Genomic DNA, 230686 nt, shown 5'->3' with positions numbered 1-230686 from the left:
CAGATGTGTATTCATTAGGTAGTCCGTTGGTGAACAAAGCAGTAATGCAATTGGAAAATAATAAAACGTTTACGGTAGAGGCCATAAACCAAAGCGATAAAAACGTTTATGTTCAAAAAGTGATGTTAAATGGAAAAGAAATTACGAACCATAGCATCAAACATGCAGATATTACGGCTGGCGGAAAGCTGACTTTCTACATGAGTGCTAAACCCAAAAAATAATATTTCAATTGTCTCGGTTGTCATATGAAGCCGCTGGTTATGCCAGCGGTTTATTTGTTTATATCAAACCCGTTGTGAATAGAAAATCGATTTAGGAATGTCAAAATCTGCGTTTTTAATTTTGATCTTTTAAAAAATATCCTAATATTTGTTAAGTTCTGACCAAATGCTGATCACCTGAATTTTCTAAAGGGCTAACCATGATTAGTATTAAAAAGGGATTAACATTTAATAAATTTAAATGCAAAACATCATTAAAGTATTTACCGGTTTTTTATTACTGATTTCCTGCTGGAGCAATTCATCTGCACAAGTTAGTAGATTTGAATATTTACAACGCATTAAAATTATCGAAGGTAATATAGATCGTTATTTTTACCTTAAAGATAAGGGACTATACCTGGAAAACATTGGAAAAACCGAAAAACCATATTCTTATTTATGGCCACTTTGTGCATTGATTCAGGCTAAAAATGAAACAGAGGTATTAAAAAATGACCAGGGGATGCAGCCGGTAATGAAAGCGATTGATCAGTATTACACCAAAGAATCTCCAGCGCCGGCTTATCAATCCTATGTGGAAAAAAGCAGTAGATTTTATGATGATAATCAATGGATTGCAATTGCTTACCTGAATGCTTACAGCCGTACCAAAAATAATATATATTTTAATCGTGCAAAGGAAATTTATACATGGCTTTTAACTGGATATGATCATAAAACTGGTGGTGGCTTATACTGGAAGGAAGATGAGAAAACCTCCAAAAATACTTGTTCAAATGGGCCCAATATCTTAGTTTCGCTGGAATTATATCAGGCTACAAAAGAAAAAAAATATCTGGATACAGCCTTATTGGTTTATAACTGGACCAATAAAAACCTGAGGGGACCAGATGGTATTTATTATGATGCAATAAGAGTAGCAACACTAAAAATTGATTCTGCTGCATACACTTACAATACGGGTACTATGCTGGAGTCAAATGTGTTGCTATACAAAATCACAAAGGATAAAAAATACCTTAATGAAGCAAAATTTATTGCTGCAGCGGCTGAAAAACGATTTTATAAAAATGATAAACTGCCCTATCATTATTGGTTTAATGCCGTTTTATTAAGGGGTTACCTGGCTTTATATGCCGTTGAAAAAAAAGCCTCACGCCTAGCATTTTTAATTAACGATGCAGAACGTGTTTGGAAAACGGAGCGTGATGAAAGAAACCTTTTAGGAAAGGAAACAGATAAAACACTGTTACAGCAAGCTGGAATATTAGAAATATACGCCAGATTGGCAACTTTAAATTTAACCAAATCATAAAAGTATAATTAATGAAAAGAAGAACATTTATTCAAAATACAGGCTTGCTTGGAGCAGGAGTAGTGGCATCTAAGTTTTCATTTGCCGCTGAATTTGCTCCTGAGTTTCCAGTAGTTCGTGCTGCGGCTGGAAAAAGACATTTTGAAAGTAAAGCCGTGAATGCTGCAATAAAAAGCTTTCAGTCGAAAGTTAAAAATCCGGAATTGGCCTGGCTTTTCGAAAACTGTTTTCCTAATACATTGGATACTACGGTTTATTATTCAGAAAAAAATGGTCGCCCGGATACTTATGTGATCACCGGAGATATAGATGCCATGTGGTTAAGGGATAGTTCAGCTCAGGTTTGGCCATATTTACAATTTGTAAATGAAGATGAAGCGCTAAAAAAACTAATTGCAGGTGTGATCAATCATCAAACAAAATGTGTGATCAAAGATCCTTATGCCAATGCTTTTTATGGTGATACCAATAAAGTTGGTGAGTGGAAAACAGATGATACTGCTATGCAACCGGGTGTACATGAGCGTAAGTGGGAAATCGATTCGTTGTGCTATCCCATTCGTTTGGCTTATCATTATTGGAAAAAAACAGGCGATAAAGCTCCTTTTGATGCAGATTGGAGGAAAGGCATAGAAACAATTCTAAAAACCTTTAAAGAGCAGCAACGTAAAACAGATCACGGCCCGTATCATTTTCAACGTGAAACCAACAAACCAACAGATTCATTGCCGATGGCAGGATATGGTTTTCCGGTAAACCCTGTCGGATTAATTTGTTCGGCCTTTCGCCCAAGTGATGATGCTACAATTTTTCCTTTTTTAATACCCTCCAATTTCTTTGCTGTGTCCAGCTTAAAACAAGCTGCTGAAATGATCAGGGCACTTCAAAGTGATAAAACTTTAGAAAGCAATTTACTTAATCTGGCTGATGAGGTAAATGCGGCTTTGAAAAAGCATGCAATTGTGACGCATCCAAAGTATGGCAAAATCTATGCTTTTGAAACGGATGGCTTTGGAAGTAATTATTTGATGGATGATGCAAATGTACCTAGTTTATTGAGTTTGCCATATCTTGGTGCCATGAGTGCGGAAGATCCGATTTACCAAAACACCAGAAAATTTGTGTTGTCTAAAGATAACCCATATTTTTTTAAAGGTACCGCCGGCGAAGGAATAGGAGGGCCACACGTTGGTCAGGATATGATTTGGCCAATGAGTATTACCATGAGGGGGTTAACATCAAAAGATGATGCAGAAATCAAATATTGCATCAGTACGCTACAAAAAACACATGCAGGTACAGGTTTTATGCATGAATCTTTTCATAAAGATAATCCGGCTAAATTTACCCGTGCCTGGTTTGCCTGGTCTAACACTTTATTTGGAGAGCTGTTATGGAAAACATATCATGAAAAGCCTTCACTTTTAACCGTTTAATACAATTTTGGCTAAAGGCCTTTTACTATCTGTGGAGGCCTTTAGCTTTAAAATACATTTCGTTTTCGATCTTGCTTTGGAACGGATTGAATTACATCTTTTACAAAAGCCATCTCACTGGCTTGTCAAGAAAACCAAATTTCTTTACAATTAATGCTTCGCCTTATTAAAAATATGTTCAATTTTGCCAGCGTTTAGGGGTAAACTGGATTGGAGAATATTTTAATTTAATTGGAAATTTAAAATGTCGACCGTTAAGCTAGTTTTACCAGCAAATTTATTTACAATAAATATATCAATATCATGACTGTTTTAAATGATAACATTCCAACATCAACACTATTGGAAATTAAGGTAGGCGATACGATAAGTGATAAACGTGGATTATCAGGTGTGGTGGTTAATATTGCCATTCAGGAAACTGATGAATTTTTAATGTTAATTTTTGGACTTCAGGAAGGTGGCGAGATCAAAGCGAAAAAACTTCGCCAGGTTTGCTAACGAGAATATCTTCGTTACTATAATCAGGCTTTAAGTAATAACATTAAATTTGTTCTTCAATTTATAAATCTTAATGAAAACAAAACTTGTTGCCTTCATATTTACACTGGTATTTATCATTCAATTATATTCAGAAGTATCAGGACATACTTTGTTGAGCCAGGTTTCTAAACCATTCATCATTATTACATTATTGGTTTGGTTGTACCTGGCTACTCACCTTAAAGGTCGTTTCCATAAAAGAATCTTTACAGGTTTAATTTTTAGTTTGGCTGGCGATATCTTTTTGATGTTGCAATCTGAAAACGGAAGTTTTTTTAATTATGGCCTGATTGCATTTTTGCTTTGTCACATTTTCTATATCAGGGCATTTACACTCGATCATAAATCTAATCCAGAATTTAGAAGTCCTTTTTTTTTATGGGGTGCAAGTGCATTAATTATTTTTTGCATGGGCCTATTCTTTTACTTACAACCTAACCTGGGTGCTTGGCAATTTGCGATTTTGATGTATGCCATCATCATTACATTTATGGCTATTATGGCGCTTAACCGTTATGGGAAAGTAAATATCAGTAGCTTTAAATTGGTATTAGTCGGCGCATTACTTTTTCTGCTATCAGATAGTGTATTGGCTATTAATAAGTTCAGCAGACCTATTCCTCAGGCGGGAGTATTGATCATTTCCAGCTATATGTTAGCTCAATATCTGATCGTTTACGGAACAGTGATTCGTGAATTGGTGGTGAAGCAAACGGAAATATAGATATATTCGTTTTTTACCCACAAGGGAATACTTCAGTGAAATAATTGCCACAGCGAACACATAGTAAAAAGCAGAAAGCGCATTGAGCTCAAATTTTATTTCTCTTTTGCGAATGCTTGGAATGCTCTGTGTAATCTCTGTGCCCTCTGTGGTGAAAAATAACTCACCTAACTTTTTATTCTTTGCAGTTAAAATTTCCAAAAGAATATTCTCGCTATTTCTTTTTATCCTTATCCATCACAGTAAAAACCTGCACCAATCTTTCTCCATTTTCATCTACAAGCGTCAACATATGTTTTCCTGGCGGCGGACTAACAGCCAGTTGGTGATAATTGGTGGTGGTAGCAATATATTCATTGTCAATGTGCCAATAAATTTTAGAACTTTGATTTCGATGTGCTGCATTTAAAACTATTTTTCCACGCGTTCCATTTAGTTCAAGTGGAATATAAACGGAAGCTCCATTTTTTGGATAGATCAGCTCCATCACATTATTTCCGCCAGATAGATCACAGCCAGTGAGATAGGGTGGTAAGTTTCTATAATCACTGTTTTTAATCCTGTAATAATATTCCATTGCCGGTGGCAGAATAAACCAGCTTTTATGCTGCATGTTGGTTACACTTTCGCACTGATCGGTTACACGGTATGTTCCGGTTCTATCTAAATGAACAATTTTATGAAAGGGGCAAACAACGGTTTTTTCTCCGGCAACGGGTACCCATTCATCTATAACATCGGAGCAAAATTCTCCAGCCTTATAGCCACTTTGTTTACATACCTTAATTTTTTTAAGTTTAGTTTTAGGTGTTTCAAACCATTTGCCATTTGGCAATAACCTAAACAGATCAAATAAAACTGGTGCGGCGGCTTCTATACCCACCAAACCTGGTCGACCTTCACCATCAGCATTGCCTACCCATACACAAACTACATAATTTGGTGTTAAACCTACTGCCCAGGCATCGCGAAAGCCAAAGCTTGTACCTGTTTTCCAGGCAACCCTTTGTGATGAAGAAAATTGTTCCCATAGGCCTTCATCACCCGGACGCATTACTTCTTCCATGGCGTTAAAAGTTGCCCAAATGGCTCCGTGATCTAAAAAAGAGTTGCGTTGATAATCTTTTTCATGCTCCTGCTTAGTTTGATAATAGGTTGCCTGTTTATAATCATTGGGATCATATAAACCTTTATAAGCATTAAAATGGTTTAAAGTTCTCACCATGCCCATGTAAGTATTTGCCAAATCCCACATGGTTACTTCACTACCGCCTAAAATAAGAGATAGGCCATAGTGATCTGCCGGTTGATTTAATGTTCCAATCCCAATTTTTTTAAGTTTGTCGTAAAACCTTTCATACTTATATTGCTGCAGCATTTTCACGGCTGGTATGTTTAACGAACGACTTAAAGCCTTATCGGCAGCAATTGCACCATCGTATCCCAAATCATAATTTTGAGGTGAATAACCAGCAATTTGCGTAGGCACATCGGGAATCAGGGTGTGCGGCAGAATAAAGCCATCGTTTAACATACTGGCGTAAAGCAAGGGTTTTAATGTGCTTCCCGGGCTTCTTGGTGCTTTGATCATATCTACATGACTAAGCAATTCTGTGTTTTCAAGTTGATAAATGTTACCTACATAGCTAACCACATTACCGGTTTTAGCATCAAGAATTAATGCAGAAATATTATTGATGTCATTTGCACGGTAACGGTTATTATAACGCTTTAAAATAGCGTTCACTTTAAGTTGTATATCTTCATTTAGTGTAGTCGTAATTCTGGTGGAATTAATTTCCAAACTTGATCTTTCTACCTTGAATCGATTTAATAAATGCGGTGCATTTTGCGGCAGGGGCATGGGTTTTCCAGGAATAGGCTCCAGCTTTGATAGGTTTGCCGTGCCCTGATCTATGTACGTAAGCTTTGCTAATCTATCTAATAAATCATTTCGCTTCTTGATTAACCGGGTTGAATTTTTTCCAGGGTGAACCAATGACGGACTATTGGGTAAAACAGCTAAGGTGGCCATTTCACCCCAGGAGAGTGTTTTGGCATTACGGCCATAATAGCGCCAGCTTGCAGCTTCCAATCCAACTACGTTACTTCCAAATGGTGCGTTGGCAGCATATAGGCCAATAATTTCTTGTTTTGAATATTTGAGTTCCAGCCTAAAGGCTAGGATCATTTCATAAATTTTCTGCCATATGGTTCTGTCTTCTTTTCTTGATAATCTGATTACTTGCATGGTTAAGGTACTGCCACCACTCACTACACTTTTTGCCCGAATGTTTTGGCGCATGGCTCTGCTCATGGCCAGGAAATCAACTCCAAAATGATTGTAAAATCGTTTATCCTCAAAGGCAGTAATACAATCCTTGAATTTTACAGGCACAGAATCGGCCACCGGAAAGCGCCATTGTCCATCACTTGCAATTGCTGCACTCAATAAATTTCCATTACTGGCCTCTACCACGAAAGAGGTTGGAGATTTAAAAAGTTTTGAAGGTAAAAGTAACAAGAACACCACAAGCAAAGTAATACAAATGATATCTGTAATCAGAAATGCTTTTGGTGTTTTATGCATGATCGTTTTGTTCCAGAATATGAAGAAGTTTATAGTTGATGTAGATTTTTTCTTTGCCAACTCTGGTTGATTGGAGAAAGCCATTTTCTTCTAGTAAAATTAGGTAATTGCCTACAGTTTTAGGCGTTCCTAACTGCGCATCAATTAAGGTTTGGCGCTTAGAGTATGGTAATTTAAATAATATTTCTACCAGTTCTTTTGAGTATACCTTTGGCAATTTTAACTTTATTTTGGATGCAGTAGTGGCCATTAAATGATTAATGGCTTCCAATTGCAATAAGCCCTTGGTTGCTGTAACCTCAATCATATCAAGCATAAATAGGAGATATTGCTCCCAGTTATTTGATTCTGTTACCGCTTGTAAACTTTTATAATAGCTAATTTTATTTTTTATAATATAATCACTCAGGTATAATGCCGGAATATTTAAAAGACCACTTGTTTTTAGATACAATAACAGCAAAATACGCCCTGTTCGCCCATTTCCATCGCTAAATGGGTGAATGGCTTCAAACTGATAATGCATCATAGCCATTTTTATTAATGGATCAATCCCCTTGTCAGAATTTATAAACTTTTCCAGGTTGGCTAATTTATCCTGAATCAATTCTATACCAGATGGAGGTGTATAAATGATTTCTCCTCTACCATTTTTTAGTGAAGTCCCGGGTGTAGATCTGATGCCTGCTTCATTTTGCCGGATGCACTGAACAATTTTAATACATAAATTGGTGGTGATAAAGGGTTTGTCTTCCAGCTTTTCCAATCCTAACCACAAGGCTTTTTTATAGTTTAGCACTTCTTTTGTCGCGCTGTTTTCTGTTTTTGCTTCAGTTATCAGTGTTTTGTATAAATCATCATTCGTAGTAATGATATTTTCAATCTCTGAACTTGCCTTTGCTTCTTGTAAATGAATCGTATCTAAAAATAGCGTTGGATTAGGTAGATTGATTAATGCTCCATTTAATTGCGCCAGTACTCTACTTGCAGATATCGTTTTAAGCAGGACATTCTTGCTTTGGATGTCCTTTTTTGGAGGTAGTTCAGGCAATTGGTTATAAGGAATTTCTCTCTTGAAGCTTTTCATAACAAGCGTAACTTTTACCTTCAAAGGTAATTACGAGTGTAAATATATTAAAAATTTACACTCGTTACAAAAACGAGTGTAAATCTTACACTTGTACTAATGTCTAGCCAAAACATGGTTAGATCTATTTCACTACCTGCACCCATTTACCATCTTGTGTTGCCGAAACATCATTGTTATACATGGCCTCACATTGCACTGCTGATAAATAATATTTACCTAAATAGGAAGCATTCAGCAATACCTTGTAAACCAAGCTTTCATTTTCACGGATGTTGAAATAAGTGAAAACCCGGTCATCCCTGATATCCTGATAAGTGAAAGGAGATGAAGCCAGGATACTTTGATTATCATTTACCCTGGTGTTAATAATCTCCCATCCGGATGGGAAAATCTGCGTTAAAGCCATTTGTTCATAATATCCCATTCTTCCCGGATTCTTAACTGTTACCTCAGCATAGAAATCCATTCCTTGTTTCAGTGTGGTAGGATCTAGTGTGGTTCCATTTAAGCGTTTGTAAATTACATTCATATCCAATACCTCAGGTCGGTTTGGTAAGAAATTATTCTGACCTGCAACGGGTTGTCCTTCCAAAACCAAACGAACAAACAATACATTTTTACCACTATTGGTTACGGATGCGGTGTTTCCTTTAAAGTTTACTGCTGTACTGCTTAAATACTGATTCGAATTTACAGCGGCTGTTTTTCCATCTAGAACATATTGATATTGTAGTTTATTAGCAGACTGTGTAGTACCGCAAAATTTAGCAATGGCCAGTAAACTATATGCTGTAGTTTGGGTGCTATACCAGGTATTCTCACCTAATTTTGCTGCCAAAGGTTGTAATAAACTTGCTGCCTTAGCTTTCTGACCGAGCAAGGTTAAAGTCTCTAAAATCATTGCTTCATCGCGAACATCAGAACCGTAAGTTCCACCCAACTGTTTGTATGGCTGGATGGAAGTGTCTAATCCACGAATCATGTTTTGTGCCACATCATTTTGTCCTGCTAATTTATAAGCAGCAGCCAAACGCCATTTTGCAGAAACGGATAAGTACTCAAATGCTTTTAACCTGTTCATCGCAGCCATTTCTGGTTTTTTTGCAAGCGCAAGCATGTATAAGCGATAAGCCTGAGATAAATCGCCACCATAAAAATTATTGCTGTTAGGTGCCCAATTAGTTGCTTTTGTTTTTTGATAACGCAGTAAATCCTCTAGCAATCCTACAGGTAAGGTGTAGCCCGCATTTTGTGCTTCAACTAAAAAGTGGCCACCATAATTACTTCCCCATTCATCTGCATTTCCTTCACCAGGCCAGTAAGATAATCCACCATCAGTGGTTTGGAATCCTTTTATTTTATTAATTCCCGCTTTAATATTTTTCTCCGTCATGGCTTTTTGTTGCTCATTCAACGGACTTAACCGATCTAAATACAACTGTGGAAAAATACCTGAAGTAGTTTGCTCAATACATCCATGCGGATATTGGATCAGGTAACTCAGGCGTTTCTTTAAATTAATCGATGGGATAGAAGACACTTCAAGTGCACCTGAATTTGTTCCGGTCATCCCGATAGGTGAATAATTTATTGCCCATTTCTGACCAGGTTGAACGGTTGCAGAAACTACATTGGTTACATAAGGGTTTGGATTTCGAATATCCATTTCCACGTCATAGTCAGTTCGCTCACCGCCACTTTGTGCAATAACTTTCACTTTAGCAATGCCAACTGTATTAGGTGCTTTTACCTCAAAATAGGCCATTTGCTCTCCAGTTTGCTTGTAAAAAAGCTGTTGTTTATTGTTACCCTGAACAATTAGATTACTTGCCTGAAGTTGAACGGAAACATTTTTCAGATTTTTTTCTGTTGCAAAAACTGTAACGGGTAAAGTAAAGGTTTCACCCGGACCAATTACCCGTGGCAATGTTGCTAAAACCATTAAAGGCTTTTTCACCTGAACTGATTTTTCTGCAAAGCCATAAGCTGCATCCTGTCCGGCTACTACCATTGCCCTTACTGCTCCAATATATTGTGGTAATTTAAATTTATGGGTTTTGCTTTCACCTTTACCAATGGTAAATGGTCCCATATATTTAACCACTGCTTTAAATCGATTAGCTTTTGCTGGATTTAAGTTTTTATTGATACTGCCATCGCCACCAATACTTAAAATTCTTTCCAGGTTTCCACCCCATGCACCTAAAACATAATCAAATAAATCCCAGGTTTTAACGCCTAATCCTTCACGGGCATAGAATGCACCATGTGGGTCTGGAGTTTTGAAACGTGTTAAATCCAATAAGCCTTCGTCAACCAGTGCAATGGTGTAAGTCATTGCCTTTCCGTTCTGTTCTCCAACCGTAATGGTATTTACAGTTTCCGGTTTAATCTTATCCTGCATTTTGATGGTAGGTTTCAAAATGGTTTGCGGATCTTCTACCAGAATCGGAATTGCTCCATACATGCGGATTGGTAAATCATTAACCGTTTGTGCGTGAGGCTGTAATAATGTAATGTTAGCAAAAACATTTGGCGCCATTTCCTTTTCTGCCTTAAATTTATACTGGGTTTGTCCGGCTTTAGTATCAATCCAGAAGGTTTTTAAAACCCGACTTCCATTTTCAATAGATACCAGTGCTCTACCATTTTCAGCAGTAGGAATGGTTAGCGTAATATCTTCACCTACAGTAAATTTCTCTTTATTTGCGGTAAATGATAACATGGACGCTTCTGTTGGGTTTGATCCTTGTTCACGTTGTGCCCATCCCGGCCAATCTACATAAACTGATTTTCCGGTCACATGCCCACCATTTGCATCCCGAACTAAAATTAAATACCGACCCCATTCAGGTTCATCAATTTTTAAATTCCAGCTGCCTTTTCCATTTGATAGGGTAACTTGATGTGTTTCTACCAGCTTGTTGTATTGATTTTGTGTGAAGTTGGCATAGGTATACTGATCATCCTGTTCCCACCACCAGCGCCATTGTGTTTTGTATAGTTCTACCTGTACGGTTTTACTGCCAGAAAGTAATTTTCCATCTGTATTCACATTTACAATCTCAATTTTATGGTCTTTGCCGGTAACCAGCATGCCACTGAGTTTATCTCCCTTTTCCGGGCGAATACCCAAATAGCTTTTATAAACATGATAAGGAATACTAAAATTATCAATACTAAAATTCCCGCCTGGTTCAAAAACTTTCGTAGTAAAATTAGCCCTTAAAACACCCGGAGCGGTATTGTTTTCATTTAAATTGGTATTGACTTGCGCACTTCCTGCGGCATTTAATGTACCCTCAAAAATGGTCTTCACCTGCGATTCAAAGTTAACCGTAGGGTTATCAAAACTGTAGCCTTCAAAGCCTTTGAATTTAGTTTCTGTGGTATTTAAATTCACATCAACCTTAGCCTTTAAATTTTGAGCGGCAGCACCAAACAACCATTTAGCTGATAGGGTAGCGGCAGAAGTTCCGGTAGTAAGATAAGGCCTGTTGCCAACATTAAAATCAATCTTTAACCGGTTTGGCATAACCGTTTCAATCTTAAGGGTTTTGGTAAAAGTTGCTCCACCAGCCTTCACTTTTGCCATCCAGTTACCGGTTGGTGCTGTATTTTCGGTTGACGTTTTGAAAGTGTAAAAACCATTTAAAGGCTTGCCATTAATCAGGCGTTTGTATAATTGCCCTTTTGGGTTATAAAATTCCATGGTAACCGGATAATTTGCCGGCAGTTTTTTTAGTTTATCTTCCAGTACGAAAGACACAAACAAACTATCTCCAGGTCGCCAAACTCCACGTTCCCCATAAATAAATCCTTTTAAACCACTTTGAACTACATCGCCGCTTACATCAAAACGACTCAATGGGAGCGAACTTCCATCATCTAGTTTTAGGTATCCACGTTCCGAACCATTTTTTGCAATCAGCAAAAAGGGCTGGCGTTTTAAGTCAAAACGGGCAAAGCCATCACCGTCTGTCTTCGTTGTAAAAATGATCTGCTTCTGGTAATCCATCAACTCCAGATCAACTCCGCTTAATGGTTTGGCTGTTAACAAATCTGTGGCTACAATCAGCATGCTGTTATCATTTCCTCGTTTAGCAACCAAACCGATATTGGAAGCCAATAAATTCCTGCTTACCCAACGTTGGTTGGTATAAAATGACGGTGTACAAGGATTATCCTTGTCATTCCAACGGTAATTGGTAGGGTAGTAGTTATTGTATCTTTGCCAGAAATCGTCATCTTCATCTATTTTTTCACCATATCCTTCGTTCTCACCATAATAGCTATCTTCCCCATCACTTTCCTCTTTCTCATCATTAGCTTTACAGTTATAAGCATTGTATTCCCTTCTGAATGCGATGGTTACACGGTACATGGCACCAGGCTCTGTACGGATCATCTTATCCAAATCTAGTGTAAAGCGATTTTTTTTATGCAGGTTTAAAGATTTGTCTTCATCCAGTCGTATGGTTTTCTGCAGAATCGGTTTAGCTACTCTTCTAAGTTCATTTCCATCACGGTAACTATTGCTCTGGAAGAATTGAGGAATATTATTTTCATATATTTTAATGACGGTAACATCTACTGCCTTAAGGTTGATGGCTTCAAAAGGTAATACGAGTTTGCTTGAATTTGGCAGAATTGTGCCCGCACCTGCAATGGTTACAGCTGGTAATTTATCTTCAAAAACCAGATTGGCAGTTTTGCCACCTGCTAATGTTTTGCCATTAATATTTTCTACGCCATTGTTAACGTTCAAAGTGTAATTTCCTTTCAGCTCTTCTGCTGCATACACCTTTACCTGACTGGCATCTATCGTAAACCTTAAATCACTTAAATTTCCAAGCGCAATCATACCTGTTAAATCCTGACCTACGCCAATGGGTTCAGAAAATTGTACCAGGGCGTAGTCTTCTTCGCCCTGAATCGCTTTCATATCCAGAATTTCAAATTTGTTTAAGGCAGGTATACGGATTTCTTCTTTACCTTTTTGCGCTGCATCCAATTCATCGCCATCCCAATCTAATTTAAGGGTTTGGTCTGATGCTTTTTTCTTGATGCTATCTACCGTAAATTTTGATATATTTTTTGCAGGATCGTGCTGCCATTTTATTTTTAGTTTCTGGTCAAAATCAAGGGTAATGACTTTTTCAATTTTAGCGGTTTCTTCGGCATCTGCTGTAGCCACTTCACCTGTCAGTTTCATATACTCCAACGAAGTATTATTTTGAGAAACCAAACCATTTTGAGTAAGCATAATGCCAGGTGTAATCACCTTGAATTCAAAATCAAAATCTTCCAGTCCTTTTTCCGTTGCCGAAACTTCCGATAATTTGAAGCTTGCTTCGTATTCTTTACCTGGTTTCAGGTTTTCATCTGGTCTGAATTCAACCGTTTGTGGATCAATCCAATAAGTTTTTCCCGAAATAGAAGGCGAGAAATCGAACAAGTCCCTGGAGTCTGCCTTTCCCAAATCCTGCATACCCGTTGCTGCATTGGCAAGGTGAACACGGATAAAACTTTTCTTAGATATTGTGCCCGAGGTATATGCCTCAATGTATTTGGCATAGGCCTGATTGTCTTCATTTGATTTTTTCTTGTGACGGAAATAAATAAAGACGATTGCAGCAATAGATACGGCTAAAAGACCTATAAAAATAAATTTCTTTTTGGATGATGATTGATAGGTAGATGGTTGCTCCATTTTGGAATTATGTTTTATTTTAGATGGAGGAAATTAAATAAAATTAATGTGAATAGGAATGATGTTGAAAAGTAAGATGTAATTTGAGTGGTATTGTAGTTTTTAATAGTCTTTATTGCACTGATTCTTTTTTTTTCTAAAATTTATATATCGATGTTATATATGCTAGTATTCTAATTATTAATCAATGATCTGAAACGTTTCTTCACTTTTCGATTTGTTCCTTTAGGATGATTTAGATATGTTTACGTCATCAACCTTATTAAACCAGATATAATGAAGAAAATATTGATTTTTGGATGCCTGATGATACTCACGCATATTTCTTTTGCGCAACAAACAAATGCCGAAAAAGAAGTTAACGAAGCCGTAAGCAAATTGTTGAGATTGATGGTCAACCCGGATAGTGTTAAACTGGATCAATTGCTTTTAAATAATTTGAGCTATGGCCATTCGAGTGGAAAGATTCAAAGTAAGCAAGAGTTTATGCATTCATTACTTTCTGGTGAATCAGATTTTCTGGATGATATTATTATAGGTGATCCTAAAACCATCGTGCAAGGCAATACTGCACTTGTGCGTCATAAATTGATGGCGCAAACAAATGATAAAGGAGTTAAGGGAAGCGTAAACCTTTATATTTTACTGATCTGGAGTAAAGAGAAATCAGGCTGGAAGTTGCTTGGCAGACAGGCGGTTAAAGTACCTTAAGTTAGTCTTAAGTCTATAGTTCGGAGTCTAGAGTCCTGGGCGCCTTAGTTGAGTTTAAAGTCTTGAGTTTGGAGTTCGGAGTCTTGAGTCCTAGGTGCCTTAATTAGTCTTGAGCCTTAATTTAGTCTCAAGTCCGGAGTCAAGAGTCATTGTGCTTTAATAAGTTTAGAGTCACGATTTCCAATTAATGCCTAACCTCCTAAACCCTAACCCTATAACCTGTTTATGTATCACTCTTGAATGTCTTTAGGACAGCAAAAACAATATCTCTATTTTCAATTTATCTCTAACCTCCTAAACCCTAACCCTATAACCTGTTTACTTAATCATCACACCTGGTCTGTTCACTAATGGAATTTTAATCAGATTGGTATCAACGATGCTTTCCGGGAGAAAAATAAACTTCTTATCGTAAATGGTAGAACCGATATAATAACTCAGCCAGTATTCATTGGTTAAGCCGAAAACTTCCGGATCAATAGCTTCTACACCTCTAAAGTCCTGTGCAGCCATATCGCCTAAGAAATGTCGCAAAACAGAAGTTTTAACCTGCTTGCCATCTTTTTCTCCATAACCTTTAGAACTGATTAGCACATTGGTAATCGGCTCGTTTTTTAAGTTGACCAAATAAACCGTCCAGTTTTTAACTTCCGGCGTTTCACCCATCAGCACAACTGCCATTGCAATATCTTCAACTATATTTTCTGGTAAATCTGCTTTCAATTTTTTAATGATTGAATTTTGAATGATGGAATAATTGAAATTTTGAATGATAGAATAATAGCATGTAAATTTAATCCTGATAATCCTAAAATCTTTTAATCCTGATCTATTTTTTCTTCGCAACGGCTTTTTTCGCTGCTGGTGCTTTCTTTTTTGCTGGTGCTTTTTTCTTGGTTTCAAATGCGTTAGGCACTTGCTCAACAATCATTTTTTTAACCACTTCCAAATCAATATCTACCAATTCTTCAGGTGTATATTTTTGTTTGGTGGCCTCATTATTTCTGAGTTTAAGCATGAGTTTACCGAAACGGATAAACGGTCCCCAACGGCCATTTTCAATAGAAATTTTTTCTGCATCCCAGGTTTTGATAAAACGATTAGCTTCTTTCTCCACCTTTTTACTGATCAATGCTTCAATGTCTTCCTGAGATAAGTTATCGAAATCATAACCCTTTGCAGGGATATTAATGAATAAATCATTCCATTTAATGAACGGTCCGAAACGGCCTTTCCCTTTTGTTACACCTAAACCTTGATAATGCGCAATAGGTGCGTCAGCATCCATTTTCTCCTTAATAATTTCAACCGCCCGATCATAGGTTACCGATAAAGCTTCCTCATTTTTTGGCAGTGAAATAAAGCTCTCACCCCACTTTACGTAGGGGCCGAAACGTCCGACACCAATCATCACTTCTTTACCTTCAAAATCAGGAAGCGAAAAGGGAAGCTTAAACAGTTCTAAAGCATCTTCGAGCTGGATTGTAGCAACGGATTGGCTGCGCATTAAACTGGCATAGCGAGGCTTTTCTTCATCGTCCTGTTCGCCAATCTGAACAAGTGGCCCAAACTTACCAACCTTGGTATATACATTTTTGCCCGTAGCCGGATCTGTTCCCAATAAACGTTCACCCGTGGCACGTTCTGCAGTTTCTAAAGTGTTTTCAACTTCTAAATGAAATGGATTGTAGAAAGAGTGGAGCATTTTAGTCCATTCCTGTAAACCTTGTGCAATCTCATCAAATTCCTTTTCTACATTAGCTGTAAAATTGAAATCGACAATACCTTTAAAATGTTCAACCAGAAAATCATTTACAACTTCGCCAATATCAGTAGGGAAGAGTTTTGATTTTTCAGCACCTGAAATTTCAGATTTAATTTCTTTTTTAACCGCTCCGTTATTTAAAACAATCGCTGTAAACTTACGTGGTTTACCATCTCTGTCTTCCTTAACCACATAACCACGATTTTGAACAGTAGAAATGGTTGGTGCATAAGTAGACGGGCGGCCAATTCCCAGTTCTTCTAATTTCTTAACTAAACTGGCCTCTGTATATCTTGCTGGCGGACGAGAATAACGTTCCGTAGCCTGCATTTCGTTTAAGAATAATTCTTGTCCCTTAGCTAAAGGAGGGAGGATTGCGCCACCTTCTTTTTCTTCACCTTCTTCATCATCCGTAGATTCTAGATAAACCTTTAGGAAACCATCGAATTTTAATACTTCACCTTCGGCAACTAAATGCTCTTTTCTGGTAGATGCGGTGATTTGAGCAGTCGTTTTTTCAAAGAGTGCCTCACTCATTTGTGAAGCAATGGAACGTTTCCAAATCAAATCGTACAAACGCTTTTCAGAAATATCGCCATCTACCGTGTGTCTGTCAAAATAAGTTGGGCGGATGGCTTCGTGAGCCTCTTGAGCACCTGCAGATTTCGTTTTATATTTTCTTGGCTGATGGTACTGATTACCATAGGCCGATTTTATTTCTTGTTCTGCAGCAGATAAAGCTGTATCAGATAAGTTTACTGAATCCGTTCTCATGTAAGTAATCTTACCGGCTTCATATAATCTTTGCGCCACCTGCATGGTTCTGGCTACGGAAAAACCTAATTTTCTAGAGGCTTCTTGTTGTAAGGTTGAGGTGGTAAATGGGGCAGCAGGGTTACGTTTTGCTGGTCTGGTTTCCAGGCTGGTGATATCGAATTTGGCTGTTGCACAATCCTGAAGAAATTTTTCTGCATCAGCTTCGCTATCGAAACGTTGAGGCAATTCTGCTTTTACGGTTTCTCTGCCCTTACCAGTAGAAAACTGGGCGGTAATTTTAAATGCTGCCGAAGCATTAAAGTTTTGAACTTCTCTTTCTCTATCAACAATTAAGCGTACTGCAACGGATTGAACACGACCAGCTGATAGTGATGGTTTTACTTTTTTCCACAATACAGGTGATAGTTCAAAACCCACCAATCTATCTAACACACGGCGAGCCTGTTGGGCGTTCACTAAATTATAATCAATACTTCTCGGACTATCAATGGCTTTTAAAATCGCAGGCTTAGTGATTTCATGAAACACGATTCTTTTGGTTTTCTCTTCCTTCAAACCTAAAGTCTCAAATAAGTGCCAGGAAATCGCTTCCCCCTCACGGTCCTCATCGGATGCTAGCCATACCATTTCGGCTTCCTTTGCTAATTTCTTTAATTCAGCAACCATACTTTTTTTATCAGCAGGCACTTCGTAAGTCTGGGCAAAGTTGTTTTTAATATCAATGGCCATGTCGCCTTTTACCAAATCCCGGATATGGCCGTAGCTTGATTTCACAAGGAAATCTTTTCCTAAATAGCCCTCTATGGTTTTAGCTTTTGCGGGAGACTCGACGATTAATAAGTTTTTAGCCATGAAATACGATTTTGTGCAAATAAAGCTATAATTAAAGCATAAATCAAAACATGCATGGAATTTTATACGATTTTTTTTCAAATTTAAGAAGTGAGGCTAATCATTATTTTAAGAAAACAGAATCATTAATGGTTATATACATCGTCCTCGTTTTTAAAGAGGATGAATGAGAGTAGCGATTTTATCGCTATTGTTGAACCCCTATCCGCCTGTTGGCACCTTCCGATGCATCGGAGGGTGGTCGCAGACCGGGGTGTTAAAATAAATCAAATAATTATCTAATTCAGGTTAATTGTTTGACCCCCAATACCTTTGGTTGGTGGCTCACCAACCAAACTAACCAATACCAACCAATTCAAACTGTAGTGGCTTAGCGATATTTTACTGCTGTTGACCTTAAGGTGATAATTGAATGGGAGAGGTTAAATTTTCAACAGCTTCTCCTTCCATAATTTCCTGGGCCAGTTGGCCGGGTGGAAATAGCAGGTCGTCGATCATGAGGTGCGAAGAATGCTTTTCTTAATCCTTTCCTTCCCGGGGAAAGGTGCCGTTAGGCGGATAGGGGCTTTTTACATTATTTACAGGAACATTACCTTCTGGAAAACTTTTTGTACCTATATTCGTATATAAAATAAAAAAGAACGATGATCAGCACAATTCTAATCCTATTAAACTTTTTGGTTCCGAATCCACCAAAAACTGTTTACGATTTCAGTTTTAAAACCATTGATGGTAAAGAAGTAAAACTGTCGAAATTTAAAGGCAAAAAAATTATGATAGTGAATACGGCTTCAAAATGCGGTTTCACGCCACAGTACGAAGATTTAGAAAAACTACAGAAGCAATATGGTAAAAAAGTAGTGTTAATTGGTTTTCCTGCAGGTAATTTTGGCGGTCAGGAGTTTTCTACTAATGCAGAAATTAAAGAGTTTTGTACTGGTAAATATAATGTATCATTCTTAATGGCAGAAAAAACCAGTGTGAAGGGAGATGATATCAATCCATTATTTAAATACCTGACTTCTCAAACCAATACAGAGGAGCAAGGCGATATCAAATGGAATTTTGAGAAATTTCTGATCAATGAAAAAGGTCAATTGGTTCACCGCTTCCGTTCTAAAACAAAGCCTTTAGATGAAGCTATTGTAAAAAACCTATAAGTTTAAATGTTGAAGGATATTAATCCTTGACAAAATTTAAAAATACAGATTGTAAAAAAGGTTTAAGGAAGTAGATATGATTTATCTTCCTTAAACCTTTTTTTATTGGTGAAAAAATAAATGCTAACGCAGTATTAATTCTTTTCTAAAATTGTTTTCCATACTACTGCACTGAGTACAGCACCAGTAATCGGTGCAGCTATAAACATCCATACTTGTTTCAGTGCTTCACCGCCAGATAGCAACGCCGGACCAATACTTCGTGCTGGATTTACAGAAACCCCTGTAATTTTAATTCCAACGATATGAATGAGCACCAATGAAAGGCCAATTGCCAGGCCGGCGAAACCGCCATTAATATTTTTGGTAGAGGTTGCTCCAAAAATGACCAGCAGAAAAATGAATGTGAAAACAGCTTCGGCAACAAACGCTGCAATTGAATTATATTCTGCCAGGTAACCTTTTCCCCAGCCGTTAGAACCCAAAGCCCATTCTTTCATGGCAAAATTAGCCTGATTGCTTACAATAAGATAAAGCAATGCCGCACCTGCAATTCCGCCTAATACTTGTGCAACAATATAATAGGCTGCTTCACTCGCCTTCATTCTACCAGCCACCACCATGCCGATGGAAATAGCTGGATTGATGTGGCAACCAGAAATATGACCTATTGCATAAGCCATTGCTACAACCGAGAGGCCAAAAGCAAAAGAAATACCCAGCAAACCGACACCAGTTGTGCCATCTGCCCCCGCAATTACGGCGCTGCCGCAACCCATTAAAACCAATACCATTGTGCCTAAAAATTCAGCACTAAATTTTGAGAATTTACTCGTTTCCATATAATTTAAATTAGAAGTTTAGAAAAACGAATAGGGGGAGATTCATTGTAAAAGTAGTCTAAATTTTACATTTTCAAATATTTTCGTAAAATAAATGTATGGGTTGAAATTCGTCTGTAAGAGTTAAGGGGCTCAAATCCTCAAGCCCCAAATTAACCAAACAAACTATCTTTATGATTATAGAAATAACTAAGCGTATTGATAACAGATGAATAAAATTTATCAGGCTGAGTTCGTATTTAAAATATCTCTCTCTTTAATCTTTCTTATTTTTCTAATGGATAAAAAGAAAAATGCGATGGAGTAAAAACCAGCTAAAATACCAGATGATGCCACAGAGGCCGTTACACCAAAATCAAAATGATCAGGAAAGCTTATATGAATAATGAATAAGGTAATGGATACGACTAATATGGTATAAAAACTATGCAGGCCAGCTAATTTGAACATTTTACGGTTTTCTTCAAATTTTTTATTCATTACAAAATGGATCGCATCATCATGTTGTAATGCCCTTACTTTTTTCAAAACATCTATGGTGATGAGAAATGGTAGTAATAACGACATAGGCAATAGGAAACGGGCCAGGTTTTGCTCACCGCTAAATAAGTAAACAGAGGGTTGCGTACTCAGTACAAAATAGGGGATGATAGTATTTAGTAATACATTTGGAACAAAGTATAACAATAAATTTTTACGAACAAATTTTTGCCATCTAATCATTTTTATTTTCATCAGATCAGATGCTTGCATATTCATTGATATCGCTAGTCATTAGTGAAATTACGCTGGCTTGAATTAATCGTGCGTCATTTTCCCTTAAAAAAGTCTCTTCAGACATGAAAGAGAAATCCAGTTGGTTGTTAAAGGTGCTTACCACCAATGTATTAGCGTTTTTCCATGGAAAGGCTACCGTAGGGCTATAAATGGTTTCTACACTAAATGTTTTATAGTGTTGCTTGATATTTAGCAGCCCCATATTGCTTAATGTAATATCGTGAGAACCATTTGTGGAACGTAAGAAACCAATCATTTTACTGGCAGTGGAATGGAAAAATTCACTCATTTTTAAAAGTTGAACGATATCCATTTTATTAATTTTATCCTCCAGATTAGCCTTTAGCATTCGGGCATTTTGCCAGATATCCGTATCACCAGCAGGTACTTTAAGTTCAGCAATTGGTGCAAAAGCAAACATAGTATCAGCCTTTATACCCGGTATAAATCGCCTGATATCTACAGGACAAATGATTTTTCCGTGAGCTTTATCTTGCTTTAACCTTTTAAAGGCATCAATAAAAATGGCACAAATAGCCGCATGAACGCTTGTGTTTTCTGTTTTACATTTGTTCAAAAAAGCCTTTGTTTCTTCCTTGCTCAATTTCCAGTTAATGGCATAATTATTCGGATTAAATCTCTTTTCTGATGTAGGTTTGAAAAGAAAAAATAGTCTTCCCAAAGCAGCAAATGTTTTACCTTTTATTAGATTTTGCTTCAAATCCTTTTGAGGTAGTAATTCATTAACTGATGAAAAGGATTGATAAGGCTGAAGTTCCTGTTCTGGATGATCAATTAAATTTAACAGCTCCTGCATCAGGTTGGCTATGGTCGTTCCATCACAAATGCAATGAGGTAGAATCAACATTAAATTGGATTCCAGATTACCCTTTATCCATACCAGTCGAGCCAAAGGCTTATTGTTTTGATTAAAGAGCTTATACCATTCTGTTTTGGACTCTTTTAACCAGTCACTGTCGCTTAGGAAAGCCACTTTACGTATCGGGATTTGATCAATATTATCGTTAGGTATAAAATGAGGAATTTTATTGATCATCTCAATATTCATCCGCAGCAAAGGATGTTTGCTTTGAATTTTGTCTAGTGCCTGCTGAATATTATTTTCTTCCAATTCACCTAGTATTTTTGCAGCAAAAACACAGTTTAACGGCGTTATTGGATCAACATACATGATTCTTTCGCCTAAAATTAATCTTCTTTTCATATCGTCATCGCTATATTTTTACACATTCTTCTAAAAGAGCAATTACCTTTTCCTGAATGAACTGCGCATCTCTAAATGGAAGATAGCCCTCGCTGGCGACGAAGGAAAAATCCATTTCGTTTCTAAAGGTAGAGGTGAGTATGGTGGTGGTATTTCCTAGGGGTCCGATTACCGAAGGGCTGTAAATGGTTACGAGCTCAAAATTTTCATATTCATGAGGGAAATCCAGTTTTCCAAGGTTCGAAAACATACAATCGTTACTTGTTTTGCCATATTTTAGTAGCTTACTGAAATTCTGGAGTGCAGGATGACAAACTTCCATCATCATCATTAAAGCATACGGATCCAGTTTTGCTAATTTCTGATCAACCTTTTTCTGTAGCTGTTTAACGCCATCAATAAAGTGATCATTTTTTTCTGCAGAGAGCACAATCATTAATCCAAAGGCAAAAACATGGTCCTTTTTAATCAGTGGATTTAAATTTCTAATATCAACCGGAAGAGATATTTTATTAAAAGATTTTTCTACTCTTACTTCATGGAATGCCTTTAACACAATGGCACTGAGCAAAGTGTTTACGGTAAATTTATTGGCTTTACAAAAGATTAATATCCGGCTGGTAAGTTCTTCCTTTAGCTTCCAGTGAATTAAAAAGTCTCGCTTCCGGTCTATCACAACCTTTTTAACAGGCATTATCCATAGTGCTAAAGTTGCCATTTTACCAATCAATGCATTTTTGGTTCGTTTACGATAACTATTTAATATTTGCTTAGGAACAATATCATTAATGCTTTGAATGGCTATTTCCTCACCGATTTTAGTATCCGGATTGTCAAGCAATAAAAGGATCTCTCTCAAAATAGATAGGCCAGCAGTTCCATCACAAAGGCAATGGTGAAAAACCAGCAAAAATTCTGAATATACTAAGCCTTTGATCCAGGTAACTCTAAAAAGTGGTGACATGGCTCCATCAAAAGGCAGGTGCCATTCCCGTTCAGATTCTTCCTTCCAATTGGTATCATTAAGGCGTTCGACAATACGAACCGGAACTTTTAATAACGCTGCCAAACGTGTTGTAAACCAAGGCTTTTTACGATCATCTATTTCGATAGTTGCCGCCAGCCACGGATGTTTTTTTTGAATATTTAAAAGTGCTGACTCCAGGATATTTTCAGAAATTTCGCCCTTAATCTTAAATGGAAGAACCAGATTAAACGGACTTGTTCCATCGCCATAAAGCATTCTCTCGCCGAAGAGTAATTTTCGTTTGATTTGATTCATCAGGCAGGCTCTAAAACGTGATTATTTTTGGCGAAATCTTCCAGTAATTCTACAGCCTTGTTATTTCCTCCTGCAGCAACAAAGGTTTCTCTGATGTCTTGAGCTGCTAAACGATATTTTGGATTTTCCAATAATTCGAATACGGTATTTCTTAAATCCGCTATCCGAAGTCGTTTATACCTGATACTTACGCCACAGCCAGCCTGCTCAATTAGTTTTGCGGTATGAAAATGATCATAAGCAATTGGCGTAATCAACATGGGTAAGCCGTTGGTAAAGGTGTCATTTACGGTATTAAAACCACCGTGACAGATAACAGCATCCATATGAGGCATCAGTTCAGACTGCGGAACAAAGCCACTTACGATAAAATTATCTGGCCATTCTTCAAAAATATCCGGATTGGTTGCCGCAACAATGGTAATAGGTTCGCCAGCAAAGGCATCAATGAGTTTTTTAAAAAATGCCGCACGAATATCCACCAATAAAGTGCCTAAAGAAACAAATACCTTTGGAGTAGTTGCCTTAGCCAATCTATCCCAATCAAATGCTGCCAGGTTCGGACGACCTTTAACCGGACCCACGAAATGCATATGTGGCGGTTTTTCTTTGAAACCAGCAAAAGTTTGTGAGGTGAAAACAAGGTTCAGCTGATGCGAGTGGATATGGATTTGATCACTGTAAATTCCCACTTCTTTTTGCAGACCTAAAATTAAATTTTGTTGCCACTCAAATATTTTGGGTGCACTGTTCGCGGTATCGCCCATCACATCTGGTGGTACAGGTGTGGTAGTAACTGATGGAATACCCTTTAAATGAGCGCATAGTGCCCCTGCAAAAGTAATACAGTCGTTAACAATCACATCGGGTTTCCACTGATCGACGAAATTATTCAATGGCTTCATCATGATGCGGGCAAAGGGAACGTAAGTTTCTTCAAGGGCGAGCTTCATTACTTCCGGACCGGAACATGATGGTCCATCATCCTGGCGTTTTAAAATCAAATCGATCTCTTCAGCATGTGGTAGTAAATCTTCTTCCGGATAAATAAATTCACCACCTTCAGGGAGATGAACCTTTGCCAAGGAAGTGATTCCAAACCATTTTACTTCATGTCCACGAGCCAGTAAGCTGGCCCCAATGCTGAGTGTTGGACTAATGTGGCCAAAGAAGGGCGGAACAACAAATAGAAATTTTGACATATGGATTTAAATTAGATGATCAATGTTTTACTGGCTTCAAGAAGTGCATTTTCTAATAAATCGGCTGCAGTTTCACTTCCGCCAGCATGAATAAATGATTGTTTAATCTGTATGGCAGCTTCCTTGTACGATGGATTTTCGAGTACGCCATTTACGGTTTCTAAAAGGTGCTTCGCTTTAAAGCGATTGAAGTTCAGTCTTTCGCCTGCACCCACTCTCACAACCCGGCCCGCAACATGACTTTGATCATAAGCAATTGGAATAACCACTAAAGGCAAGCCATGCATTAAACTTTCGCAAACAGTATTATGGCCTGCGTGGCAAACTACTGCAGTTAAATGAGGTAGTAACTCAACCTGAGGAACTTGTTTCTGAACCGTGAAATTTTTCGGCCATTCCTCAAATAAATCAGGGTCAGAAACAACCACTACATGAAGATCCTCGGAGGCAAATGCCTCAATAACTTTACTGAAAAAGCTTTTTTTATGCTCATGATCGAACGTTGTACCAATGCTGACTAGAATTTTTGGTTGGCTAATGCTTTGAAAAGCCTCCCAATTAAAGGGGATTGCTACCTTCCGTTGGTTAAAAACCGGGCCTACAAATTTGAAGTTTTCTGGTAATTCCATTTCCCCGAAAAAATCACGGGAGGTAAAAATAAGTGTCAGGAGGTCAGAGCAAGCTATTGCTTTTGATTCATGAATACCAAACTCCCGTTGCAAAGCCATGATCTGATTAACTTCCCACTCATGAACCTTAGGCAATTCATCCATTACCTTTATGGCTGCTGGTGCAGTAACAGAGGTGGCATAAGGGAGATTTCTATTGGTGGCCGCCATTGCCCCTGCAAACATTTGATGATCTGTAATAACCATATCAGGCTTAAATATATCCAGCCATCTAACTATTCCATCATAACTGTGTCGGTTAAGCGGAATCAACACTTCTTCATATAAAAATTTAACACTATCAATTCCGTAAACTACTTTTTGAGTGATGATATCCAGGTATTTTTCAGCTTCTTTTTTTTGCTGATCATCTTCATGGTATTGGATGAGCAAAAGTTCGCCACCTAAAGGAAGTTTATCACCTAACGATTGATCTAAAGTAATCCAACCTACCCGGTGCCCACGTTCCAACAAAACAGTGCCCAGGCTTAGGGTAGGGTTAATGTGACCGGTTAATGGAGGTACAATAAATACAAATTTTGCCATACGCCTTAATGTTTTTTATTTTCGTTGAAAGAAATTTAATAGCGCCTCACCAATAAGTTGTGGCTCTTGTATTGGAATGTTATGATCGCCATCAACAATTTGGATTGATGAATTTTTTATTTTTTGGTTTAAGTTTTTACCAGCATCAAGGCAATTTGATGTCAAACCATAAAGCAACAGCACATCCTGATCAAGTTGATTAATGGCACTATCCTCAAAAAAATCTTTTTCCAAGATCATATCATCTTTAATAGAGGTTTGATGGAAGAGATATTCATACATCCGGTGGTTCTTTTCCATTTGTCGCTTTCCCATTTTAACCTTGGTGGTATCTGTGAAATTCTCTATATAATTTTCTAAAAACTCACGGCTGTACTCCTCAATAATTCCCCTGGCTTTTTCATCGCTGGGATCAGGAGCTTCAATCACTGCTAATTTTTTAATCAGGTTTGGAAAGCGGATAGCCATTTTCAAAGCAATTAATCCACCGAAACTATAGCCACCTAAGTAAACTTGTTTTAATTTCAGTGTATCCAGTAAACCCTTTAAATCATCCGTCATGCTTTCAAGGTCATAACCTGATAGGGTTTTCTCACTCATGCCGTGACTTTTTAAATCATATAACACTACATGAAAATGCGTAGCCAGAATAGGAGCGACGCTGAAATAGTATACTGATAAATTACTGAACATGCCATGTACCAATACAATGGTTTCAGGTGCGTTTTGATTCAGCTCCTGAATATGTACCGATTGATGATTGATGTTTAAGATTGGCATTCTTCGATGTAAGAGATGATCATACCTAAGTTCAGATTGATTAACTGATCTAAATCCATAGATGAAAGCCACCCGGTAAAATCAATCTGATCGCCGAAATGCGCTTTTATTTTTTCTGAAAAGGACACAATTTCAATGCTGTCCATTTCTAAATCTTTGGTAAATGAACTTTCTGGCGTAATGTCCATTTCTTCCACAAATTCTTCTCCGATTACCTCAGTGATAAATTTTTTCATGAGATTGAAAATCTCTTCTCTGCTTAATTTAGTCGTTATAGTGTCCATCCGATGATATAGTTTTTGTGTTTGATTGTTTTGATAGTGATGTGATTAATGATGAGTTCATCGCCATTAATTTTTTCTACGGTATAAGCCTTGGGGTTTCCCTGTAAGCCTTTGCCTAAAAATTTACCATAAGCTTCCTTAGCTACCCAGAAGCGGGTTGCCCATTCGGTTTTTTCTTTCTGTGCTAAAAGTTCGAGCTCGTGATCATTAAAAACCAGGTCAAAAAAGGCAGGACTTCTCTCTTCAATGGTTTCAATATCTATTCCAACAGCCTGATCAAACCTGGCAATGCCGACGGCATCAGTTCCCTTATGGGCAATTGAAATCTGTATTCCTTCAGTTAAACCACCTTTTACATAGGGTTTACGAAACTCATCTGAATAGATTTCGAAGGTAATGGGGTAGCAAGGCTGTTGTTTTTGAGTGTTCAACAGGTTCCTTACTGCATCCTTTGCAGCTACCCGGCTAATCATCCATGTTTTTCTTTTATTGGGCAAAAGACTGTTATGGTGCTTTTTCTCTGTCTGGTTGAAATATCTTTTAAGGATAAAATCCCATGATACCACTCTCGAATAGGCATTTCCAAAAAGGAAAACCCCTGGTGCAACTTCTTCAGACAAGCGGTTACGCAGTGGCGACATGGATACATTCCAAAGCGGTTCGTCTATTTCCAGGCGCCTGTTCTGCCAGCCCGAAATGATAAGCCAGGTTTTGCCATCCTTTTTCATCACGATATCTGCCGTAGCAAATTCATCATTCAACTCGGTTAATACACAAGTGCATTCAAAAGTGCCATCTTGTTCAGCCATTTCACCAAAAAACTCTATTTCTTGTATTTTAACAGGAAAAGCAATGCGATCTTTTTCGAGGGTAAGTTGTAACCACAAGCCAAAAAGTTGTCCGGCGTTATCCAATAATGAGCCTTTACCATCCGCGGCTTCAATAATTCCGGTAATTCCGTTCTTGCCAACTGCCACAATTTTCTTAATGCCCTGGTAAGCTGGACCATGAAACATATGGGCATCATAAATCTGTTCTGTTGTCCGGTCTATATTTAGCTTTTCGCCAATATCAAAATTACGATCTGGTGCTGTGTTTAAAAATGATGAAAGTTTTACTTCAGCGTTGGCAAAGCGTTCTAAATTAAGGTAAACGGTTTCATCATCTTTCCATTCCCCGATAACAGTTTCCTGGAAAGGTTTAACCACATTCATCCATTGAAAAACACGCATATTCCTGATTTTCTGAACCTTTTCTGAAGGAGATTGCGCATTGGCAATTTCCGCAAAAACTTCAAAGATCATCGTCATGGGGATTACAGGATCCATATCTTCTACTGTTGGCCATCCTTTTGGCTGCCGCAGCAGCGAATGATCAATCAGATACGGGCAATTATCTAAACTTACATCAAGCGTTTCAGTGAAAGGCTTACGTGCCTGTTTTAAATCTTGCTGAGGCAGAAAATTAGTATTGTTTTGTGGGTCGAAATTGATCTTTCCGAAATTTTCGATCATTTCCTCCTGCATATTGATCATCTCCAACACATTTTCATTAAATGCATTTAAAACAGGATGCAGAGAATCGGCAAATACAGGTTTTGCCTTCGGCTGATTTTGAACAGCAAGGTTTTTTAAAGTTTGAAGATGATGGATAATGGGTGATCCCAATACCAGCTTAATCCCTTTATTTTGTTTAACCGGACTAGATTTTGTCTGACCGAGAAAATCCAATCCAACTTCTTTTCCTTCAACAAACAAGGCAGCTACCACTCTCTGTAACTGAGTAATCCCCGACCGGATCGGAACATTTGCACTAATGGTGCTGATTTCTTTTCCTTTTAAAGTATCATCAATAAAACCTGTTAAACCACCCGAACCAACCTGAATAAATACTCTTGCGCCCTCCTGATAAAGCTTCTCGGTTAGCTCCCGGAAACGAACTGGTTTAATTAAATGCTCCGCACTTAACTGCCTGATGGCATCAAAACCCTCGGGATAAGTTTCCAAAGTTGTGGCAGACCACAATGGGGTAGTGGTTTTTCTGAAGGTCATATCTTTCATACCAGCTAGAATGACTTCTAATTTATCGGCAACAAAGGGTGAGTGAAACCCAGATTGGAAAGGTAAAATCTGGTGAAAAATCTGCTTCGCCTTTAAAATAGGAACCAGTTCTTCCAAAGCATTTTTGCTGCCGCAAAGAATAGCCTGTTGCGGGCAGTTATCATTTGAAATGTATAAGTCTGGAATGCTTTCGATCACAGGTTCCAGGGTTTCTACGCCACAACCTATGGCAATAAAGCGTGAATCTTTTAATTCGAATGTTTCCGGGGTTAGCACTTTCAGTAAATTCAACACAGAACTTTCTTCTGCCAGCTCTGATGATCTCGCCGCAAGCCATTCGCCTAAACTGTGACCCGCGTTCATATCTGACTTGATGCCTAAACTTTTTAGCGCCTGGTCTAAAACACTGCTTTTGTTTAAGGTTTGAAGTGCATCACTCAGCAGTCCTTCTTTCGTTTCTTGCTCGTCAGTTTGGATGCTAAAATATTTGGTCACACTATCTACTTCTCCACCTGATAAACCATCTAAGCCTGGAAAAACAAAAGCAATTTTACCACCTTTTTCAAGCAAAGGATTACTGCTGTACCAAATGTCCTGTTTGTTTTTCCAGGGCATATTCTTGGCTACAATTTTTATCGCTTTATTGATTCTCTCAGTTGTTGGATTAAAGATGGCAATACGGAAATTCCCAGCGCCTGTACTATAATCTCCAACCTCAAGGGCATCAATTAATTCCTGTTGCGTTTGGCGGGCCATTACAATCACTTCATCTTTTTTTGGTTGATCAAAACCTGCTAAAACCACATGTGCATTAATGCCTCCAAAACCAAAAGCATTTACCGCAGCCAGCTTTGGCAGGCCAGAATTAGCCCAGTTGATTGTTTTTTGAACAGCAGAGAATCTCGTCTCTTTCAGTTGAGCCAACGGTTCGTCACAATGCAAAGTAGGGGGGATAATGCCATGATATAAAGCTAAAGTAGTTTTGATTAACCCTGCTATTCCGGCTGCAGGCATAGCATGGCCAATATTCGATTTTACCGAACCTATTCCTGCCTTTGGTAAAGCTTCATCTTCACCAAAAAACTGTTTTAAGGTTTCAATTTCCGTTTTATCGCCCAGTGGTGTACCCGTTCCGTGCGCCTCCAGATACCCGATGTTTTGAGGATCGAGTGCTGAATTTTCCCAAGCTTGTGCCACGGCTTTAAGCTGACCTTTAACCGACGGGCTCATCACACTTGTTCCGCTGCCATCGCTACTTACGCCAATTCCTTTAATTACAGCATAGATTTTATCCTGATCCTGAAGGGCATCATCTAGTTTCTTAAGCACCACAAAGCCGCAGCCTTCACCAATAATCAACCCATCGGCATGCTGATCAAAAGGCTTAATTTTTTCCTGTTTGGATAAAGCACCCAATTGTGAAAAGATACTCCAAAAAGCAGCATTCTGCCCCAAGTGAACACCACCCGCAATCACCATTTTACAACGCCCGCTGTTCAGTTCCTGTACAGCATGGTCAACAGCTAAAAGTGAGCTGGCACAAGCTGCATCCAGTGTAAAAGCCAGGCCACCTAAATTAAAACGGTTGGCCACCAATGAGGCCACCAGGTTAGGGATTAATCCCATAGCAGTATCTGCACTAAAACGTCCCTTTTTAAGCTGAAATTCATGCTTTACTTTTTCAAGGTCTGCATCTGATAAATGTGGAAGAAGATCTTTGAGTACACTCGAAATCTGTTCGCCTGTTCTTACAATTTCAATGGCTCTGGTTGCTCCCGGGCCCGTGTAATTGCCTTTGCCTATGATGATTCCGGTTTTATCCAGGCTATATTTTTTTTCGAAAATACCAGCATCTTCCATTGCGGTATGCACCAGGTCAAGCGTAATTAAATGATCTGGTTCTGTACCTTCAACGGCTAAGGGTAAAATCCCAAAGCGTTGAGGATCGAAGTTATATTCAGGAATAAAACCGCCTTTGTTGCAGTAAAAACGATCTACGCCACTCGCCGATTGATCAAAATGTACCGGATCAATGCGATCGGCAGGAACGGTTTGAGTCGAATCAATGCCATTCAGGATGTTTTCCCAAAACTTTTGCACGTTCTTAGCTCCAGGAAACGTACAAGACATTCCAATAATGGCCACATCGCTTTTTTTCATCATGGTTGTGCGTTAAATTTAAGTCCAGGTGTTGCCAGCCATAATTAAGACCTGACTCTCTTTGCCATATTTCAGTTCGTTTAAGAAAGTTTCCATGCCATCCTGTAAGGGAATCATGGCAATGCCACGGCGTTGGTATTCTTTTTCCAGTGTCGGAGAAACCATTCCGGCACCTTTCCATGGACCCCAGTTAATGGCCATTACCTTTCCCTTAATTTTTTGTTTTAAAGCCCAGGCATATTTATCCATTACGCTGTTTGCAGCCGCATAATCCGTTTGTCCGCGGTTTCCATAAACAGATGCAATGCTGGAGAAAAGAATAACAAACTGGGTTTCTGGTCTTAGTTGCTCGGCGAGTACCCGAAGCGGTGTTACCTTAGTATCGAAAACCCTTCCAAAAGATTCCGAAGTTTTACTGCTGAACAATTTATCTTCGAGTAAACCTGCTCCATGTACTACACCATCAATTCTTCCATATTCTTGGTACACTTTTTTGATTAATCTGTTCAGGCCATCTTCATCCCGAAGATCCAACGATTCATAAACCACGGTTGAGCCACCTTCTTCAAGTGTAGAAATGCAACGGAGAATCTGATTGTTTTTATAAATCCGGTTGGTTTCCTTTTCAATTTCTGCAGGTTTAGATAACTGTGCCTGTTGAATAATATAGTTTCTGATTTCATCTTTCGTTTCTAATTTTGCAGTCGCTTCCTGAAGGGTTAACTGCGGATTAGCAGACCTTCCAACCAAAATGTAATGGCATGGATAATCTTTTGCGAAATGAATCATCAGCTCTGCTGTAATGCCTTGTGCACCACCTAAAACCATCACTACGGCGTCCTTATCCAATTGAATATGAGCCTCATCAGTTTCCATACTCAGTTGTGTAGGTACAAGTTCCATGATGTGTCTTTTATGATCATTATAAATCACTTCAGATGGTTTATCCGGATTTAAAATTTCATTTAAGGTAACATTGGCAATTTCATCTGCCGACATTTTAGTTTCCAGGCTGATAAAACGGCATTTGGTGTGCTCGTATTCGCGATCCAGGCTTTTAAAGAAGCCCGAATAGCCTTGGTAATTTCTTAAAAATGATATGTCTGATTCTGTATTGAAGTATCTTTTTGTATCAGCAATCAGATAAACCCATTTTACAGTATCGAAATTTAGTTTTTTGATGGTAGAAAAGTGATCCAGAATACTTGCCTTTTTCTGCGCATCGAACATATTCAGGATAATCAGGCCCTGATAGCTTTCCAGTGAATCATCAATATTCACGATATCAGCAATGGCCCCGTGTTTTTCCAACATCGCTTTAATTTTAAGCGCCTGTCCGCCGCCATCATTAGTGAGGGCAAACCTTTGCCCTTTTAAAATGGCCGCCTCTGTTATGGTTAACGCGGCGGGTGTAAGCTCAAAACGTAATCTTGAAAGCTTTTCTTTAACTGTGAGGTCATCAATACTCTCTTCAATAATTTTTTTCGCTTCGATCAGGATTTCAGTGGTTTCAGTTTCTATATCTGCAATCCAGTTAACCAGACTGTTTAATGTTTTAATGGCGGCTAATTTCTCCATTAAATCATCTGTCTGATCATTTTGTGAACCAAAACCAACTTTTTCTTTAAGCGAGGCGATAATTTCCATGCGCTTAATAGAATCAATACTTAAATCCGCTTCCAGGTCTAAATCCATTCCCAGCATTTCTTTAGGATAGCCTGTTTTTTCACTCACAACATCCAGAATAGCTGATTTTAACTGATCGATGGACAACTTTTGTGGCTCTGCGATTTTCGTTGAAATCACCACCTGAATTTCAGGAGCCTGCTGCTGGGTATTTTCTGTAATCCAGTTCACTAAACTGTTCAGGTTTTTTAAGCCCGCCAGTTGTTCCATAATTTTATCCTCTGGAAGATTAAGCTCAGAAAAACCGCCCAATTCAGTACGTAAGGCACCAATAATTTCAACCCGCTTAATGGAATCGATGCTTAAATCTGCTTCCAGATCCATTTCCATTCCCAACATTTCTTGTGGATATCCCGTTTTATCACTTACAATTTGTAATAAAACCTGTTTAATGTCCTTTTGTACCAATACCGCAGATTTTACTTCCATCACTGGTGATATTTCTACCTGCCCGATCAATTGATTTTCAATTTTAATGGGTTGCGGTGTTTGGTAAGCAGCTTGTGGTGCTTGATGATAAGCCGGCGTTTGAACGGATGGATTCTGACCTAAAAAAGACAGCATAACATCTCGTTGTGCCTGAATAAGCGTTTTCATGCTATTCAGGTATTCTTGCATCATCATATCTTTTGCAGATGACTGAACCTGTTGGCTGCTATACTGACCTGGTGTTTCTTTCATAAGGATAATCGGTTTGGTGATTGGAGCGGCTCCGTTTTCTGGAAGTTTGCCTGTTGATGGTATGGCATGTTGACCATTTACATACCAAATGGCTGGACTTTTTTTGTAAAGCGTTAGCTGGTCGATTTGAATAAACTGTGCAGATCTTCCCTCGAATAATTTTTCAAGATTGATGTTTCTTCCGGTTGAAATGTAGCTGGCTAAAGTTCCAAGAAGGTTACTCAATTTGTTTTGGCCCTGATCTTCGGTATGAAAAATAGTTTCATCCTTGCCAATACAAGATTTAGTCAGCCCGCTTAATACTTTGCCGGGACCCACTTCGATGAAAATTCTTGCGCCAGCATCGTACATGTTATTCAGCTGATCAGCAAAAAGTACAGGCTGAACCAAATGTTCTGTTAAACGCTCCTTAATCGCTGAAGCAGTTGTAGGATATGCTTTTGCAGTTGTATTTGACCAGACTGGAATTTCTATATTCTGGAATGGAACTTTTGACAATACCTCTTGGTAAAGGTCTTTAGACCTGGCTACGATTGGACTGTGAAAAGCACAAGCCACTTCCAACTGTCGGAAAGAAACTTTTGCTTCTTTCAATTTAGCGGCTAAATTTTGAATGCCTGTTGTAGAACCTGCTATAACACACTGTGTTGGTGCATTGAAGTTAACCGGATATACGTTGTCTATACCTGATAATAAATCACTCAAGTCTTCACGTTTTGCGCTAACGGCCAGCATACTTCCAGGATCTCCATCTGTAACGGCATCTAAAATTGATTGTGCCCTTTTAGCGCTCAATTTAACCAGTTGATCATCTTCAAAAGCACCTGCGAAACAAAGTGCTGGTAATTCACCATAGCTATGGCCTGCAACCATATCTGGCTGAATACCTAGAGATTGAAGCAATTTTGCAATAGCCAGATCGACTATGCCCAGCAATGGCTGCGCCATCCGCGTATCTTTAATGCTTTCTTTTTGTAGTGTAGCCGATTCTGCATTAAATACCGCATGTGGGAAAAGTATCTTTTCATAAGCCGGATAGTCTTTTAATAATTTTCTCATCTCTGGAAAAACCACAAAAAGATCTCTTGCCATGTTAATCCGTTGGCTGCCCTGGCCAGGAAAAAGAAATGCCACCTTACCTTCTTTTACATTGGTTTTATAAGTGTCTTTACTTTGAATGCCTGATAAAACCAAGTCAATTTTCATGACTAAATCTTCAGCATTGTTGGCTACAATACTCATCTGTATTGGCTTTTGTGTACCTGTAGCCAAACTGAAGGCAATATCCTTCAGTGCAATCTGACCATTAACTTCCAAAAGATTTTTAACATCAGTGAGTGTTATTTTAGCTTCCTCATAGGTATCGCCTCTAAACACAAACAATTCTGATGGCCATGATTTAAGAACTGGATACTGGTTCTCAATATTTTTATCGCTTTCTAGCACAGCATGAAAATTCGTTCCACCAAAACCGAAGGCACTCACGCCAGCATAACGTTTTTCTTCCATCCACAAACCAGCCTCAGTATGGAAGGCAAAAGGACTTGTTTTGGCGTTATAAAAACTGTTTGGCGTTTTTAAATTAATCGTTGGGGGTTTAATTCCGTGGTAAACGGCAAGCGAAGCCTTAATTAAACCCGCAATACCAGCAGCACATTTCGTATGTCCGATCTGCGTTTTAACTGACCCTAGGTAAGTTTGTCCGACAGTTGCGCCGGTTTCATTCAGCATATCTGTTAAAGCGCTGATTTCTGTTTTGTCGCCCACAACGGTACCTGTTCCATGCGCCTCAATTAAGCCTATGCTGGATGGCATGATGCCCGCCTGACTGTAAGCCCTTTCTAAAGCATTGATTTGTCCGTTTTTACGAGGGGCAGTTAAGCCAAGGCTTTTTCCATCGCTGGATCCACCCACGCCTTTAATCACTGAATAAATCGTATCGCCATCTCTTAAGGCATCTTCGTGTCTTTTCAAAACCACCATCGCAATTCCTTCGCCCAGCGCTATTCCATCTGCTTCTGCATCAAAGGTTGCACACCTACCTTTTTTGGATAGGGCATGTGTGCTGGAGAACATCAGGTAATCGTTAATGCCATTATGAAGATCGGCACCGCCAGCCAATACCATATCAGATTTTTCGAGGAAAAGTTCCTGGCAGGCCAGGTCAATGGCCGCAAGAGAAGATGCACAAGCAGCGTCAACCGTGAAATTCCGGCCGCCTAAATTCAATCTGTTGGTGATTCTGCCAGATATTACATTAGCCAGAATCCCTGGAAAAGAATCTTCAGTCATCTTAGGCAATGCAGCATCAACTTCCGCTGGCATTTCACCAAATACCTGTTTATAAAAACACCTGAAACTATAACTATTGGCCAAATCATTTCCGCCTTCAGCACCAATAATCACGGATACGTTTTCTTTATCAACACCTTCATCACCGTAACCAGCATGTTGCATGGCCTGTTTAGCTACCATCAAAGTGAGGAGTTGGGTAGGCTCAATAGCAGCAAGAGATTGTGGTGGAATACCAAATTCAAGCGGATCAAAGTCTATTCTTGGAATGAAGCCACCCCATTTAGAGTGCGACATGTCGCCAGCAGTAGATTCCGGATCATAATAAACCGCTTTATTCCATCTTTCATCTGGTACTTCAGTTACAGAATCTTTTCCAAGGATAATATTTCTCCAGTATTCATCCAGATTTTTAGCACCCGGAAAAATACAGGCCATGCCCACAATGGCTACATCTAAAGATTTTGCCTCACTTTTTGGTGGCGCAGATAAGATGGCCTGATCAATATATTCATAATTTCCGGTCGCCACAGCCTCATGCAAATCCACCAAAGAAACAACTTCCTGGTGCATAGGCGCAATCTGGCCAATCATATACATACCCAGTTCAGTCTGCTCTTTTTCGTTAATTTCAACCAGCTGATCACCCTGTCTTTCAATTCCTTTCGCGGCAATTCTCAATCTGCCCACATTCAGACTTTCTAATTTTTCCCAGATTAGTTTTTTGTCGATACCCTGTGCCTGCAATTTGGATTTCTCCTGATTAAAATGGCTGGCAAAAGAAGAATTTAAACACCTGGTTTCATGACCAGGAGCTGTTTCCAGTAATATTGTTTCTTGCGCCTGCATGGCTTCCTGTTGAAACTTATTCAGAATAGCACCCGTGCTCACCGCTTCTTTTGTATATAAATAAGCCGTACCCATCAGCACGCCAATTTTCATTCCTTTTGCGGCGAGGGGGGCAGCCATTATAGAAATAAAAGCCGCTGAAAAAGCATCGTGAATACCACCGGCAAAGAAGATACTGATCTCTTCAGGTTTGTCTACTTTTAAAAGGCGTTCTATCTGTTTTTCCCACAAAACCATGCTGGATAAAGGCCCAACATGGCCACCACATTCACGGCCTTCAAATACAAACCTTTTCGCACCTTCTTTCAGATACATGTCCAGTAAGGCAGCAGATGGTACGTGTAAAAACGTTTTAATGCCAGCCTTTTCAAAGGGTTTAGCTTGTGAAGGTCTTCCCCCAGCAATCAATAATACAGGTGGCTTTGCAGCTAAAATATATTCCTGTTGTTCATCGCGAAGCTCTTGAGGAGCAAAACCAAGTATACCCACGCCCCAGGTTTTTGTACCAGCCAATGCTTTGGTTTGATCGATGAGGTTTTTTGCTGCATTACCTTTTAAAAGGGATAACGCCACAAATGATAACGCCCCGGCTGCCGAAACGGCATCGGCAAAAAGTGGTACATCACTTACCCGTGTCATAGGGCCTTGCGCAATGGGATATTTGATATTTAAATCTTCAGCCAATGCATTATTTGCACTGATGGTATTTAAAGATTTTGCTTGTTTTAAGTGTCCGAAAATGGAAGCTTTCAAACCAAATATAAGTTTATCTAACTTCTTATATTTTTCAAACAGATCTATTGATATACTAATGTCCTGGCCCATTGGCAGGTAATTCGTATTAAGATCATAGCCACCAAAATAGGTTTTAAGTTTTGAATAGTTTTGATCATCTTCAGACAGTGCCGGAGAATTAGGACGTACCAATACCCTATGCTGATCAATGATTTTAGTTTCTGTGCCACTGAGTTTACCACAAACAGACTTTAATTCTGCCGGAGCAGCACATTCTGCAAAGAGCGTCAGCTGACTATCTAAAATTACACCTGTTGCACCTTGAGCAATTAATGATGCTGCCGTATGAAGGCCAATGCCACCCTGAACCCAGATTGGAAGGTCTAAAGCTTCTTTAATTACCCGCTGAAAGAGGACAAATGATGATTCAGCAGCCACTTTTCCTGCACCTTCGTTTCCTTTAATGATGATGCCATATGCACCAGCAACCTTGGCTTTCCGGGCAGATTCAAGATCAAAAATCTGATAGATGACTTTGGCCTGAGGCTGCTTTTTAAACTCAAAGCCAAAGGGTGCAATAATCAAACTTACCTGAGCTGGCAACTCCATATCCTGCCACTCATCCGTATTATAGCAAATGCCATAATCCATAACGGATTGTTCTTTCAAACTTTTTAAGGCCTGCTCAGCCATAGCTTTATTGTGCCCAAAGCTGAGAACAGGAAAACAAGAGGTTTTTGCTAAACTGGATACTAGCCTGGCATCCGGGATTTCGAAGGGAGTTACCCCAATAAGAAGGTGTTTGTTCATGGTTGGAGATCATTTAGTCTTATCATCTTAAGCCCTGACTTTTTTCCAGATACCTAAGTAATAAAAGGTTGATTATTAATTTATGATGATGCCATTTGGCAGCAATTTTTCGATACTATTTGTGTGTATTATTAATAAGTCTAATGTATAAATCAAAAATTGAATTTTTTGCGCTAAAATATGGAATGCATAAAATTAATATAGTTATAAGTAGTGATATAAAATTAAATATAAAAATACATAATACAAACTTTTTAATACTATTTAATATAAATTATTATACAAACATAATTTGAAAAAACGAAAAATATTGACGACTTCTGTTATTTTTTGATTATAAAAGTGTTAAAAACGTATTAATTTAATGTTTTTGAGCACATTTAATCGCATCGATCTAATTTTAAGTAATAGTTGGGTTTTGTGATAAGCTTCTTAATTTGAATATAAAAAGCAATCTATTTTGTATGATTATTATTTTATAATAATATTTTCATTTCGTTTCACATGTATTATTAATTATTATATTATGTATACTTAAATTTGTTTTATTCGAGACATATTGTATAAAATACACTTATCATTTATTTCTTTTTATTCTTAACGTTTTCGCAAACGTTTAAAAGGCCAAAACCAGAGGAGGGAAGAGGATGATCAATAAATCTTTTAGCAAGATTAGTATCTGGAGTAAATTCTACAGCGAGTGTTGCCTGAACAAAATGAATTGAGACTGAAAGTAATAACCTGAATTTGATCATTAATTGATTTTAGAAAACTGGTCTGCGACATTTTTTCGCCCTTTCCCTTTCAGGGGAAAGGTGCCGATAGGCGGATAGGGGCTAACTAATAGCGATAACCTGTTTAATAGTATTCTAATGCATATCATTAATTAAATGCTCAGGTTATAGAAAAGTAATTTAATTATTCTCCTTATATTTAGAGTAGTGTTAAATCGCTGACGGGCAAATTTTCAAAAAATTGATTTCTTTACCCCACCTTCATTCCACCTTTACCCCACTTTTACCCCACCATCTCGTCACACTTATCTTGTACATCACTTAATTCTGCCTGTAGAGCTAAACGATAACTGGCCGATATCGTCTATCCAGCGATGAGGTAACCACGAAGAACCTTCCAGTTTATTCTGGGCATATCACTTACAAACCCTTATCCGGTGGAGTATACAGAAGAATGCCCGTACAAGATTCTGAACAACAGGTTTTAAGGCTAAGTAATAGCGTTCTTAAAGATAAGAGGAGGGAGCGATTTAAAATAAATTTAATTGCTCCGGTTGGTATAAGCTGGGGTCGAAATGATATGATTTAAAATTTTGATCTGATACGTAATAAACTTCAGTTTCGCAATCTCTCGAAGCCACTTTTATCATGGTATTTCCGGCAACATCATTAAACATTTGCTCAACTAGGAATGGATCGTTGTTGTCTTTGGATAAGTGACTCAGCAAAAGATGTGACATGTAATCAGGTCGGTGATTTAAAAATAAATCCAAGGCTTGTGCATTACTTAAGTGTCCACGGCCACTGGTAATCCTCCTTTTTAAAAAATAGGGGTATTGTCCATTAGCCAGCATATTCGCACAATAATTGGATTCTAAAAATGCGGCGTGGCAGCGTTTAAACTGACTCACTAATCGATCACATACCGAGCCTATATCTGTGAAAACACCTACCCGAACCCCGTTACATTCTACAGTGAAAGAATAAGGATCAGCGGCATCATGGAATTTAGAGAAAGCTGTAATTTGCAGTTTCCCGATTTGAATGTTCTGGATATGGCTTAATCCGAAGGTTTTGTGCTCATCAAGTGCTAACTTACTACTTTTGAGTGTTGCTGCACTAATATAAACCGGGATTTTATATTTTTTGGCAAACACAGCCAGGCCTTTAATATGGTCGCTATGCTCATGAGAAATAAAAACAGCCTTTACTTTTTCAAGGGAAAGGTTCAGTCGCAACATTCTCTTCTCCACCTCTTTACAAGTCAGGCCCACATCAACCAGAATAGCTTCGTCTTCGTTGCCAACATAGTAACAATTGCCGTTGCTGCCTGAATTTATGGATGTAAAGTATAATGCCATTAGATTCGCAAGTTAAGGCTAATTAACATAACGGGAAAGTAAAACTATACTCTTGTGCCATTGTATTCTACCAACCTGGTTAATAGTGGAAGAAAAGCTTGAATGAGGTTAATTTCTTCCTCTGAAAATATTTTCTCCATCGTTTTAACCAGCCATTCTTCCTTTATTTTCCGACTGGCAATGATGTGCTTTTCGCCAAGTTTTGTTAAGCCAATATATGTTTTACGTTTATCATCATCACTTGGAAATCTTTCTACACAATGCGCATCAAACAGGCGATTGATAATTTGTGAAATGGCTTGCTTTGAAACCCGCTCCATTTCGGCAAGTTCTGTAGATAATAATTTGCCATGCTGTTCCAATAAAGACATGGTTAATAATTCTGCATTACTAAACTCAGAACTTACGTTCTGTTTTCTCAATTGCCGGGTAAGGCGGGTAACCGTACTTCTCAGCTTTGCAGCAATTTCCTGTGTTTGTTTTGACATGCATCTTGTAAATTAACTTGACAAAGATAATGTAATTTTATTAGGTATAAAAGTTGTTTGTATGGACACTCATTAAAATTATGATCATAATATGATAAAAATAATGATAAAGTAGCTTTACTGTTTTAATATAATTTTATACTTTTGTAAAGTTACTTTACTATTTTAATTATGAGTATTTTTCGTTCATTAAGGCATTATAATTACAGACTATTTTTTACAGGACAAGCCATATCACTTATTGGCACCTGGATGCAAAGAGTGGCTATTAGCTGGTTAGTTTATCGCCTTACAGGTTCGGCCTTCTTATTGGGGCTAATTACTTTTCTAAGTTTAATTCCATCATTAATTTTAGCGCCCTATGCAGGAAGCTTTGTTGACAGGCACAATAAGTATAAGATTTTGGTCATTACCCAGATCATCTTAATGCTGCAAGCCGGCGCACTTGCTGTAATGATCTGGTTTAAGGTTTATGATATGTTTTGGATTGCTGCTTTATCTTTGGTGCAGGGATTGGTAAATGCCTTTGATGTAACTGCACGTCAATCTTTAATGGTTAACCTGATCGAAGACAAAGAAGATTTACCGAATGCCATTGCGCTGAACTCTTCAATGTTCAATGCAGCCCGTTTAATTGGTCCGGCGCTGGCTGGCGTAATATTAAGTACATTGGGAGAAGACATCTGTTTCCTCCTCAACTTTGTCAGTTTTATAGCGGTAATTGCTTGTTTAGCGATGATGAAGTTAAAATTAACTGCACACGTTAAGTCTAAAGAAAACATATGGATCGATTTAAAAAAGGGTTACGAGTATCTCAAAACTTCACCTGATTTATCTTCCATGATTTTAATGATGGCCGCCTCTAGTTTGCTGGTGATCCCTTTTACAACGTTGCTTCCTGTTTTTGCAAAAGATATCTTTAATGGAGATGCCACAACCTTCGGGTGGTTTGAAAGCGCTGCAGGTTTTGGTGCCTTCTTTGGCGCAATTTATATGGCTACCCGGAAAGCCGGGCAAAATTTACAGAAGATTGTCATTGTATCTGGCGGACTGCTCGCCGTTGCAGTAATTGCTTTAGCCGTTGCACCAACACTAATATTGGCACTTGTTTGTACTGGTTTAGCTGCACTAGGCTTAATGGCGCAAACATCATCCATTAACACTTATCTTCAAACCCATGCTGATGATTTGATGAGGGGCCGAACGTTGAGTTATTACATCATGGCCTACCAGGGCGTATTGCCCGTTGGCAGTTTGTTAATGGGTTACCTTGCTCACCAATTTGGTACGCAGGTGATAGTGGCTTTTGAAGGGGTAGCGGGATTGCTCATTGTTGGCGCTTTTCTTTATCATGAAAAACACCGCAATCAGTTGCAGAATAAGCTGTCTTTTTTCGGCTAACCGGAATTCCGGCCATCATTTCGATTTTATCTGTGCTGTTTGGTTAAGCTAACCTATTAATATCCATGTTGGCTTAAAGATAGATTTAGCAACATAACTGACATGTTTTAAGTTCTCCAGAATTATTTATTAGTTTTGAAACTGTTAATTAAAACCTATCAAAAATATCAGTTATGCTTAGATCAAGATATATTCTGTTCGTCATTTGCTTTTCATTTATCATTTCTATTGGTAATGCACAGGTTACCGCAATTCAAAATATCCAGGCCAGAAAAATTCTTAGCTTAAATGGGAAATGGAATTATATCGTTGATCCTTATGAAAACGGGTATTATGATTATCGCCATGAGCCTTTCGATCAATCTAAAAGTGGAACAGGCGGGTATTATGATGATCGGGTACAAAAAGATAAAACCGAACTAATTGAATATAATTTTGATCTTTCGCCCCAAATGAATGTTCCTGGCGATTGGAATTCCCAATCAGCGCAGTTATCACTTTATGAAGGAAATGTATGGCTGCGTAAAAAGTTTGATGTTAAGCCAGAAAAAGGCAAAAAGTACTACGTTTACTTTGGTGCAGTGAACTATGAAGCGAATGTTTATTTGAACGGTAAAAAGCTGGGTGTACATAAAGGTGGTTTTACACCATTTCAGTTTGATGTAACAAGCGGTTTAAAACCTGGTGAGAATACACTCATTTTAAAGGTTGATAATACCCGCAAGCCAGATGAAATTCCTACTGTGAATACCGATTGGTGGAATTATGGTGGCATTACCCGTGACGTTTTTCTTGCTGAGTTTCCAGATCATTTTATTAGCGATTATAAACTTCAACTCGTTAAAGGAAATAATAACCTGCTTAGTTTTACAGTAAAGTTGGCAGATGCGACAGCCGGGCAGGACATCACATTGTCTATCCCTGAATTAAAGCTCGAAAAGAAATATAAAACGGACTCTGAGGGAAAAATTAAGGACGAATTTACCTGGAATAATTTATCGCTTTGGTCGCCAGAGAACCCGAAATTGTATGGTGTAAATATTAAAAGTGATAAAGAAGATATTAATGATAAAATTGGATTAAGAACCATTCAGGTAAAAGGCGATAGCATTCTTTTAAATGGCAAAAATACTTTCTTAAGGGGAATCTCCATTCATGATGAAAATCCACTTTTGGCGGGTCGCCTCCGTTCAGAAGGTGATATGAGGATGATGTTGCAATGGGCAAAAGATCTGAACTGCAATTATGTTCGCCTGGCTCATTATCCGCATAACGAAGAAATGGTTCGCTTAGCTGATGAAATGGGATTGATGGTTTGGGCTGAAGTACCTGTATACTGGACCATTAGCTGGACCAATCCTTCTACCTATGCCAATGCCAAACAGCAATTAACAGATTTAATTGTTCGTGATAAGAACCGGGCCAGTGTAATCATCTGGTCGATTGGAAACGAAACCCCTTTAAGTGATGCCCGTTTGAGTTTTATGACCAACCTGGCTGAAACCGCACGTACGCTTGATGATTCCCGCTTGATAGCTGCAGCGCTAGAAGTTCACCGTGAAGGCAACACCATGGTCTTAAACGATCCATTGGGTGAGGTAATCGATCTAGTGAGTTTTAATGAATACGCTGGATGGTATTGGGGCGGCGCTCCGGCAGAGCTGGCTAAATATACTTTTGATATTAAATATAAAAAACCAGTGGTGATCAGTGAATTTGGAGGTGATGCCCTGGGTGGTTTTCATGCCGATGAAAATACCCGTTGGAGCGAAGAATACCAGGAAGCACTTTATAAAAATCAGTTTAATATGCTGAGCAAAATCAGTGCCTTACGTGGTGTAACCCCATGGATCTTAGCTGATTTCAGATCGCCAAGAAGACAACACCCGGTTTACCAGAATTTCTGGAACCGTAAAGGCTTAATCAGTGAAACCGGAAAGAAAAAGAAAGCATTTTTTGTGGTGAAAGATTTTTATAATCAAATGGAAACCAAGTATAAATAAGTCATGATAGATCAATAAAATTGATGGTTAATATTGCTTATAGCGGATTAACCATAGGTTTAGTGAATCATAAAAAGACGAAAGAATGACCCTGGTATGGGTTTAATCAATGGATTTATTCAGAGATTCGACACCTTATCCAGCTAACCCTGAACAGGGTTTTAAACATAAATAAATAATAATAATGAAGCAACATTTAAGCATCTTACTCATTTTGGCAACAGCTTTCAGCACCTCGGCGCAGAAAAAGAAAGCATTGCCTGTACCTGTCCAGAATTATACCTTAGGAAATAAAAAAGTAACCGTTTATACCACGGCTGAAAAATCGGAGTATCGGATCAGCAAAACAGAAACTTTAAACTTTGTAGAAAATAAACAACCATTTGAAACAGAGCCGTGTATTTTTGTAGACCCTACCATAAAATATCAAACCATGGTGGGGATTGGTGGCGCACTAACGGATGCATCTGCTGAAACATTTGCTAAGCTGTCAAAGAAAAATCAGCAGGAATTACTGGAAGCATATTACAGTAAAGATAAAGGGATTGGATACACATTAGCCCGTACCAATATCGCCAGTTGCGATTTTTCAAGCGGTAGTTATGGTTATGTTCAGGATAACGATAAAGATTTAAAAACCTTTAATGTAGCACATGATGAGCAGTTTAAAATTCCATTAATTAAACAAGCAACTGCCGCTGCCGGTGGTAAACTAACCTTATTTGTAAGCCCATGGTCGCCACCAGCATGGATGAAAGATAACAACAGCTTAATTAAAGGCGGACATCTGCTGCCTGAATTTCGCCAAAGCTGGGCAAACCATTACGTAAAATTCATCAAAACATATGAAGCAACGGGCATTCCGGTTTGGGGCTTATCTGTTCAGAACGAACCAATGGCCAAGCAAATCTGGGAATCATGCGTGTACACTGCTGAAGAAGAACGCGATTTTATTAAGAATTTCTTAGGCCCAACTTTACAAAAATCAGGTTTAGCATCTAAAAAGTTAATTGCCTGGGATCATAATCGTGATCAGATCTTCCAAAGGGCCAGTACCATTTTAAATGATAAAGATGCCGCTAAATACGTTTGGGGTATCGGTTTCCACTGGTATGAAACCTGGACGGGTAGCGGAATGCAATTTGGTAATTTGCGCCAAACACATGAAGCCTATCCAGATAAGGCACTGATTTTTACAGAGGGATGTAAAGAAAAATATGATGTAAATAAACTGGATGACTGGACTTTAGGCGAGCGTTATGGTTATTCCATGATCAATGACTTTAATGCCGGAACAGCAGCCTGGACCGATTGGAACATTCTTTTAGATGAAAAAGGTGGTCCGAACCATGTAGGTAATTTCTGTTTTGCGCCTGTTCATGCAGATACTAAAAAAGATAAACTCATTTATACCAATGCCTATTATTATATGGGCCATTTCTCTAAATTCATCCGTCCAGGTGCTAAAAGGGTAGGCGCTGCATGCAGCAGAGATTTGTTGCAAACTACGGCTTTCTTAAACACCGATGGTAAATTAGTGGTGGTGGTGATGAACCAATCTGATGAAAAATTAAAATACAGTTTGTGGATTAAAGGGCAGGCTGCAAATACAACCAGTCTTCCACATTCGATTACTACTTTAGTGGTAGAATAACCAAATAAACTTAAACTATGATCAAAAAAATCGAAAATCTGTTCTCTTTAAAAGATAAAGTTGTCGTGGTAACAGGCGCGACAGGTGTATTGGGAGAAGCATTTCTTCAGGGGCTGAATGCTGCAGAAGCAACCCTTGTGGTAATAGGCAGAAATGAAGAAGTGGCCAAACTCCGTGCTCAGGAAGTAACCGACGCTGGAGGCAAGGCCATTTACATCATTGCCGATGTGCTGGATGAGCAAGCATTGGTAGCAGCTAAAACCCGTATTATAGAAACCTTTGGCAAAATAGATGCCTTGGTTAATGCAGCTGGAGGTAATGTGGCTGAAGCAGTAATCCAACCAGGGAGCGATATATTCGACTTGAATATTTCTGCACTAAAACAGGTTTTCGATTTAAATTTGTTTGGAACCATTATTCCAACTCAAATCTTTGGTCAGGAGATTGCAAAGAATGGCGGCAGCATTGTGAATATTTCATCGGTTTCCGCCACTCAGGCCATTACCCGTGTATTGGGTTATTCGATGGCCAAATCGGCTGTAGACAGTTATACCAAGTGGATGTCCGTAGAACTAGCAAACCGCTATCAGGATAAAATCAGGATCAATGGTATTGTTCCGGGATTTTTCATTACCAACCAAAACCGGGCTTTACTTACCAATGAGGATGGCTCATTAACAGCCAGGGGTAATGCCATTATTTCGAAAACTCCATTCAAGCGTTTCGGTGCTCCGGAAGAGTTAATCGGTGCTTTGGTTTATCTATTGAGTGATGCTTCCAAATTTGTAAATGGTGAAAATATTACTGTTGATGGTGGCTTCTGTGCCTTCTCTGGAGTATAGTTTTTAAAATATGATCTAATAAACAAAAGAGGCCGTTTTAGCCTCTTTTGTTTTTAACGGCTATTTGATTTATTCGATAAGGTTAAGGTGATTTTAGATGAATCACATTAATTACGGTTTTTAGCCGATTGGCCATATTTTAAACCCATCTTTGTCTGTGGCCTGAAATTTGCCTCTAAATCATTATGGAAAATAACCAGCATCCCGAAAAAAAGATTTTGACACCATCAGTTATTCATGATGATTTATCAGAGGTTAAAAAACCCGAACACTTAAGAAAAACAGCTTCAAGTCATGACGATTTTCTACCAGAAAACCCGGAACGCAATTATCATCATGAAGAATTTAAATCTATAACTTCCAGTCATGATGAAATCAAACATGCAGATGATGATGTTTGGAACGGTGAAGATGCTTAATCTTTAAGAGATATTTCAAGATCTATACCTGCCTTTTTCATAGCAGTATGATAGGGAATGATAGGGTATTCTTTGTAGCGTTTTTGGTGTGCTATCCGTTTATCATGCAAAACCACTAAAAAGATATGAAGAATAAATTACTATCGATCAGCGGATTGCTGATGTTACTTTCTTTGGTCATGATTTCCTGCAAAAAGGACAAAACACCCGCCAGACCAAAAGACGCATTAACAGGCTCATGGGAAGAAGTTCCACAAAAGGCATATAGCAGAAGATTGCTTTTTGGAGTGGGTGGAAACTTTTCGATGCAAATCAGAGATCAGGGTAATCAATACTGGAGTACAGAAGTGATTGGAAAATATACCATTTCCGGAGATCAACTGATCGTTAATACGAGCAGCAATCTGGAGAAATCTTCTACTGGTAAAATCATTAGTAATTCCCCGGTAAATTATGTTTTATTTGATAAAGGAAAGTTTTCCATTGATCAGCAGGTACTGACGATTAACTATACCACGTATCCGGCAGATGCACCTGTAGCTACAGTGGCTAAATTCAATCAGTTGATTCCGATAGATTAAAGAAGCGAGATAAGGTTCAGAATGATCTGTCTCAAACCTTAGTGCGATATGCCTGTGTTTTTACAATGAAAAAAATCAAGGGAAATTTAAATTTTAAGAAGGTAGATAAGTTCATCAATTCTTCATTTGATATTTAGAAATTTATTAAACAATAAACGAGGTTATTCACCCATTAATAAATATCAACATGAAAGCAATTAAAATTTTAATGATCGCATTAGTAGCTACTTTTTCTGTAAACGCAGTAAGTGCACAAACAAAAGAACCTGTTAAAGTTAAAACAGAAAAAACAACAGTTAAAAAAGTACAAAAACACCACCACAAAGCCAAAAAAGCTGCTGCTGCAAAAATGTAGTCGCCACACAAAATGATTGAGGTTATAAATCCATTCCGAATTTCGGGATGGATTTATTGTTTATACTTAGGAGTCAAATGAAAATAGAGAAGACTAAAGGCATTTCTCTTAATCAGTGAGAAATAAGCGAAACCATTATAAAAATAAATCCGGTTATTGCCATTAAAAAAAACAAAAATGATTTAATATCCTTTGCTTTATGTCCTTTTTTTAATACCAGGCGACTAAAGGGGGCGGATATTATTATGGCGAGTGCAAATAAAAAGGCAAATGCCGGTGCCAGCTGTCCACCAAGGCTCATAACTGTATGATTATCGTTATTCCCAAAAAAACCTAATAGATCTCCCAGCAATAAAAAATTCCAGATAACCACAAAAACAATCACCGCTGACCATTTCAAAGGAAAGCTTCCGATTGATTGATATTTTGCGATCTCCGCTTCAACTGCTGCCGGTAGGACACTGTTGTTATTTAGAAATCCGGTATCTGTTATTCGTTTAATCAGATCGCGACTTCCGGAAGTTAAAAAAACAACCTTTTCACTATAGCCGTTAACCCGATGATTAATTTTAATACCTGATCTGAATACTGCTGAAAATAGTTCGATAGAAATAATATCAGATGGTCTGAAATATAAATTACCTAGAATGGATGCATTTAACCGCAATTCATTTTTATTAACCAACAATTTAGCAAACGGCCAGGTAGCCTGGCCTGATCCAATGTATGCACCACCCGTTTCTTCAATTTCAAACATGCTCTTAAAGGTTGATTTTATGGCTAAAACTATTTAAAAGCAATGGAAAAACAAAATAGCACCATTCAACATAACATATCCAGTTTTTAAATAAACGCTCTAATCCCAATTTTGACCATGTCAGCAGCCAATTCTTTAGCCTCATTTTCCAGGTGCTAAAAACATGATTTGAAATTTTTATTTAAACGGGTAAAAATTCATGAATCCTTCATTTGATATGTAGAAATTTATTAAACAATAAACAAGGTTATTCACCCATTAGTAAATATCAACATGAAAGCAATTAAAATTTTAATGATCGCATTAGTAGCTACTTTTTCTGTAAATACAGTAAGTGCACAAACAAAAGAACCTGTTAAAGTTAAAACAGAAAAAACAACAGTTAAAAAAGTACAGAAACACCACCAAAAAGCCAAAAAAGCTGCTGCTAAAAAATAGTGTGTAGCAACAATAGGTTAGGTAATTAAGCCGCTTCGAATAATTTCGAGGCGGTTTTTTGTTTTAGTATAGTTCCGGTTTGAGTCAGACGTACTTTGAAGGGGAATATTAAAAAGTGGTTGGTTAGAACACCAATTAGTGGAATATTTATGAGGATAATAAATTATTTGAATTGTTTACAGCTTACACTTAGTAAATCCCAATTGCCTGATAGCCAAAATCAGTGGTTTCTTAGGTTCATAAATTAAATACTAATGAATGTGATCTTTCTAAATATTTTAGATCCTACCTTAGGTAGGACGTTGATACAGAGCTTTAGCTTATAATATTGTTAACCGATAAGAAATAGCTATATTGTACACTTAATTTAATCCTCTCGAGTGTCAACAAACAAGCGCAAACAATACACAAGGCTTCATTCTACGCAACGAAAGGCTGAACGATCTAAATTACGGTTTAAAAGAATAAAAAGGCTTAGGAATATTGCGAAACAAAACCCTTTCGTCAATGTTAAACGATTTAAAACCGGAAATTATCCAAAACAACTTCGAAATAGATTAAAAGCTATCTTAGCGCCGAAGGTCTTTTCGATGTTAAGAAATACCATTGAAATGTGTGTTTTTATTTCTAGAATTCAGCAGGAATACGATAAGAAAAGAGGAGTATTTATTTCAATGGAACAAGTTGAAAGTATTGATCATGATGCTTTGGTTGTTTTGCTGTCTATAATGATAAAGTTTCAAGAGAACTCTATTAATTTTAATGGTTCTTTTCCTTTGAATCGTTTAGCTAAAAAAATTGTTATTCAATCAGGTTTTATAGAAAGCCTATATAAAAAGAGTGAATTAGGTCAATATTATCTCAAGGGTCGTAATAATAAAATGCTAACTACCGGATGGACAAAGGTAAGCAGTGATTTAGCAGAAAGTATAATGGAAGATATTACACCAAAACTGTTTGGAGAAAAGCGAACTTTGAAAGGTCTTTATCGGGTTTTAATTGAGTTGATGCATAATTGTCATAATCATGCAAATCCGAACCAGATTGGTACAAAGGATTGGTGGCTATCAATAAACATTCATGATGAAAAAGTAACATTCTCATTTATTGATTATGGTATTGGAGTCTTTGAAAGCCTTAGATTAAAAGAAGAGAGTAATATTTTTAAAAAGTGGTTCAATATGGTAAGTTCTTATCTTCAAAATAATGCAGAAATATTACATAAAATTTTAAATGGAGAAATGCATCAAACTGCAACTAACAACTATTTTCGTGGTAATGGACTGCCAGCTATTATGAATGCCTATGATAGAAATTATATTAGTTCTCTATCTATCATTACTAATGACGTATTTGTATCTGTCGAAAATGATGTCTATCGAACAATGGATATCAATTTTAATGGTACATTTGTATATTGGGAAATCAATAAAAATACACTTACACATCCATGGATACCATTAATATAAAATTTGCAAGGCAATTCACCCGTAAACCCGGACCTCGTAAAATTGAGGAGGGGGATAATTCTGGAGAACTTTATAGGAAACAACTTTTAATCTTAGTCAAGCAGGCCATTGATGAAGATAAAAAGCTTATTATAGATTTAGATGGTGTTTTAGGTTATGGCACTTCATTTTTAGAAGAGATGTTTGGTGGATTGATAAGGAATAATCATATTCCATATGAACAACTGTCTAAGCGACTTAGTTTTATCTCATACGAGGAACCCTTCCTTATTGACGATATTAATAAGTACCTCCAAAGGGCTTCGCAATGGGAAAAACTTTAATTACCGTAATTATTACTATAATTTCCACTATAACAATCTTGTTTATTGGTTATGTTTTCAAATACCATCAAAAATTTGCTTTTAAATATGAAATCGATGTTGTTGCGGCAATTATAGGGTTATTAACATTAATAGTTACAGCTTTATTAGCATACTGGGTTTCAAGTATTATCGAAACAGCAAGAGATTTGAATCAGAATGAAAGAGAAATAATTTTATCTAGGATCACTGACTTTTCTAAACATGTAGACACCATGCTTGAAGTTCTTTACTCTAATAATATACCTCTAATTAAAGTAACATCGTCAATCAAACAATGCAATTTGATGAATACGAGTATACTATTTTTGATCACTGAATCAAGAACTATTGAAACAAATACTCGCTACCAAACTACCATTTTTTCAAAGATTAATGACATCAAGGATCTAATGACAAGCTACCCAGCTTATCCTTCAATTTCTCCTGGCCAAATAGAGCCCGTACAAGTTCAAGTTGGCAACTATGTTTATACAGACGTTCGTATAATTGAAATTGAACAGTTGCTTAGTGCAGTTAAAGATGAACTTGCAAAGTATCAATTGTTTGTTATTCAAAGTTGATGTTAACAATACAAAATAACGGTCAATGTAGAATTGTTACATAAACTACCTACAACATAAAAAACAAAAACACCACCACAAAGCTAAAAAAGCTGCTGCTAAAAAATAGTGTTTAGCAACAATAGGTTAAGTAATTAAGCCGCTTCGAATAATTTCGAAGCGGTTTTTTGTTTATTTATAGCAGGGTTTGAGCCAGACATACTTTGTAGTGAAATATTAAAAAGTAGTTGGTGAGAACACCAACCATTAGGGGGGAAGGTTAATATGCCTTACTTTTTTATTTGATGCAGTATTCGGTCTACGTAAATTTTTGTCTAGATATATAATCTTTTTTTTCATAGTGACATGATTTAAATTCACGTCAAAGGTTGGTTCTCAGATTTTTGAAAGTTGACAAGCTGTTGGGGGGTTGTCAAAAAAACTATGGCAAAATAAATCCTATAATTAATATTTTAATTATATTACCTATATAAATTAACCATCGATAAAAATGAAAATAAGTTTTGAGCTAGATGAGCTAAATTCGGGCAGAGCAGAGAATTTCTTTACCCTCTATGATTTTGAAAACATAGTCGGCGACACTACAGAAAAATATTACTTAGGCACAAAGACTATCCCTAGATGTTGTAGGTTCTGCAATAAGAAGGAGCCAATTGTTACTTTTAAAAAAGATGCCCATGTTATTCCCCAATTTATGGGCAACAAAAAATTGCTTTCTTATTTTGAATGCGATGCCTGTAATGAGCTATTCAGCCAATATGAAAGTTCATTCGCCAATTATATCGGGGCTTCAAGGACTATCTCCCAAATTCCTGGGCAGGGTAAGCATAAAGTTCCTAAATTCAGAGATAAAAAGACAGGATTTACTATTGAATTAGGTGAAAAGAGCCTAAAAATGGGTTTTGTTGAAGGACACGATGAGGTCAGCTTTGATGAAAAGAACAACAAACTATTTATTAAAACCGTTAGGCCGTCTTATGTACCCTTACATATAGCTAAAGTTATTCTTAAAATTGGGATCTGCCTTTTAAAGGAAGAAGATCTTGAGGATTACAAATCTACTATATCTTTCATTTTCGCAGATAAATATGGCAATGGAATAGAAGGTAATGAACTTTTGAAAGTAAAGGGCTACTTTTTACCTGGCCCTCCCAAATATCCTAAACCATTCGTCCAATTGTATACAAAGAAAAAAACAGTTGATGAGCTGATCCCCTCAAAGCACGTTGTGGTCTATTATGGAAATTATGTATTTCAGATGTGCCTGCCATTTTGTAAGACGGATAATCATCTAAATGGACAGCAGATATCGTTTCCTTTATTTCCGCTCTTAGTAGACAATTCATATTTTGACACTTACGGACCGTATCAAAAATTTAATCTTGACACAACGTCAAATGAAAAAAAGGTTAATGAGCCGCATTCAATAACATTTTCATATAAAAAACTCATTAAACCTGAGTTACTTGAAGATAATAAAGCAGATTAACACGGAATTCATACAATTCTATATTTATCCTCTGTTTAGTGTAATGACCAAATAGTAGAAAATCTCATCCATAAAAAAAGGCCTTTAGTAAACTAAAGACCTTTAAATGTACCCCGGAAGGGACTCGAACCCCTGACCCTCGGTTTAGAAAACCGACGCTCTATCCAGCTGAGCTACCGAGGCTCATTTTTTAATGAGCTGCAAATATAGAAGTTCTATCTATAAAGCGAAAATATATTTTAAAGAATTTTCAATGATTTTCCTTTCAGCCAAATAACCATTTCATAACTAATTAATTAGCCTGGTTACATTCTTTACAAATACCCGAAACAATCAGGTTCATATCGTCTACTTTGAACCCTTTTGCTATTTTTAGTGCCGGAATCTTCACCTCATCAAGGCAATATACCCGTAAACAGTTGTTACAATTAAAATGCACATGCTCATCATGGTGGTTATGCTCCGAGCAAGAATTAGAGCAGATCGCATAATTCGCAGTACCATGATTATCCAGTACCCGGTGAATAATTCCCTTCTCTTCAAAAGTTTTTAAAATGCGGTAAAGCGTTACCCGGTCAATTTCTTTACCGATCACGTTTTCCAGATAGGGTTGTGAGGTTGCAGAATCACGGTGTGATAAAATATCCAAAACCTGTAAGCGAGCGCCAGTTCTTTTCAGTCCGTTTTTAACTAGAAGATCTTCGTATTGCTGATTTTTATTCTGGTTCATGTTGTAAATTTAAATAATTACTTTGGCATTCTTAATGGATACCGGCGGTTCATAACTCGCATTGGTATTGGCAAGTTTCAAAATCCCTTTAACCCGAACGGGTTTATCTGTAAAATCTGCAGCATTGCTCAATTCCACCATAATCATAATCGGGACACCATTTTGTCCGCAAAAGTAACACTGATTAATGGGTAAGGTAGCCAGCAAGAATTTTTGCTGTTTCTTCCCGCTTTTAATCGGAATCATGTAGCCCGTTAAATCAAACTCCGCATCTTTAAAACGATTGATAGTCGGGCCGTAAATAGGCAGAAGTTCATTTTTACCATTCAGCTCAAATTTAACAGAACCAATTACATCCCAGTTCAACGACCTCAGCTCATCACCTGGTCGGTGAGGTTTCTGTTGCGAAAAACACAGGTGAGCGCAAAAAAAGAGTAGAATAAGGGGAAGCTTGCTCATGGTATTTGTTTAGCGCCAAGTAAAAAGAAATCAGAACGGTTGTCTCCGGAGTTATTGATCACAAATTTGCCCTGTATTTTAATCGGCTTATCTGTAAAAGGAATAGCGGAAGCCATTTTCACCTCTATCATCGAAGGAATATCACCACTGCCACAAAACGGACAAGATTCTATAGGTACAATAGAAAGCATGAACTCTGAAAATTTAGCACCCACCTTGGTGGGGTAAATAAAGCCAGGCAATTCAATCACCTTATTGTTTAAAGCCATCAGTTCAGGAGGAAAGATACTGACCCATTTTAATGGTTCAACCTGTTTATCATAACGTAACCCAATCAAATTCCAGGTAGGCGTACGCATGTCCTTATGCACTTTCACCTGTGCGTGCACAAGTGTAAAGCTGTAAAAAAAGAGTAAGATCAATAAAATATATTTCATTATTTATCTTTTGAAAGGGTACTTGCAATATCAACTTTATAGGTTTGAACCGCTGGAATAATTGAGGCAATAATGCCAATCACCAGGCCAGCGCCAATTAGGTAGAGTTCATCCGTTAAGAAATAATAACCGGTAAGTCTGGCCTGAGAAGATTCCTGAAAATGGCCAATGAGCATTAAGGCAAGATGGCCAATAGCTAAACCAATTAAAGCACCAGTTACAGTAATCATTAATCCCTCCAACATCACTAGAAAAAATACTTTAGCTTTTGATGCACCCAGGCAACGCATAATGGCCAGGTCATACTTTTTCTCTTTCATGGAATTGAATAAACTGATAAAAACGCTCAATGCAGATATTGCCATGATCAGGATGGCAAACCATTTCAGTGTTTCAATACCTACGCCAATCAACGAAAACAACCTGGCGCTTTCCATGGCTGGAGAGGCAGCTTGCATATTCGTACTTTGATTAACCATTCTAGGAAAGATCACGACCGACATCGGCGAGCGATATTGAATCAATAAGGATGTAATTTCACGATTATTGATTTCCTTTTCATCCTCACCATGGTGATGTTTATCCGCTTCGTGACTCGGCTCATGCATTTTATAAACGCTGCCAATATTGGTTAAGATCAGGTTATCGGTTACGTTACCTTGTGGTGCCAGTATACCTTTCACGATATAAGCATGTTGTTTATGCTCATCATCAGAATTACTTAAACCATGCGCACCAAAAAAATGATCGCCTACTTTCAGCTTAGACTCTGCCGCTACAGCGCTGCCAATAGTGGCCTCCAGGTCTTTATTCCAGAAACTTCCTTTAGCTACTTTTAAACCATATAAACCTGTAAAGGAAGAATCTGTACCCACAATCCGGTAACCCTGATAATTATCGCCAAGCGCAAGTGGAACTGCCCGTTTAACCATTGGGTTTTGCATTAATGCTTGCGCATCCTTTGCCGGAATATTCCCCGTTGGAAAATCGATGTGGTAAATACTACTTAAAATGAGTTGTAAGGGACTTCCTTTGGCGCCAACCACCAGATCAATGTCCTTTGAGTTGCTTTCTAATTTATCACCAATTTGCGTGGAAGCCAGAAAAAGTATAGATAAAATACCTACACCAAACGCTACCAATACGATATTTAAAACGGTGGTAAGTTTATTTCTGGATAAGTTTTTTGCACTTAATTTTAATATATTCATGATAATAGATATTCTTTGCTAAGGCGGTTTCTCACTCTGTTATCATGTGTCGCCACAATTAAAGATGCATGGCTGGAGGCAGCCTGTTCCGTTAACAATGAAATTACATTTTCAGCATTCTCATCATCAAGACTAGAAGTCGGTTCATCGGCAATAAGCACTGATGGATGATTAACCAGGGCTCTTGCAATTGATGCACGTTGAAGTTGCCCCTGACTCAGTTCTTCTGCATATTTTTTGGCTTTGCCTGCAAGCCCTAAGGTTTCCAGCAGGAGTGATATCCGTTTTGCATCAATGGGCAAACCTGCAAGAGAAGAAGCAATGGCTATATTGTCGTAAATATTCAGGCTTTTAATGAAATGCGGTTTTTGAAAAACGATTCCTATTTTCTGCCCTCTAAACTGATCCATCTCTTTTGATGAGAGTTGATAAACGCTTGTTCCATCCAAAATCACTTCTCCACTTTGAGGCTTAAGCAAACCCGCTATAATATTTAGCAAGGTACTTTTTCCGCTGCCAGATGATCCAAGTAAAAGCCATTGCTCTGCATCTTTAATTTCCCAGTCGGGAAATTGCAATTTAGGCACCTGGTTATATTGGTGAGTTAAAGACTGAATTTTGATCATAACTTTTTTGATGATATTAACCGAATATTTTTAATGGCATAACGGCGATAAATTTCCTTTGCATCGTTGGTACCATGCTTGCAGGCAGGATTTAGCATGCAAATGATGCTCAAGGCAGAGATAAATAACAATTTGATGTTTCTATTCATGGCTACAAATATAGACTCTTTTCATTTGCAATAATGATGCATTAACATAGCTGCTTATAAAAAAATCATTACACTAAAGATTCTTTCTTAATTAATGTGAACAACTTTTGCTTAATCTGATATTCCAGAAATGGGCACCTGCTATGGCTAAACCACCCGCAGGAATGAATATAGGCTCTAATATTTCAATGCCCGAAAAATGACCGATGAAGATAAGGGCGAATCCCAGTATCAAAATGATAATAGGTAATATTTGGTGATGAATTTTTCGGTATGATTTACCTAAAGACCATGCACCTATGATTAATGACAATAAGATCATCGATATTTCTACCGCAGGATCGGCAAGAAATTCTAGTCCCCAAAAAGGTAATAAAGTTAATACAAAGGGGAGGAGCGCACAATGTATGGCACAGGCAGTTGATGCAGTAATGCCAATTTTATCGAGGTTTAAAGCTTTGATGGTTTTCATATTGAGTTTATAGAAACAAATATAAAAGCAATTATGTTGCATTTATAAAATCTATAAATATATTTGCAACTTAATTGCATTGATATGATAAATAAACTACCAGTAACCGTACTCAGCGGTTTTTTAGGAAGTGGTAAGACCACTTTATTAAATTCTATTTTAAAAAATAAAACGGGATTAAGAGTTGCCGTAATTGTAAATGACATGAGCGAAATTAATATTGATGCGCAATTGGTTGATCATGCAGGCAGCTTATCTAAAACGGAAGAAAAGCTGGTTGAAATGAGTAATGGTTGCATCTGTTGCACGCTTCGGGAAGATTTAATGTTAGAAGTGGAGAAACTGGCCAAAGAAAACAGATTTGATTACCTGCTGATTGAAAGCAGTGGGATTTCAGAGCCTATTCCGGTGGCACAAACTTTTTCTTTCGTTGACGAAGCTTCCAACATCGATTTGAGTCGGTTTAGCTATCTGGATACCATGGTTACAGTAGTGGATGCGTTTAATTTTTATAAAGACTTTGGTACAGCAGAAATTTTGCAGGATAGAAACTGGGCAGATGATGTGGCTGATAAAAGAACGATTGTAAACCTATTGACGGATCAGATTGAATTTGCCGATGTGATCATCATTAATAAACTGGATTTAGTAACCGCTCACGATGCCAGTTTAATTGAAGCTTTGATTAAAAAACTAAATCCAACGGCGAAGTTGCATAAAACAATTTTTAGCGAACTCAACCCGGATGATATCTTAAACACTAAACTTTTCAATTTCGAATTAGCTTCTTCGGGTGCTGCATGGAAAAAGGAGCTGGATGAAGTTCATCTCCCTGAAACAGAAGAGTACGGCATTAGTTCCACCGTTTTTTCGGCCAAGAAACCATTTCATCCGGAACGATTTTGGAATTATCTTAATCAGGAATTCCCGACAAACATCATCCGAACAAAAGGCATGTTCTGGATTGCGGCCATGCGCAATGCAGCTATCAATTTTTCACAAGCGGGTGGTTCGCTGAGGATAGAATTAGCGGGAACCTGGTGGGCTGCAATGAGTGAAGCAGAAAGAAATAGTGATGCCGTTTACCTGGAAAATAAACAAATGATTTTAAGAGACTGGGATGAAACATTTGGCGATCGTTTAACAGAACTGGTATTTATTGGGCAAGAATTAGATGCAAAAGTATTAAAAGAGGATCTGGAAAAGTGTTTGCTAACCGATGCTGAAATAATTGCATACAGAAATAATATGCTATTTAACAATCCTTTTGAGCAGGTGATTTAATAGTTGTTGTGTATTTCTAAAAATAAAATTTGCACTGTTTAAAATTAAATTTAGATTTGTCTAAATTTAATTTTAGATATGATTAATTTATGAAATCAAGCCTGACCATTCTCTTTTTTATATTAATGCTTACTGCTGTTGCACAAAAGAAAACGCTTATTGGCAAAATTACCAGCAGCCAGCAACCTGTAGAAAATATTAACGTTAAAATAATGGGTACCAACCAATCTACCAAGTCGAATAGTTTGGGAGACTATCAGCTCAATACGTTTGGGAAGGCAGATGTAGTGATTCAGTTTTCAGGGATAGGGTATCAATCGGCAAAAGCTAAGGTATCAATTACCGGAGATAGCCTTCGGTATAATGTTGACCTTAGAACCCAGGCAGCTGATTTAAATGATGTGGTGATCACTGGTGTGAACCGGGCAACAGCCTTGCGTAAAAGTCCGGTGCCTATTGCCGTATTATCCAAAAAGACAATGGATCAAAATGTAAGTACCAATTTAATTGATGCCATTGTAAAGGGGATTCCCGGCGTAACAGCAGTAACAACTGGTCCAAATGTATCCAAGCCATTTATTCGTGGTTTAGGTTATAATCGAGTACTTACTTTATATGATGGTTTAAGGCAGGAAGGCCAGCAATGGGGAGACGAACATGGTATTGAAGTGGATGAATATGGTATATCGAGGGCTGAAGTAGTAAAGGGCCCGGCAAGCCTAACGTACGGTTCTGATGCATTGGCTGGTGTAATCAACATGATTCCACTGAATCCTACACTGGAAGATGAAAAACTAAGAGGTGATTTCACCACTAATTACCAAAGCAATAATGGGCTGATCGCCTCATCTTTGGGGTTAACTTACAGAAAAAGTGATTGGAAATATACGCTCAGGGCGAGTGGAAAAACCGCACACAATTATCGAAATAAAGTAGATGGATTAGTGTATGGAACAGCCTTTCGGGAATATAATCTATCGGCAAGTGCACGGGTTGATAAAAGTTGGGGTTATTCAAAAACAGCTATTACCTATTATGATAATGTGATGGAAATTCCGGATGGGAGCAGGGATTCGCTCTCCAGGAAATTTACCAGGCAGATTCTGGATGATGGTGATGATATTAAAAACCGACCAATAGTTCCTGATGGACAATTAAATAGCTATGCGATTAATCCACTACATCAACACATCCAGCATTTTAGGTTTTATAACACCAGCAATTTTAAGCTGGGTAACAGCGACTTAAATGTGCTGATTGGCGGGCAGCAAAGTATTCGTCGAGAATATAATCACCCCACAGCGCCAGATCAGGCAGGTTTATATGTCGTGCTAAATACCTTAAATTATGATATCAAATACAATCTTCCAGATTTTTCTGGGATTCAAAGCACAATAGGTGTCAATGGCATGTTCCAGTCTAACAGGAGTAAGGATGCTACGGATTTCCCTATCCCAGATTACAATTTATTTGATGTAGGCGCTTTCTTTTTTGCCCGAAAATCTTTTGGAAAGATTGATGTTTCTGGTGGATTCAGGGCAGACCAACGGAATATAGAGTGGAAAAATTTCTATGTCGCTTCCAATCCACAAACAGGCTTTGGTGAGAAAGTTAGTGAGGGTGCTGCTGCAGATTTACAATTTCCAGCATTCGAAAAAAATTATTATGGTCTATCTGGTAGCTTAGGTTTAACTTATAACATTTCAGAAAAACTGTTAATTAAGGCAAATATTTCCCGAGGATACAGGGCTCCAAATATTACTGAGATTGGCTCTAACGGACTTGATCCGGGTGCGCACATTGTTTATTTAGGCAACAGAACTTTTAAACCAGAATTTAATTTACAGCAAGATTTAGGTGTGATTGCTTATCTTCGAGATGCTGATTTAAGTGTTGAAGTTTTCAATAATCACATTCAGAATTATATCTATCAATCACGTTTAACAGATGAAAATGGTAATCCGGTTGTGCTAGTTCCAGGAAATCTGACTTATCAATATCAGCAATCAAAAGCGCAACTTTATGGTGCTGAAGTAAGCATCAATTTGCATCCGTCTCAATTTAAATGGCTAAGTTTTAATAACAGTATGGCTTATGTAGTTGGCTTAAATAAGAACCAAGACCTATTAGATCTGCACGGCCGTGAAGCAAAGTATTTACCTTTTATTCCACCACTGCAAATTCGTTCAGAACTGAAAGCAACTGCTCAAAAAGCGATTGGCTTTCTAAATAAGCCATATCTAAAGGTAGATGCAGCTATTTTTGCCAATCAAAATAGATTTTATGCCCTGGATAATACTGAAACCTTTACAAAGGGATATACGCTATTTAATGCAGGGTTCGGTTCCGCAATTCTTTCTGGAAAAGGAAAAGTGTTAATGGATATTTTTATACAGGTTGATAATATATTTAACGTGGCCTATCAATCACATTTAAACCGCTTAAAATATTTTGAGTACTACAACTCATCACCAAATGGAAGATCAGGAATTTATAATATGGGCAGGAATGTGAGTTTTAAAGTGATTATTCCTTTCTAATCTATATTGATTGTGATGATTTAAAAATCAATATGGAAGATTATTTTGTAATTTCTATATTTATGAAATATGGAAGAATCATTAAGTGAACAAAGATTAGGATTTTTAAGGCAGTCTATTGGAAAGGTGATGACCAATTCACCTTCAAACTATATGAATTGGCTGGCTCCGGTACTTATAAAGGCCGAAAATGGCGTTTTGGTTTGCCAGTATACCATTCGCAAAGAAATGACCAATCCCTATCAAATCTTGCACGGCGGCGTAACGGCTGGAATTATTGATGATTTGATAGGCGCAACAGTTTACACCATGGGTTTGAATAATCGATATACCACCGTAAATAATTATATAGATTACTTTGCTCCAGCGGCAGAAGGTGATGAAATCATAGCAGAAACTTCCATTATTAAAAAGGGAAAGACGATTTTGAATTTACAATGTGAGGTGTTTTTGCCTTCTAAAAAACGTCTGATTGCCAGGGGATATTCAAACATGTTAAACATAGGTTAACTTATTCCTGATTGCTTTGCGATAATTTATTAATTCCTTTAAACTGGCGAAACATTTCGCGTGGTAACTTGTTGTATCTTAACCAAAAATATAATGAGCCATGTTAGAAAATTATTCATCCCTGCAATTCATTGTGAGAGGCAAGATTTTTAAAGGATTTTGCATGCGCATTCAAGACGATTTTCATGAAACTTATGCCGTTGTTTTAGATGGTTACCATTCATTTTGTATCTGGTTAGATAATAAAAGTGAAAAATGGTGTGCTTCTAAAAATGTTGCTATTGATCCAGATGCCATTGATGAAATTATTAACAGAATTTCTATTCCACCACAAGTTTCTTGAAAGTCTGACTTTAAAATGCTCATCACTTAAAAAATCTCTGACCAAAGCAAGATCAGGGATTTTTTAGGTTTATACCTTTTGTGCTAACTTGATCAGCAGGAATTGCTTCTTTACATAAAATGATACAGAGGTTTTATCCAAAAAACAAATAACAAATTCCAATTGCGGTACAAACCCCAACTAAATCTGCCAGTAGCATCGAGCCGATGGCATAACGGGTATTTTTGATTTGTACGGAGCCGAAATAAACGGCTACCACGTAAAAGGTAGTATCTGATGCACCCTGAAAGATGCCTGATAATCGGCTTGCAAAAGAATCAGCACCGTAGGTTTCCATTGTGCTTACCATCATTCCTCTTGCAGCTCCGCCACTTAAAGGCCTGATTAATGCGGTAGGCAAGCCTTCCACAAATCTGGTATCAGTTCCCAAATAAACAAAGATGTTTTTAATTCCATTGATGACTACATCAAAGGTGCCACTTGTACGCAATAAACTAATGGCTACGAGCATACCCACCAGATATGGAATAATGTTAATTGCAGTTTTAAATCCGTCCTTTGCCCCATCAATAAAGGCATCAAATACATCAATCTTTTTGTATAATGCACCAAGCACTATTACAAAAAAGATAAATAAGATCAGGCCATTACTTAATAAACCAGAAAAAGACTGAATACCAGTGGCGTCCAATGACCTGATGTAAAGTACCAGACTGGCAATGATAGCCGATAAACCTAGAATCCAACCGATTACAACAGGTTGCAAAAGGTTGATTTTCTGTCTGAATGAAACAATAAGCATGGCCGCTATGGTACCAACAAACGTTACGATTAAACAAGGAATAAAAACATCTGTAGGATTTGAAGCATTCTGGGAAGCACGGATCGCAATAACACTTACGGGGATTAAACTTAAACCAGCCGCATGCAAACATAAAAACATAATCTGGGCATTGGATGCCGTATCCTTATTGGGATTAAGTTCTTGTAGACTTTCCATTGCCTTTAAACCAAATGGGGTTGCTGCGTTATCCAAGCCAAGTAGATTGGCTGAAAAATTCATGATCATGTGCCCCATAGAGGGGTGACCTTTTGGAATATCAGGAAATAATTTAGAAAAAAACGGACCAACAATTCTAGACAATAAACGGATACCACCTGCTTTTTCAGCGATACTCATTAATCCCATAAACAGCGCCAATATACCAATAAGCTTTAGGCAAAGCTCTACTGAAACCCAGCAAGTTTGAATGATACCATCTAACTTAAGAGGATTTGCAGCGTCGTCGGCCTTACCAATCACCATCCAGTTGAAAATATCGCTTTGTCCGAAAAAGAAACATTTTACACCTGCCACTACAATCGCAACAATTATAAATGCTGACCAGATTCTACTTAATGCCATTAGGTTTGTTTAGTTTAATTTAATGGGATGAAAATACCCTTTTTAAGTGAAGTATAAAAGGAAGTTTGGAGTTTGTAGTTAAGAGTAGTGAGTTCCAAGTGCAGAAAAATAAAAAAAAGTCCATAGTGTTCTCGCTTTTGCGATACAGACTATGGACTTTTGACTCAAGACTCAGTACTCAACTAAGGTTTCTCGTCAGTTAATTCGAAACCCCAGGTTTTCCCCTTTTCTGTAGCGGGGATTCCATTGGTCATCCATACAGGCGCTTTAGTACCTTTAAGGTAGTGATCAAAAAATTGCTGCTCACGGATCTGAATATCCTTACGGTTTTGACGCTGAACCAAATTATGCGCTTCGCCGTTGTAATTTAACATCCAAACGGGTTTGCCCAAGCGGCGTAAGCCTGTAAACATTTCAATGCCCTGATACCATGGCACCGCTCCATCTGCATCATTCGCCATTACCACTACTGGTGTATTAACTTTAGGAAACATAAATAAAGGAGAGTTTTCTATGTATAGTTCTGGCTTCTCCCACAAGGTGGCACCAATTCTACTTTGGGTTTTCTCATATTGAAACTGGCGATTCATACCTGTTTCCCAACGAATCCCACCGTAGGCTGAAGTCATATTTACAACAGGCGCACCTGCCCATGCAGCAGCATACATATTGTTTTGTGTAATCAGATAAGCTACCTGATAACCGCCCCAACTTTGACCCTGAATACCAATTTTAGTTCCATCTACCCAATTGTTTTTCTTAAGGCTTTCTACGCCGGAGTTGATATATTCCACAGCTGATTGCCCTGGATGTCCGTTTTCATATCTAATATCTGGCGCAAAAACAAGGTAACCATTGCTTACAAAAAATGAAATATTCAGACGGGAAGGCGTAGGGGCAGGTGCCTGATAATTATATAAACCATTCGTTAGTTTTTCATAGAAATAAGCAATCATCGGATATTTCTTATTGGGGTCGAAATTTTCTGGTTTATACAAAATACCTTCCGCCTGGTAACCTTTTGGGGTAGTCCATTTTACCAATTCTGCTGTACCCCAATTGTAATTCTGTTGCTGTGGATTGGTATTGGTTAATTTCGTTTCTGTTTTAAAATCAGTGGTTACATATACATTTGGCGATTCTACATAACTTGCTTTATCATAAATATAAGTTTCAGCATCCTTAGCTTTGGCCAAATCAGAATATTTGTATTTAGCCATTACCACTAATTCAGGTGCCTTTATTGTTCCTACGTTGGTTCGGTAAAAACCATTTTCTTTAGTTACATTGTTAAAAGCATTTAGCCAAATAACTTCATTGGATTTTACAAATTTAGAATCTACATTTCTTTCCAATCTATTCTCCGGTAAAACCCTTTCGTAACGGAAAGTAATTTTATTGGCCCTGCCAAAACCTGCTGTAATATTTTTTGGTGCTGATTTTCCATCTGGTGAAAAGGACCATAAATCATATCTGTCATTTAAAATAACAGCTTTGTCATCTGCCGTCCAGGTAGCAATTCCATAAGCTGATGGAAGATCAGGAACATCGTTATCTTCGTCTACAAATTTCACATCTAAACTTTCATTAAGTGCGGTTACTTTTGAAGTTGAAACATTATAGGTATACCAATTGCCGTTCTTTCTGTCAAAATACAACACATAATTTCCACCAGGAGAAGCCATAGCATAACCATTCAGGTCAGCAATGATTTTCTTGCGCTGACCATTTTTGGTATCAACTAAATAATAGTCTTTAGCTGTTGAACCACTCCATTGTGCTTCAATTCTATGTCCGAAATCTGTTGTAGCCAGAACAGCGTCTGCATTGCCTTCAGCAATAAGGCTGGCATCTGGTAAGGTTAAATCGGTTAGTGGAATTACTTTAGGATCGCTACTGTAAACATCAATCACAGACAGATAACTTTTTTTACTATCCCGATCAATATTTTTAAGTTGCATGGGTTGTAAGTAATCATCTTTATAATTCCAAACGTCTACTTTAGCTACTTCAAAATCTACAATGGTGGTGTCTTTTGGGCTTTTAACAGGGGAGATGCCAAAGAATAATTTTTTTCCATCCTTACTAAAAGTCACTTTCCCATCACCATTAACCGACCATTTTGCAGGTAATCCCGGCATATCAAAATCAACTATAGTTTGTGCCGTATCTAAACTTAAAGAGTTGTAGTAGACATTATAATTTTTGATTTCTTGTTTTTCAGGACTCTGTTCGCCTACAAATGCCAGATGCTCACTTTCTTCATCAAAGGCGAAGTTCTTGAAACTACCTTTCCCCTTGATCAAAGTTTTCGTAGTTCCTTTCTCCGTATTTAACAAAAATACACCCTGAGGTGCTGTTTTATCTTTTTTAGATCCACTACAGGTAAATACAATTAACTTACCATCTTTGCTGATGGCGTAATCCGTTACATATTTAAAGGTATGATCTGCTCCGGTAATGAGGTTTTTAACCACCAGGTCAGTTCCTTCATCCGTTTTGCCTTTTACAGCAGGTTCATCGGCTATAAAATCCATAGCCGAATCTTTATTCTCAGCAGGTTTACTTACTTTTTTTGCAGTATCGGGTTTTTCTGTGAGGTAGGCCATTACACCTGAACCTTCTTCAGGAAACTTAAATGATTTTACACGTGCAATTTTTGTAATCGTATTGGTGATGAGATTGGCAATACCCAACGAATCTTTCGGCATTTCCTCTGGCTTTTTCTTTTTAATTTTAGCCTGTCGGATATCTTTATTAAACGGACGAATATTGAATACTGCAAATTTTGAATCATTGCTAAACTGTGCATTCATTCCTCTGGGGATTGTTAGTTTTGCATTGGTTTTAAGGTTGTTCAGGTACAACTGTGCATCACCTTCTTGCTGTAATACACCATACATTGCCCAGGAACCATTATTTGATAATTGCTTAAGGCCAATTGATTCCCAGGTATCATACACCGTATGATCTAAAGGTTTCTTTTGTGCATAAGCAAAGTTGACAACTAAAAATAGAATGATAGATAGTCTTTTCTGCATTTTTTAAAATAAATTAGTGAGTTGGTTTTGATTTGAAGGTTCTAAAATTGGAAATTTCTGGCTGATTAAGAAACATGTATGCCAAATATTACAATAAGTTAATTTGATGAAATAAAAGATCACGGTTAATATTGACGTTTGTAAAAAACTCTTTACATTAGAGGCAATAAAAAGTAAATACAATTATCTAGCTAATTATTAATTGATGTGTGTGTTTTGCCGGTTTTACATCTGCAAAATATTTAAGCATAGCAGAACCTTCTACGGTTTTGTTATCCGATTCCTATTCTATGATTTATAAAGCGAAGTCATTTTTATCCCGGTTAGTTTATAACAAGTTTTTCTGGCAGTTCTTCTTAGCCATTTTTATGCTCTGCACTGCCGTATTTTTTATCCATGGGCAACATGTAGAGATTTTAGAAATCAAAGCGCAATTAAATACTGCTGTACCCAGCTATATTGGTATTGGTATTTTATTAACTGTTTTATATATAGTAGCCCAGGGGCAAATGTATGTGCATAGTTTTAAAGCCTTAAATGTGCCCATGGGATTGCGCAATGCAATTGTACTTTTTTTAAAACGGAATCTGATCAGCATTTTTCTTCCTGCTGGTGGTTTCTCATCCCTGATATTCTTTACCAAAGAAATAGAAGAGGAAGGTATTTCTAAATCTAAAATTCACCTATCCTCTACACTATTTGCTTTTTGTGGTATTCTTTCGGTAGTTATTGTGGCCATACCGGTATTAGGAATAGCGCTTTTAACGACCAAACTAGGCTCGGTTGAAATTTTAAGTTTTGCATTTCTACTTTTATTAACCGCATTTTTATTTGTTGCCATTTACTCCATTTCAAAAAAAGGCTGGGCATATCAGTGGCTTTCCAGGTTAAGACCATCTTTATCTACCGTGTTAGATGATATGGTTGATGAGCGCATCAGTAGAAAGCACTTCTGGTTAACATTATTAATTTCTATCGGAATTGAGTGTATTGGTATTCTTCACCTGTACATTTGTATGCTTGCCTTAGGGTTTAATGCCAGTTTACCTGCTGCAATTATCGGCTATATTGTAATGGTTATTCTGTTAATTGCTTCGCCATTTCTTCGTGGTCTGGGAACGATAGAAGTTTCATTAACCTTTATTCTGAGTCAGTTTGGTTTTCCAATCATTGCGGCTGCTACCATTACCTTAATGTTCAGGTTTTTTGAATTTTGGCTCCCACTTATTGGAGGCATCATTAGCTTTATTACTAAAAAAGACAGTATAGTTTTAAGAATCCTCCCTGCATTTATCATTCTCATTCTTGGTGTAGTAAATATCATATCTTCTATTAGTCCGGCTATTCCAACCAGATTGCGTTTGGTTCGGGATATTTTCCCGGAGGATTTAGTGGTAACCAGTAATGCGCTCGTTTTAATATTTGGGCTAATTCTGGTGATGATTAGTGTCTTTCTGCTACAAGGATCCAAAAGGGCGTGGTACGTTGCTGTAGCTTTAACTTTATTCTCTATTTTGGGGCATTTGTTTAAGGCCGCAGATTACGAGGAAGCAATATTGGCTTTATTGGCATTCTCATCTCTGTTTTATACCCGGGCAAATTACAAGCTTAAAACGCATCCTAAATTTGTGCAGGTTGGATATCCAGTGTTTATATTCGCAATCCTGGCCGTTTTTGCCTATGGCGTAATTGGTTTTTACTTTATTGATAAACGGCATTTTGGTGTTGAATTTCAATTCATAGATTCAGTTAAGGCTGTTTTAAAAGTAATATTTTTTATAGATGATAAGGCGCTACATCCATTAACGAGGTTTGGATCACATTTTGAACAGTCCATTTATTGTGCCAGTGGACTCGTGATTTTATTTATTGTATTTAGCTTACTAAAGCCCTATTTTTTTAAGCCATACAATACGCAGGAAGATTTTGAAGATGCTGAAAACCTATTGCAACAAAAAGGATCATCGGCTTTGGATTATTTTAAAACCTATCCAGATAAGTTTATTTATTTTAATGAAAGTCGGACTGCCTTTATCAGTTTTAAAATTACCCGCCATTTTGCCTTAGTACTTGAAGATCCTGTTGCCGGATCAACTGCAGAGAAACTGGCCATGATTAAACAATTTGAAAAGCGCTGTGAAGAAACTGGCTTTATTGCGGCATACTACCGCGTTCCCGAAGAATCGTTATCATTCTATAAATCGATAGGGAAAAAGTTTATCCCGATAGGAGAAGAAGCTGTTTTAAACCTGGAGACTTTTACCATTGATGGTGGTAAAATGAAAACCACCAGAAGTGCAATCAACAGATTGAGTAGTGAAGGCTTTATTTTTAAGGTTTATAGCGGACCACAAAAAGAAGGACTTTTGCAAAAATTACAAACCGTTTCTGATAACTGGCTTAAAGATCTCAATCAAAAAGAGGTGGCTTTTACGCAAGGCATTTTTGATAAGGGCATTTTAAAAAATCAAACTATTTTAACCATCGAAGATCAGGAAGAAAAGATTTATGCTTTTTTAAACCTGATTCCTGATTATGCCGCTGGAGAAGCTACCTATGATCTCATTAGAAAAGAAACAGATGCACCGAATGGCATTTTGGATATGCTTTTGGCCAAAACTTTTTTATATCTAAAAGAACAAGGCTTCACCAGTGTAAATATGGGATTGGCACCCTTGTCTGGAATTGATGGTGTTGATGTTACACAGAAAACGATTAAGTACGCATATGATCATTTAAAGGTATTTGCCCAGTTTAAAGGATTGCGTCGGTATAAGGAAAAGTTTTATCCACAATGGAAAAAGAAGTATTTGGTTTACAGCCACCATTACCATCTATTACAGGTGCCCAGTGCTTTGAAACGGATCTCTGAAGGTAGTTAACTTAAATGCCTGTTAAAATGGTAGTAATTACTTTTTTAGTATCATTATCAAATTTATGAGAACCAGGTATTAAAACCTTTTCTAAATTCTTATGGTCTTTAAGTAATTTGTAAAAGTCACTGTCCTCATCTTTACCAAAAATACAAAGCACTGGCTTGGTATGCTTATATAACTCGGGTATGGTTTTATATTTTGCTTCCTTGCTGCCAAAGCCTATTAAATCACTTACCCGAACCACAAAATCTGTGGAGGTAGAAGGAGACAGTAAAACCGAAGATTTTAGCTTATCGAATAATTCTTTTGATAACCGTGGAATGGTAAAGGCAACAGCATCTGCGCCAAAAGAGTAACCTATAAAAGAAAACTCTTCTTTTCCATAAGCTTTTAAATAGTGCTGAATAATTTCTGAAAAATCATGAGCTGTTTTATCAGGACTTTTCTGCTCCCAAAAATATTTCCGGCTATCCAGGCTCACAACTGAATAATTTTTTTGAACCAGTTCATCAACCAATTTTTGCGAAAAACTGTTCATACCACCATCTCCGCTAATGTAGAATAGCAATGGCTTAGCTGCCCCTTTACTTGAGCTGCTTAATGGATACTTTGACATGTCCTGAGCCAACATTAATCCTGGAATAAAGAGCAAAATAAATAAATAAAAAATGCGCATTAGCGATAAATTACTTTTGGTTAGACAGTGTAGAAACAATTTTATCATAACTGCTCTCCGCATAATGATGATTGCCCTGCAGGGTGTCTAGATGAAAACTATTTGTAGAAACGTTTTTCAAATGTTTATCATTTTCTTCCACACCATAAAAGCAATATACCGGGATGGTAATTTTTTGAACTTCCTGATCAACTTTATAGGCGTAATGATCAGATGAAATGTTGGTGAGGTCTGAAAAATGAACAACAAAATCGGTTGTAGCGTAGGGAGAGAGCAGTTCCAATGCCACAACATGTTTTTTAGCACGGTAAGGTAATAGGTTATAAATAAAAGGTACTACATCTGCACCAAAAGAATAACCACATAGATAGATTTGATGGGCATGGTATTTAAATGCATACTTCCTGATCAGTTGAAGAACATCCTGTTTGGTTTGCTCAGGTGTTTTCTGTTTCCAGAAGTAACTGCGGGCATTGATACCAATGGTTTGAAATCCACTGTCGGCAAATTTAACTGATAAATTATCTTCAAATTTCATCCAGCCACCATCACCAGAAAAAAATATCAAAAGCTTTCTGGTAGGCGTTTTTTTTGCCGGATAAAGAAAAACCGGCAGATTAAAGTCTGTTATTTCGATCGCATTATGCTCGCTGATTCTATCTCGTTTAAATAATGCACAGCTGCTTAAACAGAAACAAACAGCTAAAAGAAATAGAATATTTTTCATAACGCTAAATGAAAGTAAAACCTACCATAAAGGATAAACCATGCGGATTAATATCCAAATCATTGGTGCTCATTTTATAACCTTTAAACCCAAGCCCTAAAAACGTACTTATTTTTGAATTCCAGGCATATTTTGCGCCAAAGCCTGTGTAAACATATAATCCTTGTTCCCTGGTAATTGAAATATCATTTGGTGAAATATCATCAGCAATATGGTATTTATTAAACGATATGCCTACAGATGCCTCAGCATAAGGCTTTATTTTTTTTGAATTTCTGAAGTTGTATTTCAAATTTCCATAAACAGGTATAAAACGGAGTTGGTGAAGCGTATAGCCATTATCATGGTGTATTGGCGTAGCGGAATATTCCAATCCTGCTCCTGGTTCTAAACCATTCTCAAACAAATAATTAACTTTAAAAGATGGTGCATAGAATAGGTTGCAATGTGTTGATCTCAAAAGTTCAAATGCAGGCGAATAAGCAAATTTTGAAGTATTGATCATTTTATCCTGTGCAATCAATAAAAAGGGGGTAAGCAATAATATTAAGCTAAATTTAAGCGATTTCATGTTAACTAAAGGAATTTTTTGCAAACATAATAAATAAAGGTAACAAAAATGTTATCTTAAAAAACAGGTTAAAAAAAAGCACCGTTTCCGGTGCTTTCTTCTTATTTTTTAGCTTGTTGTTGTTGACGCATGTAATCGTCTAATCGCTGTTGAAATTTAGATTTTTTCTTTTTCTCATCTGCGGGTCTTGCCTTATTTTGCTGAATGAGGGCATGAATTTTATCATCATCAACCATTCTGCGAATTAAGATCTGCTGACCGAATGTCATTAAATTGGCTAAGAAATAATAATAATTTAAACCAGCTGGATAGCTATTTAAAACACCTAAAAAGATTACTGGCATCACATAACCAATGTATTTCATTTGACCTGTGGCACCTGAAGTCTGGTTGTTAAAATAAGTCATGATAAGGGTAGAGATCGTCATCAATACACACATTAAACTTAAGTGATCACCAATAAATGGTAATTTAACACCGAATTTAATGAACTCATCATAAGTTGATAAATCTTTCATCCAAAGGAAACTCTCACCACGTAACTCAAATAAATTCGGGAAGAAGAAGAAAAATGCCATTACCAATGGTAACTGTAAAACCATTGGTAAGCAACCACCTAACGGATTTACTCCGGCCTTTTTATAAAGCTTTAAATACTCCTGTTGTACAAGCGTTGGATTATCTTCACCAACTTTAGCTTTAATTTCATCCATTTCTGGCTTTAAAACCCTCATTTTAGCCATTGATAAGTATGACTTATACGTAAGTGGTGATAAAGCTACCTTTAATAAAATGGTGAGTACCAGGATAATTAAGCCAAAGTTCCATCCAAAGTTATTAAGGAAATTAAATACCGGCAGTACAATAAAACGGTTGATGTATTTTAAAGGCCAGTAACCTAAATCAACTTGCTTTTCTAAATCGTAACCCTGATCTTTTAAAGCAGAAAACTTATTTGTTCCGAAATAAAACTCCATCTCATATGCCTGGTCTGCGGTATGTGCATAAGGCAATTGCATGTTGGCATCATAATATTTTACCAATCCTGGTGCGGTCGGGATTTTTACTTCCAAACTTCCTTTCTCAAAAGGTTGCTTAGCAATTAATGAAGCCGAGAAAAAGTGTTGTTTAAAAGAAAACCACTGAATTTTACCTTTAGTTAATTCTTCCTTTTCATCCTTTGATACACTTAAGTGGTCTACATCACCATCTACGTATTTATAATATGGTGCAGAATAACGGTGTTCACTTTCAATTGATTTTTCTTGTTGCAATAAGGTAGTTTGCCAGTTTAAACCAACCGTATTACCTGCAATTACTTGTTGCAACCCAACCAGATTAATTTTAAAGTTTACTTTATTGCTTAATGCTTTTAGATCGTAAACATATTCTATGTAAGCGTTAGAACCATAATTGGCACGCATGCTTACCATGTTAGCTGTTTTGGTTGGGGTAAAGTATAAATCATTGGTATTAATGATTTTTCCTGCAGCATTTAGGTTTAATCCAAATTTATTCTGGTTACCATCAAACAAGATCAGCGGCTTACCAGCATAAGTTTTTTGACCTTTAATCTGAACGGATGAAATTCGCCCACCTTTATTACTTAAAGTGATTAACAAATTTTCATTTTCTAAGGTAGCATTGCTTTCGGTGCCAGTTAACGCTGTGCCAAAAGGGCCTTTTAGTGCTAGGGAATCTACAACCGGATTAACTGCAGCAGTTTTTGTTGTATCTTTTTGAATTGGGTTTGCACCAATCTTTTTTAATGAATCGGCTCTATTTGTAGAGTCAACTCGAGCTTGTTCTCTTTTTACTTCGGCTTCATTTGGCCTTAAAAAGTAAAATGATCCTGCTAAGATGATCATAATCAGGAACAATCCTGTAAAGGTATTTCTATCCATTATTCGTGTTTGTACTGCTTTTAATTCGTTTTCTTTTTCGCATACTCCATTGCAGCGGCGACAAATTTAACAAAAAGTGGGTGAGGATTAGCAACTGTTGATTTTAATTCTGGGTGAAATTGTCCACCAATAAAAAATGGATGATTTTTCAACTCTACAATTTCCACTAAATTGGTTTGAGGGTTAATACCAGATGCAATCATACCCGCATCTTCATATTGTTTTAGGTATTTGCTATTAAATTCAAAGCGGTGACGGTGGCGTTCGTTAATATGTGCTTTTCCATAGATACCAAAGGCTTTGGTGCCTTTTTTAATATCACATGGATAAGAACCTAAGCGCATGGTACCACCCATGTTTACAATGCTTTTTTGCTCTTCCATCATATTAATTACCGGATGTGCAGTTTCAGCATCAATTTCAGTAGTATGCGCACCTTTTAGGCCTAAAACATTGCGGCCATACTCAATTACAGCACATTGCATGCCCAGGCAAATGCCAAAAAACGGAATATTGTTTTCGCGAACATATTTAATGGTATCTATTTTACCTTCAATACCACGACTTCCAAAGCCCGGCGCTACCAGTACACCTTGCAGGTGACCCAGTTTTTCTTGCACGTTATCTGGGAAGATGCTTTCTGAAGGAATATATTCTACCAGAACTTTACATTCATTTTTCGAACCCGCGTGAACGAAAGATTCAATAATTGATTTGTAAGCATCTGGTAACTCTACGTATTTACCTACTAAACCAATTTTTACTTCAGCTGTAGGGTTTTTTAAACGACCCAGAAAATCTTTCCAGCTCTCCATATCAGGATCGTTCTTGGTTGGTAATTTTAATTTTGCCAGAACTGTTTTGTCTAACTGCTCTTTTAACATCAACAAAGGCACATCATATATCGTAGATGCATCCATTGATTCGACTACTGCATTGATGTTAACGTTACAAAATAATGCGATTTTTTTTCTCAGGTCTGATCCAAGGTGATGTTCTGTTCTGCAAACCAGGATATCTGGTTGAATACCGTATTCTAATAATGCCTTAACAGAGTGTTGTGTAGGCTTAGTTTTTAATTCACCTGCAGCTGCCAGGTAAGGAACCAGTGTTAAATGAATAACAATCGCATTTGAACTTCCTTCTTCCCATTTGAACTGTCTAACAGCTTCAATAAATGGAAGAGATTCAATATCACCTACGGTACCACCAAGTTCGGTGATTATAATGTCGTAATCGCCACTATCACCTAAAATACGCATGTTACGCTTAATTTCATCAGTAATGTGGGGTACAACCTGAACAGTTTTACCTAAGTATTCTCCTTTACGTTCTTTGCTGATTACATTTTGATAAATACGACCAGTAGTAATATTATTCGCTTGAGAGGTAGGAACATTTAAAAAACGTTCGTAATGACCAAGGTCCAAATCAGTTTCAGCACCATCTTCAGTAACAAAGCACTCTCCATGTTCATATGGATTTAAAGTTCCTGGATCGATGTTAATGTAAGGATCGAATTTTTGAATGGTTACACGGTAGCCACGTGCCTGTAAAAGTTTAGCTAAAGATGCGGAAATAATGCCCTTACCCAAAGAGGAAGTCACACCACCCGTAACAAAAATATACTTAGTCATGTTTGTGATTTTTTACAGCAGATGTAAAAATTGCTGCTTTTTGTACGGGATACAAAGGTACGAAAATTACTCGTTTCAAACATTTTAAAATAAAGATAATTGAAATATGATAAAGTAATGTAAATCAGAAAATTATCAGCTTCTATTTTATTTACATCAAATATTTCATCCAGGCAACAAAACAAAAAGCTTAAACATATTGCTACGTTTAAGCTTTATTATAATATTTCCCTGTAGCAGTAACTAAGAAAATTCAAGATATTTCTCTTCAATTAAACAAAGCATTTCATCAGCTAAATAATCTGTAAAGCCGACAGAAGCACTTGTTTGAATTAACCTTGATTTTAAAAATTCCGGAAGCGCGTTTAATGATTTATCATCATCTAAAATAATAAAATGATCTCTGGAGGTATCCAGATTAAACCATTCTAAAATTTCTCCCTTACGATCTAAATTTTTAACATTATCAGGAAGACGGCTAATTTTAGTTAGATTGATATTTCTTGTTTTGAAAATGTTCAGCCACTCGTTCAACGTAAATTTAAATTTATGTGATGTGGTGAGCACAACTTCTAATTCTGTGTGGGAGAGTACTTTATTAAGCGCTGCAATTGCCTTAATATTAAACTCGGTAAACCCATCCGCTAAAATCTTAGGTCTTCTCCATGAGTTTGCAGGCACCATTACACCATCTATGTCTAACAACAAAAGCATAAACAAATTTATGTATTTTATTTTGTTATTTCAATAATTTTATTAAAAGGGATATTGTTAAAATACGCATCAAGTTGATTAAGGAATTTAATTTTACTTTTCGTATCCCATTCTTCGTCAACAAATTCTACATCCGTCCACTCATATTCTAATGTCGCAAGTGTTCTATAAGATGGCACGCTGCCAAGTTTGATATTTGCTAAAAGTGAACTGATATACCGATGGTGGACATCGATAATTAAATGATCACATATTTTAATGTCATCAAATTTAATATCGTTAATCATTTTTTTATAAATTCTATTAATGATCGGTATGGAGAGTCTGGCATGCGATGAAAATAAGCTGGCTTTTCCTTCACTAATAACATTTAATATAATTTCATTTGTAATGTGCTCCATAGTAAAAATTTCGAATAACGATTACCGTGGAATGTGATCAATAGAAGAGAGAAGTATTGAAAACTAAGATTTAAAATATTGCTTTAAATCAAAAGGTGTCCTAAACACGAGTGAAGATTATTTTTATGTTTAAGGGTTTCATTAACAACAATTATAGTAAACCTTAACTTTCTGATCTTTCTCACTCCAGGCAATATAAACATTACTTTCTTTCCCTAACCGATATTTAAAACCGTTTAATCGAGATTTTTTAAGCTCTTCATAAAAGATTTTGTCAGGCACATAATTGTCTGCTTGATCAGTTGGCAATACGGCTGGAACAAGAAAGTTATCTTCTGAGAAAAAATTATCTGCAATCGTTTTTAGAAAAGCGATCTGCTCCTTTTCTTTTGATAAATCAACATTGGGATCTGTGTTTACTAATAAATCTTTACCCTTTAATTCAACATGATATATTTCATCACCTTTTGCTCTTGTAATGTTAAAAATCAAAACCATTTCTTCAGGCTTACGGCCAGTGAGCTCAATTTTGAATGTGTCTTGTGTATTTAGGCTGGAGAACGACTTAGTTAAACTCTGGCTAACGTTTTTGAACACCTTTAATTCACCCTTATTTTTATTTCCGGATTGGCATGAGGTTAATAACAAGATAAAGCAGAAGAAGGTAAAGGGTAAAATATTTTTCATGCTCTAAAATACAAAATTTAAGATTTATTAAATGATCCAGAAAGAAATAGCATTTAAATTAATGCGTGTAATATTCATTGCTATCTAATTAACAGTAAAAAAATTAGCCTTTCTTTTCTATTAATTAGGAAATATTTATATTTGTGTAACCAGTTACGTAATTAATATGAATATATTTAATGAAATAGGAAAAGTTGCTATTGGAAGTAGATTAAGAATTTTTACAGATAAGGTTACTGAAGACGCTGCAAATATTTACCAGCTGTATGAAATAGATATGTTGCCAAAATGGTTTCCCGTTTACTATTCATTAATGGGAGGTGGAGATAAAACCATTAGTAATATTGCCCAGAATATTGGCCATTCGCATCCCTCTGTTAGCAAAATAATTAGTGAGATGATCAAAAAAGGTTACGTTAAAGAAGGTAAAGACAAGAGTGATGGTAGAAAAAATGTAGTCAGTTTAACCGAGGCAGGCAATGAAATTTCAGAAAAGCTAAAAACACAAATTGAAGATGTTAACCTGGCCATTGAAGAATTGTCTGCAAAAACACAAAATAACCTATGGGAAGCCATTGGTGAGTGGGAATTTTTACTAGAACAAAAGAGTTTGTTAAAACGGGTTATGGAAAAGAAAAAAGAACGTGATGGTTTGAAAGTGGAAATTGTAGATTACAAGCCGCAATATCAGGATGCATTTAAATCATTAAACGAAGAATGGATTTCTACTTACTTTACCATGGAAGATTCTGATTACAAAGCACTAGACCAGCCGCAAAGTTATATTTTAGATAAAGGAGGATATATTTTAGTAGCACTTTTTAACGGAGAATCCCTAGGTGTTTGTGCGCTAATTAAAATGAACGATGGTGAATACGATTTTGAACTGGCTAAAATGGCGGTTGCACCGGTGGCACAAGGTAAAAATATCGGCTTCCTTCTTGCTTCTGCCATAATTGAAAAAGCAAAATCTTTACATGCATCAAAAATTTACCTGGAAAGTAATACGGTTTTGAAACCAGCTATCAATCTTTACTATAAACTTGGGTTTAAAAAAGTAGTTGGCAAGCCTACGCCATATGCCCGGTGTAATATTCAGATGGAATTGGTTTTACAGTAAAATCACTGCAGATCAGAGGATGTGTTAGTTTGATTGTAAAAGTCTTTAAACACATAAAATGCGACTAAGCCATATCCAATCTTAATCTGCAAATCTGCGGTTAATGATTAGTCTAGTTTCAGAGCCTCTAGCAGCTTATTTAACTTCAATAAGTCCTCTGGGGTATCAATGGCAACTGTTTCTAAATCAGTTACTTTTGTTTGAATGTAAAAACCATTTTCAATCCAACGCAGTTGCTCCAGGCTTTCGGCAATTTCTAATGATGATTGTGGTAATTTTGTAATCGCCTTTAAGGATTCTGTTCTATAGCCGTAAATGCCAATGTGTTTGTAAAACTGATGTTTTTCTGCCCAAACGCCAGGTTCTCCATTTCTAATAAATGGAATCGGACTCCGGCTGAAATACATGGCTCTTCCATTTATATCAATCACCACTTTCGGGCTATTTGGATTATAAATGCTTTCCTGACTTTGAATAGGTTTAATTAAAGTTGCCAATTCCACCTTATCTTCTGCAAAGCAACTTGCCAGCAAATCGATTTGTGCAGGTTCGATAAAAGGTTCGTCACCTTGAATATTGATCACTATATCAAATTCCGGCAATTGCTCAATTACTTCTGCGCATCTATCCGTTCCACTTTGATGATGTGCGGCCGTAAACACAAACTCACCTCCAAATTTTTCAACTTCATCCGCAATTCGCTGATCATCAGTAGCAATTACAACCTTCGATAAACTTTTGGCTTTCAAAGCTTGTTCGTAAACCCGTTGAATCATACTCTTGCCAGCGATATCAACCAGCGGTTTGCCAGGAAAACGGGTAGAGGCATAGCGAGCCGGGATGATTCCAATTATCTGCGAATTTTTAGAGTTGAACCTTGAATTTCTATCGTTCATAAATTAGGATAGATGGATTTTATAATATATAAATGCAAAGATAAGCGCCATAATAAAATAAGAAGCTGGATGAGCAAAATTCAATGTCCAGCCTAATAGTTTAATCCGTTTAGGCACAAATAACCGCTTATCACTGGAGTTGAAATAAAGAAAGTATAGCTTCCAGTTTGATTCGTGATCATGTTTAAAATCTTCTTTCATCATTATAGAATATAGTTTTAAACTTTCTGATACATCTTTTTTTAGCTCCTTTTTAGGAGACCCGGTGGCTAAAACAACCCGTTAATTTCAGCTTCAATGGATTGAATTACAGTTCCCAAATCTTCAGGATTGTTAGTGAAATCCAATTTATCTTTATCTAAAATTAATAACTTACCCAGATTATAACCTTTAATCCATGCCTCATACTTTTCATTTAGCTTAGATAAATAATCGATCCGGATTCCAGCTTCATATTCACGGCCACGACGTTGAATATTGTTCACCAATGTAGGAACTGATGCCCGTAAATACACTAATAAATCTGGTGGTTTAATAAATGAGGTGATGTTATCAAATATTGCCCTATAATTATCATGGTCGCGGGTCGTCATTAAAGCCATGTCATGTAGGTTCTCCGCAAAGATGTGTGCATCTTCATAAATGGTCCTGTCCTGAATAACATTACGTTTGTTTACTTCAATGTCTGTAATTTGCTGAAAACGACTATTTAAAAAGTAAATCTGAAGGTTAAAGCTCCAACGTTTCATGTCACTGTAAAAATCTTCCAGATAAGGGTTATTATCAACGGCTTCATATAAAGCCTCCCACCCATAATTCTTTGCCAGTAAACCTGTTAAGGTTGTTTTTCCAGCACCAATATTGCCTACAATTGCGATATGCATCTCTTTTAAATATGAGATATAAGATAAAAAGATATGAGATTTGAGAATATACAAACTTTCTCAAATCTAAAGTCTAATTTCTCATATCTATTTATAATAATTAAAAACTTTTGAACCCAATTAATTTACGAACTTCTCTGATGGTGTTTTGTGCGCTTTCACGAGCTTTTAAAGCACCATGTTTGGCTACTTGTCTTAAATAAAGATCATCTTTAGAAAGTTCTTCAATACGTTCTCTAATTGGCGTGTTAAATACAATCATATCTTCTGCAAGTTGTTTCTTCATATCGCCGTAACGGATTTGCATTTTATTGTATAATCCATCAAAATGCTCAATCGTATCAGCAGTTGAAACAATCTTCATTAAATCAAACAGGTTTTGAATGGCTTCTGGTTTTTCCTGATTTTCTTCCGTCGGACCGCTATCGCTTACCGCTCTTGATACCTTTTTACGGATAACTTCAGGACTGTCTGATAAATAAATGCAATTTCCATCACCATCTGATTTACTCATCTTTCCTTTACCTTCCAATCCAGGAACTTTCACCAAATTATCAGCATAATTGAATGCAAAAGATTCTGGGAAAAAATCAGCATTGTACATTCTGTTGAAACGGTTTCCGAAGTTACGCGTCATTTCCAAATGCTGTTCCTGATCTTTACCCACAGGAACTTTAGTCGCTTTGTGAATTAATATATCTGCAGCCATTAATGTTGGGTAGGTTAATAAGCCTGCGTTTACATTATCAGGATTTGATCTGATTTTTTCTTTGAAAGAAGCACTACGCTCAAGTTCGCCCAAATAGGCATTCATATTCAGGTATAAATAAAGCTCAGAAACTTCTGGAACATCACTTTGTACATATATCGTGGTTTCTTCCGGATTAATCCCGCAGGCTAAATATTCTACCAAAACGTGGCGCACATAGCCATGTAAATCACCTGGAGTTGGATGAGTGGTTAAAGAATGAAGATCTGCAATAAAAAAATAGCAGTTATAATCATACTGCATCTTTACAAAATTGGTTACCGCACCAAAATAATTTCCTAAATGTAGCTTTCCTGTTGGCCTGATGCCACTCACCACCGTTTCTTTCATAATGCCACGAAATTAAAAATAAAAAACAAGCAATGTATAACATCTAACCAATTTTAATATAAACAGTGGTTAGATGATGTATTATTGACTCAATTTTAAAATTAGAGCCTTACTAAATTGTAATTGTCTGGCTATTTTATATTTTTGATGCTTATGATTAAACTCTTAAGGCAGTTTCACAGGCTATGGTATCTTTTCTGGATTGTGTTTTTCTTCGCCTTATTTTATCCACTGTATTATATCACATCCAGAAATGAAAGATATTATGGGATACTCAACTTCTGCCGTAAAGTAAATAGCTTTTTATGCAGTTGCTTCTCAGGTGTCTTTTTCTCCTTTACTTATGAAGAAAAACTGGATAGAAAGCAAACTTATATTTATTGTGCCAACCATAGTTCGAACCTCGATATAATGATTTTCTGTATTATGGGCCATGGAAAATATCATTTTATGGGAAAAGATGAGTTACTTAAAAATCCAGTATTGGGCATTTTTTTTAAAACAATTGATATTTCTGTAAACCGTGAAAGTAAAATCTCCGCTTTCAGGGCATTTAAAAAAGCCGGAGAAAATTTAGAAAAGGGGAGGAGTCTGATTATTTTTCCGGAAGGGAAAATAGATGTTCACTATCCCCCAATATTAGGTGAATTTAAGAATGGGCCTTTTAGGTTGGCTATTGATAAAAATATACTCCTGGTTCCGGTGAGTATTACTAATGTTTGGAAAATTAACTGGGATGATGGCTCCCAATACGGAAGTAAGCCGGGAATTTGCGATATTTACGTCCATAAACCCATCAATACCGCAATTTTAACCGTTGATGATGCTGATACACTCAAAGAGCAGGTTTATCAATTAATAAATAGTAAGTTAGTAAGATGAATTTAGACGCAAAAACCATTCATAAAATCGCAGATCTGGCCAGGATTCATATTGATGAAGAAGCAGCAGAGAATTTGATCCCTGAAATGAATAAGATTTTATCATTTATGGAGAAATTAAACGAATTGGATACTTCTCATGTAAAGCCACTGGTATATATGAATGAAGCCACAAATGTTTGGAGGGAGGATATTGTTAAACAGGAAATTGCTACCGCTGATGGATTAAAAAATGCAGCGAAACATACGGATCAGTTTTTTATGGTTCCGAAAATTATTGAGAAATAGCAAGTTTATTCAAGATCTGTTTAGCATTTTTTTATTCATCTTGTAACATCTTACCTATTAAGCCTGTCTAAAAAAGAAAAAACATGGAGCAACCACTTATTATCATTAAAGAAATCGGGCGTAAATATGTCATCGGATCAGAAGTAATTCATGCCTTAAAATCGGTTTCTCTGGATATTAATAAAGGAGAATTTGTTGCTTTAATGGGCCCATCTGGTTCCGGTAAATCTACTTTAATGAATATTTTGGGTTGTTTAGATACCCCTTCAAGCGGCACTTATGTTTTGAATGGAACCAATGTAAGTCATATGACAGATGATGCATTGGCAGAAGTTCGGAATCAGGAAATCGGATTTGTTTTTCAGACTTTTAATTTACTCCCTCGATCTACCGCTTTGGATAATGTAGCCCTGCCGCTTATTTACGCAGGCAGCAGCAAAAAAGACCGGGAAGCTCGAGCAGCTAAAGCTTTGGAAAATGTGAACCTCGGTAACCGTATGGATCACAAACCTAATGAACTTTCTGGTGGTCAACGTCAGCGGGTGGCTGTGGCCAGAGCTTTAATTAACGATCCATCTATTATCCTGGCCGATGAGCCTACCGGTAACCTGGACACTAAAACATCTATTGAGATAATGGGTTTGCTGGAAGAAATTCATAGTAAAGGAAATACCATTATTTTAGTAACCCATGAGGAAGATATTGCGCAACATGCACATCGAATAGTACGCATGCGTGATGGTTTAATTGAAAATGATTATCTGAATACAGATATTAAAAATGTTTCGCCACGCCTCCAGGCTTTAAAAGATAGTGGGAGCGACTGGGAAAAAATTAACTAAACAATTCTTAAATCCTTCATATGGATTTGGATAATACATAAATATCTCAGAAAAGAGATCAGCGTCATGAAAATTTACACTAAAACAGGTGATAAAGGTCAAACGTCATTAATTGGAGGTACCCGTGTACCTAAATTCCATAAACGTATCGAAAGCTATGGCACAGTTGATGAACTGAACTCATATGTTGGATTAATCATGTGCCAGGATATTGATGAGCACCATAAAAAATTACTAAAAGAGATTCAGGATCGTTTATTTACAATAGGCGCATCTTTAGCTGCTGATCCCCAAAATTCAAGAATGAAAATTCCTGATTTGCATGATTCAGATATTATTTTGTTGGAAAACGAAATGGATTCGATGAACGAATTACTGCCGGCATTAAAACATTTTGTGCTGCCAGGCGGAAATACTGTCGTTTCTTACTGCCATATTGCTAGGTGTGTTTGCCGGAGGGCAGAAAGACTAACAGTGGAATTGGCAGAACATAACTTTGTAGATGAGCATGTAACCGTATATTTAAATCGTTTAAGTGATTATTTGTTCGTTTTGGCACGAAAACTGAATATGGATTTTGGAGCAGAGGAAAACATTTGGATCCCACGTGTTTAAAAGTTGAAAAATAAGTTTGTTTAGCTCAAAAATTTTAATATACTTTGCGCATTATTAAGAACAAGAATTTAATTGAATTGAAGATATGTATTGGACATTAGAATTAGCATCGCACTTGGAAGACGCACCTTGGCCTGCAACTAAAGATGAATTAATTGACTATGGAATCCGCTCTGGTGCTCCTGTAGAAGTTATTGAGAACTTACAGGCTTTAGAAGATGACGGTGAACCTTATGAAACTATTGAAGAGATTTGGCCAGATTATCCGACTAAAGAAGATTTCTTCTTTAATGAAGATGAATACTAAAGATTTCAAAAAATATAAACCGTTCAGTGATAAGCTGAGCGGTTTTTTTGTAAATATACATTTGAACTGATTTCTCTACTAATTAAGTTTACGAAAGTAGATTTAACTGAAATTTTAAGAAATCTGCTCAATAGGATATTTTTTTATGTTTCATATTTAGCTGAAAAGCAACCGTTAAGAATAGTTACCAAAAAAATATTTACATTTTTTAAACAAAATGAGAATGTACACTGTTACTACATCAACATTTACTTAAAAAATTAACACTATGGGAAATTTATTGTATTTAGTAGCAGTGGTATTGGTTATACTATGGGTGATCGGATTTTTATTCCACGGCTTTGGTGATGTAGGTAACATCATTCACGTTTTATTAGTAATCGCAGTTATTGCAATCTTGCTAAAAGTTATTGGCAGAGCAACCTAAGATACGTTAACCAATTTTTATCCATGCAGATTTTGATATCAATGGAAAGAATTAAAAAGGTGTTTCATTTTGATGAAGCGCCTTTTTTTATAAATTATTTTTTCAATAAGAGTTCTGCTAATTCCAAATCGATAGGATAGGTGATTTTAATATTATTACGCTCACCTTCTATGATATTAATATTCTCTTTCATTGCTTCTACAACACTGGCATCATCAGTAAAATGACTGTTAAATTCTTGTAGATAAGCTTTCTTCAGTGTGCTTAAACTGAATGTTTGAGGTGTTTGTACCAGGTAGATTTCATCTCGCTTTAAAGCAACAGATTCTTCACCTCTGAGCATTCTCACGCTATCGCTGGATTGTACAGCTGCAATCACATTTCCTATGGCTTCGGCCCGTTTAAAGCAATTGTCTATTAGCTCTTTTGAAACTAGCGGACGAACAGCGTCATGAATGGCTACAAAGCTTTCTTCATTAATGCTATCAATGGCATTTTTAACAGAATAAAACCGTTCCGTTCCGCCATTAATGATTTTGTGTGGTATCCGAAAATTAAACTCTTCACAAAGCCTTCTCCAGTATCCTTGCTGATCTATATTTAATACCAGTAAAATTTTAGGTTGAGTATCGCTTTGAGCAAAAGCTTTAATCGTATGCATCAAAACCGGGAGGTTTTTAAGCAATAAAAATTGTTTTGGAGTTTCTGTTTGCATCCGATTGCCAGAACCGCCTGCTACAATTATAGCGTAGTATTTCATTTTTAAGAGATGAGGTGATAGATTTGAGATATGAAACTTGATTGAACTCAAATCTCATACCTCACTACTCAAATCTAGATAATCAGCATGGCATCACCATAACTATAAAACTTATATTTTTCTTTTACAGCAATTTCATAAGCGTTCATTACATTCTCATAGCCACCAAAAGCACTTACCATCATCAATAATGTAGATTCTGGTGTATGAAAGTTAGTGATCATAGAATTGGCAATACTGAATTCGTATGGAGGAAAGATAAACTTACTTGTCCAGTCATTAGCAGATTTTAAAGTTCTGTTAGCAGAAACTGCTGATTCAATAGAACGCATAGATGTGGTACCTACTGCACAGATTTTTCTTTTTTCTTCTAATGCTTTATTTACAATGTTGGCATCTTTTGGCTCGATAATGAATTGTTCAGAATCCATTTTATGCTTGGTTAAATCTTCCACCTCAACCGTTCTGAATGTGCCAAGACCTACATGCAAGGTTACTTCTGCAAACTCAACACCTTTGAGTTCAAGGCGTTTCATTAACTCACGACTAAAATGCAAACCTGCAGTTGGGGCAGCTACAGCGCCTTCATGCTTTGCAAAAATAGTTTGATAACGTTCTTTATCTTCAGCAGTTGCTTTACGCTTAATGTATTTAGGAAGTGGCGTTTCACCTAAAATCTCTACGTTTCTTCTAAACTCTTCATCTGTTCCTTCAAACAAGAAGCGAATAGTACGTCCACGTGATGTCGTATTATCTACAACTTCTGCAACCAAAAGGTCGTCATCGCCAAAATAAAGCTTATTACCTACGCGGATTTTGCGGGCTGGATCTACCAATACATCCCATAAACGCAACTCTTTGTTTAATTCGCGAAGTAAAAATACTTCGATTGTCGCACCAGTTTTTTCTTTATTTCCATATAAACGGGCTGGAAAAACTTTGGTGTTATTTAATATCATAACGTCCTTGTCATCGAAATAACCGAGTACGTCTTTGAAAATTTTATGTTCAATTTTACCACTGTCTTTATGTAAGACCATTAAGCGAGCTTCGTCGCGTTGTTCTGCCGGATTGTTGGCTATTAATGCTTCTGGTAAGTTGAATTTGAATTGTGATAATTTCATTCTTGATGAATTTTTTGAGGTGCAAAAATACGAATTTAATTTTTCTTTTCGATATATTATCAAACGCAATTGATGTATATTATGTTTTCACCGTCTTAATTTACCTTAACCTACAATTAAACAATCTTTTAAGCGAAAAATAATTAGTTTTGATATTATTGTTGTAACCTTTTTTAGTGTATGGCATCTAACTTATAATTATGATAATTTTTAGGCTAATAGGCGAGAGTTTCCGTTTTGCGTTTGATGCATTGCGCCAGAATAAGTTGCGTACCATGCTATCATTGCTCGCAATAACCATTGGTATTTTTACAATTATTACTGTTTTTTCTGCAGTAGATACTTTTCGTGGTAAACTTCAGGCCAGCGTAGATAAACTAGGCTCCAATACCATCTTTATACAGAAATGGCCATGGAGTTTTGGTGATAATTATCCCTGGTGGAAATATATGAATCGTCCGCAGCCCTCTCTCCGTGATTTCGCGATGTTAAGAGAACGCATGGAAAACGCACAAGGAATTACCTTTGAAATATCTACAAGCGATAGAACCATAAAATACAGAAGCAGTTCTGTTGAAGGAATCACAGTATCAGCTGCTTCTCAAGACTTTGATAAAACCTGGAATTTTGAACTACAGGCTGGTCGTTATTTTACTGAAAGTGAAAGCAATAGCGGTGCACCTGTTTTATTAATGGGTGCCGACATTGCAGAAGGATTGTTTGGTTCAGACAATCCGATTGGGAAACAAGTACAAATTTTAGGTCGGCGGTTAACTGTTATAGGTGTGTTTAAAAAAGAGGGTGAAGATATGTTTGGAAGTACCCTTGATAAAAATGTTAACGTTCCTGTTAATTTTGCAAAAGGGGTTTTAGATATTCAAAGCGAACGATATGATCCACAAATTACAGTTCGCGGAAATGACAACGTGTCATTGGAAGAAATTGAGAGTGAACTTCAGGGTTTAATGCGATCAATTCATAGAATCAGGCCCGGTCAGGAAGATGATTTTGCCCTAAATAAAACCACTATTATTTCTAATCAGTTAGATTCTATGTTCACCATGGTTAACTGGGCAGGATGGATTATTGGCGGTTTCTCTATTCTGGTTGGTGGGTTTAGTATCGCCAACATTATGTTTGTATCCGTAAAGGAACGAACGAATATCATTGGCATTCAAAAATCATTGGGCGCTAAAAATTATTTCATTTTACTGCAATTTATTTTCGAGTCAATATCCCTGTGTATTCTCGGTGGTTTATTAGGTTTGTTACTGGTTTATTTGCTCGCCTTATTAATCGGTGCTATTACCGGGTTTAATATCATCTTAGGACTAAACAATATCATCCTTGGAATAGGAATTTCTATTATAATTGGTACAATATCTGGTTTCTGGCCAGCATATTCAGCATCCAGATTAGATCCGGTAGAAGCCATTAGAAGTTAATTCTTTTAATAATCTGATTGTAGGTAATTGAATCGATTAGTGTAAACCGTTGCCGTTTGTAACGAGAAACTGCAGAGATTTACACTTATCACATGTTTGAGAATAATTACGGGCGATGGAGTCGCCCTTCTTATACATCCTCGTTTTTAATGAGAACGAAAATTAATCAATAAAAAACCCCTCGTTAATCTAACGAAGGGCATTATTATATTTTAAATATATACTGGCTAAGCTAATTTACCCAATGCCTCTTTAATTCTTCTCAATGCTTCAACTAAGCTTTCATCAGATGCGGCATAAGATAGGCGGATATAGTTATTATTGCCAAAAGAATCACCACCAACTGTTGCTACATGACCAACATTTAATAAGTATAGGGCCAGGTCGGAAGAATCTTTAATCACATTTCCAGCAGCATCTTTTTTACCAAAGAAAGAACTGATTTCAGGGAAAAAGTAGAAGGCACCATCTGGAAGATTGGTTTTAACCCCAGGAATTTCATTGAGTAAATTATATACCAATTCTCTTCTGCGTAAAAAAGCCTCTTTCATCTTCAATACACTTTCTAAGCCCTGCTCATACGCAACAATACCAGCACGTTGAGCTATAGAACAAGTTCCTGACGTAGTTTGACCTTGCAATTTGTCATTAGCGGCGGCTATTTCCTTATTCGCAGCAATATAACCTAATCTCCAGCCTGTCATGGCAAAAGCCTTTGAAAATCCATTAACCACAATTACACGATCTTTAATACTGTCGAATTGAGCAATAGATTCATGACTATCAACAAAGTTGATGTGCTCATAGATCTCATCAGATAAGATATAAATGTTTGGATGTTTCTCAAAAACCTTAACCAGCGCAGCTAATTCTTCCTTATTATAAACCGAACCAGTTGGATTACATGGCGAAGAGAACATAAAAAGCTTAGATTTTGGTGTAATGACAGCTTCTAGTTGCTCAGGTGTAATCTTAAAATTACTTTCAAGATCAGTATCAATAAAAACTGACTTTCCTTCAGCAAGCGTCACCATTTCTGAATAAGAAACCCAGTAAGGTGTAGGAATGATCACTTCATCTTCTGGATCTATTAACGTCAGAATTACGTTTGAAAGAGATTGTTTAGCACCAGTAGAAACTACAATCTGAGAGATATCATAATCCAGATTGTTTTCCGTCTTTAATTTTTTAACAATGGCCTGGCGTAAATCAGGGTAACCTGGAACAGGGGAGTAGCGGGTGTAGTTTTCGTCTAATGCTTGTTTCGCAGCATTTTTAACATGGTCAGGCGTATTAAAATCGGGTTCACCAACACTTAAACTAATGATGTTAATGCCCTTAGACGCTAATTCGCGACCAAGTTTAGTCATTTTAAGGGTTGCAGATTCTGATAGACTGTTGATTCTTTTAGATAAGGTGCTCATGGTTAATTACTTTGAAGGCAAATATATAAACCAAATATTATTCTGCACTAAAAAATCCATAGTTTTTATCATTTAATTTGATCGATAAGCGTATTTTTGGAAAAAAAAATCGTGACAATCAAGAAAAAAGCAATAGCCATTTCACTTTTAGTGAGTGTGGTATTAATGTTTGCTAAGTTCGTTGCCTATTTTATTACGGGCTCTAATGCTATTTTAACAGATGCTGCAGAGAGTATTGTGAATGTGATAGCAGGAAGTTTTGCATTCTACAGCATTTATTTAAGTACACAACCACGGGATGAAAATCACCCTTATGGCCATGGTAAAGTAGAATTCTTTTCCGCATTTGTTGAAGGCATATTAATTCTGATTGCTGGCTTAATAATTATTTTTAAATCTTCTTATAACCTCATTTACCCGCATGCAGTTGGTAAGCTATTAGAAGGTACGCTGATTATTGGGATAACTGGCTTAATCAACATGATTGTGGGTTTAAAGCTGATTAATATCGGCGAAAAGGAGCATTCTGTAACCTTAAAGGCTGATGGAAAACATTTACTTACTGATACCTATACCAGTGCAGCAATTGTTATAGGCTTAATTTTAATTCAGCTAACAAATATAATTTGGTTAGATAGTTTGCTATCAGTACTGGTGGGCTTTTACATTATTTATTCCGGCTATCAGCTTACCAGGGGATCTGTTGGCGGATTGATGGACGAAAGTGATTTTACGTTGGTGGAAGAAGTTGTTGATGTTTTACAAAAACACAGGCACAATCCGTGGATTGACGTTCATAATCTTCGAACCCAACAGTATGGGCCAGAATTTCACATCGATTGCCATGTAACCCTTCCTTACTATTTTGATCTCAATCAGGTTCACCGGGAGATATCGCAAATTGATGAACTCATTAATAAAAATGGATTTCGAAAAGCAGAATTATTTATTCACGCTGATCCATGTTTACCAGAGTGTTGTCACTATTGCCATATGAGCGAGTGTAAAGTTCGTGCAGAAGCCTTTAAGAGTGAGATTGTATGGACACCTGAAATCGTTATTAAAAACAAGAAACATTTCGAATATGAGTTACTTTAATGTCAGGGTATATGGTTTAATCATTAACCAAAATAACGAGGTTTTAGTGAGTGATGAAGAAGAATATGGTGTTCGTTTTAGTAAATTTCCTGGTGGTGGATTAGAATTTGGAGAAGGTTTATTAGACGGCCTTAAACGTGAATTTATGGAAGAGTGTAATGCAGAAATTGACATTTTAAGGCACTTTTACACCACAGACTTTTTTGAGAAATCTTCTTTTAATGATAGCCAGCTGATTAGCATCTATTACCTTGTAAAAGAAAAAGCACCACTGCAATTGGTCTTTAAAACTAAAGTCTTTGATTTTGATTCAGAAGGTGAAATACTACAGGCTTTTAGATGGGTTGCCATTAAAGATCTCTTAGTAGAAGATATTACTTTTAAAACAGATCAGGTAGTGGCTCAAATGCTAAAAGATCAGTTTAACTCAATTTAGAATGTTCTTAAAATGATTATTAAGGAAATCAAAAAATCCTCTATTATTTAACCCATAGGCATTTTACTGGTATCCATATAAAGAATATTCCAGCGTTGTCCATCTAAATCAACAAAACCACAGCCATACATCCAGCCATCTTTATAACCAGGTTCGCCATAAAGTATTCCACCTGCTTCAATTACTCTTTTAGATATTTCGTCAACTTCTTCAGGACTTTCTGCATCAATTGAAAACAAAACTTCTGAGCCAGTTAATTGCTCTGGAAGATCTACGCCAGCAAAACCTTCAAAAATAGATTTTTGAAAGAGCATGATTACCAATTTATCATCTCCAACAAGAAAGGAAGCCGAATCATCACCAGCACCATAATTTGTATTAGGCGTAAACCCGATGTGTGTAAAAAACACCTTTGATTTACTTACATCTTTAACCGGTAAATTAATCCAGATTGATCTTGTCATAATGTGTGGTAATTCTATTTTAAATGGTAAAAGCTGCAATTGCTTGCCTGGTAATTAATTATCAGGCAAGCAAAATTTACATTTATTTTTTAGTAGTTTTCTTTAGGTATTTTTTAGCCAACTCTTCTGGCGCTACTGTACAATATGATTTGGTTATAGCATCCTTTAAGGTTTCTGGCTCAATAAATTTGATCTCAAAAATGGTCCAGCCTTGCTTTCCCCAACCTGCTTGTGCCGGATAGATGGCAGAAGGATCTAAATCAGAAAATTTATTCTGGTCTTTAGGGGTTAGTCTGAAAACGGCCTTTAAATTTAAATTATCAATGGTAATAAAAATTTTATCGTCAACTTTAAAAGAGTTTTTATTTGCGTTGGGTGCCTCAGCAACATTTTCAAATGATAGTGTAAGATCTCTAAAAGAATCTGGAGTCATAATATTAGTTTTAAAATTAATCTTTTGATAGAATAATATAAGCTTTTTGAATTAACAAACTTACATCAATTTTGATAGTTTTTCGAAATATAAAATTTGGGTATAGCTATAAAATCTCGTTTTGTATGATTTCGGTTGCACTATTACAAATGAAATCACCCCATGAAGCGATATATGAATTAGAGTTGAAATAACTTTTGAGGATATTGCTCCGCGTGGTTCAATATTAAATTTAGGATGTAACTGTTTGATTGATAAACAGCCAGGTCATTTTTAAGCGGAGCTATACCATCTGAAAGGAAATTTTTATTCGTAAAGTAACCCATGCCATAGAATTTGCCTTTCTCAATTAGTAAGCAACTTATTTCATCCGCTTCTCTACCTTCATCAACCAATGCAAAGCTAGGCTGAGTTTGTTGAATATCATCTATTGCGGCATTCAATTTTTTATTATAAACAGAAACAGTTTCAATACTGCTGCAGGCACCGAAACATTGGCCATTTTCATGCGCCTTACATCTGGTAGCTGTTTTCTGTAAGTAACAAAGCTTATTGCAAAGCTGATATTTATCTATAAGCAGATTTAAAAAATTATATCCTTCCAGTAAGCTATTAAAACTTTGAATGGCTTTGTTATTGGTTCTGTGTTTATCAATTCCCAGGCGCAGGTACCCATTCTGATCCTCGAAAATACATAAGTCGTACTTATGTTCGTAGCGTTTCATAGCCCTGTTATTCTCTGGCCAAAGACGCTTAATTTCGTTGGCTTCCAGTATTAAAGCCATTAACTCGGTGCCGCAAAGCACATAATCGATGTGATGAATATTTTTTAAAAAATCCTGACGCTGTTTATTGGTTTTGTTACCTGTGAAATGACTGGCAACCCGTTTTTTTAAATCTTTAGCCTTACCTACATAAACAATCTTTCCCTTGGCATCTTTAAAATAATAAACTCCGGGTTGATTAGGCAATCGTAAAAAAGATTCTTTATTTAGATTTGGTGGCAGGACCTGTTCCTTCGATGTTTTTTTGAGCATCTCTGCAATAACACCTTCCATATCATGTTCTAAAAGCAAATTAAAAAGAATGCTGGTCGCATCGGCATCACCAGCAGCACGGTGACGATTTTGAATGGGGATATTTAAACTGCTGCATAATTTGCCTAGGCTATAGGATGATTTGCCTGGAATCAATTTTCGGCTTAGTCTTACCGTACACAATTTTCTACATTGAAGATCAAAACCTGCCTGATCTAAATGATGTTTAAGAAATGAATAATCGAAGTTTACATTATGGGCAACAAAAACCTTATCATGCAATAGTTGATAAATTTGCAGGGCCACATCACTAAAAGTAGGTGCATCAACCAACATACGATCATCAATTCCGGTTAATGCTGTAATATATTCAGGAATGGGTATACCAGGATTAATCAGTGTGCTAAATGACTCTACTACCTGATTACCATCATGAATATTAATGGCAACTTCAGTAATACCATTTGCTGATGCATGGCCACCAGTGGTTTCAATATCTACAACTGCGTATAACATAGGTTTAATTGAAATACAAATTTATGCTAAAATAATTAGTATTGCAATGATTTAAATATTTCTTAAACAAAAAAAGCGACTGCCCAAAGGGGTAGTCGCTTAAATCAATTAGATAGACTTACTAAAGCTTATTTAATAATTTGCTCAGGTTTGGCTTAATACCAATAGAGATTGGAACAGTATTGAAAGTTCTATCCTGTATTTTCTTAAATCCATACATGTAACTGGCTTCTACAAATAAATTAGCTCCGCCAATATTATATTCAATCCCTCCGCCACCTTCGGCAATACCTAAACTATTTGATCTGTTATCCATATTCACTTGTAAGGTACTGGCATTAACGGCGACCTGAGGTGTTAAGATAAATCCGCCACCTGCACCAGCAAAGCCATAAAAAGCCCATTTATTTACAATTTTACGGTAACCCAGGGCTACGTTTAGTAAATAAGTAGTTGATCTGCCTTTTTGTATCGTATATGTAAAACCTGGATCAGGCGTAATTTGATTAAAAGTAAATGCGTGTAAACTTACTTTTGGATAAAGAAACAAACCACTATCACCTAAACCCAGATTAATACCTAAAGAGGTAGAAAATTTTGGTTTAAAGTAATCTGATGTTTGTCCCATTGGGAAAGCAAAGCCAATACCACTCATGCTGTAAAGTTTATCTGGTCGGCTGGTTTGTGCACTTGCATTTATAGATAATGCGGAGCATAGCATTATGATAGATGTTAAAAATCTTATTTTCATATATTAGTTGTTAGTTAGTTTATTTACTTTTTGTAATAAATCGGTCATGTTAAATGGCTTCTCTAAGTAATCATCAGGATGAAATTGTTGCGATACAATATAATTCTCATCATAACGGGCAGATGCCATTATCACTGGTATGTTCTCCGTTTCACTATTTGAACGAAGTTCTTTAAAAACCGCCCGGCCATCCATTCCATTTAGCATAATATCTAAAATAATCAGATCGGGGTGGTAATCTTTAATCGTCTTAAAAATATATCTGGGTGATAACAGCGGAAAAACATTAAACTGTTCAGCCTCTAGTGCAAGTTGAAAGACTTCCAAAATATCAGGATCATCATCTACAACTAAAATTCTTTTCAAAATGGATTCTCAATTAATAATTTAGTGGACTATCCTAATACAAATTTAACAGCGGAAAGTTTTAAACGGAAGGCAAAATAGTATGTATTATAGTTTGACCTTTTTAACGATATGATTTCATAAAAGCAGTAAACCAGCTTGATTGAAGCTATTCAGCATGGAATAGAATTTATCCTGTTATTAAATACGTTCATCAATCGCGGAGCAGTTACAGATTTTAACAACAAAAATGAATAAATTTAAGTTAAAATATAATTAGCTATGGTTAATGATAAATGAATAAAATGGTTATATTTAAAATATTGTATTACAGTATTTTATGTTTAAAATAGTGCCCTATTAAGATATGTATTGCTATCATTTCCGACTATAAAATCTAAACATTGTCCCATGAAAAATAAAATTGATCTTTTAAGTGTTTCTATCACCAATAGGGTGATTGAACTGCAGGAACATGGATATGACTTCGATTTCCTTTTACTAGCAAATGGAAGTTTACTTTGTATGCAAACCAATATGAATTATCCCATAAATAGTGTTTCAATTAGTATGATAGAGCATGGCTATGATTTTTTTGGAAAATGCTATAAAAATATCCATGCCATAGAAACAGGAAATGGAGAACGTGGAGTATTACTTACAGAATCTATCCTATAAATAATCACTTTAGATATTTAGTATTTTATATTGATTCGTAGGTTATATTTTGTTATTCCTTTAAGTTTTAAGTGATTGTATTTGAATTTGCAATTCTATTTTGATCAAATTTATTTTTTTGCCTGATGATTTTCCTTTCTTATTGATAAAGAGCAACTTTATCTGCAAATTCTTCTATATGTAATGTTCAAAATTTTTTCAAAGCTTCATTTTCTTTTCAGTTTTAATTTTATTGAATATATTTAAACAAAAATGAGTCTTGTTATTATATCTTATATGATCAGTTTGTTAAAATTTTCTCATTTATAAAATTAATCTAATCAGGTATAATAACTATCTCAAAATTTAAAAACATCAGCCACATCAATTGTGTTAAATGATTTGATGGGTTTAAATTCATCATCCAAAATCCCAACGCTACCGCATGAAACAAATATTTGATCAGCTTTCTGCAGACTTTAGTAAGCTCACTACTCAACGTTACAGTACCAGCTTTTCTTTGGGTATTTATTTCTTGGGGAAGGAGTTGCGTCAGCCAATTTATTCTATTTATGGTTTTGTGCGTTTGGCTGATGAAATTGTAGATAGTTTTCACGAATTTGATAAGCAATATCTGCTGGATAAATTTAAGCAAGATACCTTTGAGGCCATCGATTTAGGAATTAGTTTAAACCCCATTTTAAATTCTTTTCAGAAAGTTGTTAACCAATATCAAATCGATCATGAGCTGATTTCTCTTTTTTTAAACAGCATGGAAATGGATCTTCAGGAAAAAATATACACGCCCGAGTTATATGGCAAATATATTTTAGGATCTGCAGAAGTTGTTGGGCTGATGTGCCTAAAAGTTTTTACCAGTGGTGATGAATCAGAATATCAGCGTTTAAAGCCATATGCAATGAAACTAGGTTCGGCCTTTCAGAAGATAAATTTTTTGCGGGATATAAAAGCAGATTTCCAAAGCCTCAACCGTAGTTATTTTCCAGATGTAAATTTGAAAGTGTTCTGTGATGTAGATAAGAAAGCCATCGAAAAAGAAATTGAGGATGAATTTGCTGAAGCACTTATTGGCATTAAAATGCTGCCCATGAGTTCTAGAAATGGTGTTTATTTATCTTATATCTATTATAAAAAGTTATTCTCTAAGATCAAGGGCTTAAGTGCAGAAAGAATAATGATGGAAAGAATTAGAATTTCAAATCATTTAAAAATCGGTTTAATGTTCGATTCCATCATCAGGCATAAATTAAATGTGATATAGGCTGAATGAAAGAACAAATAATTCTGGTTGATGTAAATGATTTTCCTGTAGGTTACATGGAAAAACTGGAGGCACATCAAAAAGGTGTACTTCACCGGGCCTTTTCCGTGTTTATCTTTAATTCAAAAAACGAATTGTTGCTACAGCAACGTGCAAAAAATAAATATCATTCTGGTGGTTTATGGACCAATACATGTTGCAGTCACCCCAGGCCTGGAGAAAATAACCTCGAAGCAGCCAATCGCCGGCTCATGGAAGAAATGGGAATGAAAGCCGATTTAAGCTATGCGTTTAATTTTACTTACGAGGCAGAATTTAATAATGGATTAATAGAGCATGAGCTTGACCATGTTTTTTTTGGAAAATCAGATCTTATTCCGGTATTAAACAGGGAAGAAGTAGAGGACTTTAAATATCTGAGCTTATCTTTATTGAAGGAAGAACTCCAATACAAACCTGATGAATATACACCATGGCTAAAAATCTGTCTGGAGAAGGTAATTGAGCATTATCAATCCTTATAAAACTAAAAACGGGCATACAGCCTAAGCCATATACCCGTATCTAAATTAACGCTCTCGGCAGCAAATATAAGGTAAGATTATTGATACTTCCAAATCATTTAATGTGTATTTTACATTTAAATTATATGATAGGGGCATGTTAAATTGATGTTTTTCTTTAAATGGCTGTTTGTCAGTGCTTTGATTCTCTTTTGAATTGTGAGCTAATTATTAAAATATTATTTTGTTAACAATAACATATCATTAAAAGACTTAACTTAACAATGTTGCACTTTTTTTAAACCTGAATTTATTTTTAATTCTTTCGTTGAAGTATCTGCCTTTTGATGTTGCAGATTTGAAGGAATTAAATATTATTTGTGGCACATTTATGTAGTGATATTTGTAGCCGCTAACAAAAATAATAGTTAATATTTTTGATTCAGCATGATAGCTAAAACTATTGATTACAGAAGAAGGCATAAATCATTTATTAACTAAATTAAATATCCTTATTTTCCTTCATCTGCATGTAGTTCAGATTCTTCTTTAGCTACCCTTATTTTTTCTTTCTTCAGATCGATTCTTATAATATTATATAAACTCATATAGATATTGGCTATCCATACAATAGAAAAAAATGAAATGATATAGCCACGCCAGTCAGGGTAAATTAAAGTATACTTGGTAATAAGTAGCATTAAAATGGTTACATAGTGGCTAAAGCAATATTCGCAGGTAAAAACATAGAAGAACTTTCTTTTAATTAACTGCTGGCAATTTTTAGATCTATCAACACAAAATAGTCTCGCTTCTTTGAAAATTTCTTCTTTGGTAACTGTCCAGGCAATGCAAGCCACTGGTATGGCAAATACGAAAAGATAATAAATAGGTAGCTCCATAAAAAAGTTGATTTGTTTATAGTAACCTTAAATACAGGTAAATGTTTACATGCATTTAAACATTTTGAATGGTATACTGTTAGATAAGTATTCAATTTATAATGTTATGGATAGATCAGAAATTATTGAACTTCTTGAGGTGATTAATCAACAAGTGAGTTCTTCGGTATTGGGCGGCAGAGATGATGATTATGAAGAATTAGAAAGTATGGGCTTAATTACCATTGATAGAGACGCTGTGCAATGGGCTGCTACAATAACACCAGCTGGAATTGCCTATTTAGGGCATGATTAATGCCCGGATGCTGGTATAGTTTGGCTTGATTATGGATTTAATCTGTTAAATTTGCAATAAGTGAAAATACCGCATGGATTTAATCTGCCATTTCACTTATACTTATGACTAATTTTCAACTTAGAACAGTTAACGTTACCAGATACGTAACGCCCCTGCGTGAGGGTGGCTCTATGCCAGCAATTGCCGAAGCGGACGATGACTTTCTGTATGTATTAAAGTTTAGAGGTGCAGGGCAGGGACCACGTGCATTAATTGCAGAATTGATTGGTGGTGAAATAGCCAGAATACTTGGTTTACGCATACCAGAATTAGTTTTTGCTCAATTAGATGAAGCTTTTGGCCGTACAGAGCCTGATGAAGAAATTCAGGATTTGCTGAAGGCCAGTGTGGGTTTAAATCTGGCGCTACATTACCTTTCAGGTGCCATTACTTTCGATCCTACTGTAACAACAGTTGATCCGAAATTAGCCTCACAAATCGTTTGGCTGGATTGTTTCTTAACCAATATGGATCGTACTTGCCGCAACACTAATATGTTAGTATGGCATAAAGAGCTTTGGTTAATCGATCACGGTGCATCATTATACTTTCATCATTCCTGGCAAAACTGGGAAGAACAGGCAACCCGCCCGTTTTTTTTGGTGAAAGATCATGTGTTGCTTCCATGGGCATCAGAACTGGAAGAGGTTGATCAGGAATTTCACACCATTCTTAATAGCGAAAAAATAAATGCCATCATTGATCTGATACCAGATGTTTGGCTGGAGGGAGAAACCAATTTCCCAACTAAAGAGGCACATAGAAAAGCTTATGCCTATTTTTTGGAAACCAGATTAAATCATTCTCAAATATTTTTAAAAGAAGCACAGCATGCAAGAGAGATACTTATTTGAGTACGCTGTTATTCGGGTAATGCCTAGGGTAGAACGCGAAGAGTTTCTTAATGTGGGCATTATTTTGTTCTGTGCGAAGAAGAAATTTTTAAAAAGTGTTTTTTTTCTGGATGAATCTAAAGTTAAGGCCCTTTATTCAAAAATTGATCTGGAAGATTTGAAAACTAATTTAGCTGCTTTTGAGCGAATTAGCATCGGAATAAAAGGATCCGGTCCGATTGGTGAGTATGATCAGGCATCCAGGTTCAGGTGGTTAACTGCCACCAGAAGTACCGTGATCCAATGTTCAAAAGTTCATCCAGGGTTTTGTGTTGATGCAGAGGAAACCATGATGAGGTTACATCATGAGCTGGTACTATAAAACTTGCTCATTAACCATTTCAATTAAGATTAATCAAATTCAATTGTCTAAAGAATATTTTAAAAACCTGCAGGATCTACTCCATATCGAGCGTGAAGAAGATTTACAGTCATATTTAAAGCTCACACAAAATACGTCAGCGGCTGATCGGAGAGTCCTTGGATTAACCTGGTATCCAATCGCAATTCGCAATACAGAAATTGGTAAAGGTGATTATTTAACGGTAGAATTAGAGCGAACTACCCATCAGGATTTGTCTCATCAGTTTCGGTTCGGTTCGTCGGTAGTATTATTTTCTAACCATGATCCAAAAACTGATCGGGTGGAAGGGATCATTTCCCACCAAAGTGCCAATAAGATGAAAGTAAGTCTTCGTGTAGATGAACTGCCAGACTGGGCCAGGGATGGTAAGCTTGGTTTAGATTTATTGTTTGATAATAATAGCTATGATGAAATGCAGCAGGCATTGAAACAAGCTACCAATCTTATCGAAGATACTGAAAACAAGTTGATTAAAGTGATCACCACTGGTGAAAAACCTTCCTTTCAGCATGTTGAAAAATTCATTCTGCCGAACGGACTAAATGAATCTCAACGACTTGCAGTAAGTAAAATCGTTTCTGCAGATCACCTGGCTATTATTCATGGTCCGCCCGGAACGGGGAAAACCACCACTATTGTTCAGGCAATAAAGTCGTTAATAAAGCATCAGGATCAAAAGATACTGGTGGTGGCGCCAAGCAATACGGCCGTTGATTTACTGACTGAAAAATTAGCGATAGAAGGTTTAAACGTCATTCGGATTGGTAATCCTGCCAGGGTTTCAGAAAGATTGGTATCAGCTACGCTAGATCATCAGATGGCAGATCATCAGGAGATGAAAACGATTAAGGCATTAAAAAAGCAGGCAAATGAATATAAAAACATGGCGCATAAATATAAGCGCAGTTTTGGCAAGGCTGAGCGTGATCAGCGTAAGGCGCTCTTTGATGAAGCGCATAAAATAGGAAGGGAAATAGAAAAGACCGAATCGTATATTATGGATCACCTGTTTAATAAAGCGCAGGTCATTACGGCAACATTGGTAGGAGCTAACCACTATACTGTTCGCCAATTAAAATACCATACTGTAGTGATTGATGAGGCTGGACAGGCTTTGGAACCAGCCTGTTGGATTCCGATTTTGAAAGCCCAAAAATTAATTTTGGCGGGAGATCATTTTCAGTTACCGCCAACTATCAAATCTACAGAAGCAGCAAAAAAAGGATTAAGTAATACTTTGTTAGAGAAGTTGGTAAACCTTCATCCTGAATCTGTTGTGCTCTTAAATGAACAGTATCGCATGAACAAAAATATCATGGGCTATTCTTCAAAGGTTTTTTATGAAGATAAATTAACTGCACATGCTTCGGTGGCTGAACAATTACTTTTTAAGGATGATGAACCACTCAATTTTATTGATACTGCCGGTTGCAGTTTTGATGAAAAATTAGATGGTACAAGCACTACTAATCCGGAAGAAGCTGCGTTTCTGATCAGACATTTACAGCAATTGGTAACCCGGTTGCAGATGGATTTTTCTTTAGAGAATTTTCCAACCATCGCCATTATTTCTCCTTACAAACAACAAGTCCAGGTTTTAAAGGCCTTAATACTGGAAGATGATCTTTTCCTCAAGTACCAGAACAAAATTGCCATCAATACCATAGATAGTTTCCAAGGGCAGGAGCGAGATGTAGTTTATATCAGCTTAACCAGAAGCAATTCGGAAGGAAATATCGGTTTCCTATCAGACACCAGGAGAATGAATGTAGCAATGACCAGAGCTAGAAAAAAATTGGTTGTAATTGGCGATAGTTCTACGCTTTCGAAGGCCAGATTTTATGGAGACTTCATTGGTTATGCAGAAAAGCTGAATACTTATCATAGCGCCTGGGAATATATTGATAGCTAGATAGAATTGTATTACAGATTATTTTTTATTTTGTATTAAATTATTATTTTTGAACAGATAATCCTAGATTTCGATTCATTTAAAGTTCAAATTGAAACAATTCATCGTTGATTTTGATTGATTTGAGTCTGAGTTCGGTGATTTAGACTTCACAGAATCCAATAAGTATTTAAATGAATCAAGGTTTGAAAATTTTAATTGCAGATGATAGCGAATTGATGCGTATCGTCATGAAAGGTTTTTTTAAGAAATTTCTATCCACATGTGAAATTTCAGAAACCTCCGATTTGTCAGAAACATTTAACCTCCTGAATAAACAAGATTTCGATTTTCTTTTGCTGGATATCAATATGCCAAGTGGCGACAGTACTCCGAATACGGTAGAAGAAATATTAGCCATACAGCAAAATGTTAAAGTTTGTATGTTTTCAGGTAATGACAAAAACACTTTAGAAAAGGACTATCTTGAAGCAGGTGCTATTGGTTTTATTCAAAAAGATAAAAACATGTCTGAAGCCTTAAGAAATATTTTAGCCAACAACTTCTAATTTATTTTCTTCAAGTTTTCCAGAAATTGACGCTCCGGCAATCAGCAGCTCATTGGTAATCATTTTAGTATATTCTGTAATTTCAGATTTAAAGTCTTTAACAGATGAACCAGATCTGATTTCTTCCAATCGCTTTTCCCACTGACCTGTTAATTCTGCCTGCGCAATCTGCTTATCTTTAACGACTTCATAAACTGCCAGCCCTTTAGTAGTTGGAACTAAATTTCTTTTTTCACGTGTGATATAGGTACGTGTAATCAATGTTTCAATGATAGATGCACGGGTAGCTGGTGTACCTAATCCACTGTCTTTCATAGCGTAACGCAATTCTTCATCTTCTATTTCTTTACCACAGGTTTCAAGAGCCTTAAGCAGTGATGCCTCATTATACATCGCTTTTGGTTTGGTCTGCTTTTCTAAAAGTGACTTTTCGGTAATAGGCAATTGCTCTCCAACTGCAACCTTAGGTAAAGCGGCATTGTCTTCATCCTTTTTATCTTCATCAGTTTCATTAAAAACAGAGCGCCATCCTGCTGATCGGATTACTGTTCCGTTAGCCAGAAAAGTTAAACCCGACTGAATGGTGATTTTGGTAATTTCCTTCAAGCATTCCTGATGGAAAGCTTCAATCATCCTGCCCACCACCATATCGTAAATGGCTTGTCTGTCGCTGCTTAAACCATAAGCTTCTTCACCCGTAGGTAAAACTGCATGGTGATCAGTTACCTTTTTAGCGTTTACACTGCGCTTATTGAGTTTGATGGTTTGCAAAAATTGAGCTTGTTTACCAAAATCCGGATGGTTGATAAATTTTGAAATTAAATCAGGCACTCCTGCAAAAACATCATCACCAATATATCTGGAACCTGTACGCGGATAAGAAACCAGCTTGCTTTCATATAAGTTTTGTAAAATACCCAAAGTCTGATCGGCGGTATAACCTTTCTTTTTGTTGGCTTCTTGCTGCAAACTACTCAGATCGTGTAAAAGTGGTGGCGGTTCTTTTCTGGGCTTAGCCTCCACAGCAGTGATGTTTCCACCATTTGGAAATCCAGAGGCTACATCTTCCACCAGTGCAAATAATTTCTTTGCTTCTTCCTTGTCTTTATAGTTTGTGGTAGAAACGGCCTTAAAAATCTGCTCATCTTTAATCAACAAAATACTAAGCTGATAGTAAGTTTGCGGAACAAAGTTTTTAATTTCCAGGAAACGGGCACAAATCATTGCGAGGGTAGGTGTTTGCACTCTGCCTAATGATAAAACTGTTCTGTTTCCTGCCGAAATACTGAGTGCCTGCGTAGCATTCATTCCCACCAGCCAATCTGATTCGGAGCGACAATGAGCAGAATTAAAAAGCGTATCGTAATCTGTTCCAGGCTTTAAATTTCTAAAACCATCTTTAATGGCTTCATCAGTTTGCGAGGAAATCCAAAGTCTTTTAAAAGGCTTTTTGCATTTCAGATAATAATAAATGTAGCGGAAAATTAATTCACCTTCCCGCCCGGCATCCGTAGCCACTATAATTTCTGTTGCCTCATCAAAAAGCTTTTTAATCGTGTCTAACTGTTTCCTTACCGCAGGATCCTCCACAAAACCGTCTTTGGTTTTTATTTTACGAATGGCTAGTTTAAATTTAGCTGGCAACATGGGTAGATGCTGTTTTCTCCAGCCAATAAAGCCATAATCCTGAGGCGGAGCCAATTGTAACAAATGCCCAAAAGCCCAGGTAAAAGAATATCCTTTACCTTCAATGTATCCATCTTTTCTGGTGGTCGCTCCGAAAACTTTAGCAAGTTCACGACCAACAGAAGGCTTTTCTGCAATTACAATTTTCATGAATGGAGCTTATTTTTCAAACCTCAAAGATCGCTAAAATAACTTATGACAAGCTTAATTTTTTACTCACACGTTAAAGTATTGAGCATTAAACATTTTGCTGCTTTCGGCATTAAATTCTGCTAAGTTTTTAAACTGTAAGATGGTATTTATTGTATTTTACGCAGCAGTTTGCAACCGGAGTAAGTCAGAATGAAGAAATACAGTTTGTTATTTTAAGTTTTTTTTTCTTCGGTCAAAATGATAATATGACTCGAATCAGTTGGTAACAATTGCTACTTATTCAAATCTTAATGGTGAATGGAAAAACAGTATAACTTATTTAATCATGAAATTCAGGTTCACTTCGAACCAAAATTAGTAAGAGTATTTAGTAATGCGGAACTTTGGGCATTCCTGAAAGATGATGTAGCAACACGATTTGAAATTTTAGCAAAAACGATTAAAGATGATTACAAGGACAGATATGGTGAAGAACTTAAAATTACGAATGATTCCTTAATCGTAGAAATTTTGGTTCACGTATACTGTGATTATATAGGTTTAAGATTTAATCGTGTAGTGAAGATTAAATTTATTCAGAAATTAGTGGTTAAGCTGCTAGAACGTGCTGAAGTGGTGGACTGCGGGGAGCGGAGTGTTGACGGCAACCGTTGGTTTTGGGATATACTCGCCAGATACAAGAAAGCCTTTATTAAAATTCTGCCCAAAAATTTAAACAAAAGAAAGTTGAAGCCAGCAGTGGCTTGTTAAAGTTCTTTTGCCAAATTTACCAGGAAGCCTTTTAGTTTTTCTAAAGAATCAATTATCTTTTGATTTTCTTTTACATCCGATTTATTATTCTTTAAATGCTCTTTAGCGCCTTTTAATGTAAAGCCTTTTTCATCCACTAAATTGAAAATGATTTTAAGGTTTTCAATATCTTCAGGAGTAAAAAGCCGATTGCCTTTCTTGTTTTTTTTGGGCTGGAGGATATCAAATTCCTTCTCGTAAAAACGGATTTGAGAGGCGTTTACATTAAACATTTCAGTCACTTCGCCCATCGTATAATACATTTTATTAATGTCTCTTTCTTTGTACGGCATAACTTGTGCTTGATTGTTAGGGTTTTACATCGATTATTTAAAGCATTCAAATGTAGCTCGATTTTTCCTGATTAACGCAATAAAATTTTAATTTTGTTCCTTCAATATTTAAAATAATGACAGCTAAAGAGATAAGACAGGCATTTCTTAATTTTTTCGAACAGAAACAACATCATGTTGTGGCTTCGGCACCAATAGTAGTAAAAAACGACCCTACTTTAATGTTTACCAACGCCGGTATGAATCAGTTTAAGGATTTGTTTTTAGGAGAGGCTGCTATTAAATATGCAAGGGTTACCGACACACAGCGTTGCTTACGGGTATCAGGCAAACACAATGATTTAGAAGAAGTAGGGATTGATACCTATCACCATACCATGTTTGAAATGCTTGGAAACTGGAGTTTTGGTGATTACTTTAAAAAAGAAGCCATTGAATGGAGCTGGGAATTATTAACTGAGGTTTATAAAATACCAAAAGATCAACTATACGTTACCTATTTTGAAGGTGATGAAAAACAGGGTTTGGAAAAAGATCAGGAAGCTTATGACCTCTGGAAACAATACGTGGATGAAAGCCATATCTTACCCGGCAATAAGAAAGATAATTTCTGGGAAATGGGTGAAACAGGTCCTTGTGGCCCGTGTTCTGAAATTCATGTAGATTGCCGTAAGGATGAAGAAAAAGCATTGGTTAATGGTGCTACGTTAGTAAATGCCGATCATCCACAGGTAATCGAAATCTGGAACAATGTTTTTATGCAGTTTAACCGTTTAAAAGATGGTTCATTGCAAAGTTTACCTGCTAAACATGTTGATACGGGAATGGGTTTTGAAAGATTGGTAAGGGTATTACAGGAAAAAACCTCCAATTACGATACGGATGTTTTCCAGCCGATGATTCAGTTTATTGCGGAGAAATCAGGCATTCCATATGGTGTTGATGAAAAAACAGACATTGCGATGCGTGTAATGGCAGATCATATTCGTGCCATTTCCTTCGTCATTGCAGATGGTCAGTTGCCTTCCAACAATAAAGCGGGCTACGTCATCCGCCGGATTTTACGTCGTGCGGTGCGTTATGCTTACACCTTTTTAAATTTCAAAGAGCCATTTTTGAATCAACTGGTACCTTTACTGGCTGATCAATTTAAAGGTGTTTTTGATGGATTGGTTGCACAACAGGATTTTGTACAGAAAGTGGTTTTGGAAGAAGAAGTTTCTTTTTTGAGGACATTAGAAAAAGGTATTAATCTTTTTAATAGCTATATTAATAGTGAGTCTGATTCATCTAAAACTTACGGTTTTTCAATAGATTCTATTTCAGGAGAAGAGCCGCTAAAGGATAGGATGATTCTTGGTAGCTTTGCATTTTTGTTATCTGATACATTTGGTTTTCCAATTGATTTAACAGAATTAATGGCCCGTGAAAAAGGTTGGTCAGTTGATTTGAAGGCATACGAACAAGCATTAAAGAAACAAAAAGATGATAGCCGTGCTGCCACAGCCATTGATACTGGTGATTGGGTGATTGTTAATGCCGATGATCAAAGTGAATTTGTAGGTTATGATGATTTAGAAATTGAAACGGAGATTTTAAAATACCGCAAGGTTAAAGCAAAAGGGAAGGAGCAATACCAGATTGTTTTACGCCAGACACCTTTTTACGCCGAAAGTGGCGGTCAGGTTGGAGACACTGGTCGTTTAGAAGATCACAGTCGCCAGTTTTGGGTAGATATTACAGATACCAAGAAAGAAAACGGATTAACAGTGCATTTTGCAGATATTCTGCCAGATAACCTGGAAGGAAAATTTTGGGCAGTGGTAGATGAAGATAAACGTGTGCTCACTGAAGATAATCACTCTGCGACACACTTGTTGCATGCTGCTCTAAAACAGGTTTTAGGTCAGCATGTTAACCAGAAAGGTTCATTGGTGAATGCAGATTACTTACGTTTCGATTTTTCTCATTTTGCTAAAGTAACTGAAGAAGAGCTGGCCCAAATTGAAGTTATTGTTAACCAGAAAATCAGAGCAAACATTAAGCTGAAAGAACAAAGAAATGTACCTTATCAAGATGCCATCGAAAGTGGTGTAACAGCTTTATTTGGTGAAAAATATGGTGATTTTGTTCGAATGATTACTTTTGATGATCATTTCTCCAAAGAACTTTGTGGCGGAACGCATGTTAAGGCCACTGGTCAAATCGGCTCATTTAAGATTATTTCTGAAAGTGCGGTTGCAGCGGGTGTACGCCGGATTGAGGCCATTACTGCAGATAAAGCTGAACAATATTTCTTAGATCAACGCAGAGAGTTGGGTCACTTAAAGGCACTGCTGAATGGATCAAAAGATCTTTCGGCATCAGTTCAGGCTTTACTGGATGAAAATGCCAGATTGAAAAAAGAAATTGAAAAAACCACTTTAGAGCGGGTTGGAAACTTAAAGAATGAAATTGTGCACCATGTTAGGGGCATAAATGGGGTAAATCTTATTGCCAGACACATTGATCTCCAAAGCGCTGATGCCATTAAAAATCTAGCTTTCTCGCTAAAAGATATGGTTGATAATCTCTTTTTAGTATTTACCACGGAGATTGATGGTAAACCAGGTATTACCGTAATGTTATCTGATGGCCTGGTAAGACAGGGAATGAATGCATCAAACATCGTTCGCGAGCTAGGTAAGGAAATTCAGGGTGGAGGCGGCGGCCAGCCTTTTTATGCTACGGCTGGCGGTAAAAACCCTGCCGATTTAGCTAAGGTGCTGGAGAAAGCTGAAAGTTTCATCCCGCAAGGATAATTTTATTTATTTTCCGTCATTGCTTCAATCGGTTTTTCATCGATTGAAGCAATTTCATTTGTGATGTTACTTGAGATTAGATTGCTTCGTAGCAATGGTATCATTTCTTAAATAACTAAATGTCAATAAATTACAAAAAAAATCACTTACGTTAATTTTTAGGCAATAAATTATCCCTTAACATGATAGCGAGTGTTTAAAGCGATCGCTATACCTATTCAATAAGGCCCTAACCACTGTTTCTTCGTTCTACTTTTGGACCGGCATGGTCAATTTTTCGGGATGGCACTGTTCAGGCCAACCTACTGACTTCCACAGAAAAATTGCGAGCCGGCAACTTTGCTTCTTTGGTTGCCCAAAGAAGAGAGCCTGTCTGGCGAAGACAAAATAAAATCGCAATTGTAGCAAGGATGTGAGGTCATTTTGTAATTGATGGTTCAACCTTTTCATAGTTTGCTGATGGCTTCGTGCCTACGATTGACGTAATTTACTAAATTGCTAAAGGTCAATTAATTAGAAAGACGTCATTTATATTGATTTTTATAAAATAAATAATCCATCGCAATGACTAGCCGAGTATTAAGGATTAATGATATTTCCTTAATGCCTTGATCGCAATAAACAATCCAATCAGTGTTAAAGATGCACTTAAAATAAAGGGTGCGCCAGGAAAATATAATGGTGTTCCATCTTCAATAAAATAAACAAAGATATGGCTAACCAACCACGGCCCGATAATAGCAGCAAGGCTTTGCAAACTGGTGGTAATTCCTTGAATTTCTCCCTGAGCATTTTCTGGAACCTGATTGGAAATAATGCTTTGCATTGCTGGTCCGCCAATACCCGCCAGGCAATACGGAATAATAAACAACATCATCATTGTTCCGTTTTTAGCAAATGCAAAGCATAGAAAACCAATCACGTATAATATTAATCCAGTATAAATGGCCTTTCTATTTCCAATTATCGGAATCACTACCCGAATCAGTCCACCTTGAACCAATGCCACCATAATTCCGACTACGGCTAGCGAATAACCAATCATCTTAGGTGTCCATTGAAACTTTTCAATCACATAATAAGACCAGTTGGATTGAACAGAATGACTGGCGATATAAAGTAATAATAAGGTGGCCAGCAAGCCTAAAATTGCGGGGTATTTTGCAGCATTGATAAACGAGCCGACTGGATTGGCACGTTTCCATGAAAAATTTCTACGTTTCTCTTTTACCAGCGACTCAGGCAAAATAAAATAACCATATAACCAGTTGAGTAATGAGAGGCCGGCTGCAACCATAAAAGGTAAGCGCAACCCAAAGCTGCTGAGCAAGCCTCCACCAACTGAGCCTAAAATAAAACCTAAACCAAATGCAGCACCTACTAACCCAAAGTTTTGAGCCTTTTTCTCAGGTGTCGATATATCAGCAATATAAGCCATACCCGTTGTAAAACTAGCGCCGGTAATCCCGGCAATAATTCTCCCTATAAAAAACCAAAAAATTGATGGTGCAAAGGAGAGAAGCAGATAATCCATGCCCAGACCAAATAGAGAAAAAAGCAGTATAGGTCGCCTACCATATTGATCACTCAAACCACCTAATATGGGCGAAAAAATGAACTGGGGTAAAGCAAATGCAACCATTAAATAGCCTCCATAATCTGCAGCCACACTGGTGCTTCCGCCAGTAAATTCTTTTATTAAATTTGGTAAAACCGGAATGATGATTCCGAAACCAGTACAATCAATCAAGAGCGTAATCATGATGAAGATCATCGCAGATTGTTTCTGCTTAGCCATAAGTTTGGGTTATATACAAAAATAGAATTTTGAAGCTAATCTTTTAAAGGTTATTGTTTTAATTCAGGAATAAGATGCTGGCTTGATTTATAAAGATTGTTAGCATAAGTTATTAAATGAGCGTATTAGGATATGTTGAATTAATATTAAAAATAAAAACTTATTTAAATACGACTGTAAGAACACCAAAATAATCTTTCATCTAAAAACCATTAACTGTGGTCAAAACTTTTCCACAATGCCTTATTTCGGCATATTTTTGCTAAATTCGCAAGGTTATAACAATAGCTTTTTGAAACATCGTTTTTGATAACGAGAATAATAACTTATGGCAGAAGATTTAGAAAATCAACAAAACGACAAAATCATCCAGATTAATATAGAGGAGCAGATGAAATCAGCCTACATTGACTATTCAATGTCGGTGATCGTATCAAGGGCTTTGCCTGATGTACGTGATGGATTGAAACCGGTTCACCGCCGTGTTTTATTCGGCATGCTTGATCTGGGTGTGACCAGTAATAAACCACATAAAAAATCTGCCCGTATTGTTGGTGAAGTTTTAGGTAAGTATCACCCACATGGTGATGCATCTGTATATTTCACCATGGTTCGTATGGCTCAGGATTGGAGTTTACGTTATCCAATGGTAGATGGACAAGGAAACTTTGGCCACATCGATGGGGACTCTCCAGCTGCAATGCGTTATACAGAGGCACGTTTCTCTAAAATTGCAGAAGAAATGCTGGCTGATATCAATAAGGATACAGTAGATTTTCAATTAAACTTTGATGATACTTTACAGGAACCAACGGTTTTACCTGCAAAAATTCCTAATTTACTTGTAAACGGATCATCAGGTATTGCAGTGGGTATGGCCACTAACATGGCACCACATAATTTAACTGAAGTAATTGATGGCGTAGTTGGTTATATAGACAACAGGGATATCACGATTGAGGAATTAATGAAGTTTGTAAAAGCTCCTGATTTTCCTACAGGTGGTATCATTTATGGCTATACAGGTGTAAAAGAAGCTTTTGAAACAGGCCGTGGGCGTATTGTTATGCGTGCCAAAGCTGAAATTGAGAGTATTAAAGACCGTGAAGTAATTATCGTAACCGAAATCCCTTACCAGGTTAATAAAGCACAAATGATTGAGCGTACTGCTGAATTGGTTGGCGAAAAGAAACTGGAAGGCATATCAAACATCAAGGATGAATCAAATAAAGATGGTATCCGGATCGTTTACGAAATTAAACGTGATGCCAATGCTTCAATCGTTTTAAATAACCTATATAAGTATACTGCTTTACAAACATCGTTCAGTGTAAATAATATTGCATTGGTGAAAGGTCGTCCGCAAATGTTAAATCTGAAAGATTTAATTGTACATTTTGTAGACCACAGACACGATGTAATTGTTCGCCGTACCAAATATGAATTATCAGAGGCTGAAAAACGTGCACACATTTTAGAGGGATATTTAATTGCACTCGATCATTTAGATGAAGTAATTAAATTAATCCGTGCATCTGAAACTCCGGAAGAGGCTCGTTTAGGCTTGATGGAGCAATTTGGTTTAAGCGATCTTCAGGCGCGTGCCATTCTGGATATGACGCTTCGTCGTTTAACAGGACTAGAGCGTGATAAAATCAAGGATGAATATGCAGAATTAATGAAAACCATCGAATATTTGAAATCTATCCTGGCTGATGAAGGTTTGCGAATGCAGATCATAAAAGATGAGCTGGCGGAGATTCAACAGAAATTTGGCGATGAGCGTAGAACAACTATCGTTCACTCTGCTGAAGATATGAGCATGGAAGATTTCATTGATGATGAAGAGGTAGTCATTACCATATCTCATGAAGGTTATGTGAAACGTACTCCAGCAACAGAATTCAGGGCCCAGGGTAGAGGTGGAAAAGGATCTAAAGGAAGCACATCCAGAAATGAAGATTTTATTGAACATATGCTGGTGGCCACCAACCACAATTATATGTTATTCTTTACTGAAGCTGGAAGATGTTTCTGGCTGAGGGTTTATGAAATTCCGGAAGGTTCCAGAACCAGTAAAGGACGGGCAATACAGAATATCATCAACATTCCAAAAGATGAGAAAATTAAGGCTTACATTAAAGTTAAGAACCTGAAAGATCAGGAATACTTAGAGAACAATTTTATTATTATGTGTACTAAAAAAGGTACCATTAAGAAAACTTCTCTTGAAGCTTATTCACGTCCGCGTGTAAATGGTATTAACGCCATCAATATCAATGAAGGCGACGTATTACTAGAAGCTTGTTTAACTAACGGTCAGAGCGAAATTGTAATGGCATTACGTTCTGGCAGAGCAATTCGCTTCAACGAAAGTACGGTTCGCCCGATGGGTAGAACAGCAACTGGAGTGCGTGGTGTGAGACTTGCTCATGATAAAGATGAAGTTGTTGGCATGATTGCTGTAAACAATCCGGAGGTTACGGTGTTAGTAGTATCAGAAAAAGGATACGGTAAACGTACGGACATTGAAGATTATCGCGTAACTAATCGTGGCGGTAAAGGTGTAAAAACTATCAATGTAACTGAGAAAACCGGGCAATTAGTATCCATTAAAGACGTTACAGATAGCGAAGATCTGATGATCATTAACCGTTCAGGTATTGTAATCAGAATTCCTGTTTCAGCATTAAGAGTAATGGGACGTGCTACACAAGGAGTACGTTTAATCTCGCTGAAGGGTGATGATGAGATTGCATCGGTTACGAAGATTGATCACGAGGAGGATGAAGAAGAAACAGTTGATTTAGATAGTGTATTGGTAGTTGATGGCGAAGAAATAGAAGCTGATCCAACCGCTGAAGCTGAAGAAACTGAAGAAGAGGAGGAAGAAGGTGATGCTGATAACGAAACGGAAGAATAAATTAAACTAAAATAAAAATTAGAATAAAAATTATGAAAAGAGTATTTCTAGGTATAATTTTAGCAGGAGCGGTAAGCGCAACATATGCTCAGAAAAGTGAGGTTAACGAAGCTAAAAAAGCATGGGGAATTTTTCAGTTAACCACTCAAGGCGCAACACCTTTAGATAAAAAACTAGAATCTATTAAGGCTGGTTTAGCCCACACCGATAAAGCAATTGCTGACGAGAAATCTAAAGTAATGCCTGAAGCATGGACATACCGTGCATTATTTGCTTCTTCTGCAGCAATTATGGATACCGTAAATGTAGCTAACGCTGATGCAAATTTAAAAGTTGCCCAGGATGCATTGGTAGAAGCTAAAAAACTAGATACCAAAGGTGCTGAAAAAGAAAACATTACATTGGCTGAAACCAATATTTCAAATGCAGTTAGAAACGCAGGTGTGTTGGCTTACAATAAAAAAGACTACAAAACTGCTTATACTAAATTTGTACAAGCCACAGTAATGAATCCGAGTGATACTTCTATGTATTTAAATGCGGGTATTGCTGCCAGAAATGTAGAGGATTATCCAGGCATGATTCAGCAGTTTAAAAAGGTAATTTCTTTAAATTCTCCGCAGTCTAAAGATTTATATAATGAATTGGTTGATGTAACTTTAAGAAAGCAAAAGGATACTACAGCAGCATTAGCACTAATTGCTGAAGCTGTAGCGAAATACCCTGATAACGCAGATTTAATTAAAACAGAAACTCAAATCTACATTGATAGAGGTGACGTAGCAAAATCTGAGAAAATGTTAAATACATTAGCAACAAAAGAGCCTACCAATCCAAGTTACCAGGTATTGTTAGGAAATATTTATTTCTCTCAGGCTTTAAAACTTCAGGCAGATCGTAATAAAATCGATCCAAAAAAAGTAAAAGAATTTAATGAGGTAACAGTAAGAATGAATGGCTTATTGGATAAATCATTACCATTTTATAAAAAAGCTTTAGAAATTGATCCAAAAAATGCTGGTGCCTTAGAAACGTTGAAAACCATTTATGCGTTTAGAAACGATACTAAAAACTACAATGACATAAAGGCAAAATTAGATGCCTTACCAAAACAATAGTTAAAAAGCTAAAATTTAAAAAAGAGTCCTGATTTGATCAGGACTCTTTTTTTTTGTTTATTTTTACAGGATCAGCATTTTTTATACCCATTATATTTAGATTTACTATGCAAAATGGTTTTAAGCTATTAATAGCACTTTTAGTTTTGACATCACTACATACCTTCGCTCAGAAAAGTCAGATTTTAATTGCCCGTAATTCGGTTGGAAAACTTCAAGCCTCTATTGCGAATAAGGAAGATGAGAAAAAGCAGTTAGCCATTATTACGGAGGGTTTAAAAGCTATAGAATCTGCTGAAAAGGATAATAAAACAAAAAACTGGGCAGAAACCTGGTCGCTAAAATCTTACCTGACTTCTTACGCATCCATTATTGATACAGATCCTGCTAATGCTGATAAATTTTATGAAGCTGCAAATACAGCAATTAAACAAGCCAGAGGTTTAGATAAATATGAAGATAACTCTGGCCTGATTAAAGCGTCAAATCACAATATTTTGATTAAAAAGCAGGAGCGGGGCAATGCTTCTTATTTTAACAATGATTTTAAAGAAGCTTATGACGATTTGAAAGAAGTAAGCGATAGTTTTCCGACGGATACCACATTAGCCTTAAATACAGCAATTTGTGCATTAAATATTCAAAATTACGACGAAGCCATTAATTATTTTAAAAGAGCAAAAGATAATGGCATTCGCAATGCATCCATGTTTCAAAAACTTGCTCAGTTGTATAGCGCTAAATATGATAATGAAACAGCAATTAAAACATTGGAAGATGGTTTGTTGAAAAATCCCTTCAATCATAACCTAACCAATGAGTATATCAATTTGCTTTTAGATACCGAAAATTATGCAAAAGCAACCAGTTTAATAGAAGGAAACCTAAAGGTAGAAAAAGCAAACAAACTGCTTTATTTTTTATATGGATACCTGCAACAAGCTGGTGGAAACAATTCAACCGCAATTCTGGCTTACGATAAAGCTTTGGCTACAGATCAAAATTACTTTGATGCTTTGTATCAATTAAGTCTGGCTTACATCAATACAGCAAATGAAACTTTACAAAAGGCTGATCCGGAAAAAGCATCTAAATATAATTCATTAATTAACCGGGCACAACTTGCTTTGCAACGGGCAAATGAAATTAATCCGAACGATAAAAAAACTGTTCAGTTATTACTTGATATCTATTCTCGTAAAAAAGAAACTGACAAAGTACAGGAACTAAATCGTAAACTTCAGGAGTTGTAAATAAGATCAAAATTCAATAAGGAGTGAGGTTTCATGGACGCCAACTTAACATAATATTAATTATGAGACATAAATATTGATTGTAATAGAAACGAATTACCATTTTTAAATTTAAAGAAAAATTGTAGTGTTTAAAACAAATTGTGATAACAGACGCAATTATCTCTCAAAGTTGAGATTTCCATAATTACTTTTTTAGCTTGTACATTATTTACTTGTGGATTTCGCTACATTTATTATTTCTTAATTTGGAGTTAAAGAGTTCTTAAAGAAAAATAATAGAGTAAAGTGACAAGGATGATAAATTACTTTTTTCCATTCTTATGAGCTACCTTGTTTACAAGATGAACCATTAGTTTAAAAAAAAATTGTTTTTATAGAATTCTCGATACTATAGTTGCTGAGCAGTATGGTACGGATAGAACTGGAACACCTCAGGTAGGTAAAGGAACTCCATCAGGTTGTTAAGCATTTAAATAAAATAATTATGAAAAAAGAATTTTTGTTTATAAAAATAATATACATTGGTTTAGTTGGCTGTTCGATAAACCGTCAAGGCACCTATAGTCATTCTTTATTTAAAACCAAAAGCGATATAGTAGTGATTACTGGAACTGTGTATGATACACAAAGGAACAACCGAACTTTACCAAGTGTGGCTATAAAATCTACTGATACTATATTTTTGACACGAACCGATCGGAATGGGCAGTACAGATTAGAACTGAAACCAGGAAAATTTGTTTTACGTGCTTCTTACATTGGCTATTTGCCTTCATCAACCAAATCGCTTAACTTGGTAAAGGGTGATTCTCTAGTTGTAGATTTTGTATTAAAAGAATCTAATGAAAGAACTATAAACTAAATTATCCATAGTTTCCAGTAAATTAATAAAACCCTCTAAAAGCTGGCTCAAAAAAAATTAGGAAGCTTTTTTTTTGTGTATAAATCACTATTTTCCTTTTCTAGGAACAGGCGGTTTAAGATTAGGTGTATTACCAGGGATACCTTTATTATCTCGTTGACGTTGGTCTGGTTTTCCAGTTGATTTAGCGATCCATTTCGGTCCTGTTTTAAGTGCCATAATATTATATTAGTTTGGTTAATATTTATTTTTTAAAACTATGGTTTTTCTAATCCTATGAATTACAGTTTTCCATAAAAGTAACTTATTTTATATCGTTACAATTTACAATTTAAAGTAATCCATCTTATTCTCGACACCATATTTGTCTATTCAGTCACCATACTGTATTTAGTATTAAATCTACTTTTAAATATTTTAATTAATACTTTAATAATCCTGAATTAACAGATTACTAAAAATATTTTATGATCTTTATACTATACTAAAACCATTTATTATGAAAAAGATCATTTCAATTTGCATGCTTGTATTATGTGTTGTTTCCTTAACAACATACGCTACACCAGAAGTGCCAAAACCAGTTAGCAGTACCAAAGCTAAAGTAACCACTTACAATGTTCGTTTGGGTTATAGAAATCTTGATGGCAGTGTAACTACTTCAGTATCCACAGAATCGCCAGGCTTTACTATTTATAACCAGGAAAGCGGTGATGATTATTATGTGGAAAATGGACCATCTTCTTTCGGAACATTTTTACCTTATCAATTACCAGGTACGATTAATGGTTTACCTGCAGGAACCTATGAGTTTAGTGCAGAAAGAGGTCAGGGAAACTGGACGGGTTATGGATCTATCACCGTAACCTTATCTCCTGAGATGATTGGTGCTGATGGTTATGTAACTGTTTACGTTCCTATTGCCTGGGTAGAATAATTCAATCGTTTAATTTAATCAATGAGCAGTCTTAATATCCAAGGCTGCTCATTGGTGTTTATAGCCGTAAGTATATTAATCTCTTCCGATCACTAAAGGCGATCATTCCCATACTTTCCATCTGAATTCTTAATATATTGGGCCAACCAAATTCCTTATTTTTTGTTTTGCTAACATGTATGATCATTTTACCTTTCCTGAAGCTGATGCCTTACAAATAGCCTTATCCAGACAACTTATTTTTAAGCCTCTCGATTCTATTCATACCATTGCCGGTGCTGATATTTCTTTCGATAAAGGTAGTTCAACTATGTATGCTGGGATAGTCATTTTAAGTTTCCCCGAGATGATGGTTCAATCATATGCACTCGAAACGTATGAAACAACTTTTCCTTATCAACCTGGATATTTGGGTTTTAAAGAAGTGCCTGCGCTTTTAAAAGTATGGGATTTGATTCCGGTAAAACCTGATGTTGTTGTATTGGATGGGAATGGCATTCTGCATCCCAGGCGAATGGGTGTTGCATCTCATTTTGGTGTACTTACTCATCAACCCACTATTGGTTGTGCCAAAAGTATCTTATATGGCGACAACCACCTTCCGGAAAAATCTAAATTTAGCACTGCCGAAATTAAAAGTCATGGCGAAATATTGGGTTATGCTTTAAGAACTAAAGACAATAATAAACCTGTTTATATTTCAGCCGGACATTTAATTACTTCTGAACAGGCTTTAGCCGTAATTAAAAAATGTGTTGGAAATTACCGAATACCTGAACCAACCCGGTTGATTCATGATCTAGTAAATGATTTTAGAACAGGTAAATTAAAGGCTGGATTTCATATCAAAACACAGCCTTTAACCTTATTTTAAATCCAGTTGATTCCCTTTTTTAGCAGCTGTAATGTTTGATACTCTTCAGAGCCAATTTCTGGTTGAACATTGTATCCCCAATTTGCTTGTGGAGGTAAACTCATTAATATAGACTCAATTCTGCCATTGGTTTCTAAACCAAATTTAGTTCCTGAATCATATACCAGGTTAAATTCTACATATCTGCTTCTGCGTTGATACTGCCATTCTTTTTGAATATCAGTAAATTCTTTATCGCGGTTTCGTTCCAGTAATTCGGTATAGATGGGCAGAAAAGTCTCACCAATATTGGCAGAAAAATCTAAAATTCCTTCCCATGATAAATTGGTATTATCTGGTTTCAGTCTATCGTAAAAAATGCCACCAATGCCTCGTGTTTCTTCCCGATGCTTGATAAAAAAGTAATTGTCTGCCTGTTCTTTAAATTTAGGATAAAATTCAGGGTTAAATTCATCACATGCATTTTTCAATTTATGATGGAAAAACCTCGCATCATTTTCAAATACGTAATGAGGTGTTAAATCTATTCCACCGCCAAACCAACGTGTTTCTTCATTCAGTTCAAAATAACGGATATTCATATGAATAATTGGAACCAGCGGATGATTAGGGTGAATTACAATGGAAACTCCGGTGGCAAAAAAATCATCTTCCGTTACTTTAAAAGCCTTTTTTATGGGCTCAGGTAATTTTCCATGAACCGCCGAAAAATTTACACCACCTTTCTCAATGATGGAGCCATTTTGCATAATTCGGGTGCGACCGCCTCCCCCACCATTTCTCTCCCACAATTCCTCTTCAAACTTTCCCTTGCCATCGGCAATCTCTAATCCCTTGCAAATTTCATCCTGAATCTGCCTGTAACGCGCTGCAACCTCTTCTTTAAACATCATGATCATATTTACCTTTAATGCAAATTTAAAGCTATTCAGGCTCTGATGCTGATTTATCTTTAGATAGTACATTTTATTGACATAGATGGACTATGATACAATTACATAAATATTTTTAAGGTACTTTTTACTTTGCAAGGGATTTCTATTCCTCTAAGTAATTCAAATCTTTGTTAAAACTTTCTTTAAGTGATACTACCGAAATCATCGCTACAATGGTAACAATTCCCATCACAATAAATCCTGCGGTAACAATATTGTATTGATGAACAAAGAATTCAAACATCAATGTAATGGGTATCAAAGCACCACGAACAAAATTAGGGGCAGTTGTAGTTACGGTAGAGCGGATATTGGTGCCAAACTGCTCAGCGGCAATGGTTACAAATGTAGCCCAGTAGCCAACTGCAAAACCCATAACCAAACAAATTAGAATGAAACTGCTTTCAGTTAGGTTATTACTCGTGAGGTAGAAAATAACAGCAACGACAGATAAGCTTTGAAAGATTAATACTGTTTTTTTGCGAGACCTGAGAATCTGTGCCAGAAACCCACAAACTACATCGCCTATTGCAATTCCAAAATAAGTATACATAATACCTGTGCCGGCATTCAATACTTCTTTAGCACCTAATGCTTTTCCGATTTCTGGCGATTGCGTAACCAGAATGCCGACAATAAACCACAGTGGTAAACCTAAACAAATACAGGCAAGGTATTTCAGGAACCTTTTCCGATCTGAAAATAACATGAAAAAATTTCCTTTTGAAACATTTGTAGATTGTTCAGCATGCTTAAACATGCCTGATTCAAATGTTCCAACACGCAGAAGCAACAGCAATAATCCCATACCGCCACCCACAAAATAAGAAGTTTGCCAGGTAAAGTGCTTACCAATGGTAGCAGCGGCAGCAGCACCTAATAGTCCGATTCCGGCAACTACCATGGTTCCATACCCACGCTTTTCTTTATCCATGGTTTCGGTAACCAAGGTAATCCCTGCGCCCAGTTCACCTGCTAAACCAATACCGGCAACAAATCTAATCATGGCATAGGTATGCACATCAGTAGCAAAACCGTTTGCAATGTTGGCTAGAGAATACATTAAGATGGAACCGAACAAAACCTTAATCCGGCCAAATTTATCTCCAATAATCCCCCACAACAATCCACCAAGAAGCAAACCAAACATCTGCATATTAATTACATACTCGCCATCGGTCCGCATATGTTCTGGTGAAACACCAATATCTGAAAAGCTTTTTAGTCTGACTACTGAAAATAATACGAGATCATAGATATCTACAAAGTAACCTAGGGCGGCTACTATAACCAGGAAGATAACGTTTCGGTTGTTTGATTTGATTTGGGAATCCATTCAGCTATTTGGTTTAATTGCTGAAAGTACAAATTCGCCCAAATAAAAAAAATAGATATTAAAAATAAAAGCCATCCGTTTGGGATGGCTTTTATATCTCCTACATTGGAGGTGTTTTTGTCGTTGTATCCGGTGGTGTTGTTTTAGAAGTATCCATTGGAGTGGTTGTTTTTGTTGTATCCATTGGAGTAGTTGTGGTCGAATCCATCTTAGTACTGTCTGAAGAACCAGCCATATTTTTAGATGAATTGCATGCTGAAGTGGCAATCATGATCGTACCAGCAAAAGCAAGACTTAAGATTATTTTTTTCATAGTTTTTTATTGTTATCTGTAATCTCTAACAACTATGTTACCATTTGGTTTTATTTTTTTGATTCAAAAGGTGATTGATGTTTTGTAAGTATTTGTTTTTAAGATATTTAAATATTAATAAAATGCATATTTTCAAGTGTAAAACATACACTATCGTTAAATTTTTTTGATCAATAGCGCATTTTAAACAAAATTGTTACTCTAAAAATTATCTTTCAGGCAATAAAATCTTTTTTATAATAATACAAATCTGATAAAATGCTGTGTTTTAGACAGGTTTCTTTCAATGTTTATTTTCAATCACATGCTTACTTTAGTTTAATGTGATCTTACTTGCTGTTCAATAAAATGATATCATTAAAATATGACCAAAACATCATCTTAAAACTTTCAAAAGTGGCAGATGTTTCTGATATTAGTGATGTATGATAATTTCTCAAAACACCCTAAAATGGGTAATGCGCTTCTATCCCCCATTGTTTTTTCAGCGCATTTGGGTTCAGAAATTTGATGATGATTTTAAAAGTTGTAGTGTCAAGATAAGTAAAAGTTTTTTGAACAAAAACTATAATGGATCTATTTTCGGAGGAACCATCTATGCTGCTACAGACCCTTTTTATGCCTTATTATTTGATCAGCTGATGCAACGTAAGGGATTTAAAATCAGGGTTTGGTTAAAAAGTGCATCCATACAATATTTAAAACCAGGCCACGCTCACCTTTACTTTAAGATAAAACTTACCAATGAAATGGTTGCCGAAGCTGAGGAGGCTTTAAAAACAGTTGGCAAATTTGTGAAGGCTTACCCTATGGAAATCACCAATAAAAAGGGTGAACTTTGTGCTACCGTAATGAATGAAATTTATATTCGTAACCTGCATCAGGGCGAAGTGCCTACTGTTGCTTATTAATAGATGATATGCCGAGTATTAAAAGTTTAATTTTGAAAGGTGAGGGCGTTCAGCTTGATTTCAAAAAAACCATTACCAACACAGAAAAAATTGCTAAGAGCCTCGTTGCCTTTACCAATAATAAAGGTGGCAAGCTATTAATTGGTGTGGCCGATGATGGAACTATCAAAGGTGTAAAATCTGAGGAGGAAGAGAAGTACATGATTCTAACAGCAGCTCATCAGTTTTGTAAGCCAGCTATTGAGCCCTCTTTTGAAGAAATTTATGTTGATGATAAACTGGTACTGGTAGTCAATATTCCAGAGAGCGATACCAAGCCTCATTATGCCCTTGATGACCAGAAGAAATGGTGGGCTTATATTAGGATTGATGACAAAAGTGTACTCGCCAGCAAAATCATTGTGGAAGTTTTAAAAAATGATCACAAGGATCAAGGGGTGCTCATCTCCTATTCAGACAATGAAAAGAAACTTCTTGAATATCTGGATAACAAAGAAAGAATCACCCTTAAAGAATTTAGTAAATTGCTGCGCTGCTCTTACCGTAAAGCACAGAAGATTCTTGTAGATCTGATTATTACTAATGTGATTAAAATTCACACTACTGAAAAGGAAGAGTATTTTACTGCTGTAAAATCAATCTAGTTCCGGGCATTGAAAATGTTGGAGTTCTGCTGCGCTTATAGCCTTGGAGACTTCGCAAGTTGAGCTATTAACTTACGAAGTTTCGACGAGATTGCGGGGCCGGGAAACTTCGTCAGTCTCATACAGGAATGTTAAATTTTCATTTCGAATAGACTTTTTACATGTATAGTGCAAGCTATCTTTTTTGCTATAGAGATTGCTTCACTCCATCACTAAATCCTACACTTCAGTGCGCAATGACGATTCTTCTAACGTTATTATTAGGTGGCTCTTTCTGCTGATGAAGCCTCCCTGGTGAGAGCTCAATATCTATTTTACCAGAGAAATTGCTTCACTACTAAACCCTACTCTTCAGTTCGCAATGACGAATTCTCTAAATTAAAATTTATTTTCGCTGCTTTGATTGAAATTTAAAAACCCGACCTTTGCGGACTATGTTTTCTAAAATCTACTTAAAATACAAACAATACTATAAAGAAAATCTAATTTTAGCTTTACCTATTGTAGGTTCTCAGGTGGGTCATACTCTTGTTCATATGGCAGATAGTGTGATTGTGGGGCACTTTACAGATACCACTCAGTTAGCATCCGTATCATTGGTGAACAGTATTTTTATATTGATCATGGTGATTGGATTGGGCATTTCTTACGGTTTAACGCCTTTAATTGCACAGGAAAATGGTCGGCAAAATCATGAAGAGTGTGGTAAGCTTTTATCCAATAGTTTAATTATTAATATCCTCATTGGAATTTGCTTGTATTGTCTGGTACATTTTGGCGTATTGTTAATAATTGATCACTTAGACCAAACACCTGAAGTTGTAGCCTATGCTAAACCTTATTTAGGCTTACTTTCAGCATCTATCATTCCATTATTGGTTTTTCAAACGTTTAAGCAATTTGCAGAAGGTTTGGGGTTTACCAAACAGGCAATGTTTGTGTCCATTTGGGGTAACCTGCTGAATATCACCCTTGGAATTATTTTTGTAAAAGGCATGTTTGGAATTAAGCCTATGGGCGTAAGTGGTGTAGGCTTAAGTACCTTGATTGATAGAAGTTTAATGGCCATAGTAATGGCAATTTATGTTTTGCGCTCAAAGCATTTTAAGAAATACCTGGTTAGTTTTAAAGCTACACTCATTGATAAAATCAGAGCAGGAAAAATTATTAAAATTGGTGCACCAGTGGCGATGCAGTATTCCTTCGAAATCAGTGCATTTAGTGGCGCAGCTATCCTAATAGGTACTATTGGCGCCGTTGAGCAGGCTGCACATCAGATTGCAATTGGCCTGGCCGCAATGACTTATATGATGGCCAGTGGTGTGGCTTCAGCAGCCACCATTAAAACCGGAAATAATTTTGGTAAAAATAATTTTAATGACCTTCGCAAATCGGCAATAGCCAGTTATCATGTTATTTTACTTTTCATGTCGTGTACAGCGATCATCTTTATGTTAGCTAATAACCTGATGCCTTTTATTTATACAGGTGATTTAAAAGTAGTGGCCATCGCATCGCAACTGCTGATCATTGCCGGCTTTTTTCAGCTGTTTGATGGTACTCAGGTAGTTGGTTTAGGTGTACTCCGTGGAATAGGTGATGTGAACATGCCAACGTTTATTACCTTCTTAGCTTATTGGGTAGTGGGCATTCCCGTTGGTTATTTGCTATGTTTTCACTTTGGCCTGGGGGTTAATGGCATCTGGTATGGATTAACATTGGGTTTATTAACGGCTTCTATCCTATTGTTTTTGAGATTTCAGAACAAAACAAAAGCTTTGAGTATGAATGTGGAAAATCGATTATAATTATTTAGATGCGAGCTGAATTATTTTCCACCAACGTTAACAACTACACCAATAGTGAAAATAGAGTTTCCGGCAGACATGTATTTTCTATTCTTTAAGCCAATATTACTACTGGTGGTGTATTGAAGCTGTATAATTTTACTCAAAGCCATTCTGGTGAAAAAAATCGGCTCAAAGAAAATATTATCTTCTTTGGGCTGTACTACGCCATTCAGAAAAAAGCGATCCATTTTTACATGACTAATTCGCAACGCTGTACCATAATTAATTGGAAAGTCTGTTCCGAATAAACGAAGATTGTTTTTCTTCTTGGAGCTATAATTTACCTGTAAGAAAGATTTTCTATAATCTACTTCCTGAAGCTGACTGCTGATGAGTTCATCATTTTTATAATCCCGATAGGTAATGTCACTCCAGCCCTTTCCTACACCACCGTAAATTTCAATGATCCTGTTATTGTCTGGCCCAAAAGTATCATAATAACCACCACCAATTTCAATTAATTTATGGCCAAAATCTTTACTTCGGCGATCACTATTCATTGTTGAGCCGCTAAAAAGTACACCAATATGATTTGACACAGCATAAGCACCATTGATACTGGCATTTCCTTTTAAAGAGATATGTCCGCCACCGCTAAATTCACCCTGCTTACTCAACATTGGCGTATTTGGTACATTCGGCATATACACAGAAGAACAACTTGAGGCAAAAAGTGCCAGAACTGGAATGGTGAAACGTAGGTATTTAATCATAGATGTTTTAATAAACAGATTTTTCAAGCAAAAATTGTGTTAAATTTTAATATTCATAAAGTTCATTACTCGTTTGAATTCATCATGAAGGTTTGCTTGTAGGTGAACTGGTGCAGCAGTTACCGGATGAGTGAAACTTAATTCTGAAGCGTGAAGAAGCATGGTAGACATATTCCACTGCTCTAAAAAGAATTTGTTTTGCTTATTGCATCCATGCGTGCGATCACCAATAATAGGGTGTAAAATATGACTGAAGTGCCTCCTTAATTGATGCATCCTACCGGTTTTAGGTGTAGCTTCCACTAAAGAATACCTTGAAGTAGAGTGTTTTCCGAAAGGAATAGCTATTTCAGTATGTTGCAAGGTTTTAAAAGACGTATAAGCCTCTTGCATGGTTCCATTTTCCTTTGCAAGGGGATAATCAATGTCCATCGCATCTGGAGTAAAGCCCCTCAAAATAGCCAGATATTTTTTAATAGTCTGTGTATTCATAAATTGCTGATGCATAGCAATTTCAGTGTCTTTGTCGAAAGCGAAGAGTAATATCCCACTGGTTTTCCGATCTAACCGATGCACCGGGCTAACGTGCTTGCCTACCTGATCACGAAGCAGCTGTAAAGCAAATTCTGTAGCATCTCTGGCAATTGATGATTGATGTACCAGTAAACCATGTGGCTTGTTAATCGCAATTAAATAATCGTCTTCGTAAATGATCTCCAGCATATTTTGGCGAAGATAATCATCAGGGACTTATAACTCAATGCTTAGGTGAATTATATTCTAAAGATTACAAAAACTAAATGTATTTACTTAATGATATAAATCGAATGCTACTTTATAGGTGTTGCAGTGTGCATCAACAATATCGCGGATATTGGTAGAATAACCCCCACCCATACTAATTTGCAAGGGTAAGCTCTTTGCTTTACAAGCCTGGATTACCATTTGGTCACGTTCTTTACAGGCTGCCTTACTCAGCGAAATTTTCCCTAACTTATCGGTTGAGAGCACATCTACTCCAGATAAATAAAAAACGAAATCTGGATCTGATTTTTTGAAAGCTATTTGAAGATGATGATTTAATAAATCTAAATATTCCCCATCCTCCACACCATCATTCAGTGGAACATCCAAATCAGATAGTTCCTTTCTAAAAGGAAAATTTTTATCACCATGCATGGAAAAAGTAAAAACCCCTGGCTCATTTCTAAAAATTTCTGCCGTTCCATTTCCCTGATGTACATCTAAATCTATAATTAAGATACTTTTACTTAAATTATTATTTAATAAGTAATTAGCTGCTATAGCCTGATCATTTAATAGGCAAAATCCTTCACCCCAATTACTGCCAGAGTGGTGTGTGCCACCTGCTACATTAAAGGCTACTCCAGCTTCTATCGCAAATTTTGCCCCATCAATAGTGCCCTGTGTAATTCTTAATTCTCGTTCTAATAACTGGGCATTAAGTGGAAAGCCAATCCTTCTTTGTTCTTTTGCCGGAAGGGTAAGATCTCTAAGTTGCACCCAGTAATCATGTTGATGAGTACTTAAAACAATATCCTCCCTAACAGGCTCTGGTTCGAAAAGATTATCTAAAGTAATAATCCCTTCATGAAGTAACTGTTCTGGTATCAGCTCATATTTCAACATTGGAAAACGGTGTCCTTCAGGTAATGGATGTGCGTAGATCTGGTGGTAGGCAATCTTAATCATTAACTTAAAATTTCCTCCACATGTTTTTCAATATTGTTGCAGATGGTATCAACGGGCAAGTCGTTTGCATCCAATCCAAATGGATCTTCTATTTCTTCAGCTATGAGCTCTAAACTCGCTAATACATAGAGGATAAAAGGAACTATCAGTACTAGGTAATAGCCTAAACTAAATACCCAACCAATGGGAATAGTTAACACATAAATAAAGATAAACTTTTTAATGAATGCGCTATATGAAAAAGGAATTGGCGTGTTTTTTATCCTTTCGCAACCACCACAAATATCTGTAAACTGATTCACATCATTGGTTAGCACAATTAATTGTTCCTGGGAGATCAGTCCCTCCCGCACTAAATCATAAAGGCGGGTAATTAAACTGCTGGCAATTTGATTTGGGATATGTTGCCCATCTTTCACCTCGATCAAAAAGCTATTTTTTCCAAAATATTTCTTTTCACGAAGGTGTTCTTTCATTGCAAAGGCATACTTCGGGATTCCATATTCAAAGAAACGTAAATGTTCATCTGGTAATTTTAGTGCCTTAATTTTCATCGCAAAATTCCGGCTTACATTAGTTAGTGCCCCGAGAAGTTTTCTCCCGTCCCACCAACGATCATATGCAGTATTGGTTCGAAATACCAACAACATGGAAATCACGAAGCCGAGCAAGCTATGCATCATTCCAATATTGCTTACATAATCACTTTTAGATAGTTTGAAAACATTCAATTCGAGAAAAGCAATAAATGCAGAAACCACAGAAACGCAAATCATCAATGGCCAAAGTTTAATAAGCGTATCCCCCTTGTGAAAGTGAAATATAAAAGTAAACCAGTCTTTCGGATTATAATTGATCATAATAAGTTAAGCTATAAAACTGTTTGACATACTTTTAATAATGCCTGCCCCGTCAAATATATATCTTCGAAAGAATTGTATAGTGGTATCGGACTTAATCTGATTACATCTGGTTCACGCCAATCTCCTAAAATATGTTCAGCAACTAAACCATCAAATATTTCTTTTCCTTTATGAGCCGCAATAATAGACAATTGTGCACCTCTTTCTTCTGTGTTAGAAGGAGTAATAATTTTAAATTGCTTCTGGTTTAAAATTTTATTTACCTCATTTATAGTATATTCTAAATATCCTGTTAAATAAATACTTTTACTTCTTAATGGGTTTAAAAAACCAGCTTCCTTAAATATTTGTAATGAAGCGTGGTAAAGCGACATGGGCATTACTTGTGTACAACTCACTTGCCATCCATCTGCACCAGCCTCTGGGATAAATCCCTTTTCCATTTTAAATCGCTTATTTTCCTGGTATCCCCACCAACCTGCAAATCTATTTAAGTCCTGATTTTTAAAATGTTTTTCATGGACAAAAATGCCGGCTATACCCCCAGGACCAGCGTTTTGATACTTATAAGAACACCAGCAGGCAAAATCAATGTCCCAATCATGGAGTTTTACTGGAACATTTCCAGCTGCATGTGCCAAATCCCAACCCACCATTGCGCCTACGGCATGGCCTTTCTGAGTGATTTTCTCCATATCATACCATTGGCCAGTATAGTAATTTATACCACCAAATAGTACCAGGGCTATTTCTCCACCATGTTCATCAATTTTAGAAAGGATATCTTCTGTTCTAAGTGTATCTTCACCAGACCTTGGAAAAACTTCAATAATGGCATCTGCAGGATTAAATCCATGAAATTTTACCTGGCTTTCTATCGCATATTGATCAGACGGAAAGGCACCACCTTCCATCATGATTTTGAAGCGCTTGCCTTTTGGTTTATAAAAACTTACCATTAACAAATGCAGATTCACGGTAAGCGTATTCATCGGGCAAACTTCAGCAGGAAAAGCACCAACTAAGGGGGCCATTAAATCTTTTAGTTCTTTATGATAGTACATCCAAGGCTGATCTCCTTCAAACCAACCCTCTACTGCCAGGTTGGCCCAATTGGATAATTGTTGCTGTATCACTTCATTTGCTGCTTTAGGTTGAAGACCTAAAGAGTTTCCGCAGAGGTATATAAAGTCTTTACCTTTCTGGTTCGGGAATAAAAACTGATGTCTGAAATCTTTTAATACATCAGCCTGATCCTGCGCTTGAGCAAACGCTAAATTATTTTCAAAATTCATTATTCAATATTACAAAAAAAGCAGGTATTGTTTCCAATCCTGCTTTTTTAAAATGATTTTCTTTATTTAAAATTTCATCGTATCGTGTTTGCCCATGTCTGGCGTATCACCCGTAACCACCGCTTTAAGTATGCTAAACAGAACAACGATTTTTGATGATGATGCATCCCAGTACTCTGCTTCTTCTGGCGTTACCTTAATTAGAATTAATCGGGGATCTTCCACGCCATCAGGAAACCAAGCTTTAACGAAAGGTGAAAAATAAGATTCCTTTCTTACCTGATCATCTACCAGTTCTGCTTTACCTTTTACAGTTAAATAAGTGTTTTTAGATGGGTCACTGTAAGCCAATAAGACATTATTTTCTTTAGAAATCTCTTTTGATTTTAAAGAATACTCATTAGTAAAGAACCAGATGCTTCCATCTTCTTCAATTTTTGCAGTACCCATTGGTCTGCTGCCTAATTCATCATTTGCAGAAAAAGTGGTGAACATACAGGTACGTACACTTTCTGCCATTTCTTTTAAGATTGATATGTTTTTCTCGTTTTTCATTGCTATGGTATTTTATTGAAAAACAGGATTGGATCAAAAATGTTTGGCGAACTAAACCTTATTTGGCTTACTGACATACGGATTACCTTTGATAAAAAATCGCCATGGTAATAAAGCATGTTCCTTTGCATAGGCAATACCAACCCTCGGACCAGCAAAAATTTGATCATCCTGATAATGTAACTGATGATCTTCAATCCATATTTCATTTCCGGAAAGATCTTTTCGGTTAAAACTTCGATCTATACCTAATGCTTTAGCTGCAGAGCCTGGACCGGAAGAAATGGCTGGCTTGGTAATTGGCATGTTCCTTCTTTCTTCTATAATTGCTTGACCAATTAAAGGTTCAATAGCCCTAATGAGAACTGCATGCGGATCATCTTTCACTGAACTTACCACGTTAAACAAGTTGTGCATGCCATAGCAAAGATAAACGTATGCAACACCTCCCTGACTATACATGGTTTCCGTACGATTGGTACGACGGCCTCCATAAGCATGCGATGCTTTATCTTTTATTCCGAAATAGGCTTCTGTTTCTACAATAATACCCGCAGTAATTTCACCATCGATATTGGTATACAAAACTTTGCCCAGCAAATTTTTTGCCAGTGCAACTACATCTTCATTCAGGTAATATTCTGGAGATAATTTCAATTTTTTATCTAAACTATTTATTTAACAAAATATTTATAACCTGTTCTAAATAAGCTTTATCTATGTTATCGAAATGATCTAAAAACTCACTATCAACATCTAAAACACCGATTACTTCTCCACTTTTAATCAGCGGTAATACGATTTCAGATTTAGATGCCGAGGCACAAGCAATATGACCAGGAAACTCATCTACGTTCGGTACGATTAAGGTTTCTTGCTGTTCCCATGATGATCCGCAAACACCCTTTCCTTTTGCAATTCGGGTACAAGCTACCGGCCCCTGAAATGGCCCTAATACAAGTTCATCATTTTTGACCAGATAAAAACCAACCCAAAACCAGTTAAACTGTTCTTTTAACGCTGCAGAAACATTAGCCATATTGGCTACAAAATCAGTTTCCCCATACAATAAGCCTTCTATTTGAGGGATAAGTGATTGGTATTGTTCTTCTTTTGGAATTGCTCTATCAATTGTTAAATCTTCTGCCATGCAACAAAGTTAAACAGGATTTAGCTGATTTTTATTTTATAATTTGATAATGACATTAAATTGAGTGTGATGATCTGTTAATTTAATAGTTTTGAATCTTTAATATTGTTTAACATGATTGCAGCCTTAACCATTACCAAGTTTCGCGGATTAAGTATTCCATTTGCATTTCTGGGGATGGCCATACTCAGGCTACCGCTTTGGTTCAACCGAAATTGCAGATTTTGGAAGTTAATGGGCAGCGGAAAGGATGCACAGGTAGATCTAGCCCCCGATTTTAAGCACTGGGCCATTATTACTACTTGGGATAATGAGGAAGATTGTGATAAATTTTATGCCAGTTCGTTTTCCATCAAATGGTTTAGGTTTTTTGGATACGAAGAGTTTACCATTTTATTAAAGCCTTTAAGTAGCCATGGTTTATGGTCAGGTAAAGAACCTTTTAAGTCTAATGTGAATCATAAAATTGATCAAGGTAGAATTGCTGTTATTACACGGGCAAAGATTCGTTTTAGTAAATTAAAAGAGTTTAGGCAAAATATTAAGAGAGCTGCTGATCAAATGAGAATTTCAGATGGTTTTATTTTATCTGCTGGTGTGGGCGAAAACCCATTTTTAGATCAGGCCACCTTTTCCATTTGGGAAAATGCAGAAAGCATGAAGAATTATGCCTACAAATCATTTGATCATGCTGATATTATTAAACTTACCAGAGAACGGCAGTGGTATTCTGAAGATCTATTTGCCCGGTTTGAAATCCTAAAGATGGAAGGTATTTTTAATGGAAAACCAGTGAATGAATATCAGCCATTTCAACATCCAAATAATTAAATACAATGAGAGTTATTGCAGAATTACCACACCCAGAGTGTAAGATCACCATCTTTTCGATGAACCAAAAATATATTGTAAAATTTGAGCAAGGTACATTTGAACAGAGTTATAAACTGGCAGAAATGGACTTGAGTGGAGGTGGTGTAAATGATGTATTTGAAATTTTAGATGAGGAATTTATTACTACCGTAATTGATCGGTTCAAACTCATGAGGGGTGATTTTACGTCAGCCTATAATAGGCATCAATTTTAACAACAAATACACGTAAATATCTGATTTATAGATGTGTATTATATGTGACAGAATTTAATTTTGAATATAATCAATAAATCAATCTAAATTTTGATCTTTATCTATCTTGAAATATAATATAGATACTTATAACTATTTGATTTATTGATTTTTATATTTAGTGACAAAATATAATTTGGAGGTCTGTTTTTGCCAAATAAATGAAAAAGAATACAGTTTACTTTAGTTCAGATTAATTCAATTGGCCTAAGTTCAATTCATCATTCAATGTAGTATTCAGTTTGAGTAACTTGATTTTTAACCGATGATACCTACTCCAAAAATAGTTTATTCAATAGGTATAAAAACTGTTCGAAATATGAATTGAACTTAGGTTATATGATGAAAGAATAATTTAAGAAATCACTGTATCATGAACAACTACCCTATACCAATTATTCGAAAACTTTTCTATAGCGGCTAGATGTATTGGATCTTCCTGGTAAGCATTATGGTCTTCAATATTGCTAAAAGTAACTGTTAATGAATACGTAAATGAATTATCAGTAACCGGACGTATTGGGGTATTAGCCGCCAGGCCATAACTTAGCGTTTTAATATATTTACTTGGACGCAAGTGCTCGAAGAAATTTTTAAAATTTTCAATTTCCGCTTTTGTTAATTGTGGCTTCAACCAGAACATTACAAAATGTTGTATTTGACCGCTACTTGAGAGTTGATTGTTTGACATGTTTTTTTTATCCAAGTTAAAAAAAATAGGCAAAAAAAAAGCGGCTATTTAAAATAACCGCTTTTATAACACTATTGTTATTTAGTTTTTAGGTTGTACACGACCTGATTTTCTGTCTTCACCTCTACCGATTAAATAACCGCCACCAGCTCCAACTAAACCACCGATAATTGCACCTCTACCTTTTTTCTTATCAATTAAAGCTCCACCAACGGCACCAGCTGCACCACCAATTACTGAACCCTTAGCTGCATCACTCCAACCCTTTTTCTTAGCTGTAGGCTGGGTAGTTCCACCATATGAACTAGAACTTCCGCCAGAACTACTTCCTGAACTAGCATAAGATCTTGATGATTTTGAAGATCTTGCACCAGCGGCTCTTGCAGCAGCCAGTTCTTCCTGGTGTTTGGCTTCTTTTTCTGCTTCAACTTTTGCTACTTCAGCTTTTTTGAAACTATCTAAGCGTAAACTATCTTTTACTGCTTTAATTGCCAATTGTTTATCGGCTTCTTTTTGTTTTAACTCAGCTTCTTCTTTTGCTTTATTATTACAAGCAAACATCACTGAACTTAATGCGATTACTACAAATATCTTTTTCATAACGTTTTTCTTTTAATGAATCTGCTTTGGTATCCTAACCATACAAACAGGTTTCATTTGAGTTGTGTGATTTAACTTATTACAACATACTAAGAAAAAATGATGCCAAAAATTAGAAATTAACGCTTTAAGGCTGTAAATCAGTATACCAAAAACCTGAAGTTGTTGGTTTGTCCATACATATATCTTTAGTATTATCATTTTTAACAGGTGCAGGAAAAGTTCTAAACACTTTTTCTCCAATGGTAAAGTTGATTTTATGACGAAATACAGGACCTTCAAAGACGAAAGTGTGATATTCTCCGTTTTCTCCGCAAGGATCGATACTTGTTGGAAGCTTATCTATTAATGCAGAGGTAATTACTTCTCCACAATAATTTTGGAGATTGCTTTGTGTACATACAATGATGGTTTTATAGGTCAGCCCTAAAAACTCCTGAATCAAATCTTTGGTATTTTTATTCCATAATGGAAATATGGCTTTTAAGCCCACCTCATTAAGTTTATTTTCCCGGTAAGCTCTTAGATCTTCCAAAAAGATATCACCAAATATGGAATGCGTAATGCCTTCACCTTTAAATTTTTTGAGGTGAAATTCCATAGTGGTATCATACGTTTCCATATCAGGCATTTCACCCAGCCGAATCTGATAAAGGGGAATTCCAATACTTTCAGCCTGAGAAATCAATAGTGCCTCCCGCACGCCATGCATCGAAACCCTATTGTATTTTTCAGTAACCGTAGTCACTAAATAACGTATTTCTATAGATGGATCTTGTAATACATAATGTAACGCCAGCGTACTGTCTTTGCCTCCGCTCCAGTTGAAAATACAGATCTTTTTATCCATCAGTTAATAACTTTTGAAGCACTTCCATTCCTTCTACAGCATTTTTCTCAATAGACACTACATTTTTATAACGCTTTAAATCTGGTGTTTTTGGGTCGATAATATACTTGCGGGTAATGGAAGGAACAAAATCAATAAGTCCTGCTGCAGGATAAACGGCTAGCGATGTACCAATCAATATGAAAACATCTGCCTGTTTGCAAATTTTAGCAGCAACTTCAATCATTGGCACAGCTTCGCCAAACCATACCACATGTGGACGTAGCTGAGAACCAAATTCACAGCGTTCACCCATTTTTAATTCAGCACCCTGAATGGGATAAGTATAAGTTGGTTTGAGATCAGATTGAGATTTAGTGATGATGCCATGTAAATGAGTGACCTTTGTAGAACCAGCCCTTTCATGTAAGTCATCTATATTTTGGGTAATAATTTCAACATCAAAGTTGCGCTCCAATGCTGCAAGTGCAAAATGAGCCGCATTGGGTTGTGCCGCAAGTACCTGCATTCTACGTTCGTTATAGAATTGTTGTACCAGTTCAGGGTTTCGCTCCCAGGCTTCGGGAGTAGCTACATCATATATATTATAACCTTCCCATAAGCCATCAGCATCCCTAAAGGTTTTTAATCCACTTTCAGTACTTATCCCCGCTCCTGTTAAAACAACTAATTTCATAAAACTGATGAGGCAGGCTGATTGGAAAATATATCGCTTTTGAGGTTGATAAATTTACTGGCGAGCTGTTTACTCGCTGTAAATAAATCTGGATGGAACATACAAGCCAGGGCTTCAATTCCTTCTACCAATGTTCCAACACTTGGTTGAGTAAACATATCAAAATCTGCCAGGTATACCTGATTAAGTTTAACGGCTTCTATATCTTCCCACCCTTTTTTTGAAGTCAATAAATTCATTTCTTCTGTGGCCCTCTTGATATCAAAACCACATGGGGCAATAACCAAAACCTCAGGGTTGTATTTTAAAATTTTTTCCCAGGGCGTTACTATGGAATCACCTGCCGGATTGGAAAGCATATCTACACCTCCGGCAGCTGCAATTTGAAATGGAATCCAATGTCCGCAATTATAAACAGGTTCAATCCACTCCATCAGCATTACCCGTTTTAATGGGGCTCTGTTAGCTCTTAGCTGGTCTAGTATAGCGTCTGTTTTTTGCTGAAGATTAGCCAGATAATGTAAAGCCACCTCTTCTTTTCCAAGTGCCCTGGCAATGGTTATTGCACATTCATAAACGTCTTGCAGGTTATTTGGCGATAGCGGAACCAAGGTGGGTTGCTTACTAAGCTTCATTACCGCTGTTTCTGTACAAACGGTGTCTATATTACAAACTTCACATATATCTTGTGTGAAGACAATATCAGGTGCGATGCTTTCTAAAAGTTCATCATCTACCCAATATAAACTTTTGCCTTGTGCTTTTGAAGCCGAAAAAATTCGGTCAATCTCGATACTGGTATAGCTTTTACCTTCCAAGATACAGCGCACAATTTTAGGTTGATTGGCTGCCTCTTTCGGACATTCGAAGGTTACACCATACAAATATTCCTGCAGCCCCATGTCATAAATCATTTTGGTAGCAGCAGGTAAAAAGGAGACAACTTTCATGGCGTAATATTTATTAGTTTTTTGATTTCAGAACGTTCTTTTTATGGCTATTCTAAAAGTTAAAGATAAAAAAAATCCTCTTTTGAACTGAATCAAAAGAGGATTTATCAATGAATATCTTCAATTAAAATCTTTGCGTTTGTAGTTTTAATACAGGGAATTTCGATTTTAAAATTTCAAAAGCTCCAAAAAGAACTACACCATATATTAATGTGCCTTCTAAAAACCTGATTTCAAAAGGTATTGCTTTTACCAAACAGTTCCAATATCCTGCTAAATTTTGTGTAAACAGTGGGTTTTTATACCAAGAGCCAAAATCACTTACAATCCAGTGAATTAGCGTAATGGCGATTGTTGAAGCCAATAGGTTTACAATTGTTAATTTCTTCAACATCACTTTGCCTACCAAAACCATTAAGGCAATTGCTAAATAGGTATATAATTCTTGCACTAATAGCATATCAACATATTGTCTGTAAATGGTTGTATACAAAACCAAATCACTCAAAAATAAGCTCAACAATGGAAACGCAAAGGCTTTCACATTATCCTTAAAATAAGCACCACCAAACAGCGCCACTGCTCCAATAGAAGAGAAGTTAGCAAATTGAAGCGCATCAGAATTAAAGGTGATTAGCAGACGTAAGGCTGTAATAACCAATATCATTAGCAATACAGTAACGTTGCGTGGATTAAATTTTAGTTGTGACATGTTTATGGTATCGAGTAATAAGTATTGAGTATCAGGAATTAGTAAACTAATATTGTTTCCTTAATCCTGATACAAAGTTATCGTTTCTTATCGGATATTGAAAGTTACGCCTGTATTAAAATTAAAGCCCATAGTATTGTAGCCAATAATTTCATTATACTTTTCATTCAGGATATTTTTAGCATCGAAGAAAATTTTCACTCTTCTTTTTGCTAAGGCATATTCCGCATAAGCGCTTAATAGTTTATAACCGGGTAAATTCTCTACGGTATAAGTTGTAAAATCTCCGTCAGTACGCATACCAAAATACCTGAAATTGGCATTTACGTATAAGTTTGAAGTAGCCTGAATACCTGTTGTAATACCAATAAAATGTTTAGGCCTTCTGAACAGAAAATCTTCAACCCTATTATTTACGCTGTTGTATTCATTTCCGGTTACGTAAGAATAATAACCGTTGATGTCTAATTTCCATATTTTAACTGATGGCTCAATCTCAAAGCCTTTTACTTTCTGGCTTTCCTGATTGATGTACCCTGCGGCGAAATCATAAATAATAGCATCTGTTAAATCTCTTTTGAAGCCAGCTACGCGTAAAGAAAATTTGTCATCTGCAAAGCTGAAGTTTGCTCCTGCTTCATAATTTTGAGATTTTTCTGGCTTTAAATTCAAGTTAGCTCCATATTGGCCGAAAAGCATATTTAGCGTTGGAATTTTAAATGCGGTTGAAACTGTTCCGAATAATTTAATTTCTTTGATGATGTTTATACTCGGTGTGATGGTATAAGTATAGTTTTCTCCATATTGTTCATGTTTATTGTAACGTCCGCCTACTTCGAGATTAAAAATGCTTAAATCATGTAAAAATAATGAACCATAAGCTGCAAAAATGTTGGTTTCAGGTCGGTTAGTTCCAGAAGTTAAATGCATTTCCCTATTCTCGATTCCAGCCAATAGATTTAATTTCTCTCCTAATTTTTGGTTATAAAATAAATCTATCAGGCTAATGCTACCAGAACCCATACTGGTATAAGGAAAACCACCAAAGCTGCTTAAAGTATTATTGGAGGTATTTTGATAGCTATAATTGAGGTTAATTTTACCAGAGCCAAAATCATATTTGGTATTTAACCCCCCACTAAAGTTTTTTAAAGTTGTATTGTTAGCAGGCGGGCCATCTGTGAAAGCACCTTCATCAATTTTATAATTTCCTCTGTAATAACGTATAAAAGGATTAACTGAGAAATGCTTATCCAGTTGTATCCCAAAATTTGCGCTTACACCATCCGTTTTATAACCATCTTTATCAAATTCAGTATTATTTCCACCCGGGTTTGCTGCTTCAGAAATTCCATCACTTTTTTGATGGGTGTAATTTACATTATAAGTAAATCCATCAACTGCACCATTTAAACCAATGGTTCCTTTGTAGGTTTCATAACTTCCGGCACTGGCTACGCCATAAACCGTATTTCCTTTTGTTCCACCCTTTTTAGTTACAATATTAATTACCCCGGCAATTGCATCAGAACCATAAATAGTAGATTGTCCACCTCTTAAAATCTCAATATGATCGATTTGATCGATTGAAAATAAGCGTAAATCAAAGGCGCCGCCATTTCCTGATGGATCATTTTGAACAATACCATCAATTAAAACCACAGCATAGGCACTTCCGGCTCCTCTAAAAAATACTGACTTGTTTAATCCCGGATTACTTCCAGAGCCGGCTACGATAATTCCAGCCTGCTCGCTAATTAATTCAGGAAGTGATTTCCCGTTACTGCGATCTAAAGTTTCGCGACTGATAATGCTGACTACTTTACCCGTTTGTGATTGCTTCTGATCATTTTTAGTTGCAGAAATAACCACATCCTTAAGTTTTAAGGTGTCTTGGGCATTGGCTTTGCCAATACCAAATTGCACAAGGCCAATGCCTGCTGCAATTAAAAATTTAGTTTTGTTCATTTGATTGTGAGTTTTGCCCACAGCCAACAGATAGAAAAGGAAATGAAAATACGAAATCGTTAAGTACTCCAATCCTAGCTTCAATCCCCGAAAGCTATGAAATTATATACTTATGGCAGGTCTTCTGACTTACTCCCGGTTATTTAGCCTTCCCATTCAGTTAATAAACAGTGGCATAGAATTAAAAACCGTTACAGAGCTTACAGCTGCGGGACAGTTGCAGAATTACACTGCATTCCCTTTTAATTCAGATTAAAAAACATCTGAAACCAAAAGCGCTGCAAAAGTAGTAAAATAAAGCTATTCGTAAAATATTAAACCTTTATGCGTTATTTAACCTTATAGGTTTTTGAAACCTATAAGGTTTGTTGGAGTAACTACTCAGCCATTAAAATAGCTTTCGTTTCAGCTAGTTTGGATTTTTCTTCTTCGCTCACCACAGGAAAATTAAGGTTTAATTTTTTCAGCCTGTCTAAAATAATTTCGCTGATGGCTAACCGAGCAAACCATTTCTTATCTGCCGGAATTATATGCCATGGCGCAACCTCGGTACTTGTTTCGTTAATGGCTTCCTGATAAGCTGACATATACTCATCCCAAAGCGCTCTTTCCTTAATATCACCAGAAGAAAATTTCCAGTTTTTAGTAGGGTCTTCAATTCGTTCGAGGAAGCGTTGTTTTTGTTCAGCTTTACCTACGTTCAGAAAGAATTTTAAGATAACGGTTCCATTGGCGCAAAGGTGTGATTCAAAGTGGCGGATACTCTCATATCGCTTTTTCCAAAAATCTTTATCTACTTTTTTTACATCCTGAATGCCTGGAATATTTTCATTCAGAATATATTCCGGATGTACTTTACAGGCGAGTACATTTTCGTAGTGAGAACGGTTATGGATACCAATCCTTCCCCGCTCCGGCAAAGCAAGGTAATGTCGCCATAAAAAGTCATGTTCATATTCTTTAGCGGTAGGTACTTTGAAGCTAAATACCTGGCAGCCCTGTGGATTTAGCCCACTCATTACATGTGCAATGGCACTATCCTTTCCTGCCGCATCCATGGCCTGAAAAATAATCAATATGGAATGTGTTCCTGCAGCATACAACTTTTCTTGCAGGTGACTGATTTCAATTTTAGTTTTAATCAGTTCGTCCTTTGCCTTTTCTTTATTGAAAGTACCCGTATAATCGGTTTCAACATTCTTTAAAGAAAATTTTTTATCTCCTTGTACAATTAGCGCTTTAAATTCGTTTTTCATACTTATGCATCGTTTTAGATAATTTGTGATATCAATATTTTAAATATAGAACTAAAAAATAAGTAAATTAAAAACGTTAATTTGCATATAGAGTTTTTTATATTTAACGCCCATAGCATTTACCAAAATACCATCTTAGCCAATATGTTTAAAGAGATAAAAAACAAGTACTTACGTTATTCTGCAATATTTTTATTCTTTATAATAATTTTCTTTTCTGCGCTTCAACTCAACTTTTTATGGCTCTTTGGTTATTCGCCAAGTACCCAGGATATAAAAATGCCCACCCTGCGGGTCGGATCTGAACTTTATACCTCAGATGGTAAACTTATTGGTAGATACTTTAAGGAGAACAGGACACCTGTAAATTTCAATGAAATTGCACCAAGCGTAATTAATGCACTTGTAGCTACAGAAGATGTTAGGTTTTACAAACACTGGGGCGTAGATGCACAAGCTGTTGGACGTGCGGTGATTGGATTAGGAGAAAAAGGTGGCGCAAGTACCATTACGCAGCAATTGGCTAAAAACCTTTATCGAACCCGGTATAATAAATCACAGGGATTTTTAGCAAAGATTCCGGTGGTAAGAACTGTTATATTTAAATTAAAAGAGTGGATGACAGCCGTTAAGCTGGAATCCAATTATTCAAAAAACGACATCATTACCATGTACCTGAACACGGTTTCATTTGGAAATAATGCGTATGGAATTAAAACAGCAAGTAGAGTTTATTTTGATAAAGATGCAAAAGATTTAGGTATCGCAGATGCAGCCATGCTGGTGGGCATGCTTAAGGGTACCACCATGTACAATCCTACTAAAAACCCTGAACGGGCTTTGGAGCGAAGAAATGTTGTATTAAGGCAAATGAATAAATACAACTACCTTAGCAGTGATAGCCTGAAGGAGTTGTCTAAAGAACCTATTAAACTAAAGGCGGGTGAATTGGAAGATGGTAGTGACGGTGATTCTTACCTAAGGGCAGCCGTGGCTAAATATTTAGAAAAATGGTGTTTAGATAATGGCTATGATTTGTACGAAGATGGTTTAAAAATATACACTACAATTGATTCCAGGTTGCAAAAATACGCTGAAGAGGCTGTGGCAGAACAGATGAAAACTTTACAACGTAGATTTTACAGTGTTTGGGGTAATGAAGATCCATGGTATGATTCTGAAAAGAATAAAGTAGATTATCCGGAAAGGGCTATGAAAAATCTACCGATCTATAGCATGTTGATGAAAAAATTCCCAAATCAGCCCGATTCAGTTAAGGCCTATTTCAACAAAAAGAAGCGAATGCAGATTTTTACCTATAAAGGTGATCGCGATACTTCATTTTCTACATTAGATTCCATTCGTTATTACGGAAAGATATTAAATACCGGGATGATGACCATGGAGCCTGCAAGTGGGAAAATTAAAGTTTGGGTTGGTGGTATTGATCATAAATTTTTTAAATATGATCACGTTAATCAATCGAAACGACAGGCCGGATCTACATTTAAGCCTTTTGCTTATTTAACCGCGTTAGAACAAGGAATGAGTCCTTGTGATAAATTTACTGATAAGCCTGTTAGGATAAAATATCAGGATAAAGGAGAAACCAAATATTGGGAGCCTAAAAATGCCGATTATAGTGTTACTTATCAGGAAATGAGCTTGCGTTGGGCCATGGCAAGATCTGTGAATACCATCACTGCACAGGTTACTGAAAAAGTGGGTTGGGATAATGTGGTTAAATATGCACATGAATGTGGAATAGATAGCCATTTAGAATCTGTTCCTTCTGTGAGTTTAGGATCAAACGATGTAACCGTTTACGAAATGGTAAAGGCTTACAGTACTTTTATGAATAAAGGCGTTAAGACTGATCCTATTCTGGTTGAAAAAATAACGGATCAGGACAACAACGTGATAGATGAATTTAAGCCAAAAACAAAGCGGGTACTTACTGAAGAAATTGCCTGGTTGATGACTTACATGTTCCGCGGAGGTATGGAAGAGCCAAGAGGAACTTCACAAGCCCTATGGGAATGGCCAAATCTGTTTAAAAAGAATAATCAGATTGGTGGTAAAACAGGTACCTCTTCTGATTATGTTGATGCCTGGTATATGGGTTTAACAAAAGATCTGGTAACTGGTGTTTGGGTAGGTTGCGATGAAAGAACAGCGCATTTTAAAAATGGTGAACAAGGTGAAGGATCCAGAACAGCCTTACCTATATTCGCCAAATTTATGGAAAAAGTTTATTTAGATTCATCTACTGGTTACTCTTACGGACCATTCCCTAAAGCAACTGTAGAAATTACGCGAAGTTACAATTGTCCAAGTCCGCAATATGTGAGAGATACTACTACGGTAGATACTACCGCTGTAGATTCGACACAGTTTGATGTGCCTGTGACAGTTGATCCTGCCAATCCGGTAACACCAACGGAGCAAGAAGTTAAAAAAGAAGATAAGAAACAAGATCCTGATCCAGCCCAACCAGTGCAAACGGTTCCACTTACCAGAAAAGAAGAAAGGGAATTGAGAAGAAAACAGCGGCAGGAGGAAAAAGAAAAGAAAAATAACGGAAATAATTAATCCTTGCCTTGTATTAATTAATCCTGCATTTAACGCTGAAATGTTAAATAATAAATAATATTTTAAACATTAACTATTTTTGATTTCGGAATCTTGATAGATCAATTTCGTACGTTTTAAAACTTCATTCACTAAACCATACATATGAAAAAAAGCTTTACTTTAATAAGGAGGTACCTTCCACTATTGTTCTTGCTCATAATTTCTTTCTCAGTTCAGGCGCAGTATTTCGGACAAAATAAAGTAAGGTATAAAAAACTCGATTTCAAAGTGTTGCAGACCCCGCATTTCGAAATTTATTATTATATAAAAAATGAAGCCTTACTAAAGAAATTTTCTCAAGAGGCAGAAACCTGGTATAAAATGCATCAGGAAGTATTCAGAGATACTTTTCTAAAGAAAAACCCGATAATCCTTTATAATAACCATCCTGATTTTCAGCAAACTACGGCATTGCAAGGCGAAATAAGTATCGGAACTGGCGGTGTTACAGAAGCTTTAAAAAACAGGGTAATTATGCCGGTGATGGAATTAAATAGCCAAACCAGACACGTCCTCGGACATGAACTGGTTCACGCATTTCAATACCATACACTTTTAGAAAAAGATTCTATTAGTCTTGAAAATGTAGGTCAAACACCACTTTGGATGGTTGAAGGGATGGCAGAGTACCTCTCCATCGGAAAAAAAGATGCCTTTACTTCGATGTGGATGCGTGATGCCATGCTGAACCGCGATATCCCATCATTAAAGGATTTAACCAATTCCAATAAATATTTTCCTTACCGTTATGGCCAGGCCTTCTGGACTTACATTGGTTCTCAATATGGAGATACCACCATTGTTCCTTTATTTAAGAACACGGCAAAATATGGTTATGAAAATGCCATTCGGTATACTTTTGGGTATGACGACAAAACCCTGTCTGGCTTATGGAAAAATGCCATTGACGCACACTATAAACCCATGTTGAAGGCAGATAGTTCACAGATCAAAATTACTGGAACCAAAATTATAGATAATAAGAATGCAGGAAACATGAACGTTGCCCCTGCCCTGAGTCCAGATGGAAGATATGTCGCATTCATGTCTGAAAAAGATCTTTTTGGAATTGACTTGTTTCTGGCGGACGCCAAAACAGGAAGAATTATCAGGAAGCTGAGCAGCCAGATCAGTAACGGCCATATTGATGATTTTAATTTCATCGAATCGGCTGGTGCATGGTCGCCAGACAGCAAGCAGTTTGCATTTAGTATTTTTAGTCATGGCAGAAACCAGATGATGATTATTAATGTATCAAACGGAACAACCATTTCTCAAACCCCCATGCAACAGGTGCAGCAATTTGGAAATCTTACCTGGTCTCCAAATGGAAAGGATATTGCGTTCTCCGGAATGGTAGAAGGTCAGAGTGATATTTTTTCTTATCATTTAGATACAAAGCAAATCACCCAAATTACGAATGATGTTTATTCTGATTATGCGCCAAATTATTCTCCTGATGGAAAAAAGATTGTATTCTCTTCTGATAGAGCAGCTATCCAAAGCAACAATATCACGGCTGTAAATCCGATTAATTTAGCCATTTATGATATTGATAACAAAACGCTTAGTAATTTAAATGTATTTCCAGGTGCCAATAATTTAAACGCACAATTTTCGGCAAATAGCCAGAATATTTATTTCCTATCCAACAGAGACGGCTTCAGAAACCTTTACAAGTACAATTTCACGGATAATAGCGTTGATCAGCTTACCGATTATTTCACAGGGATTAGTGGGATTACAGAATTTTCACCTGCGATTTCAGTTTCTACTACGGATGATATTGTTTATAGCTATTATCGTTACCAACGCTATACTTTATATAATGCCAAATTAAGCAGCTTTAAGCCGAAAAGAATTGGGAATCAGGATGAGAATTTTGATGCCGCAATTCTTCCACCTATGGAAAATATTGGAGTAAATATTGTAAACTCCAATTTAAACAACTTCGACAGGTTTGAAAAGGTGGTGGCAGATTCTTTAAAAACGGTAGCTTATAAACCGAAATTCAGATTGGATTATCTTGCAAATAGTGGCGTTGGTGTTTCTTCAAGTCGTTTCGGTACTGGAGTTTCAGGCGGTATTGTGGGGATGTTCAGCGATATATTAGGAACAAATCAAATCATTGCCAATATCTCTGTTAATGGACAGATTTATGATGCCGGAGGTTTGGTTGGATACATCAACCAAAAAAGCAGAATTAATTGGGGTGCTGCAGTTTCCCATATTCCTTATGTATCAGGTTTTAATTCTGTTAGTTACGAAAAAATACCAGCAGATAACAACACCACTGTTGATGCGGTATCACAAAACACAGATATCATCAGAACTTTTGAAGATCAGGTACAGCTTTTTGCAGCATATCCATTTAGTAAAATTCATCGTTTTGAATTAGGAGGTGCATTTTCACGTTATAGTTACAGGATTGATAGGTACAGCAATTACTATAATACATCAGGCAGTTATATAGGCTCAGACCGGAAACGGATTGCCAATGAAATAGCTTCGTTAGATTACAGCATTCCATTCAATTCCTTTACCCTTTACCAATTAAATGCGGGCTTTGTTGGCGATAACTCTATTTTTGGTCTTACTGGTCCTTTAGATGGTTTTAGATATCGCATCAGTGCAGAAAAATATTTTGGCACATATAATTTTTCAGGCGCTACAGCAGATTTAAGAAAATATTGGAGATTGAAGCCAGTAACTATAGCGGCAAGAACTTATAATACCTTAAGAATTGGTAAAGATGCTGATCGGCTCTATCCCATGTATGTGGGTTATCCTTATTTAGTAAGAGGATATGAATCCAATTCAATTTATAAAACCACTTCAGCTCAATCTTCAGAATCATTTGATATCAATCAGTTAACAGGCAGCAAGATTGCTGTTTTTAATTTCGAACTCAGGTTACCATTTACAGGCCCTAAGAAATTGGCAGCAATACCATCTAAATTCCTTTTTAGTGATTTAAATTTATTCTTTGATGCTGGTTTAGCATGGACGAATGATACTCAGGTTAAGTTTAAAAGTGAACCAACTTATGTAACTGAGACCTTAAAAGATGTAAATGGAAATCCAGTTTTAGATAGTAAAGGAAAGGAACTTACATTTCAATCTACAACCGAGCGTGTTCCTGTAATGAGCGTAGGGATTTCTTTAAGGGTAAACGTTTTTGGCTATTTCGTACTTGAACCTTATTATGCTATTCCATTTCAGCGTAAAGATGTGAAAACTGGTGTATTCGGATTAACCTTTGCCCCAGGTTGGTAATCTAAAATTCATAACAAATTAAAAAGCGTTCCCTTTTAAAAGGGAACGCTTTTTTTATGCAAGAAGTATTTTATTTATGATAAGCTGGTAAAGGCCAGATTAATCTGATTGGTTACATTTCTGTGTAGCAATATGTTTTCGAAGTCTAAGCCAATCGTTAGATCTATCCAATCTGGATTGCAAGACCTAACTAAACGCTCTTTCTGCATCCTGGTAAACCGACTTATTATTTTGAAACGTGCTAATGCTTGTGCTTCACTTTTAAATTCCTCAAAGTATACTAAACGCGTTAATTGTTGTCCATTATCAAAAAACAAATTTGGCATCTGCTTATAGAAATCCAATGTTTTAATTAAATCAGAACTCATGCCTACATGCATGCTGGTGCGATTTCTGTCGGTAACGATGTAAACAAACTTTTTCATAATCTTCAAATTTTTAATTAAACTAATCTATTTAGTATACCTTCTTGCAATTCAAAATAATATTACTAACTTTATGAGCATAAAATTACTAACTATTTTAGTAATTCCAAATTTATTTTAACTTTTATTTTTATGTCGAATATTTCAAATAACTTAAAGTATCTCAGAAAGAAAAAAGGCCATACACAGCAGAATTTTGCTGATATTATGGAAATTAAGAGATCACTGATTGGTGCCTATGAGGAAGATAGAGCAGAACCAAAATATGAATTACTAAAAAAAATAGCAGAATATTTCGATTTAACCATTGATGAGTTTATCAATGAAAAGATAAGTGATAGCTGGAAACCGAAATTAAAAAGCAGTGGTTCTAATTTAAGGGTATTAAGTATTTCTGTAGATCAAAACGACAGAGAGAACATTGAACTCGTTCCTGTAAAAGCTAGTGCCGGTTATCTCAATGGCTTTTCAGATCCCCAATATATCAGCGATCTTCCTAAATTTCAATTACCGCTACCTGCTCTTCGCCAAGGTACATTCAGGGCTTTCGAAATTATGGGCGACAGTATGTTACCAGTTCAGCCTGGAAGTATCATCATTGGTGAATATCTTGATAATTGGAATGAAGTTAAAACAGGTGAGACTTATGTGATCATCAGTAAAAACGAAGGTGTGGTTTACAAAAGAGCTGGAAACCGTTTCAAGGAAAATAAAGATTTAAAATTAATTTCAGATAATAAAGTATATGATCCCTATACCATTGCTGCAGATGATATTCTTGAAATTTGGAAGGCGAAGGCTTATATCTCTACTGCTTTGCCAGAACCTGCACCAGATCCTACGATGGAAACTTTAACACAAATGATGGCACAAATGCAAAAATCAATTTCGCAGTTGAATAAAAATTAACACTTTTTAACTTATGTCTGATTAAACTGTTTGATGCTTTTCATCTCTATTATACAAACACATAAATAATAAGATCATGAAAAAAGCAATTTTAACAATCGCGATAGCAGTAATGGGTTTTACTGCTGTATTTGCACAAGACAGTTCCAGAAAAGTAAGAAAACAAATGCCTAAAATGACTGCTGAACAAAGAGCAGAAAAGGCTACTTCCAGATTGGAAAAAAAATTAGGATTAACCGCGGATCAAAAAGCAAAGATCTATGCTGTTGAATTGGAAAATGCTAAGAAAATGGAGACCTGGAGAAAAGCCGATCATAGTGCTATGAAAGGTAAAATGGATGAGCGTAAAATAGCAATGAAAGAACAAAAAGCAAAAATTGATGCCATTTTAACTGCAGATCAAAAAACTAAAATGGAAGCTTTCCGTGCAGAGGCAAGAGAAAAAGGTGGAAAGATGCGTAAAGGGTTGAATCGTGGTGACAAAACAGATAAAGCACCAGTTGAAGGCTAATACTTAAGTAAATATAATATTCGATAAACGTAGAGTGCCTGGAAGTAAAATCCCAGGCACTTTTTAGTTTAAAATAAATACTATAACGTTGTTATTTCGCTATTAATTTAAGTAGCCACTTTTCTTTAAGAATGCCGCCCAAACATCATATCCGGCAGGTAGTAAATGGAGTCCGTCTTTAGTTAACGAAGCTTTTAAATGTTGATCTGAATCAGTAAAGTTTGGATAAAGATCAATAACGGTAACGTTTTTGGATGTAAACTTTCTGATCTCCTCATTGAGATAAAGAATATGCTGATCCTTATTGTAATGATTTTTAAATTTCTCAAATGAACTATTTACTGGCAGAAGGGTATTGAAATAAATCTGCGTTTTTCTAGATCCTTTTCTAATTCTTGAAATCATCATTTTATAATTTTTCAGAATGATGCTATCTGGAATATTTCTCGAAATATCATTAATTCCGATCAGGATAAAAACTTTAGATGGCTTTCCATCAATCACATCCTGAAGTCTTTCTAAAACACCAAATGTAATATCGCCAGAGATACCACGGTTTTTAGCCTGTGGTAAATCAAGAAGTTTTGACCAGTCTGTTCCAGCCGTAATGCTGTTGCCTAAAAAAACAATGTCCTTTTTTGATTTTGGATCATCTTTAAACTTTTTTACCAGTTCTGCATATTTTCCAGGCCGGTAAGTGCTGTCCCATAATACCATTTGCGCTTGAGCAGAAAAGGTTATCAAAAGAAACAATGTGCATGCAAGAAAATATTTATGGAAAGAAATTAATGTCATAAAGTTTTTTATTCAAAATTAATTATTTTGCCTGGACTAAAACATCAGGATAATCTGAAATAATACCATCTACATTTAGGTCCTTTAATTTCTGAATATCTTCAAGCTTGTTAGCTGTCCATGGGATAACCTTAACGCCATCAGCATGAGCTTTATTAACCATATCTGTAGTTACCGTTTGCCATATCGGACTCAAAATAAAGGGTTTGTAACCTAAATCGGCAATGTTTTCTTCGTAAGATTTTTTATTCGCCACTAGGAAAGATGTTTTAATGTGCGGATATTTCTCGTGAATAATTTGAATGGTTCTCTTATCGAAAGATTGAATCACGACGAAAGAAGAAATTTTCTTTTTTTCAATCACATCCATCAATAACTTAACAAATACTTCAGGAGTGGGATTGGTCAGTCCATCACCTTGTGGACTGCACTTGGTTTCAATATTGTAAAAGAACGGCTGACGTTTATTTTTCTTAATATCGTATTGTACAGAATCAATCAGATCTGACAGCAACGGAATGTAAGTTTTAACTTTCTGTTGTGTTGGAAACAAATCATAATATTTCGTACCAAGATCAAACTGTTTAAGTTCTGAATAGTTCATCCCGAAGACCGGATATTTCTTTGCATCAGCCTCAGGGATATCTTTTCCATCTGGCGTAAGCATAAAGGCCGGGCTCAGATAATCATCATGTGTAACCACCACTTGCCCATCTTTAGTAATGTGTGTATCCAGTTCTAATGTAGTAATGCCTTTTATTTTTAGCGCATTGATCATGGACTTAATGGTATTTTCAGGCATAAGCCCCCTCCCGCCCCGATGTGCTTCTGCACTAAAGGCAGGAAATGAAGCAGTTTTCTGTCCATTAGAATTTAGTGCTAAAAAAGATGCCGCCGTAATTAAAACAGCCGACTTAAATAATTTCATCTTCAATAAGTTAATGTTTACGATTTTTTTTTAAATGAGGATAGATTAGGCAGTTACTTCCGCTTCAAACTTCTCTCCAAACCGATCAGTGGCAACAACTTTTATCTTTTTAATAGAAGGATCGAAATGTGCCATAAATAAGTGATCTGTTGAACAGGCTTCCACAAAAGATCTTGGGTTAGGAAGTTTATCCCCTTTATACAACTTTACCGCAAGAGGATCAAATCCATCTTGTTGTACCAGTGTACCCATTGCCTTCCCATCCAGAAAATATTCAACTTTCCATTCAGGATCATAATTCCATACATTGGCAATAAGCCTTTTCTGGTTGGTTAAAGTTTCTACATAAACGGCCAACTGCTCTTTTCTATCCCGACCGGTGGATTTATAATGCCATTTAAGTTTTGTTCCATCCACTTCGTAAACACCATAACCACGAGGTGTTCCATCTTCACAAATTGGACCAGTCCACCAGCCACCACAAACGGTACCATGGTTATGCTCGAAAACACCATTCTTAATTACATTTTTATTAAAATGCGTGTGGCCAGACATGATGTGAACATTGCTGTAATCCTTAATCACAGCATAAAAATCATCGTTGTTTTTTACTGAATTATGCACCGGAATATGCAGGCAGATAATCAATAAGGCATCTTTCGGCACGAATTGCAAATCTTTAGCCAGCCAATCCAGCTGCGTTGGCGTGATATAGCCATCATAATTTCGCTCTGTGCCTAAGTATCTTACATCATCCAGCACCACATAGTGTGCTTTACCTCTGTTGAAAGAATAATAAGTCGGGCCGTAATGAGCCTGAAAGGTTCTGTCAGATGTATCATCACCACCTTGTCTGTAATCCTGATCGTGGTTTCCCAATGCCTGGAAAAAAGGGATGCCGATTTGTGCAATTGCTTCATCATAAGCCGGGAATAAATCAAAATTATCCCAAACTAAATCACCCACTCCAATGCCATGAACAGGTATTTTACCCATTTCTGCAACCACTTTTTTTGTGTCAGGAACTGAAGTTTCCATCATTTGCTGTACATCACTTTTATTTTTTACCTGAGGATCGGCCCAGATAATGAAGTTATGTCTGTTGTCTTTTTGCTTTAAAGGCTGAAGGTCGAAATTCAGTTTTCCAGCGGTATCCGGCTTATAATAATGTCTTGAAATGCTGCTTTCTGTTTTAAATTCGTAACCAGCAGGTGTACTGATCCAGACAAAACGGGCAAGATCATTCAGCTTAATTTCGTATTGGCCTGCCTTATCGGTTTGTACCACCTGATATCCGTCGGAGATTACTGCGCCTGCCACAGCTTTACCTTTACTGGTTACCGAACCACTCACCACGCCATCAACAGAAAACAGTGATGAAGGGAAAGCTTTGAGGCTAACAAATAGTGTTGTGGTTAACAGACTTGTTTTTTGGATAAAGGATCTTCTATTCATAAAATGATGGATTTTAAATAATAAATCAAGCCACCAGTAAACGGATGGCCTGATCGAATAATTAATTAACAATGGCTGTAAAACCAGTTGCCTGTTGAATTTCTGAAAGTTGTGATTTAGCGTTAAGCTCGATATTTTTGGCTACTCTTCCTGTTTTCCATAAACCCGAGGTTGCATCATAAACACCACCTAACATGGTGAAATTACTGGTAGCAGGAAAAGCAAACTTGTTGGTATTGGTACCACCTCCATAGAAAATAACACGTTTTCTATTTTGAATTACACTGTATTTATCAGTATTGGTAATGCGGTAACCCACTTCTGGTGGCCCTGCAGTATATACACTGCCACCTCCACCAAACATAATCACATCTAATGGAACTGAACTTGCGCTTACTGTTGTGCCATCAAATACAGCAATACCTGCAACATTACCACTGTTAGCCAGTAAATTACTTGTAGCCGTACCAAAATCATCACCATTTAATGTAGAATAGGCTTTGCTGGCAATCCATACTGCACTGCTGATATCAGTTGATGCGGAACCCCAAATTTTCTTAATGCTTCCGCCAACGTAACAAAACTGACCTTTTTTTACTGAACCCGTTGTGATGTTAAACTTATAAGTACGCACACCACCCATTGCCCAACCTAAAGCTGGTGCAGCGGTAATTCCGGCATTATTGGAAGTTACAATCGACATTGGCGTTGTAGCAAAATTAATATCCTTTGTGGCTTTAAACTGAATATATTCATTGTTGGCATCAGATCCATCCGGATCAGTTAAGTAGCCCGTAATCACCAATGGTGATACCTTTATAATATCAAGTTCGTAGATATCATCTACATATCTTGGCCATAGTTGTAAGCCATTCGAAGTGTTAAAAACGATTCCGGTAAAGTCTCCAAAAGGAACCATTGAAGCTTTAGCCAATTGTGAAGCAGATTCGGTATGAACAGTTATTTTTCCAAAGCCATCATTAATTGTTTTATTTCCACTGAAGGTGTCTCCCGCAACTGGCTCTGGCTCAACTACACCTTTACTAATGGTGATGAGGGTACTTTCATAAAAATCCGGACGGGTGATGAGTGTTGCTGCGTTAACCGCCTGTGTTCTCATATTTTTGCCAGATGCGATTTTTTTAATCTCGCTGGCATTAACGCCGGTAAGCTGTAAAATTCCATCTACTCTTTTCAAAGTGCTGCCATCTATCTTCACGTGAATAGAATCACCTGGAACATATTTACTTGATTCTGCACCAATATTAATAGCAATACCTCTTAAAGAATCAATCCCACTACCTGTTACTCTGCTATTTTGAAGAATAACTAATCCGGCAGGAATATTTCCATTAGTCTGATCTGAAATAACCACCCCTCTGATACTGGTAGCACCTGCTAAGTTGGAGGTATTTAATTGTACTTCTGTATTTTTGAAAAGTTTTCGTAAATCAAAATTTGCAATAAACGGACTTGGATTAACCAAAACGTAATCGCTATCGCGCTTGCAACTTATAAAAGTGCTTCCTAAAATCAGAAGTGCACTCATGTAATATAATATCTTTTTCATCTTATTTATGAATTAAGGTTTTTGCCACCAAACCAACGTATTGATGTCATCAGCCCCTTGCGCAGCAACAGCATTGCGATAAGAGGTTGGATTAGTAGATTGTGTAACCAATGGATAATTAAGTCTGGCTGGCATTTGCCCACCGTTGGCAAGTCCGGTGCCCACCTGTAAAAAAGGATGTTTGGTTCTACGATACTCAAACCACTGCTGAAAATCAACCAGAAACAAGGCATAGTATTTCTGAATCTGAATCAATTGCATTTTGCTTGATGAGTTGCGCACCTGATTTTCTAAAGGCAAGGTATTATTCCATTCGATATCGGCATCATTAACATAATTTATTACTTCCTGACTGTTTCCGCTGGTAAATCTTTCAGGCATCCAGTAGTTAACAGCATCTGCAATTCCTTTTAAATAATAAGCTTCTCCGGTACCATTGATCCAGCCTTTTGCAGCAGCTTCAGCCAGGATAAAATCGACCTCCGCACAATTCATGATAATACCCGTATAACGGTCAGTTTGCAAAGTATATGGTGCATTGGTTGCATCTGAATAAAAGTAAGATTGTTTTTTAATAGAGTTACCTGCATCATAACCACTTGGTACACCTACATAACCATCAGGTCCGGGTGCTATACCAAATCTGCTTACATTGTTTTTACCCAGCTGAGGATTGATACGAGGATCTGCCCAGGCACCAAGGTTTCTTAAAAAAAAGTCGGTGATGGCTGGTGTCCTGAAATCAACAGCACGTACGTTAATCATAAATGGTGAAGAGTAAACTGCGGTACTGCTATTGGTTCCATTCCAGAGAATTTTCGCCGTATGGGTATTGTTTTCCATAATCGGATAATTCGCTTTATTGGTATCGGCTATGTCTTTAATCTTTGCGATTACCTGTGCGCTCACATCTGATTTCCCAGAAATGCGAAGTAATAATCTTAAATAGAGCGAATTGCCAAATCTGCGCCATTTATTAATGTCACCCTGATAAACAGGATCTGAACTGGCAGAGATAGCTGTTCCGGTAGTTAGTAATTTGTTCGCTTCTTCCAGTTTGTTAAACAGATCAAGGTAGATGTCTTTTTGCTTATCAAAAGCTGGCTCGATTAGACCCTCTTTACCTTTATTGGCTTCAGTATAAGGTACATCACCATAAACGTCCGTCAAGAGTTGAAAAACCCATGCCTGGCTAATCAAGGAAATTCCTTTATAGGATGCGTTTAGCGATTCTGGTTTATCAGCAATGGTATAAATATCCCTTAAGTTAGTTAACTCCAGATACCAGTTATTCCAGGTGTAATCTGCCCAGTTCCGGCGAACATCATACCTGAAAACCTTGCCTTCTGCATCACTAATATCAACAGTAACCTGCATCAATTCATTATTGAAGTTTCGGTTACGCACCATATTAGTGGATAGTACATTAACCAAAGCCGGTGCCAGTAATTGCGCTGCTGTTGAAGTGGACCGCCCGATTGGATCGGTATTAACTTCATTAAAATCTTTCTTACAAGAGAAAGCTGATAAACCTAGTATCGATAATAATATATAGCTGGTTATTTTATTTTTTGTCTTCATGATCTTTTAATTTATAAACCCACAACTAAACGAACACCATAACTCCTGGTAGATGGTAACTGGCCTGTTTCAAAACCCTGCACAATATCACTACCGGATAGTGTTCCAAATTCCGGATCAAATGCTGGCCATGGCGACCATATAAATAAATTCCTTCCGTAAGCGCCAATGGTTAATTTGGTAAAGCCGATTCTTTTTAGAAAAGCGGGACCAAATGCGTAGGTGATATTGGCCTCTCTGAATTTTAGATAGTCTGTTCTGAATATGCTGCCTTCTGCTTGGTCTGAACCATAAAGTGAGGTGTAAAAACTTTCCAGATTGGTAGCCACTACATCATTTTTGCGATAGGTACCATCTGCATTTTGAACCACTCCATCTCCTACCACACCATTATAGCGTCCTGGCAAGGTGAGTTCAAGTTTTCCCAGGGCTGCCATTCTCGAAAATGTTAGGGAGTGCGCCACGGCACCCAGCTGTGCATCAAATAATCCATTAATGCTAAAACGATTATAGGTAAAGGTAGAGCCGAAACTGAACCTGAATTTAGGCATGGTATTTCCAAGATAAATCAAATCCGAAGTGCTGATTTTAGCATTACCTGTTGCAGAATCATAAATAATTTGTCCATCCGGAGATCTCATATATCCCCTGCCGTATAAATCGCCCATGCTCCCGCCAACATTGGCTACGATTTGTCCGCCACCCAAAGCGCCGGTTCTTAATACTACCGAACTATCTGCAAGTTCTTCTATCCTGTTGCGGTTTGCTGTAAAGGTTCCGGTAAGTTCCCATTTAAATTTTTTGGTTTGAACAGGCGTACCATTCACGGCGATTTCAATCCCTTTGTTTTGTACCCGACCAACATTGAAAACTGCTACATTATAACCAGTTGCCTTATCAACAATACGACTTAAAATTTGATTTTTAGTGTTACCCAAATAAGTGGCTAAATCAAAATTCAAACGATTCTTAAATAATCTCAATTCAGTACCTAACTCAATAGTGGTGGTTTTAAGCGGTTTTAAATTGGGATTTGGTAAAATACTGGGGTTAGCCAACGCATTATCCGGATAAATACCATTTGAGGCCAGGTTATAATTATAAGCCGTACGGTATGGTGTAGTACCTCCACTTCCAACCTGAGAAACGGAAGCCCTTAATTTAAAAAAACTGATGGTCTTCGGAAGTGACAATAAATCAGATAAAATTACTGATGTACTGGCTGATGGGTAGAAGAAACCTACATTATCAGTTCTAGATGGCGTAGCTAATGTACTGCTCCAATCCTGTCTGCCTGTTAAATCTAAATACAAGTAGTTTTTGAAGCTGAAAGACAACGCGGCATAAAAACTGTTAATCCGATATCTGGCCGTATCAGGAACGGAAACCAGCGGACTTAAATTATTATCTAAACTGTAGATTCCCGGGATAACTAATCCATCTGCACGAAGTTCTGATTTTTTATATTCATTGCGCATCTGGCTGCCACCAATATTAGCATTAAGGTGAAGATCATTACTGATTTTTTTATCATATCGCATCAGGAAATCAAAATTGGTTTCATATGAATTGATATTTTGAACACGATAAGATCCCTGAGCAAACTTATTTCCTGCGGCATCCCACGGACGTTGTGTTTCGCGGATATCTTTATTATAATCAATTGAGCCTCTTAATAACAAACTCAATTCCTTCGTAATTTTATAGGTAGCCTGAACATTACTAAGAATCCCATTTCTACGCTGCTTATTGATGTATTGCTCAGAAACCGCATATGGGCTTTCCGGATTGGTTGTTGTGATATTTACAAATTGAACATTCTCTTTTCCAGGTGCCCAATAGTCTCTATACCAATCTGTATTCACATTGGGTTGAGCGAACATAAACCAATACATTAATGATTGGTTTCCATAACCTGTTGCAGGTAAATTATCGCTATGTCTATTGTTATAGGCAGCCTTAAAGGATACACTAAATTTCTTGCTTACATCAGTATTGGCAGAATAAGAAACGGAAGTGCGTTCTAATCCGGTATTAGGTACAATCCATTCATTATTACCGTGACTAGCTGAAAATCTCATACCTACTCCTTTATAAGACCCATCCAAACTCACAGCATTTGAAGATTCGAAGCCGGTTTGAAAAAAAGCATCAACAGGATTTTCATAAGCTACCCATGGTGTTCTGGTAGTGCCTCGTGTTTTAGTTGCCGGATCATACTGATAAAAGCTGCTTCCTGTACCAAATGGAGCACCCCAACTCGCACTGGTAGCATTGGTGCTTGGTCCATCATCCGTTGCGCCATAAGAAAAGTAAGGTACACCAAATTGTCCTTGTCCGAATTGATTTTGTACATCAGGACTATTATTTACCTGTTCCCAGGTACTATTGGAAGTAAAGGTGATGTTTAGCTTTTTATTGGCTTTGCCAGATTTTGTGGTGATGATGATAGCGCCATTTGCACCCCTTTGTCCATATAAAGCTGAAGCACCCGGGCCTTTTAAAACCGTAACACTTTCAATATCATCAGGATTAAGGTCATTTAGCGCAGAGCCAAAATCAGCTGGCATTACATCTCCGGAAGTTCCATAAACGCCGCCGGATGAGCCAGCTGTACGTCTGGCAGAGCTACTGGCCACTACCCCGTCAATCACAATTAAGGCCTCATTATCTCCGGTAAGGTTGTTCTCACCTCTTAAAATAATTTTATTAGATGCTGCCGGACCACTGTTGCGCACCAGGTTTAAGCCTGCCACTTTTCCTGAAAGAGACTCAGTCCAGTTACTGGCCACCGCATTTGTTAATGCGGTACTGTCTACTAATGTAACCGCATAACCTAATGCCTTCTCATCTCGTTTAATACCTAAGGCAGTAACCACTACTTCATTTAAATTACTGGTGGAAGAAGCTAAACGGATAATAACATTATTTTCATTGTTATTAAATACGCGGCTAACAGCTATATAACCTACCATATTATAGATTACCGTGGTGCCTTTAGGAATATTAATGGCATAATTTCCTTTATCATTGGTAACACCTAAAATTTTACGATTGCCATCAGTAATAGTGGTTCCTACTAAAATCTGACCATCTTCATCATCTAAAACCGTTCCTTTTACAATGATATTGGCCGTATTGATCTGGGCTGATACATGGCCAAAGCAAATTAGGTGTAAAACTAAAAGTACCGAAAGCATTCGAAATCCTGATGTAAATAAAACAGCATTCTTCCTTGTCGGTTGGCCATCATTAACAAGGCGTTCCTTTAAAATTTGAAAACAATGTGGCCAGAAAAATTTGTGTGTAAAGTTTTTAATCATAATTAGCTATATTACGGTTACTGAGCATAATCTAATTCGTTTTACTCCTTCCCGATTTGCGGACAAAGTAAGCCTACTACTGTTAAAAACATGTTAACAGTGTATTAAGGTATAAGAGGGAGGTATAATGTGTTTTATATTATTTCGAATTAATTTCGATTGATTTCTATTTGGTAGTATTTTCTGATAATGAAGTTACTAATCAATAACAATAGTTACAAGTTATGACTATTAAACACTACTGAGATATTATTGTATTTTACCTTAAATGCCTAACGTACATTAGGGAATAATGGCAAATTTATATCCATAAGAGATAAGCAATATGCGATTGCAATAGGCAGGACAAAGAATTGTAAGATTAAATCGTAATTATAATCTCACTTAATGGAAGGTGATGAAAAATAAAACCATGCAAATAACGCTAAGTAACATTTTGATGATCATCAAAATTGAAACAAAGTGAAACTGCTTTATATTTATCCTCTAAAACTCAGTATGTATTTATTGTAAAGTTTTCTTAAAGAATAAGTTCGCTCAAAAAGAACCAATAGTACGATTGGGAAGATCACCCATTTGAAAATCTGAAGCACGTAAAATAAATAAGCAAATAATAAAATTAGCCTGAAAGCTTCTAAATAGTAAATCCAGATCCGCTGTTCTAGCAAAGCTCCGATATTGATCAAAGTAATCAATACCAAAATCAGTATTGCCCATCTGTCTATTGAGCTTAAAAATGAATAAAACATGGTGTTAGCGGTTAGTGTAATTACCACCATTATCAATTGAATATTGAGGTATTTTTTAAATTTTGAACCTGATTGCTTTTTCTCTTTATTCTGGAAATACCTCACCTCTAAAGCTGGTCTTATATTTTGATCCATTAATGCAGGGCTCCCAAAAAGTGCGTTCCATTTTGCTTTTGGCCCATCCGCTCTTCGGTATGCTTCTGCTATTTCAAGGTAATAATGAAAATGTTGCCATAAAAAGCTATAGCTCTTGATAGGATGAGTAAGACCATATTTTGGTGGTTCCTCTTCTTGCTGAAAGGTACCGAAGAGTTTATCCCAGAAAACAAAAACATCACCATAATTCTTATCCAGATATTTTTCATCTGAAGCATGGTGGACACCGTGCAGGGATGGTGTAATTAATACATATTCGAGCCAGCCCAACTTTCCAATTAATTGGGTGTGTGTAAAAAAAGAATAAGCGCCATGTACCAGTAAAATGGTAATAATCATTTGTGGCTGAAACCCAATTAAAGGTAAAACACACCAAAAAATATTTCTGATAATGGCCTGTATAGTTGTAATCCTGGCAGCGGCAGTAAAATTAAATTCCTCGCTTTGATGATGCACAATGTGGGCCGCCCATAAAAAATTAATCTCATGCCCCAAACGATGGTACCAGTACCAAACAAAATCTGTAGCCAATAATAAAAGGAGCCATACGTACCATTTATTAGGAATCTGAAACAAAGCATAATGGCTGTAAACCCATTCGTAAACCTGATAAAAACTGGCAGCCATAAATAAATTAAGTAACCGCTCGGCAATGCCAACACTAAAATTTGCTATAGAACTTTCATATTTAAAGATCTTCTCACGCTTTCTTCGCTGTGCAATTTGATATTCGATAAAGACAAAGATAAAAAAAGCAGGAATGGCAAATGCGAGGTAGTTTACAGTCATATCGATTACATTTTCTTTACTATCAATACCGCAAACATATAAATATTATACTAAATATATAGATTTAGTAGATTACTATTTTAAATTAGTTTACATTCTATTCGTTTAATATTTATTGTTTCTATTAATTTGCAGAAATCAGTTTATATAAAAACATTCATATGGCAGCAGAAAAAAAAGTTGGACAAACAAACATTCTTTCAATCGATATCGGTGGAACAAGTATCAAAACAGTGTTGCTGGATGAAGATGGAAATATGCTGTCTGAATATATGAAAAGCAAGACGCCTGCTGGAGCTACGCCAAAAGATATTGTAACCGGAATACAGGATTTGATTAAACCTATCCCACAAACTTACAATCGCGTTTCCATTGGGTTTCCAGGATATGTAAAAAATGGAATCGTTAAAACGGCTCCAAATCTGGCTAAAAACAAATGGGCTGATGTAGATTTGGCACAGCGTGTTGCCAATGCCTTAAACCAACCAGTAAGATTAGTTAATGATGCTGATCAGCAAGGTTTAGGTGTAGTTGAGGGAAAGGGTTTTGAAATTGTTTTTACAGTAGGTACCGGATTCGGAACCGCACTGTTATTTGATGGTGAACTCCTTCCACATCTGGAACTGGCGCATTTCCCTATCAATAAAGAAGAAGACTATGATGATTATATCGGTAACAAAGCCTATGAAGAAATTGGTTCAGACCGATGGAATAAACGTTTGAAGAAAATTGTTGAAATTTATAAAACGGTTTTTAATTATGATACACTTTACATTGGAGGTGGCAATTCTAAACACATCGATTTTAAATTAGATAGCAACATTAAACTGGTAACCAACCGTGATGGTATTAAAGGTGGCGCAAAGCTCTGGAAACTAGCCGATAAGTATAATATTTTTACGGTAAATCCTATTGTGTAAAACATACACTATCTTGTGTTGTTAATTATTACAATCATTTAACATCAAAATCCAGTATATTAATTTGTAAATTTTAATTTTGGATTACTATAATTAAATAAAAATGTCAAATAACGAGTCAAAAAAATACAAATTAGGGATGATAGGTTTGGGCACAATGGGCCGCAACTTATTACTAAATATGGCAGATAAGGGTTTTTCTGTAACCGGTTATGATAAGGATCAGAAAATGATCTCTAAACTGGAAGAAGAAGGGCAAAAACATGAGTTAAAAGGTTTCGATAATATTGAGGCTTTTATAGGTAGCTTACAGTCGCCCAGAACACTGATCTTGTTGGTTCCTGCCGGACCTATTGTTGACAGTGTTATTGCAGAATTAAAACCTTTATTAAGTAAAGGTGATATTATTATTGATAGTGGAAATTCACACTTTACAGATACTAACCGCAGGGTTACCGAACTGGAAAAAGATGGCTTACATTTCTTTGGAATGGGTATTTCTGGTGGTGAAGAAGGTGCTCGTTTTGGACCAAGCATGATGCCAGGTGGCGACAAAAAGGCTTATGATGTGGTGAAAGAAGTTTTTGACGCTGTTGCTGCTAAAGTTGGCTCAGATCCTTGCGTAACTTATATTGGCCCTGGTGCATCTGGTCACTTTGTTAAAATGGTACATAATGGTATTGAGTATGCTATTATGGAGCTAATTGCTGAGGTTTATGGTGTATTAAAGAATGGTTTAGGCTATTCTAATGATGAGATCTATAAGGTTTTCAAAAAATGGAATGAAGGCAGACTTCAGTCTTTCTTATTGGAAATAACTGCTGAAATCTTTTTGTTTAAGGATACAGATACGCAGAATGACTTGCTGGATCAGATAAAAGATGAAGCCCGTTCTAAAGGTACAGGAAAATGGACTTCAGAAGTTTCTATGGAATTGCAATTGCCTATCCCAACGATTAATGAGGCTGTTTCTAACCGTGATTTATCCAAATTCAAAAAATTAAGGGTTTCATTAGAAGAGGCTTTTGGTAAAAAGGATAATAAGATTGACATCACGGTAGACGAACTGGAAGATGCATTTTATTTCTCTATGATTAGTGCATACGCTCAGGGAATGCATTTATTGGTTCAGGCTTCTAAAGAATATCAATACGATTTACAATTACAGGAAATCGCCAAAATCTGGCGTGGAGGATGTATCATCCGGGCTAAATTTTTAGAAGACATTTACCAGGCTTATGATAAAGATAATGCCCTGGAGCACTTATTTGGTGATGCTGGAATTCAGGAGATTATTAAATCTACCTTAGGTGGAACACGCAAAACCATTTCTGCCTGCATTAATGCAGGTGTAGGTATTCCTGCATTTGCGTCAACACTTACTTATTTTGATACCATTACTACAGCCAGAATGCCTTCAAACCTGATCCAGGCACAAAGAGACTTTTTTGGCGCACACACCTTCGAACGCATTGATCGTGAAGGCGTTTTCCACGCAGATTGGAACAAACTATCTTAATTTTAAATTACAAGAAGTCAACATAAAATGAAAACTAAAGCCGCATTAAACCCTACAATATTTGTAATATTTGGTGGTACAGGTGATTTAAATAAAAGAAAATTAGCTCCTGCCCTATATAATTTATTTATTGAGGGATATATGCCTGAAAAGTTTGCGATTATTGGTACAGGTAGAACTGAATTTACTGATGATAGTTATAAAGCTGCCTTAGAGGATGCAGTAAATGAATTTTCACGTTCTGGAAAAGTAAAAAAAGATAAATGGGAAAATTTTGGAAATACCATCCACTACTGTCCTACTGATTTTGCACAACCTAAGACATTCGAAAACTTAAAGAATGCTGTAGATAAATATCAAAAGGAATACGGACCAGATACGCAGATTATTTTCTATCTCGCTGTAGCACCAAATTTCTTTCCGGTGATTGCAGAATACCTGCATAAATACAAATTAACGGAGAATGAGAATAACAGTAGAATTGTAATTGAAAAGCCTTTTGGTCATGATCTGGAATCAGCCAAGGAATTAAATGCACTATTGAGAACCATCTTTACAGAGAAACAGATTTACAGGATTGATCATTATTTAGGAAAGGAAACTGTTCAGAACATGATGGCTTTCCGTTTTGCCAATTCTTTATTTGAACCACTTTGGAACAGATCGTATATTGATCACGTTCAAATTTCGGTAACAGAACAATTGGGTGTTCAGGATCGGGGTGGCTATTATGAAGGTTCTGGTGCCTTAAGAGATATGATCCAGAATCACTTATTACAATTGCTTTGTTTAATTGGAATGGAGGCGCCTATTAATTTTGATGCCGATGAAATTAGAAATCGTAAGGTAGAAGTTTTAAAAGCTATGCGTCCTTTTTCTGCAGAAGATATTCGTTTTCATACCGTTCGTGGTCAATATAGTAAAGGCTGGGTAGAAGGAAAAGAAGTACCTGGATATCGCCAGGAAAAGGGTGTTGATCCACATTCTAATACAGAAACTTTTGCTGCGGTAAAATTTCATATTGATAACTGGAGATGGCAAGGCATTCCATTCTACTTGAGAACCGGAAAACGCTTAAATCAGACTTCATCGTTAATTACGATTCAATTTAGAGACGTTCCCCATCAGATTTTTTCTTCTGGCGTAACCGAAAACTGGCAACAGAATCGTTTGGTCATCAGTATTCAACCAGAAATGAGTATCCGCTTGCAGGTTCAGGCGAAAAGACCTGGCTTGGATATGGTTTTAAATCCGGTTGATATGGTATTTGATTATAAAGGAACATATGATGGTGATACACCTGAAGCCTATGAAACCTTACTTTTGGATGCCATGATGGGCGACCAAACATTATTTATGCGTGGTGATCAGGTAGAAGCAGCCTGGGAATTGGTGATGCCAATTTTAAATACCTGGGAAAGTAAGAAATCAATAAATTTCCCTAATTATCCTGCAGACAGCTGGGGACCTGAAGAAGCAGAGGCACTGATTGCTCGTGACGGTTTTCACTGGTTTAACTTGCCATTAAAAAACAAAGAATAATTTTTATGCCGTTTATTGCGAAGCACAAAGTAATCTTAAAAGTATTTAGGGTTTCTTTATGCTTTGTAATGACGATTAAACTATAAATATGAATCTACTCATTTATAAAACGCTTGAAGAATTAAATCAGGATTTAGCTGATTATGTGATCAAAATCGCGGAAATGTCGATTGAAGAAAATGATCGCTTCAATTTTGTTTTAACTGGTGGAAGCTCTCCAAAAGCACTTTATCATCTTCTGGCTACTGAATGTGAACACAGAATTGATTGGGAGAAGGTTTACTTTTTCTTCGGTGATGAACGAAATGTGCCTTCGGATGATGAAAACTATAATGGCCTCATGGCAAAAAAAACCTTACTTGATCCTCTTGGAATAAAGGAAGACCATATTTTTTATGTAAATACAAGTTTAGCTCCGGAAAAGGCTGCTATTGAATACAAAAAATCAATTGATCAGCATTTTAAAGGTGAAGATCTTGCCTTTGATCTGATTCTTTTAGGTATGGGTGATGATGCGCATACAGCATCGATTTTTCCGCATACAGATTTAGTTAAAGATGAAGAAGTTGGTATTGCTTCAGTATTTGTGGAGAAATTAAACACCTATCGAATCAGTTTCACCGCTCCTTTAATTAATAAAGCTGATAACGTGGCCTTTCTGGTTTTTGGTGAAAATAAAGCAGAAGCTTTGAAGCATGTAATTGGAGACGAGGAGAAAAATTTCGATTTGTATCCTTCGCAATTAATTGATCCTATTGATGGTAAACTTACGTGGTTTACTGATGAAGCAGCTACAAAATTATTAGAGGAATAATTTAAATATTCAAACCAATAAGGTTTTAAAAACCTTATTGGTTTATTAACTTTTAACTTAATTTCTCCTCAATTAACAACTTAATAATTCCATCTGCCATGCCTACTTTAGGTACATAAAGTTGTTTTATTCCAGTCCATTTCATTAAGGTTAAATAAATTTCACTGGCTGGGATAATTACATCCGCACGATCAGGATTTAAGCGTAAGGTGTTAATTCTTTCTTTTAAAGAATAACTGGTGAGCTTGTTATAAAGTGCATTTAGTTTTTGCAAAGAAAGTGGAGCGTTATCTTTCTCCTCACTCATGCGAAATAGCTTATTTATGTTACCACCTGTACCAATGCCTGCCAAATGTTTATGGCCCTTGGTATGTTCTTTTACCCATTCCTTCATCTCCTCCCAAGTTTCTTCTTTATCCTGGTTATCCAACATTCTAATGGTACCAATATCGAAAGATTTAGAAGCCTGAGGTGTGCCTTCCACAAAAATAGAAAGTTCAGTACTACCCCCGCCTACATCAATATATAAATATGTTTTACTGTTATCAAGATCCGCTTCAATGTGATTGGCATATATAATATTTGCTTCACGTTGGCCTTCTATAATTTCCAGGTTAATTTCTGTTTTCTCTTTAATCAATTTAACAATGTCATTGCCGTTTTTAGCCTCACGCATGGCCGAAGTGGCACATGCCAGGTATTCTGATACATGATAAACATCCATCAAATTTTTAAATGCCATCATGGTTTTGACCAAGTCTCCCGTTTTTTTCTCAGAGATCTGTTGATCAAGAAACGCATCATCTCCCAAACGAAGTGGTACACGGATTAAAGTGTTTTTTTTGTATTTGAATTCGCCCTCGTGTTTGCTGATATCTGCAATGAGTAGCCTTACCGCGTTAGAACCGATATCTATAGCTGCGTATCTTAACATTATAATTGGTGCTTGGTTTTTAAATAGTTATAGGTATCAACTTGTGCCCTGATTTTTTTACTTAGCCTGTTTTTGTGATACTTGTTGTTGTTTAATGCATTGATCTGACGTGACTTGGTATTATCCTGTAATTGCAAATCAATAATATCCTGAATCTCTTGTTTTACATCTGGATCTAGAACCGGGAAACCAACTTCAACCCTGTGTTCAAAATTTCTGCTCATTAAATCAGCAGATGATAAGTACATATCATTTTTACCGTTATTGCTGAAAATATACACTCGGGCATGTTCTAAAAACTTATCAATAATGCTAATTGCTGTAATATTTTCACTAAAGCCTTTTACACCAGGTACCAAACAGCAGATGCCGCGAATAATTAATTGTATTTTAACACCGGCATTACTCGCATCATAAAGCTTGGAAATAATACCCTCGTCAGCCAGGCTATTAACCTTTAATAAAATGTAAGCTATTTTGCCAGCCTTTGCGTTTCTGATTTCCCGATTAATAAAATTAACCAGCTTAGATCGGCTTTCCAGCGGTGATACAATTAAATGTCTGAATCCTTTCGTTACGGTACGTTTACTTAAGGCATCAAATAGTTTAACTAAATCATTGGTAATTTCCTTCCTTGCGGTGAAAATACTATGGTCGCAATATAAGCCAGCCGTTTTTTCATTGAAGTTACCAGTAGCCAGGTTAGCATAATAAACTGGTTTTTCTTTTTCTATTCGTTTAACGAGGCAAATTTTGGAGTGTACCTTATAATCTGTTAATCCATAATTTACTTTTACCCCTTCTTCCATTAAGCGCGTAGTCCAGAAAATATTGGCTTGCTCATCAAACCTTGCTTTTAACTCTAGCAGAACAGAAACAGCTTTTCCGTTTTTTGCTGCATTAATGAGCGCATTAATTACTTTAGAATTTTCAGCGAGTCGATATAAGGTAATCTGAATTTCGGTAACCTTTGGATCTATAGCTGCTTCACGGAGGAAAAGAATAATGTAATCATAAGATTGGTAAGGAAGATTAACGAGATAATCGCGTTGTGCCACCTTATTAAACATGCTTTGTGTACGATGAAGATCATGAACCTTAAGCGGGACATTAGGCGCATATTCTAACTCCTTCTTTCCTACGTTTGGGAAAGAAATAAAATCTCCAAACTTGTGGTACCGGTTTCCGGGAATTAAACTTTCTGCCTCTAGTTTCAGTTTATTAACTAAAACAGTTAACATATTAAGCGGCATGGCCGAATCATAAAGTAAACGCATTGGTTTACCTTTTTTTCGCTTTTCCAGACTGCTTTTTAAATCCTCAATAAACTTATCGTTGATGTTTTTATCAATATCCAATTCGGCATCCCTGGTTAGCTGAATGGAATACGCCTCAAGATTATCATAAGTAAATACGTAAAAAATATCGTCAAGGCAATAACGGATAATGTCTTCTGCCAGAATAATAAATTTAAGGTCGTTCGTTTCCGGTAGTACTAAAAATCTTGGTAAGTTGGGAGGGATTTCAATTAAAGCATATTTCTCTCTTACTTTGGTATCTTTTTTAGAAAGCTTAACAAAGAAGTAAAGATACCTGTCTTTCAGTTCTGGAAAAGGCTTATCCATGTCCAGCATAATCGGAACCAAATTCGAGAGAATTTTATCACGAAAGTGATTTTTGACAAATTCTCCCCTGCTTACATTAAGCTGGGTATCATTTAAAATAAAGATTCTATTTTGTGCTAACTCATTAATTAGGGTTGCCTGAAAAAGCTGATCGAATTTTCGCTCCTGTTTAACAACAATGTTTTTAATTTCATTAAGAATTTTACGCGGATTAAATCCTAGAAGTGCTTTAGCCTTATCATTCAGGTTAGTCAACCGAGTCATTGTGGCAACCCTCACCCGATAAAATTCTTCCAGATTAGATGAAAAGATTGATAAAAACTTTATTCGTTCGATAAGCGGCACAGTTTCATCAGCGGCTTCCTGCAAAACTCGATCATTAAAGTAAAGCCAACTAATTTCACGATTTAAAAATGGTATCTTCTTCTTGCTCATTTAAAAAAATAAAAATCCCTGCTGAAACAGGGATGCTCAAAACTGCATATTATTTTGTTAAATCCATGTTAATTCGTACACAGGTTAACGTTAACAAATTATTTTTTTAATGGCACTTTTACTACTTTCTTCACAACCGGAGCAATCTTATCTTTAACCTCTGACGCGGCATCTTTTGTTGATTCTGTAGTTTTTTTAGCTGTCTTCTTAACAGCAGTACTTGTTTTAGCAGCTACAGCAGCAACTTCCTCTTTTGCAGAATCTATCTTTGGTTTAACTGCTGTTTTGATCTCATCTACACTTTCTTTAACCGCTTTAACTGGTTTGGCAATCGCTTTTTCTGCTTTTTCTTCTGTTGCAATAGCGGCTACCTTAACACTTTGTACAACAGGTTTTGCTTTAGCAACTGCTTTTTTAACCACCTTAGCAGCACTTTTTTCTGCCTTGGTAATAGGTTCCTTAACCTCTTTAATCTTTTCTTTTGATGAATGTAAAATGTCATCAATTTTATGGCCAACATCTGCTTTAATTACCGTAAATTTCTTAGTTAATTTTTTTGCAACACGTTTGCTTGCTTTTGCCACTTCAGTACTAATCTCTGATGCATCATGGCCGAGGCTCATGACCACCTCTAAAAATTGCGCAGTTAAAGATTGTTCTAAATGTTTTTTAGCATCTTTTTTAGTTACTTTTTGAGACTTTGCTTTAGTGGTTTTCATATTATTTTTCGTTTTTTTGTGAAACGGATTTATTTCTTTTTAAATCTACTAATTTTTTACCTTAAAGCTAAAACCATGCCTTCTTTTGATATTGTAAGTAAAGTTGATGCGCAGACTCTTGACAACGCGATTAACAATGCTAAAAAGGAAATACTAAACCGTTTTGATTTCAACGGTTCGAAAAGTACTGTCGATCTGGATAAGAAAACAAATATTGTTACCATTGTAACTGAAGATGATATGCGTTTAAAAGCCATTGAAGGCTCTATTATCTCCAGAATGATGAAACAGAATTTAGACCCTAAAAGTATGGATTTTGGTAAAGAGACCATTGCTTCTGGCAATATGATCCGAAAAGAAATTACCATTAAGGAAGGGTTAGACAAGGAAGCAGCCAAAAAGGTGGTGGCAAAAATTAAAGCCAGTGGCTTAAAGGTGCAACCTGCTATTATGGATGATCAGGTACGGGTAACAGCAAAAAAAATAGATGATCTTCAGGCGGTTATTACTTTATGTAGAAGTGAAGATTTTGATCAGCCTTTGCAGTTTATCAATATGCGCAATTAAGATATGGCGCTGATGTTTGATATATCAACTCATTAAATTTCTTTATCTTATTGATATGCAGATAAGCGAAAACGGTTTCATCTTTTCCGATCAGAAAGAATTGCTTCAGGTTGAATCCATTCATCTTTATTTGAGTAAAGAATCTTACTGGGCAAAAAATATTCCATTGGAAATAGTTCAGCGCTCTATAGAAAATTCATTATGCTTTGGAATATACAAGAATCATAAACAAGTCGGTTTCGCCCGCTGGGTTACAGATAAGGCAACTTTTGGATGGCTTTGTGATGTTTATATTGCCACTGCATACCGTGGATTAGGCTTATCTAAAAAGCTAATGGCCTTTATGATTTTTCATCCTGACCTTCAAGGCTTGCGCCGTTATCAATTGGCTACGTTGGATGCACACAGTTTATATGAACAATTTGGCTTTAAGTCACTTGAAAATCCTGATAGGCAGATGGGAATTGTTGTATCAAATCTTTATCAAAAAACAGATACTGATATGGATTAAAAACCTTTTTCATTAACACTTGTTTTAAATCCATATCAATACTAGAATATACATGAAAAAGATATTTATACTATCAACGATAGTTGCATCCGCCTTTACCTTTCAAGCTTGCCAAATGGCAGATAAAAAATCAGCTACCACAAAAGATAGCGTAGCTGGAGATACCACAATGGTTAATGGTAACCATGTAGCCGGAAGTGAGGTTGTAGAATCAGGTATAGATGAAGCAGGTGCTACCTTCCTTAGAAAAGCTGCAGTGGGTGGCATTATGGAAGTTGAAGCTGCTAAAATTGCCTTGAAAAATGCATCAGATCAAAAAATTAAAGATTTTGCTGCAAAAATGCTGGCAGATCATACACAAGCCAATAAGGAGCTTAAGGCGTTTGCGATAGCTAAGAAAGTAATTACTCCTGATGCTTTACCAGCAGAAGATCAAATCCACCTGGATGAGATGAAAAAAATGACAGGTGCTTCATTTGATAAACACTATATCGATATGATGGTTACCGATCATGAAAAAACCGTAGCCTTATTTAAAGAAGGTATATCAAATAAAGATTCAGGTTTAAAAACATGGGCTACCAAAACTTTAGCTATTATAGAACAACATGATGAAATGGCTAAAAAAATTGCATCTGGTTTGAAATAATATTTAACACATTGCATGATATCCTAAAAATCCCGATTTAATTGGGATTTTTTTTATTTATAAAGTTTGCAAAACATCATTTTTAATACAATTTACAGGAAAGAAAAAAATTAAAATTATCTTTCGCCGTTTAATAAAAAAAACACAAATGAATAAGAATAGAATTTTTAATGTGCTGTTAACTGGTGCATTTGTTATTGCGGTTCCATTATTTGCCAATGCACAAAAAGCAAACTGGCAAAACCTTGATTTAAAAACCGATTCAACGTTTGGAATCAGCACTGAAAAAGCCTATAAGGAGTTGCTTAAAGGCAAAAAATCAACAAAGGTAATCGTTGCTGTAAATGATGGCGGTGTTGAAGCTACACATGAAGATTTAAAGCGCATTATGTGGGTAAATGCTAAAGAAATTGCAGGTAATAATAAAGACGATGATAAAAATGGCTATGCAGATGATATACATGGCTGGAACTTTATCGGTGGACCAAAAGGATCTGTAAATTTTGAAACATTGGAACTTACCCGTTTGGTGCGAAGAGATCAAACACGCTTTGCCAATACTACGGATGCAAATGTTGCTGAAAAGGATAAAAAAGATTGGGAAACATTTAAAGCCATGAGGGCTGATCTTGAAAAACAACTGGCTGAAGCTAAACAAGGATTGGCCGGAATTTCAGGTTTTAAAAATGCTTTAGATGGTGTAGTAAAGAAAATAGGCAAAGAAAATCCGACTATTGAAGATTTTAAAAACTTTAAGCCTGCCAATGATATGGAAGGACGTATCCAATCGGTGATGGTTCAGCAATTGGATAAGGGTTCTTATAAAGAATTTTATGATGATGCGATTAAAGAAGGTGTAGATTATTATACCCGTCAGGCAGAATATAACTTAAATATAGATTATGATCCACGGGCCATTGTTGGAGATAACCCTAATGATGATACTGAAAAGTTTTATGGTAATAATGATGTAACTGGTCCTGATGCCATGCATGGTTCACATGTGGCTGGTATTATTGCTGCTGATAGAACCAATAAGATCGGAATTATGGGCGTAGCTGATAATGTGGCAATTATGGGCGTTCGTTGCACACCAAATGGTGATGAACGTGATAAAGATGTAGCCAATAGTATTCGTTATGCTGTTGATAATGGTGCTAAAGTTATTAATATGAGTTTTGGTAAGGCATATAGCTGGGATAAAGCGGTTGTGAATGAGGCTATGAAATATGCCGCTTCTAAAGATGTTTTGATTGTTCAGGCTGCAGGTAATGAAAATAAGGATATTGATACCGAAAATAATTTTCCTAACCATAAAGACCTAGATGAAAAAACCATCGCATCATGGATTACAGTTGGTGCATCGGGACCCAAAGATGATGAAACTTTAAAAGCAAGTTTCTCTAATTTTGGTAAAACACAGGTTGATGTATTTGCGCCTGGTGTTAAAATTCATTCTACGGTTCCAGGTTCTAAATACAAAGATTTAGATGGAACAAGTATGGCATCCCCTGTTGTTGCTGGCTTAGCAGGATTAATTCGTTCTTATTATCCTAAACTATCGGCAGCACAAGTAAAAGAAATTATTGTAAAGTCGGTTACGAAGGTTAACCATAATGTGTCTTATAAAAAAGGTGATGAAGAAAATGCGGAAACCGTATCCGTACCTTTTTCTGATTTATGCATTAGTGGTGGCGTGGTAAATGCTTACGAAGCACTTAAATTAGCTGCAACTTACAGCGGAAAATCATCTGCTAAATAATTTTCAACGCTATTTATTAAAAGGGCAAATTTCATTGAGATTTGCCCTTTTTTGTTGGTCGAGATTTTATAATCTAGTTCTTAGGTAATTGCGGATTTGAAATCCGCAGTTAGAGTATTCGGGATTGGAGATCCCGACTAACAATATCACTATGAATATAAAAAATTGTGGTTGGTCGAGATTTATAATCTCGTCCTTATTTAACCGCGGATTTTAAATCCGCAATTAGTAGAGCCGGGATTAGAGATCCCGGCTAGCGATACTAACTATCTGCTAAAATTTTATCAGGCGTAATGGGTAAGCTTCTGATTCTTTTACCTGTGGCATTAAATACCGCATTGGCAACAGCTGCGGAAAAACCAATTAAAGCAATTTCCCCCATTCCCTTTGCCCCCATTGGATTGATATAAGGATCAGGCTTATTGATGAAATGCACTTCAATTTCAGGAATATCGGCATTCACTGGTACATGGTAATCGGCGAAATTATTGTTAATATACCTGCCGTAACGATGGTCAATAATAGACTCTTCAGTTAACGCCATTCCAACACCACCCACTGCACCACCCACCATTTGACTCCGGGCGGTCTTAGGACTTACAATAGTTCCGGAATCTCCGACAGATACAATTTTATCCACCTTCACAACCCCTGTTAAACTGTGCACATTCACTTTCACGAAATGAATAGAAAACGAATACATCGAATAAGCTTCACGTTCTTTTCCTGCCTGACTTTGTTTTATGATTTCAATTGAAGGCAAATTGTTTTTCTTTAAAACATCTACAAAATTAGCAGTAGCATCCATATTGGAGTTAGCCGCCAATTCTGCAATGGTAGATTTTAAGGCTACACAAACATCATTAACAGCAGAACCTACTGTAGAAAGCGTAGCAGAACCACCCTGACTTGGTGCAGGTGGCAAAGAGGAATCTCCCAGTTCAAATGTAATTTTATCAGCTGGGATCTTCATTAATTTACTCGCAATCAAAGTCATGCCCGTTCCTGTGCCAGGTCCAATATCACTCGTTGCACTTTGTAATACCAAAGAGCCATCTGCTTTTAAAATCCCTTTTACACTGGCTCTACCCCTATTAGCATTAAAAACACCGATGCTTACACCGTAACCAGTTTTCAACTGACCATCTATCAGACTTCCAGGTTTATTCTTTCTTTCATTCCATCCTATTTTTTGAGCACCAATGCGATAAGCTTCTTTAATGTTTTTATCAGAGAAAGGCAGGTTTCTCTGTTGATCTCTTTCCGGGTCATTTTTAATTCTGAATTCCAGCGGGTCCATATTCAGGGCATGAGCCATTTCATCAATGGCACTTTCCAGCGCAAATGCACCTGTCGCTTCACCAGGCCCACGCATCCAGATTGGAACACCTAAATCTACAGGCACAACGGTATACTGGGTATTTACATTCTCACATTGATACATGAATTTCGCCATATTCACTACACCTTCAGTAAAGTTTTCGTATACGGAAGTCTCGCCAAATGCCCTGTGCGTTATTCCAGTAAGCTTTCCATCTTTATTGGCGCCCAAACCGATGGTTTGAATTGCTGCAGGACGATTTCCCACCATGGTGAACATTTGCATCCTGGTGATCACGAGTTTTACAGGCTTAGCAACATGTTTCGATGCCATAACTGTTGCAATTTCTACAGGCCAAGTTCTTAGTGCCATTCCAAAACCACCACCCACAAATTCAGAATTTACCTGAATATTTTCAATAGGAATTTTGAAAACATTGGCAATAGTACCCTGAGTAGCCTTTACACCTTGAGTTTTAGCATAAACTGTTAGCTGATTGTTTGGCCGCCAATCTGCAATGATGCCGTGTAACTCCATCGGATTATGTGTCTCGATAGGGAGATGATATTTTTCTTCAATTTTTACTTCGGCGGTTTTATATGCATTTTCTACACCTCGTTTATAATCAGGTTGACCCTGGAGTTTTTTTGATTTTGAATCGGCAACTGCCTTATCAAAGTTAGTATTGAATTCCTCCTTAGCATAAGTTGCCTTAACTAACGATGCGGCATAAGTAGCCCTTTCAAAAGTATTGGCAACAACCATGGCAATAGGTTGGCCGTTATAAAAAATTTTATCCGTGTAAAAAATCTTCATTGGAGAGCCTCCATCCTGTTCATAACCAGGAGCCGAAGGCTTATTTAAATGAGACAATACTGAGATTACACCAGGTGCTTTTTCAGCTGCCTTAGTATCTAATGTGGTAATCTTACCCTTTGTTATGGTACTGGTTACTAATACACCATAAGTTAAACCAGGAAGTTCATACTCGGCAAAATATTTTGCTTGACCAGTTACCTTAAAAACGCCGTCTACACGATCGTTTTCATCTTTTAGCATTCTTTTTTCCATGGTTAAGCTTTTGATTTTGCAAGGGTTAATGATTCAATAATTGAATTGGGTGCCATTTGAAGTTTGAAATCATTTTCACCAAAACCCTTTGCATCAGTCATGGCTAATTTAGCAGCCTGTTCAAAGTTCGCTGTTGATGCTTCCTTTCCTTTAAGGAAATTTTCTGATGCTGTTAAACGCCAGGGTTTATGTGCTACGCCACCCATAGCTAGCCGCACATCAGTAATTTTATGATCAGAGATTTCCAATGCCGCTGCAACAGAAACCAAGGCAAAAGCATATGATGCACGGTCTCTTACTTTCAGGTAATGAGAATTTTTAGCCAGGTTATTTATCGGGATTTCTAACCTAATGATCATTTCATCAGTCTTTAAGTTATTGTCTAACTGTGGTGTATCTCCAGCGAGGCGGTGAAAATCTTTAAATAATATTTTGCGTTCACCTTTCTGATTGGCCAGTACAACAGTTGCGTCCAGTGCGATTAATGCCACACACATATCACTCGGATGAACAGCGATACATTTTTCTGATGTACCCAAAATAGCATGCATTCTGTTGAAGCCACCAATAGCGCCGCAACCAGATCCCGGTTGGCGTTTATTGCATGGCATTTCCGTATCGTAAAAATAACCACAACGTGTACGCTGCATCATGTTTCCTCCTACTGTAGCCACATTACGCAACTGCGCAGAAGCACCTGCATTTAAAGCATTAGCCAATAAAGGAAGTTTTTCCTTTATTAGTGCATGTTCTGCAACTGCCGTATTTGATGCTAGTGCACCAATTATTATTGTATCACCTTTAAGTTCGATCTGCTTTAAAGGTACATGGTTAATATCGATCAGTTTCTCCGGTGTGGTTACTCCCCTTTTCATTAAATCAATCAGGTTGGTTCCACCAGCTAGAAATTTGGCTGCTTTATCTTTTGATAATAAAGCCAATGCCGATTTAGAAGTTGTTGTTCTTAAATATTGAAAATTGATCATGCCTTCGTTTCTCCTTTCGATACTTCAATAATTGCATCAACTATATTTGGATAAGCACCACATCTGCAGATATTTCCACTCATGTATTCACTAATTTCAGATCTGGAAGTGGTATGGCCTTCATTCACACATGCCACAGCAGACATAATTTGCCCGGGCGTACAATAGCCACATTGAAAACCATCATGTTTAATAAATGCGGCCTGCATCGGATGTAATTCATCACCATTGGCCAGGCCCTCTATGGTGGTTACTTTTTTACCTTCATTCATCACCGCCAGGCTCAAGCACGAATTAACTCTTTCACCATTCACATGAACTGTACAAGCCCCGCATTGACCATGGTCGCAGCCTTTTTTAGTGCCAGTTAAATGCAGCTCTTCCCTTAAATAATCCAGCAGGGTAACCCTTGGTTCAATAGAAGTTTGGTATGGCTTATTATTTACAGTAAGATTTAGAGGAATTTTTTCAAAAAGTTCAGCGAAGCGTTCATCGGCCTGGCTTTCTGCAGCCTTTAAGGCAACGGATGGTGTGAGGGCAACAGCAGTGATAAGAGAACTTTTTTTAAGGAAATCTCTTCTGCTGTCACCCTGATTATTTTTCGGATCAGATGATTGCATAAAATATGTTTTGTAGAATAGTGCAATTTTAAATATCGTGAATATAAACCTGAAAATTTGTAGAATAATGAATTTAGAACAATTCTATCCAGTAATATTTATGTCTCGTTAAGGTAATGATGATTTAAACGCTGTCTTTTACAATGAGAGTTGTCGAAATTAATAAATGCTACTATTTTAAAATATTTGCAGAAAATGTAATGTCAATTTCTATTTTTATCAAATGGAAGAGATTAAAGCACTACCCGATTTATCTGCCGAAGAGCAACGCGTGTTAGGATCATTGATTGAAAAGAGCAGAACTACACCTGATTATTATCCTATGACTTTAAACGGTTTAACAGCAGCCTGTAATCAAAAAAGCTCGAGAAATCCGGTGGTTAATTATGATGAAGAAACTGTTACTCTGGCTTTAAACGCTTTAAAAATAAAAGGCTTAATTTCAACAGCTACAGGTGGTTCAAGCAGGGCAATTAAATATAAACATAATCTTGGAATTGTCTATCCATTGGTGCCATCAGAACTTTCTATCTTAAGCTTATTATTATTACGTGGGCCACTAACACCTGGAGAAATCAATAGTAATTCAGGACGGCTTTATGAATTTGATAGTATTGAAGAAGTGCTGGAGCGCCTTCAAAAACTTTCAAATGAGGAACAGGCTTTCGTAAAACAATTACCTAAAAAGGTTGGTCAGAAAGAAGCCCGCTTTATTCATTTATTAGGCGAACAAGCCAATGCAGCGGAGGTAGAAAGTCAGGCTTCAGAAACTACGATTTTCCAACCCAATGAAGCGTTGGAAAATCGAATTTTAAAACTTGAACAAGAAGTTGAAGACCTGAAGGAACTGGTTAATCTTTTGATGGACAAATAAAACTACCCTTCATACTTCTTGAAAATTGTACTGGCCACATGCCCGCCAAAACCAAACGTATTATTTAAAACGTAATTGATATCTTTTTTTATAGATTGACCGAGAATAATGTTTAACCCACCAGGGATTTTCTCGTCTAGTTTTACCGTATTGATGGTTGGTGGAATAATGCCGTCTCTGATTGCTAATACACTAATTAAACTTTCTACAGCACCAGCTGCGCCAAGCAAATGACCTGTCATAGATTTTGATGCACCTATTATTACTGGTAAATCTCCAAAGATTGTTTTTACGGCATTTAATTCACTCAAATCACCCAGGCCTGTAGATGTGGCGTGAGCATTAATATAGTCAATTTTGTCTGGTGTTATTTCAGCATCATGTAAAGCTTTTTTCATCCCTAAAGATGCACCCAAGCCATCAGGAGGTGTTCCGGTTAAGTGGTAAGCGTCAGCAGCCATTCCGCCACCTACAATCTCTGCATAAATATGGGCACCGCGATTTAAAGCGTGTTCTAAATCTTCTAGAATAAGCGCTCCTGCACCTTCTCCCATTACGAAACCATCACGGCTTTCATCAAAAGGTCTTGAAGCTGTTTCAGGACTATCATTTCTTTTTGATAAGGCTTGTGCTGCACTAAATCCGCCTACTGATGCTTCAGTAATTGCAGCCTCCGACCCACCGGCCACCATAATATTGGCTTTTCCTAAGCGAATGGTATCGAATGCATTTATAATGGCTGTATTTGATGAAGCACAAGCCGAAACAGTGCAATAGTTAGGTCCGCGTAATTTATGGCGGATGGAGATGGCACCCGCTGCGATATCTACAATCATCTTCGGAATAAAAAACGGACTGAACCTAGGTGTTCCATCACCTTGATGAAACTCAGCCAATTGCTGCTCAAAAGTAGAGATACCGCCATTTCCAGTAGCCCAGATTACGCCAACTTCAGCCAACTGATCATCAGTCATTGACTTAAAATCCAGGCCTGCATCCGCAATTGCCTCATCAGTTGAAGCAATGGCATATTGCGTAAACGTATCAAATTTTCTAGCCTCTTTTTTGTCTAAAAAAGATTCAGGATTAAAGTCTTTAACCTCCGCGGCAAAATGTGTTTTAAACTTACTGGTATCGAATTTGGTGATTGGTCCAATCCCACTCTTCCCAGCTAAAATATTCTTCCAGAAACTTTCTACTGTATTTCCAAGGGGCGTTATCGCACCCAATCCTGTTACAACTACTCTTTTCATGCTATTTATTGTTCATGGTTTCCAAATAAGAAACCGATTTTTATTTTTTGAGGTGATAATATTATTGTTAAAATGACTTGACGCACTTTGATTAAGTAAGATGCGCATCAATTTAATTCAATCTTTAGACTTCCAGTTTTACTATTCCCGGCGCAAATATCATGATAATAAGGTTAAAGAATTTTTCTTTTTTCTCATCCTTAATATTCCTTCTATAATTGATTGTTAGTTAGATTTTTATGTTTTGTAACTCATTTATTTAAAATCATTTTTAGTCATCATTATGGTTTATGCTAAGCTGAGATTATTGATATATGCTTTTAAAGAGTCGATAAGCAGTTCACACGTTTCCTTGGTATTGATTAGTCTGGAAATCATGATTCCACCTTCTATCATAGCAATAACTGTTAAGGCAATTTGTTCTGGATTATATTTAGGGGCTATCTCTTTATTCGAAATCCCATCTTGAATTATACTTATGATTTGCTTCTTCCAAGACAACAGTGCATTCAATGCTTTTTCCCGGAGCGCCGGATGAGTATCGTCAGCATCGATAGAAGTATTTAGAACCGGACAGCCACCGGGAGAAATTTGACCAAACATTAAACCTTGATATACGATCAAATAAGCTAAAAGTTTATCTTTTGCGGTACGTTGATTATTCATAGCTGCACTGATTTTCATCTCAATGCTTTTGAAATTATAGTCGAAGGCCACCAAAGCAACTTCATCTTTATTAGCAAAATTCCCATAAATACTTCCTTTTGTTAATCCGGTTGCATCGGTCATATTATTTAATGATGTCCCTGCGAAACCTTTCATGTTAAAGATTGGTGCAATTTTTTCAATAATGTGACTTCTAGTCTTCTCTGATTTTGTCATAATAATTTATCGACGCAAATATATACCGGTCGGTATATTTAATTGTCATGATGTCGTACTATTTAACTCCTGATATTTAAATAGGAATGAAGTTTTGAATACATCAACACACCATTTTATTGTTTAGCGTTATTGAAAGAATGAGACTTGAGTAGATACAACAGTTCTTTTCATTAACTTTTGTCACCATATTAAATTATCAAAGACCATACATCAACCTCGGTTTGAATTTTGTAACTTTGTTTTATGAGTACAACAGAAACCATTGAAGACTTCTATCAAAATAAATTTAGTTTTTTACCTGAAAACCTAAAAAATGGTGTTGGCCATTTCAATGTTTTCAAACTTGAAGATTGTCTGCGTGATGATAGTAAACAAATGAGTTACAACCGCAGAGATTTTTACAAAATCGCACTGAACAGAGGTCATAATATTTATCATTACGCAGATAAAAGTATTGAGATAAATGGTACTGCACTTATGTTTTTTAATCCTTTGGTTCCATATACCTGGGAATTAGCCAGTGGCAGTAAAAGTGATTTAACAGGCTTTTTCTGTATTTTCACCGAGGCATTCTTCAAAGAAAAAATTCGCGGAAACGTTGGTGATTTACCCATGTTTGTTCCTGGAGGTAAGCCAGCCTATGTGCTTGATGAAAAACAAGATGCTGTTGTTTCATCAATCTTCACTAAAATGTTTGATGAAATAAATACGGATTATATTTATAAGTACGACTTATTAAGAAATTATATCACTGAGATTGCGCATTTTGCTTTAAAAACACAGCCATCAGAAACCTTATTTAAACATACAGATGCCAATACCAGAATAACTGCAGTATTTACAGAATTATTGAAACGGCAATTCCCCATAGAAACTACTTCACAAAGATTTACCATGCGCTCTGCAAAAGATTACGCCTCGCAACTTTCAGTTCATGTAAATCATTTAAACCGGGCTATAAAAGAAACTACAGGAAAAACCACTACAAATTACATTACCGAACGTTTATTAAGTGAGGCAAAAGCATTGCTTAAGCACACCGATTGGAACATCTCAGAAATTGGTTATTGTTTAGGTTTTGAAGAACCAGCTCATTTTAACAACTTCTTTAAAAAGTTAACCAAGCACACACCTACTTCTTATCGACTTGTTTGAATTTCGTAATCATCAGTTTGAATAGCGTAATATCCAATATGAATTTCAGCTTTAATTTTGTCTTAACAAAAAGGATAAAATTATGGGACTTAAAAAAGTTTGGTTTATAACTGGCGCATCAAAAGGATTAGGGCTTAGTTTAGTTAATCAATTGTTAAAAGCAGGCCAATCTGTAGCAGCCACTTCGAGAAACAAAGCAAATTTAAATTCGTCGGTAAATACGAATGCCGAAAACTTTCTTTCATTAGCAGTAAATTTAAATGATGAAGCAAGCGTAGCGCAGGCCATTAATGATACGATTACCAGGTTTGGAAGAATAGATGTAGTCATAAATAATGCTGGCTACGGAATTGGTGGCAGTATTGAGGAACTGACTGATAAAGAAACCCGAGACAACTTTGACGTAAACGTTTTTGGAACACTAAATGTAATCAGGAAGGCTCTTCCCTATTTAAGAGCGCAAAAATCAGGACACATTATTAACATTTCATCTATTGCGGGCATCAATGGTGCCACCGGATGGGCAATTTATGCAGCTACAAAAGCGGCAGTAATTGCATTTTCTGAAGTTTTAGCCGAAGATGTTAAAGCATTCGGAATAAAAGTAACTGTTGTTGCACCGGGTGCATTCAGAACAAGTTTCCTCAAACCGGAATCACTGGTACTGACCGAAAATCCAATTGAAGACTATGAAGATGTGCGCACGGTCCATGCCAGATACCTAAAAATGGATGGAGCACAAGCAGGTGATCCCGAAAAAGCTGCTGCTGCAATGATTTCACTGGCAAGCATGCCAAATCCGCCAGTTCATTTACTGCTCGGGAATGATGCATTGACTAGAGCTACATCAAAGTTAGATGCATTATTAGAAGAATTTAAAGTTTGGAAAGCAATTACGATCTCTACAGATTTAGATGAATAATATGATATTCATATTCAGGAAAGCGTATACATCTGGTCATTATAACAAATAAAAAATACATTAAATTATGGAAAACAAAAAAGTATGGTTCGTTACCGGGGCCTCAAAGGGTCTTGGGTTAACGTTAGTTAAAAAATTATTAAGTATTGGCTATCAGGTTGCTGCAACTTCCAGAAACCTAAATGACTTATCAAAAGCAGTTGGAGATGACGAAAACTTCCTGCCCTTATCAATGGATTTATTAAATGAAGAAAGTGTAGAAACCGCTGTAAGCAAAACCATAAGCAAATTTGGTCAGTTAGATTTTTTAGTAAACAATGCTGGTTACGGAATGGTTGGTGCATTGGAAGAATTAAGCGACAAAGAAGCCCGGGAAAACTTTGATGTCAATGTTTTTGGTTCATTAAACGTGGTTAGAAAAGCTTTACCGCAAATGAGAAAACAACAGTCAGGGCATATTTTTAATATCTCTTCGATCGGTGGTTTTTCAGGAAATTTTCCTGGATTTGGAATTTATTGCGCTACAAAGTTTGCTGTAGCTGGTTTTACGGAATCTCTCGCTGCTGAAGTTAAATCTTTTGGGATTAAAGTAACAGTTGTAGAGCCTGGATATTTTAGAACTGATTTTCTCACTTCCGGATCATTGGCAGTTCCTACTCATCCAATTGATGCCTATAAAGAAGTTAGAGATACACAAGCGGCACATCAAAATGACATCAATAACCAGCAACCCGGTGATCCGGCTAAAGGAATAGACGTAATTATTGCAGCAGCTGAAAGCGAAAATGCGCCATTGCATTTATTCCTGGGGCCCGATGCTTACGCGCTTGCAGAAGCTAAAATAGCTGATGTTAAGAAAGACATGGAAAACTGGAGGGCTTTAGCAACAGCAACAAATTTCTAACCTCTTCAACTTGCGAAGTTTAGTTGGCCTGTGCGAAGGATAACTGCGTTAGTTTAAAAACAGTACTTTCTAATACTATAGAACGTCCTTGCGAAAACATTTTCCGATTCTTCGTCGGTAATGTTTTCGCAATCTCCTTCTGAATTTTGTTTGTGGAAATGAGATTGCTTCGTTACTGAAAAAGCTTCCTCGCAATGACTATCGGGTTAGTTTGGCACTATTCTCACCTCCATGAACGTCTTTGCGAGGAGGCACGACGAAGCAATCTTATTTGCGATTCTTCGACGGAGATTGCTTCGCAAGGACGGATTTTTAGGAGGGATATACTAACCAAATCGTCATGCTGAATTTAGTTCAGCATCTATTTTGATAAGATCCTGAATCAAGTTCAGGAGGACGATCCCCTAGTAGTATCGTCTTTGCGAGAGCTAGCTCCGATTTCTCGGAGAGGCACGACGAAGCAATCTTATTTGCAACTTCTTCGATAGAGATTGCTTCAGCAGATGAAGGATCAGCTTCGCAATGACGATTCCGCGAGAGATGCACTAAATAAATCGCCATACTGAATTTAATTAGCACCTTACTATGGATAAGATCCTGAATCAAGTTCAGGAGGATGATCCCCTAGTAAAATCGTATTTTCGAGAGCTAGCTCCAATTTCTCCAAGAGGAACGACGAAGGAATCTCATTTACAATTTTTCGATGGAAATTGCTTCAGCACATGAAGAATCAGCTTTGCAAAGGACGATTCCGTGAGAAATGTACTTAACTTATTTAAAATTCAATAGCGTATTTTTCAATTCTTCTTCCGTAAAATCTTTTTCGTAAAATCTCCTTTTCTTTCTATTTACAAATAGAGTTGCAGGAATCGCTCCAGACCAATGATCATCAATACGTTGAATATCAGCTTGTCGGTCTGGTGCATTCAAAAGGAATATTTCTGCATTGATATTATTCTTCTGAACAAATGGAATTACTTCTTTCTTCAATTTTGATTTAAAATCTAAACTAACCAGGAGCACTTTAACTGGATTTTTAAGGTTGGCTAAACGTAACTTTTCGAAGTTAGGTAATTCTGCCACGCATGGAGCACACCATGTTGCCCAGAAATTGATTACATAGGTGGTATCTTTTCCATTGGCCAGGCGTTTGTCCAAATCATCAATGGTCAGCAATTTTACCTGAGCATTTACCGAATAAGTAATTAACAATAAACAAATTGTAAAAAATATACGCATCGTTTTAAAATGAAAATTTGCGGGCTTTAGTTTTTGGATTTAGCGTTCCTCACACTGATTTTATTTCAGGGTCTTTCTTTAGGTTAGCTGCTAAAATAAATCTAGCATGGCGAAATTATGAACGAACAATTTAATTAACAGAACCCGATTTCACCAAAACCCTTTGATAGGCCGGTAGATTCAAATCATCTACAATTACCCCTCTGTTTGTACTGGCATGAACAAAAAAACCATTATTCAGGTAAACTCCAACATGGTCAACATTATTGCCACCAAAGGAGAAAAATACCAGGTCGCCTTCTTTTAAATTGTTAATGTTTTTGTTTTTAACAACACTTGCCTGATCTCGCGAAATCCGGGGTAAGGTAATGCCATAGATTTCTTTCTCCAATAAAAATGCAAAGCCTGAACAATCAATACCACTTTTATCCAATCCTCCAAAACGATATTTTACTCCTGTCCAATCAGTAATAAATTTATAAAGCTGTTTACTTTTTAAATTGGCCATGGCATCAGCAGCCTTGGCTGCTTTGGTATCACTTTTAACAGTGTATTTTCTGGAACCACAAGAAGTTATAACGAGTGAGAGGATTAAAATTAACCAAAAAGAGTATTTTTTTTTCATCATATCTCTATATTATTTGCCTCAGATTTAATTATTCATGCTTACCAGAGAGTAAGAATTTTCACAGCATAATTACCTAAAAATCCAAGACTTTTACTGTTATTATCTGCGAATCTGTGGCTTACCTAATTCTTTATTAATCGCTGTATCTCATCTAGCTTAAGCAAAGCCTCTACAGGTGTTAACGCATTAACATCTAAATTATTTAGCGTATCCCTGATTTTTACCAAAACAGGATCATCAATAGCGAACATTTGTAATTGATAAGCCTGGTTCTGAACTTTTTTAATACTGTCTTTAATGCTCTGCCCCTCTGTCCTATCGATTTCTAATTTCTTTAAAATCTCATTTGCCCTGCCAATCAATTTTGGTGGCATACCAGCCATTTTAGCCACATGAATACCGAAACTATGCTCGCTTCCGCCAGGAATTAACTTCCTCAAAAAGATTACCTTGTTGGTCATTTCCTTAACCGATACGTTAAAGTTCTTAATGCGCGGCATGGTATTGGCCAACTCATTTAATTCATGATAGTGAGTGGCAAAAAGTGTTTTTGGTCTGGCTGTTGGGTGTTGATGCAAAAATTCTGCAATGGCCCAGGCAATGGAAATTCCATCATATGTACTTGTTCCACGTCCAATTTCATCTAATAAGATTAAACTATCATCTGAAATGTTATTGAGGATACTGGCTGTTTCATTCATTTCCACCATGAACGTACTTTCGCCCGAAGAAATATTATCAGAAGCACCAACACGGGTGAAAATCTTATCAACGATTCCTACTTCAGCATCTTTTGCGGGTACAAATGAACCCATTTGCGCCATTAAAACTATTAATGCCGTTTGGCGGAGAATTGCTGATTTACCCGCCATGTTGGGGCCGGTTATCATGATGATCTGTTGAGAATCGGTATCCAGATAAACATCATTGGTAATATATTCCTGGCCAACTGGCAACTGTTTTTCAATCACCGGATGTCGACCACCCTTAATATCCAATACTTTATTATTGGTGACCTTTGGTTTGTTATAATGGTTTTTTTCCGCCAGTTGAGCAAAACATAGTAAACAATCCAACTGAGCAATCAAAAATGAATCGAGTTGAATAGGTTTAATGTAGCCCGCTGTTTCATACATCAGCTCATTGTATAAACGAATTTCAATCGCCAGAATTTTTTCTTCGGCACCTAGAATCTGATCTTCATATTCTTTGAGCTCGGGCGTAATGTATCGCTCTGCATTTACAAGGGTTTGCTTACGAATCCAGCCTTCAGGAACTTTATCTTTATGGGTATGTGTTACTTCTAAATAGTAACCGAAAACATTATTAAAGGCAATTTTTAGTGATGGAATTCCGGTAGCCTCCGCTTCGCGTTTTTGAATCTGAACCAGATAATCTTTACCTCCAAAGGCAATTTTTCTTAAACGATCAAGGTCTTCATCTATACCATCTGCAATTACATTTCCTTTAATTAATACAGCTGGAGGTTCAGGTTGTAATTCTTTTTCGATACGATCGCGAATAGCTAGACACGGATTTAATTGGTCGGCTATTTTAATCAGAAAAGGATTTTTAGAATCGGCAGCCAGCTTTTTAACAGATTCAATATGATAAAGTGCTCTTTTTAAGGCTACTAACTCCCTCGGACCAACTCGCTGTAATCCCACTTTAGAAATTAATCGCTCTAAATCACCGATTTGTTTAATATGTGTTAAAAATTCTTCCTGTAATTCATGATTTGTAACGAAATAATCAACCATTCCCAAACGTTCCTGGATGGGTTTCAGCTCCTTTAAAGGCATGATGATCCATTTCTGCAACAAACGGGCACCCATCGGCGTACAGGTGTGGTCAAGAATATCAAATAAAGTTACCGCGTTATCATTTGGTGAGTTTACCAGTTCCAGGTTACGAATGGTAAACCTGTCTAACCACATATAGCGATCCTCTTCAATTCTACTGATCGATGTAATATGTTGTAAGTTACGGTGTTCTGTTTCGCCTAAATAATGAAGAACAACACCTGCAGCCACAATACCACTTTGTAACCTATCTACGCCAAAGCCTTTTAGGGAAGTTACATCAAAGTGTTTCATTAAGGTTTCATTTCCATAGTCGGAAGTGAAAGGCCAGTCATCTAAACCGAAAGTGTAAAAACGATCACCAAAATTTTCGGTAAATATCTGTCTCTTGGATTTTTGAAAAATCACTTCAGTAGGCTTAAAACCTTGTAAAAGCTTATCAATGTAATCACTATTTCCTTGGGCAATTAGAAACTCACCGGTAGAAATATCCAGGAAAGAAACGCCTAGTTGTGTTTTATCAAAGAAAACACAGGCTAGAAAATTATTTGATTTTTGATTTATGATATTATCGCCATAAGCCACACCAGGTGTAACCAGTTCAGTAACACCACGTTTTACAATGGTTTTGGTTGCTTTAGGATCTTCTAACTGATCACATATCGCTACACGCTGGCCTGCCCTCACCAATTTTGATAAATAATTATCTAAAGAATGATGCGGAAAACCTGCAAGCTCTAGAGCGCCACCGTTTGGTCCGGTGCCTCTTCTGGTTAAAACAATGCCTAAAATTTGAGCTGTTTTTATGGCATCTTCGCCAAAGGTTTCGTAAAAATCTCCTACCCTGAAAAGTAGTAATGCACCCGGATACTTCGCCTTTATGGCGTTGTACTGTTGCATTAATGGGGTTTCTTTATTCGTATCTTTAGCCAAAACTGAAATTAATTTGCAAAAGCTATAAAGATAACATGATTATGCAATGGGGAGGTATTTTGTTGAAAAATTGAATAAATGTTGGAATGTTTTAAAACAGAAAACTGATCATGATTGGCTAATTCAATTGATTGAAAATAAAAAAAATTAATCTACAGAAGTTTTTAAATTAAAGTTTATCTGATAACCAAATGGTTACAATAATACAGATGCTATTTAAAACGTTTTGTTGTGCAGTTTGTTAATCAGTTATAGTTTAACCTTAATATTAAAATTATGACGATTCAACTTAACACCGACAAAAATTTAACCATACACCAGGAATACGAAGAAAAAATTAAAGGTGCCATTACAGACGGATTGGGCCGATTTGATGATTTACTTACGCGAATCGAGGTACACCTGTCCGATGAAAATGGAAGTAAAGATGGTTTAGATGATAAACGTTGTTTATTGGAAGCAAAAATAGTTGGTAAAGAACCTATCGCCGTAACTAACCTCGGTAACACTTACGACCTGGCACTAAACGGCGCTATCACAAAGTTGAAAAGTAAACTGGAAACAATAGCTGGAAAGCTTAAGACACACTAGGAAATATAAAAGGCAATTTATTTGCCTTTTTTTATGCCTTCACTTTTTCCAGTTGATCAATGTATTTTAAAAATAAATTCATCGCTTGCTTCCGTTCTTCAGTAGCATCAAACTGGAGTTTATCATAGAGGTAATCTTTCAGATCGAAGTTAGATACGGTTGGTAAATCTTTTAATACTTCATCTCGATGTTCCAAACCAAATTTTAAAGCCGCATTAAACTCAGCTTTAAATTCATCAGAGATCTTTTTATTGGCGACCCAGGCCGCATACATAAAAGGCAAACCAGTGAAATTTTTCCACTCCTCACCCATATCATAAGCAAAAGCAAAGTCATCTTTTTTGCCAAAGGTTCTATCACCTATTAATACCAAAGCATCTGTATCAACCGCTTGATCAGTAGTAAAATCCACATCCTTCTTCCAATAAAATTTCAGCAAAACTTTAGCTAGATTATTTGATGTTCTCGAGTGTGCATCTAATTTTAACGTTTTGATTTTCTCAATTGGAACATTACTAAATATAAACACAGAATTTACCGCACCATCGCTTCCGATGCAATAATCGGCAACAATATTTGCATGAGGTACCAATGGAATTGCAGCAACTGGCATTAATCCCATATCTACCTCACCACTAATTACTTTAGCGGCGCAATCTGAAGGGATATCTAAACTTAAATCGATTTTATTGATAATATCCGAATGTTCCAATCCGTATATAAAAGCTTTTGTATTGGTATAGGCAACAGCCGATATTTTAATTTTATTCAAAGTAATATTTTAATGTTTTTTGCCAGATATTTGGCATGTTATCCAATTACCAAATCATCCAAATGAATGGCATTATTAAACTCAAGAACTGAAAATTTGCCATATTCAAAGCCCATTTTATATAACACCGTGTTCTGATGAGGAAAATTGGTCATTTCACTTAAAGGTTTTCCAAGCAATAAGCATAGAAAAACCCGCATAGCACGGCCATGCATGCAAAGTAAAACTGTTTTTTCTTCAGGGCGTGTAGATAGTACTTCCATTGGATGCTTTAAACGTTCATATACATCCTGAACACTTTCCCCACCATCGAAATGGGCAGTATAATCCCCATTTTCCCACGATTCTAACATATCACGAAAAGCTTCACGTGCTTTTTCACTGTTCGGCTGACCTTCCCAAACGCCCCAGGCCAATTCATCCAAGCCTGAAAGTTTTTCCCATGGTAAGCCAGAATCAATAAATTTTTGAACAGTTTGCCAGGTACGTTTTAAATCTGAAGTATATACTTTATCAAAACGAATGTCTTTATATCGTTGATAGAAAGCTTCAGCTTGCGCTCTACCCGTATCATTTAGATCAGAATTTATACCCCTACCTTGTACTATGCCTTGTTTGTTCAGTTCCGTTTCGCCATGGCGTATAATATAAATACTCTTCATTTAATGATTGGATTTTGAGTTAGAGAATGATAGAATTTTGGTGCGTGAAGTATTCACTCATTCAAAACTCATTCATTCAAAATTAATTTACCACGGGCAACTTATAATATTGTGGCTTTTTCTCTTCTTCAAAAACAACATTTTCAAAATCAGTTACCACATTATAGAGTGTATCACGTTCAATTGCAATTCTGCCAACTTGTTTTATTAAATTAACCAGTTCTTTGGTACTCATTGCCGGCGTTTGCTCTTCAGCTCCAGCCATAGAATAAATTTTAGTGGTATCATCTAAAGTACCATCAATATCATCTACACCGTAATTTAATGATAACTGAGCGGTCTCTCTGCTTATCATTGCCCAGTAGGCTTTGATGTGGTCAAAATTATCCAGATAAATTCTTGAAATGGCATAGTTTCTCAAATCCTCAATTACTGATGATTCAGATACATTGCTCATCTGGTTATGTTGATTTCTGAATTTTAAGGGAATGAAAGTTTGAAAACCACTTGTTTTGTCTTGCAATTCACGAAGTTTTTCCATGTGATCTACACGATGCTCAAATTTTTCGATATGACCATACAGCATGGTAGCATTACTTCTCATGCCCAACTTATGCCATTCTTCATGTATAGCCAGCCATTGTTCGCCGGTACATTTATCTTTGGCAATTTGTTCACGGATTTCCGGATGAAATATTTCTGCTCCACCGCCAGGCATAGATTGTAAGCCTGCACCTTTCATCAGCTTCATGCCTGTAGCATAATCTATTTTAGCCTTTTTAAAGATATAATGATATTCAACCGGGGTTAAAGCCTTTACGTGCAATTCCGGACGGTGTTCTCTAATCGCGGTAAAAAGTGCCGAATAGAATGCCACATCGTATTGCGGTAAAACACCACCTACAATGTGTACTTCGGTGACAGGTTCTTGATCGTATTTTTTTACAATATCAAGCATTTGCTGCATGGTTAAAGCCCAGCCTTCTTCTTTCTGTTTAATTAAACGAGAATAAGAACAGAATTTACAATCGTAAACACATAAATTGGTAGGTTCCAAATGGAAGTTACGATTAAAATAGGTTTTGTCGCCATGCTTTTCTTCCCTGATAAAATTGGCTAAAACACCTAAGTAACCCAGTTCTGCATGCTCGTAAAGGTAAACGCCTTCATTAAAAGTAATGCGTTCTTTATGAAGGACTTTATATGCTATGTTTTGTAATTCAGTTGATAATGATGTATCAGCTAATATTTTTTCAACTTGTTCAGTTGTATTCATTCCTGATTTATTTTAGACAAAAATACAATATTGAGGCGATTTGAAAATCATTTTCTTGTAACAAACGGACATTATTGCTTCAATAGCTCATGAGTTCATCAGTCATTTGTAGGGGTACTTCAACCCAACACCTAAATTTTATTTAAAAATGATGAAGATTTGCATTTTACTTAATGCCTAACTAATAAACCAACGATTAATAATCCATCGAACTCATAAAAAAAAGCACCTCCTTTCGGAAGTGCTCTCAATTATGTTTTTCGTAGGTAACTAATGTTTAATTTGCTGCTGGTGAAAACGTCAACACAATATTTGCTGTTTTGCCACCAAATTCGATTGGAGATTTCATCACCATATTACCTTTAGATAATTGTGTTAAAACCAAACGATAACCTTCAGTTACGTTCTTAGCTTTGTCTCCTTCAAATATTTTTTTGAATTGAAAAGTTTCTTCTGAAGGTGTTGCAGACCAGAATATTGTTTGCATTACAGAGCCACAGGTACTTGATGCAGGCAATGTATATGAACCGTTTCCGCTATTGGTTAACTTCCAGGTACTGCCTTGAAAACATTTATAAGATTTTTCACCAAATAAACCTTGAACAGCCTGATCTGGAAGACCTTCTAAGGTTACGTTGTTTAATACCCAGGTGCCTGTAATGGTACCTCTTCCACCGTTGATACCTGTTGTAGCATTTTTAGTTGAAGAACAACCTGGTAACATCATCAAAGTAGAACATGCTATTGCAATAACTATAAATAATCTTTTCATTTTAGTTTTTTTTAATTTGAGAAAACAGGTACATAAATCTTGCCAAAACAATTTTGAATTTTAATTTAACACTAAATTCTTAAATTGCCACCAGATTAATTCACCTTAAGAAAAATCGTTATGAAACCCGAAACCCTTGCTATTCACGCCTCTAATCTTGTTAAAAATACCACCGGGGATGTTACACCACCCATAAATTTATCCACTACTTTTTTTCGTGATGAAAATGGCGGATATCCTGGTGGACATATGTATAGTCGTGTGAGTAATCCAAACAGGTCTGCTTTAGAAAATACTGTAGCGAAATTAGAATTTGGCGAAGATGCTGCCGCTTTCTCTTCCGGTAATTATTGTGGTATGGCTGTGTTTCAGGCTTTACAACCGGGTAGTCACATTATTGCTCCAGATGATATGTACTGGGGAATAAAAAAACAGCTGCTCACCATTTATCATGAAATACTGGAATTTGATTTTGTTGATCAAACTGATTTAGATCTGATCAAATCAGCGATAAAGCCAAATACGAAAGTGATCTGGATCGAGACACCATCTAATCCTCTCCTAAAGGTTACAGATATTGAAGAAATTTCAAAAATAGCCAAAGCCAATCATGCTAAACTGGTTTGCGACAGTACTTTTGCCTCCCCTATTTTGCAAAATCCGATTTTGTTAGGCGCTGATCTGATCATGCATAGCAGTACGAAGTATCTTGGCGGACACAGTGATATATTGGGTGGAATTTTAGTGACAGCTAAGAAAGATGAGCTTTGGGAAAAAATCAAAAATATCCAACAAACGGGTGGCGCCGTACCTTCTCCTTTTGATTGCTTTTTACTTTGTAGAAGTATTAAAACATTGGCTTATCGCATGAAAGGACATTGTGAAAATGGAAAAAAAGTAGCTGAATTTCTGGATAAACATCCAAAAGTAGAAGCTGTTTTTTATCCCGGATTGGAAACCCATCCTCAGCATGAAGTTGCGAAAAAGCAAATGAAAGATTTTGGCGGGATGATGTCCTTTTTAGTTAAGGGTGATGTTGATGTCACCAGCCTGGTCGTAAATAAAGTAAAATTATTTGCACAGGCAACAAGTTTAGGTGGTGTAGAAAGCTTAATTGAACACCGTTATTCTGTAGAAGGTCCGGATAGTAAAACACCTAAAAACCTGTTGAGGATTTCAGTTGGTTTAGAACATGTTGATGATATTATTGCAGACCTGGAACAGGCACTAGGCTAATTCATATCGTTAATTCTACCGCAGTAGGAAACCACCAGGTGCTAAGAGAAGCGAAATATTTGAAGTCGAATGAGTTGCCTCTACTTAAGCGGCGATCTTGCAGATTCTTCAATCTGAGGAACGAAGAATCTGCAAGCTATGAAACAGATTCTTCGTTCCTCAACATAAGAAAGCTAAAAGATAATATTACTTTGGATTACAAACCGTTACCAACTTCGCAGAATAATTTGCGTTTAGTGGTTCATTTGTTTGTGCCAAACGCTGTGAACCCGTATTTGCAGGGCAAGCAATATCACCTGCTGCATCATAAACCAATTTGTTACCACTGGTCACTATTTCTTTAGGTACATAGACCTGAACGCGTGTAATGGAATAGCCAGAAGGAAAATAACGCAAGTAGTAGCCATCTGGATGCTTAGTCCAGATACCGTTAGGCACATCTGCTCTTTGTGGTGCCATACCAGCAACAATCGCATACCGTTCCAGATCAGCGTAAGTATAATTTCCTGAGGAAACGAGTTGGCGAATATTATTTTCGGCTTCAAAAACTGCCTTTAAATCAGAAGGCAACTGGTCTTTGGCTTTTTCCATTACATCAAAAGGAAGCACACCTAAAGCGCCACCCTCTAACATGGTAATCTGTTTTGGCGTTAATAATTTTAATGCAGTAACCTTTACTTGTCCGTTATAACTGGCGAATTTAGTACGTGCAATAATGGTCCATAATAAGGCCTGAATATCATGTTGTTCTACTGCCGGGTGCTTTTCTGCACTTTTTAAGATGGCAATAACAACTTCTTCCTTCGATCCTAATACTGGCGCAAACATATAACCATCACCTTTTGATGGTGCGAAGGTACCAGCCATTAAACAATAGCTTTTATTTGTCATTTCATATAGCCCTTCGCAAAGCACGTATCCACCTTCTGGATTCTTTGGTAAGAGATAAAGTGGTTGTGCTTTGAGTGTTGCTTTAAAATCTGGCATCATTTCTCCCTCACGCTTTACATCTTCAAAACTCGTGGTGATGGCGCCGGGTTGTTTCAGAAATTTATCTACACCTAAAGCTTTAGCGCCTTGTGCAGTTCCAACCTTTAGTAATTTGTCTTTTAATCCGCCGAATTGAGCGTTAACTGTAGTCATACTTGCCATGGCGAGTGAAAGGGCCAGGCAGATCATTTTAGCGTTTTTCATATAGATGAGATGGTTTACACAAACATAAAATTTTAATGTTAAATAAATTTAATCGAGTAATTGTTTTAAGAATAAAGCGTTCAATTAGATTTTTTTCATAAAAATTCAGAATTTAATTTTGTTGTTCAAATAATATTTCAGACATTTGAAATATTATTTGGTATATCACTAAATAAAAGTCAATCTAAATCAGATTGATTTATAAAGAAGTGGCGAGAGACTGGCTCCGTGACCCGCTGGCAACCCTCAGAAAGAGAAGGTGCCAATTCCTGACTGGATAACATGGTGTTATCTGGTGATATAAATTTTAACTGATGAATACTTTAAATTTTCAATCGCAAGTCGAACAAGGTCTGAAATTAAAAAAGGTAGAAATTTGTGCTACTTCTTTCATTTGTTGCGATATGATGTCCATTACTCGTATGTGTTGTCGCATACGGTAATTTAAAAATCTTCCTCTCTTGTTTATTTTTCAAATTGGAAGGTCCCGATCAAACGGGATACGACACTTGCTATGTTAATAGTATCTACTAAATCAACACAATTCATTCAAATTCACTCAATTAATAAGAAAATGTCTACATCATATAAATTTGAAACCCTACAATTACATGCCGGTCAGGAAATAGATCCCACAACAGGTTCAAGAGCGGTACCTATTTATCAAACTACATCATATGGATTTAAAAATGCAGAACACGGTGCCAATCTTTTCGCATTAAAGGAATTTGGAAACATCTATACCCGTTTAATGAATCCAACTACAGATGTTTTTGAGAAAAGAATTGCAGCTTTAGAAGGTGGTGTTGCAGCGCTTGCGGTGGCATCTGGTCAGGCCGCTCAATTTATTGCACTACATAATATTTTAGAGGCTGGCGATCAGATTGTTTCCTCATCTCATATTTATGGTGGAACTTACAATCAATTTAAAGTTGCCTTTAAGCGATTGGGCATTCAGGTTGATTTCGCAAATCCGGATGTACCTGAAGAGTTTGAACAAAAAATAACGGACAAAACCAAAGCCATCTATTTGGAAACCATTGGCAACCCTGCTTTTAGTATCCCTGATTTTGAGAAAATCGCAGCCATTGCAAAAACACATGATATTCCCTTTATTGTAGATAATACTTTTGGTGCAGGTGGTTATTTATTTAAACCACTGGAACATGGAGCAAACATTGTGGTAGAATCTGCTACTAAATGGATTGGTGGTCATGGTACAAGCATTGGTGGTGTGATCATCGATGGTGGAAATTACGACTGGGGTAATGGAAAATTTCCGCAATTCACCGAACCATCTGAAGGTTATCATGGATTGGTTTTTAATGATGTTTTTGGCATCGGAGGACCTTTTGGTAACATTCAATTTATTATTCGTGCACGGGTAGAAGGTTTGAGAGATCTTGGACCTGCGCTATCTCCTTTTAATTCTTTCCTTTTATTGCAGGGCTTAGAAACCTTATCACTCCGTGTGCAACGCCACGTAGACAATGCGCTTGAACTGGCAACCTGGCTGGAGAATCATCCTTTGGTTAAGGAAGTTCATTATCCTGGCTTAACGAGCAGCCCATACCATAATTTGGCCAAGAAATACCTCAGTAATGGCTTTGGTGGCGTATTATCATTTGAATTAAATGGCAGTAAAGAAAATGCCTCTCAGGTTATAGATAGTTTGAAATTGGTTTCTCATTTAGCCAACGTTGGTGATGCCAAAACTTTAATCATCCAACCATCAGCTACAACACACCAGCAATTAAGTGATGAAGCACAATTGGCAGCAGGCGTGAAACCAAATGCGCTTAGGGTTTCAGTTGGTATTGAGCATATCGATGATATTAAAGCAGATTTTGAACAGGCTTTTGCAGTGATTAGTGCACAAATCAATCAGGAATCACTACAAGCTTAATACTCCGATTTTTAATTACGACATTACGATTTTATAATGAGCATAGCATCAACATATCATTATCCCAAACAATTTAAATTAGAAAGTGGAAAGAAAATTCGCAATCTGCTAATCGCCTATCAAACTTATGGTCAGCTAAATGCCAATAAAGACAATGTGATTTGGGTATGCCATGCTTTAACAGCCAATGCAGATGTATTTGAATGGTGGGAAGGTTTATTCGGACAAAATGCACTGTTTAATCCAGAAGATCACTATATCGTTTGCGCAAATGTTTTGGGTTCTAATTATGGTACTACAAATCCATTAAGCATCAATTCTGTAACAGGCTTACCTTATTATTTGTCTTTTCCGCAATTTACCATTCGTGATTTTGTGTCTGCCCATCAGTTATTGGCTAATCATTTAGGTATAGATTCGATTAAACTTTTAATTGGTGGATCTTTAGGTGGACAACAAGCTGTTGAATGGGGAATTATCGAACCTTCGCGTATTGAAAATCTCATTTTAGTGGCCACAAATGCAGTTCATTCTCCTTGGGGAATTGCCTTCAATGAAAGTCAGCGATTAGCCATTACTACAGATAGAACCTTTTATGCCAATCGGCCTGATGGTGGCAGTAAAGGATTAAAAACTGCTCGAAGCATTGCCCTTTTAAGTTACAGAACTTACAATGCTTACGGCAATACACAGGTAGAAAGTGTAAATGATAAAACTGATCATTTCAGGGCTTCTTCTTATCAAAACTATCAAGGAGAAAAATTGATCAATCGTTTTAACGCCTATAGTTATTACTACTTATCTAAAGCAATGGATAGTCATAATGTAGGTCGGAATAGAAAGAGTATTGCCGAAGCCTTAAAATTAATTACAGCGAATACTTTGGTTATTGGAATTGAAAATGATTTTCTGTTTCCATTATCAGAGCAAAAATATTTGGCAGACCACATTAAGGATGCTCAGTTTGCTGCCATCCATTCAGAATATGGTCATGATGGTTTTTTAATTGAAACCAATTCTTTAACGAACATCATCGGAACCTTTATTAAGGAAAGCAGAGATAAGAAAATTATTAAGTTACAACATACCGCTTAGTTGAGGTTTAAGTTAAGACTAAAATATTAAAGAAAATAAAACACCTAGAAGGCAAATGTACATTGAGCCCAAGTCTTGATACTTGATACTCATTACTTGCTACTAAATACTATTAGACAATCATGAGTAAAAATTTAAAAATCGGTTTATTTGGTTTTGGAGTGGTAGGACAAGGATTATTAGATATTATCCAAAGTCAGAACCTCAATCTGGAAATTATAAAAATCGCCATAAAAGATCCAAAGAAGAAACGTACGCTTGATAAACATTTATTTACGACTGATCGCAATGAGATCCTGAACAATTCAGAAATTAATACAGTTGTAGAACTGATTAATGACGCTGATGCTGCTTATGAGATTGTAACTACGGCTTTAAAGAATGGCAAAAATGTGGTTTCTGCGAATAAAAAAATGATCGCCACGCATTTAAAAGAATTGGTTGAGTTACAGAAAGTGCATGGTACTTCATTACTTTACGAAGGTGCGGTTTGTGGAAGTATTCCCATCATCAGAAACCTGGAGGAATATTATGATAACGAACTCTTTCATGCATTAAGTGGTATCTTTAACGGATCATCAAATTACATTTTATCCAAGATTTTTAATGAAAACCAAAGTTATAATGCAGCTTTAAAAGAAGCGCAAGACCTGGGTTTTGCAGAGACTGATCCAATTTTAGACGTGGGTGGTTATGATCCAAAATATAAACTTGCTATTGCTACTGCTCACGCCTATGGTTTATTTGTAAATCCAGATGCTATTTTAAATATTGGTATTCAAAACCTTTCGGCTAATGACATTAAGTACGCCCGTGAAAAGAATTTCAAAATAAAACTGGTTCCTACAGCCCGTAAAGTTAATACAAAGGATATTGTTACATATGTATTGCCAAAGCTTGTAGCAAAAGACGATTTCTTATATAATGTAGAGAATGAATACAATGCGGTAACCGTTCAGGCTGCATTTGCCGATAAACAATTTTTCTTTGGAAAAGGAGCTGGTGGTCACCCCACTGGTGCAGCTGTACTTTCTGATATTGCAGCTTTACGATATGATTATCGTTATGAGTATAAAAAATATCATTCAGAAAATGGTGTTAAACATACTGAAGATATTCTGCTTGAAATTTATTTACGTTATGCCGATGAAGATCTGATCACGCTATTGGGGTTCGATGAGATTAGTGAGCGTTATGCGGCCAGTAACTTTAAATATATAATTGGTACGGTTAAATTGGAAAACCTGATTAAAAACCGTGATTTACTTTTGGATACCGCTGTATTTATTGCGTATACCGGCAGACAAATTTATAAGCAGGAACAAGTTGCAGAAAATGTTTTTGCAGAAGAACTTGCTGCCCTTTAGGCATTTTTAAGGTTAATTTTTTTATTTGTTTTGTTGTTAAGCATGAAGGTCGGAGCGATTCCGACCTTTATGTATTTTATTGATATGGTTTTGCCCTGATATATTTTTCAATAATGACGCGATCGATATTGGCCTCTTCTACCTTCTCCACTCCTTTTTGAATGAGTGTATCCTTACTTAGTGAGATTTTAAATTTAAAGATTTTACTTTCCCATTTTTTATCTTTATAATAATCAAGATGCTCTATATAATCTTGCTGATTTAACGTATAATATCCACCACCGGCATCAAAACTATTGGTATCTTTTGGATTAAGGCTATGTTTCAAAAATGCGAAATGTGTGGCATTAATAATTTTAATCATCTTCTGCTCGCTAGAGAAAGGAGTGAATCGGCTTTTTCCATTCTCAATGATTTCGGATGAAATTAATTTCCAGGTGCCTTGGATATTAGGTGTTGAATTTTTTTTCTTCTCTTTTTTGTCCGAGCACGATACGAATGAAAATAATATAACAATCAAAAAATATTTTATCTTCATTTTTCTGATGCATTTAAATCTAACCTCGTCCTGCCATTTCCGTTAGTTTTTTCGATAAATCCTTTCCTAAATAACGGTCAATAATTAGGTGGACAACATATAAAATTGGTGTCATTAAAATGGCAACGATGAATTTATACGTATAATTAACCAGACCAATAGCAGCAACCATCTTCCAGCTGTAGTGATATTGTGGATTAAGATAAAAAGCTATAAATATCACAACGAAACTATCAATCAGCTGTGAAATTAGTGTTGAGCCTGTAGCACGTAACCAAAGTGCCCGCTCTCCGGTTACCTTTTTAATCCGGTGAAAGATCAAAACATCAGCCAGCTGACCAACAATAAAGGCAATAATAGACCCCACAATAATCCACATCCCCTGACCGAAGATGCCGGCAAAGGCGTTATTCATATTTAAATCTTCCCCGTTAATATTTTGGTGTACCCAAAAATCAGCTGCACTCAAATGCATGGAGCCCCAAACCACCAGGAAAGCAAAAGCAATTAGAATTGAGGTTAGGATGGAAAGAAAGCGAACCTGCTTTACACCAAAATATTCATTAATGATATCTGTCATAATGAATATAATAGGCCAGGTAAGTACGCCGGCTGACATAACAAAGGAGAGATTTTTAACGCCTAATAAGTTGATATCAAACTTTTTAATACCCAGAGTATCCTCCACGCTAAACAATTTCACACCAATAAACTCAGATAGTATTGCATTTGCAACAAAAAAACATCCCAGTACAAGGAACAAGCGGCTTTCTTTGGTTTTAAAAGTCATAGACTATAAATCTAAATATAATTCAAATCAGAATAACGATTTCAACCATTAAATTTTATAACCGCTTATCTTTTTACAATCATTCGACTTCAAAAATAGGTTAAACGCATAAATCTGACAATCTTTGCGCCTCGGAAAACACATCATTATGGCTAAGCAAAAAAAAATCTACCTCATCTTAATTTTAGGTTCTTTAGCGGCACTGGGGCCCTTTTCCATTGATATGTACTTGCCAGGTTTTGTTGATATCGCAAAAGATTTAAAAACGAGCGAATCTTCTGTAGCGCTTTCATTATCTGCATTTTTTATTGGCATCTCAGCCGGACAGTTACTTTACGGGCCACTGCTTGATAAATTTGGCAGAAAAAAACCGCTTTACTTTGGTTTGGCACTTTATATTTTTTCTTCATTTCTCTGTCTAGCCGTAACTGATGTTAATCAGCTCATCGTTTTACGTTTTGTGCAAGCCATTGGCAGCTGTGCTACAGCAGTAGCTTCCATAGCCATGGTTCGCGATCTTTTTACTGTGGAAGAAAGTCCGAAGGTTTTCGCATCCCTAATGCTTGTCATTGCTGTTTCACCTATGCTGGCACCTACGGCAGGTGGTTATTTAATATCTACCTTAAGCTGGAAATATGTATTTGTTTTTCTAGGATTTATGGCCATTTTGATGCTTCTTGCTTCCATATTTAAGCTGCCTGAAAGCTATAAGCCAGATCCAAATTATTCTTTAAAGCCAAAGCCAATTTTAAATAGTTTTTTAACCGTTTTAAAAGAACCACAATTCTCTACTTATGCCTTAATCAGCTCCATTACTTTTTCTGGTTTATTTGCTTACGTATCCTCTTCACCAACAGTTTTTATGAAAATTTACGAAGTAACCAAAACGGGTTATGGGTGGATTTTTGCTTTACTCTCGGTTGCCTTTATTGGATCAAGCCAGTTAAACAGTTTAATTTTAAAATGGTTCAGCAGTAAAAAGATTGTCACCTGGGCCTTAACCGCTCAATGCATATTTAGCCTAATCTTCCTCATATTTGCATGGAATGATTGGTTAAACTTATACCTAACGCTTGGTTTTATTGCCTTATTTTTATCCTGTCTTGGGTTTATTAATCCAAATGCGGCAGCATTGGCATTGGCACCTTTCAGTAAAAATGCAGGAAGTGCCTCGGCCTTAATGGGTGCCTTACAAATGGGGCTCGGTGCTTTAGCATCGGTAATGGTAAGTTTATTTAGTGAACATTCTGTTGTGCCTATGCCTTTAGTGATGACAGCAGCCGCATTTATCGCGATGCTTTGTTTATTAGCTGGAAGAAAACTGATCAAAAGTGAAATTGAAGTATCTGCAGATGCTGCGGTTGTGACACATTAAAAAACTTCTGTTCTAATGAAATTAATAGTTCTATTAATAAAAAATAGCAACTATATTAATACGGAGAATAATGTGTTTATTTCTAGCGACTTAGGAGTATATGCGAATACCATAGGCGAAAATAGGAACGCTTTTTTAAGCTTTTTTTGTTATTTTCGCTTATAACATGTTAAATATACAATCAAAGCTTCCTGGTGTAGGCACTACCATTTTTTCTGTAATGTCAAAGCTTGCGACAGCACACCATGCCATTAATTTATCTCAGGGATTTCCTGATTATGCCTGCGACCCTAAACTTGTAGAGCTGGTTAATAAAGCCATGAAAGATGGCTTTAATCAATACGCACCGATGACAGGTAATCATTTGCTAAATGAAACCATTGCTCAAAAGGTAGAAAGCTTATATCAGGTAAAATATAATCCGGAGACTGAAATAACAGTTACAGCAGGTGGTACTCAGGCCATCTTTACAGCTTTAACGTCCATCATCAATTCTGGTGATGAAGTTATTATTTTTGAGCCAGCATATGATTGTTACGCCCCAACAGTAAGGCTTTTAGGTGGCTTGGTGAAAACGTATGAACTGAGTCCGCCCAGCTATGGGATTGACTGGGATATGGTGAAAAAGCTATTCACGTCAAGAACGAGGATGATTATTTTAAATTCTCCTCAAAATCCTACAGGCAGTATTTTGTCAGACGAAGATATGAAGGCGCTGATTAAGCTCATCGGTGGTACAGATATTTTAATTCTGAGTGACGAGGTTTATGAACACCTCATTTATGATGGAGAAAAACACAATAGTGTGATGCTTTATCCTGAATTGAAAGAAAGAAGTTTTATTGTAGCCTCTTTCGGAAAGCTCTTACATGCAACAGGTTGGAAGCTGGGTTATTGCCTGGCCCCTGAATTGTTAATGAAAGAATTTAGAAAAGTACACCAATTTAACGTTTTCAGCGTTAATAGTGCCATGCAACAAGCTATTGCGCAATATCTTCAAGAACCCAATCATTATAATCAGATAGGCCTTTTTTTTGAACAAAAAAGAGATTACTTTAGAACACTTTTAAGCGAAAGCCGTTTTGAATTGCTTCCATGTAAAGGATCTTATTTTCAATGCGTAAGTTATGCAAAGATTAGTGATGAAAAAGACACTGATTTTAGTATCAGACTTATTAAAGAATTTGGCGTAGCCAGCATCCCTGTTTCGGCTTTTTATCAAAAAGCAATTGACCATAAAATCATCCGCTTCTGTTTTGCTAAAGAAAATTCAACGCTTGCTTTAGCCGCAGAAAAATTAAAGAATGTTTAACATTTTGCAAACCAAAACATATGGAAGCACCTATCTACACTAAAATAGAAAATCTGAAAGTAACTATTTTTCAAGCTTATCTATTTTGGGAAAATATAGAGAAAAATCTAGTAAACCTTGCCCTTAGACTGTCTATGGGCGTGAGGGAAAAAACAGATTTAATTATTCTGCCAGAAATGTTTAACAGTGGTTTCAGCATGAATGCAGAAACCTTAGCTGAAGAAATGGGTGGCCCTACCATGCAATGGATGCAGAAAACAGCTGCATTATACAATTGTGTAGTCACAGGAAGTTTGATCATCAAGGACAATGGCCACTATTTTAACCGGCTAATCTGGATGGATAGAGATGGCGAACACCAATATTATGATAAGCGTCATTTATTTGGTATGGGTGATGAAGATGAAAATTTCAGTTCAGGTGAAAACAAGCTAATTGTTGAATTAAAAGGCTGGAAAATCAGATTGGCCATATGTTATGATTTACGTTTTCCGGTATGGCTAAGGAATATTAATGAAGAATATGATATCCTGCTTTTAGTAGCCAGTTGGCCAGATCGGCGTTCGGCACACTGGAAAGCACTTATTCCTGCAAGGGCAATAGAAAATCAAAGTTATGTAATTGGGGTAAACCGTGTGGGGCACGATGGAAATCAGGTTTATCATGGTGGTCATTCCATGGTGATTGATCCAGCTGGAAATACAGTTTATTATAAGCCGGAAGACGAAGACATGTATACCGTAACTATCAACTACGAAGAATTAGTTAAAATCAGGCGCCAGTTTCCCTTTTTAAGGGATGCAGATCAATTTACCATCCTTTAACCTTACAACCTCTAAATTTAATATAAATGTTTAACAGACGTAAATTTATAAAAGCCTCTGCCCTTTCTGCCGGAATACTGGCTATTGATAAAACCAGCATCGCCAATGCTATTCCCGCTTCACCTGTTCAGGCAAAAAACTTGCCCATTGTTATCTCTACCTGGGATTTTGGTATTGCAGCAAATGCCGATGCCTGGAAAGTTTTATCAAAGGGAGGCAGATCTTTAGATGCTGTAGAGCAAGGTGTTTGGGTTCCGGAAGCAGATGAAAAAAATCAGACTGTTGGTTACGGTGGTTTACCAGATAGAGATGGTAAGGTAACACTTGATGCCTGTATTATGGATGAATTGGGTAATTGCGGTGCTGTTCTGGCTTTAGAACATATTAAACATCCTATATCTGTTGCTCGAAAAGTAATGGAAAAAACACCACATGTGATGTTGGCTGGAGATGGTGCCTTACAATTCGCTTTAGAACAAGGATTTAAAAAAGAAAATTTGCTCACGCCATCCAGTGAAAAGGCTTGGAAAGAATGGTTGAAAACAGCGAAATACGAACCTGTAATGAATATTGAGAACAGGAATTATGATCAGGCTGCTCCTCAAAAATTACCAGGAAACCAATACAATCATGATACTATTGGTATGTTGGCCATTGATGCTAAAGGGAATATCTCTGGTGCCTGTACCACTAGCGGTATGGCTTATAAACTTCATGGCAGAATTGGTGATAGTCCGATTATTGGCGCTGGTTTATTTGTAGATAATGAGGTGGGTGGTGCAACTTCAACAGGTGTTGGCGAAGAAGTGATCCGAAATGTGGGTTCATTCTTGGTGGTAGAACTCATGAGACAAGGTTATACTCCCGAAGCTGCCTGTAAAGAAGCTGTAATGCGTATTATTAAAAAGAAACCAGAAACAGCCAAAAATATTCAGGTGGGTTTCCTGGCCATCAACAAAAAAGGTGAGTATGGAGCATATGCTATCCAGCAGGGATTTAGCTACGCCGTATGCAATGCTGAAAAACAAGATTTATTAATCAAGGGAAAAAGTTATTATTAATCTTTAATTTATTTAAATACACGCTTTATATCAAATGGGCTTACTATCCAAAATTTTTGGAAAAAAAAACGTAGCAGAACGTAAAGGCGAACCTACTATGGTATACATTCCAGAGGAAGACGAAGGAATGAACTGGGCCATTGAAAAAGCCAATTTAACGCTTTGGTATTTCGAAGAAAGTTTGAGTCAGCCCAAAAGCCACCAAACTTATTTTTCTATCAAAGTGAAAATCATGGATGGTGAAATCAGTGAGCACATCTGGCTTATTGATCCGAGTTTTGATGAATCCGGAAACCTGTTTGGCGTAATTGGTAATGTGCCTGTAGATGTCAAAACTGTCCAGGTAGACCAAAAAATAGGGATCGACAGGAGTTATATTTCAGACTGGATGATTATTGAACAGGGCAGATTGATTGGAGGATATACGATCAGAGCCATTAGGGATGGGATTCCTGATACAGATAAAGCACAGTTCGATAAGAGTATTGGTTTATTTATAGATGAAGGAGTCGACCATTTCAAAACTGATTTTAAAACACCAGAAGGAGCCATTTTATCCCTTGAAAAAGCTTATGATAACCAGGATTTAGAAGCCGCCCTTGCCTGTAAAGACTTTAACGAAGAGGCCAAAATCATGCTTTCAACATTATCAATGGAAATTGATGAGGAGATGGTTAGCAATACTGCCGAAGTTTTAGAACTATCTTTTATTAATAACATTAAGGAACATGGCTTTCCAAATTTCTCCAATCTCCAAAATGCCTTTCCGGTAAGAGAAAAGATTGATGATACACATTACATCATAACTGAAGTCTGTTGGTTTCCTGACGGTGGTATTTCTATTCAAAAATTGAATACCTATAAATCAGCCGCTGGTTGGAAAGTTCTTGGTCTGGTAAATGAAGATTAATTAGCAATAGTAATGTCGGGTATTTTAGAAGTTTGTGCGAACTCATATGCATCTGCTCTGGCCGCTCAACTTGGTGGCGCCAGGCGTGTAGAATTTTGTGATAATTTAGCTGAAGGTGGAACAACGCCTAGCTACGGACAGATTAAATTGGCTAAGCAAAATCTAGACATTGAGATATGGCCGATTATTCGTCCACGAGGTGGAGATTTTTTATATTCTGAATTAGAATTTAACTTAATGAAAGAGGATGTAAAAATCTGTAAATCATTAAATTGTGAAGGAGTTGTTATTGGAATACTAAAGGCAGATGGTAGCATAGATGTTCTAAGATGTCTGGAGCTTATTGAACTTGCTTATCCAATGAAAGTTGCTTTTCACAGGGCTTTTGATATGTGTAATGACATGGAAAAAGCACTGGAAGATTTAATCGGAATGGGGATTATTCGTGTGTTGTCTTCTGGTGGTGCTTCGTCTGCGTATTTAGGAATGAACCAACTGGCCAAATTGATTAAACAGGCAAACGGAAGAATCACCATTATGCCTGGTGCTGGTATTAATGCCGGAAATATCAAAGAACTATATCTTAAAACGCGTGCAACTGATTTTCATGCATCCGCTAAGGTGTTTGTACAAAGTAAAATGGAATACCGGAATGTAACGGCCAAAATGGGAAGTATTGAAGATGAGTATCGATATGAAGTAACTGCTGAAGAAAAGGTAAGGGAACTGGTTTCAGAAATAGAGAGGTTTGATTACTAACTTACGAAGTTTCAAGGGTTCAAAGTATGGGAGAAGTTAGTCAGTCGTTGGATCAACTTGCGAAGTTTCAAAGGCCAGAAGCGTAGCAGAACTTCGCCAGTTTAATAAATCATCTTTGAAACTGACGAAGTTTCCCCTTCTCACCATCCAAAAAAACTTCGTAAGTTGGTTCTATCTAAATCTTCTGAATTAAATCCCCGCTTCCAGGTACATAATGCAGACCTGGCGTTAAATAATGCAATAGAATAACTCTCGAATATCGGTAATTGATCGGTGAACAAAGTAATACACCAAAAAGGATCAGACCAACATAATACCAAAGATTTTCGTAAATTAAAGGCAAGCCCAAAACATAAGAAGCTACACCTATAGTAATAATTTCTGCCACGTTCATGGCGTAACTCACAAACATTGCTACATAGAAAAAACCGGGTTCACGTTCAAATTTCAGATTGCAATGCGGACAATTGATATTCGTTTTTTGTAATTTATAGGAATAAGCGCTTCCGGTAAAAATATTGCCTTTACGGCAACGCGGACATTTACATTGTATAAAGGCTTGAAAACTGGTTAAATCTGCCATAACTGTATTGTTTAGTGATACAAATTTATCACTAAAACCGTCAGCACTTTATGATCTGCATCATATTTAGAAGCCAAAATCGGATTGATCATTTTTATTACTTTACCCGTACAATCTTCCCTCTCACCATGAAAATTTCTTCCTTAGAGGAAAGCGACTTAACCCCTCGAATCACGGTTTCTACCCTTAAACCGGTCATGTCGGCGAGCTCCTGCCTGGTAACTTTAAGTTGCTCTCCTACTTTTACTTCAGCCAGTAAATAGTTAATAATGGTGAGCAAGCGATGTTCAGCTTTTTCGTTAGCGAGTTCTTCCAGCATCATCGATTTATAGAATAAGCGCTTGCTTAGTGTTTTAATAATCGACATGCTAAAGCCAGGTTCATTTTCTATTAAACCAAAAAAGTCATCCTTACTCACCTGTATAATATGCGAATCCTTATTGATGATGGTGAAAGCCAGGTAAGGTCGATCAATGAGCAATGCAGGTTCACCGAAATACTGACCAGCTTTAAATACACCCTGAATAAATTCTTTACCTTCATCACTTATGGTCACCATCCGCACCTCACCCGATTTAATGAAGTAAACATATCTGGGTTGCATGCCCGGCTCATAAATGATGGCATCCTTCTTGAAGGTTTTTACAGCAAAGCCTTTATCAATAAGCTTTTGGATATCCATCAAACAGTTTTAAAATTTAGATTAACCAATGGTTTCTTTTAACAGACTGGTATAAAATTCTTTCAAGGTAATACCCATTGCCGCAACCTGTTGCGGAATGAAACTGGTAGCCGTTTGTCCCGGGATGGTATTAATCTCTATAAAATAAAAGTTTCCGGTTTCATGTTCCAAAAAATAATCTATGCGAACAACTCCCCTGCAATTTAATTTTGTGTAAACTGCTTTAATAATTTCATGAACCCTTTCATATTCTTCGTTAGTCATATTTCCAGGCGTAATTTCTTCAGCGGCACCCGGTGTATATTTAGCCTCAAAATCAAAAAACTCATTAGCGGGAATCACTTCTGTAGTTGGTAAAACGGTTACGGTACCTTTAGCACTGAATACTCCGATAGAAAACTCTCTGCCACTAACAAATTCCTCTATTAGTACTTGTGGGTCTTCCTTAAAAGCTTTCTCTAAAGCAGTTTCAAGTTCATCTGCTTGTTTAACTTTAGTCATGCCGATGCTGCTACCGCCACTATTTGGCTTCACGAAATACGGTAATTTTAGATCTTGCTTAATTTGGTTGATATCATAATTACCTCCTTTAAAAATTTGAATAGATTTAGCGGTGTACAAATGATTGATATCGTTTACAATGGCTTTTGTATATCCTTTGTTCATGGTTATGGCAGAGGTTAAAGCATTGCAAGTGGTATAAGGGATATGTAGCATATCAAAATAACCCTGTAATTTACCATCTTCTCCAGGAGAACCATGAATGGCAATGAATACACCATCAAACTTTATCCTTCTTCCTTCAAGCGTTAATGAAAAATCATTTCTGTCGATTTCTATTTTAACTGAATCTGCCGGCTCATAAAACCAGCCATGATCATTAAGCATAATTTTATAAACATCATATAATTCTGCATCTATATGATGCGCTATCGTAGCTGCACTTTTTACGGAAACCACCCATTCGCCTGTGGTACCGCCTGTTAGCAAGGCAATCGTTTTCTTCATGTAGAAATCCTTAAGTATAAATTGAAATTGATTCTAAATATATCCTCAAAAATATAAATATCTTTGTGCAAAGTTTAATTATTAATGAATTGTATCGTTGGATTTAATGGTGTGATTATTGCTCTCGAAACGCCGAAAATGATTCATTCGTCCATTAATGATTACATTTGATTTGTACGCAAACCCCAGAATTTAATATTCATGTCTAAATTTATAGCATATTTAAAAACAAAATCCTTCAGGACTAACATTTTAGCAGCACTTTTAACTGTAGTTGGCCTTTTGCTTATTGCCTTTTTTAGTCTTCGTTATTACACCAAACATGGCCAGGGTCTGAATGTTCCTTTGGTAAAAGGTTTATCATTTGAACAAGCGGTGAGTAAATTAGAAGATGCTGGATTAAAATATGAGGTCGATTCTGTTTTTATCATGGACCAGCCAGCCGGGATTGTTATTGATCAGGACCCGGATCCAAATACTTTTGTTAAAGATAACCGAACCATATATTTAACTATCAATGCGGGTAAAGTTCCAAATACAAAATTTCCGGATATCGCTTTTAAAACTTTACGTGAGGCACAAGCCATTATTGAAAGTTCGAGATTAAAGTTAGGTGATACCACTTACAAGCCTGATGTGAGCCGGGATGTTGTGCTGGAGGCTACTTTTGGTGGACAGCCTATTCAGCCAGGAGATATTATTCCTGTAGGATCGAGAATAAACCTTGTTTTAGGTGATGGACGCGGTAGTGAGGAAGTTGATATCCCACAGTTGACTGGCTTAACCGTTGATGAAGCTAAATTTAGTTTAAAGGGTTCTAACCTGAGTTTAGGCAATATTCTTTACGAAGGAGACATCACTGATAGTGCCAATGCTGTAATCACCAAGCAAGATCCCATGCCTGTAGATTCTTTAACGAAAGTGGCTATCGGAACAAAAATCAATATTACATTATCTAATAAGCAACCATAAACGCACATCAAAAAAATGACTGAAATAGAAAAAAAGAAGATGAGTACCGGAAAAAAAATAACACTAACTATTGTTGCGGCTATTGTGCTGGTTGCTGCATATTTTGCACTCAATTTTTATAAGGTATACTTCTCTCCTAACGTTACTGAAAATCAGAAGTATTTATACATTAAAACCGGAAGCAATTATGATCAGTTGATAGCTGAGATGAAACAAAAGGATATTTTAAAAAGTGTTTCCTCTTTTACCGCCGCTGCAGAAAAAATGAACCTGGCAGCCAATTTAAAGCCTGGCCGTTATCGGTTACAAAAAGGCATGACCAACCGAACTTTAGTTAATTTGATTAAGGCAGGGAATCAGGATCCGATAAAGCTTAAATTTCAAAACATCAGGAAAAAGGAAAATTTTGCAGCTTACCTGGCAAGTAACCTGGAAGCAGATTCATTAAGCTTTATTAATGTAATAGACTCTACCGATCTGATTACTAAATATGGCTTTAATCAGGATAACATTTATACCATGTTTATTCCAAATACTTATGAAATGTACTGGAACGTTTCTCCTGTTGATTTTTTTGAACGGATGCATAAAGAGTATGAAAAATTCTGGACAGCTGAGCGCAAGCAGAAAGCAGCCAGCCTAAATCTTACACCTGCACAAGTGTATATTTTGGCCTCTATTGTTGATGCAGAAGCATTATATGATAAAGAAATGCCTGTGATCGCCGGACTTTATCTAAACCGACTAAACAAAGGTATTCTGTTACAGGCAGATCCAACCGTAATTTTTGCCAATAACGATTTTACAGTAAAACGGGTAACCGGAAAATTATTACAGGTTCAATCTTTATACAACACCTATAAGTATGCTGGCCTACCTCCAGGACCTATTATGATGCCCAGTATTAATGCCATTGATGCGGTATTAAACAGAGAGCAAAACAATTACATTTATATGTGTGCGAAGGAGGATTTTTCAGGCTACCATAATTTTGCCGAAACTAAAGAACAACACGAAATTAACGCCAAAAAATATCGTGAAGCATTAAACAAAAAAAATATTTTCAGATAATGTTTGTACATGAAACGAAAGTAAAGGTTCGCTATGCAGAAACCGATCAGATGGGTATAGTACATCATGCTAATTATGCCCTTTATTATGAAATTGCCAGAACAGAATGTTTCGAGGCTTCTTCGGGCATAACCTATGAATCTATGGAGGCTGATGGTGTAATGCTCCCATTGTTAGAGTTACAATCAAAGTTTTTAAAACCTGCATTTTACAACCAGGTTTTAACGGTTAAATGTTTGGTAAAGGAATTGCCCACTGTTCGTTTAAATGTAGAATATGAAATTTACAATGAGGCAGAACAGCTGATTAATATTGGCAAAACCGTTCTGGTCTTTGTGGATAAACAAACCAGAAAACCTTGTCAGCCACCGAAGAATTTTATGGATGGCGTTAAACCTCATTTTACCACATAATTAAATGGAATGGTTACACCGGCAGTTATTACATCTTAGCATCTACTCCAGGTTTATTGAGTGGACGAAAGGGTGTGTGTTGCCTGGTTTTAGCCCATTGCCTTTATATACCGTTGCAACTTTCTTTTTTAAAGAGATTGGTAAAGACACATTGGTGAATAAATCATCTTCCCTGGCTTATAGTTTTATGCTGGCCATCTTTCCGGGGATTATATTTTTATTTACCCTGATTCCCTTTATTCCGATTAAAGGTTTCCAGGATCAGCTGTTAAGTTTAATTGAACTTGTTTTACCTCACACTGCCTATGAGGCTTTTGAGTCTACCTTAAATGATATTGTTAAAAATCAGAATACAGGATTATTATCTTTTGGTTTTCTATCTGCTATATTTTTTGCCACAAATGGGGTAAAAAACCTCATGAAAGCCTTTAATAAATCTTCACTAATTATCGAAACACGTGGTTGGATTAAACAAAGATTAATTGCACTGGCGTTAACAGTATTCATCTGTCTTTCTATTATTGCCTGCATTACAGCCATGGCTTTAAGTGAGGTATTGCTAAAATATATTAAAGATGAACTTCATTTAAAGGCAAGTTTGGCTGTGTATGCCATTCAGTTTACCCGCTGGGCCTTACTGGCAGCTTTATATTTTATTACCATCTCCATTTTATACAGGTATGGTCCTTCACATGCAAAAAAATGGAAGTTATTTAGCGCAGGTTCCTGGCTGGCTACCATTTTAGCCTTTATCACCATCTGGGGATTTTCTTTCTACATCAATCACTTTGGCTCTTATAATAAGGTTTATGGTTCCATTGGTACCTTGATTGTAGTGATGATCTGGTTGTATTTAAATTCTTTTATTTTGCTAATAGGCTTTGAGCTGAATGCCAGTGTAGATGTGAGCAAGCGTAGCGTTAAAATTATTCGACCTACGTTTAATCTTTTTAAAAAAAGCGATCCCATCGATGAAAACTTCCAAAAAAAATAATTTTTTCTTCCTCTGTGTTAAGCAATTATCAATTTTATATAAAAAAAACTACATCATAGTTTGCAGATTTAGCTGGAGTTTGTACTTTTGCCTCCGGAAAGCTGGCAGAGTGGTCGAATGCGGCAGTCTTGAAAACTGTTGACTGTCATAGGTCCGGGGGTTCGAATCCCTCGCTTTCCGCAGAGAAGCCCGCAATCATACGATTGCGGGCTTCTTGCATTTTAGTTATTTTCTATATAAAGGACATCGCTTAAGCAGATACTCTAATGGGCTATTATATCCGCCATCCGTATTACTAAGAAATGCTTTATGGCTTTGGTTGTAGATACTTGCGTTGTTATCCATGTAAATGTGCAGGCTTACTGATACATCATAACGCTGAACAGAATTGCTATTTGTACTGCCATAAGTGGAAATCCCTTTAACTTTATCGTCATCTCTTTTTACCTTTGTATTGGCAACGTCAGTTGTAGAACTTGTTTGGTAACCTTTGTTTTGTGTCACCGAGCCATCAACTATATACTCCACACCTAATATATCACAAATCTCCTTCATGGTGAAATTCATCATTTTATCTTTGGTTACTCCACCCTTAGCCAAAAGTGCATTGGTGGTTCTTGGATCTAGAATTGTATATCCTGCGGTATGCTGTGTAAGAAAAGAAAAAGTGTCTTCCTGCGCTTTGTAACCAATTGCATCTGCACCCTGTTGGTTATCCATAAGATAGGTAAAAGGCAATATAGCAATTTTGTTGTGATGATCTGCAGGAGAAGCAGCCATGGTTACCTGCTCCTTCTGGCGTTCTTGCGCAGGAAGAGGTGCCTGACTAATCATCTCTACCCTGCCGCTAGAATGGACAATTTTAAGAAGATCAGATTTCTTTAAAATATATTCAGCTGTTTCTCCGGGATACACAAAGCTCACATCAGTATCAGTTATTTTTGTGATTTTGGCTTTAATTTCTTCTCCATTTGTCTTTAAAATAACGTCGGGATTAAACTTGGCTGAGGATTGTGCAAATAAGCTGGATGAAACCAGACTTATTGCAAAAATAAGTGTAAAAAGCTTTTTCATAGGTTTAGATTTTTTATAACAAATATAATTTGTAGCGGGCTGAATACAAATAAGAGATTGACAATATTTTTTCATACCTCGGCAGAGATCATTACTTTTATATTATCATCTAACTAGCCTTGATCCTTCCTGTACACTATGAAAAAAGTTATACTCCTTTATATTTTTTGTTTGATTACTACTTTATGCCTCTCAAAACATTCATTCGGGCAAAATTCAGATTCCATTGTGATCGACTCATCCAAGCATAAAATTGAAAATAACTTTGTTAGTAAGATGCAACGCTTTGCTCAATTATCAGCTAAGAAAAGTGCAGACGAATTTAATGCAGATAAAGCTGCACTGGCACAGGCCAGGATATTAGAAGAAGCAAAAAAAGCAATGCAAAAAGCGAAAAGTTATTTAAAAACCGCTTCTGATACTTTAGTGGCAAAGGATGAACTTACCAGTATTGAAAAGGATTATAATGCAGCCGTAGATGGCGTAATGATTAATAAAGGCACCGCACAAACCTTTCGAAACCTTACCTCTACTTCTAAAATTCTTTCAGAACTTTTAAATAAAGCAATAGCAAGAAAAAGCAAGCTTGATATCCAGCAACAAAACATAATCAATTTTCGATATCAACTGGATTCTCTGATAAGTTTACCTGAACTTTTTAAATTCCCTACAGATTCAGCTGATCTTTATAAGTACATTCAACAACTTAAGGTTGTTGCCATTGAAGTTAATCCGATTGACAGTGTGTTGAAAATTTCAAGCGCTCGTGTGCAATTGCTTCAAAACATAGTTAATGTCAGGGTATTAAATCTTCAGACTACCTTAGAAGAAATTAACCATTATCAAATGGAGATGGGAACAAACATTCTCCACAGAGAATTTGCGAATCTTTGGGATGAAGCAGGATCACATAGACCGTTGACCGAAATACTACGGCAAGGGAAAGAAAAAGGACTTTTGACACTTACTTTCTATCTTCAAAATAATTTAGGTAAGCTTACCCTGCTTATCTTACTTATTTTTTCATCATTTATATATTTACGCTCCCTGAAGAAAATTTATATAGAAAATAAAATATTGAGTGACGATTTTGAAGGGCAGCTGGTATTGAGATATCCCCTCGCATCTGCAGTTCTCATTGTTATAAGTATATTTCAGTTTATTTTCTTTTCTCCGCCATTCATACTTAATGTGATCTTTTGGATCATGAGTTGCCTGAGTTTAACAATCATGTACAGAAACTTTATTGTGAAGTACTGGATGAATGTTTGGTTAGTGATGGTAGTACTTTTTATGATTGCCGCTGCAGATAATTTAATTTTGCAGGCCTCACGTCCTGAACGTTGGGTAATGCTTGTATTATCTGTATTTGGTGTGGCTTCTGGTATTTATGTGCTTGTTAAAGGCCGACGGGAAGAGCTTAGAGAAAAATTAATTCTGGTTGCAATCGGGCTAATGACAGCAATAGAATTTGGATCGATAGTCTGTAATATTTTTGGTCGCTATAATCTTGGAAAGGCATTGCTCATTAGCGGATATTTAAATGTAGTGGTTGCTATACTATTTTTATGGACCATCCGGCTGATCAATGAAGGTTTGTATCTGGCGTATAATGTATATACCAAACAAGAATTAAAACTCTTTTACCTTAACTTTTCTAAAGTTGGAAAAAGTGTACCTACCCTTTTTTATATCGTACTTATTGTTGGCTGGATTATTTTGTTCGGAAGGAATTTTGCAGGCTTTGATTATATTGCCGGGCCTCTGCGTGAATTTTTTGCTACCGACAGAACAATTGGCGACTATACTTTTAGCATTAACGGATTGCTATTATTTTTTGTAATCATGAGCATTGCAGTGATTACTTCTAAAGTCGTTTCATTTTTTGCGTCTGATAAGCATCTAGCGCAAAACAAGGAAAATGCAATCCAGGGTATTGGAAGCTGGCTGTTGCTTGTTCGCATTACAATATTAACCTTAGGCTTGTTTTTGGCAGTAGCCGCAGTTGGAATCCCGCTGGATAGAATTACCTTAGTATTAGGCGCACTTGGTGTTGGTATTGGTTTCGGTTTACAGGCCCTGGTAAACAATCTCGTGAGTGGCTTAATCATCGCTTTTGAAAAGCCAGTAAATGTAGGCGATGCAGTTGAAATAGACGGACAGGGAGGTAAAGTAAAATCAATCGGCTTTCGCAGTAGCGTAGTTTCAACCTATGATGGGGCCGATGTAATTATGCCTAATGGTGATTTGCTAAACTCGCACCTAATTAACTGGTCACTCGGAGGTAACCGCAGAAGGTCAACCCTTCTTATTGGCGTGGCCTATGATTCTGATCTTAACCTGGTTAAAAAGGTATTATTTGATATTTTATCTGCACAACCAAAGCTAACCATGAATCCGGCACCAGTAGTTCAATATGAGCAATTCAATAGTAGTTCTATTGATGTGAGGATATTTTTCTGGACAAAAAACATGCGTGATGCTGCAGCGGTAAAGAGTGATCTGATCATGTCTATTAATGCCGGATTTAAGCTCAATGGTATTTCCATTCCATTTCCACAACAGGATATTCATTTTCCAAATGAAAAGCATCAAGATTTTTTGAACAAATAAGAATATTATTTAAAAACATTTTTTAAAAAAGAATGTAATCAATTTAAATAAATCACATCTATTGTAAAACTAATTAACATTTAAAATTCTCACCATGAAATCATTTAAACTCTCACTTCTAGCATTTTTAATGACAATAACATTTGGTGCCTTTTCACAAACAAATTCAGGAAAAGTTTATCTCATCCGATTTACGGGTTCTACAGGGTCTATGGTCAATTATTCGATCTTTGTAGACGGAAAGCTAATTTGTAAATTAAAGAATAAATCTTTTTCCATCCACAATCTTAGCGTAGGCGAACATAACGTAAGCGTAGTTGGTGGCGGATTATCAAATGGAAAGAAATCACCACCGCTGACTTTTACGGTGGCTGAAAATAAAACCAATTATATCACTGTCGCCAGTACACAAAATGGATATGCTAATAAAATTACCTGCCAGGAGATTACTGAAAATTCAGCCACGCCAATTTTAGCAAAGGCAAAAGAGAATACAAATTGTCTGAGCAAGGAATAAAACATCTTTAAATGGAATTTAAGCTTGATGTATTTTCCATGTAATCCATCGGAGGGTCTCTAATCAATAATACCCTCCATTTTTATAACTTGTTTTTCTAAAAGGGTTATTGATTATAAACTAAATATCTCAGTATGAATGGGAGATTTATAAAGTGCTGATTTTATAATTAATTATATCATCGTCTTTACTTCGTTGGCTTTTTAATATGCCTGATCCATTTTATGGCGGCATTTGTAGGGTCAGGTGATTTTGAGAAAGCGGTATTGTGCCCTAATAATGGAAATAACTGATACTCATAAGGCTTGCCTTCTGCTTTAAATATATTGAGTCTTTCTACTGATAAACCTACTGGAACCTGTATATCTACACCACCATAAATCCAGAGTCCTGGCACCTTTAATACAGCAAGAGCAGATCGCGGATCACTACCAGAAAATTTAAATCGGTCTGGATCATTTTTAATATGCTCACGAACTTGAGTTTCCGTATGGGTATCCCAAAAATTAGATTTTCCCTGTGTATAGAACTGGAACCTTAGCTGTTCTTGCGAGGTAACTACCGGCCCACTGAATATTACCATAAAATTAATGAGGTGATTTTGTTCTGCGGCCATAGGAATAACCCAACCTGCCTGACTAAAGCCTAACAAACCTAAAGGCATGTGTTTCTTATGAAAAGTTGACGACAGCGTATTGGCGGCAGCACTTGCATCAGATGCCAGTACATTCAGATTGACCAAATCTATGTTGTTGGTTCCAACTTCTGGTCCAGTGTATATACCACCAGATTCACCAACCCCACGCTTGTCATAAGTTAATACAGCGATACCGTTTCTTGCTAAAAAAGAAGCTACCTCTACCATCCTTTTCTCCTGGCCTGAGCCATGTACAAGAACTATTGCAGCATGAGGATGCTTAGGTTTGAATATGGTACCCGCTAAAGTAATACCTGTACTTTTAAACTTAATGTTTTCAATCGTAAAGACAGCTGGAAGTGGAGTATCAGGAGCGGTTTGTCCATACAATTTGAAACTGAAGTAAAAGAAGATAACAAATAAATAAATTTTCATCATTTTAAGTTTAGAGGATTTAATCCGGAGTATTGGGTTCGTATTTTAAATGTGAAACGAATATATCCGGTTGATTATCCTCGTTATGATAAATGTGATGGAATAGAGATAAAATGTGACCAACGATATCGAATCGTCATACCTTGAATTGATCTGTTATTCTTTTGATTATATCTATTAATTATCTGGTAGTGATGATCAACTATAAATATTAAGAAGGCAACTACTTTCTTCAAAATAAATCCTGAGGAAAAACTTACTTTTTATCTCAACAAAAACCTCTTGATAATGTTATTTTTGTAACATGCAGATCAGGCAACCCATCCGAAACATTCAGGATTTTTTATTAAGTACCTATTTTGCGGATGGGTTGCGTATTACCATGGGCGTGCTCCTTCCATCTCTCATTTTAGCACAATTTGGAATGCTAAAATACGGAATGACTCTTTCTCTTGGAGCTTTATGCGTAAGCATTGTAGATAGTCCGGGTCCGATGGTGCATCGGCGCAATGCGATGTTGGTTACCACTGTTTTGATTTTCGTATTTTCCATTTTAACTGGCCTTACGAATAAGAGCGATTATTTTGTTGCCTTTCTGCTCGCCGTTTCTAGTTTTGTGTTTTCGATGTTTTACATTTATGGCATTCGTGCGGCATCAGTTGGCACGGCTGTCTTGTTAATTATTGTTTTAAGCATAGACGATCTCCGCCCTTGGCAAGAAGTAATTCAGCACGCATTCATGGTATTAATAGGAAGCCTATGGTATACTGGATTAAGCTATTTTTTTTATAGGCTTCGTCCTTTTCGCCTGGTGCAGCAATCTTTAAGTGATTCCATATTTGAAGTGGCTGAATTTTTAAGAGAAAAAGCGAAATTCTACCACCATAATACCAATTACGATAAAACTTACGCAGAATTGCTTCAATTACAAGTTTCCGTTCACGAAAAGCAGGATGCTGTACGCGAATTGTTGTTCAGAACCCGTGAAATTGTCCGCGACTCGAGTCCGGAAGGAAGGTTTTTATTGCTCGTTTTTGTAGATATGGTTGATCTTTTTGAACAAGTAATGTCCACCTATTACAATTATCAGCAGCTGCATGAACAGTTTGATCAGGCTGGGATTTTGAAAGATTACGAAATGGCCATCAAAAGAATTTCTTATGCTTTAGATGACATTGCCTTTGCTTTAAAAAGTGGCGGTAAACCCGTACTTTCTAAAAGATTATTGATAGAGATTGAAAGACTAAAAATTAAGATCAATGATTTAGAAAAAAACAATAAGAACCAGCAATACAATACACTTGGCATTATTGCACTCAAAAATATTGAAGTAAATATCGAAAATATTCTGGCCAGGGTAAAAACCATTTACAGTTATTTTAAAGTTAGAACGAGTAAAGATATTCGTCAGGCGGAAGTGGATACGGAAAAATTCATCAAGAGGCAGAAGTTTGATTTTAAGCTTTTTACTGAAAATTTAACTTATAGTTCATCTACTTTCAGGCATTCGCTTAGGGTTACTGTTGTAATGCTTTTAGGTTTTGTAGTCGCAGAGATGCTCAATTTTTCACACAGTTACTGGATTCTATTAACGATTCTGGTGATTTCTAAGCCCGGATTTAGCTTAACTAAGGAACGTAATTATCAACGTTTAATTGGTACAACAGTTGGTGCCTTTGTAGGGATGGGAGTGCTCACCTATATAGATGATCGACATACCTTATTTTTTATTCTGTTGATTTGTATGATTGGCAGTTATAGTTTCCAGCGAAAAAATTATGTGGTAAGCGTACTTTTTATGACGCCTTATATCCTCATCCTATTTGATTTCTTAGGAATGGGTTCTATTGCATTAGCAAGAGAACGTATTTATGATACGTTTATTGGCTCTGGTATTGCACTTTTAGCCAGTTATTCCTTGTTCCCAACCTGGGAACATGAAAAGCTAAAGGAAGCCATGGTGAGTATCATCAGAGCCAACAAAGCATATTATGAGCAGGTGGCAAAATTGTATTTTGAAAAGAACTATAACAGAACGGATTATAAATTGGCTAGAAAAGAAGTTTATGTGAGCACAGCGAATCTGGCATCTCTATTTCAAAGAATGTTCTCCGAGCCAAAAAGTAAACAGCTTTTCATCAAGGAGGTACATCAGTTCACAACTTTGAACCATTTGTTATCCTCTTATATTGCCACACTATCTTTGTATAATAAAGAACATGCTTTTACTTTTGAAAGCTTTGATGCCCTAAAACCCATGTCCAATAATACCGATTACCTATTTGATATGGCTATTGAAAATCTCGAACATAACAAAGGTACTTTAGATAATGTACCCTTAATTAGAATGGCAGATACAGGGTATAAAATTAATCAGGGCCAGGACTTGGTTCCCGAACAATTTGATTTGATTCAGAAAGTGGCTTATGATATTTATAAACTGACTTTCAAAATTAAAATATAATTTGATCAATGTCTGATAGTCTAAATTAGCTTAAAATTGCTATTCTGTTTCTCATGATAGGACACGCTATCCCTATCTGCTCAAACAATGACCGTTATGCTTTGTTAGGTTTAAATACAAAGAATACATTATCATGGAAAAATTATATACAGCTGAAGTTACAGCTACAGGAGGAAGAGATGGTCACGTTAAATCAAGTGATGGAATTTTAGATTTTGAATTAAGAAAACCAAAAGAAATGGGTGGACAAGGTGGTGCCACTAATCCAGAGGAGTTATTTGCTGCAGCATGGGGACCTTGTTATCTTGGTGCATTAGGTTCTGTTGCCGAACGTGAAGGTGTAGATGTGAGTGAAGCAAATGTAAAAGTCTTGGTTTCATTTAATAAGGATGGTAATGCATTTGCATTATCTGCCGATTTGGATGTTCATATCCCAGGCATAACTTTAGAAGAGTCACAATCTATTGCAGATAAGGCACATCGTGCTTGTCCGTATTCTAAAGCCGTTAAAGGTAACATTGAAGTAAGAGTAACTGCGGTATAAAACAAATTTTATTAAAATTTATTTTCAGCTTTGATAAATTAATAACAGTTTCGATGTTAATTTATCAAAGCTTTTTGTATTAGTAACCCTCCCCTTGATTCAGTTGGAAGTAATTGAAATCTGCCAGCTTTCCAAAATTAGGCCTTGAATATAAATCGCTGAAGTAAAAACTACATCACCTATAATAAAAGTTTACTGGCCAGGCCTAAAATGAGCATAAAGCCAAACACATCTGTAAAAGTAGTAATGATAATAGAAGAGGCAATTGCAGGATCTATCCCGACACGCTTCAACATTAATGGAATGCCTGCCCCGGTTATACCAGCAATAAGCAAATTACCCGTCATAGCCAGGAAGATGACTACGCCCAGCATTGGATTTCCGTCAAAGAAAACGGCAAAAACAAATACAATTAAACCATTTACAGCGCCATTGATTAAGCCGACCGTAAATTCTTTTAATACTGTTCTATAGGCTTGTTTATCCGTCAGGTCATAAAGTGAAATACGTCTTACAGTAACAGCCAGCGCCTGTGTAGCAGCGTTCCCTCCCATTCCAGCAATAATTGTCATGTAGGCAGCCAGTGATGGAATGAGCTGAATAGTTGGATCAAAATAACGTACCACTGATGAAGCCAGGAAAGCAGTACCTAGATTAATCACCAGCCATGGCAGTCGAGATTTAATGGCCTCTACCCAATTACCACTTAATTCTTCATCTTCTGATACCCCCGAAATCTTTAAGATATCTTCAGTACTTTCTGCTTCCATCACGTCGATCACATCATCGAAGGTTACACGACCTAATAATTTCTGATGTGCATCAATTACCGGAATACTGGTGAGGTTATATTGAGAAATTAAATTGGCTACCTCTTCCTGGTCAGTGTCAGGATGTACATATACGGCATCAATTTTAACCAACTCGGTAATTTTAGCGTTGTGTTTAGCTTTAATGATATCCTTTAAAGAAACAATTCCTCTAAAAATTTCTTCATCATCTACAACATAAATCGTGTAAAATTCTTCCATCTCTTCACTCTGACGGATAATTTCATCAATTGCATCTTTCTTGGTGAGGTTAATATTAACACAAATCAGCTCGGTGTTCATTAAACCACCAGCCGTTTTCTCGTCGTAAGTTAAAAGATTTCTAATTTCAGAAGCATGTTCATCCTGCAAATCTTCCAGAATTTCATTTTGTTCATGATCTTCCAGTTGCGAGATAATATCCGTTGCATCATCGTAATCTAATTCTTCAATTACTTCAGTACGCTTATCCGGATGTAGCTGAAAAAGTAAATTCTCCGGGTGAGATTCCTCATCCATTTCTGAGATAATCTCAGACGCAATTTCTGCTGGGAGCAGGTTAATAATATGCTGTTGCTCAGATTTGTCTAAACGCTCAAATAGTATAGCAATTTCCGACGCATGATAATCATCTAAAACCTCTTTCAAGATTTCATCACCAGCTAAAATTGCATTTTTAACCTTTAGTACGTCGCTTTTATCAATTTCGAATGACTGCATTATAACCTAACCTAAAACTTTCTAAAGCTACTAATAAAAAGTTTTTAAAACCTATTCTTATGCCTATCATTTAATAGACAAACTGAAGGTTTTAACTTTTTAATCTTCACTTATACAGCGGTATTGAAATGAGCAACAGAATCGAAATGTTTATCCATTAAGGCCATAAATGATAATATATTCGTATTAGAAAGATTACGATATTACTTAAACCAACCTTTGCGCCAGAAATAAATGATTTGTGCCAATGCAATAACGCCCATTACCACCCAAGTCCATAAATAACCATGTGGACTATAAAGTTCTGGCATGTTGTGAGGAAGAATTTTTCCGGTGACCGGATCTTCACGACTAAAGTTCATTCCGTAGATACCAGCGATAAAAGTCAAAGGGATAAAAATAGAAGAGATAATGGTTAGTACTTTCATAATTTCATTCATCCGGTTACTGGTGATGGACAAATTCATATCAATATTTGCCGAGGCAATCTCTTTCAATGATTCTATAAAATCAATAATCTGGATGCAATGATCGTAAGCATCCTTCATGTAAGTTTTCGTCAGATCTGAAATTAAGGAACTATCTGTTCTGATAATATCGTTTAGTTTATCACGCTCTGGCCAGGCCACCTTCCTAATGGTAATCAGTGATCGTTTAATGGCCTGTGTATCATACATGATTCTTCTGTCAGGATGGTCATAAAGGCGGTCTTCAATCGCATCTAATCCCTCTCCCCAGAAATTAAGCAAGGTAAAATAATTATCTACGATCACATCCATGATAGCATACATCAGGTAACTGCTGCCACCAATCCGGATATTGCCCTTACCAACTTCCAATCGTTTTCTTACAGGCTCAAAACAATCTGCATAGGTTTCCTGAAAAGTAATAAGGGTACGTTCAGATAAAATAAAGGAAACCTGATCATTACATAAAACATCATCATCACCTAAATACAAATGCCGGCTTACTGCAAATAAATATTTATCATTATCGTACTCATCCAGCTTTGGCCGCTGATAGGAGTTAGTGATATCTTCTAAAACCAAACGACTGATATCAAATTTATTAAAAAGTGTTTCAAAAATATTTGGATCTGCCAGGCCTTTTATATCAAACCAATAATAAAAATCTTCATTTTTAACCAGCTGATCGATGTTGTTGATGTCTGATAATTCCTCCTTTTTATAGGTTTGCTCATTATAAGTATGAAGCGTTATTTTCGGTTTTAAAGCATTGTCATTTATCTCGTACCGACCAGGACTTGTGCCCGGAACAGGTACATTATAATGTTTATGCCGATTACGCGGTTTGCTCTTTCCCATTACAGATACAATTTGGCCTGCGGACCTTGATTAAATAGCAAGTCTACAATACTTAAATTAGGTAAAAACTCGTGCCTGTCTTCAAAAACCTGATAATAGTGCTTATTGTTTGCATGCTCTTCAGCTTTCTTTGGACTCATCATGCCACGGTAATCCAATTCAGCCGGAATATCATCCTGATATGTTGAAGTAACGTTAAATTCGATAGGAAGTTTCAGCTTCTTCCCTAACCAGGTCAGTAATTCTAAATTATAATCAAAAAGAAAATCAAATTTTTCATGATAGAAACGCGCTAACTCATCTTCATAAAATTCAAAGTAGGCTGAACTTCGATAGCAGGTTTCTAAACTGAGCCAGTGCAAACGCTGCCATTTAAAATCATAGCTGATGCGTACATCCTTCACTTTAGTATGGTTTTTAGCCCCTTTTACTATTGGAACAGTTAAGTCTAGCTTTCCATTGGGCGAGTAAATACTGGCCCGGTTGCGGTAGGTTTGTTTCGCCAGGTGTTCGTTTTTTTCAATCAGAAAATCTTGTCCCACTTTTTGTAGCAAACTAAAATAGCCAACTGGTGGAAGATAAAATAATGGAAGTATAGCTGTATTCTGCATTTGAAAATTTATGTTTGTAGCTGAAACGTTTTAAAAATAATGATTAAAAGAGGATTTGCGCATATAGGCGTATTTTTTTTATTCCTGATTTCACTGCTGCCTCTACCCCTGCTCTTTTTTTTTGCAAGATTACTATATTATCTGCTTTATTACATCATTGGCTATCGAAAAAAAGTAGTTCGTGGAAATTTAACACAGTCATTTCCCGAAAAATCATCCTCAGAAATTATTGAAATTGAAAAAAAATTCTTTCGCTTTTTATCCGAGCTCATTTTTGAAATTATAAAAATGACCACTATTTCCAAGAAGGAAACACTAAAAAGAGTCACTTTTAATGGCTTAGAACAATTGGAAATTCATTTTAAGGCCGGAGAAAGTATTTTGGCTTGTACAGGTCATTATGGAAACTGGGAATTAGGCACACTAGCATTGGGATTAAGCCTTTCAGCAAAAACGCTTGTAATTTTCAAGCCCATGAGCAACAAAATATTCGAATCATGGTTTACCAGGATCCGTACACAATATGGTAATGTTTTTATTGCCATGCGTCAAACCTTAAGGGGGATAGCCAGCTATAGATCTGAACCTACCCTCTTGTGTTTTGCCAGTGATCAGGCGCCCTCACTTGTAGAAACCAAATATTTCCTCGATTTTTTGCATCAGCCTACAGCTGCCTTGTTGGGTGTAGAAAAAATAGCCAAATCTACCAACAGGCCTATTTATTATTTCAAGGTGACCGTTGTTAAAAAAGGTTATTACCATGTAGAAGTGCTGCCTATGTGCTCAAACCCCTCGGTAATGAAAGATTATGAAATTACCAACCTGCACTTTAAATTTTTAGAAGATATTATTAAAGAACAGCCTCAATATTGGCTTTGGAGCCATAAACGCTGGAAATTTAAACCCGAATGCCAATGAATCCCTCAGTAGCCATTGTAATATTAAACTGGAATGGAAAAGCTTTTCTAGAACAATTTTTGCCTGGAGTTTTACGATCTGAATATGATAACCTGCAGGTAATTGTGGGTGATAATGCTTCTACTGACGATTCCATCTCCTTTTTAGAAACACATTTTCCATCTGTCCAAGTCATAAAAAATGATATTAATTATGGCTTTGCAGGGGGCTACAATAAAGTTTTAGAGCGGGTGTCAGCAAATTATTACATCCTTTTAAATTCTGATGTTGAAGTTACGCCCAACTGGATTAAACCGATAATTACCTTAATGGAAAGTGATGTAAAAATTGCGGCAGCACAACCTAAAATTAAATGGCAACTGAATAAAGAACAGTTTGAATATGCTGGCGCAGCAGGTGGTTACCTCGATATTTATGCCTATCCATTTTGCCGTGGCCGGTTATTTAATGTTTATGAATTCGACCACGGGCAGTATGATCAACTTTCGGAAGTATTTTGGGCCAGCGGTGCTGCGTTTTTTATTAAAAGCAAGTACTGGAAAGAAACGGGTGGACTAGATGCTGACCTTTTTGCGCATATGGAAGAAATTGATTTATGCTGGAGGTTAAAAAACCTGGGCTATAAGATCATGTACTGTCCTGATACTGAAGTTTATCACGTTGGTGGTGGTACTTTACAAACAGAAAATCCATTTAAAACTTACCTCAACTTCCGAAATAACCTGATTATCATGCAGAAAAACCTCCCTGCTGCTGATGCCATTTTTAGGATTTCAATTCGGATGTGTATTGATTTTATCGCGTGGTGGCACTTTTTACTCAGCGGAAAGCCTAAATTTACCTTGGCGGTAAGTAAAGGACACTGGCATTTTATCAAATCAATTTCCAAAACCAATAAGAAGCGAAAAACCAATCAAACCCCTTATATAAAACATGCGGGTGTTTACAATAAAAGTGTGGTTTGGGCTTTTTTTATTAAAAAAATCAGATCGTTTTCAAAATTAGATTAGCAGTAAAATAGATGAAGAAACACCTATCAGGCAAAGTGAAAAATTACTCTTTAACTCAAGGAGAATTACTTTTTAAAGATTAAACTTTCCATTGCCAAACGATAGCCATCCATTCCAAAACCTGTTAATACACCCTGGCAATTTTTTCCTGTTAAAGAGATATGCCGGTATTCTTCTCTGGCATAAATGTTAGAGATATGTACTTCAACAACTGGCGTTTTAATAGCGGCAATAGCATCTGCCAGAGCAACCGATGTATGCGTGTAGCCACCAGCATTTAATATGATTCCGTCATAGCTAAATCCAATTTCATGAAGCTTATTAATTAATTCCCCTTCTACATTACTCTGGTAATAATCAATTTCTATGTTTGGGTAAAGCGCTTTTAATTCTTTAACATAATCTTCAATACTGGTATTCCCGTAAATAGATGGTTCTCTAACACCTAGTAGATTTAAATTCGGGCCATTTATAATTTGTACTTTCATGCTGATATTATCTGGTGGGGCTTGTGAAACTAATATTATTTATGTCCCACACCTAGTGTATTGCAATTATACGGAATCCTTATAAAATTATTCATTATATTATATTGAATACGATGACTCCAGCAATTCATCCTATCTTTGGATCTTAAATGGAGTATCATTTCAATTTTCAAATCCATTAAATTTATACACTGTGTGGGATTCATATATTAAAGGTTTCAGATCTTATTTAAAACTAGAAAGATCGCTTTCAGGAAATTCCGTCGCAGCATATCTCGGTGATATAGATAAACTGGCACAGTACTATAAATCTGTCAACCATGAACCAGGTTTAAATGAAATTACCACGGCAGATCTGAAATCCTTTTTATCATGGTTAAATGAATTGGGGATGCTGGCCAGTACGCAAGCCAGGGTAATTTCGGGGTTAAAAGCTTTTTTTACTTACCTCATTCTAGAAGAGCTGATTAGCAATAATCCAGCGGACTTAATTGACGCACCAAAACTAACTAGAAAACTTCCGGATACACTGAATATCCATGAAATTAATGAACTGATTGATGCTATAGACGCATCTAAACCAGAGGGGATGCGCAATAAGGCCATAATAGAAGTATTGTATGGTTGTGGTTTACGGGTAACTGAGTTAACAGAATTAAAAATATCTAATCTTTATCCGCAAATAGAATTTATTAAAGTTTTAGGAAAAGGAAATAAAGAAAGGTTAGTGCCTATTGGAGGGGTTGCCTTGAAACTGCTGGATATTTATATGACTCAAATCAGGGTGCATATGAAAATTAAAAAAGGAAATGAAGATTATATTTTTTTAAACCGTTTTGGTGCCAAACTTTCCAGGATATCCATTTTTAATCTGATTAAAGGATTGGCTGTAACCATCGGTTTAAAGAAAACGATTAGTCCGCATACACTTAGACACTCTTTCGCTACACACTTAATAGAAGGTGGTGCAGATTTAAGGGCTGTACAGGAAATGCTTGGACATTCCAGCATTACTACCACTGAAATTTACACCCACATTGACCGGGATTATTTGCACGAGGTAATTACTCAGTTTCATCCGAGATCGTAGCCCTAATCATCCGTTCTTTTCCCTGCATATCTTTTTTTAAAATAATGCTGTTGAATCCTTTAACCCTTAACATATCTACTGTTTCTGTAGATAGATATTCATTAATCTCAAAATACAATGAGCCATCAGGCTTTAAATTTCTGATACCCAAATCAGCAATGGCCTCATAAAAAACTAAAGGATTATCATTACTTACAAATAAAGCCAGGTGAGGCTCGTGCATTAATACATTTTCATGCATTTCAAGCTTCTCTAATTCCCTGATATATGGAGGATTACTCACTATCACATCAAATTTAAGATCGGTCTGGTAAGTTAATATATCGGCCTTGATCAATTCAACTTCAACTTGAAGTGTTTGTGCATTTCTATGTGCAACTTCAAGTGCTTCAGCTGAAACATCAATAGAAAAAACTTCAAAATCAGGTAAGTGTTTTTTTAAAGAAATCGGGATACAGCCAGATCCCGTACCAACGTCAAGTAGGTTTGCATGATGTATTTGTGATAACTTATAATCCTGAATAATCCAATCTACCAATTCCTCTGTTTCTGGGCGGGGAATTAAAACATGGTTATTCACTTCAAATATACCTCCATAAAAATGTGCTGCCCCAAGAATATGTTGTATCGGTTTGCCAGTTTTTAGATCATTAAGAATGTTTAATAATTTTTGAAGATCAATAAAGCTGATTAAAGTATCCTTAACCATTTTTAGCCTGGTAGGTGAAAGTCCTAAAACATGTTCAGCAGCTAAACTGAATAAAACTTCTGCTTCATCGCCTCCATACATAGATTCCAGTTCAATTTTATATTGTGCTGCTAACGCTTCTATTTTCATTGTTGTAAAATTACTTAATTGCAACCATAACATTTATACATTCATTTAATCGATCATTCATTTTTACTACTTTTGCCACAATGAGCGATGAGTTTTACCTAAAAAGATGTTTGGAGTTAGCGGCACTTGCTATAGGGAATGTTAATCCCAATCCTATGGTAGGTTGTGTTATAGTTGTTGATGGAAAGATTATAGGTGAAGGATACCACCAGCAATATGGTCAGGCGCATGCAGAACCCAATGCGGTACGCCAGGTGATAGAAAGATTTGGAGCTGAAGCCGAGCATTTATTTAAGCGAGCTACAGCTTATGTGAACCTGGAACCTTGTGCTCATTTTGGAAAAACACCGCCCTGTGCTGATTTGTTTGTAAAACACCAGCTTAAGAAAGTGGTTATCGGTAATCGAGATCCCTTTGATGGAGTGGATGGTAAGGGAATAGAAAAGCTAAAAAATGCAGGCATTGAAGTAGTTAGCGGAGTTTTAGATGCAGAATGTAGATATTTCAACAGAAGATTTTTCACTAGAATTGAGCAAAAAAGACCTTATATCATTTTAAAATGGGCAGAAACAGCCAATGGTTATTTTGCCACAAATGATGGTCATCAGAAATGGATTAGCGGTGCCCTGGCTAAGCGACTGGCGCATCAATGGCGAACTGAAGAAGATGCAATCTTAATTGGGAAACAAACGGCACTGATGGATAATCCTCAACTTACATCGAGAGTGTCACCCGGGAAAAACCCCATCCGCCTGGTTATTGATAAGAATTTACAAATACCCCTATCAAATAACATTTATAACTCAGCAGCAAAAACTATTATTTTCAATGAGATTAAAACAGATGTAACCGACCATATTCATTACATCCAAATGGAAGATATGCACTTTTATCTGGCTCAAAAAATAGCTTTCCAACTCTATTTAATGGATATTCAATCTGTCATTATTGAAGGAGGTGCACAAATCCTCCGGCAATTTCTGGAAGCCAGTCTTTGGGACGAAGCACGAATTTTCACTTCATCAGATAGTTGGAGTGAGGGCGTTTCTTCACCCTCTATTAAAGGTAACCTGACTGAACAAATCCAGATTGAAAAGGATAAACTTTCTATTTATATAAATAATTTAAAGAAATGATATACATTGTTTTAAGTGTTATCTGTAGCGTAACTGTAGCTGTTTTGTTGAAGCTGGCTAAGCGGTATCAGATTAATATTATTCAAGCGGTGACTGTTAATTATTTCACAGCATTATCACTTTGTTTTTTATTCTTTAAACCAGATGTGCAATTGCTTACAACATCTGCACCATGGCCCATTTATATTGCGCTGGCCATATTGCTTCCCTCTATCTTTCTGGTGCTCGCCGCATCTGTAAAAAAATTAGGTATAGTCAAAACCGATATTGCCCAACGCTTATCCTTATTCATCCCCATTTTAGCTGCATATTTTATTTTTAAAGAGGGATTTAACGAATACAAACTAATCGGATTAGCAATTGGTTTCCTGGCTATCATATTAACCTTTGTCCGGAAATCTGATCAGGAAGCAACAGCTAAGCACTGGATTTATCCTATCGCAGTGTTTATTGGTTTTGGTGTAATTGATGTATTATTTAAGCAAATAGCTTTATATAAAGATTTACCTTATACTACTTCGCTTTTTATGGTATTTGCTTTGGCTTTTGTGGTATCAATGGCTATTGTAATTTTTATGGTCATCACCAGGAAAACCAAATTACAACTGGTTAATTTGGCCTGCGGACTTATTTTAGGCTTTTTTAATTTTGGGAACATCCTATTTTATATGAAAGCACACAAGGCTATGGCTGAAAACCCATCTACCGTATTTGCAGCGATGAACATGGGAGTAATTGTGGTGGGCAGCTTAATAGGTATTTTCATTTTTAAAGAGAAATTAAGCAAGCTGAATTACGTAGGTATCTTTTTGGCTCTAGTGGCCGTTATATTTATTACATTATCGCAAAATGCTATTCGATGATTCTTACAAAACGATAGAAGATACTGCAGAAGGTATTTTCCGTGATAAAGGAAGTAAGTTTTTGGCTTATGCTTATCCAATCCGATCGGAAGATGAAGTTAAACCTATTATTGTAAAACTTAAGGCAGAACATGGTAAAGCCAATCATTTCTGTTATGCGTATCGTTTAACACCAGATCGTTCCATATTTAGGATAAATGATGATGGCGAACCATCAGGTACTGCAGGCAGGCCGATTTTAAACTGCTTATTATCAGAAGACCTGACTAATATTTTAATCGTGGTGGTAAGATACTTTGGTGGCACTTTATTAGGGGTGCCAGGTTTAATCAACGCTTATAAAAACGCTAGTTTAGAGGCAATTAAAGAAAGCAGGGTTATTACTAAAACGGTGAATGATGTTTATGAGGTATACTTTGATTACCTGCAAATGAATGATGTTATGAAACTGGTAAAAGATGAAAATTTGCAAGTTTTGGCACAACAGTTTGATACACAATGCAACTTAAAATTTGAGGTAAGAAAGTCTCACTTGAATCAGGTTTTAGGTAGATTTGATAAAATTGAGCAGGTAAAACTTAAATATTTACAAACCATTTGAGTGGCAGCGTAAAACTTATTACATATGAAAATTGCAAAAAGCGACTTAATTATTAATCCAGATGGAAGCATCTACCATCTCAATTTATTGCCTGATGATATTGCCGAAAATATCATTACCGTTGGCGATCCTGATCGTGTAAGTGATGTAAGTAAATACTTTGATCGCATTGAATATAAAAAAGGTAAGCGTGAATTCATTACCCATACGGGCTATATAGGTAAAAAACGCATTACCGTTATTTCCACAGGGATTGGTACAGATAATATTGACATTGTTTTCAATGAACTGGATGCTTTAGTGAATATTGATTTTGATACACGGGAGGTGAAAAAGACATTAACTTCTCTTAATATTATCCGGGTTGGTACCTCTGGAGCCGTTCAGCCAGATATCCCTATGGGAACAATTTTAGCTTCATCACATGGTTTGGGAATGGATGCATTGATGAATTTTTATCTTAGCAAACCATCAGCAGAAGAAAATGATTTATTGGCTGCCGTTCAATCACACTTCGGGCATTTAAATCATATTCATCCATATTTAACTGCTGCAGATGAATCATTATTGAATACCATTGGAAAAGATTTACCAAAGGGAATTACGGTAACAGCACCAGGCTTCTATGCCCCTCAGGGAAGAATGGTCAGGGCAAAAAATGCGGTTCCTGATTTTATTAAACTGATTAATAGCTTTAGCAGTAAACAACATCGCATTACGAATCTTGAAATGGAAACTGCGGGAATATATGCCCTTGCTCGTGTCCTAGGACATAAAGCGCTATCCATTAATGCCATCTTAGCCAGTCGTGTTAAATTGGAATTTAGCAAAGATCCACATGAAATTGTAGATCAGGCCATCAGATTGGTATTAGAAAGAATTTAAAATTTAACCCACCTAAGTTGAAAACGTAGGCGGGTTAAATTGCCAATTAAATCTTGGAAATGTTTTCTGTTAAAAGTTCTTCTCCTTCACTATTCAGATAAGTGCAGGTCATTTCTTCCAGATCGGTGATCCACTTTTCAACGCCGGCATCTGCAGCTTGTTTACAAAAGGTAATATAGTCTGTTTCGCCTTTTTGATGAATTTCTAAGGCATGTGTTAATTTCTCTGCTGAAGATTCTTCATTAACCACCAATTCTGGATATTCATCCGGACTCATCTGAAGCACCTGATTTTCACTATCGAAATAAGCAGACAAGCCATTTGAAACATACACATCATTTCTAATGACGCCCATTGCTTTAATTTCCTTTATAAACCGAGGAAAATCTGAGCCATTAGTGATTTTCGATTCCGCTTTCTGAATATCTTCTTTAATAAACATAATTTATTGGGTTAATGAGACTTTATAAATGGTTGTCTGCGTGTACAAATCTTCGGGTTGAAGAATGGTATTTGGAAATTCAGAAATATTAACTGCATTTGGATGGTGCTGTGTTTCTACACAAAAGGCATCAAAACCCACATAGTCCCTTCCACCCTTTCCATTTTTCACATCCAAGTATTTAGCAGTATATAAGTGTGCAATTGGTTCTGTAGTGTACACGCTTAAAGTTAAACCGCTGTTTGCTTCTATTGTTTTACTGGCTAAAGAAAGATCACCATATGTTTTATCTAACACAAAGGATTGATCATAACCAGTGCTTTCATCCCAATCTTTGCCAATCTCTTTCATAATCGTAAAATCAAGCGGTGTATCTACAACAGGTATTAATTTTCCGGTTACCGAATAACCTTGATCCTGCTCAAGATAATGTGATGCAAAAATTTGTTGTTGATGTTTGCTTACATTTCCACCGCCAGGTGCTAAGTTAAAATAACCATGATGTGTTAAGTTAATTGGAGTTGGTGCATCAGTTTCAGCTTCATAACTCAGAATAAGTTCATTGTTTTCTGTCAATTCAAAAGTTAGGTCTACAATTAAATTACCAGGAAAATGCTCCTCACCATCAATACTTTCATATTGCAATGTTACTGCGTTTAGGTTTTCATCAAGGTCGACGATATCCCAAACTTTTCTATCAAAACCCACTAAACCACCATGTAAAGTGCTATCATCTGTGTTCAAATCCAGCTGATAATGTTCATTACCAACTGAAAATTTCCCACCCTTAATCCGATTGGCATATCTGCCAATTACCGCACCTAAATAAGGATATTCAGTTAAATATGCTGGATCCATGTACTGCTCAAACGTATCAAATCCAAGTACTATATCCTGCTTTTTGCCATGAATATTTTCTACTATAAATTGATTAATGATTGCACCATAGTTGAATATCTTTACGTAAGTGCCTTTGCTATTGGTTAGTTCGATGGCAAAGACCTCTTCATCATCAATAAATTTACCTGTTGATATTTGTTGAACGCTCATAAATTGTAACTTAGGACTTTTGTTTATGAAACAAACTTACCATTATTAGTTGCTTTTAATAAAATATTTTTGGCCAAATGAAGATTGAACTCACACAAAAATTTGTTGAACTATACTATAAAAATCCTGATGCAGTTTATTTTACGCCAGGACGTGTTAATCTGATAGGTGAACACATTGATTATAATGGTGGCTTGGTGTTGCCCTGCGCCATTACATTAGGTACATGGCTGGCTATTTCACCTAACAATAATAGTGAGTACAACATGAACAGTTTAAATTTTGAAAAGAACTTGACCGTTGAAGCTTCCAAAACACATGATAAAAATGGAAGCCACTGGGCAAACTACCCCATTGGTATTATTAATGAATTTCTTAAAGATGGCAAAGAAATTCCAGGACTAGACTTTCTTTTCTTCGGTAATATTCCAATTGGTTCTGGCCTGTCATCTTCTGCTTCCATTGAAATTGCTACTGCATTTGCTTTGAATGATTATTTCAACCTAGGTTATGATCAACTTGACCTGGTGAAGATGGCTAAACACGTAGAAAATGATTTCATTGGTTTAAATTCCGGGATTATGGATCAGTTTGCGGTTGCCTTTGGCGAAAAAGATAAGGCTATCGTATTGGATTGTGAAACACTAAAATATAAAATGGTTGATGTAGATTTAGGAAACTATGTTTTAGCCATTATTAACACAAATAAGCCAAGAGAACTGGCAGATTCTAAATACAATGAACGTGTTGCAGAATGCCAGACCGCATTGGCTTTGTTAAATAAAGAAATTACCCTTCATCACCTGTGTGAGCTCACCTCTGAAAAATTAGCATTGCATAGTCATTTGATTGAAGATGAAATAATACTTAACCGTGCCACTCATGTCATTAAAGAAAATGACCGCGTTCATCTAGCAGCTAAAGCCTTGAATAATGGTGATTTAAAAGAATTTGGCCGGTTGATGTATGCGTCCCATCAATCATTAAAAGTGCTTTATGAGGTAAGTGGTAAAGAATTAGATGCAGTTGTAGAGTATTGTTTGACAGATGAACATGTAATAGGTGCCAGGATGACTGGGGCTGGATTTGGCGGCTGCGCAATTGCATTGCTGGAAAAAGGTTTCGAGGAAGATTTTGCTCAAAAATTGACAGATTACTACGTAAATCGGGTTGGTTATCCTGCTGCTATATACATCAGTGAAATTGGTAACGGAGCGCTAAAACTTTAAATAATCACTTAATATTAATAATGACCATGAGGTGTATATCCATACATGGCAAAATATAACATGAGAAAATTAAAATTAGACGAATTGAATCGTCCGGATATTGAAGCGTTTAAAGCACAGGATAAGTTGCCTGTTGTAGTGGTTTTGGATAATGTTCGCAGTATGCACAATGTAGGCTCAATATTTCGTACGGCAGATGGCTTCGCCCTGGAGAAAGTTATATTATGTGGTATTACAGCTCAACCCCCACATCGTGAAATTGAAAAAACAGCTCTTGGTGCTACCCAATCAGTAGATTGGGTTCATTATTCGGATGCTGTTTCGGCGGTGGAAGATTTAAAAATAAATGGTTATGAAATTGTGGCGATTGAACAAGCAGAAAACAGTACCATGCTCAATACCTTTATCCCTGATCAAAATAAAAAGTACGCCTTAATTTTTGGAAATGAAGTAGATGGTGTAAGTGATGAAGTAATGAGTAAAATTGATGAGTGCATTGAAATCCCTCAGTTTGGTACTAAACATTCCTTTAATATAGTTATTTCAGCTGGAATTGTTTTCTGGGATTTCTTTGCCAAACTTAGGCTTTAATTTAAGCTTATTAAAGAAGATATATTCTTTCATAATCGAAACCTGTATAGTAAACTATACGGTTAATCCTTAGTTCTTAATAATAGCGTAACATTTTTGTGTATTTATTTTTACATCCTAATCTTCTGATTCATTGATAATTGATGTATTTTATAAACTTTGGCAAGGTTTTTTCTTAGCAGTGACAAAACAGTAATATAAGAAAGGCTGTTTAACAACTATAAAAATAAAGAAATGAATACGAGAATTACTAAATCAGCAATGTTGATTGCATTATTGGGATTATCATCACAATTGTTTGCGCAAGAATCAACGCCAACTACATCTGGTAGATTTGGCAAACAATCATTAAGAACCTGGAGTGTAGGTGCACAAGGTGGTATATTCAGCCAAAACACTATTCTTGGTGGTGGAAGCGTTACCGCACGAGAATTTAAAAGTATCGGTTATGGTGCCTTCGTTAAAAAACAAATCTTACCAGCTTTAGGCTTACAAGCAGACTTTTTACGCGGTGAAATGAAAACTATCGTAGCGCCTAACGTAGAACAAAAAAACAGCATCAATTGGGCTGGATCATTAACAGCGGTATTAAATATTGCTAACTTCAGCTTAAATACTGAAAACGCTGTATTAATTCCTTATATTAAAGCAGGTGC

209 protein-coding genes, 2 tRNA genes, 1 pseudogene and 2 riboswitches (1 of these 214 cut by a window edge) are annotated in these 230686 nt (G+C 36.6%); of the genes and pseudogenes, 101 read left to right on the top strand and 111 right to left on the bottom strand.

What is annotated here, in order from left to right; genetic code table 11:
* From AN34_RS11305 to AN34_RS11285, 5 genes are all read left to right on the top strand, one after another.
* A protein-coding gene (locus tag AN34_RS11305) for a GH92 family glycosyl hydrolase (protein WP_029285422.1) crosses the window boundary here: on the top strand, positions 1-224 show its 3' end. It extends 2062 nt beyond the left edge of the window; the window shows 224 of its 2286 coding nt (coding positions 2063-2286); its start codon lies off the left edge, out of view; it ends in the stop codon at positions 222-224.
* Between the two features lie 241 nt (positions 225-465).
* Positions 466-1542 (top strand): glycoside hydrolase family 76 protein, encoded by a 1077-nt coding sequence (locus AN34_RS11300; protein WP_029285420.1) that lies wholly within the window; start codon positions 466-468, stop codon positions 1540-1542.
* An 11-nt stretch (positions 1543-1553) separates the two neighbouring features.
* Positions 1554-2978 (top strand): glycoside hydrolase family 125 protein, encoded by a 1425-nt coding sequence (locus AN34_RS11295; RefSeq protein WP_029285419.1) that lies wholly within the window; start codon positions 1554-1556, stop codon positions 2976-2978.
* A gap of 303 nt (positions 2979-3281) precedes the next feature.
* Entirely contained in the window at positions 3282-3479 is a 198-nt protein-coding gene (locus AN34_RS11290; RefSeq protein ID WP_029285417.1) for a hypothetical protein, read from the top strand.
* A 73-nt stretch (positions 3480-3552) separates the two neighbouring features.
* Positions 3553-4245: a lysoplasmalogenase gene (locus AN34_RS11285; RefSeq protein WP_029285415.1), complete on the top strand. Its 693-nt coding sequence runs from the start codon at positions 3553-3555 to the stop codon at positions 4243-4245.
* A 214-nt stretch (positions 4246-4459) separates the two neighbouring features.
* Here AN34_RS11285 and pbpC read toward each other — a convergent pair whose 3' ends face one another.
* From pbpC to AN34_RS11270, 3 genes are all read right to left on the bottom strand, one after another.
* Complete coding sequence (pbpC, locus tag AN34_RS11280; protein WP_231625531.1) at positions 4460-6919, bottom strand: penicillin-binding protein 1C; 2460 nt, start codon at positions 6917-6919, stop codon at positions 4460-4462.
* Positions 6828-7922: a Fic family protein gene (locus AN34_RS11275; protein ID WP_029285411.1), complete on the bottom strand. Its 1095-nt coding sequence runs from the start codon at positions 7920-7922 to the stop codon at positions 6828-6830. The genes pbpC and AN34_RS11275 overlap by 92 nt, the downstream gene beginning before the upstream one ends.
* A gap of 124 nt (positions 7923-8046) precedes the next feature.
* Positions 8047-13638 (bottom strand): alpha-2-macroglobulin, encoded by a 5592-nt coding sequence (locus AN34_RS11270; protein ID WP_029285409.1) that lies wholly within the window; start codon positions 13636-13638, stop codon positions 8047-8049.
* A gap of 276 nt (positions 13639-13914) precedes the next feature.
* Here AN34_RS11270 and AN34_RS11265 point away from each other — a divergent pair, with 276 nt between their 5' ends.
* Entirely contained in the window at positions 13915-14349 is a 435-nt protein-coding gene (locus tag AN34_RS11265; RefSeq protein ID WP_029285407.1) for a nuclear transport factor 2 family protein, read from the top strand.
* Between the two features lie 318 nt (positions 14350-14667).
* On the opposite strand, the gene AN34_RS11260 is transcribed toward AN34_RS11265, so the two are convergent.
* Positions 14668-15072, bottom strand: a complete 405-nt coding sequence (locus AN34_RS11260; protein ID WP_029285405.1) for a hypothetical protein — start codon at positions 15070-15072, stop codon at positions 14668-14670.
* A gap of 106 nt (positions 15073-15178) precedes the next feature.
* Positions 15179-17743: a type I DNA topoisomerase gene (topA, locus tag AN34_RS11255; RefSeq protein WP_029285403.1), complete on the bottom strand. Its 2565-nt coding sequence runs from the start codon at positions 17741-17743 to the stop codon at positions 15179-15181.
* 644 nt (positions 17744-18387) lie between these two features.
* Here topA and AN34_RS11250 point away from each other — a divergent pair.
* Positions 18388-18903 (top strand): glutathione peroxidase, encoded by a 516-nt coding sequence (locus AN34_RS11250; protein ID WP_029285401.1) that lies wholly within the window; start codon positions 18388-18390, stop codon positions 18901-18903.
* Positions 18904-19037: 134 nt separating this feature from the next.
* On the opposite strand, the gene aqpZ is transcribed toward AN34_RS11250, so the two are convergent.
* The 13 genes from aqpZ to AN34_RS11190 form a co-directional block, all read right to left on the bottom strand.
* Positions 19038-19745, bottom strand: a complete 708-nt coding sequence (aqpZ, locus tag AN34_RS11245; RefSeq protein WP_029285399.1) for an aquaporin Z — start codon at positions 19743-19745, stop codon at positions 19038-19040.
* 222 nt (positions 19746-19967) lie between these two features.
* Positions 19968-20468, bottom strand: a complete 501-nt coding sequence (locus AN34_RS11240; RefSeq protein ID WP_157263290.1) for a hypothetical protein — start codon at positions 20466-20468, stop codon at positions 19968-19970.
* Between the two features lie 16 nt (positions 20469-20484).
* Positions 20485-21747, bottom strand: a complete 1263-nt coding sequence (locus tag AN34_RS11235; protein ID WP_029285395.1) for a hypothetical protein — start codon at positions 21745-21747, stop codon at positions 20485-20487.
* A gap of 10 nt (positions 21748-21757) precedes the next feature.
* Positions 21758-23029, bottom strand: coding sequence for a hypothetical protein (locus AN34_RS11230; RefSeq protein ID WP_029285393.1), 1272 nt, complete (start codon positions 23027-23029; stop codon positions 21758-21760).
* On the bottom strand, positions 23029-24231 hold the full coding sequence (locus tag AN34_RS11225; protein ID WP_029285391.1) for a glycosyltransferase: 1203 nt from the start codon (positions 24229-24231) through the stop codon (positions 23029-23031). The genes AN34_RS11230 and AN34_RS11225 overlap by 1 nt, the downstream gene beginning before the upstream one ends.
* An 11-nt stretch (positions 24232-24242) precedes the next feature.
* Positions 24243-25445 carry a glycosyltransferase gene (locus AN34_RS11220; RefSeq protein WP_029285389.1) on the bottom strand — a complete coding sequence of 401 codons (1203 nt, stop codon included), beginning with the start codon at positions 25443-25445 and terminating at the stop codon, positions 24243-24245.
* A gap of 15 nt (positions 25446-25460) precedes the next feature.
* Complete coding sequence (locus AN34_RS11215; protein ID WP_029285387.1) at positions 25461-26225, bottom strand: alpha/beta fold hydrolase; 765 nt, start codon at positions 26223-26225, stop codon at positions 25461-25463.
* Positions 26213-26461, bottom strand: a complete 249-nt coding sequence (locus tag AN34_RS11210; protein WP_229676745.1) for a phosphopantetheine-binding protein — start codon at positions 26459-26461, stop codon at positions 26213-26215. Before AN34_RS11210 ends, AN34_RS11215 begins: the two co-directional genes overlap by 13 nt.
* 35 nt (positions 26462-26496) lie before the next feature.
* Entirely contained in the window at positions 26497-30732 is a 4236-nt protein-coding gene (locus tag AN34_RS11205) for a type I polyketide synthase (RefSeq protein WP_029285383.1), read from the bottom strand.
* A 15-nt stretch (positions 30733-30747) separates the two neighbouring features.
* Positions 30748-37782: a type I polyketide synthase gene (locus AN34_RS11200; protein ID WP_029285381.1), complete on the bottom strand. Its 7035-nt coding sequence runs from the start codon at positions 37780-37782 to the stop codon at positions 30748-30750.
* A gap of 581 nt (positions 37783-38363) precedes the next feature.
* Positions 38364-38537: a hypothetical protein gene (locus AN34_RS21645; protein WP_157263289.1), complete on the bottom strand. Its 174-nt coding sequence runs from the start codon at positions 38535-38537 to the stop codon at positions 38364-38366.
* A 509-nt stretch (positions 38538-39046) separates the two neighbouring features.
* Positions 39047-39877, bottom strand: a complete 831-nt coding sequence (locus AN34_RS11195; protein WP_029285379.1) for an MBL fold metallo-hydrolase — start codon at positions 39875-39877, stop codon at positions 39047-39049.
* Between the two features lie 44 nt (positions 39878-39921).
* Entirely contained in the window at positions 39922-40365 is a 444-nt protein-coding gene (locus AN34_RS11190; RefSeq protein WP_029285377.1) for a MarR family winged helix-turn-helix transcriptional regulator, read from the bottom strand.
* A gap of 171 nt (positions 40366-40536) precedes the next feature.
* Between AN34_RS11190 and AN34_RS11185 the strand changes: the two genes are divergently transcribed.
* From AN34_RS11185 to AN34_RS21640, 7 genes are all read left to right on the top strand, one after another.
* On the top strand, positions 40537-41766 hold the full coding sequence (locus tag AN34_RS11185; protein ID WP_029285375.1) for an MFS transporter: 1230 nt from the start codon (positions 40537-40539) through the stop codon (positions 41764-41766).
* Between the two features lie 173 nt (positions 41767-41939).
* The gene (locus AN34_RS11180) at positions 41940-43769 is read left to right on the top strand and encodes a glycoside hydrolase family 2 protein (protein WP_029285373.1); all 1830 of its coding nucleotides are present in this window, start codon (positions 41940-41942) and stop codon (positions 43767-43769) included.
* A gap of 184 nt (positions 43770-43953) precedes the next feature.
* A complete protein-coding gene (locus tag AN34_RS11175) occupies positions 43954-45423 on the top strand; it encodes a glycoside hydrolase family 30 beta sandwich domain-containing protein (RefSeq protein ID WP_029285371.1) in 1470 nt (489 codons plus the stop codon).
* 17 nt (positions 45424-45440) lie between these two features.
* Positions 45441-46265, top strand: a complete 825-nt coding sequence (locus AN34_RS11170; RefSeq protein ID WP_029285369.1) for an SDR family oxidoreductase — start codon at positions 45441-45443, stop codon at positions 46263-46265.
* Between the two features lie 185 nt (positions 46266-46450).
* Positions 46451-46684, top strand: coding sequence for a hypothetical protein (locus tag AN34_RS11165; RefSeq protein ID WP_029285367.1), 234 nt, complete (start codon positions 46451-46453; stop codon positions 46682-46684).
* Between the two features lie 125 nt (positions 46685-46809).
* Positions 46810-47265 (top strand): hypothetical protein, encoded by a 456-nt coding sequence (locus tag AN34_RS11160; RefSeq protein ID WP_036677022.1) that lies wholly within the window; start codon positions 46810-46812, stop codon positions 47263-47265.
* A gap of 187 nt (positions 47266-47452) precedes the next feature.
* The gene (locus AN34_RS21640) at positions 47453-47620 is read left to right on the top strand and encodes a hypothetical protein (protein ID WP_157263288.1); all 168 of its coding nucleotides are present in this window, start codon (positions 47453-47455) and stop codon (positions 47618-47620) included.
* A 112-nt stretch (positions 47621-47732) separates the two neighbouring features.
* Here AN34_RS21640 and AN34_RS11155 read toward each other — a convergent pair whose 3' ends face one another.
* The gene (locus AN34_RS11155; RefSeq protein WP_029285363.1) at positions 47733-48377 is read right to left on the bottom strand and encodes a hypothetical protein; all 645 of its coding nucleotides are present in this window, start codon (positions 48375-48377) and stop codon (positions 47733-47735) included.
* A 273-nt stretch (positions 48378-48650) separates the two neighbouring features.
* On the opposite strand from AN34_RS11155, the gene AN34_RS21635 reads away from it, so the two are divergent.
* The 5 genes from AN34_RS21635 (at position 48651) to AN34_RS11135 (ending at position 52698) form a co-directional block, all read left to right on the top strand.
* Positions 48651-48815 carry a hypothetical protein gene (locus AN34_RS21635; RefSeq protein ID WP_157263287.1) on the top strand — a complete coding sequence of 55 codons (165 nt, stop codon included), beginning with the start codon at positions 48651-48653 and terminating at the stop codon, positions 48813-48815.
* A 380-nt stretch (positions 48816-49195) separates the two neighbouring features.
* Positions 49196-50284 (top strand): sensor histidine kinase, encoded by a 1089-nt coding sequence (locus AN34_RS11150; RefSeq protein WP_029285361.1) that lies wholly within the window; start codon positions 49196-49198, stop codon positions 50282-50284.
* Positions 50266-50607 carry an STAS-like domain-containing protein gene (locus AN34_RS11145; protein WP_029285359.1) on the top strand — a complete coding sequence of 114 codons (342 nt, stop codon included), beginning with the start codon at positions 50266-50268 and terminating at the stop codon, positions 50605-50607. Before AN34_RS11150 ends, AN34_RS11145 begins: the two co-directional genes overlap by 19 nt.
* Positions 50592-51209, top strand: coding sequence for a hypothetical protein (locus tag AN34_RS11140; RefSeq protein WP_029285357.1), 618 nt, complete (start codon positions 50592-50594; stop codon positions 51207-51209). Before AN34_RS11145 ends, AN34_RS11140 begins: the two co-directional genes overlap by 16 nt.
* Positions 51210-51699: 490 nt before the next feature.
* Positions 51700-52698 carry an HNH endonuclease gene (locus AN34_RS11135; RefSeq protein WP_029285355.1) on the top strand — a complete coding sequence of 333 codons (999 nt, stop codon included), beginning with the start codon at positions 51700-51702 and terminating at the stop codon, positions 52696-52698.
* 109 nt (positions 52699-52807) lie between these two features.
* On the opposite strand, the gene AN34_RS11130 is transcribed toward AN34_RS11135, so the two are convergent.
* The 8 genes from AN34_RS11130 to AN34_RS11100 form a co-directional block, all read right to left on the bottom strand.
* Positions 52808-52881: transfer RNA gene (locus tag AN34_RS11130), tRNA-Arg, on the bottom strand.
* Positions 52882-52990: 109 nt separating this feature from the next.
* Positions 52991-53428, bottom strand: coding sequence for a Fur family transcriptional regulator (locus AN34_RS11125; protein WP_029285353.1), 438 nt, complete (start codon positions 53426-53428; stop codon positions 52991-52993).
* A 9-nt stretch (positions 53429-53437) separates the two neighbouring features.
* Positions 53438-53887 (bottom strand): hypothetical protein, encoded by a 450-nt coding sequence (locus tag AN34_RS11120; RefSeq protein WP_029285351.1) that lies wholly within the window; start codon positions 53885-53887, stop codon positions 53438-53440.
* Complete coding sequence (locus AN34_RS11115; protein ID WP_029285349.1) at positions 53884-54324, bottom strand: hypothetical protein; 441 nt, start codon at positions 54322-54324, stop codon at positions 53884-53886. Before AN34_RS11115 ends, AN34_RS11120 begins: the two co-directional genes overlap by 4 nt.
* The gene (locus AN34_RS11110) at positions 54324-55535 is read right to left on the bottom strand and encodes an ABC transporter permease (RefSeq protein ID WP_029285347.1); all 1212 of its coding nucleotides are present in this window, start codon (positions 55533-55535) and stop codon (positions 54324-54326) included. Before AN34_RS11110 ends, AN34_RS11115 begins: the two co-directional genes overlap by 1 nt.
* Complete coding sequence (locus AN34_RS11105) at positions 55532-56161, bottom strand: ABC transporter ATP-binding protein (RefSeq protein ID WP_029285345.1); 630 nt, start codon at positions 56159-56161, stop codon at positions 55532-55534. The genes AN34_RS11110 and AN34_RS11105 overlap by 4 nt, the downstream gene beginning before the upstream one ends.
* Entirely contained in the window at positions 56158-56310 is a 153-nt protein-coding gene (locus tag AN34_RS21630) for a hypothetical protein (protein WP_157263286.1), read from the bottom strand. Before AN34_RS21630 ends, AN34_RS11105 begins: the two co-directional genes overlap by 4 nt.
* Positions 56311-56401: 91 nt before the next feature.
* Positions 56402-56782: a MerC domain-containing protein gene (locus AN34_RS11100; RefSeq protein WP_029285343.1), complete on the bottom strand. Its 381-nt coding sequence runs from the start codon at positions 56780-56782 to the stop codon at positions 56402-56404.
* Between the two features lie 84 nt (positions 56783-56866).
* On the opposite strand from AN34_RS11100, the gene AN34_RS11095 reads away from it, so the two are divergent.
* The 4 genes from AN34_RS11095 to AN34_RS11080 all read left to right on the top strand — a co-directional run bounded on the left by AN34_RS11095 (position 56867) and on the right by AN34_RS11080 (position 61459).
* A complete protein-coding gene (locus AN34_RS11095; protein WP_029285341.1) occupies positions 56867-58066 on the top strand; it encodes a GTP-binding protein in 1200 nt (399 codons plus the stop codon).
* An 89-nt stretch (positions 58067-58155) separates the two neighbouring features.
* A complete protein-coding gene (locus tag AN34_RS11090; RefSeq protein ID WP_029285339.1) occupies positions 58156-60606 on the top strand; it encodes a TonB-dependent receptor in 2451 nt (816 codons plus the stop codon).
* A 69-nt stretch (positions 60607-60675) separates the two neighbouring features.
* Positions 60676-61116 carry a PaaI family thioesterase gene (locus AN34_RS11085; RefSeq protein WP_029285337.1) on the top strand — a complete coding sequence of 147 codons (441 nt, stop codon included), beginning with the start codon at positions 60676-60678 and terminating at the stop codon, positions 61114-61116.
* A 163-nt stretch (positions 61117-61279) separates the two neighbouring features.
* Positions 61280-61459, top strand: coding sequence for a hypothetical protein (locus AN34_RS11080; RefSeq protein WP_132535729.1), 180 nt, complete (start codon positions 61280-61282; stop codon positions 61457-61459).
* 133 nt (positions 61460-61592) lie between these two features.
* Here AN34_RS11080 and AN34_RS11075 read toward each other — a convergent pair whose 3' ends face one another.
* Both AN34_RS11075 and AN34_RS11070 read right to left on the bottom strand, forming a co-directional pair.
* Positions 61593-62864 carry a nucleoside recognition domain-containing protein gene (locus AN34_RS11075; RefSeq protein WP_029285334.1) on the bottom strand — a complete coding sequence of 424 codons (1272 nt, stop codon included), beginning with the start codon at positions 62862-62864 and terminating at the stop codon, positions 61593-61595.
* A 182-nt stretch (positions 62865-63046) separates the two neighbouring features.
* Positions 63047-65905, bottom strand: a complete 2859-nt coding sequence (locus AN34_RS11070) for a prolyl oligopeptidase family serine peptidase (RefSeq protein WP_029285332.1) — start codon at positions 65903-65905, stop codon at positions 63047-63049.
* Positions 65906-66195: 290 nt separating this feature from the next.
* Here AN34_RS11070 and AN34_RS11065 point away from each other — a divergent pair, with 290 nt between their 5' ends.
* Complete coding sequence (locus AN34_RS11065) at positions 66196-68787, top strand: phosphatidylglycerol lysyltransferase domain-containing protein (RefSeq protein WP_029285331.1); 2592 nt, start codon at positions 66196-66198, stop codon at positions 68785-68787.
* A gap of 1 nt (position 68788) precedes the next feature.
* On the opposite strand, the gene AN34_RS11060 is transcribed toward AN34_RS11065, so the two are convergent.
* From AN34_RS11060 to AN34_RS11020, 8 genes are all read right to left on the bottom strand, one after another.
* On the bottom strand, positions 68789-69457 hold the full coding sequence (locus AN34_RS11060; RefSeq protein ID WP_029285329.1) for an AcvB/VirJ family lysyl-phosphatidylglycerol hydrolase: 669 nt from the start codon (positions 69455-69457) through the stop codon (positions 68789-68791).
* Between the two features lie 10 nt (positions 69458-69467).
* On the bottom strand, positions 69468-70184 hold the full coding sequence (locus AN34_RS11055; protein ID WP_029285327.1) for an AcvB/VirJ family lysyl-phosphatidylglycerol hydrolase: 717 nt from the start codon (positions 70182-70184) through the stop codon (positions 69468-69470).
* Positions 70185-70188: 4 nt separating this feature from the next.
* A complete protein-coding gene (locus AN34_RS11050; RefSeq protein ID WP_029285325.1) occupies positions 70189-70755 on the bottom strand; it encodes an outer membrane beta-barrel protein in 567 nt (188 codons plus the stop codon).
* A gap of 101 nt (positions 70756-70856) precedes the next feature.
* Complete coding sequence (gene yidC / locus AN34_RS11045) at positions 70857-72659, bottom strand: membrane protein insertase YidC (RefSeq protein ID WP_029285323.1); 1803 nt, start codon at positions 72657-72659, stop codon at positions 70857-70859.
* A gap of 20 nt (positions 72660-72679) precedes the next feature.
* The gene (locus tag AN34_RS11040) at positions 72680-74296 is read right to left on the bottom strand and encodes a CTP synthase (protein WP_029285321.1); all 1617 of its coding nucleotides are present in this window, start codon (positions 74294-74296) and stop codon (positions 72680-72682) included.
* A 243-nt stretch (positions 74297-74539) separates the two neighbouring features.
* Complete coding sequence (locus tag AN34_RS11030; protein ID WP_029285317.1) at positions 74540-75010, bottom strand: HAD domain-containing protein; 471 nt, start codon at positions 75008-75010, stop codon at positions 74540-74542.
* Between the two features lie 17 nt (positions 75011-75027).
* Positions 75028-75411: a hypothetical protein gene (locus tag AN34_RS11025; protein WP_029285316.1), complete on the bottom strand. Its 384-nt coding sequence runs from the start codon at positions 75409-75411 to the stop codon at positions 75028-75030.
* A 141-nt stretch (positions 75412-75552) separates the two neighbouring features.
* Positions 75553-76098, bottom strand: coding sequence for a hypothetical protein (locus AN34_RS11020; RefSeq protein ID WP_029285314.1), 546 nt, complete (start codon positions 76096-76098; stop codon positions 75553-75555).
* Between the two features lie 166 nt (positions 76099-76264).
* Here AN34_RS11020 and AN34_RS11015 point away from each other — a divergent pair, with 166 nt between their 5' ends.
* Positions 76265-77218, top strand: coding sequence for a helix-turn-helix domain-containing GNAT family N-acetyltransferase (locus AN34_RS11015; protein WP_029285311.1), 954 nt, complete (start codon positions 76265-76267; stop codon positions 77216-77218).
* Between the two features lie 107 nt (positions 77219-77325).
* Here AN34_RS11015 and kdsB read toward each other — a convergent pair whose 3' ends face one another.
* From kdsB to trpS, 4 genes are all read right to left on the bottom strand, one after another.
* The gene (gene kdsB, locus AN34_RS11010) at positions 77326-78114 is read right to left on the bottom strand and encodes a 3-deoxy-manno-octulosonate cytidylyltransferase (protein WP_051666447.1); all 789 of its coding nucleotides are present in this window, start codon (positions 78112-78114) and stop codon (positions 77326-77328) included.
* Between the two features lie 3 nt (positions 78115-78117).
* Positions 78118-78315, bottom strand: a complete 198-nt coding sequence (locus AN34_RS21905) for a DUF5808 domain-containing protein (RefSeq protein WP_231625540.1) — start codon at positions 78313-78315, stop codon at positions 78118-78120.
* Between the two features lie 68 nt (positions 78316-78383).
* Positions 78384-78998 carry a deoxynucleoside kinase gene (locus tag AN34_RS11000; protein WP_025144984.1) on the bottom strand — a complete coding sequence of 205 codons (615 nt, stop codon included), beginning with the start codon at positions 78996-78998 and terminating at the stop codon, positions 78384-78386.
* A 100-nt stretch (positions 78999-79098) separates the two neighbouring features.
* The gene (gene trpS, locus AN34_RS10995; protein ID WP_029285305.1) at positions 79099-80097 is read right to left on the bottom strand and encodes a tryptophan--tRNA ligase; all 999 of its coding nucleotides are present in this window, start codon (positions 80095-80097) and stop codon (positions 79099-79101) included.
* Positions 80098-80250: 153 nt separating this feature from the next.
* On the opposite strand from trpS, the gene AN34_RS10990 reads away from it, so the two are divergent.
* From AN34_RS10990 to AN34_RS21625, 6 genes are all read left to right on the top strand, one after another.
* Entirely contained in the window at positions 80251-80979 is a 729-nt protein-coding gene (locus AN34_RS10990) for a 1-acyl-sn-glycerol-3-phosphate acyltransferase (RefSeq protein WP_029285303.1), read from the top strand.
* Positions 80976-81266 (top strand): Asp-tRNA(Asn)/Glu-tRNA(Gln) amidotransferase subunit GatC, encoded by a 291-nt coding sequence (gene gatC, locus AN34_RS10985; RefSeq protein ID WP_029285301.1) that lies wholly within the window; start codon positions 80976-80978, stop codon positions 81264-81266. The genes AN34_RS10990 and gatC overlap by 4 nt, the downstream gene beginning before the upstream one ends.
* Before the next feature lie 83 nt (positions 81267-81349).
* Positions 81350-82108, top strand: coding sequence for an ABC transporter ATP-binding protein (locus AN34_RS10980; RefSeq protein ID WP_029285299.1), 759 nt, complete (start codon positions 81350-81352; stop codon positions 82106-82108).
* A 66-nt stretch (positions 82109-82174) separates the two neighbouring features.
* Positions 82175-82723: a cob(I)yrinic acid a,c-diamide adenosyltransferase gene (locus AN34_RS10975; protein WP_029285296.1), complete on the top strand. Its 549-nt coding sequence runs from the start codon at positions 82175-82177 to the stop codon at positions 82721-82723.
* Positions 82724-82808: 85 nt separating this feature from the next.
* Entirely contained in the window at positions 82809-83030 is a 222-nt protein-coding gene (locus AN34_RS10970; protein WP_010603503.1) for a DUF2795 domain-containing protein, read from the top strand.
* A 268-nt stretch (positions 83031-83298) separates the two neighbouring features.
* Positions 83299-83457: a lmo0937 family membrane protein gene (locus AN34_RS21625; protein ID WP_010603502.1), complete on the top strand. Its 159-nt coding sequence runs from the start codon at positions 83299-83301 to the stop codon at positions 83455-83457.
* A gap of 94 nt (positions 83458-83551) precedes the next feature.
* On the opposite strand, the gene AN34_RS10965 is transcribed toward AN34_RS21625, so the two are convergent.
* Both AN34_RS10965 and queA read right to left on the bottom strand, forming a co-directional pair.
* Positions 83552-84217, bottom strand: coding sequence for a 2-C-methyl-D-erythritol 4-phosphate cytidylyltransferase (locus AN34_RS10965; RefSeq protein ID WP_029285294.1), 666 nt, complete (start codon positions 84215-84217; stop codon positions 83552-83554).
* 74 nt (positions 84218-84291) lie between these two features.
* The gene (queA, locus tag AN34_RS10960) at positions 84292-85341 is read right to left on the bottom strand and encodes a tRNA preQ1(34) S-adenosylmethionine ribosyltransferase-isomerase QueA (protein WP_029285292.1); all 1050 of its coding nucleotides are present in this window, start codon (positions 85339-85341) and stop codon (positions 84292-84294) included.
* 200 nt (positions 85342-85541) lie between these two features.
* Here queA and AN34_RS10955 point away from each other — a divergent pair, with 200 nt between their 5' ends.
* Entirely contained in the window at positions 85542-86786 is a 1245-nt protein-coding gene (locus tag AN34_RS10955; RefSeq protein WP_029285290.1) for an ABC transporter permease, read from the top strand.
* A 227-nt stretch (positions 86787-87013) separates the two neighbouring features.
* On the opposite strand, the gene AN34_RS10950 is transcribed toward AN34_RS10955, so the two are convergent.
* Entirely contained in the window at positions 87014-88210 is a 1197-nt protein-coding gene (locus AN34_RS10950; RefSeq protein WP_029285288.1) for a pyridoxal phosphate-dependent aminotransferase, read from the bottom strand.
* 111 nt (positions 88211-88321) lie between these two features.
* Here AN34_RS10950 and AN34_RS10945 point away from each other — a divergent pair, with 111 nt between their 5' ends.
* Positions 88322-89308, top strand: a complete 987-nt coding sequence (locus AN34_RS10945) for a cation diffusion facilitator family transporter (protein ID WP_029285286.1) — start codon at positions 88322-88324, stop codon at positions 89306-89308.
* On the top strand, positions 89295-89744 hold the full coding sequence (locus AN34_RS10940; RefSeq protein WP_029285284.1) for an NUDIX domain-containing protein: 450 nt from the start codon (positions 89295-89297) through the stop codon (positions 89742-89744). The genes AN34_RS10945 and AN34_RS10940 overlap by 14 nt, the downstream gene beginning before the upstream one ends.
* 47 nt (positions 89745-89791) lie before the next feature.
* Here the strand turns inward: AN34_RS10940 and AN34_RS10935 are convergent, their stop codons facing one another.
* From AN34_RS10935 to AN34_RS10915, 5 genes are all read right to left on the bottom strand, one after another.
* Positions 89792-90208 (bottom strand): VOC family protein, encoded by a 417-nt coding sequence (locus AN34_RS10935; RefSeq protein ID WP_029285282.1) that lies wholly within the window; start codon positions 90206-90208, stop codon positions 89792-89794.
* An 82-nt stretch (positions 90209-90290) separates the two neighbouring features.
* Complete coding sequence (locus AN34_RS10930) at positions 90291-90641, bottom strand: MmcQ/YjbR family DNA-binding protein (protein WP_051666445.1); 351 nt, start codon at positions 90639-90641, stop codon at positions 90291-90293.
* 179 nt (positions 90642-90820) lie between these two features.
* Positions 90821-92194 carry an exonuclease domain-containing protein gene (locus AN34_RS10925; RefSeq protein ID WP_029285278.1) on the bottom strand — a complete coding sequence of 458 codons (1374 nt, stop codon included), beginning with the start codon at positions 92192-92194 and terminating at the stop codon, positions 90821-90823.
* Positions 92195-92315: 121 nt separating this feature from the next.
* Entirely contained in the window at positions 92316-92945 is a 630-nt protein-coding gene (locus AN34_RS10920; protein ID WP_157263285.1) for a hypothetical protein, read from the bottom strand.
* 3 nt (positions 92946-92948) lie between these two features.
* Positions 92949-93311: a PleD family two-component system response regulator gene (locus AN34_RS10915; RefSeq protein ID WP_051666443.1), complete on the bottom strand. Its 363-nt coding sequence runs from the start codon at positions 93309-93311 to the stop codon at positions 92949-92951.
* Between the two features lie 390 nt (positions 93312-93701).
* Between AN34_RS10915 and AN34_RS10910 the strand changes: the two genes are divergently transcribed.
* The 3 genes from AN34_RS10910 (at position 93702) to idi (ending at position 95753) form a co-directional block, all read left to right on the top strand.
* A complete protein-coding gene (locus AN34_RS10910) occupies positions 93702-93968 on the top strand; it encodes a hypothetical protein (protein WP_029285272.1) in 267 nt (88 codons plus the stop codon).
* Positions 93969-94392: 424 nt separating this feature from the next.
* The gene (locus tag AN34_RS10905) at positions 94393-95229 is read left to right on the top strand and encodes a phytoene/squalene synthase family protein (RefSeq protein WP_029285270.1); all 837 of its coding nucleotides are present in this window, start codon (positions 94393-94395) and stop codon (positions 95227-95229) included.
* 5 nt (positions 95230-95234) lie between these two features.
* The gene (gene idi, locus AN34_RS10900) at positions 95235-95753 is read left to right on the top strand and encodes an isopentenyl-diphosphate Delta-isomerase (RefSeq protein WP_029285268.1); all 519 of its coding nucleotides are present in this window, start codon (positions 95235-95237) and stop codon (positions 95751-95753) included.
* Between the two features lie 252 nt (positions 95754-96005).
* Here the strand turns inward: idi and AN34_RS10895 are convergent, their stop codons facing one another.
* Complete coding sequence (locus AN34_RS10895; protein WP_029285265.1) at positions 96006-96215, bottom strand: KTSC domain-containing protein; 210 nt, start codon at positions 96213-96215, stop codon at positions 96006-96008.
* Between the two features lie 29 nt (positions 96216-96244).
* Positions 96245-96634 (bottom strand): hypothetical protein, encoded by a 390-nt coding sequence (locus AN34_RS10890; RefSeq protein WP_029285263.1) that lies wholly within the window; start codon positions 96632-96634, stop codon positions 96245-96247.
* A 106-nt stretch (positions 96635-96740) separates the two neighbouring features.
* Between AN34_RS10890 and AN34_RS10885 the strand changes: the two genes are divergently transcribed.
* The 5 genes from AN34_RS10885 to AN34_RS10865 all read left to right on the top strand — a co-directional run bounded on the left by AN34_RS10885 (position 96741) and on the right by AN34_RS10865 (position 100688).
* A complete protein-coding gene (locus AN34_RS10885) occupies positions 96741-96929 on the top strand; it encodes a hypothetical protein (protein WP_029285261.1) in 189 nt (62 codons plus the stop codon).
* Positions 96930-97033: 104 nt separating this feature from the next.
* The gene (locus AN34_RS10880) at positions 97034-97825 is read left to right on the top strand and encodes a HipA family kinase (RefSeq protein ID WP_029285259.1); all 792 of its coding nucleotides are present in this window, start codon (positions 97034-97036) and stop codon (positions 97823-97825) included.
* Positions 97803-98186, top strand: coding sequence for a DUF3037 domain-containing protein (locus AN34_RS10875; protein ID WP_029285257.1), 384 nt, complete (start codon positions 97803-97805; stop codon positions 98184-98186). The genes AN34_RS10880 and AN34_RS10875 overlap by 23 nt, the downstream gene beginning before the upstream one ends.
* Positions 98187-98229: 43 nt before the next feature.
* A complete protein-coding gene (locus AN34_RS10870; protein WP_029285255.1) occupies positions 98230-100140 on the top strand; it encodes an AAA domain-containing protein in 1911 nt (636 codons plus the stop codon).
* A gap of 173 nt (positions 100141-100313) precedes the next feature.
* Positions 100314-100688 carry a response regulator gene (locus AN34_RS10865; RefSeq protein ID WP_029285253.1) on the top strand — a complete coding sequence of 125 codons (375 nt, stop codon included), beginning with the start codon at positions 100314-100316 and terminating at the stop codon, positions 100686-100688.
* Here AN34_RS10865 and topB read toward each other — a convergent pair.
* On the bottom strand, positions 100671-102524 hold the full coding sequence (gene topB / locus AN34_RS10860) for a DNA topoisomerase III (RefSeq protein WP_029285251.1): 1854 nt from the start codon (positions 102522-102524) through the stop codon (positions 100671-100673). The two genes, AN34_RS10865 and topB, sit on opposite strands and share 18 nt — an antisense overlap.
* Before the next feature lie 300 nt (positions 102525-102824).
* Here topB and AN34_RS10855 point away from each other — a divergent pair, with 300 nt between their 5' ends.
* A complete protein-coding gene (locus AN34_RS10855; RefSeq protein WP_029285249.1) occupies positions 102825-103277 on the top strand; it encodes a hypothetical protein in 453 nt (150 codons plus the stop codon).
* Here AN34_RS10855 and AN34_RS10850 read toward each other — a convergent pair.
* On the bottom strand, positions 103274-103609 hold the full coding sequence (locus tag AN34_RS10850) for a MerR family transcriptional regulator (protein ID WP_029285247.1): 336 nt from the start codon (positions 103607-103609) through the stop codon (positions 103274-103276). The genes AN34_RS10855 and AN34_RS10850 overlap by 4 nt on opposite strands.
* A gap of 116 nt (positions 103610-103725) precedes the next feature.
* Here AN34_RS10850 and alaS point away from each other — a divergent pair, with 116 nt between their 5' ends.
* Positions 103726-106410 carry an alanine--tRNA ligase gene (gene alaS, locus AN34_RS10845; RefSeq protein ID WP_029285245.1) on the top strand — a complete coding sequence of 895 codons (2685 nt, stop codon included), beginning with the start codon at positions 103726-103728 and terminating at the stop codon, positions 106408-106410.
* A gap of 586 nt (positions 106411-106996) precedes the next feature.
* Here alaS and AN34_RS10840 read toward each other — a convergent pair.
* Positions 106997-108208, bottom strand: a complete 1212-nt coding sequence (locus AN34_RS10840) for a tetracycline resistance MFS efflux pump (RefSeq protein ID WP_029285243.1) — start codon at positions 108206-108208, stop codon at positions 106997-106999.
* 328 nt (positions 108209-108536) lie between these two features.
* On the opposite strand from AN34_RS10840, the gene gyrA reads away from it, so the two are divergent.
* The 6 genes from gyrA to AN34_RS10810 all read left to right on the top strand — a co-directional run bounded on the left by gyrA (position 108537) and on the right by AN34_RS10810 (position 116178).
* Positions 108537-111131, top strand: coding sequence for a DNA gyrase subunit A (gene gyrA, locus AN34_RS10835; protein WP_029285241.1), 2595 nt, complete (start codon positions 108537-108539; stop codon positions 111129-111131).
* A gap of 32 nt (positions 111132-111163) precedes the next feature.
* Positions 111164-112249 (top strand): lipopolysaccharide assembly protein LapB, encoded by a 1086-nt coding sequence (locus AN34_RS10830; RefSeq protein ID WP_029285238.1) that lies wholly within the window; start codon positions 111164-111166, stop codon positions 112247-112249.
* A 107-nt stretch (positions 112250-112356) separates the two neighbouring features.
* Positions 112357-113502 carry a lipopolysaccharide assembly protein LapB gene (locus AN34_RS10825; protein WP_029285236.1) on the top strand — a complete coding sequence of 382 codons (1146 nt, stop codon included), beginning with the start codon at positions 112357-112359 and terminating at the stop codon, positions 113500-113502.
* 487 nt (positions 113503-113989) lie between these two features.
* Positions 113990-114367 carry a carboxypeptidase-like regulatory domain-containing protein gene (locus AN34_RS10820; RefSeq protein ID WP_029285235.1) on the top strand — a complete coding sequence of 126 codons (378 nt, stop codon included), beginning with the start codon at positions 113990-113992 and terminating at the stop codon, positions 114365-114367.
* A gap of 499 nt (positions 114368-114866) precedes the next feature.
* Entirely contained in the window at positions 114867-115304 is a 438-nt protein-coding gene (locus AN34_RS10815; protein ID WP_029285232.1) for a hypothetical protein, read from the top strand.
* Positions 115305-115479: 175 nt separating this feature from the next.
* Positions 115480-116178 (top strand): endonuclease V, encoded by a 699-nt coding sequence (locus tag AN34_RS10810; RefSeq protein ID WP_029285230.1) that lies wholly within the window; start codon positions 115480-115482, stop codon positions 116176-116178.
* On the opposite strand, the gene hemF is transcribed toward AN34_RS10810, so the two are convergent.
* The 3 genes from hemF to AN34_RS10795 all read right to left on the bottom strand — a co-directional run bounded on the left by hemF (position 116175) and on the right by AN34_RS10795 (position 118762).
* Positions 116175-117071, bottom strand: coding sequence for an oxygen-dependent coproporphyrinogen oxidase (gene hemF, locus AN34_RS10805; RefSeq protein WP_029285228.1), 897 nt, complete (start codon positions 117069-117071; stop codon positions 116175-116177). The two genes, AN34_RS10810 and hemF, sit on opposite strands and share 4 nt — an antisense overlap.
* Positions 117072-117216: 145 nt before the next feature.
* Positions 117217-118449: an MFS transporter gene (locus AN34_RS10800; protein ID WP_029285226.1), complete on the bottom strand. Its 1233-nt coding sequence runs from the start codon at positions 118447-118449 to the stop codon at positions 117217-117219.
* A 100-nt stretch (positions 118450-118549) separates the two neighbouring features.
* Complete coding sequence (locus AN34_RS10795) at positions 118550-118762, bottom strand: hypothetical protein (protein ID WP_029285224.1); 213 nt, start codon at positions 118760-118762, stop codon at positions 118550-118552.
* A gap of 425 nt (positions 118763-119187) precedes the next feature.
* Here AN34_RS10795 and AN34_RS10790 point away from each other — a divergent pair, with 425 nt between their 5' ends.
* The 3 genes from AN34_RS10790 (at position 119188) to AN34_RS10780 (ending at position 122125) form a co-directional block, all read left to right on the top strand.
* A complete protein-coding gene (locus AN34_RS10790; RefSeq protein ID WP_029285222.1) occupies positions 119188-119673 on the top strand; it encodes a DUF4442 domain-containing protein in 486 nt (161 codons plus the stop codon).
* An 8-nt stretch (positions 119674-119681) separates the two neighbouring features.
* Entirely contained in the window at positions 119682-120317 is a 636-nt protein-coding gene (locus tag AN34_RS10785) for a helix-turn-helix domain-containing protein (RefSeq protein ID WP_029285220.1), read from the top strand.
* Positions 120318-120751: 434 nt separating this feature from the next.
* Positions 120752-122125: an MATE family efflux transporter gene (locus AN34_RS10780; protein WP_029285218.1), complete on the top strand. Its 1374-nt coding sequence runs from the start codon at positions 120752-120754 to the stop codon at positions 122123-122125.
* Between the two features lie 20 nt (positions 122126-122145).
* On the opposite strand, the gene AN34_RS10775 is transcribed toward AN34_RS10780, so the two are convergent.
* The 8 genes from AN34_RS10775 to AN34_RS10740 form a co-directional block, all read right to left on the bottom strand.
* On the bottom strand, positions 122146-122880 hold the full coding sequence (locus tag AN34_RS10775) for a hypothetical protein (protein ID WP_029285216.1): 735 nt from the start codon (positions 122878-122880) through the stop codon (positions 122146-122148).
* 39 nt (positions 122881-122919) lie between these two features.
* The gene (locus AN34_RS10770; protein WP_029285214.1) at positions 122920-123603 is read right to left on the bottom strand and encodes a pseudouridine synthase; all 684 of its coding nucleotides are present in this window, start codon (positions 123601-123603) and stop codon (positions 122920-122922) included.
* Positions 123604-123690: 87 nt separating this feature from the next.
* The gene (locus tag AN34_RS10765) at positions 123691-124593 is read right to left on the bottom strand and encodes a histone deacetylase (RefSeq protein WP_029285212.1); all 903 of its coding nucleotides are present in this window, start codon (positions 124591-124593) and stop codon (positions 123691-123693) included.
* Entirely contained in the window at positions 124593-125453 is an 861-nt protein-coding gene (locus AN34_RS10760; protein ID WP_029285210.1) for a bestrophin family protein, read from the bottom strand. The genes AN34_RS10765 and AN34_RS10760 overlap by 1 nt, the downstream gene beginning before the upstream one ends.
* Before the next feature lie 11 nt (positions 125454-125464).
* Positions 125465-126751 (bottom strand): kynureninase, encoded by a 1287-nt coding sequence (gene kynU, locus AN34_RS10755; protein WP_029285208.1) that lies wholly within the window; start codon positions 126749-126751, stop codon positions 125465-125467.
* A 66-nt stretch (positions 126752-126817) separates the two neighbouring features.
* Entirely contained in the window at positions 126818-127306 is a 489-nt protein-coding gene (locus AN34_RS10750; RefSeq protein ID WP_029285206.1) for a pyridoxamine 5'-phosphate oxidase family protein, read from the bottom strand.
* A gap of 51 nt (positions 127307-127357) precedes the next feature.
* Positions 127358-127963 (bottom strand): DNA-3-methyladenine glycosylase, encoded by a 606-nt coding sequence (locus tag AN34_RS10745; RefSeq protein ID WP_029285203.1) that lies wholly within the window; start codon positions 127961-127963, stop codon positions 127358-127360.
* A gap of 13 nt (positions 127964-127976) precedes the next feature.
* Positions 127977-128456 (bottom strand): GAF domain-containing protein, encoded by a 480-nt coding sequence (locus AN34_RS10740; RefSeq protein ID WP_029285201.1) that lies wholly within the window; start codon positions 128454-128456, stop codon positions 127977-127979.
* 114 nt (positions 128457-128570) lie between these two features.
* On the opposite strand from AN34_RS10740, the gene AN34_RS10735 reads away from it, so the two are divergent.
* Together AN34_RS10735 and AN34_RS10730 are read left to right on the top strand one after the other, a co-directional pair.
* Complete coding sequence (locus tag AN34_RS10735) at positions 128571-129287, top strand: DUF3291 domain-containing protein (RefSeq protein ID WP_051666442.1); 717 nt, start codon at positions 128571-128573, stop codon at positions 129285-129287.
* Between the two features lie 5 nt (positions 129288-129292).
* A complete protein-coding gene (locus AN34_RS10730) occupies positions 129293-129544 on the top strand; it encodes a hypothetical protein (protein ID WP_029285197.1) in 252 nt (83 codons plus the stop codon).
* A 394-nt stretch (positions 129545-129938) separates the two neighbouring features.
* On the opposite strand, the gene AN34_RS10725 is transcribed toward AN34_RS10730, so the two are convergent.
* The 8 genes from AN34_RS10725 to AN34_RS10690 form a co-directional block, all read right to left on the bottom strand.
* Entirely contained in the window at positions 129939-130274 is a 336-nt protein-coding gene (locus AN34_RS10725) for a Dabb family protein (protein ID WP_029285194.1), read from the bottom strand.
* 81 nt (positions 130275-130355) lie between these two features.
* Complete coding sequence (locus tag AN34_RS10720) at positions 130356-130874, bottom strand: YMGG-like glycine zipper-containing protein (protein ID WP_029285192.1); 519 nt, start codon at positions 130872-130874, stop codon at positions 130356-130358.
* A gap of 127 nt (positions 130875-131001) precedes the next feature.
* Positions 131002-131724, bottom strand: a complete 723-nt coding sequence (locus AN34_RS10715; RefSeq protein ID WP_029285190.1) for a diphthine--ammonia ligase — start codon at positions 131722-131724, stop codon at positions 131002-131004.
* Positions 131717-132400 carry an NAD-dependent deacylase gene (locus tag AN34_RS10710; RefSeq protein WP_029285188.1) on the bottom strand — a complete coding sequence of 228 codons (684 nt, stop codon included), beginning with the start codon at positions 132398-132400 and terminating at the stop codon, positions 131717-131719. Before AN34_RS10710 ends, AN34_RS10715 begins: the two co-directional genes overlap by 8 nt.
* Positions 132397-133350 carry an ABC transporter substrate-binding protein gene (locus AN34_RS10705; RefSeq protein WP_029285186.1) on the bottom strand — a complete coding sequence of 318 codons (954 nt, stop codon included), beginning with the start codon at positions 133348-133350 and terminating at the stop codon, positions 132397-132399. Before AN34_RS10705 ends, AN34_RS10710 begins: the two co-directional genes overlap by 4 nt.
* A 124-nt stretch (positions 133351-133474) precedes the next feature.
* A complete protein-coding gene (locus AN34_RS10700) occupies positions 133475-134062 on the bottom strand; it encodes a DUF6580 family putative transport protein (RefSeq protein WP_029285184.1) in 588 nt (195 codons plus the stop codon).
* A gap of 87 nt (positions 134063-134149) precedes the next feature.
* Positions 134150-136030 carry a TonB-dependent siderophore receptor gene (locus AN34_RS10695; protein ID WP_029285182.1) on the bottom strand — a complete coding sequence of 627 codons (1881 nt, stop codon included), beginning with the start codon at positions 136028-136030 and terminating at the stop codon, positions 134150-134152.
* Positions 136031-136126: 96 nt separating this feature from the next.
* A riboswitch (cobalamin riboswitch) is annotated at positions 136127-136319 on the bottom strand.
* 88 nt (positions 136320-136407) lie between these two features.
* Entirely contained in the window at positions 136408-137286 is an 879-nt protein-coding gene (locus AN34_RS10690) for a polyphosphate kinase 2 family protein (RefSeq protein ID WP_029285179.1), read from the bottom strand.
* A 144-nt stretch (positions 137287-137430) separates the two neighbouring features.
* On the opposite strand from AN34_RS10690, the gene AN34_RS10685 reads away from it, so the two are divergent.
* Entirely contained in the window at positions 137431-139878 is a 2448-nt protein-coding gene (locus tag AN34_RS10685) for a transglycosylase domain-containing protein (protein WP_029285177.1), read from the top strand.
* 144 nt (positions 139879-140022) lie between these two features.
* The gene (locus AN34_RS10680; RefSeq protein WP_029285175.1) at positions 140023-143196 is read left to right on the top strand and encodes a basic secretory protein-like protein; all 3174 of its coding nucleotides are present in this window, start codon (positions 140023-140025) and stop codon (positions 143194-143196) included.
* 74 nt (positions 143197-143270) lie between these two features.
* On the opposite strand, the gene AN34_RS10675 is transcribed toward AN34_RS10680, so the two are convergent.
* Positions 143271-143621: a GIY-YIG nuclease family protein gene (locus AN34_RS10675; protein WP_029285173.1), complete on the bottom strand. Its 351-nt coding sequence runs from the start codon at positions 143619-143621 to the stop codon at positions 143271-143273.
* Between the two features lie 132 nt (positions 143622-143753).
* Here AN34_RS10675 and AN34_RS10670 point away from each other — a divergent pair, with 132 nt between their 5' ends.
* Together AN34_RS10670 and AN34_RS21770 are read left to right on the top strand one after the other, a co-directional pair.
* A complete protein-coding gene (locus AN34_RS10670) occupies positions 143754-144530 on the top strand; it encodes a LexA family transcriptional regulator (RefSeq protein ID WP_029285170.1) in 777 nt (258 codons plus the stop codon).
* Positions 144531-144606: 76 nt separating this feature from the next.
* Positions 144607-145041, top strand: coding sequence for a hypothetical protein (locus tag AN34_RS21770; RefSeq protein WP_029285168.1), 435 nt, complete (start codon positions 144607-144609; stop codon positions 145039-145041).
* A 102-nt stretch (positions 145042-145143) separates the two neighbouring features.
* On the opposite strand, the gene AN34_RS10660 is transcribed toward AN34_RS21770, so the two are convergent.
* The 7 genes from AN34_RS10660 to AN34_RS10630 all read right to left on the bottom strand — a co-directional run bounded on the left by AN34_RS10660 (position 145144) and on the right by AN34_RS10630 (position 156387).
* Positions 145144-145836 carry a GDSL-type esterase/lipase family protein gene (locus AN34_RS10660; protein WP_029285166.1) on the bottom strand — a complete coding sequence of 231 codons (693 nt, stop codon included), beginning with the start codon at positions 145834-145836 and terminating at the stop codon, positions 145144-145146.
* A 22-nt stretch (positions 145837-145858) separates the two neighbouring features.
* A complete protein-coding gene (locus AN34_RS10655) occupies positions 145859-146764 on the bottom strand; it encodes a glycerophosphodiester phosphodiesterase family protein (protein WP_029285164.1) in 906 nt (301 codons plus the stop codon).
* Positions 146765-146809: 45 nt separating this feature from the next.
* The gene (locus AN34_RS10650; protein WP_029285162.1) at positions 146810-148219 is read right to left on the bottom strand and encodes a calcineurin-like phosphoesterase family protein; all 1410 of its coding nucleotides are present in this window, start codon (positions 148217-148219) and stop codon (positions 146810-146812) included.
* A 61-nt stretch (positions 148220-148280) separates the two neighbouring features.
* Positions 148281-149789, bottom strand: coding sequence for a DUF5689 domain-containing protein (locus tag AN34_RS10645; RefSeq protein WP_029285160.1), 1509 nt, complete (start codon positions 149787-149789; stop codon positions 148281-148283).
* 12 nt (positions 149790-149801) lie between these two features.
* Positions 149802-151370 carry a SusD/RagB family nutrient-binding outer membrane lipoprotein gene (locus AN34_RS10640; protein ID WP_029285158.1) on the bottom strand — a complete coding sequence of 523 codons (1569 nt, stop codon included), beginning with the start codon at positions 151368-151370 and terminating at the stop codon, positions 149802-149804.
* A gap of 11 nt (positions 151371-151381) precedes the next feature.
* Positions 151382-154693: a SusC/RagA family TonB-linked outer membrane protein gene (locus AN34_RS10635; RefSeq protein ID WP_231625530.1), complete on the bottom strand. Its 3312-nt coding sequence runs from the start codon at positions 154691-154693 to the stop codon at positions 151382-151384.
* 479 nt (positions 154694-155172) lie between these two features.
* Positions 155173-156387 carry a sterol desaturase family protein gene (locus AN34_RS10630; RefSeq protein ID WP_029285153.1) on the bottom strand — a complete coding sequence of 405 codons (1215 nt, stop codon included), beginning with the start codon at positions 156385-156387 and terminating at the stop codon, positions 155173-155175.
* 161 nt (positions 156388-156548) lie between these two features.
* Here AN34_RS10630 and AN34_RS10625 point away from each other — a divergent pair, with 161 nt between their 5' ends.
* The 4 genes from AN34_RS10625 (at position 156549) to pgl (ending at position 161182) form a co-directional block, all read left to right on the top strand.
* A complete protein-coding gene (locus tag AN34_RS10625) occupies positions 156549-157307 on the top strand; it encodes an ROK family protein (RefSeq protein ID WP_029285151.1) in 759 nt (252 codons plus the stop codon).
* Between the two features lie 103 nt (positions 157308-157410).
* Complete coding sequence (gndA, locus tag AN34_RS10620; RefSeq protein ID WP_029285148.1) at positions 157411-158826, top strand: NADP-dependent phosphogluconate dehydrogenase; 1416 nt, start codon at positions 157411-157413, stop codon at positions 158824-158826.
* Positions 158827-158853: 27 nt separating this feature from the next.
* A complete protein-coding gene (gene zwf / locus AN34_RS10615; RefSeq protein WP_029285146.1) occupies positions 158854-160368 on the top strand; it encodes a glucose-6-phosphate dehydrogenase in 1515 nt (504 codons plus the stop codon).
* 88 nt (positions 160369-160456) lie between these two features.
* On the top strand, positions 160457-161182 hold the full coding sequence (gene pgl, locus AN34_RS10610) for a 6-phosphogluconolactonase (protein WP_029285144.1): 726 nt from the start codon (positions 160457-160459) through the stop codon (positions 161180-161182).
* Positions 161183-161234: 52 nt separating this feature from the next.
* Here the strand turns inward: pgl and AN34_RS10605 are convergent, their stop codons facing one another.
* The 3 genes from AN34_RS10605 to AN34_RS10595 form a co-directional block, all read right to left on the bottom strand.
* Positions 161235-162116: an exopolyphosphatase gene (locus tag AN34_RS10605; RefSeq protein WP_029285142.1), complete on the bottom strand. Its 882-nt coding sequence runs from the start codon at positions 162114-162116 to the stop codon at positions 161235-161237.
* Complete coding sequence (gene ppk1 / locus AN34_RS10600; RefSeq protein ID WP_029285140.1) at positions 162116-164176, bottom strand: polyphosphate kinase 1; 2061 nt, start codon at positions 164174-164176, stop codon at positions 162116-162118. Before ppk1 ends, AN34_RS10605 begins: the two co-directional genes overlap by 1 nt.
* Before the next feature lie 98 nt (positions 164177-164274).
* Positions 164275-164895: a hypothetical protein gene (locus AN34_RS10595; protein ID WP_051666438.1), complete on the bottom strand. Its 621-nt coding sequence runs from the start codon at positions 164893-164895 to the stop codon at positions 164275-164277.
* A 75-nt stretch (positions 164896-164970) separates the two neighbouring features.
* On the opposite strand from AN34_RS10595, the gene AN34_RS10590 reads away from it, so the two are divergent.
* From AN34_RS10590 to AN34_RS10575, 4 genes are all read left to right on the top strand, one after another.
* Positions 164971-165462, top strand: coding sequence for a YajQ family cyclic di-GMP-binding protein (locus AN34_RS10590; RefSeq protein WP_029285136.1), 492 nt, complete (start codon positions 164971-164973; stop codon positions 165460-165462).
* 55 nt (positions 165463-165517) lie between these two features.
* Complete coding sequence (locus AN34_RS10585; protein ID WP_029285134.1) at positions 165518-165973, top strand: GNAT family N-acetyltransferase; 456 nt, start codon at positions 165518-165520, stop codon at positions 165971-165973.
* Between the two features lie 52 nt (positions 165974-166025).
* Positions 166026-166622, top strand: coding sequence for a DUF4142 domain-containing protein (locus AN34_RS10580; RefSeq protein ID WP_082468372.1), 597 nt, complete (start codon positions 166026-166028; stop codon positions 166620-166622).
* A 148-nt stretch (positions 166623-166770) separates the two neighbouring features.
* Complete coding sequence (locus AN34_RS10575) at positions 166771-168384, top strand: S8 family peptidase (RefSeq protein ID WP_029285130.1); 1614 nt, start codon at positions 166771-166773, stop codon at positions 168382-168384.
* Positions 168385-168646: 262 nt separating this feature from the next.
* Here AN34_RS10575 and AN34_RS10570 read toward each other — a convergent pair whose 3' ends face one another.
* Genes AN34_RS10570 through AN34_RS10560 form a run of 3 tightly spaced genes read right to left on the bottom strand, consistent with a single transcriptional unit; the run spans position 168647 to position 172382 of the window.
* A complete protein-coding gene (locus AN34_RS10570; RefSeq protein ID WP_029285127.1) occupies positions 168647-170776 on the bottom strand; it encodes a xanthine dehydrogenase family protein molybdopterin-binding subunit in 2130 nt (709 codons plus the stop codon).
* Positions 170777-170778: 2 nt separating this feature from the next.
* A complete protein-coding gene (locus AN34_RS10565) occupies positions 170779-171762 on the bottom strand; it encodes a xanthine dehydrogenase family protein subunit M (RefSeq protein ID WP_029285125.1) in 984 nt (327 codons plus the stop codon).
* Entirely contained in the window at positions 171759-172382 is a 624-nt protein-coding gene (locus AN34_RS10560; RefSeq protein ID WP_029285123.1) for a (2Fe-2S)-binding protein, read from the bottom strand. The genes AN34_RS10565 and AN34_RS10560 overlap by 4 nt, the downstream gene beginning before the upstream one ends.
* A gap of 223 nt (positions 172383-172605) precedes the next feature.
* Between AN34_RS10560 and AN34_RS10555 the strand changes: the two genes are divergently transcribed.
* On the top strand, positions 172606-173256 hold the full coding sequence (locus AN34_RS10555) for a YceH family protein (RefSeq protein ID WP_029285121.1): 651 nt from the start codon (positions 172606-172608) through the stop codon (positions 173254-173256).
* 2 nt (positions 173257-173258) lie between these two features.
* Here AN34_RS10555 and fabF read toward each other — a convergent pair whose 3' ends face one another.
* Together fabF and AN34_RS10545 are read right to left on the bottom strand one after the other, a co-directional pair.
* Complete coding sequence (gene fabF, locus AN34_RS10550) at positions 173259-174509, bottom strand: beta-ketoacyl-ACP synthase II (RefSeq protein ID WP_029285119.1); 1251 nt, start codon at positions 174507-174509, stop codon at positions 173259-173261.
* A 288-nt stretch (positions 174510-174797) separates the two neighbouring features.
* Complete coding sequence (locus tag AN34_RS10545) at positions 174798-175391, bottom strand: TetR/AcrR family transcriptional regulator (protein WP_029285117.1); 594 nt, start codon at positions 175389-175391, stop codon at positions 174798-174800.
* 246 nt (positions 175392-175637) lie between these two features.
* On the opposite strand from AN34_RS10545, the gene AN34_RS10540 reads away from it, so the two are divergent.
* The 3 genes from AN34_RS10540 (at position 175638) to AN34_RS10530 (ending at position 178375) form a co-directional block, all read left to right on the top strand.
* Positions 175638-176549 carry an AraC family transcriptional regulator gene (locus AN34_RS10540; RefSeq protein WP_029285114.1) on the top strand — a complete coding sequence of 304 codons (912 nt, stop codon included), beginning with the start codon at positions 175638-175640 and terminating at the stop codon, positions 176547-176549.
* 82 nt (positions 176550-176631) lie between these two features.
* Positions 176632-177471, top strand: a complete 840-nt coding sequence (locus tag AN34_RS10535) for an SDR family NAD(P)-dependent oxidoreductase (protein ID WP_029285112.1) — start codon at positions 176632-176634, stop codon at positions 177469-177471.
* Between the two features lie 67 nt (positions 177472-177538).
* Entirely contained in the window at positions 177539-178375 is an 837-nt protein-coding gene (locus AN34_RS10530; RefSeq protein ID WP_029285110.1) for an SDR family NAD(P)-dependent oxidoreductase, read from the top strand.
* 771 nt (positions 178376-179146) lie between these two features.
* Here AN34_RS10530 and AN34_RS10520 read toward each other — a convergent pair.
* From AN34_RS10520 to mutS, 3 genes are all read right to left on the bottom strand, one after another.
* Positions 179147-179614 carry a TlpA disulfide reductase family protein gene (locus AN34_RS10520; protein WP_029285106.1) on the bottom strand — a complete coding sequence of 156 codons (468 nt, stop codon included), beginning with the start codon at positions 179612-179614 and terminating at the stop codon, positions 179147-179149.
* 130 nt (positions 179615-179744) lie between these two features.
* The gene (locus tag AN34_RS10515) at positions 179745-180242 is read right to left on the bottom strand and encodes a C40 family peptidase (protein ID WP_029285104.1); all 498 of its coding nucleotides are present in this window, start codon (positions 180240-180242) and stop codon (positions 179745-179747) included.
* 122 nt (positions 180243-180364) lie between these two features.
* On the bottom strand, positions 180365-182977 hold the full coding sequence (gene mutS, locus AN34_RS10510) for a DNA mismatch repair protein MutS (protein WP_036677004.1): 2613 nt from the start codon (positions 182975-182977) through the stop codon (positions 180365-180367).
* Between the two features lie 276 nt (positions 182978-183253).
* Here mutS and AN34_RS10505 point away from each other — a divergent pair, with 276 nt between their 5' ends.
* Complete coding sequence (locus AN34_RS10505) at positions 183254-183568, top strand: HPF/RaiA family ribosome-associated protein (RefSeq protein ID WP_029285100.1); 315 nt, start codon at positions 183254-183256, stop codon at positions 183566-183568.
* A gap of 31 nt (positions 183569-183599) precedes the next feature.
* Here the strand turns inward: AN34_RS10505 and AN34_RS10500 are convergent, their stop codons facing one another.
* From AN34_RS10500 to AN34_RS10485, 4 genes are all read right to left on the bottom strand, one after another.
* Positions 183600-184340 (bottom strand): menaquinone biosynthetic enzyme MqnA/MqnD family protein, encoded by a 741-nt coding sequence (locus AN34_RS10500; RefSeq protein WP_029285098.1) that lies wholly within the window; start codon positions 184338-184340, stop codon positions 183600-183602.
* 38 nt (positions 184341-184378) lie between these two features.
* Positions 184379-185002 (bottom strand): histidine phosphatase family protein, encoded by a 624-nt coding sequence (locus AN34_RS10495; RefSeq protein WP_029285095.1) that lies wholly within the window; start codon positions 185000-185002, stop codon positions 184379-184381.
* Positions 185003-185084: 82 nt separating this feature from the next.
* Positions 185085-186278 carry an aminofutalosine synthase MqnE gene (gene mqnE, locus AN34_RS10490; protein ID WP_029285091.1) on the bottom strand — a complete coding sequence of 398 codons (1194 nt, stop codon included), beginning with the start codon at positions 186276-186278 and terminating at the stop codon, positions 185085-185087.
* A gap of 277 nt (positions 186279-186555) precedes the next feature.
* Complete coding sequence (locus tag AN34_RS10485; RefSeq protein WP_029285088.1) at positions 186556-187050, bottom strand: lipocalin family protein; 495 nt, start codon at positions 187048-187050, stop codon at positions 186556-186558.
* Between the two features lie 120 nt (positions 187051-187170).
* Here AN34_RS10485 and AN34_RS10480 point away from each other — a divergent pair, with 120 nt between their 5' ends.
* Positions 187171-188286 (top strand): PLP-dependent aspartate aminotransferase family protein, encoded by a 1116-nt coding sequence (locus tag AN34_RS10480; protein WP_029285086.1) that lies wholly within the window; start codon positions 187171-187173, stop codon positions 188284-188286.
* A 186-nt stretch (positions 188287-188472) separates the two neighbouring features.
* Here the strand turns inward: AN34_RS10480 and AN34_RS10475 are convergent, their stop codons facing one another.
* Positions 188473-189480, bottom strand: a complete 1008-nt coding sequence (locus tag AN34_RS10475; protein WP_051666434.1) for a hypothetical protein — start codon at positions 189478-189480, stop codon at positions 188473-188475.
* A 196-nt stretch (positions 189481-189676) separates the two neighbouring features.
* A riboswitch (SAM riboswitch) is annotated at positions 189677-189787 on the top strand.
* Positions 189788-190054: 267 nt separating this feature from the next.
* Here AN34_RS10475 and AN34_RS10470 point away from each other — a divergent pair.
* The 3 genes from AN34_RS10470 (at position 190055) to AN34_RS10460 (ending at position 193848) form a co-directional block, all read left to right on the top strand.
* Positions 190055-191386, top strand: a complete 1332-nt coding sequence (locus AN34_RS10470; RefSeq protein WP_029285082.1) for an O-acetylhomoserine aminocarboxypropyltransferase/cysteine synthase family protein — start codon at positions 190055-190057, stop codon at positions 191384-191386.
* Between the two features lie 36 nt (positions 191387-191422).
* Positions 191423-192481, top strand: coding sequence for a homoserine O-acetyltransferase (gene metX / locus AN34_RS10465; protein ID WP_029285080.1), 1059 nt, complete (start codon positions 191423-191425; stop codon positions 192479-192481).
* A 122-nt stretch (positions 192482-192603) separates the two neighbouring features.
* On the top strand, positions 192604-193848 hold the full coding sequence (locus AN34_RS10460) for a homoserine dehydrogenase (RefSeq protein ID WP_029285078.1): 1245 nt from the start codon (positions 192604-192606) through the stop codon (positions 193846-193848).
* Between the two features lie 76 nt (positions 193849-193924).
* Here the strand turns inward: AN34_RS10460 and AN34_RS10455 are convergent, their stop codons facing one another.
* Positions 193925-194386, bottom strand: coding sequence for a hypothetical protein (locus tag AN34_RS10455; protein ID WP_029285076.1), 462 nt, complete (start codon positions 194384-194386; stop codon positions 193925-193927).
* A gap of 19 nt (positions 194387-194405) precedes the next feature.
* Positions 194406-195176, bottom strand: coding sequence for a queuosine precursor transporter (locus AN34_RS10450; RefSeq protein ID WP_029285073.1), 771 nt, complete (start codon positions 195174-195176; stop codon positions 194406-194408).
* 148 nt (positions 195177-195324) lie between these two features.
* On the opposite strand from AN34_RS10450, the gene AN34_RS10445 reads away from it, so the two are divergent.
* From AN34_RS10445 to AN34_RS10420, 6 genes are all read left to right on the top strand, one after another.
* Complete coding sequence (locus tag AN34_RS10445; RefSeq protein WP_029285071.1) at positions 195325-196551, top strand: multidrug effflux MFS transporter; 1227 nt, start codon at positions 195325-195327, stop codon at positions 196549-196551.
* A gap of 166 nt (positions 196552-196717) precedes the next feature.
* Positions 196718-197863, top strand: a complete 1146-nt coding sequence (locus tag AN34_RS10440; protein ID WP_029285069.1) for a methionine aminotransferase — start codon at positions 196718-196720, stop codon at positions 197861-197863.
* Positions 197864-197883: 20 nt separating this feature from the next.
* Positions 197884-198687, top strand: a complete 804-nt coding sequence (locus AN34_RS10435) for a nitrilase family protein (RefSeq protein WP_029285066.1) — start codon at positions 197884-197886, stop codon at positions 198685-198687.
* A 26-nt stretch (positions 198688-198713) separates the two neighbouring features.
* Entirely contained in the window at positions 198714-199748 is a 1035-nt protein-coding gene (locus AN34_RS10430; protein ID WP_029285064.1) for a N(4)-(beta-N-acetylglucosaminyl)-L-asparaginase, read from the top strand.
* Positions 199749-199782: 34 nt separating this feature from the next.
* Positions 199783-200658: a YegJ family protein gene (locus AN34_RS10425; protein WP_029285062.1), complete on the top strand. Its 876-nt coding sequence runs from the start codon at positions 199783-199785 to the stop codon at positions 200656-200658.
* A 12-nt stretch (positions 200659-200670) separates the two neighbouring features.
* Positions 200671-201417, top strand: coding sequence for a copper homeostasis protein CutC (locus AN34_RS10420; protein ID WP_029285060.1), 747 nt, complete (start codon positions 200671-200673; stop codon positions 201415-201417).
* A 175-nt stretch (positions 201418-201592) separates the two neighbouring features.
* Here the strand turns inward: AN34_RS10420 and AN34_RS10415 are convergent, their stop codons facing one another.
* The 3 genes from AN34_RS10415 to AN34_RS10405 all read right to left on the bottom strand — a co-directional run bounded on the left by AN34_RS10415 (position 201593) and on the right by AN34_RS10405 (position 203690).
* The gene (locus AN34_RS10415) at positions 201593-202000 is read right to left on the bottom strand and encodes a hypothetical protein (RefSeq protein WP_029285057.1); all 408 of its coding nucleotides are present in this window, start codon (positions 201998-202000) and stop codon (positions 201593-201595) included.
* Positions 202001-202097: 97 nt separating this feature from the next.
* Entirely contained in the window at positions 202098-202682 is a 585-nt protein-coding gene (locus AN34_RS10410; RefSeq protein WP_029285055.1) for a Crp/Fnr family transcriptional regulator, read from the bottom strand.
* A 21-nt stretch (positions 202683-202703) separates the two neighbouring features.
* Positions 202704-203690 carry a D-alanine--D-alanine ligase gene (locus AN34_RS10405; RefSeq protein WP_029285053.1) on the bottom strand — a complete coding sequence of 329 codons (987 nt, stop codon included), beginning with the start codon at positions 203688-203690 and terminating at the stop codon, positions 202704-202706.
* Between the two features lie 201 nt (positions 203691-203891).
* Here AN34_RS10405 and AN34_RS10400 point away from each other — a divergent pair, with 201 nt between their 5' ends.
* The 5 genes from AN34_RS10400 (at position 203892) to AN34_RS10380 (ending at position 207320) form a co-directional block, all read left to right on the top strand.
* The gene (locus tag AN34_RS10400) at positions 203892-204662 is read left to right on the top strand and encodes a PASTA domain-containing protein (protein ID WP_029285050.1); all 771 of its coding nucleotides are present in this window, start codon (positions 203892-203894) and stop codon (positions 204660-204662) included.
* A gap of 15 nt (positions 204663-204677) precedes the next feature.
* Positions 204678-205733 (top strand): endolytic transglycosylase MltG, encoded by a 1056-nt coding sequence (gene mltG, locus AN34_RS10395; RefSeq protein WP_029285048.1) that lies wholly within the window; start codon positions 204678-204680, stop codon positions 205731-205733.
* Positions 205733-206146 carry a thioesterase family protein gene (locus AN34_RS10390; RefSeq protein WP_029285046.1) on the top strand — a complete coding sequence of 138 codons (414 nt, stop codon included), beginning with the start codon at positions 205733-205735 and terminating at the stop codon, positions 206144-206146. The genes mltG and AN34_RS10390 overlap by 1 nt, the downstream gene beginning before the upstream one ends.
* 4 nt (positions 206147-206150) lie before the next feature.
* Positions 206151-207140, top strand: coding sequence for a YihY/virulence factor BrkB family protein (locus AN34_RS10385; RefSeq protein ID WP_029285044.1), 990 nt, complete (start codon positions 206151-206153; stop codon positions 207138-207140).
* Positions 207141-207235: 95 nt separating this feature from the next.
* Positions 207236-207320 (top strand) — tRNA-Ser (locus tag AN34_RS10380).
* 45 nt (positions 207321-207365) lie between these two features.
* Here AN34_RS10380 and AN34_RS10375 read toward each other — a convergent pair.
* Entirely contained in the window at positions 207366-208214 is an 849-nt protein-coding gene (locus AN34_RS10375; RefSeq protein WP_029285042.1) for a hypothetical protein, read from the bottom strand.
* A gap of 171 nt (positions 208215-208385) precedes the next feature.
* Between AN34_RS10375 and AN34_RS10370 the strand changes: the two genes are divergently transcribed.
* On the top strand, positions 208386-210827 hold the full coding sequence (locus tag AN34_RS10370) for a mechanosensitive ion channel family protein (RefSeq protein ID WP_231625529.1): 2442 nt from the start codon (positions 208386-208388) through the stop codon (positions 210825-210827).
* 94 nt (positions 210828-210921) lie between these two features.
* Positions 210922-211344 (top strand): hypothetical protein, encoded by a 423-nt coding sequence (locus AN34_RS10365; protein ID WP_157263282.1) that lies wholly within the window; start codon positions 210922-210924, stop codon positions 211342-211344.
* 187 nt (positions 211345-211531) lie between these two features.
* On the opposite strand, the gene AN34_RS10360 is transcribed toward AN34_RS10365, so the two are convergent.
* Positions 211532-212419 (bottom strand): S9 family peptidase, encoded by an 888-nt coding sequence (locus AN34_RS10360; RefSeq protein ID WP_157263281.1) that lies wholly within the window; start codon positions 212417-212419, stop codon positions 211532-211534.
* Positions 212420-212720: 301 nt separating this feature from the next.
* On the opposite strand from AN34_RS10360, the gene AN34_RS10355 reads away from it, so the two are divergent.
* Positions 212721-214880: an FUSC family membrane protein gene (locus tag AN34_RS10355; protein ID WP_029285031.1), complete on the top strand. Its 2160-nt coding sequence runs from the start codon at positions 212721-212723 to the stop codon at positions 214878-214880.
* A 133-nt stretch (positions 214881-215013) separates the two neighbouring features.
* On the top strand, positions 215014-215424 hold the full coding sequence (locus AN34_RS10350; RefSeq protein WP_029285029.1) for an organic hydroperoxide resistance protein: 411 nt from the start codon (positions 215014-215016) through the stop codon (positions 215422-215424).
* A gap of 179 nt (positions 215425-215603) precedes the next feature.
* Here the strand turns inward: AN34_RS10350 and mgtE are convergent, their stop codons facing one another.
* The 3 genes from mgtE to AN34_RS10335 form a co-directional block, all read right to left on the bottom strand.
* The gene (gene mgtE / locus AN34_RS10345) at positions 215604-216953 is read right to left on the bottom strand and encodes a magnesium transporter (protein ID WP_029285026.1); all 1350 of its coding nucleotides are present in this window, start codon (positions 216951-216953) and stop codon (positions 215604-215606) included.
* Positions 216954-217156: 203 nt separating this feature from the next.
* Positions 217157-218278, bottom strand: a complete 1122-nt coding sequence (gene corA, locus AN34_RS10340) for a magnesium/cobalt transporter CorA (RefSeq protein ID WP_029285024.1) — start codon at positions 218276-218278, stop codon at positions 217157-217159.
* Positions 218278-218889, bottom strand: coding sequence for a WbqC family protein (locus AN34_RS10335; RefSeq protein WP_029285022.1), 612 nt, complete (start codon positions 218887-218889; stop codon positions 218278-218280). The genes corA and AN34_RS10335 overlap by 1 nt, the downstream gene beginning before the upstream one ends.
* Positions 218890-218928: 39 nt before the next feature.
* On the opposite strand from AN34_RS10335, the gene AN34_RS10330 reads away from it, so the two are divergent.
* Together AN34_RS10330 and AN34_RS10325 are read left to right on the top strand one after the other, a co-directional pair.
* Positions 218929-219807: a lysophospholipid acyltransferase family protein gene (locus tag AN34_RS10330; protein ID WP_029285019.1), complete on the top strand. Its 879-nt coding sequence runs from the start codon at positions 218929-218931 to the stop codon at positions 219805-219807.
* The gene (locus AN34_RS10325) at positions 219804-220817 is read left to right on the top strand and encodes a glycosyltransferase family 2 protein (RefSeq protein ID WP_029285017.1); all 1014 of its coding nucleotides are present in this window, start codon (positions 219804-219806) and stop codon (positions 220815-220817) included. The genes AN34_RS10330 and AN34_RS10325 overlap by 4 nt, the downstream gene beginning before the upstream one ends.
* 65 nt (positions 220818-220882) lie before the next feature.
* On the opposite strand, the gene aroQ is transcribed toward AN34_RS10325, so the two are convergent.
* On the bottom strand, positions 220883-221305 hold the full coding sequence (aroQ, locus tag AN34_RS10320) for a type II 3-dehydroquinate dehydratase (RefSeq protein WP_029285015.1): 423 nt from the start codon (positions 221303-221305) through the stop codon (positions 220883-220885).
* A gap of 193 nt (positions 221306-221498) precedes the next feature.
* Here aroQ and xerD point away from each other — a divergent pair, with 193 nt between their 5' ends.
* Positions 221499-222395 carry a site-specific tyrosine recombinase XerD gene (gene xerD, locus AN34_RS10315; protein WP_029285013.1) on the top strand — a complete coding sequence of 299 codons (897 nt, stop codon included), beginning with the start codon at positions 221499-221501 and terminating at the stop codon, positions 222393-222395.
* On the opposite strand, the gene prmC is transcribed toward xerD, so the two are convergent.
* The gene (gene prmC, locus AN34_RS10310; RefSeq protein ID WP_029285011.1) at positions 222370-223233 is read right to left on the bottom strand and encodes a peptide chain release factor N(5)-glutamine methyltransferase; all 864 of its coding nucleotides are present in this window, start codon (positions 223231-223233) and stop codon (positions 222370-222372) included. The genes xerD and prmC overlap by 26 nt on opposite strands.
* Positions 223234-223313: 80 nt before the next feature.
* Here prmC and ribD point away from each other — a divergent pair, with 80 nt between their 5' ends.
* From ribD to AN34_RS10290, 4 genes are read left to right on the top strand one after another with little or no spacing between them, the layout of a single operon-like run.
* A complete protein-coding gene (gene ribD, locus AN34_RS10305) occupies positions 223314-224369 on the top strand; it encodes a bifunctional diaminohydroxyphosphoribosylaminopyrimidine deaminase/5-amino-6-(5-phosphoribosylamino)uracil reductase RibD (RefSeq protein ID WP_029285009.1) in 1056 nt (351 codons plus the stop codon).
* Complete coding sequence (locus AN34_RS10300; RefSeq protein WP_029285007.1) at positions 224366-225232, top strand: DMT family transporter; 867 nt, start codon at positions 224366-224368, stop codon at positions 225230-225232. The genes ribD and AN34_RS10300 overlap by 4 nt, the downstream gene beginning before the upstream one ends.
* A complete protein-coding gene (locus AN34_RS10295) occupies positions 225219-225833 on the top strand; it encodes a YigZ family protein (protein ID WP_029285005.1) in 615 nt (204 codons plus the stop codon). Before AN34_RS10300 ends, AN34_RS10295 begins: the two co-directional genes overlap by 14 nt.
* Before the next feature lie 24 nt (positions 225834-225857).
* Positions 225858-226718, top strand: coding sequence for a nucleoside phosphorylase (locus tag AN34_RS10290; protein WP_029285003.1), 861 nt, complete (start codon positions 225858-225860; stop codon positions 226716-226718).
* A 46-nt stretch (positions 226719-226764) separates the two neighbouring features.
* Here the strand turns inward: AN34_RS10290 and AN34_RS10285 are convergent, their stop codons facing one another.
* Positions 226765-227160, bottom strand: a complete 396-nt coding sequence (locus AN34_RS10285) for a DUF1398 domain-containing protein (RefSeq protein WP_029285001.1) — start codon at positions 227158-227160, stop codon at positions 226765-226767.
* A 3-nt stretch (positions 227161-227163) separates the two neighbouring features.
* Positions 227164-228210 (bottom strand): aldose epimerase family protein, encoded by a 1047-nt coding sequence (locus AN34_RS10280; protein WP_029284999.1) that lies wholly within the window; start codon positions 228208-228210, stop codon positions 227164-227166.
* A 77-nt stretch (positions 228211-228287) separates the two neighbouring features.
* Here AN34_RS10280 and AN34_RS10275 point away from each other — a divergent pair, with 77 nt between their 5' ends.
* The 3 genes and pseudogenes from AN34_RS10275 to AN34_RS10265 form a co-directional block, all read left to right on the top strand.
* Positions 228288-229439: a galactokinase gene (locus AN34_RS10275; protein ID WP_029284997.1), complete on the top strand. Its 1152-nt coding sequence runs from the start codon at positions 228288-228290 to the stop codon at positions 229437-229439.
* Between the two features lie 60 nt (positions 229440-229499).
* On the top strand, positions 229500-230030 hold the full coding sequence (locus AN34_RS10270) for an RNA methyltransferase (protein ID WP_029284995.1): 531 nt from the start codon (positions 229500-229502) through the stop codon (positions 230028-230030).
* A gap of 234 nt (positions 230031-230264) precedes the next feature.
* A pseudogene (locus tag AN34_RS10265) lies at positions 230265-230686 on the top strand (OmpA family protein); the annotation flags it as partial.

Origin of the sequence: Pedobacter sp. R20-19 (genome assembly GCF_000708265.2) — a bacterium.
GTDB lineage: Bacteria > Bacteroidota > Bacteroidia > Sphingobacteriales > Sphingobacteriaceae > Pedobacter.
This window is presented reverse-complemented; position numbering and strand designations above follow the sequence as displayed.

Excerpts from the sequence above, each read along its gene's own strand:
- zwf (WP_029285146.1), top strand. The coding sequence starts at position 158,854 with ATGAAAACTAAAGCCGCATTAAACCCTACAATATTTGTAATATTTGGT.
- corA (WP_029285024.1), bottom strand. The coding sequence starts at position 218,278 with ATGGGAAAGAGCAAACCGCGTAATCGGCATAAACATTATAATGTACCT.
- AN34_RS10360 (WP_157263281.1), bottom strand. The coding sequence starts at position 212,419 with ATGATGAAAATTTATTTATTTGTTATCTTCTTTTACTTCAGTTTCAAA.
- AN34_RS10640 (WP_029285158.1), bottom strand. The coding sequence starts at position 151,370 with ATGAAGACAAAAAATAAAATAACCAGCTATATATTATTATCGATACTA.
- AN34_RS11075 (WP_029285334.1), bottom strand. The coding sequence starts at position 62,864 with ATGGCATTAAGTAGAATCTGGTCAGCATTTATAATTGTTGCGATTGTA.
- AN34_RS10725 (WP_029285194.1), bottom strand. The coding sequence starts at position 130,274 with ATGTCAAACAATCAACTCTCAAGTAGCGGTCAAATACAACATTTTGTA.
- topB (WP_029285251.1), bottom strand. The coding sequence starts at position 102,524 with ATGAAAATTGTAATTGCAGAAAAGCCTTCTGTTGGTCGTGAACTTGCT.
- AN34_RS21905 (WP_231625540.1), bottom strand. The coding sequence starts at position 78,315 with ATGAAAGAAGATTTTAAACATGATCACGAATCAAACTGGAAGCTATAC.
- AN34_RS10955 (WP_029285290.1), top strand. The coding sequence starts at position 85,542 with ATGATAATTTTTAGGCTAATAGGCGAGAGTTTCCGTTTTGCGTTTGAT.
- AN34_RS10520 (WP_029285106.1), bottom strand. The coding sequence starts at position 179,614 with ATGCGTATATTTTTTACAATTTGTTTATTGTTAATTACTTATTCGGTA.
- pgl (WP_029285144.1), top strand. The coding sequence starts at position 160,457 with ATGAATCTACTCATTTATAAAACGCTTGAAGAATTAAATCAGGATTTA.
- AN34_RS10485 (WP_029285088.1), bottom strand. The coding sequence starts at position 187,050 with ATGAAAAGATTATTTATAGTTATTGCAATAGCATGTTCTACTTTGATG.
- AN34_RS10700 (WP_029285184.1), bottom strand. The coding sequence starts at position 134,062 with ATGTCACAACTAAAATTTAATCCACGCAACGTTACTGTATTGCTAATG.
- AN34_RS10910 (WP_029285272.1), top strand. The coding sequence starts at position 93,702 with ATGAAAAATAAAATTGATCTTTTAAGTGTTTCTATCACCAATAGGGTG.
- AN34_RS11110 (WP_029285347.1), bottom strand. The coding sequence starts at position 55,535 with ATGAATATATTAAAATTAAGTGCAAAAAACTTATCCAGAAATAAACTT.
- AN34_RS10685 (WP_029285177.1), top strand. The coding sequence starts at position 137,431 with ATGTTTAAAGAGATAAAAAACAAGTACTTACGTTATTCTGCAATATTT.
- AN34_RS10970 (WP_010603503.1), top strand. The coding sequence starts at position 82,809 with ATGTATTGGACATTAGAATTAGCATCGCACTTGGAAGACGCACCTTGG.
- AN34_RS11115 (WP_029285349.1), bottom strand. The coding sequence starts at position 54,324 with ATGAAATATATTTTATTGATCTTACTCTTTTTTTACAGCTTTACACTT.
- AN34_RS10935 (WP_029285282.1), bottom strand. The coding sequence starts at position 90,208 with ATGACAAGATCAATCTGGATTAATTTACCGGTTAAAGATGTAAGTAAA.
- gatC (WP_029285301.1), top strand. The coding sequence starts at position 80,976 with ATGAATTTAGACGCAAAAACCATTCATAAAATCGCAGATCTGGCCAGG.
- AN34_RS11015 (WP_029285311.1), top strand. The coding sequence starts at position 76,265 with ATGAATATATTTAATGAAATAGGAAAAGTTGCTATTGGAAGTAGATTA.
- AN34_RS10920 (WP_157263285.1), bottom strand. The coding sequence starts at position 92,945 with ATGAAAATAAGATTTTTAACATCTATCATAATGCTATGCTCCGCATTA.
- AN34_RS11250 (WP_029285401.1), top strand. The coding sequence starts at position 18,388 with ATGATCAGCACAATTCTAATCCTATTAAACTTTTTGGTTCCGAATCCA.
- AN34_RS11225 (WP_029285391.1), bottom strand. The coding sequence starts at position 24,231 with ATGTCAAAATTTCTATTTGTTGTTCCGCCCTTCTTTGGCCACATTAGT.
- AN34_RS11020 (WP_029285314.1), bottom strand. The coding sequence starts at position 76,098 with ATGAAAAATATTTTACCCTTTACCTTCTTCTGCTTTATCTTGTTATTA.
- AN34_RS10495 (WP_029285095.1), bottom strand. The coding sequence starts at position 185,002 with ATGAAGAGTATTTATATTATACGCCATGGCGAAACGGAACTGAACAAA.
- gyrA (WP_029285241.1), top strand. The coding sequence starts at position 108,537 with ATGGCAGAAGATTTAGAAAATCAACAAAACGACAAAATCATCCAGATT.
- AN34_RS11285 (WP_029285415.1), top strand. The coding sequence starts at position 3,553 with ATGAAAACAAAACTTGTTGCCTTCATATTTACACTGGTATTTATCATT.
- AN34_RS11065 (WP_029285331.1), top strand. The coding sequence starts at position 66,196 with ATGATTTATAAAGCGAAGTCATTTTTATCCCGGTTAGTTTATAACAAG.
- AN34_RS10280 (WP_029284999.1), bottom strand. The coding sequence starts at position 228,210 with ATGAGCGTTCAACAAATATCAACAGGTAAATTTATTGATGATGAAGAG.
- AN34_RS11155 (WP_029285363.1), bottom strand. The coding sequence starts at position 48,377 with ATGTTTGAAATTGAAGAAACGGGTGGTGCATACATTGGATCAGGCCAG.
- idi (WP_029285268.1), top strand. The coding sequence starts at position 95,235 with ATGAAAGAACAAATAATTCTGGTTGATGTAAATGATTTTCCTGTAGGT.
- AN34_RS10965 (WP_029285294.1), bottom strand. The coding sequence starts at position 84,217 with ATGAAATACTACGCTATAATTGTAGCAGGCGGTTCTGGCAATCGGATG.
- AN34_RS10840 (WP_029285243.1), bottom strand. The coding sequence starts at position 108,208 with ATGGCTAAGCAGAAACAATCTGCGATGATCTTCATCATGATTACGCTC.
- AN34_RS10270 (WP_029284995.1), top strand. The coding sequence starts at position 229,500 with ATGAGAAAATTAAAATTAGACGAATTGAATCGTCCGGATATTGAAGCG.
- AN34_RS11265 (WP_029285407.1), top strand. The coding sequence starts at position 13,915 with ATGAAGAAAATATTGATTTTTGGATGCCTGATGATACTCACGCATATT.
- AN34_RS10605 (WP_029285142.1), bottom strand. The coding sequence starts at position 162,116 with ATGTTAAGATACGCAGCTATAGATATCGGTTCTAACGCGGTAAGGCTA.
- AN34_RS11290 (WP_029285417.1), top strand. The coding sequence starts at position 3,282 with ATGACTGTTTTAAATGATAACATTCCAACATCAACACTATTGGAAATT.
- AN34_RS10770 (WP_029285214.1), bottom strand. The coding sequence starts at position 123,603 with ATGCTGGAGATCATTTACGAAGACGATTATTTAATTGCGATTAACAAG.
- prmC (WP_029285011.1), bottom strand. The coding sequence starts at position 223,233 with ATGAAAATAGAAGCGTTAGCAGCACAATATAAAATTGAACTGGAATCT.
- AN34_RS10515 (WP_029285104.1), bottom strand. The coding sequence starts at position 180,242 with ATGATGAAAAAAAAATACTCTTTTTGGTTAATTTTAATCCTCTCACTC.
- AN34_RS11120 (WP_029285351.1), bottom strand. The coding sequence starts at position 53,887 with ATGAGCAAGCTTCCCCTTATTCTACTCTTTTTTTGCGCTCACCTGTGT.
- AN34_RS10350 (WP_029285029.1), top strand. The coding sequence starts at position 215,014 with ATGGAAAAATTATATACAGCTGAAGTTACAGCTACAGGAGGAAGAGAT.
- AN34_RS10690 (WP_029285179.1), bottom strand. The coding sequence starts at position 137,286 with ATGAAAAACGAATTTAAAGCGCTAATTGTACAAGGAGATAAAAAATTT.
- AN34_RS11085 (WP_029285337.1), top strand. The coding sequence starts at position 60,676 with ATGGAAGAATCATTAAGTGAACAAAGATTAGGATTTTTAAGGCAGTCT.
- AN34_RS10680 (WP_029285175.1), top strand. The coding sequence starts at position 140,023 with ATGAAAAAAAGCTTTACTTTAATAAGGAGGTACCTTCCACTATTGTTC.
- fabF (WP_029285119.1), bottom strand. The coding sequence starts at position 174,509 with ATGAAAAGAGTAGTTGTAACAGGATTGGGTGCGATAACGCCCCTTGGA.
- AN34_RS10890 (WP_029285263.1), bottom strand. The coding sequence starts at position 96,634 with ATGGAGCTACCTATTTATTATCTTTTCGTATTTGCCATACCAGTGGCT.
- AN34_RS10790 (WP_029285222.1), top strand. The coding sequence starts at position 119,188 with ATGATAATTTCTCAAAACACCCTAAAATGGGTAATGCGCTTCTATCCC.
- AN34_RS10440 (WP_029285069.1), top strand. The coding sequence starts at position 196,718 with ATGTTAAATATACAATCAAAGCTTCCTGGTGTAGGCACTACCATTTTT.
- AN34_RS10655 (WP_029285164.1), bottom strand. The coding sequence starts at position 146,764 with ATGAAATTATTTAAGTCGGCTGTTTTAATTACGGCGGCATCTTTTTTA.
- mltG (WP_029285048.1), top strand. The coding sequence starts at position 204,678 with ATGACTGAAATAGAAAAAAAGAAGATGAGTACCGGAAAAAAAATAACA.
- aqpZ (WP_029285399.1), bottom strand. The coding sequence starts at position 19,745 with ATGGAAACGAGTAAATTCTCAAAATTTAGTGCTGAATTTTTAGGCACA.
- AN34_RS10300 (WP_029285007.1), top strand. The coding sequence starts at position 224,366 with ATGATATACATTGTTTTAAGTGTTATCTGTAGCGTAACTGTAGCTGTT.
- AN34_RS10570 (WP_029285127.1), bottom strand. The coding sequence starts at position 170,776 with ATGGAAAAAAGAATGCTAAAAGATGAAAACGATCGTGTAGACGGCGTT.
- AN34_RS11090 (WP_029285339.1), top strand. The coding sequence starts at position 58,156 with ATGAAATCAAGCCTGACCATTCTCTTTTTTATATTAATGCTTACTGCT.
- AN34_RS10385 (WP_029285044.1), top strand. The coding sequence starts at position 206,151 with ATGGAATGGTTACACCGGCAGTTATTACATCTTAGCATCTACTCCAGG.
- mqnE (WP_029285091.1), bottom strand. The coding sequence starts at position 186,278 with ATGAATACAACTGAACAAGTTGAAAAAATATTAGCTGATACATCATTA.
- AN34_RS10405 (WP_029285053.1), bottom strand. The coding sequence starts at position 203,690 with ATGAAGAAAACGATTGCCTTGCTAACAGGCGGTACCACAGGCGAATGG.
- AN34_RS10800 (WP_029285226.1), bottom strand. The coding sequence starts at position 118,449 with ATGGATTCCCAAATCAAATCAAACAACCGAAACGTTATCTTCCTGGTT.
- AN34_RS10420 (WP_029285060.1), top strand. The coding sequence starts at position 200,671 with ATGTCGGGTATTTTAGAAGTTTGTGCGAACTCATATGCATCTGCTCTG.
- AN34_RS10555 (WP_029285121.1), top strand. The coding sequence starts at position 172,606 with ATGGAAGAGATTAAAGCACTACCCGATTTATCTGCCGAAGAGCAACGC.
- AN34_RS10450 (WP_029285073.1), bottom strand. The coding sequence starts at position 195,176 with ATGACTTTTAAAACCAAAGAAAGCCGCTTGTTCCTTGTACTGGGATGT.
- AN34_RS10330 (WP_029285019.1), top strand. The coding sequence starts at position 218,929 with ATGATTAAAAGAGGATTTGCGCATATAGGCGTATTTTTTTTATTCCTG.
- AN34_RS10460 (WP_029285078.1), top strand. The coding sequence starts at position 192,604 with ATGAGTAAAAATTTAAAAATCGGTTTATTTGGTTTTGGAGTGGTAGGA.
- AN34_RS11210 (WP_229676745.1), bottom strand. The coding sequence starts at position 26,461 with ATGAAAAAATTTATCACTGAGGTAATCGGAGAAGAATTTGTGGAAGAA.
- AN34_RS11040 (WP_029285321.1), bottom strand. The coding sequence starts at position 74,296 with ATGACTAAGTATATTTTTGTTACGGGTGGTGTGACTTCCTCTTTGGGT.
- gndA (WP_029285148.1), top strand. The coding sequence starts at position 157,411 with ATGTCAAATAACGAGTCAAAAAAATACAAATTAGGGATGATAGGTTTG.
- AN34_RS11135 (WP_029285355.1), top strand. The coding sequence starts at position 51,700 with ATGAAAATAAGTTTTGAGCTAGATGAGCTAAATTCGGGCAGAGCAGAG.
- AN34_RS11205 (WP_029285383.1), bottom strand. The coding sequence starts at position 30,732 with ATGATGAAAAAAAGCGATGTGGCCATTATTGGAATGTCTTGTACGTTT.
- AN34_RS10580 (WP_082468372.1), top strand. The coding sequence starts at position 166,026 with ATGAAAAAGATATTTATACTATCAACGATAGTTGCATCCGCCTTTACC.
- AN34_RS11175 (WP_029285371.1), top strand. The coding sequence starts at position 43,954 with ATGAAGCAACATTTAAGCATCTTACTCATTTTGGCAACAGCTTTCAGC.
- AN34_RS10530 (WP_029285110.1), top strand. The coding sequence starts at position 177,539 with ATGGAAAACAAAAAAGTATGGTTCGTTACCGGGGCCTCAAAGGGTCTT.
- AN34_RS10710 (WP_029285188.1), bottom strand. The coding sequence starts at position 132,400 with ATGAAATTAGTTGTTTTAACAGGAGCGGGGATAAGTACTGAAAGTGGA.
- AN34_RS10715 (WP_029285190.1), bottom strand. The coding sequence starts at position 131,724 with ATGGATAAAAAGATCTGTATTTTCAACTGGAGCGGAGGCAAAGACAGT.
- AN34_RS10795 (WP_029285224.1), bottom strand. The coding sequence starts at position 118,762 with ATGAAAAAAATAATCTTAAGTCTTGCTTTTGCTGGTACGATCATGATT.
- AN34_RS11050 (WP_029285325.1), bottom strand. The coding sequence starts at position 70,755 with ATGAAATCGCTTAAATTTAGCTTAATATTATTGCTTACCCCCTTTTTA.
- AN34_RS10435 (WP_029285066.1), top strand. The coding sequence starts at position 197,884 with ATGGAAGCACCTATCTACACTAAAATAGAAAATCTGAAAGTAACTATT.
- AN34_RS11095 (WP_029285341.1), top strand. The coding sequence starts at position 56,867 with ATGATAAATAAACTACCAGTAACCGTACTCAGCGGTTTTTTAGGAAGT.
- AN34_RS10990 (WP_029285303.1), top strand. The coding sequence starts at position 80,251 with ATGATTAAACTCTTAAGGCAGTTTCACAGGCTATGGTATCTTTTCTGG.
- AN34_RS10545 (WP_029285117.1), bottom strand. The coding sequence starts at position 175,391 with ATGACAAAATCAGAGAAGACTAGAAGTCACATTATTGAAAAAATTGCA.
- AN34_RS10335 (WP_029285022.1), bottom strand. The coding sequence starts at position 218,889 with ATGCAGAATACAGCTATACTTCCATTATTTTATCTTCCACCAGTTGGC.
- AN34_RS11080 (WP_132535729.1), top strand. The coding sequence starts at position 61,280 with ATGCGCATTCAAGACGATTTTCATGAAACTTATGCCGTTGTTTTAGAT.
- AN34_RS10775 (WP_029285216.1), bottom strand. The coding sequence starts at position 122,880 with ATGATTAAATACCTACGTTTCACCATTCCAGTTCTGGCACTTTTTGCC.
- AN34_RS10660 (WP_029285166.1), bottom strand. The coding sequence starts at position 145,836 with ATGACATTAATTTCTTTCCATAAATATTTTCTTGCATGCACATTGTTT.
- queA (WP_029285292.1), bottom strand. The coding sequence starts at position 85,341 with ATGAAATTATCACAATTCAAATTCAACTTACCAGAAGCATTAATAGCC.
- AN34_RS10290 (WP_029285003.1), top strand. The coding sequence starts at position 225,858 with ATGAAAATTGCAAAAAGCGACTTAATTATTAATCCAGATGGAAGCATC.
- AN34_RS10325 (WP_029285017.1), top strand. The coding sequence starts at position 219,804 with ATGAATCCCTCAGTAGCCATTGTAATATTAAACTGGAATGGAAAAGCT.
- AN34_RS10980 (WP_029285299.1), top strand. The coding sequence starts at position 81,350 with ATGGAGCAACCACTTATTATCATTAAAGAAATCGGGCGTAAATATGTC.
- AN34_RS10445 (WP_029285071.1), top strand. The coding sequence starts at position 195,325 with ATGGCTAAGCAAAAAAAAATCTACCTCATCTTAATTTTAGGTTCTTTA.
- AN34_RS11125 (WP_029285353.1), bottom strand. The coding sequence starts at position 53,428 with ATGAACCAGAATAAAAATCAGCAATACGAAGATCTTCTAGTTAAAAAC.
- AN34_RS10695 (WP_029285182.1), bottom strand. The coding sequence starts at position 136,030 with ATGAACAAAACTAAATTTTTAATTGCAGCAGGCATTGGCCTTGTGCAA.
- AN34_RS10850 (WP_029285247.1), bottom strand. The coding sequence starts at position 103,609 with ATGCCGTACAAAGAAAGAGACATTAATAAAATGTATTATACGATGGGC.
- AN34_RS10760 (WP_029285210.1), bottom strand. The coding sequence starts at position 125,453 with ATGATCAATTATAATCCGAAAGACTGGTTTACTTTTATATTTCACTTT.
- AN34_RS10630 (WP_029285153.1), bottom strand. The coding sequence starts at position 156,387 with ATGACTGTAAACTACCTCGCATTTGCCATTCCTGCTTTTTTTATCTTT.
- AN34_RS11070 (WP_029285332.1), bottom strand. The coding sequence starts at position 65,905 with ATGCAGAAAAGACTATCTATCATTCTATTTTTAGTTGTCAACTTTGCT.
- AN34_RS10390 (WP_029285046.1), top strand. The coding sequence starts at position 205,733 with ATGTTTGTACATGAAACGAAAGTAAAGGTTCGCTATGCAGAAACCGAT.
- AN34_RS10740 (WP_029285201.1), bottom strand. The coding sequence starts at position 128,456 with ATGGCAGAAGATTTAACAATTGATAGAGCAATTCCAAAAGAAGAACAA.
- AN34_RS11220 (WP_029285389.1), bottom strand. The coding sequence starts at position 25,445 with ATGGCAAAATTTGTATTTATTGTACCTCCATTAACCGGTCACATTAAC.
- AN34_RS10705 (WP_029285186.1), bottom strand. The coding sequence starts at position 133,350 with ATGAAAGTTGTCTCCTTTTTACCTGCTGCTACCAAAATGATTTATGAC.
- AN34_RS11190 (WP_029285377.1), bottom strand. The coding sequence starts at position 40,365 with ATGTCAAAACAAACACAGGAAATTGCTGCAAAGCTGAGAAGTACGGTT.
- AN34_RS21635 (WP_157263287.1), top strand. The coding sequence starts at position 48,651 with ATGAAAGCAATTAAAATTTTAATGATCGCATTAGTAGCTACTTTTTCT.
- AN34_RS21640 (WP_157263288.1), top strand. The coding sequence starts at position 47,453 with ATGAAAGCAATTAAAATTTTAATGATCGCATTAGTAGCTACTTTTTCT.
- AN34_RS11100 (WP_029285343.1), bottom strand. The coding sequence starts at position 56,782 with ATGAAAACCATCAAAGCTTTAAACCTCGATAAAATTGGCATTACTGCA.
- AN34_RS10975 (WP_029285296.1), top strand. The coding sequence starts at position 82,175 with ATGAAAATTTACACTAAAACAGGTGATAAAGGTCAAACGTCATTAATT.
- AN34_RS11195 (WP_029285379.1), bottom strand. The coding sequence starts at position 39,877 with ATGGCATTATACTTTACATCCATAAATTCAGGCAGCAACGGCAATTGT.
- AN34_RS10425 (WP_029285062.1), top strand. The coding sequence starts at position 199,783 with ATGGGCTTACTATCCAAAATTTTTGGAAAAAAAAACGTAGCAGAACGT.
- AN34_RS10575 (WP_029285130.1), top strand. The coding sequence starts at position 166,771 with ATGAATAAGAATAGAATTTTTAATGTGCTGTTAACTGGTGCATTTGTT.
- AN34_RS11275 (WP_029285411.1), bottom strand. The coding sequence starts at position 7,922 with ATGAAAAGCTTCAAGAGAGAAATTCCTTATAACCAATTGCCTGAACTA.
- AN34_RS10785 (WP_029285220.1), top strand. The coding sequence starts at position 119,682 with ATGCCGAGTATTAAAAGTTTAATTTTGAAAGGTGAGGGCGTTCAGCTT.
- AN34_RS10895 (WP_029285265.1), bottom strand. The coding sequence starts at position 96,215 with ATGCCTTCTTCTGTAATCAATAGTTTTAGCTATCATGCTGAATCAAAA.
- AN34_RS21630 (WP_157263286.1), bottom strand. The coding sequence starts at position 56,310 with ATGAATAGAAACATCAAATTGTTATTTATCTCTGCCTTGAGCATCATT.
- AN34_RS11145 (WP_029285359.1), top strand. The coding sequence starts at position 50,266 with ATGGATACCATTAATATAAAATTTGCAAGGCAATTCACCCGTAAACCC.
- ppk1 (WP_029285140.1), bottom strand. The coding sequence starts at position 164,176 with ATGAGCAAGAAGAAGATACCATTTTTAAATCGTGAAATTAGTTGGCTT.
- AN34_RS10735 (WP_051666442.1), top strand. The coding sequence starts at position 128,571 with ATGATTGCAGCCTTAACCATTACCAAGTTTCGCGGATTAAGTATTCCA.
- AN34_RS10295 (WP_029285005.1), top strand. The coding sequence starts at position 225,219 with ATGCTATTCGATGATTCTTACAAAACGATAGAAGATACTGCAGAAGGT.
- AN34_RS10480 (WP_029285086.1), top strand. The coding sequence starts at position 187,171 with ATGAAACCCGAAACCCTTGCTATTCACGCCTCTAATCTTGTTAAAAAT.
- AN34_RS11185 (WP_029285375.1), top strand. The coding sequence starts at position 40,537 with ATGAGTATTTTTCGTTCATTAAGGCATTATAATTACAGACTATTTTTT.
- AN34_RS10875 (WP_029285257.1), top strand. The coding sequence starts at position 97,803 with ATGCAAGAGAGATACTTATTTGAGTACGCTGTTATTCGGGTAATGCCT.
- AN34_RS10410 (WP_029285055.1), bottom strand. The coding sequence starts at position 202,682 with ATGGATATCCAAAAGCTTATTGATAAAGGCTTTGCTGTAAAAACCTTC.
- AN34_RS11000 (WP_025144984.1), bottom strand. The coding sequence starts at position 78,998 with ATGCATATCGCAATTGTAGGCAATATTGGTGCTGGAAAAACAACCTTA.
- AN34_RS10950 (WP_029285288.1), bottom strand. The coding sequence starts at position 88,210 with ATGAGCACCTTATCTAAAAGAATCAACAGTCTATCAGAATCTGCAACC.
- AN34_RS10400 (WP_029285050.1), top strand. The coding sequence starts at position 203,892 with ATGTCTAAATTTATAGCATATTTAAAAACAAAATCCTTCAGGACTAAC.
- AN34_RS11165 (WP_029285367.1), top strand. The coding sequence starts at position 46,451 with ATGGAAAATAACCAGCATCCCGAAAAAAAGATTTTGACACCATCAGTT.
- AN34_RS10905 (WP_029285270.1), top strand. The coding sequence starts at position 94,393 with ATGAAACAAATATTTGATCAGCTTTCTGCAGACTTTAGTAAGCTCACT.
- AN34_RS11030 (WP_029285317.1), bottom strand. The coding sequence starts at position 75,010 with ATGCTTTTGTTGTTAGACATAGATGGTGTAATGGTGCCTGCAAACTCA.
- pbpC (WP_231625531.1), bottom strand. The coding sequence starts at position 6,919 with ATGGCTTTCTCCAATCAACCAGAGTTGGCAAAGAAAAAATCTACATCA.
- AN34_RS10825 (WP_029285236.1), top strand. The coding sequence starts at position 112,357 with ATGCAAAATGGTTTTAAGCTATTAATAGCACTTTTAGTTTTGACATCA.
- AN34_RS11140 (WP_029285357.1), top strand. The coding sequence starts at position 50,592 with ATGGGAAAAACTTTAATTACCGTAATTATTACTATAATTTCCACTATA.
- aroQ (WP_029285015.1), bottom strand. The coding sequence starts at position 221,305 with ATGAAAGTACAAATTATAAATGGCCCGAATTTAAATCTACTAGGTGTT.
- AN34_RS10650 (WP_029285162.1), bottom strand. The coding sequence starts at position 148,219 with ATGAATAGAAGATCCTTTATCCAAAAAACAAGTCTGTTAACCACAACA.
- AN34_RS10595 (WP_051666438.1), bottom strand. The coding sequence starts at position 164,895 with ATGAAAACCACTAAAGCAAAGTCTCAAAAAGTAACTAAAAAAGATGCT.
- AN34_RS21645 (WP_157263289.1), bottom strand. The coding sequence starts at position 38,537 with ATGATCAAATTCAGGTTATTACTTTCAGTCTCAATTCATTTTGTTCAG.
- AN34_RS10830 (WP_029285238.1), top strand. The coding sequence starts at position 111,164 with ATGAAAAGAGTATTTCTAGGTATAATTTTAGCAGGAGCGGTAAGCGCA.
- AN34_RS10430 (WP_029285064.1), top strand. The coding sequence starts at position 198,714 with ATGTTTAACAGACGTAAATTTATAAAAGCCTCTGCCCTTTCTGCCGGA.
- AN34_RS10730 (WP_029285197.1), top strand. The coding sequence starts at position 129,293 with ATGAGAGTTATTGCAGAATTACCACACCCAGAGTGTAAGATCACCATC.
- AN34_RS10930 (WP_051666445.1), bottom strand. The coding sequence starts at position 90,641 with ATGACTCCAGATTCTTTTAGAGATCTTACACTATCATTTGAAAATGTT.
- AN34_RS10625 (WP_029285151.1), top strand. The coding sequence starts at position 156,549 with ATGGCAGCAGAAAAAAAAGTTGGACAAACAAACATTCTTTCAATCGAT.
- AN34_RS10675 (WP_029285173.1), bottom strand. The coding sequence starts at position 143,621 with ATGAAAAAGTTTGTTTACATCGTTACCGACAGAAATCGCACCAGCATG.
- AN34_RS11060 (WP_029285329.1), bottom strand. The coding sequence starts at position 69,457 with ATGCGCATTTTTTATTTATTTATTTTGCTCTTTATTCCAGGATTAATG.
- AN34_RS10810 (WP_029285230.1), top strand. The coding sequence starts at position 115,480 with ATGTATGATCATTTTACCTTTCCTGAAGCTGATGCCTTACAAATAGCC.
- AN34_RS11055 (WP_029285327.1), bottom strand. The coding sequence starts at position 70,184 with ATGAAAAATATTCTATTTCTTTTAGCTGTTTGTTTCTGTTTAAGCAGC.
- AN34_RS10780 (WP_029285218.1), top strand. The coding sequence starts at position 120,752 with ATGTTTTCTAAAATCTACTTAAAATACAAACAATACTATAAAGAAAAT.
- AN34_RS10855 (WP_029285249.1), top strand. The coding sequence starts at position 102,825 with ATGGAAAAACAGTATAACTTATTTAATCATGAAATTCAGGTTCACTTC.
- AN34_RS10455 (WP_029285076.1), bottom strand. The coding sequence starts at position 194,386 with ATGAAGATAAAATATTTTTTGATTGTTATATTATTTTCATTCGTATCG.
- AN34_RS10365 (WP_157263282.1), top strand. The coding sequence starts at position 210,922 with ATGAAATCATTTAAACTCTCACTTCTAGCATTTTTAATGACAATAACA.
- AN34_RS10535 (WP_029285112.1), top strand. The coding sequence starts at position 176,632 with ATGGGACTTAAAAAAGTTTGGTTTATAACTGGCGCATCAAAAGGATTA.
- AN34_RS10885 (WP_029285261.1), top strand. The coding sequence starts at position 96,741 with ATGGATAGATCAGAAATTATTGAACTTCTTGAGGTGATTAATCAACAA.
- AN34_RS10765 (WP_029285212.1), bottom strand. The coding sequence starts at position 124,593 with ATGATTAAGATTGCCTACCACCAGATCTACGCACATCCATTACCTGAA.
- alaS (WP_029285245.1), top strand. The coding sequence starts at position 103,726 with ATGACAGCTAAAGAGATAAGACAGGCATTTCTTAATTTTTTCGAACAG.
- mgtE (WP_029285026.1), bottom strand. The coding sequence starts at position 216,953 with ATGCAGTCATTCGAAATTGATAAAAGCGACGTACTAAAGGTTAAAAAT.
- AN34_RS11270 (WP_029285409.1), bottom strand. The coding sequence starts at position 13,638 with ATGGAGCAACCATCTACCTATCAATCATCATCCAAAAAGAAATTTATT.
- AN34_RS11200 (WP_029285381.1), bottom strand. The coding sequence starts at position 37,782 with ATGAACAAACACCTTCTTATTGGGGTAACTCCCTTCGAAATCCCGGAT.
- AN34_RS10415 (WP_029285057.1), bottom strand. The coding sequence starts at position 202,000 with ATGGCAGATTTAACCAGTTTTCAAGCCTTTATACAATGTAAATGTCCG.
- AN34_RS10540 (WP_029285114.1), top strand. The coding sequence starts at position 175,638 with ATGAGTACAACAGAAACCATTGAAGACTTCTATCAAAATAAATTTAGT.
- AN34_RS11170 (WP_029285369.1), top strand. The coding sequence starts at position 45,441 with ATGATCAAAAAAATCGAAAATCTGTTCTCTTTAAAAGATAAAGTTGTC.
- kynU (WP_029285208.1), bottom strand. The coding sequence starts at position 126,751 with ATGAATTTTGAAAATAATTTAGCGTTTGCTCAAGCGCAGGATCAGGCT.
- AN34_RS11180 (WP_029285373.1), top strand. The coding sequence starts at position 41,940 with ATGCTTAGATCAAGATATATTCTGTTCGTCATTTGCTTTTCATTTATC.
- AN34_RS10815 (WP_029285232.1), top strand. The coding sequence starts at position 114,867 with ATGAAAAAGATCATTTCAATTTGCATGCTTGTATTATGTGTTGTTTCC.
- kdsB (WP_051666447.1), bottom strand. The coding sequence starts at position 78,114 with ATGAACGATAGAAATTCAAGGTTCAACTCTAAAAATTCGCAGATAATT.
- AN34_RS10585 (WP_029285134.1), top strand. The coding sequence starts at position 165,518 with ATGCAGATAAGCGAAAACGGTTTCATCTTTTCCGATCAGAAAGAATTG.
- AN34_RS10880 (WP_029285259.1), top strand. The coding sequence starts at position 97,034 with ATGACTAATTTTCAACTTAGAACAGTTAACGTTACCAGATACGTAACG.
- AN34_RS11235 (WP_029285395.1), bottom strand. The coding sequence starts at position 21,747 with ATGAAAAGAAGATTAATTTTAGGCGAAAGAATCATGTATGTTGATCCA.
- AN34_RS11240 (WP_157263290.1), bottom strand. The coding sequence starts at position 20,468 with ATGATTAGATGGCAAAAATTTGTTCGTAAAAATTTATTGTTATACTTT.
- trpS (WP_029285305.1), bottom strand. The coding sequence starts at position 80,097 with ATGAAAGAAACGGTGGTGAGTGGCATCAGGCCAACAGGAAAGCTACAT.
- AN34_RS11105 (WP_029285345.1), bottom strand. The coding sequence starts at position 56,161 with ATGATCAAAATTCAGTCTTTAACTCACCAATATAACCAGGTGCCTAAA.
- ribD (WP_029285009.1), top strand. The coding sequence starts at position 223,314 with ATGAGCGATGAGTTTTACCTAAAAAGATGTTTGGAGTTAGCGGCACTT.
- AN34_RS10275 (WP_029284997.1), top strand. The coding sequence starts at position 228,288 with ATGAAGATTGAACTCACACAAAAATTTGTTGAACTATACTATAAAAAT.
- AN34_RS10720 (WP_029285192.1), bottom strand. The coding sequence starts at position 130,874 with ATGAAAAAGATATTTGTAGTAATCGCATTAAGTTCAGTGATGTTTGCT.
- AN34_RS10565 (WP_029285125.1), bottom strand. The coding sequence starts at position 171,762 with ATGATCAATTTTCAATATTTAAGAACAACAACTTCTAAATCGGCATTG.
- AN34_RS11160 (WP_036677022.1), top strand. The coding sequence starts at position 46,810 with ATGAAGAATAAATTACTATCGATCAGCGGATTGCTGATGTTACTTTCT.
- AN34_RS10375 (WP_029285042.1), bottom strand. The coding sequence starts at position 208,214 with ATGAAAAAGCTTTTTACACTTATTTTTGCAATAAGTCTGGTTTCATCC.
- AN34_RS10285 (WP_029285001.1), bottom strand. The coding sequence starts at position 227,160 with ATGTTTATTAAAGAAGATATTCAGAAAGCGGAATCGAAAATCACTAAT.
- yidC (WP_029285323.1), bottom strand. The coding sequence starts at position 72,659 with ATGGATAGAAATACCTTTACAGGATTGTTCCTGATTATGATCATCTTA.
- AN34_RS10820 (WP_029285235.1), top strand. The coding sequence starts at position 113,990 with ATGAAAAAAGAATTTTTGTTTATAAAAATAATATACATTGGTTTAGTT.
- AN34_RS10505 (WP_029285100.1), top strand. The coding sequence starts at position 183,254 with ATGACGATTCAACTTAACACCGACAAAAATTTAACCATACACCAGGAA.
- topA (WP_029285403.1), bottom strand. The coding sequence starts at position 17,743 with ATGGCTAAAAACTTATTAATCGTCGAGTCTCCCGCAAAAGCTAAAACC.
- AN34_RS10940 (WP_029285284.1), top strand. The coding sequence starts at position 89,295 with ATGAGTTACTTTAATGTCAGGGTATATGGTTTAATCATTAACCAAAAT.
- hemF (WP_029285228.1), bottom strand. The coding sequence starts at position 117,071 with ATGATGTTTAAAGAAGAGGTTGCAGCGCGTTACAGGCAGATTCAGGAT.
- AN34_RS10475 (WP_051666434.1), bottom strand. The coding sequence starts at position 189,480 with ATGAAAAACGCTAAAATGATCTGCCTGGCCCTTTCACTCGCCATGGCA.
- AN34_RS11300 (WP_029285420.1), top strand. The coding sequence starts at position 466 with ATGCAAAACATCATTAAAGTATTTACCGGTTTTTTATTACTGATTTCC.
- AN34_RS10750 (WP_029285206.1), bottom strand. The coding sequence starts at position 127,306 with ATGAAAAACGAGAAAAACATATCAATCTTAAAAGAAATGGCAGAAAGT.
- AN34_RS21625 (WP_010603502.1), top strand. The coding sequence starts at position 83,299 with ATGGGAAATTTATTGTATTTAGTAGCAGTGGTATTGGTTATACTATGG.
- AN34_RS21770 (WP_029285168.1), top strand. The coding sequence starts at position 144,607 with ATGAAAAAAGCAATTTTAACAATCGCGATAGCAGTAATGGGTTTTACT.
- AN34_RS10470 (WP_029285082.1), top strand. The coding sequence starts at position 190,055 with ATGTCTACATCATATAAATTTGAAACCCTACAATTACATGCCGGTCAG.
- AN34_RS10670 (WP_029285170.1), top strand. The coding sequence starts at position 143,754 with ATGTCGAATATTTCAAATAACTTAAAGTATCTCAGAAAGAAAAAAGGC.
- AN34_RS11230 (WP_029285393.1), bottom strand. The coding sequence starts at position 23,029 with ATGAATCAAATCAAACGAAAATTACTCTTCGGCGAGAGAATGCTTTAT.
- AN34_RS11215 (WP_029285387.1), bottom strand. The coding sequence starts at position 26,225 with ATGCCAATCTTAAACATCAATCATCAATCGGTACATATTCAGGAGCTG.
- AN34_RS10355 (WP_029285031.1), top strand. The coding sequence starts at position 212,721 with ATGCAGATCAGGCAACCCATCCGAAACATTCAGGATTTTTTATTAAGT.
- AN34_RS11295 (WP_029285419.1), top strand. The coding sequence starts at position 1,554 with ATGAAAAGAAGAACATTTATTCAAAATACAGGCTTGCTTGGAGCAGGA.
- AN34_RS10560 (WP_029285123.1), bottom strand. The coding sequence starts at position 172,382 with ATGCAATCATCTGATCCGAAAAATAATCAGGGTGACAGCAGAAGAGAT.
- AN34_RS10925 (WP_029285278.1), bottom strand. The coding sequence starts at position 92,194 with ATGTTATACGCAGTTGTAGATATTGAAACCACTGGTGGCCATGCATCA.
- AN34_RS10645 (WP_029285160.1), bottom strand. The coding sequence starts at position 149,789 with ATGAAAAAGATATTATATTACATGAGTGCACTTCTGATTTTAGGAAGC.
- AN34_RS10865 (WP_029285253.1), top strand. The coding sequence starts at position 100,314 with ATGAATCAAGGTTTGAAAATTTTAATTGCAGATGATAGCGAATTGATG.
- AN34_RS10635 (WP_231625530.1), bottom strand. The coding sequence starts at position 154,693 with ATGATTAAAAACTTTACACACAAATTTTTCTGGCCACATTGTTTTCAA.
- AN34_RS11025 (WP_029285316.1), bottom strand. The coding sequence starts at position 75,411 with ATGGAGCACATTACAAATGAAATTATATTAAATGTTATTAGTGAAGGA.
- metX (WP_029285080.1), top strand. The coding sequence starts at position 191,423 with ATGAGCATAGCATCAACATATCATTATCCCAAACAATTTAAATTAGAA.
- AN34_RS10590 (WP_029285136.1), top strand. The coding sequence starts at position 164,971 with ATGCCTTCTTTTGATATTGTAAGTAAAGTTGATGCGCAGACTCTTGAC.